At 70.4% G+C, this 222,903-nt stretch carries 218 protein-coding genes, 3 tRNA genes and 7 pseudogenes (2 of these 228 cut by a window edge); 117 read left to right on the top strand and 111 right to left on the bottom strand.

Going from position 1 to position 222,903, the window contains the following annotated elements; genetic code table 11:
- A protein-coding gene (locus tag AC3WSN_RS24680) for a type III PLP-dependent enzyme (RefSeq protein ID WP_238199763.1) crosses the window boundary here: on the bottom strand, positions 1-712 show its 5' portion. 455 nt of this gene lie to the left of the window's left edge; the window shows 712 of its 1,167 coding nt (coding positions 1-712); it begins with the start codon at positions 710-712; its stop codon lies beyond the left edge, outside the window.
- Between the two features lie 714 nt (positions 713-1,426).
- Here AC3WSN_RS24680 and AC3WSN_RS24675 point away from each other — a divergent pair.
- The 8 genes from AC3WSN_RS24675 to dxs all read left to right on the top strand — a co-directional run bounded on the left by AC3WSN_RS24675 (position 1,427) and on the right by dxs (position 10,361).
- On the top strand, positions 1,427-1,933 hold the full coding sequence (locus tag AC3WSN_RS24675; protein ID WP_492541563.1) for a GNAT family N-acetyltransferase: 507 nt from the start codon (positions 1,427-1,429) through the stop codon (positions 1,931-1,933).
- Positions 1,934-2,364: 431 nt separating this feature from the next.
- Positions 2,365-4,464 (top strand): methyl-accepting chemotaxis protein, encoded by a 2,100-nt coding sequence (locus AC3WSN_RS24670; protein WP_492541561.1) that lies wholly within the window; start codon positions 2,365-2,367, stop codon positions 4,462-4,464.
- Positions 4,465-4,591: 127 nt separating this feature from the next.
- A complete protein-coding gene (locus AC3WSN_RS24665; RefSeq protein WP_192711360.1) occupies positions 4,592-6,034 on the top strand; it encodes a polysaccharide biosynthesis C-terminal domain-containing protein in 1,443 nt (480 codons plus the stop codon).
- 48 nt (positions 6,035-6,082) lie between these two features.
- Positions 6,083-6,697, top strand: coding sequence for a DNA-3-methyladenine glycosylase I (locus AC3WSN_RS24660; protein ID WP_492541559.1), 615 nt, complete (start codon positions 6,083-6,085; stop codon positions 6,695-6,697).
- A 41-nt stretch (positions 6,698-6,738) separates the two neighbouring features.
- Positions 6,739-7,299 carry an HD domain-containing protein gene (locus AC3WSN_RS24655; RefSeq protein WP_492543240.1) on the top strand — a complete coding sequence of 187 codons (561 nt, stop codon included), beginning with the start codon at positions 6,739-6,741 and terminating at the stop codon, positions 7,297-7,299.
- A gap of 51 nt (positions 7,300-7,350) precedes the next feature.
- Positions 7,351-7,863: a tyrosine phosphatase family protein gene (locus AC3WSN_RS24650; RefSeq protein WP_492541557.1), complete on the top strand. Its 513-nt coding sequence runs from the start codon at positions 7,351-7,353 to the stop codon at positions 7,861-7,863.
- A gap of 199 nt (positions 7,864-8,062) precedes the next feature.
- Positions 8,063-8,323, top strand: coding sequence for an exodeoxyribonuclease VII small subunit (locus AC3WSN_RS24645; protein ID WP_192711363.1), 261 nt, complete (start codon positions 8,063-8,065; stop codon positions 8,321-8,323).
- 43 nt (positions 8,324-8,366) lie between these two features.
- The gene (dxs, locus tag AC3WSN_RS24640) at positions 8,367-10,361 is read left to right on the top strand and encodes a 1-deoxy-D-xylulose-5-phosphate synthase (protein ID WP_492541555.1); all 1,995 of its coding nucleotides are present in this window, start codon (positions 8,367-8,369) and stop codon (positions 10,359-10,361) included.
- 102 nt (positions 10,362-10,463) lie between these two features.
- Here the strand turns inward: dxs and AC3WSN_RS24635 are convergent, their stop codons facing one another.
- The 4 genes from AC3WSN_RS24635 to AC3WSN_RS24620 all read right to left on the bottom strand — a co-directional run bounded on the left by AC3WSN_RS24635 (position 10,464) and on the right by AC3WSN_RS24620 (position 11,654).
- On the bottom strand, positions 10,464-10,661 hold the full coding sequence (locus tag AC3WSN_RS24635; RefSeq protein ID WP_091782746.1) for a hypothetical protein: 198 nt from the start codon (positions 10,659-10,661) through the stop codon (positions 10,464-10,466).
- 143 nt (positions 10,662-10,804) lie between these two features.
- Positions 10,805-11,017: an NUDIX hydrolase gene (locus AC3WSN_RS24630; protein WP_492541553.1), complete on the bottom strand. Its 213-nt coding sequence runs from the start codon at positions 11,015-11,017 to the stop codon at positions 10,805-10,807.
- On the bottom strand, positions 10,975-11,199 hold the full coding sequence (locus AC3WSN_RS24625; RefSeq protein ID WP_492541551.1) for an NUDIX hydrolase: 225 nt from the start codon (positions 11,197-11,199) through the stop codon (positions 10,975-10,977). Before AC3WSN_RS24625 ends, AC3WSN_RS24630 begins: the two co-directional genes overlap by 43 nt.
- On the bottom strand, positions 11,196-11,654 hold the full coding sequence (locus AC3WSN_RS24620; RefSeq protein ID WP_492543238.1) for an NUDIX hydrolase: 459 nt from the start codon (positions 11,652-11,654) through the stop codon (positions 11,196-11,198). The genes AC3WSN_RS24625 and AC3WSN_RS24620 overlap by 4 nt, the downstream gene beginning before the upstream one ends.
- 246 nt (positions 11,655-11,900) lie before the next feature.
- On the opposite strand from AC3WSN_RS24620, the gene AC3WSN_RS24615 reads away from it, so the two are divergent.
- Complete coding sequence (locus tag AC3WSN_RS24615; RefSeq protein ID WP_492541549.1) at positions 11,901-12,374, top strand: CYTH domain-containing protein; 474 nt, start codon at positions 11,901-11,903, stop codon at positions 12,372-12,374.
- Between the two features lie 45 nt (positions 12,375-12,419).
- The gene (locus tag AC3WSN_RS24610) at positions 12,420-12,692 is read left to right on the top strand and encodes a hypothetical protein (protein WP_492541547.1); all 273 of its coding nucleotides are present in this window, start codon (positions 12,420-12,422) and stop codon (positions 12,690-12,692) included.
- Between the two features lie 28 nt (positions 12,693-12,720).
- Here the strand turns inward: AC3WSN_RS24610 and AC3WSN_RS24605 are convergent, their stop codons facing one another.
- Positions 12,721-13,266, bottom strand: a complete 546-nt coding sequence (locus tag AC3WSN_RS24605) for a hypothetical protein (RefSeq protein WP_492541545.1) — start codon at positions 13,264-13,266, stop codon at positions 12,721-12,723.
- 183 nt (positions 13,267-13,449) lie between these two features.
- A complete protein-coding gene (locus tag AC3WSN_RS24600; RefSeq protein ID WP_492541543.1) occupies positions 13,450-13,683 on the bottom strand; it encodes a hypothetical protein in 234 nt (77 codons plus the stop codon).
- 357 nt (positions 13,684-14,040) lie between these two features.
- Here AC3WSN_RS24600 and AC3WSN_RS24595 point away from each other — a divergent pair, with 357 nt between their 5' ends.
- From AC3WSN_RS24595 to AC3WSN_RS24565, 7 genes are all read left to right on the top strand, one after another.
- On the top strand, positions 14,041-14,901 hold the full coding sequence (locus AC3WSN_RS24595) for a sensor histidine kinase (protein WP_492541541.1): 861 nt from the start codon (positions 14,041-14,043) through the stop codon (positions 14,899-14,901).
- Between the two features lie 107 nt (positions 14,902-15,008).
- Positions 15,009-16,580 carry an ABC transporter substrate-binding protein gene (locus tag AC3WSN_RS24590; protein WP_192711373.1) on the top strand — a complete coding sequence of 524 codons (1,572 nt, stop codon included), beginning with the start codon at positions 15,009-15,011 and terminating at the stop codon, positions 16,578-16,580.
- A 442-nt stretch (positions 16,581-17,022) separates the two neighbouring features.
- Positions 17,023-18,357, top strand: a complete 1,335-nt coding sequence (locus AC3WSN_RS24585; protein ID WP_238200128.1) for an MFS transporter — start codon at positions 17,023-17,025, stop codon at positions 18,355-18,357.
- A gap of 89 nt (positions 18,358-18,446) precedes the next feature.
- Positions 18,447-19,208, top strand: a complete 762-nt coding sequence (gene budC / locus AC3WSN_RS24580; protein WP_492541539.1) for a meso-2,3-butanediol dehydrogenase — start codon at positions 18,447-18,449, stop codon at positions 19,206-19,208.
- Between the two features lie 48 nt (positions 19,209-19,256).
- Positions 19,257-19,436: a hypothetical protein gene (locus AC3WSN_RS24575; protein WP_192711376.1), complete on the top strand. Its 180-nt coding sequence runs from the start codon at positions 19,257-19,259 to the stop codon at positions 19,434-19,436.
- A gap of 25 nt (positions 19,437-19,461) precedes the next feature.
- Positions 19,462-19,875 (top strand): VOC family protein, encoded by a 414-nt coding sequence (locus AC3WSN_RS24570; protein WP_492541537.1) that lies wholly within the window; start codon positions 19,462-19,464, stop codon positions 19,873-19,875.
- 82 nt (positions 19,876-19,957) lie between these two features.
- Complete coding sequence (locus tag AC3WSN_RS24565; RefSeq protein WP_192711378.1) at positions 19,958-20,293, top strand: HPF/RaiA family ribosome-associated protein; 336 nt, start codon at positions 19,958-19,960, stop codon at positions 20,291-20,293.
- A gap of 142 nt (positions 20,294-20,435) precedes the next feature.
- Here AC3WSN_RS24565 and AC3WSN_RS24560 read toward each other — a convergent pair whose 3' ends face one another.
- Positions 20,436-21,272 carry an outer membrane protein gene (locus AC3WSN_RS24560; protein ID WP_373622194.1) on the bottom strand — a complete coding sequence of 279 codons (837 nt, stop codon included), beginning with the start codon at positions 21,270-21,272 and terminating at the stop codon, positions 20,436-20,438.
- 432 nt (positions 21,273-21,704) lie between these two features.
- Between AC3WSN_RS24560 and AC3WSN_RS24555 the strand changes: the two genes are divergently transcribed.
- The 8 genes from AC3WSN_RS24555 (at position 21,705) to AC3WSN_RS24520 (ending at position 27,043) form a co-directional block, all read left to right on the top strand.
- Positions 21,705-22,199: a GAF domain-containing protein gene (locus tag AC3WSN_RS24555; RefSeq protein ID WP_492541535.1), complete on the top strand. Its 495-nt coding sequence runs from the start codon at positions 21,705-21,707 to the stop codon at positions 22,197-22,199.
- A 110-nt stretch (positions 22,200-22,309) separates the two neighbouring features.
- Positions 22,310-22,459, top strand: a complete 150-nt coding sequence (locus AC3WSN_RS24550; protein WP_192709563.1) for a hypothetical protein — start codon at positions 22,310-22,312, stop codon at positions 22,457-22,459.
- 558 nt (positions 22,460-23,017) lie between these two features.
- The gene (locus AC3WSN_RS24545) at positions 23,018-23,470 is read left to right on the top strand and encodes a DUF1440 domain-containing protein (protein ID WP_373622193.1); all 453 of its coding nucleotides are present in this window, start codon (positions 23,018-23,020) and stop codon (positions 23,468-23,470) included.
- Between the two features lie 154 nt (positions 23,471-23,624).
- Positions 23,625-24,233 carry a PAS domain-containing protein gene (locus AC3WSN_RS24540; protein WP_492541532.1) on the top strand — a complete coding sequence of 203 codons (609 nt, stop codon included), beginning with the start codon at positions 23,625-23,627 and terminating at the stop codon, positions 24,231-24,233.
- Positions 24,234-24,360: 127 nt separating this feature from the next.
- Positions 24,361-24,585, top strand: a complete 225-nt coding sequence (locus AC3WSN_RS24535) for a hypothetical protein (RefSeq protein WP_492541530.1) — start codon at positions 24,361-24,363, stop codon at positions 24,583-24,585.
- Between the two features lie 212 nt (positions 24,586-24,797).
- Positions 24,798-25,172: a hypothetical protein gene (locus tag AC3WSN_RS24530; protein ID WP_238197353.1), complete on the top strand. Its 375-nt coding sequence runs from the start codon at positions 24,798-24,800 to the stop codon at positions 25,170-25,172.
- A 29-nt stretch (positions 25,173-25,201) separates the two neighbouring features.
- Complete coding sequence (locus AC3WSN_RS24525) at positions 25,202-25,846, top strand: hypothetical protein (RefSeq protein ID WP_192709567.1); 645 nt, start codon at positions 25,202-25,204, stop codon at positions 25,844-25,846.
- Between the two features lie 729 nt (positions 25,847-26,575).
- The gene (locus AC3WSN_RS24520) at positions 26,576-27,043 is read left to right on the top strand and encodes a Ros/MucR family transcriptional regulator (RefSeq protein ID WP_492541528.1); all 468 of its coding nucleotides are present in this window, start codon (positions 26,576-26,578) and stop codon (positions 27,041-27,043) included.
- Between the two features lie 107 nt (positions 27,044-27,150).
- On the opposite strand, the gene AC3WSN_RS24515 is transcribed toward AC3WSN_RS24520, so the two are convergent.
- Positions 27,151-27,378 carry a hypothetical protein gene (locus tag AC3WSN_RS24515; RefSeq protein ID WP_492541526.1) on the bottom strand — a complete coding sequence of 76 codons (228 nt, stop codon included), beginning with the start codon at positions 27,376-27,378 and terminating at the stop codon, positions 27,151-27,153.
- A gap of 149 nt (positions 27,379-27,527) precedes the next feature.
- Between AC3WSN_RS24515 and AC3WSN_RS24510 the strand changes: the two genes are divergently transcribed.
- Positions 27,528-27,776, top strand: a complete 249-nt coding sequence (locus AC3WSN_RS24510) for a DUF6894 family protein (RefSeq protein WP_192709570.1) — start codon at positions 27,528-27,530, stop codon at positions 27,774-27,776.
- Positions 27,777-27,832: 56 nt separating this feature from the next.
- Positions 27,833-28,111: an adenylosuccinate synthase gene (locus AC3WSN_RS24505; protein ID WP_192709571.1), complete on the top strand. Its 279-nt coding sequence runs from the start codon at positions 27,833-27,835 to the stop codon at positions 28,109-28,111.
- A 9-nt stretch (positions 28,112-28,120) separates the two neighbouring features.
- On the opposite strand, the gene AC3WSN_RS24500 is transcribed toward AC3WSN_RS24505, so the two are convergent.
- Positions 28,121-28,249 carry a hypothetical protein gene (locus tag AC3WSN_RS24500; protein WP_283214895.1) on the bottom strand — a complete coding sequence of 43 codons (129 nt, stop codon included), beginning with the start codon at positions 28,247-28,249 and terminating at the stop codon, positions 28,121-28,123.
- Positions 28,250-28,476: 227 nt separating this feature from the next.
- On the opposite strand from AC3WSN_RS24500, the gene AC3WSN_RS24495 reads away from it, so the two are divergent.
- From AC3WSN_RS24495 to AC3WSN_RS24455, 9 genes are all read left to right on the top strand, one after another.
- Positions 28,477-28,989: a DUF3016 domain-containing protein gene (locus tag AC3WSN_RS24495; protein WP_492541524.1), complete on the top strand. Its 513-nt coding sequence runs from the start codon at positions 28,477-28,479 to the stop codon at positions 28,987-28,989.
- Positions 28,990-29,060: 71 nt separating this feature from the next.
- Entirely contained in the window at positions 29,061-29,282 is a 222-nt protein-coding gene (locus AC3WSN_RS24490) for a hypothetical protein (protein ID WP_492541523.1), read from the top strand.
- Positions 29,283-29,580: 298 nt separating this feature from the next.
- Positions 29,581-30,075, top strand: a complete 495-nt coding sequence (locus AC3WSN_RS24485; RefSeq protein WP_492541521.1) for a ferritin-like domain-containing protein — start codon at positions 29,581-29,583, stop codon at positions 30,073-30,075.
- 171 nt (positions 30,076-30,246) lie between these two features.
- The gene (locus AC3WSN_RS24480; RefSeq protein WP_492541519.1) at positions 30,247-31,734 is read left to right on the top strand and encodes a sensor histidine kinase; all 1,488 of its coding nucleotides are present in this window, start codon (positions 30,247-30,249) and stop codon (positions 31,732-31,734) included.
- Positions 31,731-32,096 (top strand): response regulator, encoded by a 366-nt coding sequence (locus AC3WSN_RS24475; protein ID WP_192709576.1) that lies wholly within the window; start codon positions 31,731-31,733, stop codon positions 32,094-32,096. The genes AC3WSN_RS24480 and AC3WSN_RS24475 overlap by 4 nt, the downstream gene beginning before the upstream one ends.
- 123 nt (positions 32,097-32,219) lie before the next feature.
- A complete protein-coding gene (locus AC3WSN_RS24470; protein ID WP_492541517.1) occupies positions 32,220-33,011 on the top strand; it encodes a PIG-L deacetylase family protein in 792 nt (263 codons plus the stop codon).
- On the top strand, positions 33,008-34,039 hold the full coding sequence (locus AC3WSN_RS24465) for a glycosyltransferase (protein ID WP_492541515.1): 1,032 nt from the start codon (positions 33,008-33,010) through the stop codon (positions 34,037-34,039). Before AC3WSN_RS24470 ends, AC3WSN_RS24465 begins: the two co-directional genes overlap by 4 nt.
- Positions 34,036-34,881, top strand: coding sequence for a class I SAM-dependent methyltransferase (locus tag AC3WSN_RS24460; protein WP_492541513.1), 846 nt, complete (start codon positions 34,036-34,038; stop codon positions 34,879-34,881). The genes AC3WSN_RS24465 and AC3WSN_RS24460 overlap by 4 nt, the downstream gene beginning before the upstream one ends.
- On the top strand, positions 34,878-35,822 hold the full coding sequence (locus AC3WSN_RS24455; RefSeq protein ID WP_492541511.1) for a GNAT family N-acetyltransferase: 945 nt from the start codon (positions 34,878-34,880) through the stop codon (positions 35,820-35,822). Before AC3WSN_RS24460 ends, AC3WSN_RS24455 begins: the two co-directional genes overlap by 4 nt.
- Positions 35,823-36,433: 611 nt before the next feature.
- Here the strand turns inward: AC3WSN_RS24455 and AC3WSN_RS24450 are convergent.
- On the bottom strand, positions 36,434-37,897 hold the full coding sequence (locus AC3WSN_RS24450; protein ID WP_492541509.1) for an FAD/NAD(P)-binding protein: 1,464 nt from the start codon (positions 37,895-37,897) through the stop codon (positions 36,434-36,436).
- 291 nt (positions 37,898-38,188) lie between these two features.
- Here AC3WSN_RS24450 and AC3WSN_RS24445 point away from each other — a divergent pair, with 291 nt between their 5' ends.
- From AC3WSN_RS24445 to AC3WSN_RS24430, 4 genes are all read left to right on the top strand, one after another.
- Entirely contained in the window at positions 38,189-38,392 is a 204-nt protein-coding gene (locus AC3WSN_RS24445; RefSeq protein ID WP_192709582.1) for a flagellar basal body-associated FliL family protein, read from the top strand.
- A 342-nt stretch (positions 38,393-38,734) separates the two neighbouring features.
- Positions 38,735-38,986 carry a hypothetical protein gene (locus AC3WSN_RS24440; protein ID WP_492541507.1) on the top strand — a complete coding sequence of 84 codons (252 nt, stop codon included), beginning with the start codon at positions 38,735-38,737 and terminating at the stop codon, positions 38,984-38,986.
- Positions 38,987-39,198: 212 nt separating this feature from the next.
- Positions 39,199-39,507, top strand: a complete 309-nt coding sequence (locus AC3WSN_RS24435) for a hypothetical protein (RefSeq protein ID WP_492541505.1) — start codon at positions 39,199-39,201, stop codon at positions 39,505-39,507.
- Between the two features lie 526 nt (positions 39,508-40,033).
- On the top strand, positions 40,034-40,291 hold the full coding sequence (locus AC3WSN_RS24430) for a hypothetical protein (protein WP_192709585.1): 258 nt from the start codon (positions 40,034-40,036) through the stop codon (positions 40,289-40,291).
- 149 nt (positions 40,292-40,440) lie between these two features.
- On the opposite strand, the gene AC3WSN_RS24425 is transcribed toward AC3WSN_RS24430, so the two are convergent.
- Together AC3WSN_RS24425 and AC3WSN_RS24420 are read right to left on the bottom strand one after the other, a co-directional pair.
- A complete protein-coding gene (locus AC3WSN_RS24425) occupies positions 40,441-40,668 on the bottom strand; it encodes a hypothetical protein (RefSeq protein WP_373622845.1) in 228 nt (75 codons plus the stop codon).
- A 261-nt stretch (positions 40,669-40,929) separates the two neighbouring features.
- Positions 40,930-41,184, bottom strand: coding sequence for a DUF6894 family protein (locus tag AC3WSN_RS24420; protein WP_492541503.1), 255 nt, complete (start codon positions 41,182-41,184; stop codon positions 40,930-40,932).
- Positions 41,185-41,775: 591 nt separating this feature from the next.
- Here AC3WSN_RS24420 and AC3WSN_RS24415 point away from each other — a divergent pair.
- Positions 41,776-42,009, top strand: a pseudogene (locus AC3WSN_RS24415) (DUF6894 family protein); the annotation flags it as partial.
- 27 nt (positions 42,010-42,036) lie between these two features.
- On the opposite strand, the gene AC3WSN_RS24410 reads toward AC3WSN_RS24415, so the two are convergent.
- Together AC3WSN_RS24410 and AC3WSN_RS24405 are read right to left on the bottom strand one after the other, a co-directional pair.
- Positions 42,037-42,228: a hypothetical protein gene (locus AC3WSN_RS24410; RefSeq protein ID WP_492541501.1), complete on the bottom strand. Its 192-nt coding sequence runs from the start codon at positions 42,226-42,228 to the stop codon at positions 42,037-42,039.
- A gap of 162 nt (positions 42,229-42,390) precedes the next feature.
- On the bottom strand, positions 42,391-42,969 hold the full coding sequence (locus tag AC3WSN_RS24405) for a hemerythrin domain-containing protein (RefSeq protein ID WP_492543236.1): 579 nt from the start codon (positions 42,967-42,969) through the stop codon (positions 42,391-42,393).
- Here AC3WSN_RS24405 and AC3WSN_RS24400 point away from each other — a divergent pair.
- The 6 genes from AC3WSN_RS24400 to AC3WSN_RS24375 all read left to right on the top strand — a co-directional run bounded on the left by AC3WSN_RS24400 (position 42,886) and on the right by AC3WSN_RS24375 (position 46,787).
- Positions 42,886-43,230, top strand: a complete 345-nt coding sequence (locus AC3WSN_RS24400) for a hypothetical protein (protein ID WP_492543350.1) — start codon at positions 42,886-42,888, stop codon at positions 43,228-43,230. The two genes, AC3WSN_RS24405 and AC3WSN_RS24400, sit on opposite strands and share 84 nt — an antisense overlap.
- Positions 43,231-43,300: 70 nt before the next feature.
- Positions 43,301-43,582 (top strand): hypothetical protein, encoded by a 282-nt coding sequence (locus AC3WSN_RS24395; RefSeq protein WP_492541499.1) that lies wholly within the window; start codon positions 43,301-43,303, stop codon positions 43,580-43,582.
- Positions 43,583-43,865: 283 nt separating this feature from the next.
- Positions 43,866-43,940 (top strand) — tRNA-Thr (locus AC3WSN_RS24390).
- A gap of 787 nt (positions 43,941-44,727) precedes the next feature.
- Complete coding sequence (locus AC3WSN_RS24385) at positions 44,728-44,958, top strand: hypothetical protein (RefSeq protein WP_192709591.1); 231 nt, start codon at positions 44,728-44,730, stop codon at positions 44,956-44,958.
- A 993-nt stretch (positions 44,959-45,951) separates the two neighbouring features.
- The gene (locus tag AC3WSN_RS24380) at positions 45,952-46,194 is read left to right on the top strand and encodes a NepR family anti-sigma factor (protein WP_492541497.1); all 243 of its coding nucleotides are present in this window, start codon (positions 45,952-45,954) and stop codon (positions 46,192-46,194) included.
- Positions 46,191-46,787: a sigma-70 family RNA polymerase sigma factor gene (locus AC3WSN_RS24375; protein ID WP_192709593.1), complete on the top strand. Its 597-nt coding sequence runs from the start codon at positions 46,191-46,193 to the stop codon at positions 46,785-46,787. The genes AC3WSN_RS24380 and AC3WSN_RS24375 overlap by 4 nt, the downstream gene beginning before the upstream one ends.
- A gap of 25 nt (positions 46,788-46,812) precedes the next feature.
- On the opposite strand, the gene AC3WSN_RS24370 is transcribed toward AC3WSN_RS24375, so the two are convergent.
- Positions 46,813-47,346, bottom strand: a complete 534-nt coding sequence (locus AC3WSN_RS24370) for an isochorismatase family protein (protein WP_492541495.1) — start codon at positions 47,344-47,346, stop codon at positions 46,813-46,815.
- A gap of 401 nt (positions 47,347-47,747) precedes the next feature.
- Between AC3WSN_RS24370 and AC3WSN_RS24365 the strand changes: the two genes are divergently transcribed.
- Positions 47,748-48,029, top strand: a complete 282-nt coding sequence (locus AC3WSN_RS24365; protein WP_192709595.1) for a hypothetical protein — start codon at positions 47,748-47,750, stop codon at positions 48,027-48,029.
- Between the two features lie 168 nt (positions 48,030-48,197).
- Here AC3WSN_RS24365 and AC3WSN_RS24360 read toward each other — a convergent pair whose 3' ends face one another.
- The 8 genes from AC3WSN_RS24360 to chpT form a co-directional block, all read right to left on the bottom strand.
- Complete coding sequence (locus AC3WSN_RS24360; RefSeq protein ID WP_492541493.1) at positions 48,198-49,226, bottom strand: asparaginase; 1,029 nt, start codon at positions 49,224-49,226, stop codon at positions 48,198-48,200.
- A gap of 185 nt (positions 49,227-49,411) precedes the next feature.
- Positions 49,412-50,041, bottom strand: coding sequence for a hypothetical protein (locus tag AC3WSN_RS24355; RefSeq protein WP_492541491.1), 630 nt, complete (start codon positions 50,039-50,041; stop codon positions 49,412-49,414).
- Positions 50,042-50,405: 364 nt separating this feature from the next.
- Positions 50,406-51,272 (bottom strand): CheR family methyltransferase, encoded by an 867-nt coding sequence (locus tag AC3WSN_RS24350; RefSeq protein WP_238198727.1) that lies wholly within the window; start codon positions 51,270-51,272, stop codon positions 50,406-50,408.
- Positions 51,269-52,471, bottom strand: a complete 1,203-nt coding sequence (cheB, locus tag AC3WSN_RS24345) for a chemotaxis-specific protein-glutamate methyltransferase CheB (RefSeq protein ID WP_192709599.1) — start codon at positions 52,469-52,471, stop codon at positions 51,269-51,271. The genes AC3WSN_RS24350 and cheB overlap by 4 nt, the downstream gene beginning before the upstream one ends.
- 55 nt (positions 52,472-52,526) lie before the next feature.
- A complete protein-coding gene (locus AC3WSN_RS24340) occupies positions 52,527-52,919 on the bottom strand; it encodes a response regulator (protein ID WP_192709600.1) in 393 nt (130 codons plus the stop codon).
- Between the two features lie 10 nt (positions 52,920-52,929).
- Complete coding sequence (locus AC3WSN_RS24335; RefSeq protein WP_192709601.1) at positions 52,930-53,427, bottom strand: chemotaxis protein CheW; 498 nt, start codon at positions 53,425-53,427, stop codon at positions 52,930-52,932.
- Positions 53,428-53,490: 63 nt separating this feature from the next.
- A complete protein-coding gene (locus AC3WSN_RS24330; RefSeq protein ID WP_492541488.1) occupies positions 53,491-56,232 on the bottom strand; it encodes a hybrid sensor histidine kinase/response regulator in 2,742 nt (913 codons plus the stop codon).
- Positions 56,233-56,335: 103 nt separating this feature from the next.
- Complete coding sequence (chpT, locus tag AC3WSN_RS24325; RefSeq protein ID WP_192709603.1) at positions 56,336-57,046, bottom strand: histidine phosphotransferase ChpT; 711 nt, start codon at positions 57,044-57,046, stop codon at positions 56,336-56,338.
- Between the two features lie 407 nt (positions 57,047-57,453).
- Here chpT and AC3WSN_RS24320 point away from each other — a divergent pair, with 407 nt between their 5' ends.
- Both AC3WSN_RS24320 and AC3WSN_RS24315 read left to right on the top strand, forming a co-directional pair.
- Positions 57,454-60,396: a bifunctional [glutamine synthetase] adenylyltransferase/[glutamine synthetase]-adenylyl-L-tyrosine phosphorylase gene (locus AC3WSN_RS24320; RefSeq protein ID WP_492541486.1), complete on the top strand. Its 2,943-nt coding sequence runs from the start codon at positions 57,454-57,456 to the stop codon at positions 60,394-60,396.
- A gap of 74 nt (positions 60,397-60,470) precedes the next feature.
- Positions 60,471-61,352: a 3'(2'),5'-bisphosphate nucleotidase CysQ family protein gene (locus AC3WSN_RS24315; RefSeq protein WP_492541484.1), complete on the top strand. Its 882-nt coding sequence runs from the start codon at positions 60,471-60,473 to the stop codon at positions 61,350-61,352.
- Here AC3WSN_RS24315 and AC3WSN_RS24310 read toward each other — a convergent pair.
- Complete coding sequence (locus tag AC3WSN_RS24310) at positions 61,333-61,860, bottom strand: YHS domain-containing (seleno)protein (protein ID WP_192709606.1); 528 nt, start codon at positions 61,858-61,860, stop codon at positions 61,333-61,335. The genes AC3WSN_RS24315 and AC3WSN_RS24310 overlap by 20 nt on opposite strands.
- 160 nt (positions 61,861-62,020) lie before the next feature.
- Between AC3WSN_RS24310 and AC3WSN_RS24305 the strand changes: the two genes are divergently transcribed.
- From AC3WSN_RS24305 to AC3WSN_RS24275, 7 genes are all read left to right on the top strand, one after another.
- Positions 62,021-62,641: a DUF1134 domain-containing protein gene (locus AC3WSN_RS24305; protein WP_192709607.1), complete on the top strand. Its 621-nt coding sequence runs from the start codon at positions 62,021-62,023 to the stop codon at positions 62,639-62,641.
- A 122-nt stretch (positions 62,642-62,763) separates the two neighbouring features.
- Positions 62,764-63,465, top strand: coding sequence for a hypothetical protein (locus tag AC3WSN_RS24300; protein WP_192709775.1), 702 nt, complete (start codon positions 62,764-62,766; stop codon positions 63,463-63,465).
- 145 nt (positions 63,466-63,610) lie between these two features.
- Positions 63,611-63,913, top strand: a complete 303-nt coding sequence (locus tag AC3WSN_RS24295; RefSeq protein WP_192709608.1) for a 3',5'-cyclic-nucleotide phosphodiesterase — start codon at positions 63,611-63,613, stop codon at positions 63,911-63,913.
- A gap of 114 nt (positions 63,914-64,027) precedes the next feature.
- Positions 64,028-64,381, top strand: coding sequence for an LPS translocon maturation chaperone LptM (gene lptM, locus AC3WSN_RS24290; protein WP_492541481.1), 354 nt, complete (start codon positions 64,028-64,030; stop codon positions 64,379-64,381).
- A 148-nt stretch (positions 64,382-64,529) separates the two neighbouring features.
- Positions 64,530-65,798, top strand: a complete 1,269-nt coding sequence (gene lysA, locus AC3WSN_RS24285; RefSeq protein ID WP_492541479.1) for a diaminopimelate decarboxylase — start codon at positions 64,530-64,532, stop codon at positions 65,796-65,798.
- Positions 65,795-66,655: a glycosyltransferase family 2 protein gene (locus AC3WSN_RS24280; RefSeq protein ID WP_373622189.1), complete on the top strand. Its 861-nt coding sequence runs from the start codon at positions 65,795-65,797 to the stop codon at positions 66,653-66,655. The genes lysA and AC3WSN_RS24280 overlap by 4 nt, the downstream gene beginning before the upstream one ends.
- A gap of 12 nt (positions 66,656-66,667) precedes the next feature.
- A tRNA-Ser gene (locus tag AC3WSN_RS24275) sits at positions 66,668-66,759 on the top strand.
- 311 nt (positions 66,760-67,070) lie between these two features.
- On the opposite strand, the gene AC3WSN_RS24270 is transcribed toward AC3WSN_RS24275, so the two are convergent.
- Positions 67,071-68,282: an SfnB family sulfur acquisition oxidoreductase gene (locus AC3WSN_RS24270; protein ID WP_492541477.1), complete on the bottom strand. Its 1,212-nt coding sequence runs from the start codon at positions 68,280-68,282 to the stop codon at positions 67,071-67,073.
- Positions 68,283-68,568: 286 nt separating this feature from the next.
- Between AC3WSN_RS24270 and AC3WSN_RS24265 the strand changes: the two genes are divergently transcribed.
- From AC3WSN_RS24265 to AC3WSN_RS24235, 7 genes and pseudogenes are all read left to right on the top strand, one after another.
- On the top strand, positions 68,569-69,588 hold the full coding sequence (locus AC3WSN_RS24265) for a sugar ABC transporter substrate-binding protein (protein ID WP_492541475.1): 1,020 nt from the start codon (positions 68,569-68,571) through the stop codon (positions 69,586-69,588).
- 24 nt (positions 69,589-69,612) lie between these two features.
- Positions 69,613-71,142 (top strand): sugar ABC transporter ATP-binding protein, encoded by a 1,530-nt coding sequence (locus AC3WSN_RS24260; protein ID WP_492541473.1) that lies wholly within the window; start codon positions 69,613-69,615, stop codon positions 71,140-71,142.
- Positions 71,132-72,157, top strand: a complete 1,026-nt coding sequence (locus AC3WSN_RS24255) for an ABC transporter permease (RefSeq protein WP_492541471.1) — start codon at positions 71,132-71,134, stop codon at positions 72,155-72,157. Before AC3WSN_RS24260 ends, AC3WSN_RS24255 begins: the two co-directional genes overlap by 11 nt.
- Entirely contained in the window at positions 72,154-73,137 is a 984-nt protein-coding gene (locus AC3WSN_RS24250) for an ABC transporter permease (protein WP_492541469.1), read from the top strand. Before AC3WSN_RS24255 ends, AC3WSN_RS24250 begins: the two co-directional genes overlap by 4 nt.
- Positions 73,138-73,273: 136 nt before the next feature.
- Positions 73,274-74,122: pseudogene (locus tag AC3WSN_RS24245) on the top strand (ATP-binding cassette domain-containing protein); the annotation flags it as partial.
- Entirely contained in the window at positions 74,050-74,709 is a 660-nt protein-coding gene (locus AC3WSN_RS24240) for an ATP-binding cassette domain-containing protein (RefSeq protein ID WP_492543234.1), read from the top strand. The pseudogene AC3WSN_RS24245 and the gene AC3WSN_RS24240, both read left to right, overlap by 73 nt.
- Positions 74,679-75,692, top strand: coding sequence for an ABC transporter permease (locus AC3WSN_RS24235; RefSeq protein WP_192709616.1), 1,014 nt, complete (start codon positions 74,679-74,681; stop codon positions 75,690-75,692). Before AC3WSN_RS24240 ends, AC3WSN_RS24235 begins: the two co-directional genes overlap by 31 nt.
- A 10-nt stretch (positions 75,693-75,702) precedes the next feature.
- On the opposite strand, the gene AC3WSN_RS24230 is transcribed toward AC3WSN_RS24235, so the two are convergent.
- The 10 genes and pseudogenes from AC3WSN_RS24230 to AC3WSN_RS24185 all read right to left on the bottom strand — a co-directional run bounded on the left by AC3WSN_RS24230 (position 75,703) and on the right by AC3WSN_RS24185 (position 85,506).
- Complete coding sequence (locus AC3WSN_RS24230; RefSeq protein WP_492541467.1) at positions 75,703-76,737, bottom strand: substrate-binding domain-containing protein; 1,035 nt, start codon at positions 76,735-76,737, stop codon at positions 75,703-75,705.
- A gap of 19 nt (positions 76,738-76,756) precedes the next feature.
- Positions 76,757-78,070: pseudogene (locus AC3WSN_RS24225) on the bottom strand (acyl-CoA dehydrogenase family protein); the annotation flags it as partial.
- Between the two features lie 85 nt (positions 78,071-78,155).
- On the bottom strand, positions 78,156-79,565 hold the full coding sequence (locus AC3WSN_RS24220) for an LLM class flavin-dependent oxidoreductase (protein ID WP_492541465.1): 1,410 nt from the start codon (positions 79,563-79,565) through the stop codon (positions 78,156-78,158).
- Positions 79,566-80,021: 456 nt separating this feature from the next.
- Positions 80,022-80,123, bottom strand: a pseudogene (locus tag AC3WSN_RS24215) (IS5/IS1182 family transposase); the annotation flags it as partial.
- A gap of 398 nt (positions 80,124-80,521) precedes the next feature.
- The gene (locus tag AC3WSN_RS24210; RefSeq protein WP_492541463.1) at positions 80,522-80,896 is read right to left on the bottom strand and encodes a hypothetical protein; all 375 of its coding nucleotides are present in this window, start codon (positions 80,894-80,896) and stop codon (positions 80,522-80,524) included.
- A 141-nt stretch (positions 80,897-81,037) separates the two neighbouring features.
- Positions 81,038-81,370, bottom strand: coding sequence for a hypothetical protein (locus AC3WSN_RS24205; RefSeq protein WP_492541461.1), 333 nt, complete (start codon positions 81,368-81,370; stop codon positions 81,038-81,040).
- Positions 81,371-81,606: 236 nt separating this feature from the next.
- Positions 81,607-83,673 (bottom strand): GSCFA domain-containing protein, encoded by a 2,067-nt coding sequence (locus AC3WSN_RS24200; protein ID WP_492541460.1) that lies wholly within the window; start codon positions 83,671-83,673, stop codon positions 81,607-81,609.
- Between the two features lie 260 nt (positions 83,674-83,933).
- Entirely contained in the window at positions 83,934-84,299 is a 366-nt protein-coding gene (locus tag AC3WSN_RS24195; protein WP_058194980.1) for a response regulator, read from the bottom strand.
- A 169-nt stretch (positions 84,300-84,468) separates the two neighbouring features.
- Positions 84,469-85,035: a hypoxanthine phosphoribosyltransferase gene (gene hpt / locus AC3WSN_RS24190; protein WP_492541458.1), complete on the bottom strand. Its 567-nt coding sequence runs from the start codon at positions 85,033-85,035 to the stop codon at positions 84,469-84,471.
- 147 nt (positions 85,036-85,182) lie between these two features.
- Positions 85,183-85,506, bottom strand: coding sequence for a hypothetical protein (locus tag AC3WSN_RS24185; protein WP_373622186.1), 324 nt, complete (start codon positions 85,504-85,506; stop codon positions 85,183-85,185).
- 549 nt (positions 85,507-86,055) lie between these two features.
- Here AC3WSN_RS24185 and AC3WSN_RS24180 point away from each other — a divergent pair.
- The 3 genes from AC3WSN_RS24180 to AC3WSN_RS24170 all read left to right on the top strand — a co-directional run bounded on the left by AC3WSN_RS24180 (position 86,056) and on the right by AC3WSN_RS24170 (position 89,384).
- A complete protein-coding gene (locus tag AC3WSN_RS24180) occupies positions 86,056-87,219 on the top strand; it encodes a tyrosine-type recombinase/integrase (protein ID WP_492541455.1) in 1,164 nt (387 codons plus the stop codon).
- A 380-nt stretch (positions 87,220-87,599) separates the two neighbouring features.
- Positions 87,600-87,893, top strand: coding sequence for a helix-turn-helix transcriptional regulator (locus tag AC3WSN_RS24175; RefSeq protein ID WP_492541454.1), 294 nt, complete (start codon positions 87,600-87,602; stop codon positions 87,891-87,893).
- Between the two features lie 525 nt (positions 87,894-88,418).
- Positions 88,419-89,384 (top strand): hypothetical protein, encoded by a 966-nt coding sequence (locus tag AC3WSN_RS24170; protein WP_492541452.1) that lies wholly within the window; start codon positions 88,419-88,421, stop codon positions 89,382-89,384.
- A 69-nt stretch (positions 89,385-89,453) separates the two neighbouring features.
- On the opposite strand, the gene AC3WSN_RS24165 is transcribed toward AC3WSN_RS24170, so the two are convergent.
- The 6 genes and pseudogenes from AC3WSN_RS24165 to AC3WSN_RS24140 all read right to left on the bottom strand — a co-directional run bounded on the left by AC3WSN_RS24165 (position 89,454) and on the right by AC3WSN_RS24140 (position 96,572).
- Positions 89,454-89,798: a restriction endonuclease gene (locus tag AC3WSN_RS24165; protein ID WP_492541450.1), complete on the bottom strand. Its 345-nt coding sequence runs from the start codon at positions 89,796-89,798 to the stop codon at positions 89,454-89,456.
- A 264-nt stretch (positions 89,799-90,062) separates the two neighbouring features.
- Positions 90,063-90,910: pseudogene (locus AC3WSN_RS24160) on the bottom strand (IS1 family transposase); the annotation flags it as partial.
- Between the two features lie 30 nt (positions 90,911-90,940).
- Positions 90,941-91,993, bottom strand: a complete 1,053-nt coding sequence (locus AC3WSN_RS24155; protein WP_492541448.1) for a P63C domain-containing protein — start codon at positions 91,991-91,993, stop codon at positions 90,941-90,943.
- 325 nt (positions 91,994-92,318) lie between these two features.
- Positions 92,319-92,504, bottom strand: a complete 186-nt coding sequence (locus AC3WSN_RS24150; protein WP_492541446.1) for a hypothetical protein — start codon at positions 92,502-92,504, stop codon at positions 92,319-92,321.
- A gap of 1,192 nt (positions 92,505-93,696) precedes the next feature.
- Entirely contained in the window at positions 93,697-94,740 is a 1,044-nt protein-coding gene (locus tag AC3WSN_RS24145; RefSeq protein ID WP_492541445.1) for an adenylosuccinate synthetase, read from the bottom strand.
- Positions 94,719-96,572 carry a ribonuclease H-like domain-containing protein gene (locus AC3WSN_RS24140; RefSeq protein WP_492541443.1) on the bottom strand — a complete coding sequence of 618 codons (1,854 nt, stop codon included), beginning with the start codon at positions 96,570-96,572 and terminating at the stop codon, positions 94,719-94,721. Before AC3WSN_RS24140 ends, AC3WSN_RS24145 begins: the two co-directional genes overlap by 22 nt.
- A gap of 370 nt (positions 96,573-96,942) precedes the next feature.
- On the opposite strand from AC3WSN_RS24140, the gene AC3WSN_RS24135 reads away from it, so the two are divergent.
- Positions 96,943-97,113 (top strand): hypothetical protein, encoded by a 171-nt coding sequence (locus AC3WSN_RS24135; RefSeq protein WP_492541441.1) that lies wholly within the window; start codon positions 96,943-96,945, stop codon positions 97,111-97,113.
- Between the two features lie 2 nt (positions 97,114-97,115).
- On the opposite strand, the gene AC3WSN_RS24130 is transcribed toward AC3WSN_RS24135, so the two are convergent.
- Positions 97,116-97,937: a 23S rRNA (adenine(2030)-N(6))-methyltransferase RlmJ gene (locus tag AC3WSN_RS24130; RefSeq protein WP_492541439.1), complete on the bottom strand. Its 822-nt coding sequence runs from the start codon at positions 97,935-97,937 to the stop codon at positions 97,116-97,118.
- 711 nt (positions 97,938-98,648) lie between these two features.
- Between AC3WSN_RS24130 and AC3WSN_RS24125 the strand changes: the two genes are divergently transcribed.
- Positions 98,649-99,845, top strand: a complete 1,197-nt coding sequence (locus tag AC3WSN_RS24125; protein ID WP_492541437.1) for a hypothetical protein — start codon at positions 98,649-98,651, stop codon at positions 99,843-99,845.
- A 421-nt stretch (positions 99,846-100,266) separates the two neighbouring features.
- Positions 100,267-100,529 (top strand): annotated as a pseudogene (locus AC3WSN_RS24120) (IS630 family transposase); the annotation flags it as partial.
- A gap of 248 nt (positions 100,530-100,777) precedes the next feature.
- Here AC3WSN_RS24120 and AC3WSN_RS24115 read toward each other — a convergent pair.
- Positions 100,778-100,854 (bottom strand) — tRNA-His (locus AC3WSN_RS24115).
- Between the two features lie 316 nt (positions 100,855-101,170).
- On the opposite strand from AC3WSN_RS24115, the gene AC3WSN_RS24110 reads away from it, so the two are divergent.
- The 5 genes from AC3WSN_RS24110 to paoC all read left to right on the top strand — a co-directional run bounded on the left by AC3WSN_RS24110 (position 101,171) and on the right by paoC (position 108,404).
- Positions 101,171-103,090 (top strand): chloride channel protein, encoded by a 1,920-nt coding sequence (locus tag AC3WSN_RS24110; RefSeq protein ID WP_492541435.1) that lies wholly within the window; start codon positions 101,171-101,173, stop codon positions 103,088-103,090.
- Positions 103,091-103,193: 103 nt separating this feature from the next.
- Entirely contained in the window at positions 103,194-104,297 is a 1,104-nt protein-coding gene (locus tag AC3WSN_RS24105) for a tartrate dehydrogenase (RefSeq protein ID WP_192709625.1), read from the top strand.
- A 349-nt stretch (positions 104,298-104,646) separates the two neighbouring features.
- Positions 104,647-105,234 carry an aldehyde dehydrogenase iron-sulfur subunit PaoA gene (gene paoA, locus AC3WSN_RS24100; RefSeq protein ID WP_492541433.1) on the top strand — a complete coding sequence of 196 codons (588 nt, stop codon included), beginning with the start codon at positions 104,647-104,649 and terminating at the stop codon, positions 105,232-105,234.
- Positions 105,231-106,181 (top strand): FAD binding domain-containing protein, encoded by a 951-nt coding sequence (locus AC3WSN_RS24095; RefSeq protein ID WP_492541431.1) that lies wholly within the window; start codon positions 105,231-105,233, stop codon positions 106,179-106,181. The genes paoA and AC3WSN_RS24095 overlap by 4 nt, the downstream gene beginning before the upstream one ends.
- Positions 106,182-106,184: 3 nt before the next feature.
- Positions 106,185-108,404 (top strand): aldehyde oxidoreductase molybdenum-binding subunit PaoC, encoded by a 2,220-nt coding sequence (paoC, locus tag AC3WSN_RS24090; protein WP_492541429.1) that lies wholly within the window; start codon positions 106,185-106,187, stop codon positions 108,402-108,404.
- 47 nt (positions 108,405-108,451) lie between these two features.
- Here the strand turns inward: paoC and AC3WSN_RS24085 are convergent, their stop codons facing one another.
- The 3 genes from AC3WSN_RS24085 to AC3WSN_RS24075 all read right to left on the bottom strand — a co-directional run bounded on the left by AC3WSN_RS24085 (position 108,452) and on the right by AC3WSN_RS24075 (position 111,720).
- Entirely contained in the window at positions 108,452-109,411 is a 960-nt protein-coding gene (locus tag AC3WSN_RS24085) for an aliphatic sulfonate ABC transporter substrate-binding protein (protein ID WP_492541427.1), read from the bottom strand.
- Between the two features lie 359 nt (positions 109,412-109,770).
- Entirely contained in the window at positions 109,771-110,742 is a 972-nt protein-coding gene (locus tag AC3WSN_RS24080; RefSeq protein WP_492541425.1) for a bifunctional helix-turn-helix transcriptional regulator/GNAT family N-acetyltransferase, read from the bottom strand.
- An 84-nt stretch (positions 110,743-110,826) separates the two neighbouring features.
- Positions 110,827-111,720, bottom strand: a complete 894-nt coding sequence (locus AC3WSN_RS24075) for a LysR family transcriptional regulator (protein ID WP_492541423.1) — start codon at positions 111,718-111,720, stop codon at positions 110,827-110,829.
- Positions 111,721-111,822: 102 nt separating this feature from the next.
- Between AC3WSN_RS24075 and AC3WSN_RS24070 the strand changes: the two genes are divergently transcribed.
- Positions 111,823-112,704, top strand: coding sequence for an SDR family oxidoreductase (locus AC3WSN_RS24070; protein WP_492541422.1), 882 nt, complete (start codon positions 111,823-111,825; stop codon positions 112,702-112,704).
- A 79-nt stretch (positions 112,705-112,783) separates the two neighbouring features.
- Here the strand turns inward: AC3WSN_RS24070 and AC3WSN_RS24065 are convergent, their stop codons facing one another.
- Together AC3WSN_RS24065 and AC3WSN_RS24060 are read right to left on the bottom strand one after the other, a co-directional pair.
- Positions 112,784-113,305 carry a DUF1993 domain-containing protein gene (locus AC3WSN_RS24065; RefSeq protein ID WP_192709633.1) on the bottom strand — a complete coding sequence of 174 codons (522 nt, stop codon included), beginning with the start codon at positions 113,303-113,305 and terminating at the stop codon, positions 112,784-112,786.
- A 129-nt stretch (positions 113,306-113,434) separates the two neighbouring features.
- Positions 113,435-114,049 carry an FMN-dependent NADH-azoreductase gene (locus AC3WSN_RS24060; protein WP_192709634.1) on the bottom strand — a complete coding sequence of 205 codons (615 nt, stop codon included), beginning with the start codon at positions 114,047-114,049 and terminating at the stop codon, positions 113,435-113,437.
- Between the two features lie 88 nt (positions 114,050-114,137).
- Here AC3WSN_RS24060 and AC3WSN_RS24055 point away from each other — a divergent pair, with 88 nt between their 5' ends.
- The 3 genes from AC3WSN_RS24055 (at position 114,138) to AC3WSN_RS24045 (ending at position 115,783) form a co-directional block, all read left to right on the top strand.
- Positions 114,138-114,518, top strand: coding sequence for a winged helix-turn-helix transcriptional regulator (locus tag AC3WSN_RS24055; RefSeq protein ID WP_192709635.1), 381 nt, complete (start codon positions 114,138-114,140; stop codon positions 114,516-114,518).
- A 102-nt stretch (positions 114,519-114,620) separates the two neighbouring features.
- Positions 114,621-115,031 carry a response regulator gene (locus AC3WSN_RS24050; RefSeq protein WP_492541419.1) on the top strand — a complete coding sequence of 137 codons (411 nt, stop codon included), beginning with the start codon at positions 114,621-114,623 and terminating at the stop codon, positions 115,029-115,031.
- A gap of 131 nt (positions 115,032-115,162) precedes the next feature.
- Positions 115,163-115,783 carry a glutathione S-transferase family protein gene (locus tag AC3WSN_RS24045; RefSeq protein WP_492541417.1) on the top strand — a complete coding sequence of 207 codons (621 nt, stop codon included), beginning with the start codon at positions 115,163-115,165 and terminating at the stop codon, positions 115,781-115,783.
- 29 nt (positions 115,784-115,812) lie between these two features.
- Here the strand turns inward: AC3WSN_RS24045 and AC3WSN_RS24040 are convergent, their stop codons facing one another.
- The 9 genes from AC3WSN_RS24040 to AC3WSN_RS24000 form a co-directional block, all read right to left on the bottom strand.
- Positions 115,813-116,571 (bottom strand): SDR family oxidoreductase, encoded by a 759-nt coding sequence (locus AC3WSN_RS24040; protein WP_492541415.1) that lies wholly within the window; start codon positions 116,569-116,571, stop codon positions 115,813-115,815.
- A gap of 15 nt (positions 116,572-116,586) precedes the next feature.
- Entirely contained in the window at positions 116,587-117,801 is a 1,215-nt protein-coding gene (locus AC3WSN_RS24035; protein WP_192709639.1) for an ABC transporter substrate-binding protein, read from the bottom strand.
- Between the two features lie 133 nt (positions 117,802-117,934).
- Positions 117,935-118,756, bottom strand: a complete 822-nt coding sequence (gene phnE, locus AC3WSN_RS24030; protein ID WP_492541413.1) for a phosphonate ABC transporter, permease protein PhnE — start codon at positions 118,754-118,756, stop codon at positions 117,935-117,937.
- Positions 118,753-119,559 carry a phosphonate ABC transporter, permease protein PhnE gene (phnE, locus tag AC3WSN_RS24025; RefSeq protein ID WP_492541411.1) on the bottom strand — a complete coding sequence of 269 codons (807 nt, stop codon included), beginning with the start codon at positions 119,557-119,559 and terminating at the stop codon, positions 118,753-118,755. Before phnE (AC3WSN_RS24025) ends, phnE (AC3WSN_RS24030) begins: the two co-directional genes overlap by 4 nt.
- Positions 119,556-120,368, bottom strand: a complete 813-nt coding sequence (gene phnC, locus AC3WSN_RS24020; RefSeq protein ID WP_192709642.1) for a phosphonate ABC transporter ATP-binding protein — start codon at positions 120,366-120,368, stop codon at positions 119,556-119,558. The genes phnE (AC3WSN_RS24025) and phnC overlap by 4 nt, the downstream gene beginning before the upstream one ends.
- Positions 120,368-121,390: a phosphate/phosphite/phosphonate ABC transporter substrate-binding protein gene (phnD, locus tag AC3WSN_RS24015; protein WP_492541409.1), complete on the bottom strand. Its 1,023-nt coding sequence runs from the start codon at positions 121,388-121,390 to the stop codon at positions 120,368-120,370. Before phnD ends, phnC begins: the two co-directional genes overlap by 1 nt.
- Before the next feature lie 442 nt (positions 121,391-121,832).
- The gene (gene efeB, locus AC3WSN_RS24010) at positions 121,833-123,074 is read right to left on the bottom strand and encodes an iron uptake transporter deferrochelatase/peroxidase subunit (RefSeq protein WP_492543232.1); all 1,242 of its coding nucleotides are present in this window, start codon (positions 123,072-123,074) and stop codon (positions 121,833-121,835) included.
- Positions 123,075-123,152: 78 nt separating this feature from the next.
- Positions 123,153-124,040 carry an iron uptake system protein EfeO gene (gene efeO, locus AC3WSN_RS24005; RefSeq protein ID WP_492541407.1) on the bottom strand — a complete coding sequence of 296 codons (888 nt, stop codon included), beginning with the start codon at positions 124,038-124,040 and terminating at the stop codon, positions 123,153-123,155.
- 189 nt (positions 124,041-124,229) lie between these two features.
- The gene (locus AC3WSN_RS24000) at positions 124,230-124,415 is read right to left on the bottom strand and encodes a hypothetical protein (RefSeq protein ID WP_192709645.1); all 186 of its coding nucleotides are present in this window, start codon (positions 124,413-124,415) and stop codon (positions 124,230-124,232) included.
- Positions 124,416-124,549: 134 nt separating this feature from the next.
- Between AC3WSN_RS24000 and AC3WSN_RS23995 the strand changes: the two genes are divergently transcribed.
- Together AC3WSN_RS23995 and ugpB are read left to right on the top strand one after the other, a co-directional pair.
- The gene (locus AC3WSN_RS23995; protein ID WP_492541405.1) at positions 124,550-126,970 is read left to right on the top strand and encodes an ATP-binding protein; all 2,421 of its coding nucleotides are present in this window, start codon (positions 124,550-124,552) and stop codon (positions 126,968-126,970) included.
- Positions 126,967-128,319 (top strand): sn-glycerol-3-phosphate ABC transporter substrate-binding protein UgpB, encoded by a 1,353-nt coding sequence (gene ugpB, locus AC3WSN_RS23990; RefSeq protein ID WP_492541403.1) that lies wholly within the window; start codon positions 126,967-126,969, stop codon positions 128,317-128,319. Before AC3WSN_RS23995 ends, ugpB begins: the two co-directional genes overlap by 4 nt.
- 21 nt (positions 128,320-128,340) lie before the next feature.
- On the opposite strand, the gene AC3WSN_RS23985 is transcribed toward ugpB, so the two are convergent.
- From AC3WSN_RS23985 to AC3WSN_RS23965, 5 genes are all read right to left on the bottom strand, one after another.
- Entirely contained in the window at positions 128,341-129,978 is a 1,638-nt protein-coding gene (locus AC3WSN_RS23985) for an ABC transporter substrate-binding protein (protein ID WP_492541401.1), read from the bottom strand.
- The gene (locus AC3WSN_RS23980) at positions 129,975-132,323 is read right to left on the bottom strand and encodes an ATP-binding protein (RefSeq protein ID WP_492543230.1); all 2,349 of its coding nucleotides are present in this window, start codon (positions 132,321-132,323) and stop codon (positions 129,975-129,977) included. Before AC3WSN_RS23980 ends, AC3WSN_RS23985 begins: the two co-directional genes overlap by 4 nt.
- Positions 132,324-132,585: 262 nt before the next feature.
- On the bottom strand, positions 132,586-132,837 hold the full coding sequence (locus tag AC3WSN_RS23975) for a hypothetical protein (RefSeq protein WP_492541399.1): 252 nt from the start codon (positions 132,835-132,837) through the stop codon (positions 132,586-132,588).
- Positions 132,838-132,852: 15 nt separating this feature from the next.
- Positions 132,853-133,119 (bottom strand): hypothetical protein, encoded by a 267-nt coding sequence (locus AC3WSN_RS23970; RefSeq protein ID WP_492541397.1) that lies wholly within the window; start codon positions 133,117-133,119, stop codon positions 132,853-132,855.
- 141 nt (positions 133,120-133,260) lie between these two features.
- Positions 133,261-134,022, bottom strand: coding sequence for a response regulator (locus AC3WSN_RS23965; RefSeq protein ID WP_192709649.1), 762 nt, complete (start codon positions 134,020-134,022; stop codon positions 133,261-133,263).
- Positions 134,023-134,156: 134 nt separating this feature from the next.
- Between AC3WSN_RS23965 and AC3WSN_RS23960 the strand changes: the two genes are divergently transcribed.
- Together AC3WSN_RS23960 and AC3WSN_RS23955 are read left to right on the top strand one after the other, a co-directional pair.
- On the top strand, positions 134,157-135,911 hold the full coding sequence (locus AC3WSN_RS23960) for a DUF3369 domain-containing protein (protein WP_492541395.1): 1,755 nt from the start codon (positions 134,157-134,159) through the stop codon (positions 135,909-135,911).
- A 145-nt stretch (positions 135,912-136,056) separates the two neighbouring features.
- Positions 136,057-136,188, top strand: coding sequence for a hypothetical protein (locus AC3WSN_RS23955; protein ID WP_373622182.1), 132 nt, complete (start codon positions 136,057-136,059; stop codon positions 136,186-136,188).
- 88 nt (positions 136,189-136,276) lie between these two features.
- On the opposite strand, the gene AC3WSN_RS23950 is transcribed toward AC3WSN_RS23955, so the two are convergent.
- From AC3WSN_RS23950 to AC3WSN_RS23880, 15 genes are all read right to left on the bottom strand, one after another.
- Positions 136,277-137,527 carry a sensor histidine kinase gene (locus AC3WSN_RS23950; protein ID WP_492541393.1) on the bottom strand — a complete coding sequence of 417 codons (1,251 nt, stop codon included), beginning with the start codon at positions 137,525-137,527 and terminating at the stop codon, positions 136,277-136,279.
- A gap of 309 nt (positions 137,528-137,836) precedes the next feature.
- On the bottom strand, positions 137,837-138,322 hold the full coding sequence (locus AC3WSN_RS23945; protein WP_492541391.1) for a DUF302 domain-containing protein: 486 nt from the start codon (positions 138,320-138,322) through the stop codon (positions 137,837-137,839).
- Positions 138,323-138,371: 49 nt separating this feature from the next.
- Entirely contained in the window at positions 138,372-139,979 is a 1,608-nt protein-coding gene (locus tag AC3WSN_RS23940) for a DHA2 family efflux MFS transporter permease subunit (protein WP_492541389.1), read from the bottom strand.
- Positions 139,976-141,136, bottom strand: a complete 1,161-nt coding sequence (locus AC3WSN_RS23935) for an HlyD family secretion protein (RefSeq protein ID WP_492541387.1) — start codon at positions 141,134-141,136, stop codon at positions 139,976-139,978. The genes AC3WSN_RS23940 and AC3WSN_RS23935 overlap by 4 nt, the downstream gene beginning before the upstream one ends.
- A 60-nt stretch (positions 141,137-141,196) precedes the next feature.
- Positions 141,197-141,682, bottom strand: a complete 486-nt coding sequence (locus AC3WSN_RS23930; RefSeq protein ID WP_192709654.1) for a winged helix-turn-helix transcriptional regulator — start codon at positions 141,680-141,682, stop codon at positions 141,197-141,199.
- A gap of 123 nt (positions 141,683-141,805) precedes the next feature.
- Entirely contained in the window at positions 141,806-142,813 is a 1,008-nt protein-coding gene (locus AC3WSN_RS23925; RefSeq protein WP_192709655.1) for an SLAC1 anion channel family protein, read from the bottom strand.
- Positions 142,814-142,859: 46 nt separating this feature from the next.
- Entirely contained in the window at positions 142,860-145,106 is a 2,247-nt protein-coding gene (locus tag AC3WSN_RS23920; protein ID WP_492541385.1) for a xanthine dehydrogenase family protein molybdopterin-binding subunit, read from the bottom strand.
- Between the two features lie 10 nt (positions 145,107-145,116).
- The gene (locus tag AC3WSN_RS23915) at positions 145,117-145,563 is read right to left on the bottom strand and encodes a (2Fe-2S)-binding protein (protein WP_492541383.1); all 447 of its coding nucleotides are present in this window, start codon (positions 145,561-145,563) and stop codon (positions 145,117-145,119) included.
- 251 nt (positions 145,564-145,814) lie between these two features.
- Entirely contained in the window at positions 145,815-146,435 is a 621-nt protein-coding gene (rclC, locus tag AC3WSN_RS23910) for a reactive chlorine resistance membrane protein RclC (protein ID WP_192709658.1), read from the bottom strand.
- 38 nt (positions 146,436-146,473) lie between these two features.
- Positions 146,474-146,821 (bottom strand): carboxymuconolactone decarboxylase family protein, encoded by a 348-nt coding sequence (locus AC3WSN_RS23905; RefSeq protein ID WP_192709659.1) that lies wholly within the window; start codon positions 146,819-146,821, stop codon positions 146,474-146,476.
- Between the two features lie 87 nt (positions 146,822-146,908).
- Positions 146,909-147,859, bottom strand: coding sequence for an AraC family transcriptional regulator (locus AC3WSN_RS23900; protein WP_492541380.1), 951 nt, complete (start codon positions 147,857-147,859; stop codon positions 146,909-146,911).
- A gap of 80 nt (positions 147,860-147,939) precedes the next feature.
- Positions 147,940-148,290, bottom strand: coding sequence for a response regulator transcription factor (locus AC3WSN_RS23895; RefSeq protein ID WP_373622181.1), 351 nt, complete (start codon positions 148,288-148,290; stop codon positions 147,940-147,942).
- A 183-nt stretch (positions 148,291-148,473) separates the two neighbouring features.
- Entirely contained in the window at positions 148,474-149,154 is a 681-nt protein-coding gene (locus AC3WSN_RS23890) for a response regulator transcription factor (RefSeq protein WP_192709662.1), read from the bottom strand.
- 204 nt (positions 149,155-149,358) lie between these two features.
- Positions 149,359-151,149, bottom strand: a complete 1,791-nt coding sequence (locus tag AC3WSN_RS23885; protein ID WP_492541377.1) for a thiamine pyrophosphate-requiring protein — start codon at positions 151,147-151,149, stop codon at positions 149,359-149,361.
- A gap of 351 nt (positions 151,150-151,500) precedes the next feature.
- Positions 151,501-152,724, bottom strand: a complete 1,224-nt coding sequence (locus AC3WSN_RS23880) for an acyl-CoA dehydrogenase family protein (RefSeq protein WP_492541375.1) — start codon at positions 152,722-152,724, stop codon at positions 151,501-151,503.
- A 483-nt stretch (positions 152,725-153,207) separates the two neighbouring features.
- Between AC3WSN_RS23880 and AC3WSN_RS23875 the strand changes: the two genes are divergently transcribed.
- From AC3WSN_RS23875 to AC3WSN_RS23855, 5 genes are all read left to right on the top strand, one after another.
- Positions 153,208-154,197: an aliphatic sulfonate ABC transporter substrate-binding protein gene (locus tag AC3WSN_RS23875; protein WP_492543228.1), complete on the top strand. Its 990-nt coding sequence runs from the start codon at positions 153,208-153,210 to the stop codon at positions 154,195-154,197.
- Between the two features lie 4 nt (positions 154,198-154,201).
- Positions 154,202-155,254, top strand: coding sequence for an LLM class flavin-dependent oxidoreductase (locus tag AC3WSN_RS23870; protein WP_492541373.1), 1,053 nt, complete (start codon positions 154,202-154,204; stop codon positions 155,252-155,254).
- A gap of 13 nt (positions 155,255-155,267) precedes the next feature.
- On the top strand, positions 155,268-156,605 hold the full coding sequence (locus AC3WSN_RS23865) for an LLM class flavin-dependent oxidoreductase (protein ID WP_492541371.1): 1,338 nt from the start codon (positions 155,268-155,270) through the stop codon (positions 156,603-156,605).
- Between the two features lie 253 nt (positions 156,606-156,858).
- Complete coding sequence (locus AC3WSN_RS23860) at positions 156,859-157,914, top strand: helix-turn-helix domain-containing protein (protein WP_492541369.1); 1,056 nt, start codon at positions 156,859-156,861, stop codon at positions 157,912-157,914.
- Position 157,915: 1 nt separating this feature from the next.
- Positions 157,916-159,100, top strand: coding sequence for a transporter substrate-binding domain-containing protein (locus AC3WSN_RS23855; protein WP_492541367.1), 1,185 nt, complete (start codon positions 157,916-157,918; stop codon positions 159,098-159,100).
- Here the strand turns inward: AC3WSN_RS23855 and AC3WSN_RS23850 are convergent.
- The 8 genes from AC3WSN_RS23850 to AC3WSN_RS23815 form a co-directional block, all read right to left on the bottom strand.
- A complete protein-coding gene (locus tag AC3WSN_RS23850; RefSeq protein ID WP_492541365.1) occupies positions 159,088-160,464 on the bottom strand; it encodes an LLM class flavin-dependent oxidoreductase in 1,377 nt (458 codons plus the stop codon). The two genes, AC3WSN_RS23855 and AC3WSN_RS23850, sit on opposite strands and share 13 nt — an antisense overlap.
- Entirely contained in the window at positions 160,464-161,702 is a 1,239-nt protein-coding gene (locus AC3WSN_RS23845) for an SfnB family sulfur acquisition oxidoreductase (protein ID WP_492541363.1), read from the bottom strand. Before AC3WSN_RS23845 ends, AC3WSN_RS23850 begins: the two co-directional genes overlap by 1 nt.
- A gap of 10 nt (positions 161,703-161,712) precedes the next feature.
- Positions 161,713-162,954: an SfnB family sulfur acquisition oxidoreductase gene (locus tag AC3WSN_RS23840; RefSeq protein ID WP_492541361.1), complete on the bottom strand. Its 1,242-nt coding sequence runs from the start codon at positions 162,952-162,954 to the stop codon at positions 161,713-161,715.
- A gap of 26 nt (positions 162,955-162,980) precedes the next feature.
- On the bottom strand, positions 162,981-163,634 hold the full coding sequence (locus tag AC3WSN_RS23835; RefSeq protein ID WP_492541359.1) for a methionine ABC transporter permease: 654 nt from the start codon (positions 163,632-163,634) through the stop codon (positions 162,981-162,983).
- Positions 163,635-163,682: 48 nt separating this feature from the next.
- Positions 163,683-164,840 carry a methionine ABC transporter ATP-binding protein gene (locus AC3WSN_RS23830; protein ID WP_492543226.1) on the bottom strand — a complete coding sequence of 386 codons (1,158 nt, stop codon included), beginning with the start codon at positions 164,838-164,840 and terminating at the stop codon, positions 163,683-163,685.
- Positions 164,840-165,640: a MetQ/NlpA family ABC transporter substrate-binding protein gene (locus AC3WSN_RS23825; RefSeq protein ID WP_192709673.1), complete on the bottom strand. Its 801-nt coding sequence runs from the start codon at positions 165,638-165,640 to the stop codon at positions 164,840-164,842. The genes AC3WSN_RS23830 and AC3WSN_RS23825 overlap by 1 nt, the downstream gene beginning before the upstream one ends.
- Positions 165,641-165,885: 245 nt before the next feature.
- A complete protein-coding gene (locus AC3WSN_RS23820) occupies positions 165,886-166,347 on the bottom strand; it encodes a DUF6691 family protein (protein ID WP_492541356.1) in 462 nt (153 codons plus the stop codon).
- Entirely contained in the window at positions 166,344-166,886 is a 543-nt protein-coding gene (locus tag AC3WSN_RS23815; RefSeq protein ID WP_492541354.1) for a YeeE/YedE family protein, read from the bottom strand. The genes AC3WSN_RS23820 and AC3WSN_RS23815 overlap by 4 nt, the downstream gene beginning before the upstream one ends.
- 154 nt (positions 166,887-167,040) lie before the next feature.
- Between AC3WSN_RS23815 and AC3WSN_RS23810 the strand changes: the two genes are divergently transcribed.
- The 7 genes and pseudogenes from AC3WSN_RS23810 to AC3WSN_RS23780 all read left to right on the top strand — a co-directional run bounded on the left by AC3WSN_RS23810 (position 167,041) and on the right by AC3WSN_RS23780 (position 173,771).
- A complete protein-coding gene (locus AC3WSN_RS23810) occupies positions 167,041-167,232 on the top strand; it encodes a hypothetical protein (RefSeq protein WP_192709786.1) in 192 nt (63 codons plus the stop codon).
- 329 nt (positions 167,233-167,561) lie between these two features.
- A complete protein-coding gene (locus AC3WSN_RS23805) occupies positions 167,562-168,785 on the top strand; it encodes a metallophosphoesterase family protein (protein WP_492541352.1) in 1,224 nt (407 codons plus the stop codon).
- Between the two features lie 50 nt (positions 168,786-168,835).
- A complete protein-coding gene (locus AC3WSN_RS23800; RefSeq protein ID WP_492541350.1) occupies positions 168,836-170,104 on the top strand; it encodes an arsenic transporter in 1,269 nt (422 codons plus the stop codon).
- 29 nt (positions 170,105-170,133) lie between these two features.
- A complete protein-coding gene (locus AC3WSN_RS23795; RefSeq protein ID WP_192709678.1) occupies positions 170,134-171,069 on the top strand; it encodes a DMT family transporter in 936 nt (311 codons plus the stop codon).
- A gap of 12 nt (positions 171,070-171,081) precedes the next feature.
- Positions 171,082-172,474: pseudogene (locus AC3WSN_RS23790) on the top strand (TAXI family TRAP transporter solute-binding subunit).
- Between the two features lie 219 nt (positions 172,475-172,693).
- The gene (locus AC3WSN_RS23785) at positions 172,694-173,419 is read left to right on the top strand and encodes an adenylate/guanylate cyclase domain-containing protein (RefSeq protein WP_492541348.1); all 726 of its coding nucleotides are present in this window, start codon (positions 172,694-172,696) and stop codon (positions 173,417-173,419) included.
- Positions 173,420-173,531: 112 nt separating this feature from the next.
- The gene (locus AC3WSN_RS23780; RefSeq protein ID WP_492541346.1) at positions 173,532-173,771 is read left to right on the top strand and encodes a hypothetical protein; all 240 of its coding nucleotides are present in this window, start codon (positions 173,532-173,534) and stop codon (positions 173,769-173,771) included.
- A gap of 28 nt (positions 173,772-173,799) precedes the next feature.
- Here the strand turns inward: AC3WSN_RS23780 and sorB are convergent, their stop codons facing one another.
- From sorB to AC3WSN_RS23750, 6 genes are all read right to left on the bottom strand, one after another.
- The gene (gene sorB, locus AC3WSN_RS23775) at positions 173,800-174,117 is read right to left on the bottom strand and encodes a SorB family sulfite dehydrogenase c-type cytochrome subunit (protein WP_492541344.1); all 318 of its coding nucleotides are present in this window, start codon (positions 174,115-174,117) and stop codon (positions 173,800-173,802) included.
- Between the two features lie 23 nt (positions 174,118-174,140).
- Positions 174,141-175,349, bottom strand: coding sequence for a SorA family sulfite dehydrogenase catalytic subunit (gene sorA, locus AC3WSN_RS23770; RefSeq protein ID WP_492541342.1), 1,209 nt, complete (start codon positions 175,347-175,349; stop codon positions 174,141-174,143).
- A gap of 97 nt (positions 175,350-175,446) precedes the next feature.
- Complete coding sequence (locus tag AC3WSN_RS23765) at positions 175,447-176,388, bottom strand: NAD(P)-dependent oxidoreductase (RefSeq protein WP_492541340.1); 942 nt, start codon at positions 176,386-176,388, stop codon at positions 175,447-175,449.
- Between the two features lie 94 nt (positions 176,389-176,482).
- A complete protein-coding gene (locus AC3WSN_RS23760) occupies positions 176,483-178,954 on the bottom strand; it encodes a putative bifunctional diguanylate cyclase/phosphodiesterase (RefSeq protein ID WP_492541338.1) in 2,472 nt (823 codons plus the stop codon).
- Positions 178,944-180,341: a cytochrome P450 gene (locus AC3WSN_RS23755; protein WP_492541336.1), complete on the bottom strand. Its 1,398-nt coding sequence runs from the start codon at positions 180,339-180,341 to the stop codon at positions 178,944-178,946. The genes AC3WSN_RS23760 and AC3WSN_RS23755 overlap by 11 nt, the downstream gene beginning before the upstream one ends.
- Before the next feature lie 363 nt (positions 180,342-180,704).
- A complete protein-coding gene (locus AC3WSN_RS23750; protein ID WP_192709686.1) occupies positions 180,705-180,965 on the bottom strand; it encodes a hypothetical protein in 261 nt (86 codons plus the stop codon).
- A gap of 274 nt (positions 180,966-181,239) precedes the next feature.
- Between AC3WSN_RS23750 and AC3WSN_RS23745 the strand changes: the two genes are divergently transcribed.
- Positions 181,240-181,611 carry a hypothetical protein gene (locus AC3WSN_RS23745; RefSeq protein ID WP_492541333.1) on the top strand — a complete coding sequence of 124 codons (372 nt, stop codon included), beginning with the start codon at positions 181,240-181,242 and terminating at the stop codon, positions 181,609-181,611.
- Between the two features lie 406 nt (positions 181,612-182,017).
- Here AC3WSN_RS23745 and AC3WSN_RS23740 read toward each other — a convergent pair whose 3' ends face one another.
- On the bottom strand, positions 182,018-182,227 hold the full coding sequence (locus AC3WSN_RS23740; RefSeq protein WP_192709688.1) for a hypothetical protein: 210 nt from the start codon (positions 182,225-182,227) through the stop codon (positions 182,018-182,020).
- Positions 182,228-182,410: 183 nt separating this feature from the next.
- A complete protein-coding gene (locus AC3WSN_RS23735; RefSeq protein ID WP_492541331.1) occupies positions 182,411-182,860 on the bottom strand; it encodes a hypothetical protein in 450 nt (149 codons plus the stop codon).
- Between the two features lie 280 nt (positions 182,861-183,140).
- Between AC3WSN_RS23735 and AC3WSN_RS23730 the strand changes: the two genes are divergently transcribed.
- Complete coding sequence (locus tag AC3WSN_RS23730) at positions 183,141-183,677, top strand: DUF2059 domain-containing protein (protein WP_492541329.1); 537 nt, start codon at positions 183,141-183,143, stop codon at positions 183,675-183,677.
- A 234-nt stretch (positions 183,678-183,911) separates the two neighbouring features.
- The gene (locus tag AC3WSN_RS23725; protein ID WP_492541327.1) at positions 183,912-184,280 is read left to right on the top strand and encodes a response regulator; all 369 of its coding nucleotides are present in this window, start codon (positions 183,912-183,914) and stop codon (positions 184,278-184,280) included.
- A 264-nt stretch (positions 184,281-184,544) separates the two neighbouring features.
- Here the strand turns inward: AC3WSN_RS23725 and AC3WSN_RS23720 are convergent, their stop codons facing one another.
- From AC3WSN_RS23720 to AC3WSN_RS23695, 6 genes are all read right to left on the bottom strand, one after another.
- Positions 184,545-184,829, bottom strand: a complete 285-nt coding sequence (locus AC3WSN_RS23720; protein ID WP_238198482.1) for a hypothetical protein — start codon at positions 184,827-184,829, stop codon at positions 184,545-184,547.
- A gap of 137 nt (positions 184,830-184,966) precedes the next feature.
- Positions 184,967-185,278, bottom strand: a complete 312-nt coding sequence (locus AC3WSN_RS23715; protein ID WP_492541324.1) for a hypothetical protein — start codon at positions 185,276-185,278, stop codon at positions 184,967-184,969.
- A 410-nt stretch (positions 185,279-185,688) separates the two neighbouring features.
- Complete coding sequence (locus tag AC3WSN_RS23710; RefSeq protein WP_492541322.1) at positions 185,689-185,838, bottom strand: hypothetical protein; 150 nt, start codon at positions 185,836-185,838, stop codon at positions 185,689-185,691.
- Positions 185,822-186,091, bottom strand: a complete 270-nt coding sequence (locus tag AC3WSN_RS23705; protein ID WP_492541321.1) for a hypothetical protein — start codon at positions 186,089-186,091, stop codon at positions 185,822-185,824. Before AC3WSN_RS23705 ends, AC3WSN_RS23710 begins: the two co-directional genes overlap by 17 nt.
- A gap of 1,239 nt (positions 186,092-187,330) precedes the next feature.
- Positions 187,331-190,525 (bottom strand): efflux RND transporter permease subunit, encoded by a 3,195-nt coding sequence (locus AC3WSN_RS23700; RefSeq protein ID WP_492541319.1) that lies wholly within the window; start codon positions 190,523-190,525, stop codon positions 187,331-187,333.
- A 102-nt stretch (positions 190,526-190,627) separates the two neighbouring features.
- Positions 190,628-191,884, bottom strand: a complete 1,257-nt coding sequence (locus tag AC3WSN_RS23695) for an efflux RND transporter periplasmic adaptor subunit (protein ID WP_492541317.1) — start codon at positions 191,882-191,884, stop codon at positions 190,628-190,630.
- Between the two features lie 88 nt (positions 191,885-191,972).
- On the opposite strand from AC3WSN_RS23695, the gene AC3WSN_RS23690 reads away from it, so the two are divergent.
- Positions 191,973-192,572 (top strand): TetR/AcrR family transcriptional regulator, encoded by a 600-nt coding sequence (locus tag AC3WSN_RS23690; RefSeq protein ID WP_492541315.1) that lies wholly within the window; start codon positions 191,973-191,975, stop codon positions 192,570-192,572.
- Positions 192,573-192,840: 268 nt separating this feature from the next.
- A complete protein-coding gene (locus AC3WSN_RS23685; RefSeq protein ID WP_492541313.1) occupies positions 192,841-193,065 on the top strand; it encodes a hypothetical protein in 225 nt (74 codons plus the stop codon).
- A gap of 242 nt (positions 193,066-193,307) precedes the next feature.
- Here the strand turns inward: AC3WSN_RS23685 and AC3WSN_RS23680 are convergent, their stop codons facing one another.
- The 3 genes from AC3WSN_RS23680 to AC3WSN_RS23670 all read right to left on the bottom strand — a co-directional run bounded on the left by AC3WSN_RS23680 (position 193,308) and on the right by AC3WSN_RS23670 (position 196,503).
- On the bottom strand, positions 193,308-194,021 hold the full coding sequence (locus tag AC3WSN_RS23680) for an SDR family NAD(P)-dependent oxidoreductase (RefSeq protein ID WP_492541311.1): 714 nt from the start codon (positions 194,019-194,021) through the stop codon (positions 193,308-193,310).
- A 375-nt stretch (positions 194,022-194,396) separates the two neighbouring features.
- The gene (locus tag AC3WSN_RS23675; protein ID WP_492541309.1) at positions 194,397-195,701 is read right to left on the bottom strand and encodes a TAXI family TRAP transporter solute-binding subunit; all 1,305 of its coding nucleotides are present in this window, start codon (positions 195,699-195,701) and stop codon (positions 194,397-194,399) included.
- A 94-nt stretch (positions 195,702-195,795) separates the two neighbouring features.
- Positions 195,796-196,503, bottom strand: coding sequence for a hypothetical protein (locus AC3WSN_RS23670; protein WP_492541307.1), 708 nt, complete (start codon positions 196,501-196,503; stop codon positions 195,796-195,798).
- Positions 196,504-196,825: 322 nt separating this feature from the next.
- Between AC3WSN_RS23670 and AC3WSN_RS23665 the strand changes: the two genes are divergently transcribed.
- Positions 196,826-197,524 carry a GntR family transcriptional regulator gene (locus AC3WSN_RS23665; RefSeq protein ID WP_492541305.1) on the top strand — a complete coding sequence of 233 codons (699 nt, stop codon included), beginning with the start codon at positions 196,826-196,828 and terminating at the stop codon, positions 197,522-197,524.
- 10 nt (positions 197,525-197,534) lie between these two features.
- Here AC3WSN_RS23665 and AC3WSN_RS23660 read toward each other — a convergent pair whose 3' ends face one another.
- On the bottom strand, positions 197,535-197,951 hold the full coding sequence (locus AC3WSN_RS23660; protein WP_492541303.1) for a nuclear transport factor 2 family protein: 417 nt from the start codon (positions 197,949-197,951) through the stop codon (positions 197,535-197,537).
- A gap of 197 nt (positions 197,952-198,148) precedes the next feature.
- On the opposite strand from AC3WSN_RS23660, the gene AC3WSN_RS23655 reads away from it, so the two are divergent.
- From AC3WSN_RS23655 to AC3WSN_RS23640, 4 genes are read left to right on the top strand one after another with little or no spacing between them, the layout of a single operon-like run.
- Entirely contained in the window at positions 198,149-199,330 is a 1,182-nt protein-coding gene (locus tag AC3WSN_RS23655) for an ABC transporter substrate-binding protein (protein ID WP_492541301.1), read from the top strand.
- Positions 199,331-199,338: 8 nt separating this feature from the next.
- On the top strand, positions 199,339-200,208 hold the full coding sequence (locus AC3WSN_RS23650; RefSeq protein WP_492541299.1) for a branched-chain amino acid ABC transporter permease: 870 nt from the start codon (positions 199,339-199,341) through the stop codon (positions 200,206-200,208).
- A 4-nt stretch (positions 200,209-200,212) separates the two neighbouring features.
- On the top strand, positions 200,213-202,681 hold the full coding sequence (locus tag AC3WSN_RS23645; RefSeq protein WP_492541297.1) for a branched-chain amino acid ABC transporter ATP-binding protein/permease: 2,469 nt from the start codon (positions 200,213-200,215) through the stop codon (positions 202,679-202,681).
- Between the two features lie 9 nt (positions 202,682-202,690).
- On the top strand, positions 202,691-203,578 hold the full coding sequence (locus tag AC3WSN_RS23640; protein WP_492541295.1) for a polysaccharide deacetylase family protein: 888 nt from the start codon (positions 202,691-202,693) through the stop codon (positions 203,576-203,578).
- Positions 203,579-203,735: 157 nt separating this feature from the next.
- On the opposite strand, the gene AC3WSN_RS23635 is transcribed toward AC3WSN_RS23640, so the two are convergent.
- Positions 203,736-205,022: a Zn-dependent hydrolase gene (locus AC3WSN_RS23635; protein WP_492541293.1), complete on the bottom strand. Its 1,287-nt coding sequence runs from the start codon at positions 205,020-205,022 to the stop codon at positions 203,736-203,738.
- Positions 205,023-205,380: 358 nt separating this feature from the next.
- On the opposite strand from AC3WSN_RS23635, the gene AC3WSN_RS23630 reads away from it, so the two are divergent.
- Genes AC3WSN_RS23630 through AC3WSN_RS23605 form a run of 6 tightly spaced genes read left to right on the top strand, consistent with a single transcriptional unit; the run spans position 205,381 to position 211,724 of the window.
- The gene (locus AC3WSN_RS23630; RefSeq protein WP_492541291.1) at positions 205,381-206,622 is read left to right on the top strand and encodes a transporter substrate-binding protein; all 1,242 of its coding nucleotides are present in this window, start codon (positions 205,381-205,383) and stop codon (positions 206,620-206,622) included.
- Positions 206,615-208,234 (top strand): urea ABC transporter permease subunit UrtB, encoded by a 1,620-nt coding sequence (gene urtB / locus AC3WSN_RS23625; RefSeq protein WP_492541289.1) that lies wholly within the window; start codon positions 206,615-206,617, stop codon positions 208,232-208,234. The genes AC3WSN_RS23630 and urtB overlap by 8 nt, the downstream gene beginning before the upstream one ends.
- The gene (gene urtC / locus AC3WSN_RS23620; RefSeq protein WP_492541287.1) at positions 208,231-209,331 is read left to right on the top strand and encodes an urea ABC transporter permease subunit UrtC; all 1,101 of its coding nucleotides are present in this window, start codon (positions 208,231-208,233) and stop codon (positions 209,329-209,331) included. Before urtB ends, urtC begins: the two co-directional genes overlap by 4 nt.
- Entirely contained in the window at positions 209,328-210,038 is a 711-nt protein-coding gene (locus AC3WSN_RS23615) for an ATP-binding cassette domain-containing protein (RefSeq protein WP_492541285.1), read from the top strand. The genes urtC and AC3WSN_RS23615 overlap by 4 nt, the downstream gene beginning before the upstream one ends.
- Positions 210,035-210,748, top strand: coding sequence for an urea ABC transporter ATP-binding subunit UrtE (gene urtE, locus AC3WSN_RS23610; protein WP_492541283.1), 714 nt, complete (start codon positions 210,035-210,037; stop codon positions 210,746-210,748). Before AC3WSN_RS23615 ends, urtE begins: the two co-directional genes overlap by 4 nt.
- Positions 210,749-210,767: 19 nt before the next feature.
- Entirely contained in the window at positions 210,768-211,724 is a 957-nt protein-coding gene (locus tag AC3WSN_RS23605; RefSeq protein ID WP_492541281.1) for an acetamidase/formamidase family protein, read from the top strand.
- An 88-nt stretch (positions 211,725-211,812) separates the two neighbouring features.
- Here the strand turns inward: AC3WSN_RS23605 and AC3WSN_RS23600 are convergent, their stop codons facing one another.
- Positions 211,813-212,166: a transposase gene (locus AC3WSN_RS23600; protein ID WP_492541279.1), complete on the bottom strand. Its 354-nt coding sequence runs from the start codon at positions 212,164-212,166 to the stop codon at positions 211,813-211,815.
- Between the two features lie 216 nt (positions 212,167-212,382).
- On the opposite strand from AC3WSN_RS23600, the gene AC3WSN_RS23595 reads away from it, so the two are divergent.
- The 5 genes from AC3WSN_RS23595 to glnT all read left to right on the top strand — a co-directional run bounded on the left by AC3WSN_RS23595 (position 212,383) and on the right by glnT (position 217,537).
- Positions 212,383-213,069 (top strand): helix-turn-helix domain-containing protein, encoded by a 687-nt coding sequence (locus AC3WSN_RS23595; protein ID WP_492541277.1) that lies wholly within the window; start codon positions 212,383-212,385, stop codon positions 213,067-213,069.
- A gap of 99 nt (positions 213,070-213,168) precedes the next feature.
- Positions 213,169-214,077, top strand: coding sequence for a class II glutamine amidotransferase (locus AC3WSN_RS23590; protein ID WP_492541275.1), 909 nt, complete (start codon positions 213,169-213,171; stop codon positions 214,075-214,077).
- 48 nt (positions 214,078-214,125) lie between these two features.
- Complete coding sequence (locus AC3WSN_RS23585) at positions 214,126-214,812, top strand: protein GlxC (protein WP_492541273.1); 687 nt, start codon at positions 214,126-214,128, stop codon at positions 214,810-214,812.
- A 14-nt stretch (positions 214,813-214,826) separates the two neighbouring features.
- Positions 214,827-216,155 (top strand): FMN-binding glutamate synthase family protein, encoded by a 1,329-nt coding sequence (locus tag AC3WSN_RS23580; protein ID WP_492541271.1) that lies wholly within the window; start codon positions 214,827-214,829, stop codon positions 216,153-216,155.
- Positions 216,156-216,229: 74 nt separating this feature from the next.
- On the top strand, positions 216,230-217,537 hold the full coding sequence (gene glnT / locus AC3WSN_RS23575) for a type III glutamate--ammonia ligase (protein WP_492541269.1): 1,308 nt from the start codon (positions 216,230-216,232) through the stop codon (positions 217,535-217,537).
- A 27-nt stretch (positions 217,538-217,564) separates the two neighbouring features.
- Here glnT and AC3WSN_RS23570 read toward each other — a convergent pair whose 3' ends face one another.
- From AC3WSN_RS23570 to solA, 5 genes are all read right to left on the bottom strand, one after another.
- Positions 217,565-218,341, bottom strand: a complete 777-nt coding sequence (locus AC3WSN_RS23570; RefSeq protein WP_010684487.1) for an amino acid ABC transporter ATP-binding protein — start codon at positions 218,339-218,341, stop codon at positions 217,565-217,567.
- Positions 218,342-218,346: 5 nt separating this feature from the next.
- Entirely contained in the window at positions 218,347-219,192 is an 846-nt protein-coding gene (locus AC3WSN_RS23565) for an amino acid ABC transporter permease (protein WP_492541266.1), read from the bottom strand.
- Complete coding sequence (locus AC3WSN_RS23560; RefSeq protein ID WP_492541264.1) at positions 219,189-219,938, bottom strand: amino acid ABC transporter permease; 750 nt, start codon at positions 219,936-219,938, stop codon at positions 219,189-219,191. Before AC3WSN_RS23560 ends, AC3WSN_RS23565 begins: the two co-directional genes overlap by 4 nt.
- A gap of 139 nt (positions 219,939-220,077) precedes the next feature.
- The gene (locus AC3WSN_RS23555) at positions 220,078-220,917 is read right to left on the bottom strand and encodes a transporter substrate-binding domain-containing protein (RefSeq protein WP_492541262.1); all 840 of its coding nucleotides are present in this window, start codon (positions 220,915-220,917) and stop codon (positions 220,078-220,080) included.
- A gap of 95 nt (positions 220,918-221,012) precedes the next feature.
- Positions 221,013-222,182 carry an N-methyl-L-tryptophan oxidase gene (solA, locus tag AC3WSN_RS23550; protein ID WP_492541260.1) on the bottom strand — a complete coding sequence of 390 codons (1,170 nt, stop codon included), beginning with the start codon at positions 222,180-222,182 and terminating at the stop codon, positions 221,013-221,015.
- A 145-nt stretch (positions 222,183-222,327) separates the two neighbouring features.
- Here solA and AC3WSN_RS23545 point away from each other — a divergent pair, with 145 nt between their 5' ends.
- Positions 222,328-222,903, top strand: partial view of a GlxA family transcriptional regulator gene (locus tag AC3WSN_RS23545; protein WP_492541258.1) — the 5' portion only. The gene runs 444 nt beyond the window's last position; 576 of the gene's 1,020 nt are visible here — the first part of the coding sequence; the start codon lies at positions 222,328-222,330; its stop codon lies beyond the right edge, outside the window.

Raw genomic sequence — 222,903 nt, 5'->3', positions numbered from 1 at the left:
CGCCCGGCACCGCCTTGAGGTACTTGGTCGGGAAGCCGCCGCCGAGATTGACCATCGACAGGCCGATGCCGCGCTCCGCGCACTCGCGGAAGATCCCGGCCGCGGAGCCGAGCGCCCCGTCCCAGGCCTCGGTGTTGCCCTGCTGCGAGCCGACATGGAACGAGATGCCGTAGGCCTCGAGCCCCTGGCGATGGGCGTGCTCCAGCACGTCCGCGGCCATCTCGGGCACGCAGCCGAACTTGCGGGACAGCGGCCAGTCGGCGCCCGCGCCGTCGCACAGGATGCGGCAGAACACCCGGATCTCGCCGGCCGGCACGGCCATGGCCTCGGCGGCCCGGGCGATCTTCTCGACCTCGGCCTGGCAATCAACCGCGAACAGGCGGATGCCGAGCTTCAGGGCGCGGCCGATGCAGCGCTCCTTCTTGATCGTGTTGCCGAAGGAGATCCGGTCGGCGGTGGCGCCGGCGGCCAGCACCATCTCCATCTCGGCCACCGAGGCGGTGTCGAAGCAGGAGCCCATCTCGGCGAGCAGGCGCAGCACCTCGGGGGCTGGGTTCGCCTTCACGGCGTAGAACACCCGGGTGTCCGGCAGGGAGCGCGCAAAGGCGGTGTAGTTGTCGCGCACGACGTCGAGATCGAGGACCATCACGGGGCCCTCGTCCTGACCGAGGTCGCGGCGCACGCGCAGGAAGTCACGGATGCGGTCGGTCATGGTCGTCTCCCGGCACGGGTTCGCGTGCGCCCTTCGCGGGGCGCGCTGTCGAAGATGACGGCCCGAACGGGCCGCCGGCGTCAGGGGGCGATGCGTCGCGCCGGCCCACGCGCTTTGGAGACGCGTGTGTCCGTGCGGGCGCAGAGCACCCGGAAGCTGCCGTGGATTGGAAGGGATGACCCCCACCGCACGCCGGGCAAAGAGAAACAAGCCTCTTCGGTGCCGGCCTTTGGAGGGCCGACGAGACCAAAAAAGCCCGTTCGTCGTTGCTTTAAGCTGCGTCCCCCGTGGAGAGCGGGGTTCGCCGGTTTCGCCTCCGGCTGCCGGTTGTTGTCGGGGTCCGGTGTTGCCACCTGGATGCCGGCCGTAGGGATCCACCCTTGCGACCATCGATCCTTTAAGACCCCTGGCGGCTGTCCGGCAGTTGACCGGATGCCCACCAACCGACACGCGGCCACAGGCACGTGCGAAATTGGGCATGGCGCATATACGGAGGCGGGCCCGGCGCGACAAGAGCAAGCCGCCCCGGAACGCCCGCTTTTTCGCCCGGAATCCACACCCGGCACGGTCCGTTGCAAAAACGCCGCATCGCGACGGGGCGCGGCGGGCCGTGCGGGCTTCCCAAGCGGGGCGGAAGCAGGCATCTGACCGGCGGGATAGAGGATTCAAGCGAGCGATGGCCGGGCCGATCAGATCCACCGCGACGGCGAAGGCGTGAGCGCCCCCCTGCGCAACCCGATCGGCGCCGGGCTCCCCGAGCCGACGATCCGCACCGCCACGCTTGCCGATCTCGACGCCCTGGTCGCCCTGGAGCACGCCGCCTTCGCCACCGACCGGGCCGAGCGCCGGGCGATCCGCCACGCGATCCAGTCACTCACGATGGACGTGCTGGCAGCGCTGATCGACGCGCCGGACGCGGATCCGACCCCGGTCCTCGTCGGCGCCGCGGTGCTGGAGCGGCGGCGCAGCAGCCGGATCGCTCGGCTGGCCTCGATCGCGGTGGCGCCGAACCGTGGCGGCCTCGGTCTCGGCGGCAGGCTGCTCGACGCCGCGGAGGCTCACGCCCGCGCCCGAGGCTGCAACAGGCTCCGGCTGGAGGTGCGCGCCGATAACGGCGCCGGCATCCGCCTCTACGAGCGCCGGGGCTATGTCCGTTTCGCGGTGCGACCCGACTATTACGAGGACGGCATGGAGGCCTGGCGCTACGAGCGCGGGCTCTAGGGGCCTCGCGGGCGCGGTCCCGGGCCCGACCGGCACTTTCAGCCCATGCAGCCCGCTCCGCCATCACGCGGTTCGCGACGCGCCCAGGCGCCGAGGAGCGCCGGCTCGGTCCGCGCCGCCCTGGATGGGAAGGCTCCGCTACGCCTGCACGAACGGAAGCGCCCGGACGCCAGAGATCGGCTCCGTATCGTACCGTCGCGTGGAAATAAGCCGGATGCCCCGCTCTGCCGGATGGATGTCCAGTTCTGCGGCGCAATTTATAATACAACCCGATTATATTGCAGTAAAATTTCAATATTTTACTATTTACTCGCACATCTTAACGCACATATATACACGAATCTGCCAGCTAAAGAAAACAACTTCCCTTTATTGCTTGCACAAATCTTACACCGTAAGACAGAACGTCAAGCAATCTGGGATTCTGACCCATGACCCGCTGGCTGGGACGCTTCTCGATTCGGACGTTGTTGTGCTTGGTCATCGTGATCATGGCCTGCATGGCACTGGGCGACGCCGTTCAGACTCTCGTCGACGCGCGGTCGCAGGCGAAGGCTGCGGACAGGGCCGTGACGTTGACCCAGGCGAGCCAGGGGCTCCTCAAGGCAATCCTGCCGCTGCGGCTCGAGCGCGGATCGACACTCGCCCTCGGGGGTGAAGCGCCCGCGGATGCGAAGACCCTGTCGACCATCGCGGCCAGCCGGCAGGCGATGATCGAGAACTACCGTCGGGCTCAGCGCAGCCTGAACGATCTGGCCGAGCCGGCGGTCGGCGCGACGCTCGATCGCCCGAACGCCGCCCAGGACGTGATGGCGGCCCTCCGGCCCCGCATCGACGCGGCCCTGGGTTTGCCGAAAGCCCGGCGTGACCCCGCTTTGCGGGACGCCGCGCTGACCGCGTTCCGGGACCTGCTGGAGGCCCTGACGGTGACGCTCAGGGCGGTCGACGCGGCCATTCCCCGGTCCGATCCCGTCCTGCAGCGCTATCTCGCCCTCAAGCAGGCGGCCTGGGACACCCGCGTCGCCAGCGGCAACGTCGCGGTGCGGGTGCAGGCGTCCCTGGTCGCCGGGACGTCGTGGTCCCTGCCCGAGACGGTCGCGGCCGCGGAAGAGCGGGCCGAACTGCTGAACGCGTGGCGGCGCGCGACCGAGGCCGCGACTGACGTCACGGAGGCGGTCCGGACCGCGTTCGAGAAGGCGAAGGCCAGTAATTTCGAGGGGGACGCCAAGGTCATCGCGCAGGCGGTCTTCGACGCGCTGAGCACGCACACCGCCGCAGGCTACACGTTCGACGAGCTGCGCCAGCGCAACACCGAGAATCAGCGCTTCATCGTCGACCTCTGCGACGCGGCCCTCGACGCGATGGTGGCGCGCGCCGAGACCCTCGCCGACGCGGCCCGGAGCGTCGTCGCGCGCAGCGTGGTGACGTTGCTGGCGGTGGTCCTCCTGGTCGCCCTGGGCCTGTGGACCCTGTTTGCCGGCGTGCTGCACCCGCTCCGGGCGCTGACGGCGGCGATGCAGGCGCTGGCGGACGGGGACGCGTCCGCCACGGTCCCGGCGCGCGCCTACCGGAACGAGATCGGCGCGATGGCGCGGGCCGTCCAGGTGTTCAAGGACAACCTGATCCACGGCCGCCGGATCGAGGCCGAGGCGGCCGAGGCGCGGGTTGCGGCGGAGGCCCAGCGCAGATCCGACCTGCAGGCGGTGGCCCAGCGCTTCGAGCGCACGGTCGGCGGCATCATCGGCATGGTGTCGTCTTCGGCGACCGAACTGCAGGCCACCGCCCAGACCATGACGGCCACCGCGACCGAGACCGCCAGCCAGTCCAGCACCGTGGCGGTCGCCGCCGAGCAGGCTGCCGCCAACGTCAACACCGTCGCGGCGGCCGCCGAGGAACTCGGCGCCTCCGTGCAGGAGATTGGCCGGCAGGTCGCGGGCTCGACCAAGCTCGCCGCGGGCGCGGTCTCTGAAGCCGACCAGACGGGCGCGTTGGTCCGGGCGCTGAGCGGCGCGGTGGGGCGGATCGGCGACGTCGTCGGGCTGATCGCCGCGATTGCCGGGCAGACGAACCTGCTGGCGCTCAACGCCACGATCGAGGCCGCGCGCGCCGGCGACGCGGGGCGCGGCTTCGCGGTGGTGGCCTCGGAGGTGAAGGCCCTGGCCGCGCAGACCGCCAAAGCCACCAAGGAGATCGCCGGCCAGATCGCGGGCATTCAGGGGGCGACCGGCGAGGCCGTCGCGGCGATCGACGCGATCACCGGGCGGATCCAGGAGATCAGCGGTGTGGCGAACTCGATCGCGGCGGCGGTGGAGGAGCAGGGTGCGGCCACGCAGGAGATCGTGCGGAATGTCGGGCAGGCGGCGATCGGCACCGGCGCGGTGACCAGTACCATCCTCGGCGTTGCCGGGGCCGCCGAGACAACCGGCCGGGCGGCAGGCGAGGTGCTCGAAGCGGCCTCCGCGCTGTCGCGGCACTCCGAGCATCTCGCGGCCGAAGTCGCGCGCTTCCTGGACACCGTCCGCGCAGCCTGAGGGCCCACGGCAGCCGCATGGCGGCTTGGTCCGCCCCGATCCCGCCCGGTTAGGGGAGTTTTACGGGTTCCGCGCTACATCCTGCGGATTGCCCGAGAGAAACACCGCCGCTCATGAGACGTCGTCCATGGCCGTGATCGCCGCCTTCATCATCAATGCGGGGCTGAACTTCGTCCTCGGGCTGCTGATCGCCAAGCTTCTGGGGCCGGCCGATTTCGGCCGGTTCGCGCTGGCGACCACCGGCGCCATCGTGCTGAACACGGTCCTGTTCGAGTGGCTGCGCCTCTCTGCGACGCGATTCTACTCGGGGCGCGTGCGGCTGGACGAACCCTGGATCCGCCACGGGCTCGACCGGGCCTATCTGCGCCTCGGCCTGCTGCTGCTCGCCGCCGCCGCCCTGTGCGGCGCCTTCGGCTTCGCCGGCGGCGCGGACGGGCGCGAGGCGGTCCTGTGCGGCACCGGGATGGCGGCCCTCGGCATCGGCGTGTTCGACTATCACGCGGCGCTCGCCCGAGCGCGGTTCGACGGGCGGCTCTATCTCGGCCTCGTCGCGGTGAAAAACGTCCTGTCGTTTGCCATGATGGCGGCGGCCGCGTGGTGGCTCGTCCAGCCGGCCTGGGTTCTGGCGGCGGCGGGCCTGAGCCAGCTCGCGGCGGTGTTCGTCCTGCGCCATCCTCTGCGGGACCCGCGCACCCCGTTCGAGCGGCCGCGCCTGTCCGACACCTGGCGGGTCTTCGCCCGCTACGGCCTGCCGCTCATCGCGGCCAACACCGCCTATCAGTGCCTCGCCTTCGTGAACCGCGGCGCCATCGCGGGCCATGCCGGCTTCGCGGAGGCCGGCTATTTCGCCCTTGCGGCCGACGTGACGTCCCGCTCGCTGACGACGCTCGGCACCGCCCTCGACCTGCTGCTGTTCCAGCTCGCCGTCCAGGCCGAGGAGGAGCGCGGACGCGCGGCCGCCGAGGCGCAGGTGGCGGAGAATGCCGGCACCGTCTTCGCGCTGCTGGCGCCCTGCGCGGTCGGGTTCTGGGCGGTGCTGCCGGCGCTCCAGGGGCTGGTGGTACCGGACGCCTATCGCGGGCCGTTCGAGACCTACAGCGTCGCGCTGTTGCCCGGCCTGTTCTGCCTGTCGATGATGTTCTACGCCCTCAACCCAGTCTTCCAGATCCGCCGCCGGACGCTCCCGGTGATCGCCGCCGCGCTGGTCGGGCTCGCGGTCAACGGCGCCGGCCTGCTGATCCTGCCAGATCGGATGGGCGGGATCGGGGTTGCGCTGGCGCAAACCGCGGGCCTCGCCGCCGCCGGGCTGTGGCTCGGCTGGCGCGCGCTCACGGGTCCGGAGCGCATCGTCCTGCCGTGGGGGGAGATCGGGGTCGCGACGCTCGCCTGCGCGGCGATGGGGCTCGCCCTCGCCCCGTTCCGCCATCTCCCGCCCGCCACCGCACTGGCGGTCCTGGTCCCGGCCGGGGTCGCCGCCTACGGCGCCCTAGTCTGGATCTTCGACATCGCGGGCCTGCGGCGGCAGGTCCTTGCCCGCTTCAGCCCGGCGCGGACGGTCGCCGCGGAGTAGGTGCGGACCGCCATGGCGTTCCGCTCCTGTTCTCGCTAAACCGGGCGCATGTCCGAGACCGGCCTGATCGATCACCCCGACGGCTGCCCCCGCTGCTGGTGGGCTGGCCTCGATCCGCTCTACGTCGCCTATCACGACACCGAGTGGGGCGTGCCCGAGCGCGACGGCCGGGCCCTCTACGAGAAGCTGATCCTCGACGGCTTCCAGGCCGGCCTGTCCTGGATCACCATCCTGCGCCGCCGCGAGGGGTTTCGCGACGCCTTCGCGGGCTTCGATCCGGAGCGGATCGCCCGCTTCACGGACGACGACGTGGCGCGGCTGATGGGCGACACCCACATCATCCGCAACCGCGCCAAGATCCAGGGCACCATCGCGGGCGCCAAGGCCTGGCTGCGGATTGAGGAGCGCGGCCCCGGCTTCGCGCACTTCCTGTGGGATTTCGTGGACGGGCAGCCGCTCCAGGGCACGGCCCGGAGCCGCGCCGAGATCGCCACCGAGACCCCGGTCTCCCGCGCGATCGGCAAGGCCCTTAAGGCCGAGGGCTTCTCGTTCTGCGGGCCGACCATCGTGCACGCCTTCATGCAGGCGGTCGGCATGGTCAACGACCACCTCGTCGGCTGCCACCGGCACGGGCCCTGCGCCCGCCTGGGGCAGGCGCGATGAGCGGATCTGCGCCCGACCCGGCCCCGCGCGCGTGGCAGCGGATGCTCTCCGGCCGGCGCCTCGATCTCCTCGATCCCGCGTCCCGCGACATCGAGATCGCCGACATCGCCCACGGCCTCGCCCGGGTCGCCCGCTGGAACGGCCAGACCCGAGGGCCGCATGTCTTTTCGGTGGCCCAGCACAGCCTGCTGGTCGAGGCGGTGGGCCGACATGTCGCCCCGGCCTGCACCGACCCGGACGGCCTGGAGCTGCTGCTGCACGACGCGCCGGAATACGTGGTCGGGGACATCATCTCGCCGTTGAAGGCCGCAATCGGGGATGCCTATCGCGGCGTCGAGCTGCGGCTGCTGGACGCCATCCGCGGCCGCTTCGGCCTCCCGGCCCCGGCGCCGGCGCTCGCCCGCCTGGTGAAGCAGGCCGACCGGATCGCCGCCCATCTCGAGGCGATCCGCCTCGCCGGCTTCACGCCGGAGGAGGCCGAGCGCTATTTCGGACCTGCCGCGGACCTGCCGGACCGGGTGCTGGCGCTCGCAGAGCCCTGGCCGACCGCCGAAGCCGAGACACGATTCCGCGCGCGCTTCGACGCTCTCCGCTCAAGCTGACACGCGGCCGCCCTCGATCCGTCACGATCGCACGCCACTGGCGCGGCCACCATGCCGAGCCTCCACGTCTGCCCTCTCTCACGCCTGCCCGAGACCGTCGCGGCGACCGGCGCCAGTCACGTGCTCACGCTGATCAATGTCGGCACGCCGCTGGAGCGTCCCGCCGTGATCGACACCGAGAACCACGCCGTCATCGGCGTCAGCGACATCGCGGCGGCGCGCGACGGACACGTTCTGCCGGCAGAAGAGCACGTGGCGCGGGTTCTCGACTTCGTCCGGGCCTGGCCACGGGAGAAGCCGCTGGTGATCCACTGCTATGCCGGGATCAGCCGCTCCACCGCCGCGGCCTTCATTGCGGCCTGCGCCCTGGCGCCCGAGCGCGACGAGGCGGCGATCGCCGACGCCCTGCGGGCCGCCTCCCCGTCGGCGACGCCCAATCCGCTGTTCGTCGCCATCGCCGACCGGATGCTCGGCCGCGACGGGCGCATGGTCGCGGCCATCGCGCGGATCGGCCGCGGCGCCGACGCGTTCGAGGGCACGCCGTTCTGTCTGACGCTCGCGTGACCGCCCTTCCGAACGGGTCCCGTCACGGCCGCCGCGGCCTGTCCGCGATCGTACGGCGGCGGTCTCACGCCCGTCCCGAGTGTGGCGCAAACGCCGCCGCACGCTTCCAAAACGGTGCGGAGCCGGCCGCCAAACCTGTGCCCTGGGTTGTGGCGACGGGGGCTGGCGCCGTAGAAACCCTCCAAAGGAAGTATCTGGGATGAGTGCGAGCAGACCCGAGGTGGCCCCCGCTGCCGGCGACCTGCCCTTCGAGAAGGCGCTGGAACAGCTCGAGGAAATCGTGCGCCGGCTCGAGCGCGGCGACGTCCCGCTCGACGAGTCGGTGGCGATCTACGAGCGCGGCGAGGTGCTGAAGAAGCATTGCGAGGCGCTGCTGAAGCGGGCCGAGGCGCGGATCCAGCGGATCACCCTCGGCGCCGACGGGCGGCCCGAGGGCGTCGCCCCGCTCGATATGTCCTGAGGCTCGGCGATCAAACCGATCCCATCCGTTAGAGGTTGATGCCGTGGCAATTTCCCCCGAGCAGAGCGCGCTTCTCGACCGAATCCCGCATCCTGCAGCGTTGCGCGGGCTTCCGGAATCGGAGCTGCAGGCGGTGGCGGACGCGGTGCGCGCCGAGATGATCGACGCGGTGTCGATCACCGGCGGCCATCTCGGCTCGGGGCTCGGCGTCGTCGAACTCACCGTCGCCCTGCACCACGTGTTCGACACCCCCGACGACCGCATCGTCTGGGACGTCGGCCACCAGTGCTACCCGCACAAGATCCTCACCGAGCGCCGCGACCGCATCCGCACGCTGCGCCAGGGCGGCGGCCTGTCGGGCTTCACCAAGCGCTCTGAGAGCGTCTACGACCCCTTCGGCGCCGCCCACTCCTCGACCTCGATCTCGGCCGCTCTGGGCATGGCGGTCGCCCGCGACCTCGACAACGCCACCGCCAAGCAGACGGGCGGCGCGCAGAAGCGCCGCAACGCCATCGCGGTGATCGGCGACGGCTCGATGTCGGCCGGCATGGCCTACGAGGCGCTCAACAACGCCGGCGCCCTGCACTCGCGCCTGATCGTCATCCTCAACGACAACGACATGTCGATCGCGCCGCCTGTGGGCGCCATGTCGGCCTACCTCGCCAGGCTCGCCTCGGGCGGCGCCTACCAGTCCCTGCGCGAGACCGCCAAGCAGCTCGGCAAGCTCCTGCCGAAGGCCCTCTACCAGCGCGCAGCCGCGGCCGAGGAATACGCCCGCTCGCTGGTGGTGGGCGGCGGCACCATGTTCGAGGAGATGGGCTTCCACTACGTCGGCCCCGTCGACGGGCACAACCTCGACCACCTGCTGCCGGTGCTCAAGAACGTCCGCGACGCCGAGCACGGCCCGATCCTGCTGCACGTGGTCACCCGCAAGGGCAAGGGCTACGCGCCCGCCGAGGCCAGCGCCGACCGCTACCACGGCGTGGTCAAGTTCGACGTGGTCTCAGGGGTGCAGGCCAAGGCCAAGCCGAACGCGCCGGCCTACACGCGGGTGTTCGGCGAGAGCCTGATCAAGGCGGCCGACGCCGACGACAAGGTGGTGGCGATCACCGCCGCGATGCCGGGGGGCACCGGCATCGACCTGTTCGGCAAGGCGCATCCGGACAAGACCTTCGACGTCGGCATCGCCGAGCAGCACGCGGTGACGTTCGCGGGCGGGCTGGCCACCGAGGGCTACCGGCCGTTCGTGGCGATCTACTCGACCTTCCTGCAGCGGGCCTACGATCAGGTCGTGCACGACGTGGCGCTGCAGAACTTAGCCGTGCGGTTCTGCATGGACCGGGCGGGCCTGGTCGGCGCGGACGGGGCGACGCATGCAGGCGCGTTCGACCTGGCGTATCTGTGCTGCCTGCCGAACATGACCGTGATGGCGGCGTCCGACGAGGCCGAGCTGGTGCACATGGTGGCGACCGCCCACGCCCATGACGCGGGCCCGATCGCGCTGCGCTACCCGCGCGGCGAGGGTGTCGGTGTCGAGCTTCCGGAGCGGGGCGAGGCTCTGGCGATCGGCAAGGGCCGGGTGGTGCGCCGGGACGCGGAGGCGCGTGTGGCGATCCTGAGCCTGGGCACGCGTCTGTCGGAGGCGCTGAAGGCGGCCGACACGCTGTCCGAGCAGGGCGTGGCGGTGACGGTGGCGGATGCGCGCTTTGCCAAGCCGCTGGACGAGGCGCTGATCCTGGAGCTTGCGCGGGACCACGAGGTTCTGATCACGATCGAGGAGGGCTCGCGGGGCGGGTTCGGCGCGATGGTGCTGCATCTCCTGGCGGAGCGGGGGGCTCTGGATGCCGGGCGGGTCCGGGTGCGGACGATGACGCTGCCGGACAGCTACCAGGACCACGACAGCCCGGAGAAGATGTACGCCGAGGCCGGCCTGGACGCCGCCACCATCGTCAAAACCGCCCTCGACACCCTGCCGGAGGCCGCCGGCAAGGCGGAGCCGGCCAGCAACGTGGTGAGCGTGCGCCGTCGGCCGCGCTGAGCCCGGACTTCCTGTTCCGCGGTGGCCGGCCCATCCAGCGCTGCGGCCAAACGAGAAGGGCCAGCCTGACGGCTGGCCCTTTTGCTTGGTCGGGGAGCGGCCCTACTCGGCCGCCGTCATCTCGGGGGTGTAGTGGCCGCACCAATCCTGTGCGGCGACCACCGGCCAGAGCCCCTTGGATTCGGGTGCGGGCTGGCTGACGGGCGGATTGAAGCGGCACAGGCCGGCATCGTTCTGCGCGACGGCGCCGTTGCCCTTGTGCTCGTCGAAGAACCGGCAGGTCTCGCACTTCGCGTTCATGGTCAGGCTCCTGTGGGATCGGCGGCGCAGGGCCGCTGCGACCTGGAACAAACGGGGTTGGAACTTAGAAATGATCCAATCTATCCCATCAACGGCGGGGCGCCCGGCCGGTTCCCCGGGCTAGGCGGTCCGATCGGCGCGGATCAGCGCGCGAAGAACGCTGCCACCATGGCATCGTGGGTCGGGAAGGCCGTCTGGACGGGTGCGTCGACAACCAGAACCCCGAGAACCTCGCCGTCGGGCTCGCCCCGATCCGCGAACCGGGAAGGCTGGCTCTCGCAGAACAGCAGGTTCTGCCGCCGATCCGGCGTGGTCACCACCGAGAGGAGGCGTAGCGGCTCGGCCGCGATCTGCAATCCGGTCTCCTCAGCACTTCCCGTGCGCCCGCCTCCTGCCAGCTCTCGCCGCGCATCTGGTAGCCGCCGGGCAGGGCGAGTTGGCCGTAACCGTCGGCCAAGCCGCGGCGGATCATGAGCAGACCGCCCTCCACCGGGACGAGAACCACCACGACGGTGGGCATGTCGTCGTAGGCGCTCACGCGCGGCGGTCGTGCGGCCCCGCCGCGAAGCCCGCCAGCAGCCGCTGGAGCTCGTCCTCGTCGACAAGGCGCGCCGCTTCCTCCGGCGCGAACCATTGCAACGTCCGCTGATCCCGCTCCGGCCAGCGCTCGTGCTGCATCTCGACCCGCAGGGGATACACGCGCACCTTGCAGGGGAGCGCGAGGCCGTCCTCGAGGCGCTTCTCGTAGCGATACCATCCGACCGGACTGGCCGCGATCCGGCCCTTCAGGCCGGCCTCCTCGAACGCCTCCCGCTCGGCCGCCCGATGCGCCTTGCGGCCCAGCATCGGCCAGCCCTTCGGGATGATCCACCGCCCCGTGTCGCGCGAGGTGATCAGGAGAACCTCGATCCGGCCGTCCGCACCCACGCGGAACGGCAAGGCCGCGACCTGCTTGAGCGGCTTGGCATGCGCCTTCCGCAGCAGCTTCTTCAGGCTGGGACGCTTGGATACCGTCTTCAGTGCTGACCTCGGCAACGAGAGGGAACGGTTCTTCTGCGCGCGATCCTGCAATCGAAAGTCTCCTCCCGCTTTTACATAGTTGAAGATGTGGGCATTGCATCCTGGCTAAAGTGTCGGTGCGCCATGCCTGTAACGCTGGGCCCAGGGTCGACCGGCGCGCTTGCCTCGCACCGCCGCGTCGGCGAAAGCTTTCGGCGTCGAACACCAGCGAGTCGCGGCATGCCGGTCGAGATCGAGCGCAAGTTCATTGCGAGCCCGTCGGTTCTGACCTTGTGTCAATCGGGGACGCCCCTCGTTCAGGGCTATCTCGTCGCCGACGGCACCGACACGATCCGCATCCGCCAAGCCGGCGCGCACATGCTGGTCACCTGGAAAAGCCCCCGGCGTGGAATCAGCCGCGACGAGATCGAGTTTCCGATCGCGCCGGAGGCCGGCGCGGAGCTTCTGGCCCGCCTGCCGGCCGGTCGGCGGCTGGAAAAGACGCGCTACCGGGTCAAGCATGCCGGCGCCGTCTGGGATGTCGACGTGTTCGGCGGCGACCTCGCCGGTCTGATCCTGGCCGAGATCGAGCTCGATCGGGAGGACCAGCCCGTGGCGCTGCCCCCGTGGGTCGAGCGCGAGGTCACGGCGGACCCGCGCTACCGCAATTCCCGGCTGGCCGCGGGCGCCCTCCCCGAGCAGCTGGCGGCGTGAGAGCGCGGCGCGTGAACGCACGGGTCGCGGCGCCGTTCTAACGGTATGCACGACAGCCCGACCAACGGACCCACCAAGAGCCTGATCACCTGGACGCAGGATGTGACGACCGGCGTGCCGCTTCCGCGCTTCGTCGGGCGGGTCGGCGCAGTGCAGGTCGGAATCTGCGAGTACGACGGATCGAGCCGGTTCTGGACGTGGTGGAGCCCGCTCGCCGACGACATCTGGGGCCATGGCCAGGATGCCGAGGGCGCCCAGCGGGGCTGCGAGGCCTGGCTGCGCGGCTGGATCGAGAACTTCAGACCGTTCTTCGCCTGACCGCGCCGGAGGTCGGTCAGGCGACGGATCAGCGACAATATTGCGGCAGGCGGCGCTTCCAGCGCTCGCCGAGCCGCAGCTCGGTCCCCCGGCGCCAGGAGGGAACGGGTCGCGGCGACGGAGCCTGACCGGGCTGGGCCGGGATCGCGCGGGCGGAGGCTTCGACCACCTCGGGAGCGGCAGAGGGCTCGGGCCGAGGGGCGGCCCGGCGAGGCTTGGCCGCGGGCTTTGCCGCGGGGGTCTGCTCGACGCGGGCCCGCGGACGGCGCACCCGCGGCGTCGCGACCGGTTCTGACTCGACTGCGGGGGCGACCTCCGGCTCGGCCGAGATCTCGAACATCGGGACCAGGCTCGGAAGAACGCGCCGGGCCGGTGCCTGTGCAGGGCGCTCCTCCTGCCGGGCGGCCATTGCAACCTGAAGGTCCGGCTGAGTCGGCTTCGTCTCGGCCTCGGCCAGTTCCGGCCACAGGCTCTTGGCCGAGCGCGTGGCTGGATGAGACGAGGTCAGCGATGTGCGTGCGGTACGGGTGTGCTTGACTTCGACCATAAATGGTCGCGCGCTGCGGCGCTTCATGTAGAACGATCCTTGGAAGCATCCGGCCGAAACATCAGCGGCACGAACGCCCACAGGCTAAGCCTGATCTCCGGAGATGTCCAGAAAGACGAACCCGGACGCGATAGATTTCTTCGGTATTGAGACCGGGTCTCGCGGCATCCGAGCGCCGGAACGTTGGAACTTCGCCGGATTTCGGCCTGATCAGGCGGCCTGCGCCTGGGTCGTCGCGACCGTTACCGGCGCAGCGCGGTGGGGCTCGAACAGCGACCGGTACACAGCCGCTGGCGTCCGGGCCCGGCCACTGCCGTCCGTGATCGTCACGTCGGCCATGCCGGCCGCGATCAGGCTCATGCCCTGATCCAGGGCGGTCAGGACCGAGGCGTGATGGTAGGCGAACCGGCGCGCGGACAGGCGTGCGGAGACGGTGAAGTTCATGACGACGATCCTGGAAAGCCCCGCCCGCCCTCGGACCTTGAGGGCGGCAACACCGCGCGAGGGCCGGAATCCGGCAGCTCGGCGCGGCGACCGCGGTCTGATGACCTACAATAAAGTCCTTATATTGACGAAAGCTTGTTATCTTCGATCTTTTTAAACGGTTAAGAGGCTCAAGCCAGTCGTGCGCCACTGGCGGCCGGTTCGATGCCGGCCGGCGGGTCGGCGCGCGGCATCGAACCGGCCGCAACCCACGCTCGAAAAACGCGCGCGTTAACGGACGTTAGCGGCCCGCCGCACGACATCGCCTATGGTCGCGCTTGCCGATCGAGGGCCGGGGCGTGTCGATAGGTGTCCACGATGTCGGGGCGGCGTCCGGAATCCACCGCCGAAACTGCGTATCTGCGGCGCTGCCTTGAAGAGGCCGGCGAGCGGGCCGAGCGGGCCTTCGCGCTGATGGCGGACATCGACGCCGCGCGGGTCCAGGAGGTGGCGGAGAGCCGGGCGCAGGCGGATGCCAGCCGGGAGCGAAGCCTGGAGTGGGAGGTTCAGGTCCTGCGGGCGCGTCTCCAGGCCTCCGAGCAGGCAGCGGCCCGTCTGCGGATGCGCTGCGAGCATCAGACCTCCATGATGCGCGAGCTCTCGCATCGCCTGAAGAACTCCCTGACCCTGGTGCAGGCCATGATCAGCCAGACGCTGCGGGATCCGCCGAGTCTCGCCGCCGGCCGGGCCGCCCTGCTGGCGCGGGTCGTGGCGCTGGGGCAGGCTCATCGGGTTCTCGTCGAGGAGCGCTGGCTCGGCACGTCGGTCCGGCGCACCGTCGATATGGCCTTGGCCACCCATGCCGGGACCGATGCCGCAGCGCGGTTCGCCGTGACGGGACCGGCCGTGCGCCTGGGCCCGCGCCAGACGGTGGCCCTGTCGATGGCCCTGCACGAGCTGGCGACCAACGCCACGAAGTATGGCGCCCTCTCCTGCGAGACGGGGCGCGTGCGGATCGTGTGGCACACGGCCCGGGGCGAGGCGGGGCGAACGCTTCACCTGTGCTGGAGCGAGCATGGCGGCCCGCCGGTGACGCCCCCCGAACGACGCGGCTTCGGATCCCGGCTGATCGAGCGAACCCTGACCGACACGCTCGGGGGCGACGTGCTGCTCCGCTTCGCGCCGGACGGCGTCACCTGCACGATGAAAGCCGTGATCCAGCGCCTGCGGGAGACGTGAGGCGGGCTTAACTGGGCTCGGACACAGCCCTGGCGTTCCCTACCCTGGCGCTCCTTGGCCCGGTGCGTGCTACCATCCGGCGGGACAAACCGGACGGACGGGCTGGCATGCTGAACAGACGATCTTTCGTGGCCCTCACGGGCGCCGCGCTCGCGGCCCCGGCGCTGGCGCAGGGCACGGCCTCCCGGACGCTCAAGTTTATCCCGCAGGCCGACCTGACGGTGCTCGATCCGATCTGGACGACCGCCTATGTGACCCGCAATCACGGGCTCGCGGTGTTCGACACCCTCTACGGCACCGATGCCGGCTATGCCGCACAGCCGCAGATGGTCGCCGGCCACACGGTGGAGAATGACGGCACGCTGTGGCGCCTCACCCTGCGGCCCGGGCTGACCTTCCACGACGGCAGCCCGGTGCTCGCCCGCGACTGCGTGGCGAGCATTGCCCGCTGGGGCAAGCGCGACGCGATGGGCCAGACGCTCATGGCCTACACGGACGAACTCTCGGCCCCCGACGACCGGACGATCCAATTCCGCCTGAAGAAGCCCTTCGCGCTCCTGCCGGACGCGCTCGGCAAGGTCGGCTCGTCGATCTGCGCGATCATGCCGGAACGCCTCGCCAAGACCGACCCGTTCACCCAGGTGACCGAGATGGTCGGCAGCGGCCCGTTCCGCTTCAAGGCGGACGAGCGCGTGGTCGGCGCCCGCGTCGTCTATGAGCGCTTTGCCGGCTACGTCCCCCGCGAGGGCGGCGAGCCGCAATGGACGTCCGGTCCCAAGCGGGCCTTCGTCGACCGGGTCGAATGGACCATCATCCCCGATCAGGCGACCGCCGCCTCGGCCATGCAGACGGGCGAGATGGATTGGTGGGAGCAGCCCCCGGCCGACCTCGTGCCGACGCTCGGCAACCTGACGACGCGGATCACCGACCCGACCGGCCTGATCGGCTGCCTGCGGATGAACCAGCTTCAGCCGCCCTTCGACAATCCGGCGATCCGGCAGGTGCTGCTGAAGGTCGTCGACCAGACCGACTTCATGCAGGCCGTGACCGGCACCGACCCCAAGCTGATCCACGTGCCGACCGGCTTCTTCTGCCCCGGCCTGCCGATGGCGAGCGATGTCGGCCTCGGGGCGCTCACGGGCAAGCGCGACTACGAGGCGGCCAAGAAGGCGCTCGCGGCGGCGGGCTACAAGGGCGAGAAGGTGGTGCTGATGGGCGCCTCCGACTTCCCGAGCCTGAAGGCGCTCGCCGACGTGGCGGCCGACATGCTGACCCGCGCGGGCTTCAACGTCGACTACCAAGTCATGGATTGGGGCTCGGTGGTGCAGCGGCGCGCCAAGAAGGATCCGGTCGCCCAGGGCGGGTGGAGCGCGTTCTGCACCTTCTGGGCGGGGCTCGATCAGGCCAACCCGGCGGTTAGCGCCTTCCTGCGGGGAACGGGACAGAGCGCGGCGATCGGCTGGCCGACCAGCGCGGCGATCGAGGCGCTGCGGGATCGATGGCTCGACGCCCCCGACACCGCCGCGCGCAAGACGCTCGCGGGCGAGCTCCAGCAGCAGGCCTTCACCGACCTGCCCTACCTGCCGCTCGGGCAGTACTTCAACCAGACCTCGTACAAGCCGTCCCTGACGGGGGTGCTCGACGGCGTGCCGGTGTTCTGGAACGTCAGGAAGGGCTGAGGCGGAGGGGCCGACCCCCTTCCAAGGCGTCGGGCCGGGGGCGCGGGATCAGCGGCTCCGGGCGCGGGCGCGGCCTTGTCCCGCAGACCCGAACGCGGCGAGGGTCGCGTTCCCGCGATCGGGATCGCGCAGGACCGGCGACCGGCGCCCCTGCAGAACCTCCGCAGCCCTCCTGCAAGAGCCTGCTGTATCGCCGGTTCGGCGGTCTTCACCGGTATCCTGCCATACGAAGACGCCGTCACGATCAACAGATCCGCTCCGTTGAAGCCCCGGGAGCGCTTCCCAGCCGTGTCGCGAACGGGTTAAGCAGGGTCGGCACAGGTCACCGCCAGAGATGACCGGCCCGCGAGGAAGCCCGAGACGTCCGTCTCACCGCCGTCGCGGCGGTGCATCGACGCCCTCGACGCCGCGCGGATTCCATGACGCGACGAGGACACGCCCGATGACAGGCTTGGTGACAGGCTCCCCGGACGACACCGCGCTGGAACGCTCGGCGATGCGCAGGATCGGCTGGCGCCTCGTGCCGTTCCTGATCCTCGCCTACTTCGTGTCCTTCCTCGACCGGGTGAACGTCGGCTTCGCGGCGATCCAGATGAACCACGATGTCGGCCTGTCGGCCACCGTGTTCGGCTGGGGCGCCGGGATCTTCTTCCTCGGCTACTTCCTGATGGAGATCCCCAGCAACCTGATGCTGGAGCGCTTCGGTGCGCGGCTCTGGATCGCCCGGATCATGGCGACCTGGGGATTGATCTCCGCCGCCATGGCCCTCGTGCAGGGGCCCTGGTCGTTCATCGGCCTGCGCTTCCTGCTGGGGCTCGCCGAGGCCGGCTTCTTCCCCGGCGTGATCCTCTACCTGACCTACTGGTTCCCCTCCGCCTACCGGGCGCGGATCATCGGGGTCTTCATGATCTCGATCCCGATCTCGTCGTTCCTCGGCTCGCCGATCTCCGGTGCGCTGCTCAACGTGACGGGGCTCGGGCTCGCGGGCTGGCAGTGGCTGTTCATCCTCGAGGGCCTGCCGGCGGTGCTCCTGGCCGTCGCGGTCCTGTGGCTGCTGCCGGACGGACCGCGGGACGCGGCGTGGCTGCCGGCGGATGAGCGCGACTGGCTGCAGCGGCAGCTCCAGGCCGAGGCGGCGCGCAACACCCGGCGCGGCCAGTCGGCGAAGCCGCCGCTGCGGGAGATCCTGAGCGACCGGCGGCTCTTGCTGTTCGCCGCGATCTATTTCGGCTCGACGGCGAGCAGCTACGGCCTCTCGTTCTGGACGCCGCAGATCGTGAAGAGCTTCGGCCTCGGCAATTTCGAGACCGGCCTGCTGAACAGCATCCCGTACGGCTTCGCCTCGGTCGCCATGATCCTCTGGGGCCGGCACAGCGACCGGACGGCCGAGCGGCGCTGGCACCTCGCGCTGTCCTTCCTGGTCCTGGCCCTGGGCCTGGCGGGCGGCACGGTGCTGACGGGGCTCGGCCCGGTCGTCGCGGCGCTGACGGTGGCGGCGGTGGGTGTCTACATGCTCAAAGGTCCGTTCTGGGCACTGGCGACCGAGCAGATGCCGCCCGCGACGGCGGCCGCGAGCATCGCCGCGATCAACGCGGTCGGAAACCTCGGCGGCTTTCTCGGCCCCTACCTGATCGGCGCGATCAAGGACGGGACCGGCAGCTTCACCCTGAGCCTCATCCCCCTGGTGGTGTTCGCCCTGCTCTCGGCCGCCCTGTCGCTCGTGCCCGGTCGCGCGCCGCAGGCGGACCCGAACGCGCGCCGGCCGTCGACCGCCTGAGCGGGCCCGCGAGCCCGGGGTGAACCGGTTCCGGAACCGGGCGGTTAGCCCTGTGGAACGGCCGGACACGCGGGGCTCCAGGCATCGGCATGCAGTTCGACGGCAAAGTGGTGATCGTGACGGGCGCCGGATCCGGGATCGGGGCCGCCACGGCGAAGCGGTTCGGGGGCGCGGGCGCGCAGGTCGTCCTGAACGACCGCACGCGGGGCCCGCTCGAGGCCGTCGCGGCCGGCTTCGACCCCGGCCGGGTCGTGCTTCAGACGGGCGACGTCTCGGAGCAGGCGGACGCCGAGGCGCTCATCGCCGCGGCGATCGACCGGTTCGGCCGTCTCGACGTGCTCGTCAACAATGCCGGCGTCGTGCCCACCGGCCCGATCCTCGAAGCCTCCGTGCAGGATTGGCGCACGGTCATGGCGGTCGATGTCGACGGCGTGTTCTTCTGTACCCGGGCCGCGCTTCCGCACCTGGTTCAGGCCGGCGGCAACATCGTCAACGTCTCGTCGGTCTCGGGCCTCGGCGGCGACTGGAACATGAGCTTCTACAACGCCGCCAAGGGCGCGGTGTCGAACTTCACGCGCTCCCTGGCGCTGGAACTCGGCGCGCAGGGAGTCCGGGTCAACGCGGTCAATCCCGGGCTGACCTTCACGGGACTGACGCAGGAGATCAAGCGCGATCAGGAGCTGATGCGCCGCTTCGCCGAGCGCATCCCGCTCGGGCGCGGCGCGGAGCCGGAGGAGGTGGCCGACGTGATCGCCTTCCTGGCCAGCGACGCCGCCCGCTACGTCACGGGCGTGAACCTGCCGGTCGACGGCGGCCTGACCGCCTCGAACGGGCAGCCGAAGCAGGCCTGAGCGCCGGGATCGCGGACGGACGCGCGGCACCGAGAGCGGGAGAGCATCATGGACCTGAACGACACCGTGCGCGACGCCATCGTGGCGGAGCTGCAGCGCCAAGCGGAGGCGGAGGATCCCGCGCCGAAGGTGGACCTGTCCGAGCCGGGCTACGCGCGGATCGACGGGCGGATCGATATCGACGCGCTGATCATGGTCGTCGCGGGCGCGCTTGCCGGCGGCCCGTGAGCCGTCCGACCGGGATGGGGGTTCCATGCCGAAGCTCAACGCGGTCCTCGAGACGGCCCTCTACGTCGCGGATCTCGCGCGCGCGGACGCGTTCTACCGCGACATCCTCGGCCTGACCTGCATCCACACCGATGCACGGATGCGCGCCTTCGACGTCGGCGGCCGCGGCGTCCTGCTGCTCTTCCCGGAAGGCGGGTCCCTCCAGCCGATCCCGACCCCGGGCGGGGCTATTCCGCCCCATGACGGGCGGGGGCCGGCGCACATCGCCTTCTCGATCGACGCCGATGCCCTCTCCGCCTGGGAGGGCCGTCTGGCGGCCGCCGGCATCGCCGTCGAGGGCCGCACCCATTGGCCGCGAGGCGGGACCAGCCTCTACTTCCGCGATCCGGATGCGCACCTGCTGGAGCTTGCCACGCCCGGCCTGTGGAAGGGCTATTGAGACCCGCTCAAAAGGCGGGCTGCCTCCCCCCGGGACAGAACCCCGGCTCCCCTCCCCGGTTGTCCCTGCACGGGAGACATCCATGATCAACGGGACGATTACGGTCGGCAGCGCGCATCTCGAACTCGGCGCGAGCTTTCGCGATCAAGCGCAGCGGCGCATCCAGGATGCCGCCAACAAGTATCTCGGCAATCTCGTCACGGCCTCCGTCCACGTGGCGCGGGAGGGCGGCGATTTCCGCTGCTCGGTGAACATGCAGATGAGCGGCCAGGGCATGATGAGCGCCGAGGCCTTGGGGGAGAGCGTGCCGCGGGCATTCCGTGCAGCCCTGAACAAGGTCGAGAAGCAGCTGCGACGCACGAAGCGTCTGCAGCGCGAGGATCGCGCCCACCAGCCGGACAGGATCATTACCGCCTAGGGCAAGCTCCGCGCGAGCTGACCCCGCTCCCCAACGCGAACGAGGCCGCCCCCTTTCGGAGACAGCCTCGCGCGATCGTGCGGTGCTGGCGAGCGCTACCCGGCCCGGGATGCGGAACCGCGTCCCGGGCCTTTGCAGGCTCTTAGTACGAGCCGAACTTGTAGTTCAGGCCGGCGCGGACGACGGCGAACTCGTCGTCGCGGCGACCGATCGGGCTGTAATAGGCCGGGACCAGGTTGGCGGCGTTGACGACCAGGGCGCCCTGGTTGCGGTTGCCGCGCTCCAGGTTCACGTACAGACCTTCGATCTTGAACGTCACGGCGGACGAGCGGAAGAAGTTCAGGAACGACTCGGTGGGCAGGGCGAACTCGACGCCGCCGCCGACCGCGTAGCCGGTGCGGAAGCTGTCGTTGCCGGCGTAGCCGCCGAACGAGCGGTCGGCGCTGCCCGAGCCGTAGGCGAAGCCGCCGGTGCCGTACACGAGGGTGCGGTCGAAGGCGTAGCCGAGGCGGCCGCGCACGGTGCCGAAGTAGTCGAGGCTCGACAGGCCGCGCGGGTCGGTCACGTAGTAGCCCGGGGCGACGGCGCCGGAGATGAAGGCGTTGTTCCGGTTGCGGCCGAAGTCGAGGTACTGAGCGTCGGCCTCGATGCCGACGACCACGCCCGAGCCCGGGGTGAACTGGTAGTTGTAGCCGACCTGCGCGCCGCCCGAGAAGCCGTCCTGGCTGCGGTCACGGAAGGTGGCGGTGGTGCCGAGGGCGGCGTAGGGGGCGGGGACGCCGAACACCGAGCTGTTGGAGCGGCTGCTGGCGTCGAAGGCGTAGCCGGCGTTGATACCGAAGTAGGCGCCGGTCCAGGTGAACACCGGGACGGGGGTGAACACCGGCGGCGGAGCAGCGCGGCGCGGCAGGTCGGCGGCCGAGGCGGCGCCGGTCAGGAGAGCCGTGGCGGCGCTCGCGAGAAGAAGCTTCTTGATCATCTGGTCCTCTGTCTCCCGTTGGGCGGGATGTGTGCGGCGCGACAGGACGTCAGGATGAGCCTTGGCGATAGTGCATCGCTGCAACACCGCTCCGGTACCGTTCGAAACGGATCAGCAGGAAAGTGCGATAAAACACATCATCACCGACCGGTGATCGATCGGTCGGGAACTATTCTGATACGTCTGCTGCGGAGAGCCGAGCGTCAGACAAATTACATAGGGTCGACAGCCGCTCCTCTGGCCGCGGCACACAGATGCTGGCCGGGGCGGGGCGCGCCCGGAGGAAATCCTATCGCAGGTTGTCATCGGCGCCATCACAAGGCTACCCGGTGAGCCCGCGCCCGCGTGCCGAGTGGCCCGTATGTCGGCAGGGGCGCTACATGTCTTTGCCCTTGCGTGGACGGAGCGCCCCAACCCCGCTAGATCTACGGGATGGCTGAGACGCATTTCCGGCCCGCTTCGGGCTTAGCGCTCGCCGCCGCCCAACTCGAAACAGCACAATCCCTGGATGAGGTCGTGGCCGCCCTTCGGGCATCCGCGCGGGCGGTCGTCGGCTCCGACGGGATCGCCGTGGTGCTGCGCGAGGGCGAGAGCGTGGTCTATGCGGCCGAGGATGCCATCGAGCCGCTCTGGCGCGGACGCCGGTTCCCGGTGACGGAATGTGTGTCGGGGTGGGCGATCCTCAACGGCGAGACGGTCATCGTGCCGGACATCGAGCTCGACGCCCGGGTTCCGATTGCCGCCTACCGCACCACGTCGATGCGCAGCCTCGTGATCGTGCCAATCGGGTTTCCCGAGCCGGTTGCGGCGCTCGGGGCCTATTGGTGCGCCTCGGTCATCCCCGACGACGCCACCATCTGCCGCCTTGAAACCCTGGCCGCCCAAGCCGCGGCGGCACTGGCTCGGATGCGCGCCCTGCACCGGTGAGTTCCGGACCGGTCGGATTCGGGCTGCGGCAGGGATCGATCATCGGCCCCGGCGGTTCCCCGGCCGTTCCCCGGCGTGGCCGGGCCCGTACGGAAGCCCCAAGCCCTGTCATGAAGCGCCTCGTCCTCATCGGAATTTTCGTCGCCCTGCTGGCCGCCATCGTGGCGATCGCGGCCACTTGGTCGAAGGTCACGCCCGTGAACCCGGCGGTGTCGCCTGATACGTCCGCGACCCCGAATCCCACGAGCCAACGGAAGTAGAGTCCTGCGGCGCGCGGCCCTGAGCGGGCGCGCGGCGGCTCGCGCCCGGTTCGGATTGGGCCGTTGCGGGACCGGGCGCCCACCCTCCCGTCTCACGCCGCATTCGCCGGTCCCCATCGGCGCCGAGGCGGCGCCGTGCGTCTGCCGCCTTCGGAGTGCCGAGCCGAGGCGCATGAGCCGCTGCAACGATGTTCAACGATTATTGATGCTTTATGAAAGCTTAACATCCATCTAATCCCCGTAATTATTTCCTATATCGGTTTCGCAACTGACATTCATTTAAAATACTACGGGCGAAAATCATTTATCTACGCACCGCATCTCTCACAAGACCACAGCCCTGTCTTGAGATTGAAGATTTTTTGCTGATAGCAGGGCGGGCCGAGGACGAATCGACCGGGCCAGCCGCCTATTCCCAGATCTTGCGAAAACTGGGAGCTGCGGCCCGACAGCGGATCACGTCTTGATCGGGGCAAAAACAATGGGTCTCTGAAGATGGGATCGATCACGGATGTTCAGGCGGCCACGAAGCCGCGGCATGACTTCAAGACAGCTGCCATGGCAGGCTTCGTGGGCGGGAACTTGTCGAGCTTCGTCAAATGGGGCTCCGAGATCCCGTTCCCGCCACGCGAGGCGGGCCGCATCTCGCCACCCTTCGCCATCCTCAAAGCGCTCGGCCTGAACGCCGAGGACATGACCTATGTCTTCACGGGCCACGTCATCAATTACGGCGTCGCCCTGGTGCATCAGGGCTTCTCGGTCATCTTCGGCCTGCTCTACTGCCTGCTGGCCATCCCGATCCCGCTCGTCACCCTGTGGCAGGGACTGGCCTTCGGGCTGATCGTCACCGTCCTGTTCCACGCCTTCCTGCTGCCCCTCGGCGGCTGGGCGCCGCAGATCTGGGACATCTCGACCCACGAGACGTTCTCGGAGGTGCTCGGCCACCTGCTCTGGGCGTGGACCATCGAGATCGTGCGGCGCGCGATGCTCTGCACACGCGAGGCGCGTTGATCGTTGGTCCCGCCCGAGGGTTGCGCTGCCCGTCGTGAGCGCACCCGTCGGCGGCCTATCCCCCCTCACCGGAACGTGAATTTTCCGCGCGGTCCGGATGAAATGGCATCTCCATGCGCCAGATCATCCTGAGATCGTGGGGTAGGACTGGCAAATGGGGGAGGGATCGGGAGCGCCGATCAACGCGATCGACGGCTTCAGCGAGCCGCTCGACAGGCTGCGCGCCGCACTGGACGCGTCCTGTGTGGTCGGAACCTGGGAATGGGACATCGTCGGCGGGACCATGATGTACGATGCCGGCGCGGCGCGGCTGCTGACCGGCGACGCCTCCCTGGCCGACACGAGGATCGGCAGCCTCCAGGCGATTGCGGCGGTGCATCCGGACGATCATCCGTGGCTCCTCGACCATGTCCAGCAGGCCGTGCAGGCCGGAGGCCTGGTCCTGGCCGAGTACCGCGTCGTCGCGCGGGACGGAGCGGTGCGCTGGCTGCTGAGCCGCGGGCGCGCGTTCCAGGACCCGTTCGGGCATCCGGTCCGCGCAGGCGGCATCATCATCGACATCACCGAGCTGCGCGAGGGCGGCGAGCGCCCCGTCGTCGGCGGCGAGGCGGCACCGCTCGACTCCTTGAGCCGGGCCGCCGACTTGGCCATCGCCCTCAAGCGCACGCTCGACGACGACGCGGCGGCCGAGATCCACGCCGCGGTCGACCGCCTGCTGATGTGCCTCGGGCGCGCCATCGCCCGGGAGAGCGGCCTGCACTGACCGCCCTCGCGCGGCGGCCGCAGCCTCCGATCGCCCGGAGCCCGCCGGAATGCCGTCTCTCCGGGAACATGCGCCCGCCAGCCGCCTTGGCCTGTCACACGGACGGGCGGATCAGGAGAGTCATCGCATGGGACAGGATGTCGATGCCGCACGCGAAGCGCTCGGATCGGTCCCGCCGGGGCGGCCGGCCGGTCAGGCGAAGCAGGTCGATCCTGCGGCCGGAGGCAGCGGGCCGCACGCGCCGGGCCCCGTGGAGCCGGCATCCGACGACGCGCCGGAGAGCGGCGGTTACGACACCCGACCACCGGCCGTTCAGCCCGACAATCGGAAGGGCGGCTACGGCGCTGGTTGAGGCGACCTGGCGTCGCCCTCGGGTCCTTCTGCACCGGCCAGCGGGTCGACGTGAGATCGATCCAAGACCAGGGGAAGATCTATCTCTGCGCCACAAGAATGGAGAGTTTCGGCGAGCGCGGCGATAATCGCCTGCGGACCGGATCTGCTCTTTCTGGAACGTATCGCCCATCCGTCGAATTGGTCACCGTGAAACCGTCGACGGAGTCCATCATGCGTATACCCCTCGCCCTCGTCCTCGCGACCCTGCTCGGATCGAGCGCCGTCGCCCAGACTACGGTCACGGGGACGCCCGCCGCGCCCGACGCCAAGACGAGCCAGCAATCCGGCGGCCAGGAGAGCGTGACGCGGCCGAACACCGACAAGATGACGCCCGGCGGGACCGGCACCGCCGGCACCGTCAAGCTGGAGAAGGGCGCCAACAGCTTCACCGAGGGCGAAGCGCGCTCGCGGCTCGCGAAGGCCGGCTACACCGACGCGAAGGACCTCAAGAAGGATGCCGACGGCATCTGGCGCGGCACCGCCACGCATGGCGGCCAGTCGGTGCAGGTCGGCCTCGATTTCAAGGGCAACGTGTCGGCGCAGTGAGCCCCTCGGAACCCGACAGGAGATTGATCATGGCCCAACAAACCATCACGGCTCTCTACGATCGCTATGAGGACGCCAGCGCCGCCGTCGGCGAACTCGAAGGCGTCGGCATCCCGCACGGCGATGTCAGTCTTGTCAGCAACAACGAGGGGGATCGCCATGCCGGCCGCCTCACGGGCGGCGGGCACGGAACCGCCGAGACGGCCGACAGGGCCAAGGACGGCACCGGCGCCGGCGCGACCCTCGGCACCGTCGTGGGCGGCGCCGCCGGCCTTCTTGCGGGTCTCGGCCTGATCGCAATCCCCGGGGTCGGACCGGTGGTGGCCGCCGGCTGGCTCGTCGCCACCCTGACGGGCGCCGGGATCGGTGCGGCGGCGGGCGGCCTTGCCGGCGCGCTCACCGGCGCCGGCGTGAGCGAGACGGATGCGCATGCCTATGGCGAAGGCGTGCGGCGGGGCGGGACGCTCGTCACGGTCCGGATCGCCGAGGCCCGGGCGGTCCCGGCATCGGCCGTGACGGAGATCCTAGAGCGGCACGGCCCGGTCGATCTCGACGAGAAGGCGAGCGCGTGGCGCGCGGAGGGCTGGACGGCCCCGAACCCCGGCACCGGCGCCACCGGCTCGGCGGCGACCCAGGGCCGGGTCCGGGCCTATCCCGCAACCACGGACCTCTGACCGCCGTGCGCTGCGGCGCGCCGGGTCCGATCCCGGCGCGCGGCAGCCCGGCCCGGAGCCGCCCTCGATCGCGTTGCGGCACAGGACACGACGGCCACCTAGTACCAGGGGATCCTATCCCCCTCATCTTGAGGTGCAGCGTGAGCCGCCTCGAAGCAGCCCTCCGGCGGGCCGCGCGATCCCTGAAGCCTCCTTCGACGCCCGCTGACGCGGTCACCCCGGGATGAGGCGAAGGGGTTGGACAGCCGTCCCAGAGGGGTCTGCTGCCGGGTGCAACGCGATCGGTCCAGAAGATGGGCGTCGCCGGCCGAGACAGCGACGACGTACTCCCTCTCCCATGCGAGAGAGGGTTGGGGTGAGGAACGTGACACTTCAGGATCCAACGCTTCCCTCGAAGCGTGACCCGGATTGCACCTCGTCCGGACAGATCTGATCCCTCACCCGGCTCTCTGCGAGATCCCTCCCGCATGGGAGCGCGGACCGGCGCCCCGTCCGGCCCGGGCAGGTTCATTGACCCCGGTGTCGAGCCCGATACCGGCCGTCGCCGCAGCGACGCAACGATGATGGGACGACGTCAGATACTCTGCCCCGGATGCAGGCCCGCCTGGCGCGCAGCATAACGCGCAAAATTGCACGATATTCGCAAGGTCTTACTTCAAAATTTACCTCATCTAAACCTTTGCCCGCCTCAAACAACAAGAAGACCCAACGTGGATCGAAAGAGATCTTATGAACGAGACGCCCGACGAGACGACCGACACCTTAGCCGTTATCACTGCTGAGCTTGTTGCCGCCTATGTGTCGAACAATCCCGTGCCGGTTGCCGAGCTGCCGGCCCTGATCACGCGCGTGCACGGCGCGATCGCCGGCCTCGTCTCCGGCACGCTGACCGCCGACACCGGCGCGGCCGTGCAGGCCGATGTCGAGAAGCCGAGCGCCGCCCAGATCCGCAAGTCGGTCCGCCCCGACGGGATCGTCAGCTTCATCGACGGCAAGACCTACAAGACGCTCAAGCGTCACCTGACCAGCCACGGCCTCGACCCGCGCAGCTACCGCGATCGCTACGGCCTGCCGGCCGACTACCCGATGGTCGCCCCGAGCTACGCCGAGCAGCGCTCCGCCCTGGCCAAGGCGATCGGCCTCGGACAGCCCGGCGCCATGGCCGAGCGCGAGCGCAAGGGCCGCCGGACCGCCTGAACGGTCTCGCTGACATGTCACCCGGCGCGGGTCTTGAAAGCACCCGCGCCGGCGCCGCCGCAGAACGGCGCTCCGGATTCGCCACGCGGAACGGCCCGGCTCCTACGCTACGGCCGTTCCGGTCGCGACGGCCCCGCGGCCTCGGACGCACCCGTCCGGCCCCGTGCATAGCCGTGCGAGATCAGCTGCCCTTGCCGGGCGATGCACCGCTCCGCCTCGGCGAGATCCACGAGCGCGTCCGCGACGGCCGTCACCAGGGCGTGCCATGCATCGCCCCGGGCGGCCCGATGATAGGCCAGGGCGATCCTTTCGGCCTCCCTGAGACTAATCTCCACAGGCGCTTCATCAGGATCTGCGTGCATCGCGGCTCGAATCCGAATAGAACATTTCATGAACAAAGCGCAACGGCCGGGTCGGTTCAACCGCTGCGGCGCTGGGTTCTCGGATCGCTGTGGAGCGCTGTGGATTGGTCGAGGAAACGTCAATGCCGATGCGGCTTTACCGCTTCCACTGCACGGACGGCCACGAGCTGGTGACCGACCTGAGGGGCAGCCGGTTGCCGAACGCGGCGGGGATGCGGGTCCATGCCGAGCGCGTGGCGCTCGCCCTTATGGAGCGAGTGGTCGAGCGGTTCGACTGGTCGGCCTGGCAGGTCGAGGTCTACGACGCGCGGGGTCGCCGCGTCTGGATCAGGGCTTTCCCCGACGTGAACGTCGACGCGAGGGCCGCGTGACGGAGAGACTGCCGGCTCCAGGTCGGGCCGGCGCGCCGAGGAGGTAAGGAGACAGCATGGCGTTCAAGCCGAAATCCGCCGCGGAAACGAAGGCGAAGGATCTGGGCCTCGCGCTCGCCCGGATCGCCGAGGGCGAAGGCCTGCCGGCGAGCATCGGGGTCGATCAGCTGCGGCGCGCGAGCCCCCGGCTGACGCCGCTCGCGGTCGGCCAGATGGTGCGCAAGGAGCGGGACACCGTCGCGGCGACGCTGGCCGAGCGCGGCTTGGCGCTCGTGGATTATTCCGACCAGGGGCCGGGCCGCGGGATGGCGTTCACCATCGACGCGGCGGAATGACCGGCACGCTCAGGCGGCCGCCGGGCGATGGCGCAGCAGGCGGCCGGCGAGGCGGAACGGCAGGAGCGGCAGCTTGAACAGCGCCGTGACCACCAGCACCGCGATGACCGTGAGGAGCGCGAGGACAGAGTTCAGCATGCGGTCGTTCTCCCAGAACTGGGCAGCCCCGCGGGGCTGGTGACGCCACGAGGCGCCCGGAACACGGCGAGACTATGAACGGGGTCGGGTTTATTCGGTCGCAGGTCCCCGACGGAGCGGGACGCGGAAACGATGGCCGGCGCGACCTGTTACCCAGAGAGCGGGTCCCTGCGATCCCGGACGCCCGAGCGGCGGCCACAGAGGACACGCGCGAGAGGACACGCGACATGCGCACGCGCATCGCCGGCGGCTGGGCCGGCTTGGCCCTCATGGCGGCACTGCTGGCGGCCGGGCCGGCCCGCGCGGAGGTGCAGGTGCGCTACGCGGCACCCAAGCGCTTCACCGACGCCGAGAACCGCTTCGCCTCCGGGCAGCCGCTCCGGGTCACCCTGGCCGAGCTGACCCGGATCTTCCAGGATCTCGGCGCCGCCCGGCTCCGGCCGGGGGAACGCCTCGACATCACCGTCCTCGATATCGACCTCGCCGGTTTTGACCGTCCGGGCTTCTCGACGCCGACGGGCGTCCGGGTCGTGACCGACGCCACGCCGCCGCGGATCCGTCTCGCCTACGCCCTGCGCCGCGGCGGCCGCATCGTGGCGCAGGGCGAGGACACGGTCACCGACATCAACTTCCTGCTGACGTCGAACCCGCGTTTCTCGACCGGCGGCCTGTATTACGAGCGCCAGATCCTGCGTGACTGGTTCGCCCGACGCTTCCCGGAGACGGCCAACCGCGGGTAGGCCACCCGCGGGGAACCGGGCCGGCCACCGCTCCTTCTCCTGAGCGACGCGGCGTGATCAGGAGCCCTTCGATGAGCGAGTCCGACCCGAGACCGGCCCGCGACGTGCTGACCGAGGACCCGGCGGGTGCCCGCCCCTATCCGCCGGAGCCCATAGCAAAGCGACCGCAGGGGCCCCGCTCCCCGGGCCAGTCCGAGCCCGGCGACATGGGTGCCTTCGACAACAAGGCTTACGCGGAGCCCCAGCACGAGAGCCCGGCGGGCAACGGCGGGACGGGCTATCGCGGTGCCTGAGCGAAATCCGGGCTGGCCGCGCGCCGGCCCGGTGTGGCTCACCGGCCGCTCGGGGCCGCGGTGCTCCCGGTGACGGCGTTGCCGCCGCTGTCGATAGCGCTCCAGGTGACGTTGTTGAACCGGCTGCCGCTCGGCATCCGGGCGCCGCGCTGCACGCAAGGGGACTGCAGGCATGGGAAGCGTCACCCCTTCGGCCGGGAGGTTCGCCGCCAACCGAAGTCCCGCGTCCCGCCGCGTCCCGGAACACCGCCTGCCAGCCTGGGTTCACCGGGCATCGGCAACCAACACGGAGGCGGCGATGTCGGCACCCGGCACCCTGAAAGAGGTCTATCTCGATGAGATGCAGGATCTCTGGTCGGCCAATGACCAGATGGTCAAGGCCGTGCAGCAGCTCAGCGGGCAGGTCAGCGACGCGAAGCTGAAGCAGATGCTGGAGCATTCCGTCGGCGGCATCCAGAAGCACACGGACGTGCTGAAGAGCCTGATCCAGGCCAACGGTGGCGAGACCAAGCCCGAGCATTGCAAGGGCATGGAGGGTCTCGTGTCCGAGGCGCTGAAGCACGGGATCAAGGAAGCGCCGAGCGACGGCAAGCTGCGCGACGTCGCGATCATCGCGCAGTATCAGCGCATGTCGCATTACGGTCTGGCCGGCTTCGGCTCGGCCGCCGCCTACGCCAAGGCCCTCGGCCGGACCGAGGACGCGTCCAAGCTGAAGCAGGCGGTGGACGAGATCTACAAGGGCGACGCGCTCGCGAGCCAGCTCGCCGAGGCTGTGGAGCGCGCCGCGGCGTAAGCCCGCGCGCGCGCAGGGGCGGCCCTACCAAGGCTTGCGGCCATGTAGTAGCGTCGCGGCCGGGCGGTTTCGGCAACCGGCCCGGCCAATGCTCCATGCCGTCGTGGGATCGCCGCCATCTCTCTCAGTCCCGCGCTCGACCGTGCTGTTGTCCCGGGGTTCGCTCAAGGCATGAACGAGGCGTGGCCCCTTCCGGCTGGCTGCGGCGAACTCGGTGATCTCGTCCGGAACTACAACTGGGCGCAGACGCCCCTGGGCCCGATCACGGGCTGGCCGCAATGCCTGATCTTCGCGGTCAGCACCGTGCTGCTCTCACCGGTGCCGATCGTCCTGCTGTGGGGCGAGGACGGCATCATGATCTACAACGATGCCTATTCGGGCTTCGCCGGCGGCCGGCACCCGCAGCTCCTCGGCTCGAAGGTGCGCGAGGGCTGGCCGGAGGTCGCCGATTTCAACGACAACGTCATGCGCGTGGGGCTCGCCGGCGGCACGCTGTCCTACCGGGATCAGGAACTCACCCTGCACCGCTACGGGCGGCCAGAGCAGGTCTGGATGAACCTCGACTACTCGCCGGTCTTCGACGCGAGCGGGCAGCCCGCCGGCGTCATCGCCATCGTGGTCGAGAGCACCGAACGCGTGCTCGCCGAGCGGCGTCTGCGCGCGAGCGAGGCGCTGTTCCGCACCCTGACCGAGGGGATCCCGCAGCTCATCTGGCGCGCCGCCATCGACGGGACGTGCATCTGGTCGAGCCCGCAATGGCAGGCCTATACCGGCCAGACCGACGTCACGAGCCTGGGCTGGGGCTGGCTGGACGCGGTCCATCCCGACGATTGGGCAACCGCCCAGGCGGCTTGGCGCGACGCGGCAGAGACGGGCCATCTCTCGTACGAGCACCGGCTCTGCAACGCCCCCGAGAACCGCCATTGCTGGTTCCAGACCCGCGCGACGGCGGTCCGCGACGCCGAGGGCCGGATCGTCGAGTGGCTCGGCACCTCGACCGATATCGACGACCTGCGCCAGCTCCAGGAGCGGCAGCAGGTCATGGTCGCCGAGCTGCAGCACCGGACCCGCAACCTGCTCGGGGTCGTGCGGTCCATCGCCAAGCAGACCATGGCGCAGACCGGGCCGGGCGAGACGTTCCGGGAGCGGTTCAACGATCGCCTCTCGGCGCTCTCCCGCGTGCAGGGCCTCCTGTCGCGCTCGGACCAGGAGCCGATCACGCTCCGGGCGCTGATCGAGACGGAACTGGCGGCCCTCGACGCGCCGACCATGCAGGGCCGGATCCGGCTTACGGGGCCGATGGTGCGCCTGCGCAAGGCGACGGTGCAGACCTTCGCGCTGGCTCTGCACGAGCTCGCCACCAACGCGCTGAAATATGGTGCGTTCACCACCCCCCATGGGCGCCTCAACGTGACTTGGCGGACCTTTCCGTCGGAGGACGGGCGCCGGCTGCTGGTCGAGTGGGTCGAAGAAGGCCTCGTCCGCGAGCGGGACATCCAGAGCCCGGTGACGCGGGGCGGCTACGGGCGCGAACTCATCGAGCGGGCGCTGCCCTATGCGCTTAAGGCCAAGACCCGCTACGAACTGGGCGAGACGGCGCTTCACTGCGCGATTGACCTTCCCCTCCCCGCGGGAGAAGCCATCGGGAGCCAAGCATGACCCTGTCCACCCAGGCGCTCACCGGCCGGCGGGTCCTGCTGGTCGAGGATGACTACTTCATCGCCGTCGACCTCAAGAGCTGGTTCGAGGAGGGGGGCGCCCAGGTCCTCGGCCCGGTGCCCAGCGTGAACGAGGCGCTGGCCCTGATCGCCAGCACCGCCGAGATCGACGCCGCGGTGCTCGACATCAACCTGCAGGACGAGCTCGTCTACCCCGTGGCCGACGCCCTGCACGCGCGGGGCGTGCCGTTCCTGTTCGCGACGGGCTACGATCCGGCCGCCGTGCCGCCGCCCCACGGGGCCGTGGCCCTCTGCCAGAAACCGATCGACCCGCAGATCGTCGCCCGGACCCTGTTCGGCTGACCCGCCGGGCAAGCCGGGCGGACAAGCGGCCGGGGAACTTCCGGCCGCGGCGGCGGATAGACCTGCAGCGGCCATCGATGGTCCCAGCCTGCGGGTGTCTTGCTTGCCCAGATCGGCAGATCCTTGAGCGCGTCCCTCGCCTTCGCGCGGCGCCTCGCGTCCGGAACGCCGATCCCCGACCCCGTCGCCCTCGTCGTGGCCCATGCCGACGACGAGACGCTCTGGGCGGGGACCGCCCTGCCCCGCCTGTCCGGGCTGATCCTGATCCACCTCACGGACAGCGCGCCCGCCGACATGGCGGATGCCGCGCGGCTGGGCTTCGCGACCCGCGCGGATTACGCCCGCGCCCGGTCGGACGAACTCGAGGCGGCCCTGGCGGTGCTGGACGCCCGCCCCCGCCGCATCGCCTACGGCCTCCCCGATCAGGAGGCCGTCGCCCACCTGCCGGACCTCGTCGCGCGGCTGGCGCACGACCTGACGGACGTCGCGGCGGTCCTGACGCATCCGTATGAGGGCGGGCACCCCGATCACGACACCGCCGCACTCGCCGTGCGGAAGGCGGCCGCGCGGATCGGCGACCGGACCGGCCGGGCACCGGCCCTGGCGGAGTTCGCCTGCTATCACCGGCACGCGGGCACGCGCCGCTTCGGCCATTTCTGGCCCGACGCGGGCTGCCCCGAACAGGTCAGGCCCCTCGACGCGGCCGAGCGCGCGCGCGTGGCGCAGGCGATCGCGGCCCATCGCAGCCAGGCCGCGGTGATCGACGGCTGGTGCCCGCAGGCCGAGCGCTGGCGGCCCGCACCGGCCTACGATTTCACCGCGCCGCCGCCGCCCGGCGCGAGCCTCTACGACGGGTTCGGCTGGTCGATCACCGCCGCGCGCTGGCGCCGGCTGGCGGAGGCCGTCGCGGCGTGAGCCTGACCGTCGTGAGCGTGGCCTACCCGTTCGCACCGGTCACCGCCGATCCGGCGGGGGGCGCCGAGCAGGTGCTGGCGCAGCTCGACCGGGCGCTGGTGCGGGCCGGCCACCGCGCGCAGGTGATCGCCGCCGCGGGCTCCTGCACGGCGGGAACGCTGACGCCACTGCCGGCGCCGGCGGGCGAGATCACCGAGGTGCATCGCACCGCCCTCTACGAGCGCCTGCAGGCGCTGCTGGCCGAGATCGTCCGCGCGCGTTCCGCCGACCTCATTCACCTGCACGGCCTGGACTTCGACCGGTACCTGCCGCCCCCGGGGGTGCCGGTGCTCGCGACCCTGCACCTGCCGATCGACTGGTACGATCCGGGCGCCCTCCGGCCGGGCCGCCCGGGCACCTGGCTCAATCCGGTCTCCCCCGACCAGGCGCGGCGCGCCCCGCCCGACATCGCGCTGCTGCCGCCGATCCCCAACGGGGTCGACACCGAGGCCTACCGGCCCGGCCCGGCCAAGAAAGCCTACGCGCTGGTGCTCGGCCGCGTCGCCCCCGAGAAGGGCTTCCACCATGCCCTCGACGCCGCCCGGATGGCGGGGGCGCCCCTGATCGCAGCGGGCCGCGTCTTTCCCTACGCGGCCCACCGCAGCTACTTCGAGACCGCGATCGCGCCGCGGCTCGACACCCTGCGCCGCTGGGTCGGCCCGGTGGAGGGCGCGCAGAAGCGCCGGCTGCTCTCGCAGGCGCGCTGCGTCCTGATCCCCTCGACGGCGCCGGAGACGTCCTCGCTGGTGGCCATGGAGGCGCTGGCGAGCGGTACGCCGGTGATCGCCTTCCGGGCTGGCGCCCTGCCGGAGATCGTCACGCACGGCACCACCGGGCTGATCGTCGACACCGTGGTGCAGATGGCCGAGGCGATCCGGACGGTCGGCGCCATCGACCCGGCGGCCTGCCGGCAGGCGGCCTGCGCGCGCTTCGCGCTCCGCCACACCACCGACGCCTATCTCGACCTGTACGCGAGGCTCGCCGCATGACCGATCCGGAGATCCTCGAAGCCTGCGCGCGCGGCGAGATCTCGCCCCAGATCGCCCTGTCCCGCCTGCTGCTATCCGGCCGGGCGATCGACGTCGCGCGGCTCGAACGCGCCGCTGCGGAGCGGCCGGACGCGCCGCCGCTGGCCGCCCTGGCCCGCCTGGCGGAGCGCCACCGCGGCCGCCTCGACGCCCTCGGCCGGCTGGCGCGCTCGGGCCTGTGGCCGGAGGGGGCGGATGTCCGGGCGGCGACGGCGGCTCTGTTCGACCGCCTGGCCGACGAGGCGCCCGAGGCCGGCGTCGCCTTCTACGCGTTCGGCGACCCGGACGACCTCGCCGCCGCCACCGACGAGCTGGTGGCGGTGATCCGCGCCTGGGCCCCGCCGGCGGAACGCCGGGTGGTGGATTTCGGCTGCGGCATCGGCCGGGTGGCGGCCGCGCTCGCCGGCGAGGCCGGACGCGTGCTGGGCCTCGACCTCTCCGCCGGCATGGTCGCCGAGGCCCGCCGACGGGCCGGCGAACGCGGCAACCTGGCTTTCGCGCAGAATGCCGACGGCCTCTGCCCGGTGCCGGACGGCGCCGTGGATCTCCTGATCGCGGTCGACAGCCTGCCCTACGTGGTCCAGGCGGACGGCCTCGACGCCTTCCTGGCGGAAGCCGCGCGGGTGCTGGTCCCGGGCGGCGACCTGCTGGTGTTCAACTGGTCCTACCGGTCCGACCCGGAGCGGGATCACGCCGAGGTCCGGGCGCTGGCCGCCGCCCACGGCTTCGCGGTGCTGCGGGCGGGCGAGCGCCCGTTCAGGATCTGGGACGGCACGGGATTTCACCTGAGGCGGCGCGCGTGACCCGGCAGGAGCATTGGTCCCTGTGGCGGCGCGACCCGCGCGCCACGCCCTTCCAGTCCCCGGCCTGGCTGGAGGCGTGGTGGACGCATCTCGGCGGCGGCGAGCGCCTAGACGCGGCGGTGCGCGACCCGGCCGGCGATCTCGTGGCGGCCCTGCCGCTGTTCGTCTGGCACGATGCCGGCGTGCGCCGGCTCGTGCCGGTCGGGGCCGGACACAGCGATTATTGCGATGCCCTGGTCGTGCCCGGCGCCCCGGTGGACCGGTTGTGGTCCGCGATCCTGGCGACGGCGGACCGGTGGGACGAGCTCCTGCTGCCGGACCTGCGCGCCGATTCCCCGCTCCTCGGACCCGTGCCCGGGGGCTGGCAGGCCCACGACACCGAGGCGGAGATCTGCCCCGTCCTGACGCTGCCCGGCGCGGGTTCGCCGCTCGCGGCCCTCACCAGCACGCAGCGCCGCAAGGTCGTGCATGACCGGCATCGGGCCGGGCGCCTCGGCGGCGTCACCGAGGCGCTCGCCACGCCCGCCGAGATCGGCCCGGCGCTGGACGCGCTGTTCGCGCTGCACGCGGCGCGCTGGGCCCGGGAGGGCCAGCCCGGGGTCCTGGCGGATCCCCGGATCCAGGCCTTCCACCGGAGCGCGGCCCCGGCGCTGGCCGAGGCCGGCCTGCTCCGGATGTCCCTGGTCCGCCGCGAGGCAGCGATCATGGCCGTGCTGTACGGCCTCGCCGACCCGCGCGCCGGCTATTCCTACATCAACGCCGTCGACATGAGCGTCCCGGGGCAGAGCTTCGGCACACTCGCCTTCGCCTGCCTGATCGAGGCGGCCGCGGCGGCGGGGGTCGCGGAGTTCCACTTCCTGCGCGGCGAGGAGCCGTACAAGTACCGCTGGGGCGCCGAGCCGCGCCGGACCGTCCGCCGCACCGTGCGGCGGGCCGGCTAGAACCCTGTGGGCGATTCAAGGATCGCCGACAGGTCGCCACCGGGCGAAACCCGACGCTTGGCACCCGTGGCGGGGGCCGCTTGCGGCGCGGACCGAACCGTTACGTCGCTGGACGCTCTGCGGGCTTGTCCGCGCGGACAGGCCCTGCTGCCCGCAGCAGGGCCGCCTTGTCCCGCGCCTGACGAGCTTCCCGGAGGGCAACGTACAGCTTCTCGATGAGGACATGACCGTCCCAATCGTCAGCGATGCGAATGACGGTGTCGCCGTGCTCAACCTCGAAGAGGCACGGTGCCTGAGGTTCGACCGGCTGGTCGCCGGCCGAGGGGATGGACGCTGATCGCTGGGAGGGCATTGTGGTCTCTCGTCGGTGGTGGACGCGCCGCCCCCGGGGACCTGCCTGGATATGAAAGCGCCGCCGGAATGCGGCGGCTCGGTATGATCGTTGGTCGTGATCGAACGCAGCCGCCCTATGGTGAGGGCGGGCGATAGCTCACGGCGTTGCTGGCGCGACGGATCATGGAGCTGCTTAGGCCAGCTTCCCGGCAACCGTCAACGAGACACAGACCGGGTCCGCCTTTCACGCCCTGCGGATGCGCAGGAGGTTTCGAGCGTCAAGCTCGGTCGACGGGCTCGTCGATGAGGCCGCCGTCTCCGGCGCCGAGCCGGCGGCCGCCCCGGCGGAGAGCGCCCTCGAGATCCCGTTCCAGCAGGCCGGCCACGACGGCCTCGATGTGGTGGGCGATGTCGGTGGCACCGCTCATCTCGCCGAAGCTGCCCCGGGTCATCGGGCCGAAGGCGTAGAGGCCCGGCTGGGGCGCGCCCGCCGCGCCGAGCACGCGGCTGCGGCGGTCGACGGCGAGCCCGAGCCCGACCGCGTCGAGGCGCGCGGTGCCGTCGGCGAGCAGGGCCGCCACCAGCGGGTTGCGCGAGACGTCGCGCTCCGGCCCGGTGCAGAGCACCACCGCATCGAACCGGCGGCGCTCCGTCGCGCCACCCGCCCGCAATTCCGCCTCCAGGCGGCCATCCGCGGCCAGCGCCAGGCCGATCACCGACGCCCGCCGGACGGAGAGCTGCCCCTCCGCCCGGGCCTGCGCGAGGCCGGCCGCGATCTGCGGCGCGATGCGGAACCGGTGCACCTCCCAGAACGGCAGCAGGCGGCGCACGATCCGCCGCTGCTCTGCGGCCGGCAGGGCATTCCAGACGTCGGGCAGGACCTTGCGGAACGAGTCGAGCACCGGTTGCCAGCCCAGGGCGGGATCGACGGCCGCGACCTGCCGCCGAAGCAGGCGCAGCAGATCAAGAGCGGTCCGCGGCCGATCCGGCCCCAGCACGTCGAGACTCGTCAGGAAGACTCCGTGCGCCCTGGGCAGGAGGCCGCGGCGCGACACAGCGGTGATCGCTCCGCGATGGCCGCCCGCCCGGAGGCTCGTCACCACGTCGGCCATGGTGAGCCCGGTGCCGACGACCAGGACCGAGGCCCCGGGCTCGATGGCGGCCAGGGCGTCGACCGCCCAGGGATCCGGGACGAAGCGGCGGGACGCGGCGACGCCCGGACCGAGACGACAGGGCAGAGCCGGCACCGCGTGGCCGAAGCACAGGGCGACGCGGTCCGCCGCGATCCGCTCACCCGTATCCGTGCCCACCATCCAGGCGCCGTTCTGCGGCCGCACTGCGGTGGCCGCCATCCGCAGATGGCGCAGGCGCACCCGGTCGCCGGCCGTCGCGCCTGTCCGGGCAAGCAGGTCCCCGACATAGGCACCGTAGGCAGCGCGCGGCAGGTAGCGCGCCGCCTCGCCCTCCGGCAGGAGGCCCTGCGCGCGAAACCACGCGGTCGCGGCCCCGGACTCGGCGGCGACGTCCATGCGGTCGCTCGGCACATTGATGCGATGGTTCCGGTCCGCCGTGCCGTAGGCCACGCCGCGCCCAAGTTCCGCCCGGGGCTCCAGCACGACGATGTCGAGGGGACCGGCAGCGGCCCGCATCGCATGAATGGCGAGCGCCGCGCCGGTGAAGCCGCCGCCGACGATCACGAGCCGGAGGGCATCCGGAGCGGGCGGTGCGGCGTGCGCGCTCACGAAGCGTCTCCGGGAACGTCCACAGGTCGGTCGGGAAGGCGCCGCGTCGCGATCATCGTGTCGCGCGTGAGCCGGAGCCGCGCCGATGACAAGACCGCCGCGCGAACGGCCGTGACGTTTCACACGTGATCGTGGAGCTCGGGCGCGGGCCGACGGCGCGGCCTCCGCACCTGACCGGCTCGACATTCGGGAACGCCGCTGTGGGCCGGAGCGGCGGACCCGGTCGGGCGGTTGCGCGGTTAGCGGCTCGGGGCGTGCAAGCCACCGTCCGTCACGTCGAGAGGGAATACCGTGGAGCCAGCGAAGCGTCGGGAGTGGCGCGATCTCAAGCCGATCGTGATCGGCCTCGTGGTGATGGGCCTCGTCTTCGCGGGCGGGATCGCGGGGTACTGGACCTGGCAGACGGGGAGCCAACAGCACACCGCCTCGCAGCAGAGTTCCGGGTCGGCCCTGTCGCCGCAGAATCCCGCTCCGGCTGCAGCCCCCGCACGCTGAGCGTCCCGGACGACAGCGGCCTGCGGAAGCCCGCAGCTTCCGAAGGCGCCCCAGGCCCGCTCCCGATGCCGATCGAGGCGCGGTCTCCCGGCCGCGCCTGCCCCCCGCAGAACGGTGAATGTCGGGCGTTTCGGCAGCATTGCCTCGCGACGATGGAGCCTCGTTGCGTCGTCTGACGGTCGGTGTCCCGAACTTCCGGCGACGGTCAGCCGAACAGTTCGCGGGTCGCGCGGGCGTAAGTACTCATCCCACGCCACGATCGCGCGCATCATTTGATGTGGAAGCTGACCTATGGGCCGATAGTATAATAAATATTCGATTTTATAACGTATGAGAGTTTTTGTGTCTGAAAACAGGAAGAGCGAGGCGATCCGAGCCGGCCTGAAAACGGGACAGATCTATTTTGGCGATCCGAAGGAACGCTGCGGCTGCCTGATCTGGAACCTCAACAAGGGCGGAGCCCTGATCGAGGTGGCGTTAGATGGCCCCATCCCACAGAAATTGCGACTGATCTCGGCGGCTCTGGAAGTGGACAAGCTGTGCCACGTCGTCTCGCACGACGGCCGTAAGATCAGCCTGAAGTTCGCGCCCTGACGTTTGCGCTGCGTGATCGTACCCTCCGGCAGGGTGCTGTGGCCCGCACCGAGCCGCGCACGCGGAAAACGGGGCACCGGATAGGCGATGAGCGACTCGCGTTGCATGATCGGAGGAACTGCAGCACTGGGCGAAAGCGCAGATTTATCAATCAGCGCTGTTCCAAAACTCGATACACAACCCGCCGAGACACACTTGGCGGGACCCGGCCTATGGAAAACAGCGTCGCGGAAAGCGAGTGGCTTCCTGATGAGGTGCAGGAGGCCAACGGCGTCGCCTTCCTCCTTGCGAGCGCGGCTTACCTCACGCTCTCCGACGCTTACTTAAGGCTTGAGGGCTCCAAGGGCCTCAAGCTGATGGATGAGATCGAGCGGAATCTCACGGAAGCGCTTCGGCGCTTCGTGACCGAGACGCCTCACGGGGTCGCGCGTCCCGACATCATCCTGATCGCAGCGCGGAAGCTGCGCGCCCTCTTGGAAGCCGGGCGCAAGGTGCCCGCGGGCGCATGCACGCTCCAGTAGAGCAGGAAAGCCTGGGCCCCTCGGCGACCCTGAAGGGGCGCACGCGCCTTTCGCCCGGGGAGGCGCGGAGCGCGCGAACGACGCCGCGGACGCAACAATCGGCGCAATCAGCCGGATACCGGGCTTAACCATAAGCCTGTCCCGACGCGGCCGGTCGCCGGCCACAGGATCGGAAGGGTACGCCATGACCAAGCCAGCCACGATGACCAGCCGGTTCGTCGACGCCGTCGTGACGGCCGCCATGGCCTTCAGCCTGATCGTGCACGCGCAGTTCCTGATCCTGCCGCCGCACGTCGTCTGAACTCCGTCCATCCTGCGACCGCCGCGCGTCGGGCGGTTCCAGCATCGCGGCCTCTGCACGGCCGAATCATCAGCGCCGCCCGGATCGATCGCGCCGCGCGCAACCAGCCATGTGCCTGAAGCACGGCAGGCCGATCAAACCCGACGACGCACGCTTCCGTGATTTGTACGCGGTTGCATACAAACCTAGCGGTTGAGCCTTGCGAACTGACCTGGGGTTCCGGGCATGGATGACACGGCACAAGCCCTCTCGCAGATTGCCGATGCACTCGGCATCTCGATCGAGACCCTCCGGGTCGCGAGACAGCTCAACGACGCGAAGGGCTTGAGCCTGTCAGAGAATGCCGAGTTGATCCGGGCGTTTGAGCAGATCGAGGACGTGGCGGTCCGACGTCGCGTTATCAGCTACGTGCAGGGTGAGGCCAACCGCGCCAGAGTACGCGCCGTGGGTCGGACGCTCAGAGGACCGGCCGCACCTGAGTGACCAAGGCCGCACTCCGTTGTGGTGAGGTCCGCGACGGTGTTTCGTGCAATCCGGACTTCTCGTCCGACCCGCGACAATCTCAGCCCGCCCAGCAAACCGCTGTGGCGGGCTTTCGTCTGCCGCTGAGCCTCGCGTGCAGGCGGAGTCGCCTAGCCCTTCTTCTTGTAGGCCTGGATCGCGTTCTGGCAGCCCGGCGAGAGCTTGGACATGTTCTTGTCGAAGCAGGCCTGCGTCTCTGGACTATCCGCAGGAGGCATGTCGCCACAGAAGGTCGTGAAATCGCCGCTGCATTGCTGCTGCAGCGCGGCTTTGTCCTCTGTCGTCATCGGCGCAGCCAGTGCGATGCCCCCCATGGCCATCGTCAGCGCCAACCCCACTCCAAAACGTAGCATTGTTTCCTCCCGTAGCTGACCCGGTTCGGATCAGCCGCAGGAACGAAGCTGTGCGCTTTTGGGTTGCGGGGCTCGGCGCTCTTCTGTGTCGGGAACACCGCCGGCCTCATCAACGGCGCGGAGCAGATCGCCAGAGGCGCCAGCGATCCCGACCGAGTTCCAGCTCAACCGTCGGGGCACGCGCAATGGTTCTGGCGGCCGCGCGATCCTCGTCCGGCGACAGTCCAACGCGATGAGAGCGGCCGCTCAGCCGCGACGCGGCATCCGGTGCGCGCTGGAGAACAGTCCGATTGGCACGTGCGCAACCGTCAATCCCATCTCATCACGCACGACGAGCGTCCACGAGTTGTTGAGATCGGTGGTACCGAGATCGTCCGCCATTTCGCCGATGACGCCGCGCGCGTCGGTCAGCGCTTGCTCCAGATCTACGGCCTCGACGCCTTCATCGTCCCGGATTGTCTCCCGACCGTTGTCGACGTCGAAATAAAACCGTCTGAGCATTCTTGCCCCCGAACAGCGCTCTTCCCTGGTGCTAACGTAGGTCAACCTGTGCGAAATCGCATAGGGATAGGAACGGAAATCGAGCTACGAGCGTCCCTAAGTCGCGATCGCATGGATTGCGGTACATCTTAAGGCTCTGGAGGCGCCATTATGGCGGTCATTGCTAAAGGAGAGGGGCAAGTCGATTACGGCCTTTCGGATAGGCTCAAAAGACGAGCGCATATCCGCGCCATGCTGTTGCGAGCAAAAAATGAGTTTTCGAAGGATAAGGACGGGCGCGTGAGCGCGCGACCGATGTCCGATTAGCCGCTCGACAGGGCGCTGCGGAGGTCCTTCCGGCGCGTTGATCACGCTATCCGGAGACGGGCGAAGGCACCGCGCGCAGCTTGAATTTCCTGCCGCCGGCCATCCTGACGCTGAGCCGCCTCACGGTTCGGATTGGCTCAAGAGCAGGTTGGCGCCTTGCAGCGCCCCCCACACCCGCCTGTGATCAAGCCCCTTGGATGACCTCGTGCATGCCGAAGCTCGGCCGTTGACGGCCATGGGGCAGATCAAGGTCGGAAGGCGGCCTAAGCGCCTCGCTTCTACTTCGACATCCACGATGGCGAGATCCAGCGTGATGCGGAAGGCCTGCAATGCCAGATTATCGAAGCCGCCCGTGAGAGGGTTATGGCAAGCTTGCCGGATGTCGCAGAGCTGATCACCTCAAACGACGGCGACAACCAAGCCGTTACGGTGATGGTCCGTGATGAGGAAGGCAGCCAGATCTACGCGGGGACGCTGACCTTCACGGGGCGCCGGCTGAACGGCGCGGCGTCTCGCTAGTCTCTGATCAGCCGACGGCGGTTCTCATCAGAGATCGGTTATGTTGCCCGCATGGAACCGGGCGAAACCGAGATCGAGATGCTGCGGCGGCATGTTCGCGAAGGTGCAGAGCACGTCGCGAAGCAGCGCGCGCTCGTCGCTCGCCTCAGAGCAGACGGATTGCCTGTCGAGGAGGCCACGGGCCTTCTGCTCACCTTCGAAGACCTGCAGCGCCAACACGAGGCGCATCGTGCCGAGGCTGAACGGGCATAGCGCATCCCTACGGCCGCGGGGGCGATCGGTCGCTCCCCCGCCCCGCGAGCAGCTCGGGGCGGGTCCAAGTGGGCGGCGCGTCCCGATGCGCGGGCGCCACCTTGCGCCCCAACGCGGTCTCGGCGGTGGTCACCGTGGCATCGGGCGCACCGCCTGCCGGGGGACACGCTCCCCCGCCTCGGCTGCGCGGCGCGACCGCGAGCCGCCAAACCGGCCGCCGTTCCAGACCAGATAACCGAGTCCGACCGCCACGCCGGCGAGCGTCGCAACGAGGGCGACCTCGCTCGACAGGCCCCCCGGCACGGTGCGCCGCCGGCGCGTCCGAAGGGCGTTGGTCTTGGCGCGCACGAAAGCCCGTGTCGCCGCGGCGACCTCCTCGGGCCCGAGAAGGGTCTGGGCTGCCGGGACCAGCTCGTGAACATGGCGGTGCAGGTGCTGATCCACGAGGAACGTGACATCCTCGAAGGTGTCGAGCCAGCCGGCCGAGTTTCTCCGCGAATAGCGGGCGAGCTGCTGCAACTGGCGCCTGAACTCCGCGTGGCCGCGGTGCAGGTCTTCAATCAGCGCGCGTGTCTGGCTCTCGCGGCTCAGGGGACCGTAGAGGCTGGCGTCGAGGGCGACCGCATGCAGGTCCAGCTCAGCCATGAGATCGGACAGCATCTGCTCTCGGCCGCCGACCGCGCCGGGATCGTTGAGAGCGTAAGGGATCTCGCGGATCAGGCCACCGATGTTCTCGTGATCGCGCTCGATGAGCTGCCAAATGTCCATGCACGTCTCCCTTGTCGATGGCGTCGCAACAGCTTCGAACAACCCACCCGCACGGACCGTTCCTACCGGCCGCTGAAGAAATGGGCCGACGCGCAAGCCTTCTCGGCCGGGTCCGGCCTCGGTGTCGGGCCTCCCCGCCTGCGGATCATCGACCGCCCAGGCCCGACGCGGGCGCAGCGCGGCACCGGCGTGCAGGCTTGAAGCCGATGGGCGTGGGGGGAACGCGCTTGCGTCTGCGCAAGTTCTTGTCGGCATCAACGGGAGCACCAGCATGCACATCGTCGGACGCGCATCCATCGTCGCCGTCACGGCCCTCATGAGTGTCGGAGCGGCCGAGGCCAAGGGCTGCATCAAGGGCGCGATCATCGGCGGCCTCGCCGGCCATTATCTGGCCGAGCGCGGCGTGGTCGGCGCGGTCGCCGGATGCCTGACCGGACGGGCTCTGGCCAACCGTCAGGCGCGGCGCGAGATCGATTACGGCGCACGCGTTCAGCCGCGTGGAACCGGCTACGGCCCACCTCAGGCTTACCCGCGCCGGGACTACTCTTACTGACTTGGCGGGCAAGGCCGCGCTCTCAGCCGGCACAACGCCCGGGTCGCACCCACGCGGGCGCCGCGGCCCAGCCTTGCCATGCGCGGGCCTCATCCCGTCGTTGGATGTGCCTGCAGGGTAATGGCCCGCGGGCGAGCCTGTTTGCGCTCGCCTGACGGGAACGCGAATGACCCGGGACCGGAAGGGGCCGGGTTTTGTGCCTTGACGAGACGCCCTCAAACGTTGTCAAAGTCGCGCCAGACGCACGGAAACCGCCAAATTCCTCAATGGTTTCCGTGTGCCTGCCGGTGTAGCACAGCGGTAGTGCAGCGGTTTTGTAAACCGAAGGTCGGGAGTTCGATCCTCTCCACCGGCACCAGTCCTTACAACAGCTTGGCGCCATTTCTCACCTGCCGGATGCCAAGCGATTTATGCCGGGGTGACAGCAGCCTCATGTCATGTCGGCTACAGCGGCCCGCGCCGGATGCGCGAGCGGCGCTCATGAGAGGCAACAAGTCCGTCACGGCGATGATCCTGACGATGATTGCATAAGCCGTCCTGTCGGCGGCTGGACGGGTCGCTGACCTTCCACGCTCGCCCGCGAACTTGTCCCCCAGGGCAGACTGGCGGGCGTGGATGCAATTCCGAACACGCTGCGGAAGTCCGAGAAGCGGATCGAGCGCTCGGACAGCGCTTTCCTGACTGAAGAGAAGGCCTTTGAGGAAGCCACACGGGCAATCGAGGTCGATATGAAGCCGAGCAGCGGCGGCCAGCCCTACCGTCTAGATTTGAACAGTTTTCGAGACCGCGCTATCCTAGGAATCAGGTGAGTCGAGCCTCCTCTCAGCAGGAGATTCCCATGAGAGCGCCTGTCTATCCAGTTTATCCGGATCTCAACACAAGCTTGGCGAGCAATGCAGCGGCCAACCATCCGGACCACCGTCGCGGTCAGTGCGTCGATGCCGTAGACCAGCTCGCCAGTCCGGTTCTGCTCGGCATCGCTGTCGCCGGCTCATCGGTGGCTTGCCTGCTCATCCGATTGGTGATCGGTTAAGAGCAACGGCGCGTCTGCCGCTGCGGGCCCTTTGCCGATCGGTGGCGCATGCGTCGCCTGATCAGCCGACCTCAGGACCTCATCTGCCGTCGCGCCGATAGAGGCTCGCTCCATGCGGCTCACCCTCGGTCATCTGGGCGATTGGGTCGTCGATCCCCGCGAACTCGCCGCACGACTCGGTGTGGGTACCGAGGACCTGAAGCGCTTGGAGCGCTACGGCTATGTCGACGCCCGGATCAAAGAGGAGGCGGGCTGCACGCGGGTAACCGTTCGCCTGCTCAACAGCGGCTGGCGTGGCACCTTCGACCAGGGCGGCACGCTCATCAGCGAGGAGAAATGGTGACATCATCACGCCCCGCTCGCACGCCCCGCTTGCCGCTCAAGGCCGTGGCGGACCTGAGCCTTTCTTCGTGGCCGGTGTGATGCACATCACAGACGTCCTTCCCCAATTCGCAGGAGGAGGACGGCCGTCCTTGGCGGATAAAGAGGCCACATGGATGGTGCCCTTGAGACCGTTGCGCTCGTCGTCGGCGCTCCGCTTTCGGTGACGGTGGTTGTCTCGATCTGGCTGCACAGCCTGAGGAGATCGAACCGGGACGATGACGATTGACGCGCCGTACTCAATCTCCCTGCCGTCCCAGCCGCCCCACCCCCAGCCCTAGCGACAGGAGGACACCTCGAAACAGGGTCAAAGCCGGCCTTCCGCACGCAGTTTGGCCTGCACACCGAAGGCACGCGTGGGTCTGTTAGGCTCAGTGACAAGCACGAGCCAACACTCTCGAAAAACAAGCCACGGCAAAGCCTTACAACGATCCGTTCGCTGTGAGCCTGTGTTAGGCCGCGTGCTGCCCTTTCGTCAGTTTCGTAAACCGAAGGACAGGAGTTCGATCCCCTGCACGGCCCCAGCTTCCCGCGCGGGCGCAGGACCCGCGGTGCGCCTGCCCATCGATCAGGACCAATGCGCACCTCCGCTCCAGGACGCCATGCAACAGCGCGCGACAGGCCGAGCGCGCGCCAACAGGGCGTCTTGGACTCCCGCCCGGGCGGGTCGCCGCTCAGCCCCCGTTCAGACGGGTCCACCGATATCCGTAACGGCCAAGCTGTAAATAAGTATTTCTGATTTGTAACTAAGGTGATCCGCGTTTATAACCGGTCAAGCTTGGCCGTTATAAGATTAAGATTAGATGAATGTGCAATTCAGAGGCGATTAAATCCACTGCGCCTACCAGCGCCGCCGGAAGGCGATGAGGCGTGTTCGCGCCGTGCTCGGTCGATGACCGGCACGGCGGACCGCCATGCCCCTCGGGGCCGCATCGCGCACGTTAGGGGCGCGGCCATGATGGGGAACGACGACGAGCAGCCGATCAGAGGCGCCGCCGAGACGATCGAAGCGGCCGATCTCGGCCTCGCGACGCGCCGAGCGAGGCAGAGCCGCCCGATCGATGCGGCGGCGCGCGACCGGATCGGGCGCGGCCTGCGGCTGCACTACGCGGCGGTCCTGGCGCAGCCGATCCCGGACCGGCTCCGGACGCTCCTCGACGACCTCGCCGCCTGCGCCGAGACGGAGGCCCAGCCATGACCCTGATGCTGCAAGCTGCTCCCGCGGGGAGCGGGTCCGGCCCCGCGCCGGCCGGCGCCGATGCCGAGATGCGCGACCTGCTGCTCGGGGCGATCCCGGCCCTGCGCGCCTTCGCGTTCTCGTTGACCTACGACTTCGACCGCTCGGACGACCTCGTCCAGGACACGCTGGTGCGCGCCTGGATCAACGCCGCCAGCTTCCGCCGGGGGACCAACCTGACCGCGTGGCTGTTCACGATCCTGCGCAACCTGTTCTACTCGGAGCAGCGCAAGCGCAAGCGCGAGGTGGAGGACGCCGACGGCGTGCATGCTGGCCGGCTGACCGCCCTGCCCGAGCAGGAGGTCCGGATGGAGATGGCGCAGTTCCAGAGCGCCCTGAACCGTCTGCCTGCCGCCCAGCGTGAGGCGCTGGTCCTCGTGGGCGCCCAGAGCTTCACCTACGAGGAGGCCGCGGCGATCTGCGGCGTCGCGGTCGGAACCATCAAGAGCCGGGTCAGCCGCGCGCGCCTGCGCTTGATCGAGGTGCTGGGGATGGACGGCACCGACGATATCGGCCCCGACGCCCGGACCCGCGCAGCCCTCGACGGGAGCTGAGGCGCCGCGTTAAGCGGCGCGCCGCTCACTTGATGAGCCGGACGACCTCGCGGAACCGCCTGTGCCGAGCGGTTCCGAGCCACTCGAACACCACCATCTCGGTGGTGACGATCTCGGCGCCGTGGGCCGCCATGCGGACGAGCGCCGCGTCCCGGTTCTCGATCCGGCGGGAGCCCACCGCGTCGCGGACCACCCAGACCCGCCGCCCGGCCTCCAGCAAGCCGAGCGCCGTCTGAAGCACGCAGATATGCGCCTCGCAGCCGGCCACCACGAGGTCGCGATCCGCGGGCAGACGCTCGAGGAAGCCCGGGGCCTGCACGGCGCCGAAGCTCATCTTCGGGAAGGCCATTCCCGGCTCCGGCGCAAGTTCCGGCACGGTCGGCCCCAGACCTCCGGCATTCTGCTCGGTGAACAGGACCGGCACATCGAGGAGCTTCGCGGCCGCGGCGAGGCGGCCCGTGTTGGCGAGCACGCCAGCGCCCTCGGCGATCGCCGGCATCAGCCGGACCTGAATGTCGATGACGAGGAGGAGCGTACGGGCGGGATCGATCAGCGGCATTGGGTTCGGGTCTCGGGTCTCGCGTGCCGAAGCGGCCTTCGGTCGGATCTCCTAAGTCTCTTCTGTGGCGGTTCGGCAGACCTCCAGCCGGAGGGGCGCGCCGCGGGCCATGCGCACCGCCGTCGCTCGGCTGTCACGAAGGCCGGCCGTCGCGTGCCGCGCCTCCCTCGCGGACAGCGCTCCTGTCGTGGACACGCATCATGGTCACGGCCTGACCGGTTTCGAGTTCTGAGCGGGCGAGGCTGACCGGGCCGACGAACACGGCGCGGCCAGCCTCCGCGCCGGCCCAACGCGAGGCGCGGCGGCACGCGACTGGGCGACCAGCCACCGATCCGCGCAGGCCAGCTTCAGGAAGGCCAAGGGCGCTAAGCCGCTCCTCCCGGAGGAAGAGCCAGACTGCCATGTCCCAGATCATCGTCCCGCAGCAGCCCCAGGACCCTGTCGCCGGTCTGGTGGGTGCACAGATCGACGCATTGCTGGCGGAGCTGCATCGGAAACGGGCCGAGCTCACGGAACAGAGGACAGGCCTGGATCGCCGCGGGCCGACCGGCGATGCCCGGATCGACAGGCTCAACGTCGAACTCGGCGTGCAGATCAGCGACGGCTTGGCGACCATCAACCAGCTCATCGAGCAGGTCGAGACGTTCGCCATCGACATGACGCGGGACCTGCCGGCGGCGTGAACCCGCCTGACGGGTCCCCATGGGAGGTCCAGGAAACCGCGTTGTGCGTGTCCGCATCGGGCTCCGGCCTCTGCCGGCACCGACGCCGCCGAGGGATGAGCCGATGCGCGCCCGGTCAGGCTCGGTGCCGCGCCCATGCATGGCTGGCCGCGATTCGCGGGCCGCGCCTCAAAAGGTCGCGAACAGGCGCGCCACCGCGTCCGGCTCGTGGGTGACGGTCAGCGCCAGCGCGAGCAGGATCCGGGCCTTCTGCGGCGTGAGGTTGTCGGCGCTGAGGATGCCGCGGCTGCGCAAGCGGGTGGTGAGGGGCACCACGCCGCTCCCGGCCCGGGTCGACATCACCACCACGATCCCGTCGGCGGCGGCCGCCTCCAGGGCCTCGGCCTCGGCAGGCGGGGTCATGCCCGGGGCGAGCCCGGCCGAGACGAGGCCGCGGGCGCCCGCCGCCAGGAACGCCCGCACCGCGGTGCCGTCGGCATCGGCGTAGCCGTAGGCGATTTCGACCCGCGGCAGCGCCGGACGGTCACGAATGTCGAACGGCGTGCCCGGAGCGGTCGCGCGCTCGGAGCGGCGATAGTAGCGGACGGTGTCACCGTCCACGTGGCCGAGCACGCCGAAATCCGGGGTCCGGAAGGTCTGAAGGCGCGCCACCGAGGTCTTGGTGACCTCGCGGGCCGCCTGGATCTCGTCGTTGAGCACCACGAGGACGCCGCGCCCGCGGGATTCCGGTGCCGCCGCCGTGCGCACGGCGGCCACGAGGTTGAGCTTGGCATCGGTGGAGAGCGCGCTCATGGGCCGCTGCGAGCCCACCAGCACCACCGGCAGATCGATCGTCAGGGTCAGGTTGAGGGCGTAGGCGGTCTCTTCCAGGGTGGCGGTGCCGTGCCCGATCACGATCCCGGCGAGGTCCGGGTGCTCGTCTGCGAGGCGCGCGCACAGCCGGACGAGGTCGCGCCACTCGGCAAAGCCGATCGCCGGGCTCGGGACCGCGCGGAACGGGACCGGGACCACGGACGCCACCGTCGCCAGCTCGGGGACGGCGTCCAGGATCGCACCGGCTTCGAGGCGCCGATCGGTGGCGGTGTAGTCGAGGAGGTCGAGGGCATCGCGCCCCAGCGACGAGATCGTCCCGCCGGTTCCGATGAACGCGACCTTGGGCAATCCGGCCCCGTGCCCTGCTGCCAGTCCTGCCGCCATTGCCGTGCCTCCCGGCCATCCTCGGCCGCGCGAATGCGATGGCGCCGTGATGCCCCGTCGCGCCGCGAGGGTCGACCCCGCCCGGCGCATTCGGGCGATGCGTCGGGTGACGGATCGAGACGCTCGGGGCCTCGGCCACGCGCGCACCGCGTCCCGCTGGCTCCTTCGGCGGGACGCGTGCCGGCCTAGCTCTGAAAGTCGAACAGCAGGGCCGAGATATTGGTGCTGGCGTTGGTGCCGCTCGCCCCGTAGCCCACGCTGCCCGACTGGCCGCTCTGAAGCTGCTGGATGAAGGTGGAGAGCAGGTCGTTCGTCGACGTTGTGCCGGACCCGCTCCCGGAATCCGATGACGTTCCGTTCATGGAGCCGGATGCGGAGCCGCCCGGCGGCGGCCCGGGCGGCGGCCCCGGAGGCGGGCCGCCGACGCCCGAAAGGCCGCCGTCATCCGACGTGACGTCGGAGGTCTGCGTGCTCTGGCCGTGGCTGGAGAACAGGTTCTTCAGCTCGGTGGCCTGGTCGCTGGTCAGCGTGCCGCTGCTGACCTGATCGGAGATCAGGCTGTCGATCCGGTCCTTCATGGAGGACGGATCGAGCTTCGCCTGGGACGTGTTGTTGCTCGAGGCGGTCCGATCCGCCGACAGACTCGAATCGATCGACGACAGGGCGTTCGTCAATGCGGTGGCGTCAGTGCCGCTCAGTGTCCCGGCCGACAGCTCGCTGCTGATCGTGTCGGACATCTGCGTCTTGGGGTTGTTCTGGGAGGACCATCGCGGTGCGGAGAGCTGCGATGTCGTGGTCGATGAGACGGTACTCATGAAGGCGCTCGTGGCACGGATCTGCCGGAATCGCCCGGCGGCGGGTCCGTGTGCAAATTACCCACGCGCTTCTTAAGGCCGCGTTTCACTCGGGCTCAGGATCCGATGCGTCGATGCTGATCTCGTCCTGCACGCCGTCCGGTCGACCGGATCTCAGAACCGGCCCGATGACCCGGAGACCTCCTCCGCGGGACTTGCGGACGCGTCACGACGCCGAGACTTGGCAGTCTCGACGCGCCCGTCGTTGCGAGCGCAGCAATCCAGGCAGCGCCACGCCTCGCGGCGTCGCGCAACCCTGGGCCACCGCGCTTCGCGCGATGCCGGCGCGGCCCGCGTCAGACGAAAGCGTCAACCGCGCGCCGGGTCAGACACCCGCGGCCACGCGCAGCGGCGGCATCATCTCGGCCGGGCGCGCCGCGGGGGCGGCGTGACTGTAGAGACCGCGATGCTTCGGATGCGGGGCCAGCCGGTCGGTCAGGCCGATCACCGTCTCCGCCGCGCCGAGCAGGAGCGCGCCGTCGGGCGCCAGCTGCGCGGCGAGCCGCGCCAGCACGTCCGATTTCGTCGGGGCGTCGAAGTAGATCAGCACGTTGCGGCAGTAGATCACGTCGAACTGGCCGAGGGACGCGAAGCTGTGCAGCAGATTGAGCTGGCGGTAATCGACCATGCTGCGCAGGCTCTGGGCGATCTGCCACTGCTCCCCGACCTGGGTGAAGTACTTGATCAGCCACTGCACCGGCAGGCCGCGCTGGACCTCGAAATGGCTGTACAGCCCGAGCTTCGCCTTCTCGATCACCTCGGTGGACAGGTCGGTCGCCACGATCTCGACCTGCCAGCCGGCGAGCCGGGGCGCCGCCTCCTGCAGGAGCATGGCGAGCGAGTAGGGCTCCTGCCCGGTGGAGGATGCCGCGCACCAGATCCGCAGCTTGCGCCGGCTGGCATTGCGCGCCAGGGCCTCCGGCAAGAGCGTGTCGCGGAACAGGTCGAACGGCATCCGGTCGCGGAAGAAGAAGGTCTCGTTCGTGGTCATTGCCTCGACCACGGCCCGCTCGATCGCGCCGTTCTGACCGAGCTTGAGGGCCCCGATCAGGTCGCCGAGGCTGGCGAGGCCGAAGCGGCGGCAGACGGGGGTCAGCCGGCTCTCCACGAGGTAGCGCTTCTCGGGCGTCAGCGCGAGGCCGGAGCGCTGCTTGAGGAAGCTGCGCAGGTATTCGAATTCGAGCTCGGTCATGCCGGCTGCCCCGTGATCAGGGCGCGCAGCGCCGTGGCGAGTTCGGGCAGCGGCAGCACGGCCTCGGCGAGGCCCGCCCGCGCGACGCTGCCCGGCATCCCCCAGACGGTGCTGGTGGCCTCGTCCTGGGCGAGCACCGGGCCGCCGGCCTCGGTGAGCGCCCGGGCGCCGTTGGTGCCGTCGGATCCCATACCGGTCAGGATGACGGTCGCGGTGGCCGCGCCGAACACGACCGCGGCGTCCTTGAACAGCACGTCGACCGCGGGGCGGCAGAAATTCACCGGCGGCCCGTCCGTGAGCTTGATGATCGGCCCGCTCGGCCCCGCCGCGAGGCCCATGTGGCGGCCACCCGGGGCCACGTAGATCCGGCCCGGCTCGACCCGCTCGTCGGCCTTGCCCTCGGCGGCCGGGAGGCCGGTGCGGGTCGACAGGTGCTCGGCGAACACCGCCGTGAAGATCGGCGGCATGTGCTGAACGATCAGCACCGGCAGGCGGCGGAGCGCGGCCGCCCCGATCCCCTCCAGCATCTCGCCCACCGCCCGCGGACCGCCCGTGGAGGAGCCGATCAGCAGGGCGCGGGGCTGGGTCCGGTTGCGCACCTTCGGCCGCAGGGTGAAGGGCGTCGCGGGCCGCGCCGCGGCCGGCGCCGGGTGGTGGGCCGCCGGCGCAGAGGCGGGCGCCGCGGCGGGCGCCGCCGGGATTCCCGCAGGGGACGGGCGCCGGGTCCGGGCCCGGGCGGAGCCGAAGACGCGGACGCGCTCGATCAGCTCGGCCCGGAACGTGTCCGAGGTGGTGACGCCGCGGCTGCTCTCGGGCTTGGCGATGTAGTCGACCGCGCCGAGGGCGAGGCATTTCAGCGAGATGTCGGCGTTGCGCGTCGTCAGGGTCGACATCATGACGACCTGCACGCTCGGGCTCATGGCGAGCATGCGCGGCAGCGCCGTGGTGCCGTCGAGCTCCGGCATCTCGATGTCGAGCAGGACCACGTCCGGATCGTGCTTGGCCATGAGCTCCAGAGCGATCCGGCCGTTCGAGGCCGTGGCGACGAGCTCGAATCCGGCCTCGCCGATCCAGCGGGCGACGAGGCCGCGCACCACGGCGGAATCGTCGGCCACCAGCACGCGGATCGCCGAGGCCGACGCTGTCGTGCTGGGCGTGGATGGGGTGCGAAGCGGAGCGACCGCGGGACTCAGGGCCATGATGCTTGCCTCGGGTACTCAGTCGCGGATGCGGAAACGCAGATTGGGCGTACGGTCAGGCCGCGTCGGCGACGAGGCCGACCTGCTCGAGCTTGGCCGTCAGGATGTCGCGGTCGAAGGGCTTCATGATGTACTCGTCGGCCCCCGCCCGGAGGGCGCGGGCGATCGCCCCGACGTCGTTCTCGGTGGTGCAGAACAGGACCTTCGGCGCTGCGCCGCCCTCGCTCTGACGCAGGGCCTGGAGGAACGCGTAGCCGTCCATGTTCGGCATGTTCCAATCGAGCAGGATCACGTCCGGCATGCTCGCCGCGCAGGCTTCGAGGGCGGCACTCCCGTCCTCGGCCTCGCTGACGTTGATTCCGAGATCCTCGATGATCCGCCGGGCAACCTTCCGGATCACCGCGGAATCGTCCACCACCAGGCAGGTGATCTCGTGCGGCGCCTTCATGATCGTCTCCTCAAGCCGCCTTGGCGCCGGCGGCCGTGAAGCCCAGGAGCGCGTCCACGTCGAGGATCACCAGGAGGCGCCCGTCGAGGCGGTGCACGCAGGTGGCGAGGTCGCGGAAGCGCGGATCGAGGTTGATCGGCACGGCCTCGCGGCTGTCGGCGCCGAGCTTGAGCACCTCGCCGACGCCGTCGACCACGAGCGCGAAGGTCTCGCCGGCCTGCTCCAGGCCGATCGCCATCTTCGGGCTGGCCTTGGCGCCGTCGGCCTCCGCCTCGGGCAGCCCGAGGCGCCGGCGCAGGCTCATGGCCGTGACCACGCGGCCGCGCAAGTTGAGGAGGCCGACGATCTCGGCCGGAGCCAGGGGCACCGGCGTCACCCCTGAGGGAACGAACACGTCGTGGACGCGCTCGATCGCCAGCCCGAACAGGGTCTCGCCGACATAGACCGTGACGAAGTCATCGGTGGCACCGGTCTCGGTGCTGGTGGCGTTGGCGTTGGCAGCCTGCATCGGAACTCTCCGGATTCGGTCGTCTCGATCGTGTCGATCGTCTAGGGGCTGGCGGCGCGGGGATCAGGCGGCCTTCGCCACCGTCCCGGCGCCGATCTCGGCGAGCGCCGCGATCAGTCCGCTGCGGTCGAACTTCGCCACGAGGTCGTTGATCGCCAGGGTCCGGGCCCGCTCCACCGCGTCGGCACCGATGGCGCCGGTGAGGCCGATCACCGGGAGGGCGGCCAGCCGGGGCTCGGCCCGGCGCATCGCCGCGACGAGGTCGAAGCCGCTGCGGCCCGGCATCTCCAGGTCGGTGACCACCACCTCGATCTTCGGATCGGCTTCGAGGGCCGCCAGCGCCGCATCCGCGCTCGCCGCCGTGACCACCTGGTAGCCTGCGGCCTTGAGCACCGGGCTCAGCATGTCGCGGAAGAAGGCCGAGTCGTCGACCAGCAGGATCGTGGAGATCTGCTCGGGCCGCTTCAGGCCGCGCGCCCAGTCGTCGTAGGCCAGCGGCAGGAAGTGGGCGATGTTGATGATGTCGGTCGCCCGGCCCCGCAGCACCGCCGAGCCGATCAGGTCCGAGCGGTCGGCCGCGATCTCGATGTCGAGGCGCTCCTCGACGATGTCGACGATCTCGTCGACCACGAGGCCCATGGCGCGCTCGCCGTCGGAGAACACCACCAGGGCCTGCGTCCCCTCCGACTTGATGGTGATCGCCGCGTCGGCCGGCACCAGGGGCATCAGGCGTCCGCGGTACTGGATCAGCGCGCGGCCGCCGAGCCACTCGACCTTGGCGCACTCGATCTCCTCGAGGCGGGTGACCAGCGACAGCGGCACCGCCTTGAAGCTGCCCTGGCCGCCCTTGAACACCAGGAGCGTGGTCTTGGTGTCGGCCATCTCGACCGCCTCGTCGGCGTCGGCATCGATGTGGCCGCCGCTGCCCTGGACGCCCTGCGCCACCTGACGGGCCACGCCGTTCGGATCGACGATCAGCACCACGGCGCCGTCGCCCAGGATCGTGTTGCCGGCGAACATCGGGATATGCCGCAGCTTCACCGACATCGGCTTCACGACGATCTCCTCCGTGTGGAAGACCTCGTCCACCAGGATGCCGAAGCGCTCGCGCCCGACCTGGGCGACCACCACGAAGCCGGCCTGCTCGGCCTCGGTGCCCGGGGTCGATTGCCCGAGCAGGCCGGTGAGCGAGACGATCGGCAGGAGCCGCTCGCGCAGGCGCAGCACCGGCGCGCCGTTGATGTGCTCGACCCGCTGCGCCCCGGCATCGACCCGCACCAGCTCCAGCACGGCCACCTGCGGCAGGGCGAAGCGGTGCTCGCCGGCCCGCACGATCAGGGCGGCGACGATGGCGAGCGTCAGCGGGATCTTGATGGTGAAGGTGGTGCCGCGGCCCGCCGTGGTGGCGATGTCGATCAGGCCGCCGATGGTCTCGATGTTGGTCTTGACCACGTCCATGCCGACGCCGCGGCCCGAGACCGAGGTCACCGCCGCCGCCGTCGAGAAGCCGGCGTGGAAGATGAACTTGGCGACCTGGGCGTCGGTCATCCGCTCGACATCGGCCTGGGAGGCGAGCCCGCGCTGCACCGCCTTCTGGCGGATCGCCGCGAGGTTCAGGCCCTTGCCGTCGTCGGCGATCTCGATCGTGATCGTGCCGCCCTCGTGGTAGGCGGCGAGCCGGATCGTGCCGCGGGCGGGCTTGCCCGCCGCGATGCGCTCGGCGGTCGATTCGAGCCCGTGATCGGCCGAGTTGCGGACCATGTGGGTCAGCGGGTCCTTGATGACCTCAAGGACCTGCCGGTCGAGCTCGGTCTCGTTGCCGACCATCACCAGGTCGATCTGCTTGCCGAGTTCCGCCGAGAGATCGCGGACCACGCGCGGCAGCTTCTGCCACGCGTTGCCGATCGGCTGCATGCGCGTCTTCATGACGCCTTCCTGCAGCTCGGCCGTGACGTGCGACAGGCGCTGCAGCGGGACCTTGTAGCTCGAATCCTCGTGCCGGCGGGCGATCTCGAGGAGCTGGTTGCGGGTCAGCACCAGCTCCGAGACCATGGTCATCAGGTGCTCGAGCGTATCGACGTTCACCCGAATCGTCTGGTTCTTGGCGGCGGCGGCCGTCTCGCCCTCGGCGCCTTCGGCCTTCTCGGCCCGGACCGGCTCGGCCTTGTCCTCGGCCTTGTCGGCCTCGACCGCGTCCGGCTTGGCAGCGTTGGCCTGGGCGGGCCCGCTCTGCGCCACCGCCTTCGGCGCCGCGCTCGCGACCGGCGCGGGGGCAGGCGGCGGGAGAGCGAAATCCGATTCGTCCGGCCCCGGCGCCGCCAGGAAGGCGGCCTCCAGGTCATCTAGGGAGACTTCGCCGGGCTTCAGCTCGCGGACCACCGGATCGGGCAGCACCGGCTCGGGTGGGGCCGCCTGCACCGGCGCCTCGGCCACCCCCTCGGCCATGCGCTCCAGGGCGGAGATGAGGTCGTCGTCCGAGCCAGACGGCTCCGTGCCGGTGGCCTCGAGGTCGGCGAGAATCGCCTTCAGCCGGTCGAGCGTCAGCAGAATCAGCGTGACCGAGTCCGAGGTGGCGGGCAGCCCGTCGCGGAACCGGCCCATCAAGGTTTCCGCGGCGTGCGCCAAGGCTTCGAGCCGCGGAAGACCGAGGAAACCGCAAGTTCCCTTGATGGTATGCACCAACCGGAAGATATTCCGAAGAATAGTCTCGTTATTCGGATCCTGCTCGAACCGAACCAGTTCTGCATCGACCGTGTCGAGATGCTCCCCGCTCTCGGTCAGAAACTCGCGAAGCAGGTCGTCCATAGTCGCTACTCGTTACGCGGAGAAGGTCTCGCGCAACCTACTTACTCGCGCGGGGTTAGGGAAGCGTTTCCATCCCGGCCCCGCGCCGACGTTTTTCAGGTCTTCACGCGAGCGCCGTGTCGGAAGCCTCGCCCTCAGCAGCATCGGGCGCGTCGATCACTGTGGGTTCGGCGGTGATCGTCACTTCGTCATCCTGGATGGCGAAGCGAACAGCCATGCTGGCGGCCCGCGCCACGAGGCCGGCATAGAACGGCAGGATGCCGTGGGCGTCGACCGTCCCGCTCTCGGGGCTGCCCGCCATGAGTTCCTCGACGTGCGGGGGAATGCGGGCATGCGAGCCCTTGGCCTTGAACACGAAGGTCGGTGCCTCGCCGTCGCCGGAGACGACCACGTCGATCACGCCGCCGCGCGGGATCGCCGAGGTCGCGATCATCACGAGGTTCAGGAGCAGCTTGACCTTGTTCTTCGGGAACAGGGCCTGCGGCGCGCTCCAGGTCAGCTTGGTCTTATCGTCGGAGAACATGCCCTTGGCGACGCTCTCGGCATCGGCGAGATCGATCGAGGCGCCGGCGGATCCGGCCGCCCCGAAGGCGATCCGGGCGAATTTCAGCCGCGCCGAGGCCTGCCGGGCGCTCTTGCCGATCAGCTCCAGCGCGAAGGTGCGCATCGATTCGTCCTGGTCGTCCTCCAGGACCTCCAGCCCGTTCACGATCGCGCCGACGGGGCTGATCACGTCGTGGCAGACGCGGGAGCAGAGCAGAGCCGCGAGGTCGAGGCCGTCAAGGGTCAGGGTGGGCGAGTTCGGGGAGGACATGGCGCGCTCCGGGCGGGCGGATCTGGAATTCGGACGTCTGCGGGCCGGAACCCCGAACGGGATATCCGGTACTCGGCCGCCCGATGCGGCGATCGCGTCGCCCGAAGGGAGCCCGCACGGCCTGCAGGTCGAACCGGGGGCGACGACCGGTCCGCACGGATAGACGCCACGGCCGCCTTTGAAAAGCGTTATCGGGTGGGACGATGGGACGGGCCGGCCCCGGATTCGGGGGCCGCGCCGCGGCCGTGACGGCCGCACCGGACAGGATCGGGGCGGATCGGGTACGATGCCCGATCCGTCGGGCCAGGGAGGATGCGCCATGAGACGCGAGACCGGCATCCGGAACAGAGCGGCCGCGGCCCGGCCGCGCCTGCCCCGCCGCGGCTTCGATCACCGCTGAGCCCCCCATGCCGCCCGCCAGCACGCCGCCCGCCCCCACCCTGCGCGAGAGCCTGAGCCCCCGCCTCCGCGTCGCCGATTCGGAGGCCGCGCACGACCGGCTCGCCGAGATCGCGCCGGCCTTTCCGGCCAGCTTCCTGACACCACCCTGCCGCGACCTGCTGCTCGGGATCGCCCATCATTCGCCGTTTCTCTGGCGGGCGATCACGCGCGCCCCGGACCGCCTCGTCGCCCTGCTGGAGCAGCCGCCGGACGCGGCCAGCCGGGGGATCATCGCGCAGCAGCGCGCGGTCGGGGGCGATTGCGGCACCAATCCGGACCTCGCCGCGGTGAGCCGCCGGCTCCGCGAGAACCGAGAGGCGCACGCCCTTCTGGTCGCCCTGGCCGATCTCGGCGGCGCCTGGGACCTCGCGGCGGTGACCCAGGCCCTGTCCGACTTCGCCGACGCGTCGGTGAGCGCCGCGACCGAGGCGCTGCTCCGGCAAGGCATGGCGGCCGGGCGCTTCCGGCCGCCGGACCCGGCGGCGCCGCAGGACGGGTCGGGGCTGATCGTCCTGGGCCTCGGCAAGCTGGGCGGCGGCGAGCTGAACTACTCAAGCGACATCGACCTCGTGGTCTTCTACGAGGCCGAGCCCGCCGCGGCCGCGACCGGCGGAGACCCCAAGGCGTTCTTCGTCAAGCTCGCGCAGGGCCTGGTGAAGCTCCTCGCCGACCGGACCGCCGACGGCTACGCCCACCGGATCGACTACCGGCTGCGGCCGGATCCGGGCTCCACCGCGGTGGCGCTCTCCACCGTCTTCGCCTTCGACTACTACCAGACGCTCGGCCAGAATTGGGAGCGCGCCGCCTTCATCAAGGCTCGGCCGATCGCCGGCGACATCCCGGCCGGGGAGGCGTTCCTCGCGGAACTCGCGCCGTTCATCTGGCGGCGGCATTTCGACTTCCCGGCCATCGCCGAGATCCACGCCCTGAAGCGGCAGATCCACATGGTCCGCGGTCACGAGACCATCGCGGTCGCCGGCCACGACATCAAGATCGGCCGCGGCGGCATCCGGGAGATCGAGTTCTTCGTCCAAACGCAGCAGCTCGTCTTCGGCGGCCGCAAGCCGGCCCTGCGCGGTCGCCGCACCGTCGCGATGCTCAGCCGTCTCGTCGCGGAAGGCTGGATCGACGGCAAGGCCCGGGATGAACTGAGTGCCGCCTACGACTTCCTGCGCACCCTGGAGCACCGGATCCAGATGGTCCGGGACGAGCAGACCCAGCGCCTGCCCACCGGGGCCGAGGCGCTGACCGCCCTCGCCCTGTTCTCGGGCTTCCCCGATCTGCCGACCTTCGAGGCCGCGCTGCTCCACCATGCCGGCCGGGTGCAGGCCCATTACGCCCTGCTGTTCGAGGCGGAGGCGGACGCGGACGACACGCTGGTCTTCGGCGAGACCGAGCCGGAGCCCGCCACCCTGGCCCGGCTCGGCGCCTTCGGCTTCCGCGACCCGCAGCGCGCCTGGGAGACCGTGCAGGGCTGGCATCTCGGGCGCCGCCCGGCGCTGCGGACCGGCCGCGCGCGGGAGATCCTCGCCGAGATGCTTCCGGCCCTGCTGCGGGCGCTCGGCGGCACCGCCGACCCGGACGCGGCGCTGCTCGCCCTCGACCGGGCCTTCGCGCGGATGCCGGCGGTCGCCGAGCTGCTCGCGATCCTCCGCTCGCACGAGCGGCTGCGGCTGCTGTTCGCCGACATCCTCGGCACGGCGCCGCGCCTCGCCGACACGGTGGGCTTGAGCCCGCACGTCCTCGATACCGTGCTCGACGCGGATTTCGTGGTGCCGACCACCGATCCCGACGCGGTCCGGACCCAGTATCGGGCCCTGGTTGGACAGCCGGCGAGCCACGAGGAATTCCTCGACCGCTGCCGGGACGCCACGCGCCAGATGATCTTCGTCACCGGCGCGCGCCTCCTCTCCGGCATCCTCACCCCGCGCCAGGCCGGGGAGGCCTACACGGCGATCGCCGAGGCCACGGTGGCGCTGAGCCTGGAGGCGGAGGAACGCCGCTTCGGTCTCGATCACGGCGCGGTGCCGCGAGGGCGGTGCTGCGTCCTCGCCCTCGGCCGGCTCGGATCGCGGCAGCTCAGCGCCGAATCCGACCTCGACCTCGTGTTCCTCTACGATTTCGATCCGGAGAACCGCACCAGCGACGGCCGGCGGCCCCTCGACGCCGTGGTGGCCTACAACCGTCTGGCGCAGCGCCTGTTCGCGGCGCTCACCACCGCCACCCGGCGCGGCCGCCTCTACGCGGTCGACCTGCGGCTGCGGCCCTATGGCAGCCATAGCCCGCCGGCCGTCCAGCTCTCCGGCTTCGCCGCCTACCATCGGGACGAGGCCGAGCCCTGGGAGCACATGGCGCTCGCCCGCGCCCGGGTCGTAGCGGGCGACGCGGATCTGGGCGCGGCGGTCACGGCGGAGATCGCCCGGACCCTGGGGAAGCCGCGCGATCCCGCCAAGGTCTGTGCCGAGGCAGGCGCGATGCGGGCCCTGGTCGCCCGCGAGCGCGGCCATGCCGGCCCCTTCGACCTGAAGCTCGCGCCGGGCGCCCTGTTCGACCTCGATTTCCTGGCCCAATCCATCGTGCTGAGCCACGCGGGCGGCTGGCCGGGCTGCCTCGGCCTCGGCGCGGAGGATTTGTTCCGCGGCGCCGCGGGGCGCGGCCTTCTGCCGGCGGCGACCGCCGAGCCCCTCGCCGAGACCTACGGCTTCCTCGACGCGGTCTATCAATGGCAGCGGCTCGTGATGGCGGATCCCGCCGCGGAACCGTCCGAGACCGCGTCCCGGCAGATCGCCAAGGCCGTGGGCCTGCCGGACGCACGCAGCCTCGCGGCCGAGCTGCGCCGCCATCGGCGCCGGAGCCAGGCCCTGCTCGCGCGGATCCGGCGCTCGGTGCGGGGGCCGCGCGGTGTCTAGGGCGTGTGATCCACCCCGGAAACCGTCGACATCGGCGGCCCGCTCGGGCATTCATGGAGGTCTTGGGAGGAACCATGACGGGCGCGGCGACGATTTCGGGGCCTGAGCGCGAGCGGATTGCCGCCACGCTCGCCGAGATCGCCTGCGCGGCGGGCGAGATCCTGCGCCGCTATCATCGGGGCCCCTGCCCCCATGGCTTGAAGCCCGACGGCTCCCCGTCGAGCGCCGCCGATGTCGAGGCCGAGGATCTGATCGTCGCCGCCCTCGCCGGGCGGTTCCCGGGCATCGCGGTGGTCGCGGAGGAGCGCGCGCAGAGCGGCGCGCCCGCGGGGCGGCCGGCCGAAACCTTCTTCCTGGTCGATCCCCTGGACGGCACCCGTGACTTCCTCGCCGGGACGCCGGATTACTCGGTCAACATCGCCCTGGTGGCGGGCGAGCGCCCCGTCGCGGCGGCCCTCGCGGCACCGGGCCTCGGCCGGGTTTGGTGGGCGGGCCCGCGGACCCTCGAGGCGCCGGTGGTCGATGGGCGGCCGGGCGCGGCGCGACCCGTCCACGCGCGCCCGGTCCCGGAGGCCGGCCTGCTCGCCCTGGGCAGCCGCCGCCACGGCGATGCCGCCACCGACCTCTGCCTCGCCGCCCTGCCGGTGCTGGAGACGCGCCAAGTCGGCTCCGCCGTCAAGTTCGGCCTGATTGCCGCCGGCGAGGCGGACATCTACGTGCGCTGCGGCCCGACCATGGAGTGGGACACCGCCGCGGGCGATCACATCGTCGCGGCCGCCGGCGGCTGCGTGGTGGTGCCGGGCGGCGGCCCGATCCGCTACGGGCGGCAGGGTCCCGACCACCGCAACGGCCCGTTCGCGGCGCTCGGCGACCCGAGCCTGGCGCCCCGGCTCGCCCTTCCCGCCTGCGCGACCCGCCCGTCCGCGGTCGCGCCGCTCAGCGCGGCGCATCCCTAGGCGGCGCATCTCTAGGCGGGACGTCCTGCAGGCCGCGCAAGGCCGGCCAGGCCGCCTCCGCCTGCCGGGCGAGGTCGGGATTCGCCAGGAAGCGGCCCCGGCGCTCGGCATCGCGGAACAGGTAGAGGCGCTCGCCGATCACCGCGAAGACCAGGGGATCGGCCTCCACCAACCGGCCCTCCAGGATCCCGGCGGCGTCGAAGCCCCCGAGCCGCGGGGCATAGGCCGCCGGCTCGTCCCGGAAGGCCTCGCGGTTGGCGCCGCTGGCGAAGCGCCAGACCTGCCCGCCCCAGGCCAGCTCGAACCGCGCCGTCCCGGCGAGCGGGCCGCCCTCCAGGAAGTAGCTGACCGGGTCGAAGCCGTTGAGGGTCAGCAGCTCGATCCGCGTCCCGGTGGGCTCGGCCCGCCCCGGTGCGGGGACGGCTAAGGCGGCGATCAGCGCGATCGTGCGGGCCAACCCCCGCCTGCGCGGCGCGCCGGGTGCGGGGTCAGGACGCGTTAACCACATCTTGCGAATTCCCTCAGAAGCTGGTCCGAGTCATCCACCCGGGCCCCGGCGGGACCGAGCCCGGCCGGATGACAGCCCCGGGCCGCTGTCGGCGCGCCGGGGCAGGAGCGGCACAGGTCCATCGCACGAACCGTTAATCGAACCGGGCGAGGAGACAACGATGACGGCACGAGACGATCGCGGCACCGACCGCCGCCACCTGCTGCGCACGGGCCTCGCCCTGGCGCTCGGCACCCCGCTCGCCGGCCTCGGCAGCGCGGGCGCGGCCCTGGCGGCCGCTGGGGATCTGGACACGCCCGAGACCTTCCGGCCCGGCGAGGTCGTGGAATCCGGCCACCGCTTCTTCGGCAGCGTGTCGCGCGGGCTCGCGCTCACGGTCGAGGAGGCGGGCCGGCGCTGGGGCGAGCCGAACGGCTACATCCTCGGCCAGGAGGGCGGCGGCGCGGTCGTGGCCGGCGTCCGCTACGGCGAGGGCACGCTCTACACCCGCAATGCCGGCCAGCGGCGGATCTACTGGCAGGGCCCTTCGCTGGGCTTCGACGTCGGCGGCGACGGCGCGCGCACCATGATGCTGGTCTACAACCTGCCGAACGTCCGCGAGTTGTACCGCCGCTTCGCCGGCGTCGACGGCTCGGCCTATCTGGTCGGCGGCTTCGGCATGACCGCGGTGGTGAGCGACCGGATCATCGTGGTGCCGATCCGCAGCGGCGTCGGTGCCCGCCTCGGCATCAATGTCGGCTATCTGAAGTTCACCCGCGAACCGACCTGGAACCCGTTCTGAGGGTTCGGCAGGAGGGATCGGCAGGCCCGGATTTCACCCTTGCGGCCGACCTGGGCTAGACTGAGGACGGGCCGGGTCTTCCGGCCGGATACGCGGGCTGTTCCCTCGTGATCGAAACGGTAATGATCTTCGCGCTGGGTTTCCTGGCGGCGAGCCTGTGCGGCCTCCTGCTGCTGCCGGCCCTCAACGCGCGCGCCGCCCGGCTGGAGCGGCGGCGTGCGGAGGCACGCCTGCCCCTCTCGCCGGCCGAGATCGCCGCCGAGCGCGATTTCCTGCGCGCGCAGTTCGCCGTGCAGCAGCGCCGCTTGGAGCGCCGGGTCGAGACCGTGGAGGCGAAGCGCCAGGCCGATATGGCGGCGATCGGCGCGGGGACCATGCGGGTCGCGGCCCTCGCCCGGGACGTCGCGGCGCGCGACGCCGAGATCGCCCAGGCTCAGGCCAAGACCCGGGAACTCGAGACCGAACTGGCCGTGGCGCGCGAGGACGGGACCGCGAGCCTGGCCACGCTTCAGGCCCTGGAAGACGCCCATGCGGATCTGCTCGACAGCCTTCTGGCGCTGCGGCACCGCGCGACCCCGGCGGCCGATCAGGATGCCGGGGCACTGGCCGCCGAGCGCGACGCCCTGCGCGCGAGCCTGAAGGCGGCCGAGGAGGCCCTGGCCCTGACGGTGGCCGACCGGCAGGGCGAACCGCACGCCGGGATCGAGCGCGAGAACGCCGATCTGCGCCGGCGGATCATCGAGGTTGCCGACGCCCTCGCCGGCCCCGGCCCGATGCCGCGGGCCGCCTATCCGGTCCCGCAGCCGCAACCCGAACGCGTCTGACCGGGTTCGCATCCGGGCGCCGGGCTTCGCCACGCGGTCCGGCCCGAAAACCTGTGCGGTTGGCCTTGTTTCGACCACGCAAAGGCCCCATCGCAACCCGGACTTGTCGCACGACCTTTCTTCTCAACAGATGGTACGGATACCCATGCGCCTGAAGCCGATCATCCTCGCCGTCACGGCGGCCTGTGCCCTGACGCTGCCGGCAGCGGCGCAGCAGTCGAAGCGGGGCAACGAGACCCTGAAGAAGTACTGCACTGGCGACTATCTCACCTATTGCGGCAATCTGGCGCCTGATGATCCGGCGACCGATGCCTGCTTCCAGAAGAACTGGAAGAAGCTCAGCGAGAACTGCCGTCGCGCGATCGACGCCTACGAGGCCGAGCATGAGCAGAGCGCACCGGCCAAGGGGCGGCAGGGCTCGCAGGGCGGCCGGGAGCGTCGGGGCTGAGCATCGGACCCGGCCTGTAGCGGCGCCGCGCTCGCGCCGGAGCGCGGCAACGGCTAAGGTAACGCTCCCGCCGGCCTCCCCGTGCCGGCGCCGAGCCCGCCGGACCCTCGCGCGATGTTGTCGAATTCTGCCCTGAAGCTCCTCGCCGCGTCCGGTCTCGTGGCCCTGGCGGTCTCCGCCTGCGGCCGGCGCGGGGCCCTCGAGCCGCCCCGGACCTCCGCGCCCGCCGTGCCGGCCTCCGCGCAGGCGGGCTCGGACGCGGTGAGCGGGCGCCGGACCCTGCCAGTCTCGGTCGGCCTCGGCGGCGGCGCGCCCGAACCGGACCCGGCCTCGGTGCGCGCGGGCGACGAGCTGTCCCTGGCGGCGGTGCCGCCGGGCGGGACCGAAGCGCCGGTGGAGACCAGCCGCGGCGCGCGGCGGGGCTACCGCGTCCCGAAGGAGCCTTTCATTCTGGATCCGCTGCTGTAGACGGCGGGGGCCGGAGCGCCGCTCCGCGTCGTTGTCGTGCCGCGCCGATCCGGTGACCTGATCGTCGGAGCGCGTCCGCCTCGTCCCGCGGCCGGGTGTTTCACGGGAAACAGCCTCCGCTCCGGCGCGCAGACGAGACACGGCCGAGATGCACCACTTCCACTACCGCGACGGGCGCCTGCACGCCGAGGATGTCGACCTGACAACCCTCGCCGCCGAGGTCGGCACGCCGTTCTACTGCTACAGCACCGCCACCCTGGAGCGACACTACCGCGTGTTCGCGGAGGCGTTCGCGGGCGACGATGCGCTCGTCTGCTTCGCCATGAAGGCGAACTCGAACCAGGCCGTGCTGCGCACGCTCGCGGCGCGGGGCGCCGGGATGGACATCGTCTCGGGCGGCGAGCTGCACCGGGCGCTGGCCGCCGGGGTGGATCCGGGCAAGATCGTGTTCTCCGGCGTCGGCAAGACCCGCGCCGAGATGGAGGCGGCGCTCAAGGCCGGGATCTACTGCTTCAACGTCGAGAGCGAGCCGGAACTCGCGCTTCTCTCGGAGACCGCGGTGGCGCTCGGCCTGAAGGCGCCGATCTCGATCCGGGTGAATCCCGACGTTGATGCCGGCACCCATGCCAAGATCTCCACCGGCAAGTACGAGAACAAGTTCGGCATCCCGATCACCCGGGCCCCGGCCGTCTACGCGGCCGCGGCGGCGCTGCCGGGCATCGCCGTGCACGGGGTTGACATGCATATCGGCAGCCAGATCACCGATCTGGCCCCGTTCGCCGACGCGGCGCGTCTGCTCGCCGGCCTCGCCCGGGAGCTGATGGCGGCGGGCCATCCCCTGAGCCACATCGATTTCGGCGGCGGCCTCGGGATCCCCTACCGCGACGACAACGCCCCGCCGCCGGACCCGGCCGCGCTGGCCGCGACCCTGCGGCCCCATTTCGCCCCGCTCGGCCTGCGGCCGGTCTTCGAGATCGGCCGGATGATCGTCGGCAATGCCGGGATCTTGGTCACCCGGGTGCTCTACGTGAAGCACAGCGAGGGCCGCACCTTCGTGATCGTCGACGCGGCGATGAACGACCTGATCCGCCCCACCCTCTACGAGGCCTATCACGGCCTGCGGCCCGTCCTCGAGCCGCGGCCCGACACCCCGCGCCTCGTCGCCGACGTGGTCGGCCCGGTCTGCGAGAGCGGCGACTATCTCGCCCTCAACCGCGAGATGCCGGAGGTGAAGGCCGGCGACCTGATTGCCGTGATGAGCGCCGGCGCCTACGGAGCGGTCCAGTCCTGCACCTACAACACCCGGCCGCTGGTGCCGGAGGTGCTGGTCCGGGCCGATCGTGCGGCGGTCGTGCGTCCGCGCGTCGGGGTCGAGGCGCTCGTCGCCCTCGACCGCGTGCCGGACTGGCTGGCGTGAGCGGGGATCCTGTGGGCGCCTCTCCAGCCGCGCCAGTGGCGGATCCGGCCGGCCGCCTGCCGCTGTCGGTCTTCATCATCGCCCGGAACGAGGCGGACCGGCTGGGTGCGACGATCCGGGCGGTGCGCGATCTGGCCGACGACATCGTGGTGGTCGATTCGGGCTCCACCGACGGCACGCAGGCGCTCGCGGCCGCGCTCGGCGCGCGGGTGATCCACAATCCCTGGCCGGGCTACGGTCCCCAGAAGCGCTTTGCCGAGGCGCAGTGCCGGCATGACTGGCTCCTGAACCTCGACGCCGACGAGGTGGTGCCGGGGGACCTCGCCCGGGAGATCCGCGCCCTGTTCGCGGCGGGCGAACCGCGCCGGCCGGCGTGGCGGATCGCGATCGCCGAGATCTTCCCCGGCGAGGGCCGTCCCCACCCGCTCGCCTACACGCTGACCCCGGTGCGGCTCTACCGCCGGGACCGGGGTCGCTACTCGGCCTCGCCGGTTCACGACCGCGTGGTGCTGGAGCCCGGGGTGACGCCCGGCCGGCTCAAGGGCGTGATTCACCACTTCTCGGTGCGCTCGCTGGGCGACCAGCTGGACAAGCTCAACCGCTACTCGGATCAGCAGGCCGACGACTTGGAAGCCCGGGGCGTGGTGATCCCGACCTGGCGCGTCTTCGTCGAGTTGCCGGGCAACTTCCTCAAGGCCTATCTCGGCCGCCGCCACATCGTGCGCGGCACCTACGGCTTCCTCACCGCCATGAACTACGCCATCTCCCGGCATCTACGCGTCGCCAAGCACGTCGAGCGTCGCCGTTTGGCCGCGGCCCGCCGGGATCGGGTTGACCCGCTCGATCCGACCTTCTAGAGCCAGGGCGCCGGAGACGTGGCCGAGCGGCTGAAGGCACTCGTTTGCTAAATGAGCATACCCAGAAATGGGTATCGAGGGTTCGAATCCCTCCGTCTCCGCCAGCAGATTTTATGCCCTTGAAACAACCGGTTAGGCTGGCAGCCGCTTGGCGTTTCGCAGGCTCGCTCTGAGCCTCGTCTCAAGCGGCACAGTCGACGGCCTGGCAGGGCCGGCGGAGGGATCGGACAACCGAATCATCCTCTCTCATCGAAAACATCCCAGCCGAGACACGGCACGGTGATCAGGAGGCGGTCTCCCGCGGCGCGCCGGCCTCGAGCGTAGGCGAAGGGAGATCTACGCCCTTCCGGATCGCCTGGGCCGGTTCGCGCCCCGAGTGGGGCGCACCCATCTCCAGCGCCCGCGATCGAGACGTTCAACTCCAGGCATGCCGCGGCGGCGCGATCCCGTTCAGCACGTGGTTGCCCACGTGGAAGGTCTTCCAGCGCACCGGGTCGTGCAGGGTGTGGGTGCGGGCATTGCGCCAGTGCCGGTCGAGGTTGTCCGCCGCCAGCACCGAGCGGGTGCCCGCGAGCTCGTGCAGCTTGTTGGCAGCCGACAAGGCGATCTCCGTGGTCAGCACCTTGGCTTCCGCCACGGCGATTGCGGCCTCGGCGGCCTCACCTTCCGTCGGGTCGTCCAGGATCCCGTCGATCGCCCGCCCCGCCCGGGCCAGCAGGGCCTCGGCGGCCCGCAGCGCCACGACCAGCTGGCCGACCTCGCGGATCGTCAGGGCGTCCTCGGAGGCGCGCTCCCGCCCGCTGTCGATCCACGGCCGCGACCGCGTCCGGACGAAGCGGACCATCTCATCGAAGGCGCCGCGCGCGATCCCGAGATCGACCGCCGCCTGGATGAACTGGGAGACCGGGCCGTTCGACGACGGCCGCTCCCCGCCTTGCCAGGCGGGGATCACCGCCTCGGGCGCGACCGCGACGCCGCGCAGCGCGACATCGCCGCTCGCCGTGGTGCGCTGGCCGAACCCGGACCAGCTGTCGATGACCGTCAGGCCGGGGGCGTCGCGGTCCACGATGGCGAGGTGGACGCGGCCCTCCGCGTCGACCGCGCCAATGTGGATGAAGTGGGCGAACAGCGCACCGGTCGCGTAGAACTTGTCGCCATCGACGACGAAACCGTCGCCCTGCGGCCGGAGCGTGGTCTCGAACGCACCGACATGGCGGCTGTTCTTCTCCGAGAAGGCGTTGCCCAGGCGATAGCCCTGCAGCACGCGGTCGAACCACAGCCGCTTCTGCGCCTCGGAGCCGGTCACCCGGATGACGTCGAGCGCCGCGAAGTGGTTCTGCGGGATCTGGCCGATCGACGGATCGGCCGCTGCGATCAGCGCGATGACCTCGCCCAGCGTGGCGTAGCCGACGCCCGCGCCGTCATAGGCCTTGGGCACTGTGATCCCCCAGAGACCCGAATTCGAGAAGCGATCGAGCTCCGCCACCGGCAGGCGCCGGTGGCGATCCCGCTCGGCCGCGCCGGCCGCGAACTCCGCCGCGAGGTCGCGGGCGATCTGCAAGGCCTCCGCTTCCGTTGTGATCCGATGGGCGCGGGGCTGCGGCGTGGGCGACGCGGCTGTGGTCATGGCGGATCCGGAAGAGGACGGCATTGGAAACGAGGGCGATGCCCGACAGGCGAAAGCAAACGCGCCGGCGAGTCAACGACGACGCGCGATCGATTCTTCCGATCTGAAGATGATGCGCCAAGCTTCGTGCAACTGCAGCGGTACATCGGAGCAGATCGACATCCGATGGGCGCACAAAAGAGAAATGTGATTCTCCAGATCTGCGCAAAAAACATATTGATCGTTTTGAGATCGGCGGGCGATCTTTCAGCACCGCGCTGGCGCGGCCGATTTTCGGAAAACATCCATGTCCGACGCGTTTTCGTCCCTGTCGCGGCGCGCCCTCCTGCGGGCGGGCGCGGGCCTCGGCACGGCGGCCCTGCTGCCCGGCGCGGCACGGGCCGCGGAGGCCGCGCCGGCTGCCGCGGGCGACGGCACCCTGTCGCTCAAGGGCAAGACCATCGCGATCAGCGTCGCCGGCACCGACCATTTCTTCGACCTCAAGGCCTATCAGGCGCAGGTCGAGACCGTGAAGGAGCTGGGCGGCACCCCGGTCGGGCTCGATGCCGGGCGCAGCGACAAGGCGCTGGTCAGCCAGCTGCAGACCCTGGTCACCCAGAAGCCCGACGCCGTGATCCAGACGCTCGGCACCCTCACAGTGGTCGATCCGTGGCTGAAGAAGCTGCGGCAGGCCGGGATCCCGGTCTTCTCGGTGGACCTGCCCTCGACCAACGTCATCAACACCGCGACCTCGGATAATTTCTCGCTGGGCGCGCAGCTGGCGCTGCAGCTCGTGTCCGACATCAACGGCCGGGGCAACATCGTGGTGTTCAACGGGTTCGCCGGCGTTCCGGTCTGCGAGATCCGGTACACGCAGCTGCGGGCCGTGCTGAAATACTACCCGGATGCGAAGATCATCCAGCCCGAGCTGCGGGATGTGATCCCCAACACGGTGCAGGATGCCTACGGGCAGATCACCGCGCTGCTCGCCAAGTATCCCGAGCCGGGCTCGATCGCGGCGATCTGGTCGGCCTGGGACATCCCGCAGCTCGGCGCCACGCAGGCGCTGATCGCGGCCGGGCGCACGGAGGTCCGCACCTACGGAGTCGACGGCACCCCGGAGGTGCTGGCCCTGGTCAAGGACCCGAAGGCGCCGGCGGGTGCCGTGGCGGCGCAGCAACCCTCAGTGATCGGCCGCACGGCGGTGCTCAACGTCGCCCGCTACTTCGCGGGCCAGACGAACCTGCCGTCCCAGACCTTCGTCCCGGCCATCGTCGCCAACAAGGCGAACGCCGCCGAGGTCCAGCGGCAGCTCGGCCAGGCCTGAAGCGGCCCGGACGAGACCTTCCGCATGACGACCTCCGCCGTGCCGCCGGCCCTCGCGATGCAGGGACTGGTCGCGACCTTCGGGCCGACCCGGGCGCTCGACGGCGCCTCCCTTACGGTCGGGCCGGGGACGATTCACGGGCTGATCGGCCATAACGGCGCGGGCAAGTCGACCCTCATCAAGGTCCTGGCCGGGCTCGTGACGCCGCAGGCCGGGACGATCGCGCTGGACGGCGCTCCGGTCGCCGGCATGACGCCCGACGGCGCGGAGACGCTCGGTATCGCCTTCATCCACCAGGAGCGGCTGCTGGTGCCGACCGCCACCGTCGGGGAGGCGCTGTTCCTCGGCCGGGAAGCGGCGGCCTCCCGCTTCGGAATCCGGCGCGGCAGCCTGCAGCGCCGGGCGGAGGTGGCGCTGGATCACTTTTTCGGCGTCAGCCTGCCGAAGGGCGCCCTGATCCGCGATCTCTCCACCGCGCAGCAGCAGATCGTGCAGATCACCCGGGCGCTGCTCGCCGAGCCGCGGATCTTGGTCTTCGACGAGCCGACGGCAGCGCTCGCCCAGCGAGAGGTGGAGCACCTGTTCGCCGCCATCCGCCGGCTGAAGGCGCAGGGGCTGACCACGCTGTACATCTCCCACTACCTCGCGGAGATCGAGCAGCTCTGTGACACCGTCACGGTGATGCGCAACGGGCGGGACGTCGCCCAGGTCGATCCGCGGCACGTCCCGGCCGGCGGCCTCGCGCAGCTGATGATCGGCCGCCCGGTGACCGACCTCTACCCGCGCCACCGCACCGCGCCGGGCGCGCCCGTTCTGAAGATGGCAGGGGTCGGCGTGGGCACGGGAGTCCGCGACGTCTCCTTCACCCTCCGCCGCGGCGAGGTGCTGGGTCTGACGGGCCTGCTCGGCTCCGGCGCCAAGGATCTCGTCCAGGCGCTGTTCGGCCTCGCGCCGATCACGGCCGGCGCCGTGACTTTCGACGGGCAGGCCGCGCGCCTGACCTCTCCTACCGAGGCGGTGCGCCGGGGCATCGCACTGGTGCCGGAGGATCGGCGCGCCCACGGGGTCGCGCTCGATCTCGGCATCCGCGAGAACCTGACGCTGGCGAGCCTCGGACGGCTGAGCCGCTGGGGCTGGCTCGACCGGTCCGCGGAGCGGCGCCGGGCGCTGGACCTCATCGGCGCGCTGCAGATCAAGGCCGGCGGGCCGGACGCGCCGGTGCGGACGCTGAGCGGCGGCAACCAGCAGAAGGTGGCGCTCGGCAAGTGGCTCGCACGGGAGGCGCGCCTCTACATCCTCGACGAGCCCACGATCGGGGTCGACATCGCCGCCAAGGCCGAGATCTACCGGCTGATCGCCGAGGCCGCGGAGCGCGGAGCCGGGATCCTGCTGCTGTCGGCCGATCCCGACGAGCTGCTCGGCCTGTGCGACCGGATCCTCGTCATGTTCCGGGGGACGATCGTCGCGGAGCACGCTGCCGCCGGGACCGATGCCGGGACCCTGCTCCAGGCGTCCTCGACCGGCGGCGAAATGGAGGTGGCCCGTGCCGCTTAGCGCTGTTCCAACCCTCGCCGCGCCTGCCCCTGAGACCGGCCCCGCATCCCGGATCGCGCAGGCTGTCCAGGCCGCCGCCGGCCTGCGCGGCGCCGGCAGCCTCCTGCTGAACCTGGCGGTGCTGACGGTCTTCGCCGTGCGGGCGCCGGCCTTTCTGGATCCGACCAATCTCGGGCTGATCCTGTCGCAGTCGGCGGTGCTCGGCATCCTGAGCCTCGGCCTCACGCTGGTCCTGATCACCGGGGGGACGGACGTGATCGCGGGCGGCATCGACCTCTCCCTCGCCGGGACGCTCGGCCTCTCGTCCGCCGTGTTCGCGAGCCTCAACCAGGCCGGTTACGGCGATCCCGCCTGCGCGGCCGCCGCCCTCGGCACGGGCCTCGCGGTCGGCCTCGTGAACGCGGGGTCGATCCTGCGGCTGCGGATCCCGCCGCTCCTGGCCACGCTCGCGGTGATGAACATCTGCGCCGGGCTCGAACTGGTGCTCACCGAGAACACCACGATCCCCGCGTCCTCGCCCCTGATCGACGCGCTGGGTGGCACCGGCCCACTGGACGTTCCGGTCCTGGGCTGGCTCCTGCTCGCCCTGGCGCTGGGCCTTGCCGCGCTGCTGCGCGTGACGCCGCTGGGCCTTCGGTCCGAGGCGGTCGGCGGCCACCCGGCGGCGGCCCGGGCGGCCGGCATCGCGACGGGGCGCTACGTGGCCGGATCGTACATCGCGAGCGGGCTGCTCGGCGGGGTCGCGGGGATCGCGTCGGTGGCCTTCCTCAACAGCGCCACCGGCGGGTCGTCCGAGATGCTGCTGCCCGTGGTGGCAACCGCCTTCCTCGGCTTCATGGTCTCGCGCCGCTTCGTGCCGACGATCACCGGCACGCTGCTGGCGACCCTGTTCCTCGGCAGCCTGACCAACGGCTTCCAGCTGCTGCACGTCTCGACCTACTGGGTGAACGGGATCGAGGGCGCGCTGATCCTCGCCGTGGTCGGGGTCGGGCGGGTCCGGGGGCGCGTCGCATGAGCCTCACGCGAGCACGACCGTCCTGGCCGATCCCGGCGGCGGAGCTTCTGCGGTTCGGGCTGCCGGCCATGCTGGCCCTGGTGCTCGCCGTGTTCTCGGCCCTGGCGCCGGGCTTCCTCACGATGGCCAACGTCACCGGCGTGCTGGTCAACAGCGTGGCCCTGACCGCGATCGTGGCGCTCGCCATGACGCTGGCCGTGGCCTCGGGCGGGACGGATCTGTCGGTCGGCACTGCCGTCGATCTCGGCGGCCTCGCCTTCATCGCGGCGGCGAGCGCCGGGCAGCCGGTCGCCCTCGCGGTGTTCTTCGGACTTCTGGCCGGGATCGGCACGGGGCTGTTCAACGCGCTGCTGATCGCCCGGCTCGGGATCACGCCGTTCCTCGCGACCCTCGGCACCCTGTTCATCGGCCACAGCCTGCAGCAACTCGCGACCGATGGCGGCAATCCGGTCTACGTCCCGGCCGGCCGGATCACCCCGGCGCTGGCCTTCATCGGGCACGGCACCTGGCTGGGCGTCCCGCTCGCCCTGTGGCTGGTGCTCGTGCTGGGCGTCGGCATCGGGCTGCTCCTGGGGCGCACACGGTTCGGCCGCGAGGTTTTGGCCGTGGGCGTCCAGGCGCCGGTCGCGCTCTATTCCGGCCTGCCGGTGCGGCGCATCCTGGCGCTGATCTACGTCGCGAGCGCGACGATCACAGCGGTCGCCGGCATCCTGCTCTCGGCGCACGTGAACGCCTACGTGCCCTACGCGGGCAACGCCTACCTGCTCGATAGCATCGGCGCGGCCTTCATCGGGACCGCGCTCAGCCGCACCGGGCGGGCCAACGTCCCCGGCACGCTGCTCGGCGTCGCGCTGTTCGGCTTCATGACCAACGGCCTGCTGCTGATCGGCTGGAACTTCTACTGGCAGCAGGTCGGGACCGGGGTGCTGATCCTCCTGACCCTGATCCTGGCCTTCGCGGGCCGGGGCCGGGCGGGCTGAGGTGTCGGGGTGGGCCGATCCGGCGCCGGACAGGCCCGCGGTGCTGGCGGTGCGCGGTCTGACGAAGTGCTTCGGATCGACCCGGGCGCTCGCGGACGTGACCTTCGACCTCGCCGCCGGGGAGGCCCTCGCCCTGATGGGCGCCAACGGTGCCGGTAAGTCGACCCTGGTGAAGATCCTCTGCGGCGTCCACGGGGCCGATGCGGGCTCCATCAGCATCCGCGGGACGGCAGCGGCGTTCGCGTCGCCGGGGCAGGCGCGGGCGCACGGGATCGTCGCCGTGCATCAGTCGATCGCCGATGTCGGCGTCCCGACCCTCTCGGTCGCCGACAATCTCCTGCTCGACCGCGTCTGCGCGGTGCGCGCGCCGGTCTGGATGGGCGGCCGGCGGAGCCGGCGCGCCGCCGCGGCGATCGCAGCCGGGATCGGCCTCGAGATCGACCTGTCCCGCACGCTCGAAACGCTCTCCCTCGCCGAGCGCCAGCTCGTCGCCATCGCCCGCGCGGTCGCGCACGACCCGGCCGTGCTGATCCTCGACGAGCCGACCGCCAGCCTCTCGGCCCCGGAATCCGAGCGCCTGTTCGCGGTCCTCGACCGGCTGAAGTGCCGCGGCGTCGCGCTCCTCTACATCTCGCACAGGACCGGCGATCTGTGCCGCATCGCCGACCGGGTCGTCGTGCTGCGGGACGGCCGGGTCGCGGGCCGGTTCGAGCGCCCCCTGGATCTCGGCGCCGCGCTCCGCGCGATGGTCGGCCGCGCGGTCGGGCAGGCAACGCCGCGCAGTCCGGTGCCGGCGACCGGGACAATCCTGCGCCTGTCCCGGGCATGGCTCGCGCCAGGCGCGGCGCCGTTCGATCTCGTCGCGCAGGCGGGCGAGGTCGTGGCGGTGACCGGGCCGGTCGGCGCGGGGAAATCGACGCTGGCCGGCGCGATCTTCGGGCTCCGGCCTCTCGCGGCCGGCCGGATGGAGTTCGACGGCCGCCCCTGGCGGCCGCGCTCGGCCCGGGACGCGATCCGGCACGGCGTGTTCATGGCTGGCGAGGATCGCTGGCGGACCACCTTCTTCCCGGCCACCGTGCCGTTCGCGCACATCGCCGGCACGATCGGCTTTCCCTTCCTGGACCGCTGGAGCAGAACCGGCCTCGTGGCGCGGGCGGCCGAGCGGCGCATGCGGGCATCGCCGCCTTCGGCATCCGGGCGCGCGGTCCCGGGGACCTGCCCTCGGCGCTATCGGGCGGCAATCAGCAGAAGGTCGTCCTGGCGCGCTGGCACGCCGAGCCGGCGCGGCTGCTGCTGCTCGACGAGCCGTTCCAGGGCATCGATCTCGGCGCGCGCGACGACATCGTCCGGGCGATCCGGTCCGCCGCGCGGGACCGCGCCACGATCGTGTTCGTCAACGACCTCGAAGAGGCCCTCGCGATCGGCGACCGGGTCCTCGTCATGGCGGAGCGTGCCGTGGTCGGAGAGGCCGCCGATCTCGCCGAGACCGGCACGACGGCCTTGGGCGACACCCCGTCATTCTGCTCTGCCGAGACCCCGCCATGCCATCGCCCGCCCACTTTGCGACCGTGACCCTGTCCCTGCGCCGGCTCGCCATCGATTACGGGCTCCTGATCCTGCTCGCCGGCGTGGTGGCGGTCTTCGCCGTCGCCGAGCCCGCCTTCCTGCGCGTCAGCAACCTGTTCAGCATCCTGCAGGCCGTCGCCATTGTGGCTTTGCTCGGCCTGGGCGTGACGGTCACGATGATTGCCGGCGGCTTCGACCTCTCGGTCGGAGGGCTCGCCGCCTTTGTGCAGATGGCGGCCGCCTATAGCCTCGTGGTGCTCGATGGCTCGACCGGGAGCACCCTCCTGCTTTGCCTTGGGCTCGGCATCTTGGTCGGCCTCGGCAACGCCGTGCTGATCGTCCGGCTCGGCATCCCCGACCTCCTGGCGACCCTCGGCATGCTGTTCCTGCTGGCCGGCCTCCAGCTGGTCCCGACCGGTGGTCGCTCGATCGCGCCGGGCATGATCCTGATCGACGGATCGGTCGCGCAGGGCACCTTCAACGACGCCTTCCTGGCGCTGGGCCGGCACCGGTTCTGGGATATCCTGCCGGTCCCGGTTCTGGTCCTCGCGGTCGTGGCGGCCGCACTCTGGCTCGTGATGGAGTGGACCCGCTTCGGCCGGGTGTTCTACGCGGTGGGCGGCAACGAACTCGCAGCCCGGCTCGCCGGAGCGCCGACTCAGCTCTACCGGGTCTCCGCATACGTCATCTCCGCCCTCGTGGCGTCCATCGGCGGCATCCTGCTGGCCGCCCGCATCGGCCGCGGCGACGTCTCGGCCGGCAACGGGCTGATGCTCGATGCCGTCGCGGCGGCTTTGATCGGCCATGCCGTGCTCGGCGCCAATCGGCCGAACATTCTCGGGACGGTCGTGGGCGCCGTCTTCGTGGGCGTTCTGCTCAACGGCCTGACGATGCTGAACGCTCCCTACTACCTCCAGGATCTCATCAAGGGCGCCGTGCTGATCGGCGCCCTGACGGTCACCTACGGTCTCGCCCCGCGGCGGGCCTGACAGGCTGCGATCAGCGCGGCTGCGGGATCCAGGCGGCGCTGGCGGCCTCAGAGCGACCGAAGGCCGGGATCCGGGCGTTGAGGTCCGCGATGGTCCGCACGCCGCCCTCCCGCAGCGCCCCCTGCGTCAGCAGTACAGGCTCGACGGTGATCCGGGGCCCGGGACCCTGCCCGGCAAGGGCGAGCGCCGCGGCCCGGATGGAGACGGCGCCGACCACGGCCGGGTTGGTCGCCGCGGTGGCGACCCAGGGGCTATGCGGCTCGGTGATCTCGCCGATATCGGCGGTCGAGACGTCGGCCGAATAGATCTTGACCTGGTTCGCGAGGTTCAGCTCGTTCACCGCGAGCTTCGCCCCGCGGGCGAACTCGTCATAGGGCGCGAAGATTACCGTGATGCTCGGATTGGCCCGGAGCGCCGCCTTGGCCTGGTCGGCGACCGCGCTCGCCGTCGTGTCGCTGACCGTGCCGAAGCGGGCCTTCTCGATCACGCCCGGATGCGCGGTCTTGAAGGCGGTCCAGACCGCGTCGCGGCGATCGAGCGGCGCGAAGCCGGCGACATAGACATAGGCCGCCTGGAAGCTGGTCCCGTTCTCCTGCACGATCTGGTCCAGCGCCTTCTGGGCGAGCGCCTGATCGCTCTGCTCGACCTGGGGGATCCGGGGATCGTCGAGGTTCACGTCAAAGGCCACAACCTTGATGCCGGCGGCGACGGCTTTCCGGGCGACATCCTTGAGCGATTCCGGCAGGCCGTGGTCGATCACGATCGCCCGGACGCCGAGCGCGATGGCCTGCTCGACCTGCACGCGCTCCAGGGCGGCGTCCTGCTTGCCAGGGAAGATCCGCAGATCGATGCCCAGCGCCTTGGCCTGCGCCCGGGCGCCGGCCTCGTAGGCCTGGTAGAAATCGCCGGCCGACAGGTAGCGGACCAGCGCGACCTTGACGCCCCCGCGATCGAAGGGCGGCGGGGCGCCCGAGTCGGCGGCCCGGGTGGCTGTCGCGAGGCCGAGCGCCGCGAGGGCGGCCCAGAGACTGGAACGCGCGAACATGGCTCCCCCTGCTCCTACGGCGCGGGGGCAGCACCTGCCCGATCTTCCACTGGAACGGCGGCTCGGTGCCGTTGACCGCGAAGTCACCGACGATGCGGTCCTTGAAGATCCGCGGGTTATGCGAGGCGATCGTCCGCGCGTTACGCCAGTGCCGATCGAGGGCGTGGCGGCGGCTCGTGGCGGAGGTGCCGAGCGCGTCGAACAGAATCGTGGTCGCGTCCAGCACGAGGCTCGTCAGCACGGTCTGCGCCTGGGCCAGCTCGATCTCCGAGGCCACGTTGACCGCCTGGACCTCGGCTTGGGGCAGGCCCCCGATCCGGGCCTCGTAGGCCCGCTGCACCGCCTCCGCGGCCTGGCGGTTGAGGGCGCCCGCAGCGTAGGCCAGCGCGTGCGCGCGACCAACCACCTGAAGCACCTGCGGGTCGGCGCTGGGCCGCGGCCCGGCCGCGTGGGAATAGGTCCGCGCCCGCTCGCGCACGGCCCGTGTCGCCTCGTCGGCGGCCGCCCGGGCGATGCCGGTTAGCGTCGCGAGGTGGACCGCCTGGAAGAAGGCCGTCCCGTAGGCGAAGCGCACCTCTGTGGGCAACGGCTCGCCGATGGCGAGGGCCTCCGTGAACGTGGCGGTGCCGCTGGCGGTCAGGCGCTGGCCGAACCCGTCCCAATCGTCCGCGATCGTGACGCCCGGCCCCTTCGCGGCCACCACCACCGAGGTTTCCTCTCCGCCCTCGCCGGTGCCGACCACGTCGATCCAGTCGGCGTAGAGGGAGCCGGTGGTGTAGTATTTCCGCCCCGTCAGCCTCCAGCCGTCGCCCTGGCGATAAATGCGGGTCTCGAAGGTTCCGACCACGGCCGACCCGGTCTCCGACCAAGCCCCGCCGAACAGGTCGCCGGCCGCGATACGCGGGATCCAGTGCCGGCGGCGCGGATCGTCGGGGCTGCCGACCGTGTCCTCCGCGAAGCCGAAATGGTTGCGCAGGGCCTGGGGCAGGTTGGAATCGGCCTGGGCCAATTCGGCGAGCAGTTCGAACAGGTCCGGCAGGCTGGCGCCGAGGCCGCCCTCCGCCTCCGGCACGCGCAGGGCGCCGAAGCGGGCCGCCTTCAGCTGCCCGATCGCGTCGTAGGGCAGCACCCGCTCCACCTCGCGGGCGGCGGCGCCCGCGCGGATCCGGGCGAAGATCGGCCGGAACCGGGCTGCGAGGGCCCCGTAGCGGGGGCTCGGCGGTGCGCCGCGGGCGGCGCGTTCGGGGGGCCAGGGCGCGGCCGCCGTGGCGGCATCCACGGGCTCGACATTCGCGGCCTGGCCGGGTGATGGCGCGGGATTCGACAGGATCATCGGTTTCGCAACCTTCGCGGGGTGGAGGATTGGGGTGCCGCCGGATGGCCCGGTCTGCGCGTCCTTGGGCGGACACGGGGCCCCCTCACTCGGCCGCGGCGGCGGGGCGGAGCGCCGCCTCGCGCGCCTTCACGGCTTCGATATCGCGAAAACCGTGGGCCGCATGGGCCTCCGGCAGGGTCGGGCCCCGGCCGAACAGCTTCTCGCGCAAGGTTCCGGGGTGGTAGGCCTTCGGGTAGACGCCGCGCCGCTGCAGTTCCGGAACCAGCAGGTTCACGGCATCTTCGAAGCTCTCCGGCGTGACCGCGTAGGCGAGGTTGAATCCGTCGACGTCGGTGTCGGCGACCCATTCCTGGAGGATGTCGGCCACCGTCGCGGGCGAGCCGACGAAGACCGGCCCGATCCCGCCGATGCCGCCCCAGCGGGCGAGTTCCGCGATCGACCACGGCTTCTCGGACGACGAGAAGTGCTCGACCATCGACACGATGGCGTTGGTCTCGACCTTCCGGATCAGGTCGGTCGGCGCGTACTGACCGAAGTCGATACCGCTCCAACCCGACATGAATACCAGCGCGCCGTCATAGGAGGCGTAGGACTGGTACTCTTCGAACTTCTTCTGCGCGGCCGCGTCGGTCTCGGCGACGATGATCGTGGTGAGGTTGTAGATCAGCACGTCGCGGGGCGAGCGGCCGGCGGCCTGTGCCTGGGCGCGCACGTCGGCCACGTAGGCCTTGAGCATCGGTTTGAGCGGCGCGGCGACGAACACGCACTCGGCATGGGCGGCCGCGAAGGCCTTGCCGGGCCCCGAAGCGCCCGCCTGATAGAGCACCGGCGTGCGCTGCGGCGAGGGCTCGCACAGATGGTAGCCCGGCACCGTGAAGTGCCGACCGCGATGACCGATCTCGTGGACTTTGGCCGGGTCGGTGAAGATCCGCCGGTCCCGGTCGCGCAGGACCGCGCCGTCCTCCCAGCTGCCCTCAAACAACTTGTACAAGACTTCGATATACTCGGCCGCGACTTCGTATCGGTTGTCGTGGCGCTTCAGCCCCTCCTGCCCGAGGTTGCGCGCACCGCTCTCGAGATACGAGGTGACGATGTTCCAGCCGACGCGGCCCTTTGTGTGATGGTCGGCCGTCGAGAGGCGCCGCGCGAAAGTGTAGGGGTGCTCGAAGGAGGTCGAAGCCGTGATGCCGATGCCGAGATGCTCGGTGGCCAGCGCGATCGGCGCGGCGAGCTGGAGCGGATCGTTGACCGGGATCTGCGCCGCCTGATGCAGGGCGTGCCAGTTCGAGCCCTTGTAGACGTCGTAATAGCCGACGACATCGGCGATGAAGATTCCGTCGAAGATGCCGCATTCCAGCGTCCGCGCAAGATCCTGCCAGTATTCCAGATCCTTGTACTGCCACGACCGGTCGCGCGGATGGGCCCACAGGCCCGGCGACTGGTGACCGACGCAGTTCATGTCGAAGGCGTTGAAGCGGATGGTTCGCGACATGCGGGCGTCGTACCTCTCGGAGCCTGACGACGAGCAGCGGGACGAGACGGCTTCGGACCGTGAACACAGGTATTGATCCGTAGTGCGCGACCCTGCCTCAGCAATACGGACGCCGGCGTGCCAGCAGACGAACCGATTTCGACGATTCACCCGCTCTATTCTGTGCATCTCCGCAGGCTCGTGAATTGTTTTTCCTGCAGATGATTTCTTGTGCGCCCGAACTTGCCCGTCTCATTTTGTCTTATGCTTCATCTATTCCACAGACGTGAGAAAATGTGCTGTCATAATTCGCCGGTCGCGAGGAATGATATTTTGCCCTGGCGACGAGGGAGGAGATCGCCACCCTCGGGATCGGGGCCAAACCCGTTCGCCCAGGACCGGCCAAGGCAGGCGCAGGCGCGGATGAAGCGCACCAGTGATCGGCGGGTCGCTGGCAGCGATTGGCGCGATGGCGGAAGCGAGCCAGACCGGGAGGCGCTCCACGATGCAGCGGCAGCGTCCGAGACGCTCGCCGCTCTCGACGCCGCGGCGCGCGATGCGAGGTGTGAGGCTGCGAGCCCAACGCGCGCCGGCGCCGGCGGGCGTGGGCGCCACACCCGGGTGTCAGCCGCAGATGGAGCGCCGACCCGCGCGCTCATGTTTCGTTCGGCAGGGTCGAAAGCCGCAGGCGAGCGGCCGGCTTCACGCGCGCACGGCCTGCGCGCTCGAGCAGCCAACGCCCCGGACGGCCCCGGTCCGACACGCATCGGGACCGCTCGCGCGCGGGGTGTCTTTCGGATGCCCGAGATCTCCCGCATCCGACCGGGTTGCGTCGCGGAACGGTCCAACGGGCGCGCCGGCCTCGATCCGCGACGGCACCGCCCGCGGCCGTCGGGACCGAGCCTGCGGAAGAACCGATCGGGCGCGGTCAGCCCTCGTCGCCGGCCGCCCTGGCTCGGGTGATCAGGACGGCGCGTTCAGTGGCCGGAGCCGCGCATCAGGCTCTTGATGCGCTGGTCGGCCAAGTCGATCCGGGCGGCGATGCCCCGCCGGATGCACTTGTCGAGGGAATCCCCTGCGTAGAACCCGGTTGTCCGATCCTGATGCCGGCAGGCCTGGACCGGCGGCCAGGAGACCACGCCGGCCACGACCAAGAGCACGACCAGACCATCGACGACGAGCCAGCCCTTCCAGCCGAGCCGGACGCCGCGGCCCCGTCCGGAGGCGCCGCTCCGGTGCGCACGCCGCCCACCCCGATCAGGCCCGACCCGCGCCATACGGGCGCGGAACTGCGCCTCCTCGACGGCATCGGGCGTGTTGCCGGAGGCGGGGGTGAGGGAGCGGCTGGACATGGCGGGCTCGCGGAACGGGGGTGCTGAGGCGGATCGGGTCGGGGGGCAGCGGCGCGGCGCGACGGGCTTTCACGCGCCATCCGTCGGACCGTCGCGTTCAGGAGAAGGCCTTCGGATGCCCCGGCCTCCTGCGAGGCACTGTCAGTCGATCAGGCGCTTCAGGAACGCGAAATTGTCCTGCATCGAGAGAACGCTGCCGAGCAATTCGCTGCGCGCGCAAGCGCCGGCCCCGACGAGCCCGAGCCAGCCTGCGGCGGGACGCCCGCTGCAATCGGCCAGACTGCCGTAGAGGAAGAACGCCGCCGGCAGCGCCAGGGTCGCGAACTTCAGGAGCGCGCCGAGCCGGCCGAAGACCCCCGCCCGCGCGGGCCGCGGCCCGTCCCGGTCCGCGGCCCAGTCCGGCTCCGAGGCGTCCCACTCGTACCGGTCTGGGTGGAGCGGCGGCGCATCGATCTCCCGGTCCCGGCGGTACATGGCGTGACTGTGCTCGGCCTGATCTGATCAGACAAAGACTGCCACGCTTTCATGAAGTCCCGCCTAAGGGGAATGTTTAAGTTCGCCTGAACACAGCCGGCTCAAACGCGCGGGCCGGAGCCGAACGCGCCGGCAGGGACGCCCGATCCCGCCCGCTGCGTTGCGCGTGCCGCATCGGCTCATCAAGCCCAGTCCCGGGAGCGCCGACCGCGTCACCGGCCCGCGATCGGAACCTCTCAGCGCCCCGTGTCCAGAGCTTCCTCGTCGCAGAGGATCTTCGACGCGCGCGCGAACTCGGCCCGCAGCGCCGCATCCTGACGTGCCGCCGGCCGGTCGACGGTCCGCAGGTAATGCCGCTCGAAGACCCGCATCACGTGGGCGACGCCGCTCTCCGCGACCGAGCGCAGATCGGCCTCGAAATAGGCGCCGCCGTTGTGCCAGCTGGTGATGATCTCGTAGGAGGGGAAGTAATCGACCGCCGCGTGGTCCCGACAGATCTCGTCCACGGCCGCCCGCAAGGCGGACTTGCTGTAGGTCGTGGCTTGCAGCACGTGCCGGTCCTCATACGTGGCGACGAGCGGCACCGGCGAGACCGTCAGCAGGATCTTGAGGTCCGGATTGTGCTGGCGGACGAGGCCGATGAACTCGGCCAGATCCGCCCGCACCTCCGCCACGCTCATGTTCACGAACCGATACCGGGACGGGTCCGGCGGCAGCGCGACCACCCCGGGGGCGACCGGGAAGACCGCGCCGTCGACGGTCGATTCCCAGATCTCCGTGAGTCCCACGGTGAAGATGAACAGGTGGCTTTCCTCGAACATCCGCCGCACGGCGGCGAGGTGAGGCGGCAGGGCCTGCGCCACCGCCTGCTCCGACGCGTACCCGTCGGGCTCGATCTGCGGCCGGAACGGGTCGACGAAGCGGCCGTCGGGCCGGGTCCAGGCGACGTCCTGGGGCTGGAACAGCCCGTAGCAGCGGCGGGCGAGCTGCAGCAATTGCCGGGCGCTGTAGATGTTGCCGAACCGGGCGGTGAACAGGTCGGAGCCGCCCGGACCGGATTCCGTGACGTGATAGTTGAACCCGCGATCGATCAGCGTGCGCGCGATATGCTGCGCGAAACAGCTGCCGGCGGTGGCGATCCGGTCGGCGGGGGTGAGCTGGAATCCGGGCCTCGTCACCGGATCGAGATCCGCCGACGCAACGCCCGCCACCGACCGCCGCCAGAAATGATGATCCGGCAGCTTCGCGTAGGGATTGGCGCTGCGCCGGGGTATGGGACGCGCCAGGTCTTCCAGGTCGCGGTAGCGATCCGCCTGCTCGGTCAGCCGGGCGACCTGGATCGCGGCGCGATCATGCGCCGCGTACAGGGCGAAGGCGCCGCTCACGAACCCTTCGAGGTCGAGGATGCGGCCGGGTGTGCCCGGCGCCTTGAAGTCGTAGCTGCCCGGGAGGCCGAGGCGGTCCGCCACATGCGGGTAGACCGGCCAGACCGGACCGGACAGGAGCGGATCGGCCAGGAACCGCTCGACATGGCGCACCGAGACGGACAGGTCGGTCGGTGCGAGCACCGCCTCCGCGATGCGCCCGAGCGCGGCGAGCGTCGGGTGGTTGACGGCATGGCAGAACGGGGCGAGCCGCTTCAGATCGCCCAGCAGCGCCTCGCCGTCGAGCCCGGCCCGCGCGAAATCCTCGGCGAGATAGGCATCCGCGCTCGCGGCGTGGTCGAAATAGCCGAGCCGGTCGAACACCTCCTCGCGGAACAGGTTGATCGTCTGCCCGATCGTCAGGCCGCGCAGCCACCCGTAGAGGACCAGCGCCGAATTATACTCGTGAAGGGGGCTCGCGAGCGGACCGTCACCCGCCCGCGCATAGACCAGATCGGGGTGAAACCCCGAGTGGTAGAAGGTCGGCCAGAGCCGCAGGCGCTCGGCCTGTCGCGCGGGGATGATCTCCCGGTTGTCGGCGAGCGCGGCGAATTCGGTCTGGAGCAGGACGAGGTCGCTCGCGGCGACGGTCTCGGTGCTCATGACCCCGAGATGGACACCGTGGATCTCGGCGTCCGGCAGCATCGTGCGCAGGCACAGGGCCAGGACCGGCGCCTGGCAGTTGCCCATGACGGTGATGCGCGTGACGCGCGGGTCGGGCGGCCCGGCATATTGCACGCGTCCCTCGCGACGCCCGTGAAGCTCGAAATGGAGGCGCGCCGACATCCCCGCCGCCCGCACGTCGGGATTGGCCGCGAGATAGCCTTCCGTGTTGAAGGTCTCTTCGGTGGGGACTTCGAGTCGCGTGTCTGAGGTCATGGTCAGGCCATCAAGAGTCCCACGGACCGCGCCTGTCCCGGCCGGAGCCGATGGGCGGGCGGGCGCCGCATCGGTGCGCCGTCGCTGGGCGGACCATATCCCAAAGCCGCCGCGCCGCGAGGTGCCGAGGACGACGAGCGGACGCGCCCTCCGTGCAGACGTCCTCCCCTCCTGCGGCGCCCGAGGGGATCAGCCCTGCGGCGCACCGACGGCCGTCCCGCGCGGAGCGGCCCGCCGCGCCGGTCCGGAGGCCCGGCCGTTCAGGCGGCGAGCGCCCGCCTCACCGTGGCGCGCAGGTCCGCGAGGGAGAACGGCTTCGTCAGCACGTCGGTGACGATGGCGTCGAGCCCCCGCGCCCGCTCGCGCTGGTCGGCGAAGCCGGTCATCAGCAGGATGGTCAGCTCCGGGAAGTCGCGCTTGGCGGCGAGCGCCAGGGCAATGCCGTCCATGAGCGGCATGCGGATGTCGGTGAGCATCAGGTCGAAGCCGCCATCGGCCTCGTTGAGCCGGTCGAGCCCGTCGCTGCCGTCATTGGCGGTCACGACGGCGTGCCCGTCGATCTCAAGCCCCCGCTTCAGGAAGCCCCGGACGGTCTCTTCGTCATCCACCAGAAGGATGCGCGCCATGTGGTCCCGCAAACGTCCCCAATCCCGCGAGCGTCCCGCCGCGATGACGCCTAGCTCTTGAGGAGACGACAGACGCCGACGGATCCGCCGCCTGTCAAGACGTTGCGTTCCGAAACGGTCGCCGCCGCGCGCGGAGAGGCCAAAATGTCGCGCCCTGATGCGAGCCGGCTCACGGGTCGAACAGGTCGGGATCCGTGCTGCCGTAATCGACCACGCCCACGAAGGGCAGCTGCCGGAAGGCGTGGGCCGCGTCCATGCCGTAGCCGACGACGAACACGTCGGGGCAGGTGAAGCCGACGAAATCCGCATCGATCGTCACCGCGCGCTTGCCCGGCTTCTCGAGGAGCACCGCGGTGAGCACCCGCCGCGCGCCGCGCGCCATGAGCAGATCCTTGGCGAAGACGACGGTCCGGCCGGATTCCAGGATGTCGTCGACGAGCAGGACGTCCCGCCCGCGGACCTCGCTCTGCACGTCGCGCAGGATCTCGACCTGCCCGGTGGAGACCGTTCCGGTGCGATAGCTCGACAGGTGCACGAACTCGACCTGCGGCGCGAGCCCGACCCGGTGCAGGGCCCGGAGCAGGTCGGCGGCGAACATGAAGCTGCCCTTGAGCACCGCCACGACGAGGAGGTTCTCCGGCCGCGCGGCCAGGATCTCCTCAGCCAGCTCGTCGTTGCGCTTGGCGATCGCCGCCTCGTCGAACAGGATTCGAACGCGCCGTTCAGGGATGGTCATCTCACGTGTCCCGGAAAGCCCGGCCGCGGGGCGGGACCCGCCGCCGCGATCGGCACCGGTCTTAGCGCCCCCGGCGCGCCGGGGAAACTACGGATCCACGAGATGGGCGGCCGTGTCACCGGCCGGGAGACGCCGGCCCCGGAGGCGTCAGGTCTCGGCCGCCGGCCGGAACGGGCGCAGCAGCCGGATCAGCCGGCCGGTGCGCGGCGCCGGCCGGTCGTCCGCGTCCGTCACGTCCGGACCGGCTTCCGGATCCGCGCCGTCGGCCGGCTCGACGTGACGGACCTGTTCCAGGACATCCGTCACGATGCCGGGAATCGGGCGCTCGTGCTCTTCGAGAAGGAGCGACGCGGTCCACAGCCGGCCGGCATCCGCCAGCGGAAGCGTCCCGCGCGTCAGGCGCTCCATCAGCATCCGGTCGGCCAGAGAGGCCGCCAGCGCGCTGACGATCTCAAGTTGATCCTGCTGCATCCTGCTATCCATATCGGTCTTCACCCATATGAAAATAGTCAATCCCCGCGGTGCCATCACCTTAAGCGGTCAAATTAGGCGATTCTATAACATACGCGCAAATTCAACTGCGGACTGCCGACCACGGGAGCGCGCGGGCCATTGCCTTCTTCCGGAGCCCGCACGGGCGAAGATGGCGCGTCGCGCCGTGCGCATGCTCGGGCGCGATCATCACAGGATCGGAGAGGCGTCTCGCGCACGCTCCGGGGCCGTGGATCGAACCCGATGCCGCGATCGGCCGGTTCCGCGGGAGCGCCGGATCCGGCCCCGTTCAAGCAAAAGGGGTCGGCGATCCGCCAACCCCTTACGCTGTCGAGCTGAATGGATGGTACCACCGCCCCGGCTCGAACGGGGGACCCCCAGATCCACAATCTGGTGCCATTCGTGGCCAAACGTGGCCAGCATCGATGTAACTAGCTGATTTATAGAGGTAACCTCCAGTTTCAGGTTGCCGGGAATGGCCATTCGTGCCCATGATGTTGCTTGCTAAGCGCTTACCAGGGTGGTCAGATGCGGTTCACCAGGCAGGTTGTTGAAGCCCTCTCGCCCCCGCCGGGCAAGCCCTATGGCCTTTTCTGGGACGAGGCCCTGAAGGGCTTCGGAGTGAAGGTCAGCGCTGGGGGGAGCAGACAGTATGTCGCGCAATACCGGACTCCGGACGGGCGGACACCGCGTGTCACCATTGGCCGGGTGGGCACACTCAGCTTGGATGACGCTCGGAAACAGGCTCGGGTCATCCTCGCCAAGGCACAGACTGGAAGCGACCCACAGGCCGAGAAGGCCGAGGCCCGGCGGCAGGCCGGCATCACGCTTGGATCAGTGACGGCGAAATACCTCGCGCAGGCGAAGGACCGGCTCAAGCCGCGGTCCTACCAAGAAGTTGAACGCCATCTTATGAAGGCCTGGGCGCCATTAGCTGGAATGCCCCTCAACGGGATCAAGCGGGTGGACGTGGCCACGCGCCTCAACATCATTGCGGAAACCGGCAAGGTGAACGCGAACCGTGCCCGCTCGGCACTGTCCGGCCTCTACACCTGGGCGATCGGCGAGGGGATCGCGGAGGGCAACCCCGTCGCAGGCACCAACAAGCCAGCTGACGAGAAGCCGCGTGAGCGGTTCTTGTCCTTGGAGGAAGTCCGGGCGGTGTGGAACGCATGCCGCAACGACGACCACGGCGTGATGGTCCGGCTGTTACTGCTCACCGCACAACGCCGAAACGAGGTCGGCGAGATGGCGGAAACCGAGTTGGATCTGGACGCTGCGATATGGACCTTGCCCGGTGCCCGCGCGAAGAATGGCCGGACCCATGAGATCCCGCTATCTCCGCTGGCGGTTCAGTTGCTCAGGGAGAAGCCGCGTCTTGCCGGGCGCACGCTCGTCTTCGGCCGGGGCGCAGGCGGCTTCTCCGGGTGGAGCAATAGCAAGGAACGGCTGGACGCTCGCTTGAAAGCAGCAGGCGCCGTTCTCGCGCCCTGGACGCTGCACGACCTGCGCAGGACCGCGACCACACTGATGGCCGAGCACGTCGGCGTGCAGCCCCACATCATCAGCGCGATCAAAAATCACACTCCGGAAGGTATGGCGCGAGTCTACAATCTCGCCACGTACCGCGACGAAAAGCGAGGCGCGCTATACCGCTGGGCAGAATTCATTGAGAAACTAACAGCCTCCTGATGAGGCTTACATTTGTGAACAAAGAGCGAGCAAGATCTTTTGTGTGTCTCGTCTGTGGCAGTGTCTCTCCCTAGGTGCTTGTCTCCGAGTGTAGATGAGCGCCGAGGCGGCCACCCTTCCTGAAGCATGGCTATCGGCTCAAGCAGGATCAGCCGGTCGGCGAGCTTCACTGCATGCGCCGAATTTGGCAGCGCGACTGGATGCTCTCCAAAAAGCGCAAAATGCCTCCTCCAGCGGCTCGCCGCCACGACTTCGCCGGCCAGCACTCGTACAACGACAACTGCGAACGCGAGAGCGCTTCGGCGGTGAACGTAGCTATAAGCAACTAAATCGACGACGCGCCCGCGTGGGCAAAACGTATTGAAAACACGGAAAGTAAGATGACCAGCCTCAACTCCCTCCCGATCGACATCACATTCCACCGCGTCCTAGGTCCGAACGACGCTGCAGCGTTCCTCGGCGTCACAGTTGACCAACTGCGGCAAATGAAGCGCGAGGGCGCCATGCCCGAGCCGCTCTACTTCTCCGAGCGACGCTACGGATGGCGCATCGGCGACCTCATCCAGTACCTGGACGACCTCGACGAGCACCTCACCGGGTGGATGTACCGCTACAGAGCCGAGCCCCACTACCTCCTCCCGGGTGACCGGGAGGTGCCGGAATTTATGCAGTGAGGGTGCTCTGTGACCTACCCCCAGAGGTAGCCAGGCGGCGCGTCCTCCCCACCAACGCGTCTGCAGCCTTCGTCGGGCTCAGTGTGACGACCTTCCGGCGCTTGCACAGCCGCGGCGCCATCCCAACCCCAATCCGGCTATCCGACCGCCGGCTGGGCTGGAGGATCGGCGACCTGATCGACTGGCAAGACTGCCGCATGGCTGGCCGCGAGTGGAACGAGCAGCGCGTCTCGCTCGCTGGTAACGACAACCGTCTGCAAACAACCTGACCTTCATGCAGATGCGCTATATCGCTACTGCAGGTCTGTAGCGCGAAGGTGGCGAGCTCGGATGGGGCTCGCCACCACTTGGAAAGCAAGAACCACAACTTGTTACCAAGCCTGTGGCCGAGATTTGAAGTGCTCCCTTCCGAATTTGTCCAGTGGTGAGCTGGCGAGCGTGCGGGCCAATTTTTTTTTGGAAGGTAGGGCCCACCCCTCGGAAAGCCCTTCTGGAAATCGAAAAGACAAAAGGAATTTAATCCCGATGACCTCGGTCTATGGTTCTCTCGCCGTGCCGAATTGCAATCCAGATTCTGCCACGCTGGCAGCTCACTCATCGGCACCTGAAAACGATCAAATAGCCGTTCAGCCGCAGGCACTTGCATTACATGAGCTGCCTTCGTCGCCGTGTCGAGAGGTGACTGTTCCTCTATTAGGTACAGCGGAACTCAACACCAATCACTCGCCAGAGGGAAGGACCAATCCCTTAGGAGCTGCCGCGAACGATGACGAGAAGTTCAGTCTGCGCAAGCCGAAGCGCAAATACAAGCGCAAGGCCACCCGCGACGATCGACGCCGCTGCCGAACGGCGCTTACCATTTCCAAGGCGGAGTACGACAGCGGCCGCAACGCTTGGTACACTGCCCAGATTATCGGCCTTCCGCTCGACACGTTTGTGACCCTACGTCCGCGGATCTTCGACGAGATGACGCCGATTGAGCGCCATGCCTGGACGCGGCGGCGCATCCGATCTCTCGGGCAGTGGTACGCCGACAACGACGATCTGCCGAACTTCACCGCCTTGTGGTCACGCGAGTCGAAGCGGGTTGCACAAGGGGCGGGGTGGACGAGCATCGGCGAGCATGTCCACCTTCTCGTCCACGCCGAAGGCCACCGCGAGCGCCTCGCGCGAATGTTAATGAAGACTTTGGAGAGGAAGGGCGAGGTCGATGTACGACCAGCTAAGCAAACGATCACTCGTCTGCGCAACGGCTGGATTACCGATGCATCGACCTACGTGCTCAAGGCTGTCAACCAGCGGGTCTGGCGCTCCCGACCTTCAACGCCGCACCGCGATAGCGGTCCAATTTACGGGGCTCGAGTTGGCTGGACTCGAAACCTTAATTACCGCAAGCCGGTGTTCGAAAAAGACAAGTCAGCTGCGTCGATGCGCAAGCGGCCTCTGATTTTATCAGGGAGTGATGATGCCGCTATAAAAAGGATCGTGTGAAATAGGGAATACCGCCCCCGGAAGTCAGCCGGATTTGTCTTCGGTCCGACCTCCTGGGCGAAGGAGCCCTCATTTAAGCACTTCAGTGCAAGGGGATGCACCTTGTGCAAACCGAGGCCGTGCTCGATCATCAGATTGTCCGGCGTGGCCCTGTCGACCAGGATCACCCGTTAGGCCAGATGGCGCACGAACGCACGCCCTGACACTGAAGGTCCCGGTGGTGATGTTTACGTCGTTACCCGCGCCGATGCCCACGAAGCCGCCAACGAAGTCCTGTACTCCCGGCCGACAAACGGTAGAGCCCGCAGCGTAGCACTTAGCCTGGGCATATACCCTGTCGAAGCCCAGCCGATCGTCGTCTATCACGCCGTCGGAGCCGCCGTCAGCGGAACTGCCGAGCCGGTGGTGTCTCAATTCGAATTATAGGTGAGGCGCTCGCCTATTTCGCGGCAAACGCGGCACGCGATCCATAGTGCGCCGAACACGCTGGTTGTCCCAGAGAGAGGAAGGGTCGCAAGGGTGAACAAGAAGCCGAACCCGTAGTCAGGCCGCCACGGCTGGAACCGCAGCGCCCAGAGGGCAGTCTGTGCGCCGAGCAGCAGGATTGCGGTAACAGCAGCATCCAGTGCGGTCCTCATTGTCCTCATCGTCGTTATGCCATCCGCTTCTTGTACGCTCACGCTTACCCTCCGCAGGCGCCACAGCATCCATCAGCAAGGCATTGTCGTCTATACCCCGCGGCCGATCGCTGATCCCGCCGCCATAGCGGGCGTCACCTTGAGCGATTTATGAATGCGCACGAAGTTAGAGAATATGAAGTATAGCGCGAGCGCGTGGTGGTGGTTCTCGAACTTCTTGGAAAGCCGTTCGTCAGCCGCGTGAACCGGCGCATCTGCACCCGCGTGGTGAGGTTCTGACGCTCGACGTGACATGCTGACGTGCGCCTTGTCCGCGGCGCCTCTCATCGTCGTCTTGCGGATGCCGGCGCATTCAGCGGGGCTATAGCGACTCTGTGCGCCGGTCAGTGAGGCGCCGTACAGCTTCACCAGCATGGCGTAGTCTACATCCGCCCCGAACGCCTCTTCCACGGCGTCTAAGTACCCCTTGTGGCCGTCTGTGGTGATCTGCACTCGGTTGGTGAGCCGGTCTTTAAGACCTGAGATGAAGACGTCCGCGTACTCAGCATCTCGGCCCCCAACGAGATAGGAGACGATCAGCTTCGTGTCGGCGTCGGGCGCCGTCTGCATCCATACGTCGCCCGCGCCGTCCGACGCTGCCTTAGCAGCCGCGACGTTCTTTTGCTTCGCGCAGCAGAACGACCAGATCTCGTCGCACCGGATCCGCTCGGCCGAGACGCCTCGCACGTGGGCGTCATGGTCGGCCGCACACGCCTTCCCAGCGTCTTCCAGCAGCTTCGACACGGTGTCGGTCGATATGTCCACCACGCGGCTGATTGACCGCATGGAGGAGCCCTCGCAGAGCATGCTCAGGATCTGGACGCGCTTCGCGAGGGGCAGCTCATCCACGCCCCTATCACCTAAACTTTTTGCTTGACCTCAAGCATTCCGTCCAGCGTTCTTCAGGCGTTCTACCTCGTCCGAGAAAAACAGGCTGCCCTGAGTCGGAGGGAACGCCTGATTGAATAGCATTTCGAAGAATTTCCACTGGCCAGTGGGCGTGGCTCGCAGAAGTGTGGTCACGGCGGTTATCTGACGCTCTAGATGAGTGTCGCCAATGTCTGCAGTCAGATACTGGAAATTCTTTCTGGGACGTCTCTTTGTAACCGGATCGGTTGGGTTCTTTCTCTTGATTTCATCATGGACGCCAGGTGGGAGCTTTTCGTAAATCAATTTGTTGGTGAGCTTACCCACATAAGAAGTTCTGGCGGTCGACGAGGCATCAAACGGCCAGTCCATAACGCGATATATTTGCTCATAAAACGAAATCGGAAACTTGGTCGCGTACTTGCGGTATTCTGGCAAAACATATGCCGCAAGAAGTTTCTGTAGACCATCATGTGCGCGCCGGTTTTGATACCCGGTTGCTTCATCGATGAGCGCATCGATTGCTGTGTCTGCCAAGCCATCCAGGAGTATCTTGGCTTTAGCCGCAATTTTTTCTTGAGAAGGGCCAAGGACGCCGGCACCATGTGCACGTACCCAGACATTAAGTATGCGCCGTAGAACATGCCCCGGTATGCCCTCCGCTACTGCACGGCCTTCCTCTCGATAGCGGATCGGGTTTCGGATGGCGTCTACGAGGCGTGGATCCTCTAGGATAAACGGACGAAGGTTCTTGTGGGCGAGATAGAGGGGGACGTGAAAGTCATCATCCGCAGAGCGGCGCGTGGAGAGCGCCCCGCTTCGATAGATGCCGAGTACGCGCATAAACTCGGTGCCTGAAATGACGCGAATTTCGCCGTCGAGGACTGCGCATCGGAACTTCATGCCGACAAAATCGACCGTGCCCTCATCTAGGGCATGGTGCACGGGGCCAGCGCCATTTTGCCAGCGCTTTTGAGCGGCTGACTTGGCTATCTCTGAACGCTGCTCTGGGGTGAGCTTCTGAGCGCGAGCCGCGCCGCCTTTGCTTTGCTTCGTCTCGGACATGGATAGGCGCTCTCCTGAGCAAGCACAGGAGAAACCATAGCGCCGGATAGGCGCTCAAGCAAGCATGTGGGCAAGATATGCTTGCTACGGCTTGGCCCACCGCTTGGCCGCTGCCTTCCGTGCGATCTCGGCCCGGCGTTCCGGCGTCATGGCCGCGGCTCGCGCGGCGGCACCCTTCCGGCCCATCTCGGCCGCAACTTAGTTCTTCTCAAGCCCTTCAGGGCCGAGGTCCTCTTCTGCCTCCCTGGTGGCGATCTGAGCCACACGGATGGCGTTGCCGATGGCAGCGGAGGGGCAGCGCTGGCCCTTGGGTCCAGTGGGCACGTCAGTGCTTATCGTTGAAGTCGTCAGCCTCCCCAGTGTCTAGTGGGTCTTGGCCGGACGGGTCGCGGATTTGGACGTCTATGTGTCCCGTGCCCTCAAGCTCCATTGCCTTCGCGTGTGCGGCCTCAAGAGTGGGACACTCGTGCGTCACGTCGACGAGCTGCTTCGCCGTCACCTTGTAAGACATCTCGTCCTCCTGCTTGGTGCTAAGCATACGCCAGCGGGACGGGACGCGCGAGGGTACGGGGCGGGAACGCGGAGCGAGCTTCGACGCGTCCAGATTTCAACCTGAGACGCTACCGCCGAGCCGGGCTGCTGCGCTCCTGTGGTCGCTACCGTAGCGCTACTACGGCAGATAGACGCTGAGCACTGGTATCCGCTCCATGACGTGTTTGGGGTGACCCAACGTCGTAGAATTTGTGGAACTCCGAGCTTATTGGGTGGAGCCCTGCCCGATGGCGTTGCGTTGGAGTACGCCTCTAAGCTCTTGCCTTGACGCTCTCTCTTGCGCCCAGCGGGCATTCACCTTAGCGGACAGCGCTCTAGCTCCTTGAAGGAACTGCGACCAGCAAACCTCTGGGCCTGCGCCGGACGGACTCAGGGCTTCAACAATGCTCTAGAGAAAGTACAAAAATTAACATGCAAGATAGGTATGTAGGCGACGTCGGGGACTATGGGAAATACGCCCTTCTTCGCGCCTTGGTCGGAGCCAACGACAGAACCGCCTTACGCCTAGGGATCGTTTGGTGCACGTTCCCTGACGAGCACCACAACGGCGATGGCCGGCATGTGGCTTATCTTGGGAACGCGGCCTACGCCTGCCTTGATCCCGAGCTTCACCGGACGCTCCGTGACTTAGTTGCGTCAGGCCGCCGCTCAATGGCTGCAATCGAGGGATGCGGATTGTTCCCGGACGAAACGCTGTACTTTGGGGATTTCGCGACGGGAACGGCGGTCGAAGGTAGGTCGATTGGTGTGAGGCGAGCAACCTACCGGGAGGCTTGGCTTCGCTCCGCCCTGGCAGCAACGGAAGCGGCAGACCTGGTGTTCTTTGATCCCGACAATGGGATCGGGACGGCGGCAACGGCGCGCACGGGCTCCAAAGGTGGGAAATTCATATTCAAGGACGAGCTGCGACTCTTCTGGGAGCGGGGGCAGTCCCTTGTGATCTACCACCACCTAAATCGTACGGCACCAGCGAGCGCGCAGACAGCCGCTCTTCTGAGGGGGCTTGAAGAGGCGTTAGGCCCTTTGCCAGTTGTGTACCCGTTGCTTTTCCGGCGTGGCTCTTGCCGCCACTTTTGGATCGTTGGACAGACGAGGCATGCGGCAGGGCTTACCCACGCAGTGAGGGCCTTTCTGTACGCCGGTTGGGGAGCTCACTTCGAACTTGCGGCTCCGAGCAGTTCTGATCGTTCACTTAGCTCGGCAGGTCCGGTCCCGATCCAGTCCACCATCGTCCCAATCCCTCGCTCCACGACCTCTTCTAAGAAGTTGAGCGCTTCGCGGGTGAAGCTGCCCTCCCGAACCCCCGGATCGACGTAATCGAAGTGGTTGAGAACTACACGCGTCGGTCGGTTGACGGCGATGGCTTGGCGAACGACCCGCTCGTCGAACTCCCCAATACGGCGTACCTTTCTCGTGGCAGTCGTCAGCTCTACGTAGTCGTTTGGCAGGCCGGCGCGCCGGGCGACTTCGCGCCACGTGATCTCGCGTGGGAGAGGACCCGAGTCGCCAGCCACACGGATCGGATACGTGCGGATGACCAGAGTCACGTCGTCCACATCCAGCGGGCTTAATCCGGCCTCGCCTATGAATGTGCCTGCGGTGGTGTCGCGGCTTGTTACCTTGGGGTACTCGCCGCGCAGGAGGGACAATCCGTAGCCCTGGGTACCCTCGATCACGATCCTCGCCTGCTTCAAGAGCAGGCCGCGCATGAACGCCGTTGTGTCTCGGCAATACGGCGCTAGGGCGCCGTGGTCCTCTGCCAACATCGGGAGGGCGCCGCCACGCGCCATGCGCCTCATCAGGGCCGCGCCCGTTCCCGATCCTGTAGATCCTATCCGCTGAATCAGCCCCGCCCGGCTTTCAGACTCTACGTCTGCGGCTGTGACGAGGGTCGCACTCGGGCTGAGGTAAACGCGATCTGGCCCAAGTTCCAGCTGGGCGATTTCGGCCAGTAAGATCTCTGGGTCGATGATTGAGCCGGATGGAAGTACGGCCACGACATTAGGGGTGAGAATCGAGGCGGGAAGTTGCCGGAGAGCCCAGGCACGCCCCTTGGCGTCCACAGCGGTATGACCCGAGTTCGGGCCGCCGACCCGGACGACCGCGGCGGCGTGCTGGCGGCGGGCGATTTCAAGCGCAACCTTACCCTTGCCTTCCGATCCGAACTGACCGCCTACAACGACCGATACAGGCATGCCTCACCGACGCTCCCGTCGACCCCACTGATGACCGCCATCATTCTAGATTCTAATTCTCCCAATGAGGCCTCGTTCACAATCGTCGTCGAGGCTCGGCGCCCCAATTCATCAATTGCTTGCTCGACAGGTTGGGCGTCCGCTTCCTCGAAGGCGCGTCCCTGTATTCCATCCTGACGATAGCGCGCCTCCCTGATATCGGGGGCCGCGTCGAGATGAATGTGGACGAATCTACCTCCGTACCGCTCGGCCAACGTCGTCCTATCCTCCGGCCAACGCAGTCCGTCGACGACGGCAAATGCACTCGCGCCTATCTTTTCAAGGACGCGCTCACATAGCCACCGCTGCCCCTTGGTCTCGTGTATCTCCATGCCAACGGATTGACGGCTGGCTCGATCAGGCTCGCAACCTCTGGCACGTATCTCGTCGTCGATCACCATACTAAAGCGAACATACGCGAACCCGCGGCTTTCGAGCATTCGGGCTGCTGTCGTTTTACCCGCGGCGATCCGGCCGCTCAGGCCGACGATCAAGCCCTCGCGTGAGGCCCTGACATCGGGAACAATCAATGCATTCTCCTCGGGGCCATCCAAGGCCTCGTACTTGCCCTCGAGGAAGAAGGTCCCGACCAGCGCGGAGGTGATTGCGTCCAGTTCGTCATGGGTCACAGCCTCCTGCGTGAACGCCCCGTCGAGGCCGAATTCCTCCAAGCCGAGCCGCAACCATTGCTCGCCCGCACCCTTACGCGGGATCCCCATAATGTCCTGCGCGGCACCTGGATAGCTCTCGATCACCGGGATGCCAAGCGCACGGAAACGATCCGCCAGCCGGATGCCGCGTGCCGTCAGTTTCTGCATGCTGGGCAGAAGGCAGGGATAAACATTGATCCCCCGACGCTTCAGCGTCCGCTCGGATGCCCTCATGATACCGAAGCGTACCCGGCCGGGGTCGTTGTCATCGACCGACGTCCGGCCTCTCGGCAAGGAAAGCGGTGAATCGATAGAAACAACCGCAGGCGCCGCTGCCACGGTGGCTGCAACGAGCGCGTCGTCTCCCGCGATCATGTCCGTTCTTGCCGTATGTCCATCAAGGACAGCAAAGCCAGACGGCTTGGACTCGGAGCCGGTCAAGTCGATGCCGACCACCTTAGCGCTTGACGCAATGCGAAATAGCTCCCGGAATTTTGGAGCCGTGCGGGCAAGGCGCGAGGGGCATGGCAGAACAGTGCTGGTTGCGAGGCCTGGGGTCCCGCGGCGCCGGGAGCAGAAAGACGCGCCGGTCCCGAGTAGGTCAGAACCGATCCCAAATACCTCGACGAGGTGATCCGCGATTTCCACCATACCGTGGATATCGGCCTCGTTATAGTCGATTAACTCGCGCAAGGCGCACAAGTCTCCGCGCAGATATCGATGCCAGAGGATCACTGCCGCGGCGCCGTCGAACCCCTCAATACCTTCGCGCAGCTTGAGATTAAGTTGTCTCTCAATCGCCTTTTGCCCTCCCGTCAGGCCTACGCGACGGCAAGCGAAACGGAGGTCTAGGTGGTGCGGTGGCAGGCGAAGGTCATCAAACGTCTTGCGCAAAAAGGGGACGTCAAACAGTTTGCCGTTGAACGTGATCAGGACCGTCGCATCGGCGAGTGCCTCCCTGAGCTCGTCGGGATCATCGCCCGCGATATAAACGCGATACTGCCCATCCTTCTCGAAGCCGACGAGCGTGACGTCGTCATAGTAGTGGCTGAGGCCCGTCGTTTCGACGTCGAGGAACAGCGCGCCTTCGGGATGGCGCAAGGCGAGCGCGAGCTCCGGTGGAACAAGCGCTACGCGAGCCATTGGACGAACCGGCCGGCTCATTCGAGCGGACCGTTTGGAGCTGGGCAAGTCGACCCACAGAGCCTCCTGTGCCTCGGCGTCCCCCATGGTTCCCACCGTCATCTTCGTACGCCCGACGTGGGCAGATCCAGGCTATGGACTTCGATCCCCGATCGAGCGAGGGTCAACTGCCAAAGCTTCCTACTCAACAGCTAAGTGCTCCACCCTTCGACGGAGTTAAGATCCACACGGCATGTGAGACGGGCGCGTAATGTCTAGAATTTTGTTTGAAGAAAGAATTCGTAACGTGACGGTGCGTGTCGCCTCAATAGGTGGTCATGGTGGCCCATGTACTCCTGAAATTCCTCCTTCAGCTTGGCACCGAGGCGCCATGCTGAGCCGCAAACTCGGCGTGGAAAACGCGCTCGCAGAGATCGACGCACGGGCCGACAGGGCCCTCTTGCGTGGTCACGTCGAGATTGCGTGCAGATGGCGAGATCTGATCGTCGCGATCCATGCGTCAACGGAGGATGAGCGCCGCACAGGCGAACGCGACCATTAGTATCAAATCGCGGGTGTTAGCCACTCGACGGCGGACTCTCGCCCGGCGTAGCCGAAGGCATGCTTGAGACCGACGTTTAGTTCCCGTAGCGCTTCGTCTGTACGCCAGGGCGGGTTCACCAAAACAAGCCCGCTGCCGGCCAAGCGCGTACCATCCATTGGATGCCGCAGGAACTCTGCGCGGAGGCAGTTCGGGAGACCTGTCGCAATTAAGGTATTGGAGATTGTGTCACCTATGAGGTTGTCCTTGATCGGGTACCATCCAACAAAGCAACCGGTCGGCCACTTGCGGGCGCCGCGCACCAAAGTGTGGCCAAGCCTGACGGCCTCGTCGCGAGACTCGAAAGGAGGATCCATGAAGACGAACCCGCGACGCTCGACCGGCGGTACGAACGCGCCGACAGCCTCGTAGCCGTTGCGATGATGCACTGCGACGCAAGGGGTGCTCGCCATGTTCCTCCTGAGAGAACATGCATCCGCTGGATGAAGCTCGCAAGCGATTAAGCGATCGGCCGGACGCAGCAGTTTGGCAACGATAGCCGGGGAGCCGGGATATTCTCCGCGCTGCACGAAGTCGGAAACGCACGCTAGATAGGACCTCAGCTCCGGGCGCTTGCTGCTGATGACCCGGCTAATGCCCTCCTCGGCCTCCTTAGTCTTTTCAGCTTCGGCCGATTGGAGGTTGTAAACGCCAATGCCGGCATGAGTATCGAGAACCATGAATGGCTTAGGCTTTAGCCGGAAATGTTCCAGCAGGAGCACGAGCGCCGCGTGTTTGAAAACTTCTGTGTGATTCCCGGCATGATAGGCGTGCCGATAGTTCATCGCTTCCGTGCCTTCTTCTGACGGGCCTGACTTGCCCCTTTGCTTTGCCGAAGACGAGCCCTGCTCGCACCAGCCGGTAGCAAGGGCGCCCACTGGGGCTCATTGCTACGACCACCATATTCCACCAGCGAGTCGGACAGGCCCGCCGTGCAGGTCGTCGCGATGCCACAAGTGGGTTACCCGGATGATGAACTGTGACGGCTTGCGTCAACCGCTCTGCGGCGCGAGGGCGCCGACTGCTAGCCGTGGCTGGGATCTATGATGGGGCACAAGTGCCGTGGGGACGGGAGCGACTAACTTGTCAGGAACGCTCGCTTCGAGTCGTCAACGCGGGTGATTGAGCGGGCCGAGTGAGTGCAAGGCACCTGATAAGTGTTCCTAACGAGATCCGGAAGCGACTAGCGGAGTGCGGGGAGCGACAGGCTGAGCAGCACGAACGACCAGATCAGCAGACCGAATCCTACGCTCAGTAGGAATAATCCCGGAGCTGCTAAGCGTCGTGAAATTTCCAGAGCTTCCTTGCGAGCAGCGCCCCTGTCGCGCTCGCGCGAGGTGGCATCATCGCTCATGGGCCTTGTCGGCAGTTGGGACAGCAGTTTAGCGGCATCCCCAGCGGAGCCGCGAATCGTCAACGTCCCTAGGAGCAGGGTAAGCAGCGCGGCTATTATGCCGAGGGCGAGAGACAAGAGCCAAGCGTAGTACGATAGATTCATGACAGGTGTAGTGGCAACCGGAAGAGTGAGTGGCGCGAATGAGGATGGCCGGAAGGTGATGGGATCGAACGAGAAAACGACCTCGGAACTTTACGACGAGGCAGTCGCGAAATGGAATCGCTATCACGACGTCGACCCGCTCGTCGATGTGCCACGTACGCTTCTATCCGATGAGCATATAAGAGCCTATGTCGACAAAGTCGGTCTCATATTTCCGTTTTATGACGAGAAGGACCGAGTAAAGGCTGCATCTTACGAGGTTGGATTCGGTAAAATATTCATACGATGGAATGACGCCGGCGACAAGATCGTCGAAACTATCTCGAAATCTCAGACATTCACCCTCCCGCCCAATTCGATTAGCTATGTTGAGATGGAGTCTGAGTTTCTGCTGCCGCGTTACATCGGCGTGCGATTTAATTTGAGAATTCAGCACGTTCACCGCGGCCTACTGCTTGGAACAGGTCCGCTTGTCGACCCAGGTTTCCGAGGCAATCTTCTTGTCCCACTCCATAATTTGACGTCGGATCCATACACAATTCGCGGCGATGAAGGTTTTATCTGGGTAGAGTTTACAAAGACCTCATACGCGCCTGACATCGGCGCGGCACCGGAGGGCAACAGCGACCATTCACGCCTAGCAGATTGGGAGCGGCGAAAAAGCCGTATGACGCCTGAAGTCTATTTCGACAAGGCAAACAAGAACCAGCCCATTCGTAGCTCAATTCCTGTAGCTGTCGCTGAGGCGAAGGCGCAGGCAGCTCGAGCTGAGAGGGCCGCAACGAGGGCGCAGCGGCAGAATCAAATCTTCGTAGGCCTGGGCGCCCTAGCGGTGGCCGGCACCGTCGTCGGACTATTCTCTTTCTTCGAATCGGTTAAGGCGAACGTGATGTCCGCTGTCTCGCTCGCGACAACCGTGGCCACCACCTACAAGGACGTAGCTGTAGACGCAAAGAGTTCTGTCGATGAGGTGAAGTCTATAAAGACAGCCATTGAGACTCTCAGAGAGCAGGTTGCTGAATTAGCATCGAGACCGAAAGATACGGAGCGATTGCGTCAGGAACTAGAAGGAGCAAAGACTCGAATCGAAGAACTGAACTTAAACCTGCGCAAGCTGGATGCTGAGCTGCATGCAGTGCCTAATGGAGGCAATGGAAGGCGTGCTGTGGCACCATCCCGTGACACCTCCCGGTAGGAATGGTGCAGAAAGTGCTGGAGGCGCCGCGCCACGCCGAGGCATTTGGAAGCCGGATTTGACGGGCAGATCGGCACTGAACTAGCAGAGTCGGAGCGATCGGCAGACCTAACGGGCTAAACTCGACGTAGACGCAATCAAAACTTACACGCCAGATGAAAAATTGCGTCGAGATGTCAGGGGTTTAGTAAAGGCGCCCGGCAGCATCCGACCGCATCTGCGCACTAGCTCGCCTCCACCTGGAGCGTCAGCTAAGACTGGAGCAGACCTGTTTGCCGGCGCCGGCCCGCAGCGTTTCCACGGCCACACTGGAAAGGTCCCCAAGCGTGATTTCGGCGCCGCCGAATATGAGTTGGAGCCTGTCCCGCGCCGCTGGGGACGAGCCAGCGGGTGGCGTGTTGACGGACGAAGAAATTTGTCCATGCCTTCGCCGTTGTCTGTGGACCTGCGCGAGCTGTCGTAGCTGCCGGTGCCTCCTGTCATCGCGCCGCCGCTCGCTTTGGGGTCACCGTGTCCAGCGCCAGCTGCTGGTGCGGGCAGTCTGCCCCAGACGGTCACGTCGCGCCCAATCCAATGGGCGGTGATCACACCTCGCACGCCATCGAGGCGCATGCGGGGCTGATCCTGAGGATCTCCGAGCAGAAGCCGCATCTCTTCCCGCGCAAGTTGTGCGATAGTTGCGCTCTATCACTCACATCCGAACGATGGGCTACCGCTTAACCGTTTCCTCGGCACGATACCGCTCTGCGAGATTAGACTTCAAGATGCGCCATCGGTCACGACAGCGAACGCCTCAACTAGGCCGCCCTAAACATGAAGGCCAAAGCAGTCTGCTTGCTGTGCGCTTACTGCAACTTATCTCTGGTAAGCAGGATGAGGAATTGAAAGGGGCTGGCGATGCGCCAACCCCTTTCAACGCCGAACGAAATTGATGGTACCACCGCCCCGGCTCGAACGGGGGACCCCCAGATCCACAATCTGGTGCTCTAACCAACTGAGCTACGGCGGCACTGGCGGGCGGTGTATCGTGGCCCGCGGCAGTTTTCAAGGCATCCGCGCACGGGGATGTGGGGCCGGTGGACACAGGGCCAATTCGGCGCCCGGGCCCTGCGCGGAATGCGGCGGCCGCGACGTCACGCCGTGTCGACGCGGGCGACCGGATGGCCGGCATGGCCCGGCGGCTCTGCCCCGCACCAGGGTCCGGAGCCGCGCTCCGCCGGGGCGGGTGCGTTTGCAACGTGGACGGCCGGGGCTCTAACTGCGATCGGAAGGCCGATGCGTCGCTGGGACCGCGTCGCGCCGAGCCGGGGGCGACGAGACGGACCGTGAGCGCGCGACAGCCAGCGGCGGCCGCGGGCGGGGAGCAGGCCTCCGCCGAAAAGCCAGGGCGGGCGCAGGCCCGGCCGGGCCGCCGCGCCCGTCGGCGCTGGACCGGTGCGGGTCTCGTCCAGGCCCCGGGACGGCTGCGCAGCCTCGTCCGCCGCAGCGAGGGCGGCCTCGTGGCGCTCGCGACGCTCGTCGGCTGCGTCTCGGGGATTGCCGTCTCCGCCATGACCTGGCTCACCCAGACCCTGCGCGAGCTGCTCTACGGGTTGCCCGCGGGAACGCGGCTCAGCGCGGCCGACGCCGTGACGCCGACGCTCCTGCTCGTGGGGCCCTGCCTCGGCGGCGCGCTGCTGGGGCTGGTGATCCTCGCCGCCGCTTATCTGCGCGGGCCCCGCAAGCGCCCGGCGATCGACCCGATCGAGGCCAATGCCCTGCATGGCGGCCGCATGTCCCTGCGCGACAGCGTCTACCTCGCCCTGCAGAACGTCATCTCGAACGGATGCGGCGCCTCGGTGGGCCTGGAAGCCGGCTACACGCAGATCGCCTCCGGCCTCGCCTCGCGGCTGGGAATCGCCTTCGAGGTGCGTCGGAGCGACCTGCGCACGCTGGTCGGCTGCGGCGCGGCCGGCGCGATCGCGGCGGGGTTCGGCGCACCGCTGGCCGGCGCGTTCTACGCCTTCGAGCTGATCATCGGCACCTATTCCATCGCCACGCTCACGCCGGTGGTGGTCGCGGCGCTGTGCGGCAACCTCGTCTCCCGGTCGCTGATCGAGACGCAGCCGCTGGTCGACCTCGGCGACATGCAGGCGGTCACGACCTCGCACGTCACCAGCATGGAGATCCTGCCGAGCCTCGCCCTCGGGCTGGTCTGCGCGGCCCTCGGCATCCTGATCATGCGCGGAGTGACCCTGGTGGAGCGGCTGGTCCAGGCCTCCGGCCTGCCGCGGGCGGCCGCCCCGGCCTTCGGAGGCCTGTGCGTCGGCGCCCTGGCCCTGCTGGCGACGCCGCAGGTGCTCTCGGGCGGCCACGGCGCCCTGCACATGCATTTCGCCGCCGAAGGCCAGGGCCACGGGATCGCGGCGCTCGCCGCTCTGTTCGCCGCCAAGGCCACGGCCTCGGCGATCTCGATCGGCTCCGGATTCCGGGGCGGCCTGTTCTTCGCCTCGCTGTTCCTCGGCGCCATCGCCGGCAAGCTGTTCGCGGCCCTGGCCCCCGAGCTGGTGCCGCCGCTCGCGCAGTTCGGCCTCACGCCGCTGGCCTACGCGGTGATCGGCATGAGCGCGCTCGCCGTGGCGATCATCGGCGGCCCGCTGACCATGACGTTCCTGGCGCTGGAGGTCACCGGCAGCCTGCCGATCACCGGGGTCGTGCTGGCGGCGGTGATCGCGTCCTCGCTGACCGTGCGCAAGACCTTCGGCTACTCCTTCGCCACCTGGCGCTTCCACCTGCGCGGCGAGAGCATCCGCAGCCCCCACGATGTCGGCTGGATCCGCTCGCTGACCGTGGGCCGGCTGATGCGCCGGGACCCCGGCACCGTGGCGGTCGAGACGCCGCTGCCCACCTTCCTGCGGGCGCATCCGCTCGGCTCGCCCTCCCGCGTGATCGCGGTCGACGGGCGCGGGCGCTATGCCGGCATCGTCAACGTCCCCGAGGCGCACGCGGCCGCGCGGGACGCCGCCGCCGACGCCCAGCCGGTGCTCGCCGACCTGCTGCTCCACACCGGCGACTTCCTGACGCCCAGCATGAACGCCAAGGATGCCGCCGCCGCCTTCGACCGCACCGAGAGCGAGGCGCTCGCGGTGGTCGACGGGCCCGAGACCCGCCGGGTGCTGGGCCTGCTCACCGAGAGCCACACGCTCAAGCGCTACAGCGACGAACTCGACCGCCAGCGCCGGGCCATGGCGGGGGAAACCGACTGATTGTCAGGCCGGGGAGTTGACCGCACACAGGCGAGCAACAATCACCCTGGCGCCTGCAAACAGGGGTCCGCAAGGCCCGAACGCCGCAACCCGTGGAGGATCCATGCCCGGCCAAGAGACAAGCCCGCAGACCGGCCAGCAGCGCCGCTACCGCATCGCGGTCATCCCCGGCGACGGCATCGGCAAGGAGGTGGTGCCCGAGGGCGTGCGCGTGCTGGAGCAGGCCGCCAAGCGGCACGGTTTCAGCCTCCAGCTCGACTGGTTCGATTTCGCGAGCTGCGACTACTACGAGACGCACGGCCGGATGATGCCGGAGGACTGGAAGCCGCAGATCGAGAGCCACGACGCGATCTATTTCGGCGCGGTCGGCATGCCCGAGCGGGTGCCCGACCACATCTCCCTGTGGGGCTCGCTGATCCTGTTCCGGCGCGAGTTCGACCAGTACGCCAACCTGCGCCCGGTGCGGCTGATGCCGGGAGTGAAGTGCCCGCTGGCCGACCGCAAGCCGGGCGACATCGACTTCTGGGTGGTCCGGGAGAACACCGAGGGCGAGTACTCGAATGCCGGCGGCCGGATGTTCGCCGGCACCGACCGGGAATTCGCCCTGCAGGAGACGATCATGACCCGCCACGGGGTCGACCGGGTCCTGAAATTCGCCTTCGAGCTGGCCCAGAAGCGCCCGAACAAGCACCTGACCTCGGCCACCAAGTCGAACGGCATCTCGATCACCATGCCGTACTGGGACGAGCGGGTGAAGGAGATGGCCAAGGCTTATCCCGATGTGCGGTGGGACCAGTACCACATCGACATCCTGACCGCGCATTTCGTCCTGAACCCGGACCGGTTCGACGTGGTGGTGGCCTCGAACCTGTTCGGCGACATCCTGTCGGACCTCGGGCCCGCCTGCACGGGCACGATCGGCATCGCGCCGTCGGGCAACATCAACCCGGAGCGGGTGCACCCGTCGGTGTTCGAGCCGGTCCACGGCTCGGCGCCCGACATCGCCGGCCAGGGCATCGCCAACCCGATCGGCCAGATCTGGTCGGGCGCGATGATGCTGGAGCATCTCGGGGAGCACGCCGCGGCCGCCGAGATCGTCAGCGGGATCGAGCGGGTGCTCTCGGAGCGGACGCTGCGGACCCGCGACCTCGGCGGCAACGCCGATACGGAGGCCTGCGGCAAGGCGGTGGCGGAGGCGTTGGGCTAGGCCCCGGCCTCTCCTAGCCGATCTCCGGTTCCCGCCGTCGCCCCGGAGGGCACAGCGCGTCGTCCCGGGGCGGCGCGGGCACGAGCCAGCAGACAGGATCGTCGTCCCGGCGCGGGGTTCTCCGCCGGGACCGGCCGCGCGCGCCCTCCTGCCGGAACGCCGCAGACGCGCCTGCCCCCCTGATCATCGCGCCCGCGCGCCATACCTTGGAGCAAATCCAGGGTGTCGGTGTTTCCCTGGGGGCATCCCGCCCGCGACGGGCCGGCCCGTGCCGGTCCTCTCTCCTGCCCCAGGCCGGGAGATCGGGGTGCAGCGTTCGCGACGTGATGATCTGAACCGGAGAGACTTGATGGTGGGAGCTACCGCCGCCGCGGCCGGCGCGCCCGAGGGCGCAGGTGCCGGAGCCGTACGGACCGACGAACCGGTCCTCGCGAAGGTCACCCTGACGGTGAACGGCCAGCGCCGGGACCTCGAACTCGACACCCGGACCAGCCTGCTCGACGCGGCGCGCGAGCACCTGCACCTGACCGGTTCCAAGAAGGGCTGCGACCACGGCCAGTGCGGCGCCTGCACGATGATCGTCGACGGCCGGCGCATCAACGCCTGCCTGACGCTGGCGGTCATGCACCAAGGCGCCGAGATCACCACGATCGAGGGGCTCGGCCAGCCGGACCACCTGCACCCGATGCAGGCGGCCTTCGTGAAGCACGATGGCTACCAGTGCGGCTACTGCACGCCGGGCCAGATCTGCTCGGGCGTGGCCGTCCTCGAGGAGATCAAGGCCGGTATCCCGAGCCACGTGACCGCGGATCTCGAGGCCGCGCCCCAGCTGACGGAGGCCGAGATCCGCGAGCGCATGAGCGGCAACATCTGCCGCTGCGGCGCCTATTCCAACATCGTCGAGGCGATGACCGAGGTCGCGGGAGCGCGGGCATGAAGTCCTTCACCTACGAGCGCCCCGGCACGCCGGCGGAAGCCGCCGCGGCCGTCGCCGCCACGCCCGACGCCAAGTTCATCGCCGGCGGCACCAACCTGCTCGACCTGATGAAGCTGCAGATCGAGACGCCGCGCCACCTCGTGGACGTGAACGGGCTCGGCCTCGACACGGTCGAACCGACCGAAGCGGGCGGCCTGCGCATCGGCGCGCTGGTGCGCAACACCGACCTCGCCGCCCATCCGCGGGTGCGCAAGGATTACGGGGTCTTGAGCCGGGCGCTGCTCGCGGGGGCCTCGGGCCAGCTGCGCAACAGGGCGACCACCGCCGGCAATCTGCTCCAGCGGACGCGCTGCCCGTATTTCTACGACACGGCGCAGGCCTGCAACAAGCGCCAGCCGGGCTCCGGCTGCGCGGCGCTCGACGGCGTGAACCGGTCGCTCGCGGTGATCGGCGGCAGCGAGGCCTGCATCGCCACGCATCCCGGCGACATGGCGGTGGCCATGCGCGTGCTCGACGCCACCGTCGAGACGGTTGACGCCTCCGGCAGCGGGCGCAGCATCCCGATCGCCGAGTTCCACCGCCTGCCCGGCGACGAGCCGCAGCGCGACACCAACCTCAAGCCCGGCGAGCTCATCACCGCGGTGACGCTGCCGAAGCCGGTCGCCGGCACGCATATCTACCGCAAGGTCCGCGACCGCGCCTCCTACGCCTACGCGCTGGTCTCGGTGGCGGCGATCCTGGGCAAGGACGGCAGCGGCCACGTCGCCTTCGGCGGCGTCGCCCACAAGCCCTGGCGGGTGGAGGCGGCCGAGGCCGATCTCCCGAAGGGCGCCAAGGCCGTGACGTCCCGGGTCTTCGCCGACGCCAAGCCGACCCACGAGAACGCCTTCAAGCTGACGCTCGCCGAGCGGACGCTGACCGCCGCGCTCAACCAAGCGAGGGCCTGAGCCATGAAGTTCGACACCCCCGCGGGCCCGAACCCGATCGACCGCCTCAAGGTCGTGGGCCGGCCCACCGACCGCATTGACGGCAAGTACAAGACCACCGGCACCGCGCCCTACGCCTACGAGCGCCACGACGTGGCGCCCAACGCCGCCTACGGCTACGTGCTCGGCGCCGGCATCGCCAAGGGCCGCGTGCGCCGGATCGACACCGCGGCCGCCAAGGCGGCCCCCGGCGTCATCGCGATCGTCACCACCCTCGACACGCCGCGGATCGAGCGCGGCGTGATGAACGTCGCCTACCTGTTCGGCGGCGACGTGATCCAGCACTACCATCAGGCCATCGCCGTGGTGGTGGCCGAGACCTTCGAGCAGGCCCGGGCGGCGTCCTTCCTGGTCGCGGTGGAGTACGCCCCGGAGGACGGCGCGTTCGATCTCGCCGAGGCGGCGAAATCGGCCAAGCCGGTCCCGGCCGACAGCGGTGAGGGCAGCGGCGGCGACGGCGAGGAGCGGGTCGGCGATTTCGAGGTCGCGTTCGCGCAGGCCCCCGTGACGCTCGACGCGACCTACTCGACCGCCGACGAGAGCCACGCCATGATGGAGCCGCACGCCACGACCGCGGCCTGGGACGGCGACAAGGTCACGCTCTGGACCTCCAACCAGATGATCGGCTGGGGCCATGGCAGCCTCGCCAAGATGCTCGGCCTGCCCAAGGAGAAGGTCCGGCTCGACGCGCCGTTCGTCGGCGGCGGCTTCGGCGGCAAGCTGTTCGTGCGCGCCGACGCGGTGCTGGCGGCGCTCGCCGCCAAGGCGGCGGGGCGGCCCGTGAAGGTGGCGCTGACGCGCCCGCTCATCGCCAACAACACCACCCACCGGCCGGCCACGATCCAGCGGGTCCGGATCGGCGCGACCCAGGACGGCACCATCACGGCGATCGCCCACGAGAGCACGTCCGGCAACCTGCCGGACGGCGATCCCGAGACGGCGGTGAACCAGACCAAGTTCCTCTACGCGGGGGCGAACCGCCTGACCGCCATGAAGCTCGCGCGCCTCGACCTGCCCGAGGGCAACGCCATGCGGGCGCCGGGGGAGGCGCCGGGCCTGGCGGTGCTCGAGGTCGCCATGGACGAGATGGCGGAGAAGCTCGGCCTCGACCCGGTGGAATTCCGCATCCGGAACGACACCCAGGTCGATCCGAACCAGCCGGACCGCCCGTTCTCGCACCGCGACCTCGTCGGTTGCCTGAAGCTCGGCGCCGAGAAGTTCGGCTGGGCCAAGCGCAACCCGAAGCCCGGGCAGGTCCGGGAGGGCCAGCGGCTCATCGGCCTCGGCATGGCGGCGGCGTTCCGCAACAACATGGTGCTGAAGTCGGGTGCCCGGGTGCGGCTCGATCGCGACGGCAGAGTCACGGTCGAGACCGACATGACCGATATCGGTACCGGCAGCTACACGATCATCGCGCAGACCGCGGCCGAGATGATGGGCGTGCCTCTCGACCGCGTCGTGGCGCGGCTGGGCGACTCGGACTTCCCGGTCTCGTCGGGCTCAGGCGGCCAGTTCGGCGCCAACTCGTCGACCGCAGGCGTCTACGCGGCCTGCGTGAAGCTGCGGGAGGCCGTCGCGCAGAAGCTCGGCTTCAACGCCACCGACGCGGTGTTCGAGGACGGCGAGGTCCGCGCCGGCAACCGCGCCATCCCGCTGGCCCAGGCCGCGGCCGACGGCGAGCTGGTCGCCGAGGACGCGATCGAGTTCGGCAAGATCTCGAAGGTGCAGCAGGTCTCGACCTTCGGGGCGCATTTCGTCGAGGTCGCGGTGGACGCCTATACCGCGGAAGTGCGGGTCCGGCGGATGCTGGCGGTCTGCGCGGCCGGGCGGATCCTCAACCCGAAATCCGCCCGCAGCCAGGTGATCGGCGGCATGGTCATGGGCACCGGCGCGGCCCTGATGGAGGAGCTGGCCGTCGACACCAAGCGCGGCTTCTTCGCCAACCACGACCTGGCCGGCTACGAGGTGCCGGTCCATGCCGACATCCCGCACCAGGAAGTGTTCTTCCTCGACGAGGTCGACCCGATGTCCTCGCCCATGAAGGCGAAGGGTGTGGGCGAACTCGGCATCAGCGGGGTCGGCGCCGCGGTGGCGAACGCGATCTACAACGCCACCGGCATCCGCGTGCGCGACTACCCGATCACCCTCGACAAGCTCCTCGAGCGCATGCCGGACGCGGCCTGAGCGTCACGCGGGGACGTCCACGGCGGATGTCCCCGTCTCCCGATGAGTCAGGTCCGGGGCGGCGTCCAGACCGCGTCCCGCACTTGGATGGCGCGCGGGATCAGCCCGAGCCTGTGGAAGCGGTCGGCCGTCGCCTGCTGCTTGGCGAGGAGCGCCTCCGTGACCGGGCCGACGCCGAATTCGGTGCGGTCGGCGACGCCCTTCTCGATCGCGTACGGCACGCCCGTGACGGTCGCGAGCGCCTGCGCCACCTGATCCCGGTGGGCCTCCGCCCAGGAAGCCGCCTCCGCCATGCCCTCTACGGCCGCCGTCACAATCCCGGGATACCGGTCGGCGAAGGTCCGGCTGGCCAGGAAGAAGTCCGACACGGCGTGCGTCTGCCGGGAGGTCGTGAGGATCCGCGTGTCGTTCTGCGCCTGCGCCAGGGCGAGATACGGATCCCAGATCACCCAGGCCTCGACGCTGCCATTCGCGAAAGCGGGGCCGGCATCGGAGGGCAGCAGGTAGGCCGGCTTGACGTCGGAGACGCTGAGGCCCGCCTTCTCGAGCGCCGTCACCAGCAGGTTGTGGGAACTGGTGCCGCGCCCGACCGCGACCGTTCGGCCCTTGAGGTCGGCCACCGTCCGGATCGGCGAGCCCGCCTTCACCACGATGGCCTCGCCGTCGCCGGACAGCACCGAGGCGCCGACATAGACGAGGGTGCTGCCGGCCGCCTGGGCGAAGACCGGCGGCGTGTCGCCGGCGAAGCCGAAATCGAGGCTGCCGGCGTTGAGCGCTTCGAGCAGCGGCGGTCCGGCCTGGAACTCGACCCAGCGCACCGCGATGCCCTGCGGCGCCAAGCGCTTCTCGATGGTCCCCTGCTGGCGCGCCACCACGACCACGCCGACCTTCTGGTAGCCGATCCGAAACTCCCTGGGTGCCGCCTGCGCGGCCGCGCCCGTCGCGGTCGCGAGGCCGGCGCCGAGGGCAACAAGCAGGGCCGCGACCCGGCGTCGTGTGGTCGTCACGCGGAGATCTCCTTCGGCAGAAAGGCGGGCGCTCGGCCCTGCACGAACCGGCCGCCCATGAATCACGGCAGGCCCATCCGGAGCATCGCCAAGATATCCCCCGGCCCGCAGAAAGAGGTTCCGTATTTTCAGGGCAGACCGGAACGTCTTTCCGAGGGCGCCTCCATAACGGGGGCGTCGACCTGTGCTTCTCCGTTACTGATCTGCCGTCGATCCTGCAGAGCCGCCGAGGCTGCGCAGCAAGACTTGCCCGGCACGACCGGGCCGGTTCGGGACATGATACCCATCCGGCAGATCAAAGACCCACGCGACCGGAGCCGGTACGCTGGATGATGGCGGCCCGCCTGCGGCCATCCCGGTCACGGTTCGTAGCGCATTGCCACGTTGCAGCGGGCGTAGCGTCGTCCGAAGCGGTCCATGATCTCGGCATCGTGCCGGAACCCGACCTTCTCGTAAAGATGGATCGCCGCCGCGCACGCGGTGTTGGTCAGCAGATAGAGCGTCTCGATGTCCATCGTCCCGGCGCGGGCCAGGACGGCGCGCAGCAGGTGCTCGCCGGCCTTCAATCCGCGTGCCCGCTCCGACACCGCCATCTTGGTGAGCTCGAAGCAGCCCGGACTGGTGGTCATCAGCGCGCAGGTGCCCACGACTCCCAGACCCTCGGCCTCGACGAACAGGATGAGACCGCCCCGATCCAGGATCTCGCCCCGGGGATCGGACAGGATCCGGCGGTCGTTCTCCTCCAGGGCGAACATCGCCGCGATCCACTCGGCGTTGATGGCGTAGAAGGCCTCGGCCAGATCGTCCGCATAGTCGCGGATCGTGAGCGCCGGCCGCTCGCCGCCCGCGCGGGGGCCGGCTTGGACGCGCGCCGCGAACGCGCGGTCATCGAGCCGGCGCTCCAGCCCGGCGAGCTGGTCCAGCAGCGGACCGGTCAGGCCGTCGCACAGGTCGGTCACGGCCGCGTGGACCCGGGGCCACAGCGTCGCCTTGGCGCGCGCCATCAGCGCCTGCCCGGCGGCGCTGAGCGACAGGGCCTTCTGGCGCAGGTCGCGGTCGGAGCGTGTCTCGGTCAGGAGCCCGGCTTCCACGAGGCTTGCCGCCGTGCGGGTGACGGCCGGCTGGCTGACGCCCAGCGCGAGGGCGGCCTCGTTGACGGTCATGGGGCCGTAGCGGTCGACCGCGGCGAGGAGCGGGAATTGCGCCGGCTGAATCCCGAGCCCCTCCTCTCGCAGGATCTTGGTCGCGTCCCCCTGGAACCGGTCGGACAGGCGCTTGAGGCGGCTGCCGAGGAACAGGGGCCCCAGGTCGTGCAGTATGTCGGCGCTCATGGCATCGCTCCTAAGCGCGATATACATAACACGTTATGGATGTGACAAGCCGGCCCCGGGCGTATCTCCGGAGCGCCGCCGCCTTCAGCCTGTGATGAAGGTCGCCAGCTCCTCCGGCGTGCCGAGCGGGAACGCCGCCTTCAGGTGGTCGAGGAAGGCCGACACCCGCGCGCTCAGCAGCCGGCGCGATGGGTAGAGCGCCCAGAGCGCGATCTCCGGGCCGTCCGCATCGCCCCAATGCACCAGCGTGCCGGCCGCGAGATCGCGGCCGACCAGCGAGACCGGCAGGCAGGCGGCGCCGGCGCCCGCCCGAACCGCGTCGCGCACCATGATCAGCGAGGACAGGTGCAGGACCGGATCGACCGCGATGCGCACCCGGCCTGTCGGCCCCGTCACGGTCCAGGCGGTCACGGGATCGCTCCCGCCGCGCAGGACGGCCGGGACGGAAGCGTCGTCCACGCCGCGATCGAGACCCGGGCTCGCGACCACGACGAGCCGGTCGCGCAGGAAGATCCGCCCGACCAGACTGTCATCCGGGTCCGGATTGACCCGGATCACGAGGTCGTAGCCCTCCTCGACCATGTCGACGGCGCGATCCTCCGTCGTCACCTCAAGCCGGACCTCCGGAAATCGCCCGGCGAATCCGGCGGCGAGCCGGCCCATGGCGGTCTGCGAGAACAGCAGCGGGGCGCTGACCCTCAGGCGCCCCCGCGGATTGCGCCCGCCCGCCGCGATCCCCGCCGCAACCTCCTCGAGCTCGGTCAGCAGGGCACCGGAGCGTGCGTGGAGCGCCCGCCCCTCCTCGGTGAGCGTCAGGATGCGCGTCCCGCGTTCCAGCAGGCGCAAGCCCAGGCTGCCCTCCAGCTCCGCGACCCGGCGGGACAGCGTGGCCTTCGGGCGTCCGGTGGCCCGGGCGGCGCGTCCGAACCCGCCGTGGCGGGCGACCAGGTTGAAATCGGCGAGGGCGAGGAGATCCATCCGTTCCATCAGCGAGACAGTGTATCCCAATATACCGTCTATTGGCGCACGGGTGGATCACGCATCTTCGGGCTGTCCACGACATCAACCCGGAGTGATCCCATGACCATCCTCGTAACCGGCGCCACCGGCACGGTCGGTCGCCACGTCGTCACGCAGCTCGTCCAGCAGGGGGCGGAGGTCCGAGCCCTCGTCCGCGATCCCGCCAAGGCCGATCTGCCGGCCGGCATCGCCGTCGTGCAGGGCGACCTGCTGGATGTCGACGCGCTGCGGAATGCCCTGTCGGGCGTCTCCACCCTGTTCCTGCTGAACGCGGTGGTGCCCGACGAGGTCTCGCAGGCGCTGATCGCGCTCAATCTCGCCCGGGAGGCCGGCATCGAGCGGATCGTCTACCTGTCGGTGATCCACAGCGACGTCTACGTGAACGTGCCGCACTTCGCCGGCAAGTTCGCCGTCGAGCGCATGATCGAGCGGATGGGCTTCGGCGCCACCATCCTGCGCCCCGCCTACTTCTTCAGCAACGATCTGACGATCAAGGACGTGGTGCTGGGCCACGGCGTCTACCCGATGCCGGTCGGCAGCAAGGGTCTCGCGATGATCGACGTGCGGGACATCGGCGCGATCGCGGCCCGCGAACTCCTGCGCCGCGAGCAAGCCCCCGGGCCGCTCCCGCTCGACCGGATCAACCTCGTCGGTCCGGACACGCTGACCGGGGCGGATGTCGCGGCGATCTGGTCGGAGGTGCTGGGTCGCCCAGTCGCCTATGGCGGCGACGACACCGCCCGGTTCGAGCAGACTCTGCGGGCCTTCATGCCCGGCTGGATGGCCTTCGACATGCGCCTCATGGCCGAGCGCTTCCTCACCGACGGCATGCTGCCCGAGGCCGGCGACGTCGCGCGCCTGACCGAGCTACTCGGCCGGCCGCTGCGCAGCTACCGCGCCTTCGCGACCGAGACCGTGGTCGCAACCGGGGTCTCGGCCTGAGCGCCGGATGCCGATTCCAGACCGGGGCGTGCGGCCTCGGTCTTTTCGACCGTCACCGGGCCGGTCAATCCGGCCGGCGCTACGCGGAGGCGCCGTCGAAGGGGCCGAGATAGTCGCGCTTGCCGACCGGAACGCCCCTGTGCCGCAGGATGTCGTAGGCCGTGGTGACGTGGAAGAAGAAGTTCGGCAGCGCGAACTGGAGGACGTAGCGGTCGGCGGACAGCGTCTGCTGGAACGCACCGCCGCCGAAAGTGACCGCCTGCGTCTCGCGGCCCGCGAAGGCGTCGGGCGGCAGCGTGCCGAGATAGGCGATCGTGTCCGCACAGCGCGCCCGCAACTGGTCGAACGTGGTCTCCGCGTCCGCGAAGGACGGGGCCTGCGTGCCGGTGAGCCGCGCGCCGCCGAACTTCGCGGTGTCGGAGGCGCGCTGCACCTGGCCGGCCAGCGTCAGCATGTCGGGCGCGAGCCGCGCCTCGACATAGGATTCGGGCGCCGCGCCGGTTTCGGACGCGTGCGCCTCCGCCTTGTCGAGCAGGGTCGACAGGATCGTCAGCCCGCGCGTGAACACCGGGATCGAGGCGTCGTACAGGGTCAGGGGCATCGCGGACCTTTTCGAATGCGGGGCGTCTGGGCGGCGTCCCGAAGCGGCGCGCCGGTCATGCGGGAACGAGGCCGGTCCCGGCGTGCGGTTTGTCACACCGGCCGCGCGCCCACAGCACCAGCGTGCCCGTCAGGCGGCGAGCTGTCCGATGGCGTCGCGCGCCACCTCCATCGCGTGGGTCTTGGTCTGCTCGCCGGCCGCCAGACCCTCGACCAGCACGAATTCGGGCGCGATGCCCAGGAACCCGAAGACCGCGCGCAGGTAGCTCTGGGCGTGCTCCGCCGAGATCATCGCGGTGTCCGGACCATAGAAGCCGCCGCGGGCCAGCGCGACGATCACGCGCTTGCCCCGCATCAGGCCCTCCGGACCGCCCGCGCCGTACCTGAAGGTCCGGCCGGGCACGGCCAGGCGGTCGATCCAGGCCTTGAGCTGCGAGGGGATGCCGAAATTGTACATCGGGGCCCCGACCACCACGATGTCGGCGGCCAGGAACTCGTCGAGGAGCCGGTCGCTGGCGTCGCGCCGGGACTGCCCGGCCGCGTCGAGCGCGCCCGCCAAGGCCGCCCGGGGATGGGCGCTCGGCAGCGTCGCCAGCGTCAGGTGCGGCAGATCCGCCTCGGCGAGGTCGCGGTACGTGACCTCCGCCGCGACGCCCGCCGTCACCCTCCGGACGATCAGGGCCGACAGCTCGCGCGAGACCGAGCCAGCCCCGAGAATGCTGCTATCCACGTGCAGAAGTTTCATATCGGAACCCGGTTCCTGTTTGTGACCGGGCGATGATATGAGCTTGGCTGGGCGCCGCAAGACGGCACAGATTTGATACCGAGGTTACATGGATGTGACCGAGTCGACCGTCTCGCCGTCGTCAGATTGCCGCCGGGTCTCGCAGGTCCTGTCCCGTATCGGCGACAAGTGGAGCGTGCTCGTCATCATGCTGCTGCATCGCGGACCGCACCGTTTCAGCGCGCTGAAGCGCAGCATCGGCGGGATCTCGCAGCGGATGCTGACGCTGACCTTGCGGAACCTGGAGCGGGATGGCTTGGTGAGCCGCACCGTCACGCCGTCGATCCCGCCCCGGGTCGATTACGAGCTGACCGAGATGGGGCGCTCCCTGGCCGAGCCGGTGAAGGCGCTGGGGGCCTGGGCCTTCCAGCATCTCGACGCCATCGGCGCCGCGCAGACCCGGTACGACGACGGGCAGACCGGCGCCTGAGACGGCGACCGGACCGGTGCGCTTGCGCCGCCCGGCGTGCCGCCCGCTACCTCGCCCGATGCGCGGCCCGGATCTTTGATCTGGGTTGGGCTTTGTCTGGTGATGACCGACTCGCCTGCCCCCTCGACCCCTTACGCCCTCGTCGTCGACGATGATGGCCTCATCCGCATGGATGCGATGGATATGCTGGAGGATGCGGGGTTCCGGACCTTCGAGGCCAGCGACGGCGACACGGCGATCGCGCTGCTCGCTCAGAACCATACCCTGATCGTCCTGCTGTTCACCGACGTGCAGATGCCGGGCTCCCGCGACGGCTTCGCGGTCGCGCGGGAGACCGCCCGTGAGTGGCCGCACATCGCCATCGTGGTGGCGTCCGGTCAGGTCCAGCCGGGCCCGGATGACATGCCCGACGGGGCGCACTTCATCGGCAAGCCGTTCACGGCCGACATGGTGCACGATCATCTCAAGGAGATCCTGCCGGACGGCCAGAAGCCGGATCCGCTGCGCAACTAGGCTCGGATGGGGAATGCGGCGCGGCCGGTAGCCGGGCGGCTGGCGGTATCCCGTGCGATCCCTGCTTCTGCGGACCGGCCAGGGCCGGTACACGGGACCGACGATCCGGCGCCTGAGGGGATGGACCCGCGATGATCGAGCTGTACGCCTGGAACACGCCCAACGGCCGCAAGATCAGCGTGGCCCTCGAGGAGATGGCGCTGCCCTACCGGGTCACGCCGGTGGACATCACCCAGGGCGCGCAACACGAGCCGGCCTTCCTGGCGATCAGCCCGAACAACCGGATCCCCGCCATCGTCGATCCCAACGGGCCGGACGGCGCGCCGATCTCGGTGTTCGAATCCGGTGCGATCCTGCTGTACCTCGCCGAGAAGACCGGCCGGTTCGTGCCGGAGGACCGGCGGCAACGCGTCGCCGCGCTGGAATGGCTGATGTGGCAGATGGGCGGCTTCGGGCCGATGCCCGGCCAGGTCCACCACTTCCTGACCGTCGATCCGGCGAACCGGGCCTACGGGCTGGAGCGCTACCAGAAGGAGACGCGGCGGCTCTACGGCGTCCTCGACCGCCGCCTGGCGCAGGTCGAGTTCGTGGCGGGCCCGCTCTCGGTGGCGGATTTCGCGATCCTCGGATGGGCCTGGCGGCACGAGCGCCATCAGGTCAGCCTCGACGCGTATCCGCACGTGCAGCGCTGGTACCAGACCCTGATGAGCCGCCCCGCCGTGCAGCGCGGTTTCGAGGTTTCCCTGAGCTGAGGCCGGCGCGGCCCCCTCATCGCGACCGCTCAGAGCTTCACACCTTCGAGATAGCCGCGGTTCCAGGTGGGGCTCATCAGGATCTCGTTGATGCACACGGAGGCCGGCAGGCGCGCGACGAACAGGATCGTCTCGGCGAGATCCTCCGCCTGCAGCATCCGCCCCTTGTCCTCCGCCGTCACCGGAACCGGCCGCTTGTCGAGGAGCGGCGTCGCGACCTCGCCGGGGCAGATGCAGCAGGACCGGATGCCGTGGCCGCATTCCTCCTGGTTCAGGCTCTCCGAGAGCGCCACCAGCCCGTGCTTGGCCGCCGAATAGGCCGGTCCGGTCAGCTTGGAGACGTAGCGGCCGGCCCAGGAGGAGACGTGGATGATCAGGCCGCTCCCCTGGGCGCGCATCGCCGGCAGCACCGCCCGCGACGCGTAGAACGGGCCGTTGAGGTTGGCGCCGACCACGGCGTCGATGCCGGCCGGCGTGATCGCGTCCCAGCCCCGCTGCGGCACGTTGAGGCCCGCCGCATTCACCAGCAGGTCGCAGCGCCAGTAGGCGGCCTCCACCGCCTCCCAGGCGCGCTGGACGTCGTCGGCCACGCGCATGTCGGCGGGGGCGACCAGTGCCTCCCCGCCCGCCTGGCGCACGAGCTCGGCGGTGTGCTCCAGGGCCTCCCGCCCCCGTCCGGTGAGCGCGAGCCGCAGCCCGGCCTTCGCCAGAGCCAGGGCGGCCGCCTGTCCGATGCCGGACCCGGCCCCCGTCACCCAGGCGACCTGTCCTCCGATGTCACGCAGCATGCCGGGCTCCCGTTTCTACAGCTTGCCGACGAGCGGGCAGCCCCCCTCGGCCAGGGGGCGGAAGGCCTGCTCGGCCGGGATCGTGTCGAGGAGCCGGTAGAGGTCCCACGGGCCCTTCGATTCCGAGGGCGCCTTCACCTCGAACAGGTACATCGGGTGCACCTTGCGCCCGTCCGCCCGGACCGTGCCCTTGCCGAACAGCGGGTCGTCCGTCGGGTTGGCCTTCATCCAGGCCATGGTCGCCTGCGGGTCCGTCGACTTCGTCGCCGCCACCGCCTTCAGGTAGTGCAGCAGCCCGGCATAGACGCCCGCATGGTTCATCGTCGGCATGCTGTTGCCGTTGCGCGGGTAGAACCGCTCGGAGAAGGCCCGCGTCCCGGGGTTGAGATCCCAGTAGAACGATTCCGTGAGCACCAGCCCCTGCGCGGTCTGCAGCCCGATCGCGTGGACGTCGACGGCGTAGATCAGCAGCGCGGCGAGCTTCTGGCCGCTCTCGGTCAGCCCGAACTCGTGCGCCTGCTTGACCGCGTTGACCGTGTCGCCGCCGGCATTGGCCAGCCCCACCACCTTCGCGCCCGAGGCCTGGGCCTGCAGCAGGAACGAGGAGAAGTCGGTGGCGGGGAACGGGACCCGGGCGGCGCCCAGGACCCGCCCGCCGCCCTTGTCGATCACCGCGGTGGCCTCGTTCTGCAGCGAGAGGCCGAACGCGTAGTCGGCAGTGAGGAAGTACCACGCGTCGCCGCCGCGCTTGAGCATGGCGCCGGCCGTGCCGTGCGCCAGCGCGTAGGTGTCGTAGGTCCACTGGATCGTGTTCGGCGAGCATTGCCGGCCGGTCAGCTCCGTGGTCCCGGCGCCCGAATCGATGAAGACCTTGTTCTTCTCGCGCGTGACCTGGCTCACCGCCAGCGCGACCGAGGAGGTCGGCACGTCGAGGATCGCGTCGACGCCCTCGCGGTCGTACCACTGGCGGGCGACGGCGGCCCCGACATCGGGCTTGTTCTGGTGGTCGGCCGAGACGACCTCGACCTGCACGTCCGGGTTGGTCTTGGCGAAATCCTCGACCGCCATCTGCGCGGCGACGACGGAGCCCTTGCCGCCGGTATCCGCGTAGACGCCGGACATGTCGTTGAGGATTCCGACCTTGACGCGGATCGGCTCGGCGGAAGCCGGCCCGATCAGGGCGGCCAGATTGATCGCGGCCGAGAGAACGCAGCACCGGATCAGCGTCATGGCAGACATTCCTCCGAGGCGGATTTTTTATTTGCCGACAGGAGGGCATGGCTGGCATCCCAGCGTCAAGCACCGGTCCCGGCGGGATCCGGCGCTCGGCGTCGACGCGCCACGCGAACCTGTCGCCTTAGTCTCAGAGCATGCGGGCTCTCACGGTCGTGACCACGATCTCGGCCGCGATGACGGTGGCGAAGATGGCGGCGAGCACCACGGCCACCTGATCCCAGTAGAGCAGGTTGAGCGCCGTATCGAGCGCGACGCCGATGCCGCCGGCGCCGACCAGGCCGAGCACGGCCGATTCCCGGATGTTGATGTCCCAGCGGAACAGCGCGATCGACCAGAAGGCCGGCTTCACCTGCGGCCAGTAGCCGAGCAGCAGGGTCGAGAGCCGCCCGGCCCCGGCGGCCTGCAGCGCCTCGATCGAGCCGCGGTTCGCCTCCTCCAGCGCCTCGGCGAACAGCTTGCCGGTGAACCCGACGGAGCGCAGCGCGATCGCCAGCGTGCCGGCGAGCGGACCCGGGCCGAACACCGCCACGAACAGCAGCGCCCAGACCAAGGAATTCACCGAGCGGGAGGTCACGAAGACGAACTTCGCCAGCAGGTTCAGGGGCAGGCTGGGCGTCACGTTCCGCGCCGCCAGCAGCCCGATCGGCACCGCGATCCCGATCGCGATCAGCGTGCCGAGCGTCGCGATGTGCAGCGTCTCGACCAGCGCCCGCAGCGTCGGGCCGACATAGCCGGCATCCATCGGCCACATCCGCCCGAACAGGTCGGCGAGCTGGTCGGGGGCGTCGTAGAGGAATTCCGGGATCACCTCGATCGTGCGCAGGCTCGTCACGAAGGCGGCCACCGCGAACAGCGTGAAGGCGAGCCGCGCGAGGCGCTTACCCAGGGAGAAGCGCTGCCAGCGGCGCGAGACCGGAGCGGCGGAGACGGTCGCGGCGGCGGCGCTCACTGGAACACCTTCCGCGCCCAGCCCGACACGATCTCGGCCACCATGATCAGCGCGACGATGACGATCAGGATCGCCAGCACGACGTCGTAGTCGAAACGCTGATAGGCGGTGAACAGCGTCGCGCCGATGCCGCCGCCGCCCACGATCCCCACCATGGTCGAGTTCCGGAGGTTGGAATCAAGCTGGTAGGTGGCGAAGCCGATGAAGCGCGGCAGGACCTGCGGCTGCACGCCCATGATCAGCGTGGACAGGAAGCCCGCGCCGGTCGCCCGCACCGCCTCGACCTGCTTCAGGGAGATCTCCTCGATCGCCTCGGCGAACAGCTTCGCGATGAAGCCGACCGAGGCGACGATCAGCGCCATCACGCCGGCCAGCGCCCCGAAGCCGATCGCCTTCACGAACAGGATCGCCACGATGATCGGGTGGAACGAGCGGCACAGGGCGATCAGCGCCCGCATCGGCCACGTCACCCAGGGCGGCATCAGGTTGCGCGCCGCGAGGAAGCCGATCGGCAGGGCGACCGCGATGCCGACCACCGTGGCGATCACGGCGATCTGCAGGCTCTCGACGATGCCGGACTGGATCAGCTCCCAGCGCGAGAAGTTCGGCGGGAACATGCGGGCCAGGAACTGCCGGCCGTGACCGAGCCCGCTGGCGAGGCGCTCGGGCACGAAGCCGAGCTGGCTGGCGGCGTAGAGCGCGTAGACGGCGAGGAGCGCCCAGCCGATCCGCGCCGTCCAGTTCGGACGGAACGCGGCGCCGCGGGATGGGGCCGCGGGGGTTGGTCCGGCGGTGGCGCTCATTCGAGCCAGTTCTCGCCGCCGTAGATGCCGCGCAGGTCCCGCTCGCTCAGGCGGTCGGGCGGCCCGTCATAGACCACGTGGCCGCCCGACATGCCGACGATGCGCGCGGCGAAGCGCTGGGCGAGCGCCACGTTGTGGATGTTGACGACCACCGGCACGCCGCGCTCGGCCGCAAGCCGCGACAGGATCTCCATGATCTCGACGGAGCTCTTCGGGTCGAGGGACGAGGTCGGCTCGTCGGCGAGCACGATCTCGGGCTCCTGCATGATCGCCCGGGCGATGCCGACGCGCTGGCGCTGGCCGCCCGAGAGGGCGTCGGCCCGGCGCGTGGCGAAGCCCGAGAGGCCGACCGCGTCGAGGAGGTCGAAGGCCCGGGCGATGTCGGCCTCGGGGAACCGCCGCAGCCACGCGCGCCAGACCGGCACGTAGCCGAGGCGCCCGCAGAGCAGGTTCTCCATCACGGTCAGGCGTTCGACGAGGTTGTACTCCTGGAACACCATCCCGATCCGGCGACGCGCCTGGCGCAAGCGGCGGCCGGAGAGCTGGGCGAGATCCTCGCCGCGGAACAGGATCTCCCCCGACGTCGGCTGCACGAGGCGGTTGATGCAGCGGATCAGGGTGCTCTTGCCGGTCCCCGACGGCCCGATGATCGCGGTGAGGCCGGTGCCCGGCACCACGAGGTCGATGCCCTTCAGGACCGGCTGGCCGGGCCGGTATTCCTTGGTGAGCCCACGGATCACCAGGGCGCGCGGGTCGTCCGCCGGAACGACGGCGGATTGAGCGGCCTCGCGCAGCGCGGAGCCCGCCATCACTTCTGGCCTGCGCTTTCCGCCTTCTTGCGCGCCGCCTCGGCCTCGCGGGCGGCCTCCCGCTCGTAGGCGGCCTTGTTGTAGGGCGTGCCGGATTCCTCCGCGACCTTGCGGACGATCGCCCAGTCCTTGAGGTAGGTGATCGGCGCGAAGCGGTCGTCGCCCTCGAAATCCTTCACCATGTCGGGCGGGAAGCGGAAATCGTAGAAGCACTGCTTCAGCTTCTCGGCGAGCTCCGGCTTGAGATCGTGGGCGTAGGCGAAGCCCGAGGTCGGGAATTTCTCGCTCGTGTAGATCACCCGGTAATCGTCGCCCTTGATCGTCCCGCGGGCGACCATCCGGTAGAACACGTCGGAGGCGAGCGGGGCCGCGTCGTAATCGCCGGTGCCGACGCCGAGCGCCGACTTGTCGTGGCCGCCGGAATAGATGAGCTTGTAATCCTCGCCCGGTTTCAGGCCCTGCTCGGGGAACAGCGCCTTCGGGGCGAGATTGCCGGAATTCGACGACGGGGCAGTATGGGCGACCCGCTTGCCCTTGAGGTCGGTGAGCGTCTTGTACGGGCTGTTTGCCTTCACCACGACGATGAGGTTGTAGCCCTCGGCGCCCTTCTCGGTGCCCTTGGCGGCGAACGGGATCGCGCCAGCCATGTTGACGGCGAAGCCCAGAGGGCCGGTCGAGAAGCCCGCGACCGTGAGCCGGCCGGAGCGCATCGCCTCGATCTCGGCCGAGTTCGACTGGACGGGGTAGTAGACGACCCGCTTGCCCGTGCACTGGCTCAGATAGGTGGTGAACGGCTTGAAGGAATTCTCGTAGACCGCGGGATCCTCGACCGGCGTGTAGGCGAACACGATGACGCTGGGATCGCGGGTCTTCGCCGGCACATCGGCGACGAGATCCTTGTTGGCGTCACAATACGCGTCGTCGAGCTGGCCGCGATTGGGGCAGTCGTCGGCCTTGGCGGGCGACACCGAACCCAGTCCCCAGAGCAGCGCCAGGGCTGCACCGCATCGGGCGATTGTCACGCGGTTTCCTCCATGGGGAGCAAGGCCTTAAGGCCGCCCCACCGTGTTGCTGCTCGATCCGGGCCGAGCTTGAGCCGGCAACTTGTAGGCGTCGGCTTCCGGATTGCGCAAGGCCGCCGGCGCGGCGGTTCTTGAGGGATGGGTCGTGGTGACAGGTCCCGTCGATCCGCGGCGCGCCCGCCTCGCGGCATCGAACCGCGTTACCCGGCGGCGGCGCGCCAGGATCGAGATCGCGACCCTCGATCAGGAATTCGCTTGGGCTGCCGGCCATGCCGTCATTCCGGGGCGCCGCAGGCGAGCCCGGAATCCAGAACCACCGACGGAGCAAAGCATTGGCGCGTCGGCGGCTCTGGATCCGGGGCTCCGCTGCGCGGCCCCGGGATGACGGTGCGCAGGACCAACCCCGGGCGGCCAGGTCCACGCGAATCGGGACGCGATCAGCCTACACCGCGGCGAGCAGCCCTTCCCCCAAGAAGCTCTCGGGCCCCGCGACGCCCGGCAGGGCGAAGAAGTAGCCGCCGCCGACCGGGCGGATGTACTCCTCGAGGCCCTCGCCGGAGAGGCGGTTCTGGACGGTGATGAAGCCGGCCGCGAGGTCGGCCTGATAGCAGACGAACAGCAGGCCCATATCGAGCTGTCCGGCCGTGGTCAGCCCGCGGGAGTAATTGTAGCTGCGGCGGAGGATCAGGCTGCCCTCGGTGCCGGGGAGGCGCGGGTTGGCGAGGCGGATATGGGCGGCGAGCGAGATGGCCTCGCCGTCCGGATCGGCCGCGTAGTCAGGGGTGTCGCGCTCGTGGCCCTGCCGGAGCGGCGCGCCGCTGCCCTTGTGCCGGCCGATGATCGCCTCCTGCTCGCCGAGCGGCGTGCGGTCCCAGCGCTCGACGAGGGTGCGGATGATCCGCACCACCTGGTAGCTGCCCCCGACGGCCCAGGCCGGCTCGTCCTGCCCCGCCCCCACCCAGACGTAGCGGTCCATCAGCCGGGAATTCCGCACGTCGAGATTGGCGGTGCCGTCCTTGAAGCCCAGCATGTTGCGCACGGTGTCGGCCCCCATGGTCTTCACCACGTGGGGCGGCAGGAAACCCTCGATCTTCCAGCGCGGCGCGAGCAGACCGGGCGTCGCCTTGATGACGTCCCGCAGGGCGTGGATGTTGGTCTCGGCCGTGTTCGAGCAGAACTGGATCAGCAGGTCGCCGTGACACTGGGCCGGGTCGAGGGCGTCGTTGGAGAAGCGCTCCATGGGCCCGAGATGGCGCGGGCGGGCGCGCGCCAGGCCGAACCGGTAGTCGAACAGGCTCGCGCCGACCGAGACGGTGGCGGTGAGGTTGTCCGGCAGGACGGTCGGACCCAGGATGCCGGAATTGCGCGGCGGCAGCTGCGGGTGGACATCGGGCACGGCGCCGCCCCGGGTCAGGAAGGCCAGGCGCTCGGTCAGCGTCCGGAACAGGTGGGGCAGCTCGCCCCGACGCTCGGCCAGCACGTCGAAGGCGACGTAGAGGGCGGCGGCCGGCTGCGGGGTGACGATCCCGGCCTGATGGGGCCCGTAGAAGGGTTGGGCGACGAGCGTGCCCTCGGTCGCCGGCGTGGGCGTCGCATCCTCGGCCCGGGCCGGACCGAGGAGCGCGGCCGCGCCGAGACCGCCGAGGAAACGGCGGCGGGTGGGGACCGGAGACGGAAAGCGCATCATCGCTCGACGAGATCTGTTCGTTCTGCCGCTTGTCGCCGCGAACAAAGACGACAGGACGGCACCTTGGCAATGGTTTCAGTCTAAGCCCAGTCGGCCGCGCAACGTCGACAGGTCTTCGGCGAGCAGCGTGATCGGCCCCTTGAGGGCGTTGCGGTCCCGGGCCGTGAGGTTGTCGTAGCTCTGGAAGGCGCCGTCCGGGCTGCGGTAGCGGGCGAGCAGGTCCTCGACCCGCTTGTAGCTGCGCTCGACCCGGGCCACAAAGTCCCGGTCCGCCAGGAGCGGACGCAGAAGCGTGAACACCACCTTCGAGCCCTCGATATTGGCCTGGAAGTCCCACAGGTCGGTGCGACTGTAGCGCTCCTCCTCGCCGCTGATCTTGGTGGCGGCGATCCCCTCGATCAGGGCCGAAGCGGCCCCGACCGCCTTGGCGGGCGGAATGGCCAGCGCCGCGATTCTGTCGCGCAGGGTCACGGTCTCGGCGGAGAGCCGCTCTGCGACCTCGCCGAGGCCCTCCGTGGTGCCGTGGGTGAAGAGCGCCATCTCCAGGCGGTGGAAGCCCACGAAGGCGGGATCGCGCTCGCGCAGCTCGAACTCGTCGCTGCGCACGTCGAGGCGCTTGATCAGCTCGGGAAACAGGGCCGCCACCGGCTCGATGCGCTCGTAGGGCGCGCGCGCCGGGGCGTAGAGTCGGCGCGCCTCCGCGAGCTGCCCGGCCTGGATCGCCGCGACGAAGCGCGCGGTCTCGCGCACGAAGGCGTCGGCCTGGGCGACGACGTAGGTCCTGTACGCGGCGAGGGCCGCGGCCAGCTCGGGCGCGATCGGCCGGGCCGGACGCGCGGGACGCGGGCTGTCCGGCTGCTCGAGGGACAAGGCCGGCCGCGCCGCGCCGAGACCGATCAGCATCGCCACGGCGACCGCCGCGACGCGGCGTCGGTCCCTGTCGAGGCGTGCAATCTCGGGCATGCGGGGCCGGAGGCGGATCTGGACGCGGAGCGCGGCGCGAACCGACCGCAGAGTCCGGCTAACCGAGGCCGCGCACCAGGGCAACCGTCGCGGGTCATGACAGCCGGCTCAGACGAGGAGCGGGATCAGGACGGCGACCACGACATTCGTCCCGACGAGGAGGACCAGAGGCAGGGCACCCATGGCCGGTCAGCCGATGCAGGCCAGCGCGCGGGCGCCGGGCGCGGCGGCCTTCGCCGGGCAGGCGCGGGAGACCATCGCGGAGGCCGGGGCATCGGCCGGCTGGGCGGTGACGGCCTGCGAGAGCATCGGCAGGTAGGTGGTGCCGGTCAGGATGCCGGCCGAGAGCAGCAGGCGGGCGATGACGTCGAGCATGGTGTTTCCCCTTTTTCGGTCTTCGAGGACCGTTGTGCGGGGCGGTGTCTACGGGTTCCGTGATGCGGGAATATTGCGTCCCGTGTTGCTTCAGTGCTCTCGGGAAGTCATCGCGCGGATGTCACAATAACCGAATGTGTCGTCGCGAGGTCGGCGGCGGAACGGGAGACCGCAACGGTGGCGGGGCGCGGGACACGGTGTGGGGCGCGATGATGCGCGGGTTCGGCACGTCCGGCATCGCGCGCCGCGTCCTCGTGGTCGGGGCGATCCCGATCCTGGTCGCTGCCGCGATCGCGCTCGGCGCCTGGATCCTGCTCCACGAGGCCGAGCGCGCCCGGGCCGGCGCCGTGGTGGCGACGGAGACGGCGCAGACGCTCGCGGCGATGAACCGGGCGCGGGCGGATGCCCTGAGCGGCAGCGTCGCGGGGCGGGACGGGGCCGAGCGCCGCTTCGACGAGCGCGCCGCGACGGCGACGGCGCAGCTCGAAAGGCTGGAGCGGCTCGCGCGGACGCGCGGCCAGGCCGCCCTCGTGGCGACCGTGACGGGCGACCTGACCTCGCAGGTGACGCGGATGCGCGCGCTCCTGCTCTCGGAGCGGGCAGCGACCGCGACCATCGCCGACATGGCCCAGCGGGCGGACGGCCTGGTTGCGCTGACCGACGTCGCGCGCCGGCGCCAGCAGCAGGACAACGCCCAGCTGATCGCCGTGCTCGCCGTCAAGGATGCCGAGCTGGAGCGGAACCAGGGCGTCGTCACCGCGCTGCGGGAGCTGCGCGAGGCGATCAGCACGGCGGAGCTGAACCGGGCGCGCATCGGCCGCCCGGTCTTCCCGATCGAGTTCGACGAACTCGCCGCGGATCTGCGGCAGCTCGATGCGGTGGGCGACCGGCTGCGCCGGGTCCTGCGCGTCGACGGCGAGGCCGGGGCGGCCGACCGGGCGACGGAGCTGCTGAAGGCCTATCGCGACCGGAGCCGGACCGAGGATGACCTCAACCGGGTGCTCTCGGAGGGGTTCGAGCTGACCCGCGCCACCCAGGCGGGCCGCGTCCTGGTCGAGTGGTGCGACCAGCTCGTCCAGGTGAACGTCGCCCGCCAGAGCCGGCTCTACGAGGAGGTCGCGCTCCTCATCCGCCACTCGGTCCTGTCGAACGAGGCCGAACTCTCCGCCCAGGACATCGCCCTCACGGCCCTGCGCCTCGCCCGGCGGACGGACGCGGCGCTGGCGGGGCGGGATACCGCCGAGGCGTCCCGGGTGCTGGCGGCGGGTGCGGACCTGTCCGGCACCTCCCGGACGCTGCTCATCCCGGTGAGCATCCGCGACGAGATGGCGGGCGCGATCGACGGCTGGCGCACGCAGCTCGCCGCGACGATCGAGAAGATCGGCGAGCAGAACGAGACCATCGCCGACATGGACCGGCGGGCCGCCACCATGAGCGCCAACGCCCAGACCCTGAGCCGGGCCTTCATCGACGACGCCGACCAGTTCGGCAGCGTGATCCGGCAGCTCCTGATCGTCGGGGCGGTCGGGGCCCTGTGCCTCGGGATCGGGGCCGCCGCCGCGGTGGCGCGCTCGATCACCCGGCCGCTGCACGCCCTCCAGCACAGCATCGTCACCGCCGCCGGCGCGCCCACGCCGGAGGATATCGGCCGGGACGGCCACCTGCTCGCCCGGCGCGACGAGCTCGGCGACATCGCCCGGGCGACCAACGCGTTCCTGGAGCAGATCCGCCGCCGGGAGGCGGACCGGCGCAACGCGTCCCAGCGGGCCGACGACGCGCTCACGACCCTGCGGCAGGCCCAGGAGGACCTGATCCGGGCCGAGCGGCTCGCCTCGCTCGGCCAGCTCGTGGCGGGCGTCTCGCACGAGATCAGCACGCCGCTCGGCATCGCGTTGACCACGGCCACGCAGGTCCAGTCCGATTCGGCGGCCTTCGCGCGCCTGGTCGGGGAGAACCAGCTCTCCCGCTCGCGGCTGACCCAGTATGCCGGGCGGATGCAGGAGGGCGCGCAGCTCCTGACCAGCAACCTCATGCGGGCCGCCGACCTCCTCTACAGCTTCAAGCAGGTGGCGGCCGATCAGGCGATCGAGGACCGCCGGGCGCTGAACCTCGCGGACTGGATCGACGAGCTGCTGAAGAGCCTGCGGGCCCTGGCGCGGCCGGGCCGGCACGCCTTCGTGGTCGACTGCCCGCCCGACCTCGTCGTCGACACGCTCCCGGGCATCCTGGCGCAGATCGTGTCGAACGCCGTCAAGAACGCGATCGAGCACGGCTTCCGGGACCGGGAGGGCGGCCGCATCACCATCACGGCGCTGCGGACCGGGGGCGGGATCGACCTGTCCATCGCGGATGACGGGCGCGGCATCGACAGCGCCGATCTCGGCCGCGTGTTCGACCCGTTCTTCACCACGGCCCGCGCCCGCGGCGGGACGGGCCTCGGCCTGCACATCGTCCACAACCTCGTGGTGAACCGCCTCCAGGGGCGAGTCGAACTGCAGAGCAGCGCCGGCGCCGGCACGGTGCTGCGGCTGTGGCTTCCGGAGCGGCTGGCATGAGCAGAGCTATGCGGAACGCCCCGCGCGGCGGCCTCGTCCGCCTGGGGCTGCTGATCGCCGGCCTGCTTCTCGCGCTGCGCCCGCTCCCGGCCGCCGCCGTCACCGAGCTGCAGTTCTGGCACGCCCTCGACGGGCCGAACGGCGAGCTGGTGACTCGCCTCGCCGAGACCTTCAACGCGTCGCAAGCCGATTACCGGGTCGTCCCGGTCTACAAGGGCAGCTACGCCGAGACGATCAGCAGCGGCATCACGGCCTACCGCACCGGCGCGGCGCCGCACCTGCTCCAGGTCTTCGAGGTCGGCAACGGGACCATGGCGGCCGCCATCGGCGCCGTCAGGCCGGTCGCCACCGTGATGCGGGAGGCGGGGCTTTCGGCGACGCCGGAGGATTTCCTGCCGGTCGTCGCCACCAATTACCTGGATTCCGAGGGTGGGATGCTGTCCCTGCCCTTCAACGTCTCCTCGACGGTGATGTGGATCAACCGGGACCGGTTCCGGCAGGCGGGCCTCGACGCCAACCATCTGCCGGCGACCTGGCCGGAGGTCTTCGAGGCCGCGCGGCGGCTCAAGGCGGCGGACGGCACGCGGTGCGCGCTGTCCTCGGCCTGGCCGACCTGGGTGCATCTCGAGCAGCTCTCCGTCTGGCACGACCGGCCGCTCGCGACCCGCTCCAACGGCCTGGACGGCTACGACGCCGAACTCGTCTTCAACGGCCCGCTCCAGGTCCGCCACCTGCAGAACCTCGTCGACCTGCACCGCGCGGGCGTGTTCGCGTACAACGACCGCGTCAACCGCGGGGAGGCCCGGTTCGTCTCGGGCGACTGCGCGATCTTCCTCACCTCGTCGAGCCTCTACGGGAAGGTCTCGACCGCGGCCCGGTTCGACTGGACGGTCGCGCCGATGCCCTTCTATCCCGACATCGTGCCGGAGCCGCAGAACGCGATCCTGGGCGGCGGCTCCCTCTACGTGATGCAGGGCAAGACGCCGGACGAGTACCGCGGCGTCGCCCGGTTCCTGGCCTTCCTGATGGAGGGACGCCAGCAGGCCGCGCTGTACCGGAACACCGGCTACATCCCCACGACGCGCGCCGCCTATGCCGACGCGGTGGCGGAGGGCTTCTTCGAGCGGCACCCGCAGCTCCACGTCGCCGTGCAGGAGCTCACCCGGCGCCCGCCGACGCGCAACACCGCCGGCCTGCGCCTGGGCAACATGCTGCAGATCCGCGACCTGTGGGCCGAGGAGCTGGAGGCGGCGCTCAACGGCGCGAAGTCGCCGCAGCAGGCCCTCGACGACGCCGTGGCGCGGGGCAACCAGGTCCTGCGGGTCTTCCAGCAGCGGACCAAGAAGTGAGCGTGGTGGGCGGTCGCGCCGTCACCGGGGCGCGCGGAACCGCACCGTCTCGAACAGGTGGCGGCCGAGGGGATCCATCGTCAGGCCGAGCACGTCGTTGCGGATCGCCAGATGGACCTTGGTGTGCGCCAGGGGCACCCAGGGCATCGCCTTCCGGACGATGGCCTGGGCCTGGCGGTAAAGGGCCTGGCGCGTCTCGCGGTCGCCGGTGCGGCGGGCGGCCTCGACCAGCCGGTCGTAGGCCGGGTCGCACCAGCGGGCGAGGTTGGCCCCACCGGCCTGGGCGGCCTTGCAGCCGAGCAGGACGTTCAGGAAGTTGTCCGGATCGCCGTTGTCGCTCGTCCAGCCGTAGAGCATCAGGCTGGGCTCCCCGCCGTAGAGCGCGGCGCGGTACGCGTTCCAGGGGCGCGTGACCGGGCGCGCGCGGATACCGACCTGCGCGAGGTCGGCCTGGATCATGTCGGCGACACGCCGTCCGTTCGGGTTGTAGGGCCGGCTGACCGGCGGGTACCACAGGTCGGTCTCGAAGCCCTCGGCGAGCCCCGCTTCCGCCAGCAGGCGCAGGGCCCCGGCGCGGTCGAAGGGCGCGTCCGGCAGCTCGGCGTCGTGGGCCCAGATCCCCGGCGGCAGCGGCCCCTGCGCCAGGAGGCCGGCATCGCCGTAGACGCCCGCCACGATCGCCTGCCGGTCGATCGCCAGATTGACGGCGCGCCGCACCCGGACATCGTCGAAAGGCGCCTTCGTCGTGTTGAGCGCGAGATAGGCGACGTTGAGCTCGGCGAGTGCGAGCAGCGTCAGGCCCGGCTCGGCGCGGATCGCGTCGAGGTCACCGGTCGCCGGGAACGCCATGGCGTGGCACTCCCCGGCCCGCAGCTTGGTCAGCCGCACCGCCGCATTCGGGGTGATCGCGAAGACGAGGCCGTCGGGGCGCTCCCCCGGTTCGCCGTCGTCCGCCGCGCGGCGCCAGTAATCCGGGAAGGCGCGATAGCGCAGGACCTGATCCGGCCGGTAGCCCTCGAACACGAACGGGCCGGTCCCGATCGGCGCCCGGGCGAGGTCGTCCGACGCGTTGCCGGCTGCGAGGGCCGCGGCGTACTCGGCCGACAGGATCGCCGCGAAGGCCTGGGCAATGTTGGCGAGGAACGTGGTGTCGGCCTCGCGCAGCCGGAAGCGGACGTGGCGCGGATCCGGCGCGTCGATCGCCTCGATCAGGTCGGCGAGACCGAGATCGTGGAAGTAGGTGAAGCCCGGCGCGGCGCCGTCGGGTCCGGCCCGGCGCTGCCGAGCGAAGGAGAACACCACGTCCTCGGCGTTCAGGGTGCGGGTCGGGGTGAAGCGCGCGTTGGCGTGGAAGCGCACGCCGTCCCGCAGGGCGAAGACGTAGGTCCGGCCGTCCTCCGAGACCGTCCAGGATTCGGCGAGGCCCGGGCGGATCGTCGTGGTGCCGGGCGCGAACTCCACCAGCGTGTTGTAGACCTGCCAGGCCGCGTTCATCGTGGTGGTGGTTGTCGCGCGGGCGGGATCGAAGTTCTCCGGGCTGCCCTCCGAGCAGAACACGAAGGTGCGGGCCGCCGCCGGGCCGGGGGCCAGCAGAAGCCCGGGGAGCAGGCCGGCCGCCAGGGCGAGGAGCCCGGCCCGGCCTCCCGCAGCCGGCCTCACGGTGTCCCGATCGCGGTGGGGAGCGCATGGGCGGCCGTTTCCGCGCGGCGAGCGGGAAACTCGACCTGCACCACCGTGCCCTGGCCGAGTTCGCTGGTGAGCGCGATGCGACCGCCGAGCTTGGCGGTGACGAGGTTGTGGACGATGTGCATGCCGAGCCCCGTGCTGCCGGCGCTGCGCGCCGTCGTGAAGAACGGATCGAAGATCCGGTCGAGGTGCTCCGGCGGGATGCCCTGGCCGGTGTCGCGGACCTCCATCCGCACGAGGCCGCCGTCCCGTTCCGACACGTCCACGGCGATCCGGCCCGGCTCGCCCGCGCGGAAGCCGTGCACGACCGCGTTGGCGATCAGGTTGGTCACGATCTGCGCCAGCACGCCGGGATTGGTGTCGATGACGAGGTCCTCCGGGCAGGCGCGCTCCACGATGTGGCCGCCCTTGCGCAGCATCGGCCGCAGGCTCGCCAGCAGGTCGTCGAGCCAGGTCGCCAGCACGACGCTGCGGCTCTCGTCGCTGACCCGGTCGACCGCAACCTGCTTGAAGCCCTGAACGAGGTCGGCGGCCCGGGTGAGGTTTGTGCAGAGCAGCGTGGCGCCCTCCTCGACCCGGTCGACGAAGTGGTTGAGCCGGGAGCGCGACAGCGTGCCGGCGGCGAGGCCCGTCCGGAAGGTCCGCGCCTCGTCGCTCATGAGCGTCCCGGTGGTCAGCGCGATGCCGAGCGGCGTGTTGATCTCGTGGGCGACCCCGGCCACGAGCTGCCCGAGGGAGGCGAGCTTCTCGGCCCGGACGAGATTGTCCTGGGTCCGGCGCAGCTCGACCAGGGCGACGTCGGCCTGATCCTTGGCCCGGCGCAGCGCCCCCTCCCGGCGCGTGATCTCGGAGACGAAGACGGCCGTGGCGCGGGCGATGTCGCCGAGCTCGTCCCGGCGGCCCGTGCCGCGCACGGCCGCGCCCGCCGGGTTGCCGGTCAGCATCACCATGTCGCCCTGCAGGGCGCGCAGGGGCACCAGGATCGAGCGGGCGACGCAGATCACCACCAGGGCGCCGAACAGCAGCAGCCCGGCCGCGCCGGCGAGCAGGATCCGCTGGATGAAGATGCCGAACCGGTCGGCGTCGCCCACGAAGGCGTCGTTCAGGGCCTTGGCGCTGTCGATCATCGTCGCGGCGAGCCCGTCCATCGCGACGATCATGGCGTTCTGGCTGCGCAGGCCCCCGATGGTCGTGGTCAGGCGCGCCCGCCAGCCGTCGAGGGCCTGGATCATCTCCGCCTGGATCAGCGGCGAGATCGGCAAGGCGCCGGCGCTCCGGGCGAGGCGCTCGCCCTCGGCCAGCATCCGCTCGGCGAGGGCGGCGTCGCGGTGCAGCAGGGCGCCCGCCGTGCGCGGCCCGAGCTTGAGGGTGCCGATGGCGACGTTCTGCGTGGCCTGCTCGATCTCGTTGGCCTCCACCGAATAGGCCAGCAGCTGCGCCACCTCGTCGTGCAGGCTCTCCTGGCCGGAGGTCTCGATCTTCAGATTGCGCTCGATCCAGCCGTCGAGCTTGCCGCGGTCCGGGTTCTGCCCCGCGGCCTCGACGGTCAGCGCGTCGAGCGCCTCGGCCTCGGCCTCGCGGCCGTCGGCCCGCAGCGCCGCCGCCAGGTCGCTGCTGGCGGCGCGGAAGCGGGCCTGCCCGCGCTGGGCCTCGGACTCGGCGGCCGCGGGGCTGGCCGGGTCGGCGCCCTGGCCGGTGATCTGGCCGGTAATCTGGCCGGCGCTCTGGGCGACGCCTTGCGCGGCGATCACCGCGCTCTCGGCGGTGCGGACCCGCAGGGCGTTGAGGCGGGCGACGAGGCCGCGGGCGACCCGCAAGGCCTCGACCTTCTCGGCCAGCGAGCGGGCGAGGTCGGCGTTCGAGGCCTGCTGCCGCAGGCGGGCCCGGTCGGTGAGGTCGATCAGGGTGTCGGCCCGCTGCGTCATCTCGCGGATCAGGCCGTCATTCTCCTGGGTGCGCCGGACGAAGGCCTCCATCTGGCTGCGGTAGCGGGCGAGCGCCGCCTCCACCGAGGCGATGCGGGCGCGCTGCGCGTCGATGCGGGCGAAGCCCGTGAGCCGGCCGAGGCCCGCTTCGGCCCGCGCCGTCAGCCCGGCGAAGCGCTCGGCGTAGGGCTGTCGGTCCTGCGCGTCCGCGGCGGCGTACTGGTCACGGACCAAACGCGCGGTGGCGATGTCGTGGTACACGTCGGCGACGAGGACCGCCCCGCCCCGTGCGCGCTCCTCCTGGGCCAGGAGGAGCCAGCCGGCCATGGCGATCGCGCCGGCGGCGAGGATCGGCACGCCTCCGACCAGGGCGATCTTGGGTCCAACCCGCATCCGCGTCCCGACATAGGGGTCCGGCATCAACTTAAAGCCGTGCCGGAGCGCGGTGCAATCGGGCGGCGTTCCGGCGAGTCCCGGCGGCCCGGCGACGCGGCCATCCCGTTTCCGTTCGAAGCCTTCGGTCGATGCCGTCCGCTCCGTCATCACGCGCGCAGCGACGTGACCCAGGGCTGCGCGCGTCCGGTCGGTGCGGCGCTGCTGGATCGCGTCGCTGCGCTCGCACAGACGGCGTCGCAGCCACCCGCCCCGCGCGGTCTCAGCGGGGTCGGGATCCGGCCGGTCGCGGGTCGGGACCGGCCAGCGCCGCATCCTGCGGATCACGCGCGCCATCGCGCGGCGTTGGCACGCCGTGCGGCGTTGACGCGCCGAGCGGCGCCGGCACGCCGAAGCGTTCCGCCGGGGTCGGCGGGCGCCGCGGCGCGGGATCCCGGCCGTGCAGCATGAGGTGCAGCCGGCGCAGCAGGTCGGGATCGTCGCCGGCGCCGGGATCGTCGCTGAAATGCGGCATGGCGGCCCCCGCCTCTCACCGCGGGCCGGGCGCGGGCTCGACCGCGATGAGCCGCACGCGGCGGGGCGGCGCATCCGCTTCGCTGGGGCCCGCACAGGCGCCCGGCGGGTACGGCCAGGCCGCGCCGGCACAGGGTGCGCCGTCACGGAGAGACGCGGCGGAGGCCCGCGCATCACGATCCGCCACCGGCGCCGCGCCGCCCGGGGCGACCAGGCCGACGAGCGCCAGAACGCAGAGCGTGCCGGCCGCCGCGGCCGACGAGGGTCCGATCACATGTCGCATGGCCTGTCCTCCGGGCCGCCTCGGCCCTCGGTCCTGCCACGCTGATAGGGGCTTTCCGTGCCGCGGTTATTGCGTCCCGGCTGGTCCGAGCGCCGAAATGTTGCGTCCGCCGACCGGGACGCAATGTTTCGGTACCCTTCATTAGTCTCCCTCAGGCCGGAAGATGTATCCGAGGCCCCTGACCGTGCGGATGTAGCGCGGATTGCCGGGATCCGGCTCGACCTTCTTGCGGATGCGGTTGATCCGCACGTCGATGGCGCGGTCGAACGCGTCCGGGTCGCGGGCATCGGCGAGATCGAGCAGCCGCTCGCGGGATAGGGCGCGCCGCGGGTTGTCGGCGAACGCCTTCAGCAGATCGAATTCCGAGCGGGTGAGCGCCTGTTCGAGGCCGGCATCGTCGCTCAGGCGCAGGGCGTCGAGTTCCAGCCACTTGGTCCCGAACCGAATCCGGCGTCCCACGTCCGGGTTCGGCACCGGCGCTGCGCCCGGCGCCTGCACGCGACGCAGCACGGAGCGCACCCGGGCGACCAGTTCCCGCAACTCGCACGGTTTGGGCAGGTAATCGTCGGCCCCGAGTTCCAGCCCGACCACCCGGTCGATCGCGCTCGCCGTGGCGGTGAGCATGATGATCGGGATCGCCGTCCGGGCCTTGAGGTCGCGCACGATGGAGAGCCCATCCTCCTCGGGCATGTTCAGGTCGAGCACGATCAGGTCCGGGCTCTGCCGGACGAGGTGCTCCCGCAGGGCGCGTCCGCCGTCGCACAGGACCACCGAGAACCCGTGGAGCTTCAGGTAATCCCCCACCATCTCGCGGGTCGCTGCCTCGTCATCGACCACGGCAATAGAAGGCATCACCGCGCCGCCACGGGCGGTGCCGAGGGCGGGGCTGTCTGGAATGGTCATCGCAGCTGTGCGCACTTTCCGGCTTCGCTCTGGAACGAATGTAGGAATCGTATCGGATCACGATAGCGTGACAAGTTTTCAACACGATTGCTAGCGTACTCGTCAGGTTTCGAGCAGCATTTCAGGCCACAGCCATGGATGACGACACCCTCACGCTGATTCCGGACGATCTCGATGAGGCGAAACCGAATGCGGGGGCGTGGGTCATCGCCGTGATCGACGACGATCCGGCGGTCCATGACGGCACCCGCTACGCCCTGGCGAGCTACACCCTCGACGGGCGCGGCCTGGAGATCCTCACAGCCCGCTCGGCCGCGGAGGCGCGGGTGCTGCTCGCCGAGCGCCGCGACGTGGCGGTGGTGCTGCTCGACGTGGTGATGGAGACCGACAACGCCGGGCTGGACCTCGTCGACTACATCCGGCGCGAGCTCCGGCAGGAGACGGTCCGGATCATCCTGCGGACCGGCCAGCCCGGCCAGGCGCCGGAGCGGCGGATCATCGTCGATTACGACATCAACGACTACAAGGCGAAGACCGAACTCACCGCCGACAAGCTGTTCACCAGCCTCACCGCGGCGCTCCGCGCCTTCCAGCAGCTCAAGCGCCTCGACGAGACCCGGCGCGGGCTGGAGATCATCATCGACGCCGCCCCGATGCTCCTCGACCACAAGTCGATGCAGCGGCTGGCCGAGGGCGTCCTCACCCAGGTCGCCTCGCTCCTGAACGTCGCCTGCGCGGGCATCCTGGTCCTGCGCGAGACCGCGGCCCCGCAGGAGCGCTTCTGCGTGTTGGCCGGGTCCGGCTGCTACGGACATTACGCGGGCCGCGAGCCGGCTTGGCCGCTGGAGGAACGGGTGCAACCCCTCGTCGAGCGGGCCTTCGCCGAGCGCCGCCACAGCTTCGGCGAGCATTGGTCGACCCTGTACCTGCACACCGCGAGCGGCAGCGAGATCGTCGCGCTGATCGAGGCCGACCGGCAGCTCTCCGAGACCGACCGCTCGCTCATCGCGCTGTTCACGAGCCGGCTGTCGATCGCCTTCGACAACGTCATCCTCTACGAGCGGCTGCAGCAGACCAACGCCAGCCTGGAGCGGCGGGTGGTCGAGCGCACCGCCGAGCTGATCCGGGCGAACCGCCGGCTGGACCTGCAGCGCTCGGACCTGCGGCGGGCCAACAGCCTCAAGACCGAGATCCTCGGCACCATCGCGCACGACCTGAAGAACCCGCTGGCGGTGATCCTCGGCCGCGCCGAGATGCTGTCCGACCTGATCGACATGCAGGGCGACCGCGAACAGATGCGCGCGCAGGTGCAGCACGTGCGCGCCAGCGCCAAGGGGCTGACGACCATGATCGACAGCCTCATGGCGGACGCGATGAACGACGCCCTCGACATCAGCCTGCGCCGCGAGCCCGTCGACCTCGCGGGCCTCGCCCGGGAGGTCTGCGAGGCCGACCGGCCGCTGGCCGACGCCAAGGGCCAGACCCTGGTCTGCGAAGGCCCGGACGAGCTGTTCCTCTGCGGCGACGCCGAGCGCCTGCGCGAGGCCCTCGACAACCTCGTCTCCAACGCGATCAAGTACAGCCCGGCCGGCGGCGCGATCACCGTGCGGGTCAGCCGCGAGCCGGGTCCGCGGGGTGCGGAGCTGGTCTGCGCGGTCGCCGATCACGGGCCCGGCCTGTCGCCGGAGGATTCGACCCGGGTGTTCGGGCGCTTCCAGCGCCTCTCGGCGAAACCCACCGGCGGCGAGAATTCCACGGGTCTCGGCCTCTCGATCGTCCGCCGCATCGCCGAGCTGCACGGGGGCCGCGCCACGGCCGAGAGCGCGGGACCCGGGCTCGGGGCGGTGTTCGCGATCCGCTTTCCGGAAGAGGCCGTGGGGTTGATCTGAGCCGGCGCGTCAGGAGCCTGTCACCGGGGCTCCCGTGATCCGCTCGAAGCACGCAACAATCGACGCAATCCGCACGCAAACCAGCTTGGCCATACAGTCATCCCAGAACAGCCGACCCGCTTTTGTGGTGAGGGGGAGACGACGGATGGCCACCCGGATGATGACCAACAGCGTGACCGGCGCGGACCGCATCGTGACCTGGACCATGATCAGCGGTCTGGCGCTGGCCTTGATCCAGTCCGCGCAAGCGTTGGCGCTGCCGGCCCATTTCGTCTAGGGCCATCCGGACGGTCCGAGATCGACGGCACTTCGCAGCCCGACGCCCCGCCCCGCCGCATCGCGGGCGCACGCATTGGGCGGCCCGTTCACGTCCGATGGAGCGGCAGACGGACGGAGAAGCGGGCGCCCGGCGCTTGGCTTCTAGCGCCCGCCTCGATCGAGCCGCCATGCGCCGCGACGATCGTGCGGCAGATCCCGAGACCCAGGCCGAGCCCTTCGGCGCGCGTGGTGAAGAACCCGTCGAACAGCCTCTCGGCGTTCCCCGGGTCGATGCCCGGCCCGTTGTCGAGGATGTCGATCACGACGGACGCGCCGTGATCGGACGTCTCGATCATGATCTCCGGCATCGTCGTGCGGGCGTGCCGGTGAACCTGGATGGCGTTCATCAGCAAATTGACGAAGACCTGCTGCAGCTGGATCCGGTCGGCCTGGACCAGCGCGTCGCCGCCGGTGCAGGCGAGGCTGAACCGGACGTCGATGCGGTCGAGATCGTGCCGCACGAACTGCACGGATTCCGTCAGGACCTCCGCCACGGAAACGAGCGTCCGGACGCTGTCCCGCTTGGTGGCCATGCGGCGCGTGCGATCGATGATGTCGCCGGCGCGGGCGACCTGATCGACGATGCGCTGGCATTGCCGCCGGAGCAGGTCCCGGTCGAGATCGTCCCGGTCGAGGAGGCGCAGCATGGCCCCGGCGGTCATGCCGATCGACGACAGCGGTTGGCCGATCTCGTGGGCGATGGAGGCGGAGAGTTCGCCCAGGGTCGAGATCCGGGCGACATGCGCGAGCTCGTCGCGCAACGTGTTGAGGGATGTCTGCCTCTGAACGTGTTCGGTGATGTCGACGAAGGAGGCCAGCCACAGGCCGGAGGTCGCCCCGTCCGCCCGCGGCACCACGCAGAAGAGCGTTTCGAAGCGGCTCCCGTCCAGCCGGACGCTGTGCGCCTGCTGCTGGAACGCGGTGGCGCCGGCCGCGAAGGCCCGCGCCGAATTGACCTGCGCGGTGCAGAGCGGATCAAAGAAGCGCTGCGTGCGCTGCCCGATCATGTCCGCGCGGCCGGCGGCGCCGAACATCCGTACGGCCGCCTCGTTGACGTCGAGGATGACCATCCCGTGCCGCAGCCGGTCCGCCACGGCGGGATGGACGTCGAGATAGCCGGAGATGTCGGCGATCCCGGCGGCCCGCAGCGCGTCGATGGCGGCGACGCGTTCGCGCGCGTCGACGACGACGAAGCCGATCGTCGAGACCTTCATGCAGACCAGGTACCAGGCGTCGTTCCAATCGGCCTCGGTGCTGACGATCAGCCGATCGGCCGCGGGCGCGAGTCCGACGCTCATGCCGGCCGTCCCTGGGCAGGGCTGCGGGCGCCGTGTCCCGCGCGCGCTGGCGCGGGCTCAGCCCGCGACCGCGTCAGTCCGCGCGCCCAGGTTGGCATAGGCCGCCACCCGGCCACGTCCACGGTGCGCGTCATCGGGAAGCTCCACTTCGGTCGCGGGACGGGTAAGGCCATGCAGCTTTGCCGCCAAGTCTCCGCCCCGTTCATCCGGCGGCTTCTGCGTGCGGCCGCGTGCTGATCCGCGATCGCGCGCTCCCGAGACGCCGAAGGCGATGCGCAACCGGGCGGGGCTGGGCTCCCGGAGGGCCGGTCACGCGGCCGCCGCGATCAGCGTCGCCCGCAGCTGCGCGTCCAGATCGCGCGCCACCGCATCGACAGCCGCATCGTGGAACTGGCCGAAGGCGGTCGCCGGCCGGTCGTACTCGAACGCGACGCCGTCGGCGCCCTCCCGCAGCAGCACCCGGATCGGCGCGTACAGGGCCGCCGAGAGCACGTGGCGCGTCATGCGGGAGGCGGTCAGCGGGTTGCCGATGTCGTACTGAATGGCCTTGCGCTCCAGGCCAGCGATCCGCAGCAGAGCGCCGTGATCGCGCTGACCGAAGATCGAGAGCGGGGCCGCGCGCGCGAGCTGGCTGCGCGCCTCCTCGGCCCGGCCTGCCTGGACGAGGGCCGCGTAGCCGTGATCGAGGGGCGGGACCGCATCCTCCAGGGCCTGGCGCACGGCGTCGAAGGGTTTCGTCGAAGGGATCGTCACGTGCTCGATCGTGATGGGCGTGGTCGATGCGGTCATGGCCATGACGCTGTCTCCGTGTCTGGCGGGTTCGGCCCTGCCTCGGTCCCCCGGGTCAGTGCGCGTCGGCGGAGGGCCCCTTCGGCGGGGCAACCTTGCGCATCAGCGGCACCAGCGCGGTGGCCAGGGCGAAGCAGAGCGCGATGGCCGTGAAGGCGTCGGCGTAGGTCATGGTCTGCGCCTCGCGCAGCGTGAGCGACCGGAGCTGCCGCAGGGCGGCGACGTGGCCGTGCTCGGGATCACCCGCGAAGCTGCCCGATATGCGCGCCTCCATCCCGCGCAGGAGGTCGAGCATCGCCGGGTTCGTCGGGTTCAGGTGCTCGGCCAGCCGCAGGAAGTGCAGGTTGGTGCGGTCGTTGAGGATCGTCGCGCAGGCCGCGATGCCGATGGCGCCGCCCAGGTTGCGCATCAGGTTGAACAGCCCGGAGGCGAGCTTCAGCTTGGCCGGCGCGAGGCCGCCGAGCGTCAGCGTCACGGTCGGCGCCACGGCGAATTGCTGCGCGAAGCCGCGCATCGCCTGCGGCCACAGCAGCTCGCGCCAGCCCCACTCGTGCGTGATCGGCGTGAACGACCACATGCTCAACCCGAACAGGCCGAGCCCGAACATCATCAGCCAGCGCAGGTCGATCCGCCTGGCCAGGACGGCGTAGACCGGGATCGCCATCACCTGAAACACGCCGGTGGAGAAGATGGCGAGCCCCATCTGCAGGGCCGAGAAACCGCGCACCTGACCCAGGAACTGCGGCGTCAGGTAGATCGTGGCGAAGATCCCGATGCCGGTGACGAACGAGAACAGGCAGCCCAGCGCGAAGTTGCGGCTCCTGAGCGCCCTCAGGTCGACGATCGGGTGGGCGTAGGTGAGGCTGCGCCAGAGGAAGCCGACGCCGGCGAGCCCGGACAGCCAGGCCGTGGTCCGGATGGTGGCGTCCTCGGTCCAGTTCCAGCGTGGCCCCTCCTCGAGCGTGTATTCGAGGCAGCCGAGGAACACGGCCATCAGGGCGATGCCCAGCCAGTCGGTGGACTTCAGGAGTGCCGGCTCGGGCTCGTCGACCCGCACCAGCAACGGCACCACGACGGCGACGAAGATCCCGGGCACCAGATTGACGAAGAACAGCCAGTGCCAGGAGTAATTGTCGGTGATCCAGCCGCCCACCGTCGGCCCCAGGGTCGGCGCCAGCGACGACAGCGCCCCGATGGTCGCGGCGGCCACCAGGATCTTCTTGCCGGGGAAGAACGCGAAGGCGGTGGTGAAGACGGTCGGGACCATCGAGCCGCCCAGGAAGCCCTGGAGCGCCCGGAAGACGATCATGCTCTCGATGTCCCAGGCCCAGCCGCAGAGCAGCGAGGTCGCGGTGAATCCCGCCGCCGAGACGCAGAACAGCCAGCGCGTCGACATCACCCGGGCCAGGAAGCCCGAGAGCGGGATCACGATGATCTCGGCGATGAGGTAGCTGGTCTGGACCCAGGCGACCTCATCCGGGCTCGCCGCCAGGCCGCCGCCGATATCCTTCAGCGAGGCCGAGACGATCTGGATGTCCAGGAGCGCGATGAAGAAGCCGATGCACATCACCGCGAAGGCGAAGACCTTCTGGCCCTCGCTCAGCGGGGCGGGGGTCTCCCGGGGCGGGGCCTTGGCGCCGCCGGTGACGGCCGCGGCCCTCATCGGGTGAGCTGACCGACGACGACGCCCGCGCCTTGGGCCGGCGCGTCGGGCTCGGGCGCGCCGCCGCGGCGGTCGACCGAGGCGGTCACCGACAGGCCGGGCCGCAGGCGGCCGAGCCGTCCGGCCTCGCCGTCGAGGCGGATCCGCACCGGCACGCGCTGGACGATCTTGGTAAAGTTGCCGGTGGCGTTCTCGGGCGGCAGCACGCTGAACTGCGCGCCGGTCGCCGGCGCCAGGCTCTCGACATGGCCCGTGAAGGTCTCGCCCGGACGCACGTCGGCCACGACGGTCGCGAACTGGCCGGGCCGCATCTCGGCGAGCTGGCTCTCCTTGAAGTTCGCGTCGACCCAGAGACCCTGCGCGGGCACCAGGGCGATCAGGCCGGCCCCCGGCGTCGCGTAGGAGCCGGTGCGGGCGCTGCGGTTGCCGACCACCCCGGCGATCGGCGCCCGGATCTCCGTGTAGCCGAGGTTGAGCCGCGCCGTGTCGCGCTCGGCCACGGCCTGGGCGCGGGCGGCTTCGGCCTGCCGCTTCTGCGTCTCGATGACGGCGATCCGCCGCTGCGCCGCATCGAGGGTGGCGCGCGCCTTCTCAACCGCCGCACGGGCCTTCTTGTCGTCCGCGTCGGCCTGCTGGAAGCGCTGCTCGGACGCGTACTGGCTGGCCGAGAGCTGCCGGTAGCGGGTGTAGTCGAACCGGGTGCGGGCGGCTTCGGCCTCCGCGGCCGCGAGATCGGCGCCCCCCTGCGCGATCACGGCCTCCTGCAGGTGCCGGGTGGCGTCGAGGTTGAGGAGCGTGGCCTCCTGGCCGGCCACCGCCGCCTCGGTCCTGGCCAGGGCCGCCCGGTAGTCGCGGTCGTCGATCCGCAGCAGGAGGTCGCCGGCCTGGACCCGCTGGTTGTCGGTGACCAGCATCTCCGTCACGAAGCCCGACACGCGCGGCGCGAGAACGGTGACGTCCCCGCCGACATAGGCGTCGTCGGTGCTCTCCAGGAAGCGGCCAGTCTCCCACCAAGAGCGGCCATAGGCCGACCCCGCCGCCAGAGCGAGAACCACGAGGCACGCGGCGGCCGCACGCTTGCGGGATCGCCGCCGACCGGCCGCCGCATCGGCCGGAACCGCCTCCACGAACCCGTCCATCGCCGCCGCGCCGCTCATGGTCCCGTGCTCCTGACCCCGTGCCCCTGGCCCGTGCTCTTGGTTCTGTGCGCCTGCCGGTCAAAGCGCGGTCTGGCGCTCGAAGCGCCGCCGCAGCCGCGGGCTCGCCGCCGGCCCGGCGACGACGCGGACGCCGTCGGAGAGCGGCCGGCCGGTGCGCCGGTCGACCACGACGGGATCGACCGGCAACCCGGTCTCGGGGTCCATGAGGCTCACGCTCTCGCCCTCCGGGGCGAGGTGGCGGTTGCCCCAGGCGAACAGGGTCCACAGCACGGGCCGGAAGTCCCGGCCCTTGTCGGTGAGCACGTACTCGTAGCGCGCGGGCCGCTCCTGGTAGAGCCGCCGCTCCATCAGCCCGGCCTCGCACAGCGCCTTCAGGCGGCGCGTCAGCATGTTGGGCGCGATGCCGAGGCTCTGCGCGAACTGGTCGAAGCGCGTCAGCCCGTAGAAGGCGTCGCGCAGGATGAGGATGCTCCACCACTCGCCGACCCGATCCAGGGAGCGGGCGACCGGGCACTGCATCTGATCGAAGGAGGTCCGTTGCATGATGCAAGTTATCGAATATGACTTTCATCAAGCAAGTGACATTTCGCACATTCGATGGTGGTGGGTGCCGGTCGCGCGGGCCGCGATGGCGTGCGGCTCCGCGCGGTCCGGTGCGACGGCGTCTCAGCCGCTGAGGGCGCGTAGCTCGCCGCGCGCGATGCCGGTCAGGGTCCGCAGGGCGAGCGCCCCGATCAGCCCCGTCGCGAAGGCGAGGAGCAGCAGCGCCAAAGCGTCGGCGAGGCCGCTCTGCGCGTGCTCGGCGTAGCGCAGGGCGGCCACGGCGGTCGCGGCCGCCGGGAAGCTCACGGCCCACCACGACACCCGGAACGGGCAGCATCGCGGCAGGTCCCGGAGCAGGCCGACGAGGATCACGAAGACGAACAGGCCGATCAGGAACAGCCCCTCGGCGAACGCGTCGATCCGCCCGAGCGTCGCGGCGTAGCTCGAGAAGCCCACCACGAAGGGCGCGACCAGGATCATCAGCGTCGGCCGCATTGCCGGCGCGAGCGGCTCCTCGAACACGAGGCGCGCGAAGACGAGGGTGAAGAGCGGCACGGCGAAGAACAGGCCGACGCTCAGCGCCAGCAGGGTCACGGTCTGCGTGTGCGGCAGGCCGAGGACCGGGGCGGCGAGCGGCACGTCGAGGAGCCCGACCACCGGCACGATCCAGGCGGGCGTCGCGTGCGCGAGCTGCTGGCGGCTGCTCATCCAGCGGCTGACGATCATCACCGCGAAGACCAGCATGCCGGCGGCGGCCAGGATCCAGACACCCTGGGCCAGGAGCGGGCTGACGCGGACCAGGACCAGCGGCAGCAGCAGCAGGCTGATCAGCACGGTCCCGAACAGGTTGCCGGCGATCGGGTGCCGGAACTCCGCGACGACGGTCGGCCACGCCGTGACCGCCTTCATCCCGTAGGCCGCGGCCAGGGCGAGGAAGGCGGCGAGCGCCGCCCACCCGATCAGGTCCGCCACGAGGCCCGGCAGAGGGTAGCGCAGGGCCGCAAGCCGCCACGCGACGCTCAGGCCGGTCAGCCCCATCACCGATCCGAACAGGGCGACCGGCAGGTACTCGAAGCGGGGGCCGGTCCTGAACAGCGCCCATCGGGGCGTCTGCGCGGCTGCCGTCGTCATCGCGTATCCTCCAAGTCCCGTCGCCGCGCCCCGCGCAGCTTTTGCATCACGCCCCAGAGAGGCGCGCCTTGGCCAGCGGCAGGCTGCGCAGGCGCTGGCCGGTGAGCAGAGCCACCGCGTTGACCACCGCCGGCGGCACGCCCGGCAGACCTGGCTCGCCGATGCCGCCCATCGGCGCGCCGCTCTCCACGATCGCCACATGCACCCGCGGCATCCGATCCCGATCGAGGATCGGGTAGGCGTCGAAGTTCCGTGCCTGGCGCTGCCCGCCCTCGTAGACGACCTGCTCCAGCAGCGTCGACGACAGGCCCAGAGCCGCCGCGCTCTCCACCTGACGCTTCACGATCGCCGGGTTGACCACGCGGCCCGGATCGATCGCGATCCACAGGTCGTGCACCCGCGCCTCGCCATCCTTGAGCGAGACCTCGGCGATCGTCGCCGTCTCGGAACCGAACGGCGAGGCCATCGACACGCCCCGCGCCCGGCGCGTCCCGTCCGGCGCCTGGAACGGCCCCGGCTTCCAGCCGCCGGCCAGATCCGCCACCGCCTGCAGCAGCGTCCGATGGCGGGGGCTGTCCTTCAGGAGCGCCATCCGCAGGGCGAACGGGTCCTGGCCGCCGGCCTGGGCGATCTCGTCGAGGAAGCTCTCGTAGAAGTAGTCGTTCATCGAGTGCCCGACCGAGCGCCAGAACGCGATCGTCACCGGGTGGGGCACCTTCACGTAGCTGAGCTTCCGGTTCGGGATCGCGTAGGGCTTCTGGTCGAGGCCCTCCACCACCGAGGAATCGACCGGCGACTTGAACAGCGCGCCGAACCAGCGCCCGATCGGGCCCTCGCCGACGGCCGTCGTCTCGAGCGCCACCGGCATCCCGTCGGGCCCGAGCGCGGCGCGGAAGCGCGCGAAGCTCAGGGGCCGCAGCGCGTCCATGCCGAACTCCTCCTCGCGCGACCACAGCACCCGCACCGGCTTGCCCAGGGCCTTGGCGAGCAGGATCGCCTGCGGGAACGGGTTCGCCGGCCCGTAGTAGAAATGGCGCCCGAAGAAGCCGCCGAGCATCGGCGAGTGGATCCGGACCTGATCGGGCTGCAGCCCGGCGGTCTTGGCGGCGATCTGCTGGAACAGCTCGGGCATCTGGTTGGGCAGCCACAGGTCGAGGCTGCCGTCGGCGGCGAAGCTCGCCACCGCCGAGGGCGGCTCCAGCTGCGCGTGGGCGAGGTAGGGGGCGTCGTATTCCGCCGCGACGACCTTGGCGGCGCCCTTGAAGGCGGCGTCCGGGTCGCCCGCCTGCTCGGCCGGGATGCCAGGCTCGGTCGCGCCCTTCAGGGCCGCCAGCATCGCGGCCGAGGAGAAGCCGGCCGACACGGTGGCGATGCCGTCGGGGGCCGGCTTGGACCACGTGACCTGCAGCGCCTCCGCGCCCTTGCGCGCCCGCCACCACGTGTCGGCCACCACCGCCACTGCGCCCGGCAGGCGCTGGACGGCTTGGACGCCCGGCATCGCCCGGACCTCCGCCTCGTTGGCGATCGCCTCCGGCTCGGTGCCGAGATGCGGCGCGTGCTGGACGGCGGCGTGCAGCATGCCGGGCTGGCGGATGTCGATGCTGTAGACGGCCCGGCCGGTGGACTTGTCGCGCATGTCGAGGCGCGCCACCGGCTTGCCGATCCAGCGGAAGGCCTTCGGGTCCTTCAGCGGGACGTCGTCGCGCGGCTGCAGGGCGAGGGCGGCGGCGGCGAGCTCGCCGTAGCCGAGGCTCCGGCCGGAGGCGGCGTGGACCACGCGGCCATCCCCGGTGGTCAGGCTGTCCTGCGGCACGGCGAGCTTGGCGGCGGCGGCGCGCAGCAGCATCTCGCGGGCGGTGGCGCCGAGCCGGCGCATGGCCTCGAAGCTGGAGCGGGTCGAGAACGAGCCGCCGGTCATGCGTAGGCCGTTGACGACGGCGTAGTCCGGCCCGGGCGGGGCGCATTCGACCGTGAAGCGGGCCGGGTCGAGGTCGAGTTCCTCGCCGATGGTCTGAGCGAGCCCGGTGTTGATGCCCTGTCCGCCCTCCACGAACGGGCTGAGCAGGCGCACCGAGTTGTCGGGACGGATCTCCAGGAAGGCGGCGACCCGGGTGCCGGGCTTCGGCGCAACGGCCGCCGGGCCTTCTGCGCGGGTCTGCGCGGCGGCCGGCTCGAGCCGCAGGCCGATTCCGAGGAAGAGCGCGCCGGAGGCTGCGCCGAGGAAGCCGCGGCGGGAGAGGTTGCGGACTGGCTCGCGACGGTCGGCGCGGCGGAGGGGCGTGAGGTCGGTCATGGGGCCCTCCTCAGGCGGCGGCCTGCCGCACGGCGGCGGCGATGGCGTTGTAGGTGCCGCAGCGGCAGAGATTGGTCATGGCGCCGGCGATGTCAGCGTCCGAGGGTTTTGGGGTCTGCTTGAGCAGGCTTGTGGCGGCCATGACCTGGCCGGACTGGCAGTAGCCGCATTGCGGCACCTCGATGCCGACCCAGGCAGCCACGACCTTGGCGCCGACCGGATCCTGCTCAATCGCCTCGATGGTGGTGATCGCCTGGGTGCCGACGCTCTCGAGCGGGATCTGGCAGGAGCGGGTCGCCGCGCCGTCGAGGAGCACCGTGCAGGCGCCGCACTGGCCGATGCCGCAGCCGTACTTGGTGCCGGTCAGCCCGAGGCTGTCGCGCAGGACGAACAGCAGCGGCGTGTCGGGCTCCGCATCCACCGTGTATTGGCGCGCGTTGATCGTGAGCTGGATCATCGTTCGACCTCTTCCACAACGTGGCAAGGGTTATCGCGCCGGATCCATTTGTCCTGGCGCCACGAAACTCTCGAAGGCGCGCCACGAATGCGGTGCTTCGCGATCGCGTCCTGTTCGAACGGGCGTACAGGCGTCGGAAGCGGTTCGGAATCATACGAAGGTTAGGGGTCATCACCCCGAGCGATGGCCGACCGGGGGTGCTCCGAACCTCGGTGGCGGGGGCGGCCGTGCAGCCCCCGCCCAGCAATCAATTACGCCTTCGCGGCCGGCACGAGCCCCGCGGGGGCGGTGCGGGTCGACGTCTGCTCAAGGACGGCGCGGGCGCTGTCGGCGAGGACCAGCCACGCGCCGGCCATGAGGGTCACGTCCTTCAGGACGAGGCGACCGGCTCCCGACAGGTAGGGAAAGCCGTGCTCGGCATCGCCCAGGGCGGCCACCCAGGCCTCCGGCGTGGTGACCAGGAACGACAGGGTCACAACCGGGGTGAGGAAGGCCAGCACCGCCCCGGCGAGGCCGAGCCGCCGCGACACCAGCCCGACGAGGACGAGCAGGCCGATCAGCAGCTCCACCGTGCCCAGGCCGCGGGAGAACGCGTAGGTGTGGTTGGCGGCCTGCCAGGCACGCGCGGCGAGATTCAGCTCGCCCTCATGGGTGAGGTGCTGCGCGTACTGGTCCGGGTGGGCGTAGAAGAACGCCATCACCGGGCTGTTGGCGACGAACGGCGTGATGCTGTCGGCCTCGTAGGGCACGAACTTGAGCGCGCCGATCCAGAGGAAGATGATGGCGATGGCGACCCGCATGGCCTGAAGGCCGAGGCGGTTCGATTCCGGCCCGGAGACGAGGCCGAGGACGCGACGGATCTGCGTGTTCATGACACGATTCCTTTGCTCAAGCGGACGGGCGTGCAGGGTCAGGCCTCGGCGGAGGCCGCGAAGGCGTCGAGGGCACGCGTCGCGTAGACGACCGCGGCGCCGGCATTGATGCTGGTGGCGACGCCGAGGGCTTCGGCCAGCTCGGCCTCGGTGGCGCCGAGCTTGCGGGCGGCGTCGGTGTGGACCGTGATACAGCCGTCGCAGCGCAGGGAGATCGCCACCGCGACCGCGATCAGCTCGCGGGTCTTGGCGTCGAGCTGGCCGGTCTTCTGGCCGGCGGTGCTCAGGGTGCCGTAGCCGCGCACCGTGTCGGGGCTGAGCTTGGCGAAGTGTCCGACGCCGGCCGTGACTTGCTGGCGGTACGTGTTCCAATCGATCATGGCCATGACGGCCTCCTTCGTGATGACGAGGAAGGTAATCGTGGCCGGCCGCGCCCTCGATGGCCGGGCGGCGCAAGCGTATGACCGCGCGGATCAGCCTGGATCGGCGGGGTGTTCGGCCTGTCGGACGTGGCCGGGGCGGATCCCGTACTTGCGCAGGAACGCCCGGCTGAGGGCGGCTGCGGACTGGTAGCCGACCTCCACCGCCAGGACCTCGAGCGGGACGGTGCCGGCTCGCAGACGATGACGGGCGAGGCCCAGCCGCAGATCGGTGAGGAATTCCAGGGGCGCAATGCCGGCGGCCTTCCGGAAGGCGCGCACGAGGCTCGCCCGCGAGGCGGCGGAGAGAGCGGCGAGTTCGTCCAGCGTCCAGTCGCGCACGGGATCGCGCACCATCGCGAGCACCGCCCGGGCGGTCACCGGCCGCCCGAGCAGGCGCAGCAGGCCCTCGGCGGGCGCCGCGGCTTCGAGATGCGCGCGCAGCATCATCATGAACAGCGCGCTCGCGAGATTCTCGGCGACCGCGACGGCTCCGGCGCGCCCGTCGCTCAGCTCCTCGCGGATGCCGACGAGGAGGGGCTCGAACCGTGTCGCCAGCGGCTGCGCGCCGACGCTCAGGACGACGAGGTCCGGCAGAGCGGTCACGATCAGGTTCTGCGGCGCGGCCTCGAAGTGCAGGCGGCCGCAGATCAGCTCGACATCCGGCTCGGCCCCGACGGTGGTCTTGAACCGGAGGTCGTGCCGGTGCTGGACGGCGACGGGCAGCCTGGCCTGCGGCAACGGTCCCGCGCTGTGGAGGGTGTGCGCGTCGCCGCGCGGCAGCAGCAGGATGTCCCCGGCGGCGATCTGGAGCGGGTCGCCCTCCGGTCGCCGGAGAACGGCCTGGCCGCGCGTGACGATGTGGAAATAGGCCTGCCGGGTCGGCTCCGGCGAATGCGGGGCGGCCCAGCTCCCGCCGAAGCGGCAGACATCGTCCAGATGCGGCCGCACGCGCAGCAGGGGCGCGAGCCCGCTCAACGGATCGTCGCCCCCCGTCGCCGTCATGCGTCCCGTCCCATGCTGCGCGCGCTCCACCGGGTGATGATCCTGCACCGCGCCGCCACGCGCCTGAGACACGACCGGTTTCAGGCCCCGATCGTGTCTTCCAGGCAGCGGATCAGGTCGTCGGCCGCCAGCGGCTTGCGCAGGAGATCGCGGGCCCCCCCCGCGAAGGCACGAAGCCGCGTGGTGTCGTCCGTCAGCGCCGTCATCAGGATGACGGGCAGGGCCGGCCGGACCCGCCGCACGCGCTCCTGCAGATCCAGGCCGTTGAGGCCGGGCATGTTGATGTCCGTCAGCAGGCAGGACACATCACCCGTGAGGCCCGAGGCCAGGAACGCCTCGCCCGAGTTGAAGGCCCGCGGGTCGTAGCCCAGCGCTTCGAGGAAGCTGGATGTCGCATCCAGAACGGCCTCGTCGTCGTCGACGACCGCCACGGCTTTCTTTCCAGCCGACACAGATGTTCCTTTCGAGGCGTCCCGCCGGCGGATGGTCTGAACTCAATGCGCCGATCGCAGTGATCCCGATATTATACGTTCGGTTGGTCCGGCCGGCCGCCGTTTCCCTCGGGCCGGACAGCCGGTGCATCCGTCTCACTGACGATCATCGCGCGCATCCGGTCACCCGGTCGGCCGGCAGCTCTCTGCCCTCGTCTTCAACATCTCGGTCTTGCGCACGAGGTCGGCGACGGACCCGGCCGCCATCTTCCGCATGACGTTGCCGCGGTGGATCTTGACCGTGATCTCGCTGATGCCGAGCGCGTGGGCGATCTGCTTGTTCAAGAGACCCTTGACCACGTGATGCATCACCTCGGCCTCCCGCGCCGTCAGGGTGGCGGCGAGCGCCTCGATCTCGGCCACGCCCGCGCTCGCGGCGCGCCGCGCCCGATCCCGCTCGATCGCGACCGCGATCGCATCCAGCATGTCCTGATCGCGGAACGGCTTCGTCAGGAAGTCGAGGGCGCCGGCCTTCATGGCCTGGACGCTCATGGGAATGTCGCCGTGGCCGGTCATGAAGATGATCGGCATGCGGTTGCCCATCGCAACCAGCTTCGATTGGAGCTCGAGGCCGCTCGAGCCGGGCAGCCGGACGTCCAGGACCAGGCAGCCGGGACGGTTCGGCAGGGCCGCGGCGAGCAGACCGCGCGTCGAGTCGAAGGCGATCGTGTCGAGGCCCACCGACCGGAGCAGATCCTGCAGCCCGTCGCGGACACCCTCGTCATCCTCGACGATGACCACCAGCGGCGGAGCCTTCGCGTCGGCGGCCGTCCTGACCGCGACGCCCCGGGTGTTGCCTGCCATCGTCATCAACGAGCCCTTGCAGTCCTATGCGAGCGCACCCCTGACAGGTGTGCTTACAGAGATCGACGCCGCGCGATCAAGCGCGCGTGATCGGGCTGGAAGGGCTTTCACGATCGTCGCGACCGGCGTGTCCCGCGGCTTGTGCAAGAGCGCCGGTCCGCGGCCCGGATCGGAGGGTTGATCAGGTCGGAGCGGGCGGCCGCCCTACGTCCTGTCGCCGGGCAGGACGGAACTCAGCACCTGCCGGGCGGTGTCGGCGAGCAGATGGCGCTCCTTCGAGTCGCCCTTGCCCAGCATCGACATGAAGTTCTTGACCTGCTCCAGGGTGAAGAATGGCGGCAACGGCGGCACCTCGGGATCGGTCTTGACCTCCAGCACCACCGGCACCGGGCTCGCCAGCGCCTCGTCCCAGGCCGGGCCGACCTGCGCCGGGTCATCCACGTAGAGGCCTTTCAGTCCGATCAGCTCGGCGAACTTGTGGTAGGGCACGTTCGGGATGGTCTGGCTCGCCTCGAATTTCGGGTTGCCCTCCATCACCCGCTGCTCCCAGGTCACCTGGTTCAGGTCCTCGTTGTTGAACACGCAGCAGATCCAGGTCTTGTTCGACCAGCGATGCATGTACTTCGCCACCGTGATCAGCTCGGCCATGTTGTTCATCTGCATGGCGCCGTCGCCGACCAGCGCGATCACCGGCCGGTCGGGATGCGCCACCTTGGCGGCGATGGCGTAGGGCACCGCCGCGCCCATCGAGGCGAGGCCGCCCGAGAGCGAGCACATCTGGCCCCGGCGCATCTTCAGGTCGCGGGCGTACCAGTTGGCGCAGGAGCCGGAATCCGAGGTGACGATCACCCGCTCGGGCAGGCGCGGCGAGAGCTCCCAGGTTACCCGCTGGGGGTTGACCGGGTTGGCCTTGGCCATCGCCCGGTCCTCGGCCTCCTTCCACCAGGAGGCGACGTTCTTCTCGATCCCGGTCCGCCAGGCGCCGCCCTCCTTCTTCTGGTCGAGGAGCGGCAGAAGGGCGGTGAGCGTCTCGGCGGCCTCGCCGCAGAGCGGCACCTCCATCGGGTAGCGCAGCGACAGCATCTCCGGCGCGATGTCGATCTGCACGCCGCGGGCCTGCCCCTCCTCGGGCAGGAACTCGGCCCAGGGGAAGCCCGAGCCGACCATCAGCAGGGTGTCGCATTCGGCCATCATGTCGGAGGACGGCTTGGAGCCGAGCAGGCCGATCGTGCCGGTGACGAAGGACAGGTCGTCCGGCAGCGCGGCCTTGCCGAGCAGCGCCTTGGCGACGCCGGCCTGGAGCTTGTTGGCCACCGCGATGACTTCGTCGGTGGCGTGGAGCGCGCCGGCGCCGACCAGGATCGCGACCTTCTGGCCGGCATTGAGCACGTCGGCCGCCCGACGCAGGTCGCCGTCGAAGGGCACGACCTTCGGCGCGGTGTAGCCGACGCCCGAGAAGGTGTTGCCGTGCTTGCGCACCGGCCCCTCGTAGGGAACGTCCTGCAGGTCGTTGGGCAGGATGATCGCCGCGACCTTCCGCTCGGCCTTGGCGATGCGCATGGCGCGGTCGACGATGTGGCGGACCTGGGCGGGCGCGGAGGCCTGCTGCACATAGGCGGCGACGTCCTTGTAGACGCTCGTGAGGTCGAGCTCCTGCTGGTAATGCGCGCCGTTGACGTTGCGGGCCTGCTGGCCGGCAATGGCGAGCAGCGGCACGTGGTCCGAATAGGCGTCGTACATGCCGGTGAGCAGGTGGGTCGCGCCGGGACCGGAGGTGGCGAGGCAGACGCCGACCTCACCGGTGAACTTGGCGTAGGCGGTCGCCATGAAGGCCGCCATCTCCTCGTGGCGGACCTGGATGAACTCGAAGGGCAGGTCGTTGCGCTGAAGGGCGCCGAGCAGGCCGTTGATGCCGTCCCCGGGGTAGCCGAAGATCGTCTTCACCCCCCATTCGGCCAGACGCTTCCAGAAGAAGTCGGCGACGGCGTCGGCCATGTGAATCCTTGGACTATGAGCGGCCGTGGCGCCGTGCACGCAGGATCGGGCCTGCGGGCTGCGGATCGGAAACGGCTCGTGCCGCCGTGGAGCGCTGCTGCGTGCTTGGCCAACCCGACACCGGAAACCGTGTTCCTGACCACCCCGCGGCGCGCTCTGACGCGCGCGTGATGCGGCATCGGGCGGCCGAACCATCAGGATCGGCGGTGCCGAGGAGTTACGCGGCGGCGACATACAGACGACGGGCACCTGCGCCCTCTCGGGCTACGGGGCCGCCTCCCGCGCGGCGCTGGTCATGCCCGGGACGGCCTCAACCGCCCGGTCACCGGATACCGTCCCCGGCGACGCGCCTCACGCCGTGCCGACGCGGTACTGCCGCGGCGGCGGCGCGCCCGTGATCGCGAAGGTCCCGACGATGCGGTCCCGGTAGATCCGGGGATTGTGGGACGCGATGGTGCGGGCGTTGCGCCAGTACCGGTCGAGGCCGAGCCCCGATTTCAAGGCCGAGGCGCCCAGCGCGTCGAACAGCGACGTCGTCGCCTGCAGCACGAGGTCCGTGACCACGCTCACGGCCTGGTTGACCTCGACATCGGCGAGCGTCGTCGCCCGCTCGGTGGCCGGCCCGTCGCCGGCCTGATGCGCCGCGTAGGCCCGCTGGAGGGATTCGGCGCTCTTGAGCACAACGGCGCCGGCCGCGTAGGCATTGGCCCGGACGCGGCCAACCACCGCCTGGATCTGCGGATCCTCCGCACTGCGCCCGGCATTGCCGTGGCTGTAGACCCGGGTGCGCTCGGCCACGAGCCGCGCCACGTCCTCGGCGGCCGCTCGGCCGATGCCGGCGAGCGTCGCGAGGTGCACCAGCTGGAAGAACGCCATCGCGTAGGGGAAGCGGGCCGGATCGGGCTTGATCAGGTCCGGATCGAGCGCCACGCCCTCGAAGGTCACGGTGCCGCTGGCGGTCAGCGCCTGCCCGAACCCGTCCCAGTCATCGACGATTGTGACGCCGGGCGCCCGGACCGGAACGGCAGCGGTCACGGCCCCGCCCGTCTCATCCTCGGCCGAGAGGTGGATGTAATCCGCGAACAGCGAGCCGGTGGTGTAGAACTTCCGGCCGTCCACCACGAACCCGCCGTCCCGCCGCCGCACCACCGTGTCGAAGGCGCCGACCTTGGCCGGCCCGGTTTCCGAGACCCCGCTGCCGATCGTTGCGCCGGCCCCGATCCGGGCGATCCAGGCGGTGCGCCACGCGTCGGAGGAGGCGCACAGGGCGTCCTCCGTGAAGCCGAAATGCGCGCGCAACGCGTTGGTGACGTTGGAATCGGCGCTCGACAGCTCGATCAGGAGCGCGAACAGCTCGGGCAGGCTGGCGCCGTGGCCGCCCTGCTCCGGGGCGAGGCGCAGGGTGGTGAAGGTCGCCTCCCGCAGCCAGCCGATCTCGGCGTGGGGCAGGATGCGGGCGCGGTCCCGCTCGGCCGCGTTGGCGCGGATCTCGGCGAAGACCGGACGGAACCGGTCCGCCAGCGTCTCGTAGCGCGCACTCGGACCCGCGCCCCAGCCCGCTTCCGTCTGCGACATGGCTTCCCGTTCCCGATCCTGACCAGCGCCGCGGCGCCTCACCCTGGAATCGAGGAGTTGTCCGGTGACCTCAAGCTGAATCGAGAGTTCGCCAGACTTTTGAAAGCATCATCTCGCCAGGGCCGGTTCGCAAACATCTTCGATTTATAAGTCGACCCTTGAAGAAAAACCTTTTCTTTCCGCGAACCTTCCTCTGCTGCGAAGAACGCGCGCGGCGATCCCCGGTCCGGGCTGGCCCATCGATCCGACCGGTGCTTTTCGCGGCCGACATCGGAAAGACGACACTGCTGCTGATGCCCATCTATGAAGGATGGCGTTTTACATCCGCCTTAGAAATAGAAACATCGTTCCATTGATCCTGTCGTTCGTAACGGTCTTCAATAGAAGCAGGACGGGATGCGACGCGGATCTTCGCAGGATCGTGCCTTCCACAGCAGCTCCGGCACGCCGTCCGGGCACAGCTTCGAGATCCACGAGACCGTGATGACCGACGACACGTTGAGCCGGATCGCCCCGTCCCGCCGGTCCCTGCTGCACGCCGGCCTCGGCGTGGCCGCCACCCTGGCGCTCGGCGCGCCGGCGGTGCGGGCCGGCCTCCGCGAGGTGAAGATCAGCATGCAGCGCTCCTCGGTGCTGTTCACCGTGCTGAAGGTGAAGGGGACGCTCGCCGAGCGCCTGGCGCCGCTGGGCTTCACGCCGAGCTGGCACCTGTTCACCAGCGTGATCGAGCCGATGACGGCTGGCGCCGTCGACATTCACGCCGACGTCGCCGACGCGGTGCCGATCTTCACGCAATCGGCCAAGGCGCCGCTGACCTTCTACGCCCGCGAGCGCGGCGCGCCGGCCGCCGAGGCGATCATCGTGCCGGCGGAGTCGCCGATCCGCACGATCGCGGACCTCAAGGGCCGCACGGTCGGCGTCTCCCGGGGCTCGGGCAGCCACTACGTGCTCGCCGCCGCGCTGAAGCGCGCCGGCCTGAGCTTTTCCGACATCAAGCCGGCCTACCTCCAGGCGCCCGAGGGCGCGGCCGCCTTCGAGCAGGGCAGCCTCGACGCCTGGTCGATCTGGGACCCGTTCCTCGCCTTCGCGCAGGCCAAGCGCCCGGTGCGGGTCGTCGCCGACGCCACCGGCCTGACGAGCTACCATCGCTACTACCTCGTCAACGACAGCTTCGTCGCCGCGCAGCCGGAGGTCGTCGCGGTCGTCTACCGGGCGCTGGTCGAGGCCGGCGCCTGGATGCGGGCGAATCCGGAGGAGGCGGTGGCGCTGCTGGCCCCGATCTGGGGCGACCTGCCGCCCGCGGTCGTGGCCGCCGCCAACAGCCGCCGCACCTACGCGGTCGAGCCGGTGGACCGCGCCCAGCTCGGCGAGCAGCAGGCCATCGCCGACGTGTTCTACGAGGCCAAGCTCATCCCGCGCCGGATCGACGCCACCGACGTGCCGATCTGGCAGGCGCCGGCGGGGCGGGGCTGAGGCCATGGCCGGACCGTCCCACGCGCCCCGCTTCGGCATCTGGGCGGCCGTCCACGGCTCCCGGGCCTCCCATCACGACCCCGACGAGCCGGACGACGCCAGCTGGGACCGCAACCGCGCCCTGGTCCTGGAGGCGGAGGCCCTGGGATTCGATTCCGTGCTGGTCGCCCAGCACACGATGAACCCCTACGACCCGACGCGCGACCAGCTCGAGGCCTGGACGGGGGCGGCGGCGCTCGCGGCGCTGACCCGGCGCATCGAGATCATCGCGGCGATCAAGCCCGGGCTCTACCATCCGGTGGTGCTCGCCAAGATGGCGCTCCAGATCGAGCATATCAGCGGCGGCCGCTTCGCCCTGAACCTCGTGAATGCCTGGAACAAGGCCGAGTTCGAGCGCGCCGGCCTGCCGTTCCCGGCCCACGACGACCGCTACGCCTACGGGCGCGAATGGATCGGCCTCGTGGATCGGCTGATGCGCGGCGAGCGCGTCACCTTCGCGGGGGCGCATTTCCGGGTCGAGGACTACCAGCTCCGCCCCGCCGGCACGTTCCGGAAGCGGCCGACCATCTATCTCGGCGGCGAGTCGGAGCCCGCCCGGGCGCTGGCCGCCGACCATGCGGATGTCTGGTTCATCAACGGCCAGCCGCTGGAGGGCGTCGCGGCCCTCATCGCCGACGTCGCCCGCCGTCCCGCGGCCAACGGCCCGCTGCGCTACGGCCTCTCGGCCTTCGTGATCGCGAGGGCGACCGACGCGGAGGCGGAGGCGGAGCACGCGCGGCTCCTCGCCTTGGCGCAGCGCGACGCGGACCTGCGCGCCGACACCCGCGCCCGGACCGACCGGGCCAGCGTGATGTTCGCCAAGACCGACGCGGCCGCCAGCCGGCATGTCGGCACCAACGGCGGCACGGCCGCCGGGCTGGTGGGCAGCTACGCGACCGTGGCGGAGCGGATCCGCGCCTTCCACGCGGCCGGCATCGAGCTGTTCATGCTGCAGTTCCAGCCGTTCGAGGCGGAGATGCGCCGCTTCGCCGAGCAGGTCCTGCCACGCGTCCGCTGACCCGGAGAGTTCGATGAGCGGACGCACGCTGCATCTCAACGTCAACCTGCTGCATTCGGGCGTCTACCCGTCCGCGTGGCGACTGCCGGACAGCCGGCCAGACGCCTTCATCGACATCGACCATTTCGTGCGCGTCGCCCGCATCGCGGAGCGGGGCAAGCTCGACGCGATCTTCCTGGCCGACACGCCGGCGATCAACGACCGGATCGACTACCGGCCGTTCAACGCCCTCGAACCCACGGTGGTGCTGGCCAGCGTGGCGGCGGCGACCAGCCATGTCGGCCTCGTGGCCACCGCCTCGACGACCTACAACGAGCCGTACAATCTCGCCCGCCGCTTCGCGAGCCTGGACATGGTCAGCCGCGGCCGGGCCGGCTGGAACGTGGTGACCACCGCCGACGCCGCCGCGGGCCGCAATTTCGGCTTCGCAGGGGCGTCCGAGCACGGGGCGCGCTACGCCCGGGCCCGGGAATTCACCGAGCTGGTCCACGCCCTGTGGGACAGCTGGGAGGACGACGCGTTCGTCGGCGACAAGGCGGTCGGCCGGTTCGTCGACACCGGGAAGGTCCACGCCGTCCGCCACCGCGGCGCGCATTACGCCGTCGAGGGGCCGCTGACCGTGCCGCGCAGCCTGCAAGGGCGCCCGGTGACCTTCCAGGCGGGCGGCTCGGAGGACGGGCGCGAGCTCGCCGCCGCCACCGCCGACGCGGTGTTCTCGCTGGCCCAGACCATCGAGGACGGGGCGGCCTATGCCCGGGACCTGCGCGCGCGAGCGGCGCGCTACGGACGCGGGCCGGATGCCCTCGTCATCCTGCCCGGCCTCGCCACGGTGATCGGCGCCACGGAGGCCGAGGCGCGTCGCCGGCAGGAGGAGCTCTGGGATCTGGTGCCGGAGGCGTACAGCCTCGCGCGGCTCGCTGGGACGCTGCGGATCGATCCGGCACGGCTCGATCTCGACAAGCCGCTGCCCGACCCGCTGCCGCTCCCGCCCGACGCCAACCACACGATGTTCCTCGGCACGGTCGCGCTCGCCCGGCGGGACGGGCTGACGGTGCGCCAACTCCTGCGGGCACTGGGCGGGGGCGTCGGCCACCGCATCGTCGCGGGCACGCCGGAGGCGATCGCCGACGACATCGAGGCGTGGTTCCGGGCCGGCGCGGCCGACGGCTTCAACCTGATGCCGGACGTGCTGCCGGACGGGCTGGAGACCTTCGTGGACGCGGTGGTGCCGATCCTCCAGCGCCGCGGCCTGTTCCGGCGCGACTACGCGGGCGCGACCCTGCGCGACCATCTCGGCCTGGACCGGCCGGCACGCCGCTACGCGGTCGGCGCGGCCTCGCTCTCCGCCTGACACGCCTGAGGCCGCCCCGGGAGGGAAGAAGCCTCCACGCCGGCTGTCCGTCCGGACGATGGCGGCGCCCGGTCGCGCGCACCGACACGGCAAAGGACCGTGTACAGCCGCCTCGCGCGCCGTGGGAGCGGATGACCCTCCGCCCGGCCGGGGCTAACATCCGGACCGAACGAATCGCGCCGCGCCGCGGCGCGATCTCGCTTCCCACGCCTCGTCAGCGGTCGCGATCAGAACACGCATTCAGGCTGACCGTATGCCGTCCGACGCGACAAGCCGCCCTGCCGACGCCGCCTCGTCCGGCGACGAAGCCGCCGGCGGCGCGGTCGCCTGCCTGCGGTTCGAGCCGCCCGAGGATCCGGAGGCGCTCGGCCGGGCCTGGCAGGACCATCTCGCGCCGGTCTTCGCGGGCAGCTTCCGGCCCGAGACCGATCTCACCGTCCCGATCGCGATGCGCAGCTACAACCTCGGCGACCTCCTCGTCGGCGACGTGATCGCGCCGGCCCACACCCTGGTCCGAACCGAGGCGATGATCCACCAGCAGGGCATCGACCACATCCTTCTCCAGTTCTACCGCCGGGGGCGGAGCGTCGTGGAGACGGACAGCCGCGCCGGACCGGTCACCGAGGTGCAGTGCATCGTCTTCGACCTCGCCCAGCCCGTGCGCATCGTCGCGGAGGCCGTCGATGCCACCAACGTCGTGATCCCGCGCGCCCTCCTGGAGCAGCAGGGCTGCCACCCGGACGCCCTGCACGGCCACCCCCTCGATCACGACGGCGACCCGTTCGGCCGGCTGGTCCACAACTTCGTCGCCAACGTCGTCGCGTGCGGCGACCTGCTGGACCGGCGCGAGGCGCTGTCGGCCGCGGCGGCGATCACCCAGCTCTGCGCGAGCTGGCTGCGCGGCCAGGAGCAGGGCCGCCCGACCGAGCATCAGGACGTCCGCATCCGTCTGCGCCGCCTCATCGAGGCCGAACTGGGCAACCCGAAGCTGACACCCGCGCTGATCGCCGGCCGCCTGGGCCTGTCGCGCTCGACGCTGTACCGCCTGTTCGCGCCGAACGGCATCGTCGCCTATATCCGCGACCGCCGCCTGATGGCCGCGATGCGGATGCTCGTCCGGGACGACGCGCCCCGCCCGCTGCGCATCGCGCAGGTCGCCTACGCCGTCGGATTCTCGGACGAGCGGACCTTCCGGCGCGCGTTCAAGCGCCGGTTCGGCTTCATCCCGAGCGACGCCCCGCACCGCGCGGACGCAGAGCCGGACCGGGCGTCGGCGGCCGTCCTGCGCAACTGGATCGAGAGCCTCTGACGTGCGGGCCCCTCACCGGTCGATTCCCGCATGCCTGCTGGCCCTGCGGCTGTCCCTGTGCCTGGCCGCCGCGGCCCTGCTGCTCGATGCCCGCGCCTGCCGGGCCGAGCCCGGGGAGACGCCGCGCGAAGCACCCCTCGCCCTCCGCACCGGGAGCCCCGAGACGTGGCGGGTCGCGACCCATCCGGTCCCGCCGCTGGTCATGGACGAGGGCGGCCGGCTGCGCGGGTTCAGCATCGATCTCTGGAACGCGATCGCCAAGGATCTGGGGGTCCGGACGGAGTACCGGCGCGTCGACAACCTGCCCGCGCTGTTCGACGCCCTGTCGGCAGGCCGGGCGGACGTGGCGATCGCGGCCGTCTCGATCACCGCGGAGCGCGAGCAGCGGTTCGACTTCTCGGTGACCATGCTGGAGACCGGCCTGCGGATCGCCGTCCGGGCGGCCCCGGATTCCACGGGATCGGCCACGGGACGGGCCCTCTGGGCGCTCCTGGGCGACGCCGCCTTCCTCCAGGTCGTCCTGGGGATCGGTGCGCTCATCCTGGCGGTGGCCGCCCTCGTCTGGTGGCTGGAGCGGCGCCATCCGGCGGGCATGGTGGCGCAGGCACAGCCCGGGCGCGGCTTCGCCTACACGCTGTGGTGGGCCCTGAGCAGCCTCGGCGCACAGGCGGAGGAGATGCCCCGCAGTCCCGCGGCGCGGGCGATCACCGTCCTCTGGCTGTTCGCCTGCATCGCCCTGGTGGCGTGGTTCACGGCCGGCCTGACCAGCACCGCGACGGTGGAGCGCCTGCGCGGCGCCATCAACGGGCCGCAGGACCTGCCGGGCAAGCGGGTGGGCACCGTCGCCGACACCACGTCGGTCGCCTATCTGGCGGACCACTTCGCCACGCCGGTGGCCTTCGCGAGCCTGGAGGAGGCCTGCGCGGCGCTGGAGGCCGGGACCGTCGCCGCAGTGGTCTACGATGCCCCGGCGCTGGCCTATTACGCGACGCAGGCCGACCACGCGCCGGTGCGTCTGATCGGACCGGCCTTCAACCGGCAGGCCTACGGCATCCTGTTCGCGGCCAACGACCCGCGCCGCAAGCGCGTGAACCGGGCCCTCCTCGCCCTGCGGGAGGATGGCCGCTACGACGAAATTTACGGCCGGTGGTTCGGCTCCGAGAGCGGCGAGGCTCAGTCCCGCTGAACCACCCCGGGGCGGAAGGCGTCCGCGGGGTGGCGCGCGGGCAGCCGGTCGCCCGCGCCGAACAGCTTCGCCCGCAGCGCGCCTTCGGCATAGGCGGTCTTGTAGAGGCCGCGGTCCTGCAGCTCCGGAATCACGATGTCGATGAAATCCGAGAAGCTTTCCGGCACGACGATCCGGCTGAGATTGAAGCCGTCGACCTCGCCCTCTTCGATCCAGGCCTGGAGTTCGTCGGCGATCGTCACGGCGTCGCCGGTGAGCACCGCGTAGCGGCTGCCGAGCTGCAGCTCGGCCAGGAGGTCGCGCTTGGTCAGGCCGCGCTTGGCCGCCGCCGCGGTAGCCGACTGGATGGCGTTGCCCGGCGCGTAGGGGATCGGCTCGTCGAGGCCGTAGCGGGCGAAATCGATCCCCGTGGAGGCCGAGAAATGCGCCAGCCCCGCCTCCGGGCTCGCGTAGGACAGGTATTCGTCCCGCTTCGCCTCGGCCTCCGCCCGCGTCCGTCCGGGGATGACCGCGAGGCCGACGAACACCTTCACGTCGTCGGGATTCCGGCCGGCGGCGACCGCCTCGGCCCGGATGGCGCGAACGGATTCGCGGGCGGTGGCCGGGTCGCGGGCCGAGATGAACACGCATTCGGCGTGACGCCCCGCGAAGGCCCGGCCGCGGCCCGAGGCGCCGGCCTGGTAGAGGACCGGCGTGCGCTGGGGCGACGGCTCCGACAGGTGGTAGCCCTCGACCGAGAAGAACTCGCCCCGGTGGGAGACCTTGCGGATATGGGCGGGATCGCTGAACACCCGGGCCGCCCGGTCCCGGCGTACGGCCGCGTCGTCCCAGCTGCCCTCCCAGAGCCGGTACAGCACCTCCAGATACTCGTCGGCGTAGTCGTAGCGCCGGTCGTGCGCCGGCAACGTGCCGCCGCTCTGGCCGCGATGGGCGCTGTCGAGATAGCCGGTGACGATGTTCCAGCCGATCCGGCCGCCGGTCAGGTGGTCGAGGGTCGAGAGGCGCCGGGCGAAGGTGTAGGGCGCCTCCTGGTGGACGTTGATCGTCACCCCGAAGCCGAGATGCTCGGTCACCGCCGCCATGGCGGAGATCATCACGGTCGGGTCGTTGACCGGGAGCTGCACGGCCTCCCGGGCGGTGACGTCTATGCCGCCGCCGTAGATGTCGTAGACGCCGATGATGTCGGCGATGAACAGGCCGTCGAACAGGCCGCGCTCCAGGAGCTTCGCCTGCTCGGTCCAGTAGGACAGCGTGTTGTACGCGGCCGAGCGGTCGCGCGGGTGGGTCCAGAGCCCGTGGTTGATGTGGCCCACGCAGGTCATGTTGAAGGCGTTCAACAGGATCTGCTTCTTTGCGAGGGCCATCAGAGCGCTCCGTGCCGGGGCGGATGCCGGCCGTCGAGGTGGTAGGCGCCGATCCAGTGGTACTTCCAGCGCACCGGATCGTGCAGGGTGTGGGTGCGGACGTTGCGCCAGTAGCGGTCGAGCGCCTCGGCCCGGTCGGTGGCGGAGGTGCCGCCGAGTTCGAGGAGCTTGTTGGCGGCGAGAAGCCCGGCCCGGTGGCTCGCGGCCCGGGCCTCCGCCACCGCCACGGAGGCCGCCGCGACGCGCTCGGCGTCGGGGGCTGCCTGCGCGGCGTCGACGAAGCGGCCGGCCCGCGCCAGCAGGGCGTCGGCCGCCGCGAGGCGCACCTGGACGTCGCCGAGCGCGTGCAGGGTCAGGGGATCCTCGCTCGCCCGCGTGACCCCGGAATCGATCCACGGCCGGGCGCGATCGCGCACGAAGGGCAGCGTCGCCGAGAAGGCGCCCGTGCCGATGCCGAGATCGATCCCGGCATGCAGGATCTGCGCGAAGGGACCGATGGCGGTCGGCCGCTCCAGCGAGGCCTGGAACGGCACCACCCAGTCGGGCTCCACGGCGACCCGCTCGAACAGGATCGAGCCCGAGCCGGTGACGCGCTGGCCGAACCCGTCCCAGTCGTCGACCAGGGTCACGCCGGGCGCATCCCGGGGGATGAAGACCAGGTAGGCGACCTCTCGCCCCGCCTCCTCGGCGTTGACCAGGGTCGGGATGCGGTGGGCGTAGAGCGAGCCGGTGCAATAGAATTTGCGGCCCTCGACAATCCAGCCCTTGGGATCGCGCACGAGCCGCGTGCGGCGGGTGTGGTCGCGCGAACCGATCTCGGCGAGCGCGTTGCCGAAGCGCTCGCCCGCCAAGACGCGGCCGTAGAGGTCGCGCTTCTGGGCCTCGGTGCCGCCGTTGCGGAGCACCTCCAGGGCGTAGAAGTGGTTCTGCGGGATCTGGCCGAGCGACCCGTCCGCCGCGGAGATCCGGGCGATCACCTGGGCGACCGTGGCGCTGTCGAGGCCGGGGCCGCCGTATTCCGTCGGCACCGAGATCGCCCAGAGGCCGGATTCGGTGAAGCGCTCGATCTCGGCGAAGGGCAGGCGGCGCTCGCGGTCGCGTTCGACGGCGGCCTCGGCGAAGTCGGAGGCCAGCGTGTCGGCGATCGCCAGCGCCGACGCGGCGTCGGCGATCACCGGTACCGGGCGCGGCGGCGCGGGCGTCCGCGTGAACGCGGTCTCGTGCGGCTGGAGCGGCATGGCCCGGTCCTCAGTTCCACTGGTGCCGGGCCGGCAGCACGCCGTTCAGGGCGTAGTTGCCGAGGAGGTGATATTTCCAGCGGACGGGATCGTGGAGGGTATGGACCCGGGCGTCGCGCCAGAACCGGCCGAGATTGTCGGCCTCGCGGGTCGCCGAGGCGCCGGCGAGCTCGAGGAGCCGCTCGGAGGCCTCCAGGGCCACCTCGGTGGTGAGGATCTTGGCCTGCGCCACCGCCACGGAGGCCTCGGCCGAGCTCTGCGCGGTGACGGGCGCGGCGGCGATCCGGTCCAGACTCCGTCCGGCGCGGGCCAGAACCTCCTCGGCGGCGTGCAGGTCGACCGTGAGCCGCCCGATCTCGCCGAGGATGTGGGGATCCTCCGCGACGGTCTCGGCGGTGAACGGATAGGGCCGCGTCCGGGTGCGCAGGAAGTCGAGGGCAGCGGCGACCGCGCCCCGGGCGAGGCCGGCATCGATCGCCGCCTGGATCAGCTGCGAGACCGGACCGAACAGGCCCGGCCGGTCGGCCAGCGGCGCGAGGTCCAGGGTGAGATCCGCCTCGACGGGCGCATCCTCGAACACCACCGTGCCGCTCGCCGTGGTGCGCTGGCCGAAGCCCTGCCAATCGTCCACGACCCGCACCCCGGGGGCGTCCCGGCGGACGAAGACCACGAGCGGCCGGCCGGCGGGATCGACCGCGCGGGTCGGGATCCAATGAGCGAAGAGCGCGCCGGTCGAGTAGAAGCGCGTGCCGGTCAGGCGCGGCCCCTCCGGCCCGGCGGTCAGGCGCGTCTCCACATGGGTGATCGCCTTGCCGTTGCGGGCGGGTCCGGCATTGCCGATCCGGTAGCCGGCGAGCACGTCGCGAAAGATCCGCGCCTTCTGGTCGGGACTTGCGGCGAACGCGACCAGGGCCAGCACGCCGAACTGGTTCTGGGGGATCTGCGCCGCCGAGCCGTCGGCCTCGGCGAGGATCGCGAACACCTCGGCGAGCGTCGCGTACGAGACCTCCGCCCCGCCATGGGCCCGCGGCACCGTGATTCCGCCGAGCCCGCTCTCCGTGAACGCCGCGATCTCCGCCCAGGGCAGGCGCCGGTCGCGGTCGCGCTCCGCCGCGCCCGCGGCGAAGACCCGGGCCACCGCGCGGGCGGCCGCGAGCGCCTCGGCGTCGGAGCGGATCCGGTGCGGGGGCGAAGGCGGCGGAAGCCGGTCCCCCGCGGCTTCGGGGGCGGGATCGTCCAGATGCAGAATCATGGCCGGAGCGCCTCGAACCGAGTCCGTCAGCGGGCCCGGAGGCGCCGCACCGCGGTGTCGCCCACGAGCTGCACGAGGCAGACGAGGGCGATCAGGATCGCGATCACGACGCTCATCACGGTGGTGTCGAAGCGCTGGTAGCCGTACCGGATGGCGACGTCGCCGAGCCCGCCCGCGCCCACCGCCCCGGCCATCGCGGAGGCGCCGATCATCGACACCACCGTGATGGTGAAGCCGCCGACGATGCCGGGCAGCGCCTCGGGCAGGAGCACGTGGGCGAGGATGTGCCGGCGCCGGCAGCCGATGGACTGGGCCGCCTCGATCAGGCCGGCATCGACCTCGCGCAGCGACACCTCGGCGATCCGGGCGAAGAACGGGGTGGCGCTCACCGAGAGCGGCACGATCGCCGCCCAGACGCCGATCGTGGTGCCGGCCACCAGCCGGGTGAACGGGATCAGCGCCACCAGCAGCACGATGAACGGCACCGCCCGGAAGCCGTTGACCAGGGTCCCGACCACCCGGTTGGCCCGCGGCGCCGGGAAGATGCCCTCAGGGCCGGAGGTGACGAGGAACAGCGCCAGCGGGATGCCGGCCAGCACCGCGATCCCGGCCGAGACCCCGACCATGAACAGCGTGTCCAGGAAGGCCTGCCAGAGGCGGTCGATCATCTGCGGGGTCATGGCGAGGCTCCGGGTCGAGACGGTTATCGGGCGGCCGCTGTCGCGGACTCACTCCGCTTCGAAGTCCGAGCCGGCGTAGCCCAGCCGCTCGACGCTCCCGCCGAGCGCCCGCAGCCGCCCCTCCACGCCCGGATCCTCGCTTGCGACGGCGACCAGGATCCGGCCGACCGCGTGGCCCTGGATCCGCTCGATGCCGGCCTGGAGGAGCCGCACCGGCGCACCGGCGGCGGCCGCCAGGCCCGAGAGATCGGGCGCGCCCTGCCCGGAATAGGTGACCTGCAGGATCGCCGACCCGCCGGGCGCCGGGTGCGGCTGCAGCCGGGCCGCAAGGTCCGCCGGCAGGCCGCGGGTCAGCGGTTCGAGGAGCGCCCGGGTGGTGGGGTGCTCGGGCGCCCCGAAGACGCGCCAGACCGGCCCGGTCTCGACCACCCGGCCCGCCTCCAGAACAACCACGTCGCTGCAGATCTCGCGGATCACGCTCATCTCGTGGGTGATCAGCACGATGGTGATCCCCAGCCTCCGGTTGATGTCGCGCAGCAGATCCAGGATCGCCAGCGTCGTCTCCGGATCGAGGGCGGAGGTCGCCTCGTCGCAGAGCAGGATCTCGGGGTTGCTCACCAGCGCCCGGGCGATGCCGACCCGCTGCTTCTGCCCGCCGGAGAGCCGCGACGGGTAGGCGTCGGCCTTGTCCTCCAGCCCGACGAGGCGCAGCGCCTCCGCGACCCGCCGGCCGATCTCGGCCTTGGGGAAGCCGGCCACGGCCAGCGGCAGCGCCACGTTCTGTCGGACGGTCTTGGCCGCCAGCAGGTTGAAGTGCTGGAAGATCATGCCGATGCGGCGGCGCAGGGTCACGAGCCCGTCCGTATCGAGGGCGTCGATCGGCGCGCCGTCGACCAGCACCCGGCCAGAACTCGGTATCTCCAGCCGGTTGACGGTCCGCAGCAGGCTCGACTTGCCCGCCCCCGAGCGGCCGATGATGCCGAAGATTGCCCCGGCGGGGATGTCGAGGTCGACGCCGTCGAGGGCCCGGACCGGGCCGGCGGCGGACGGATAGGTCTTGGAGACCGCCTCGAACCGCACCGTGCCGGCGGCCCGGCCGGGCGGCGGCGTCACGCTTGCGGGAGCCAGGGCGGCGCTCGGGTTCCGCGGTCCGAGGGCGACCCGTCCGGCCGGATCGCGCAGACTGTCGAAGACGAGGCCGACCATCAGTTCTGCCACGCCAGCACGTACAGCTTGTCGCTGTTGGCGAAGGACTTGCGGATTTGCTGCTTCACGGCTTCCGAGCTCTGGAACAGCTTGACGAACTTGGCGATGGCCGGGTCGTCCTTGCGAGACGCCTTGGTGACGAAGCTGACGGCGAAGAGCTTGTCCTCGATGCCGGAATAGATCAGGCCGCTGGTCGGGTCGAAGCTGCCGGACGCCACGATGAAGTGCGGGTAGCCCTGCGCGAGGTCGACGTCGCGGGTGATCCGCACGAGCTGCGGCCCCTCGACCTCGGTGAATTTCAGCTTCTTCGGGTTCTCGGTGATGTCGTCGAGGGTGCCGAGGAAGCCGACCCCGTCCTTAAGCTTGATCAGCCCGGCCTTCTGGAGGAGCAGCAGGGCGCGGCCCTGGTTCACCGGATCGTTGGCGATCGCCACCGAGCCGCCCACCGGGATCGCGTCGAAGCTCTTATGCCTCAGGGAGTACAGGCCGATGTTCTGCAGGATCCCGAGGCCGACGATCGCGAACTGGTAGCCCTTCTGCTTCGCGGCGTTCTCCATGAAGGGCCGGTGCTGGAAGAAGTTCACGTCGACATCGCCGGCGTCCAGCGCAACGTTCGGCGTCGTCCAGTCGCTGAACTCGATGACCTGGACATCGAGCCCCTCGGCCTTGGCCTCCCGGGCCGCCACGTTGGCGGCGTCGCTGTAGGCGCCGGGGACGGTGCCGATCTTCAGGGTCTCGGCCCGGGCGGAGACTGTGCCGAGGGCGAGCCCCAGGGCGGCGAGGACGGGCAGGAACTTCATCGGGCAGGACTCTGGTCTCGTGACGGGGCTCGGGTCCCGCACCGATCGGACGGCACCGATCCCGCAGGCGGACGCCATCCGGGGATCGCTCCTCAAGTCGATGGCGGCCGGTGCACTCAGCTGATCTTCAGCGCTGAGGTTTAGATCACGGGCGCCGGCGCCGACATTCCAAAGATACCGATCGAATGGGATGTTTGATCTCTGGCCGGCCTGTATCGGAAATCGGAATGCTTCCGGCGTCCGGCTCAGGCCGGGGCGCGTCCGTGCGGCGCATCCTTGCGCCCCGCGACCCCGCGTCCGAGATCGTGGAGGGCCATCCCGGCGAGCATGGCGGCGACGAAGACGAGGACCTGGCTCGCCCCCGTGGAGAGCGCCGCGACGGCCGGGCCGGGGCAGAAGCCCGAGAGCCCCCAGCCGATCCCGAACAGGGCCGCACCGGCAACGAGCGGCGCGTCGATCCGGCGCTTGGCCGGCCAGTCGAACCGGGTCGCGAGCACCGGCCGGGCGCGGCGCCGGCTCAGGCGGTAGCCCAGACCCGAGACCGTGACGGCGCCCCCGAGGACGAAGACGAGGCTCGGATCCCAGGCGCCCGCCACGTCGAGGAAGCCGCGTACGCGCGCCGGGTCGAGCATCCCCGAGAGCGCGAGGCCAAGGCCGAAGAGCAGCCCGGACGCCAGGGCCACGAGGATGCGGAGGGCCGCGCTCACGCCAGCCCCCGGACGGCCGCGACCGTCAGCATTCCGGTGGCGAGGAAGACCAGCACCGCCACGATCGAGCGCGGCGACAGGCGCGCGAGGCCGCAGACGCCGTGGCCGGAGGTGCAGCCGGACCCCAGCCGCGTGCCGAAGCCGACCAGCAGGCCGGCCAGCGTCAGGACCGGCAGACCGGCCGCGATGCGCATCTGCGGCCAGTGGCCGGCGAGCAGAGCGAAGAGCGGCGGCCCGAGGGCGAGGCCGAGCAGGAACGCGGCGTCGGTCCAGCGGCGCGCGCCCGGGCGGCCGATTCCGGCGACGAGCCCGCTGATCCCCGCGATCCGGCCGTTCAGCAGGAGCAGCAGCGTGGCCGACAGGCCGATCAGCAGGCCGCCCGCCAGGGCGGGGAGATAGGTGGCCATCGCACGTCCCCGGATCGCGACTCGCAGGATCGAGACGCGCTCGGCCGCCGCGGCGGCCGGATGCGACGTGGTAGCGCTCCGGAAACGCCGGAACAAGTCTTGCCGGATCGTTTTGGACCTGCAATTACTCATTCCTCGCAATGGCTTAGTGAAGATCATGCTCTTCCGCGAGCACTCCGCGAACGAAACCTTCTCCTCGACCTTGGAGCCCGGGGAAGAGCTTTCCCGGGACGATCGGGCGCCCCCGCGGCGGACCCGCGACGCTTGGGAGCGACCGGCTCTGGGCGTGGCGCAGGGCGACGAGGTCGTGTTCGAGCGGCTCGACCTCGCCGAGATCCTGGGGATCTGGCGCCATGCCCGCGGCCGGGTCGTGGGCATCCACCGCCAGGGCGGCGACGCCGCCACCGTGGATGTGAAGTTCGAGGGACACGAGACCCTGGAGCGCTACCTGCCGGACCTGTTCCGCCGCGTGCACTGACGCGCCGCCGGAAGTCTCCGGCCGCGCGCGGCAAGATCCGGCCGGGCGCGGCCCAAGATCCCGCGATCTGTCGCGCCAGACGACAGAGGGTGTCTGCTTTCCCGACACTTCCGGCTGCTGACCCTCTGGTGCGGCCCCGATCACGAAAAGTTAGGCCCGTCCGCCCGCGTGCCTCCCAGGCAGGCCGGAACTTGGCCCCGTCCGAAACGTCGGGCCGGTCGCGACCAATGCGGCCGATCCCCGGCCGGGGCGGACGCGTCTGTCCCGGGGGGCACGATGGCTGAAGGGAACCGCAGAGCGAGCGGGCGGCGTGCGCGCGCGGGCGCACCATGACGGCCCGCCACGGCGTCTTCGCGTTCGCGCATGTCGGCGACCTCCACCTGGCGGGTGCCGATGACCGCCACGTCGCCGACCTGCGGGCGATCCTCGCGGAGGTGTCGGGCCTGCACGGCCGGGGCCTGCTCGACTTCACCTATCTCCCCGGCGACCTCGCCGAGGATGGCCGGGCGGAGCAGTACGCGCTCCTGCGCGCGGCCGTCGACGCGCATCCGGACCTGCCGGTGCGCCTGATCGCCGGCGACCACGACCGCCAGCACGGCACGATGACGGATTTCGACGCCCTGTTCGCGGCGATCGCCGGCAGCCGCCGCGGCGGCGGCCACGCGGCGCGCCGCCACGACCTGCCGCGCCCGCGCGATCCGGCCCCCGTCACCCAATCCTACTACGCCGAGACCATCGCGGGCGTGCGCTGCCTGTTCCTCGACATGATCAGCGCCGGCTACGGCGAGAAGGGGTTCGGCCTTGATTTCCGGCTCGGCCCCCGCCAGCTCGCTTGGCTCGGCGAGGAGCTGGCCCGGGCCGAGCGCGAGGGCCTGCCCTGCGCGGTCTTCGTCCACACCTATCCGGACGACCTCTGCGTGCCCGACGAGCGGGAAGCGCTCGCCGGCCTGATCCGCCACCACGGCGTGCGCCTCGTGGAAATGGGCCACACCCACTACAACGAGCTCGCCCCGGATGGCCGCACCCTCTACGCGGCGGCCCGCTCGGTCGGCCAGAACGAGGACGGCTCGGTGGGCTACGCGGTCGCCGCGATCGACGGGCCGGTCACGAGCTGGCGCTTCAAGCCCCTCGACCGGGCGCTGCCCTTCGTGATGATCACGAGCCCGGCCGACCGGCGCCTCGCCACCGCCCCCCTCGATGACCCCGACGGCACGATCACCGTGCGCGCCCTCGTGCTGTCGGAGAGGCCGCAGGACACGTGGCGCTGCCATCTGCGCGTCGATGGCGGCCCGGCCCACCCGATGGTGCCGGACGGGCCCCGCACGGTCCACGCCCGCATCCCCTGGCGGGAGGGCGCGCACCGCCTCGCCGTCACGGCGACGGACGGCACCGGCCCCGCCGATACCGAGGTGATCGAGCCCGTGGGCCGGAGCTTCGTGCCACCGCCCCCGCACGCGCGCCCCGGCAGCGATGCGTTCCGCCTGCCCGCTTGGCCCGAGAAGGGCCTGCGCGGCGACCAGCTCGGCCCGAACCGCAATGGCCGGGACTGGTAGACGCGCTACACCCCCGCACCAACCAACCCGACAGAGGATCACCGGACCCGATGGGCGCGCTGACGCTGACCCCCAACATCGCCACCTGGGCCATCGCCGCGCTCGCGACGCTCGGCGTCATCGTGCGGCCGTTCTCCTGGCCGGAGGCGATCTGGGCCGTGCTCGGCGCAGGGGCGCTCGTCGCCCTCGGCCTGCTCGCCCCCGCCACCGCCTGGGACGGCGTGCTGAAGGGGACCGACGTCTACCTGTTCCTCGTCGGCATGATGCTGATGTCGGAGGTCGCCCGGAAGGAGGGCCTGTTCGACTGGCTGGCCTCGATCGCGGTCCGGGCCGCCAAGGGCTCGGCGACGCGGCTGTTCACCCTGGTCTACCTCGTCGGCACGGTCGTCACGGTGTTCCTGTCGAACGACGCCTGCGCGGTGGTGCTCACGCCCGCCGTCTACGCGGCCACCAAGGCCGCCAGGGTGGAGAACCCCCTCCCCTACCTGTTCATCTGCGCCTTCATCGCCAACGCGGCGAGCTTCGTGCTGCCGATCTCGAACCCGGCCAACCTCGTGGTCTTCGCCGAGCACATGCCGCCGCTGGTGCGCTGGCTCGGCCTGTTCGCCCTGCCCTCGGTTCTCGCTATCGGGACGACCTACGCGGTGCTGCGGCTGACCCAGGCGAAGACCCTGCGCGGCCAGCAGGTCGCCACCGACGTCGAGGCCGTGTCGCTGTCCCGCACCGGCCTCGTGGCGGGCTTGGGCATCGTGGCGACCGGCGGCGTGCTGATCGGCGCCTCGGCGCTCGGCCTCGACCTCGGCCTGCCGACTTTCGTGGCGGGCCTCGCCACCACGATCGTCGTGCTGCTGCTCAAGCGCGGCGGCCTCGTGGAGGTCGCCAAGGACGTGTCGTGGAGCGTGCTGCCGCTAGTGGCCGGGCTGTTCGTCCTGGTGGAGGCCCTGGAGAAGACCGGCGTGCTGGCGATGCTGGCGGACCTCCTCAAGGGTTACGCCCACGCCGCCCCGGAGGCCACCGCCTGGGGAGCGGGCGGCCTGGTCGCGGTGCTGTGCAACCTCGTCAACAACCTGCCGGCCGGGCTGATCGCGGGCGCCGCCGTGCAGACCGCCCACGTGCCCGAGAAGGTGGCGGGCGCGATCCTGATCGGCGTCGACCTCGGTCCGAACCTGTCGGTGACGGGCTCGCTCGCGACGATCCTCTGGCTCACCGCCATCCGCCGCGAGGGCCAGGATGTCGGCGCCTGGACCTTCCTCAAGCTCGGCCTGCTGGTGATGCCGCCGGCCCTCGCGCTGGCGCTCGCCGGCCTGCTCCTCGTCTGACCCTTTTCCCGCAAACCCAAGGTCCGCGCGTGACGGCTGCCCTCCTCTATCCCTTCATCCTGGTGGCGGGCGCGCTGCAGGCGATCGGCAACGCCATGAACGCGCAGCTGCGCGGCCGCATGGTCAATCCGTGGCTCGCCGCGACGGTGTCGTTCCTGCCGATCGTCTTCGTGTTCACGACCCTGTTCCTCACGATGCCGACGCCGCTGCCGAGTCTCGACAGCTTGAGCAAGATGCCCTGGTACGCGCCGCTGGGGGGCTTGGCCGGCGCGGTGGCGGTGTTCGGCGGCCTCGCCTTCATCGACAAGGTCGGCGCCGGGCCGTTCAACGGCCTGACGCTCACCGCCAACATCCTCACCTCCCTGGCCATGGACGCGCTCGGCCTGTTCGGCCTCCAGGCCGCGGGCTTCAAGCCGATGCCCTGGCTCGGCGGCCTGCTGATGGCGGTGGGCGTGACCTTCATCGCGCGCTCAGGGGGCAAGAGCGCGGGCGGCGAGGGGCACGGCGAGGGGCACGGCATGTCGGGCAAGCTGCTCTACCCGTTCATCCTCGTGGCCGGCGCCCTGATGGCGATCGGCGTGGTCTGGAACGCGCAGCTCCGCGGCGCCCTGGAGAATCCCTGGCTCGCCGCGACCGTGTCGTTCGTGCCGGTCGTGTTCGTGTTCGCGCTGATGTTCCTGCTGCGGCCTTCGCCGCTGCCGACCCGGGACGACATCGCGGGCGTCCGCTGGTGGATGCCCCTCGCCGGGATCACCGGGGCGGTGGCGGTCTTCGCCGGGCTGCTCTTCGTCGACAAGGTCGGGGCCGGCGCGTTCAACGGCCTGCTCATCACCGCCAACCTCCTGACCTCGGTGGCGCTCGACCATTTCGGCTGGTTCGGCATGAAGCAGGTCAAGGCCGGCCCGCCGCGCCTGATCGGCGCCGCCCTGATGGTCGGCGGCATCGTGCTGATCTCGCTGTTCTGAGCGCCCTGGCCGATGGCGACCCTCCCCGCCTGGCTCCTGCGCCGGGAAATCCTGCTCCTGGCGGGCGCGGCCCTCCTGGGCGCGGGCGGGGTCGCGGCCTGGGTCCTGCTCCAGGCGACGGTCCTGACCATCGCGGTCGCCCCCCCGCGACGGCACCGAGCCCGGCCTGATCAAGGCCTACGCGGACGCGCTCGATACCGCCCACGAGAATGTCCGCCTGAGGATCCTGTCCTTCGACGACGTGCGCGAGAGCGCCGCCGCCCTGCAGGACGGGCGCGCCGACCTCGCGGTGGTCCGCCCCGACGTGCTGCTGCCGACCAACGGCCTGACCCTGGCGATCCTGCGCGACCAGGCGATGATCATCGCCTCGCCCGAGCAGGCCGGGATCACGAGCTTCCCGAAGCTCGCCGGCAAGCGGCTCGGCATCGCGGCGCACCGGGACGCCGATCTCTGGCTGCTCCGGAATCTCCTCGGCTATTACGGCCTCACCCTGGAGGAGGCCGCCGGCCCGGCCCGGGATTCGACGGTCCTGCTGGTCCCGGTCGACCAGGAGGCGGTGGCCGGCGCCTTCCGCGAGCGGCGGATCGACGCCTTCGTCAGCATCATCGCGCCCTCGGCGCCGAAGGCGCTGGCCCTGGTCTCGGCCGTGCAGGGCGTCGCCCGCGGCGGCAAGGTGGCGTTCGTCGCCGTGGAGGATGACGGCGCCGTCATCGAGCGCTTCCCGCGGCTCCAGGCGGTCATCGTTCCGGGCGGCCTGTTCGGCGGCCGCCCGAAGCTGCCGGCCGACGACGTGAAGACCGTGGGCGCCTCGTACCGGCTGATGGCCCGGGCTTCCTTGAGCCGCGTCGTGGCGGCCGACGTGACCCAGCAGCTCTTCGAGAAGCGCAGCGCCGCCGCCCTGGCGACGGACGCCGCCGAGTACGTCCAGGCCCCGGCCTACGATACGACCGTGGCGGCCACGAGCGCCCGGATCCCGATCCATCCCGGCGCGATCGACTATTACGAGCGCGACCAGCACGGCTTCATCGAGCGCTACGGCGACACGCTCTACCTGCTCGGCGCCCTGGCGGGCGGCCTCGTCTCGGTGCTGGCCTGGATCCGGCAGCGCCTCGCCGGCCTTCGCCGCGAGCGCATCGACGAGCTCCTGGACCGGCTCCTGGAGATCGCCGGGCAGGCTCGGGCGCTGCGCGACCCGGCGGCGATCGCGGCGCTCAATGCCGAGGTCGACGCCCTGGCCATGGACGTGGTGCGCTACGCCCGGGAGCGGGAGCCGGACACCCGGACCATGTCGGCTGCCGCGGTCGCCATCGACACCGCTCGGGCGACCATCGCGGATTGCCGGGCGCACGCGGACGGTTCCCGGATCGGACGATCCGTCCGGCTGCACGGCGCGGGCGGGGCCTGAGACGGCCGTCTCGGAACGTCACACGCCTGGGCGTTCTCCTGTCGGCCCTCTGCGGCCGGCGCAACGCGAACCTTTGGAGCCAGCCCCGACCGATGCTGTCCCGCCGTCATCCCGGGGCCGCACAGCGGAGCCCGGGATCCAGACCCGCCGACGTGCCAAGATCCTGCACGGCCAGCGGATCTGGGTTGCCCGCCTGCGGCGTGCCTCGCGGTCCTGTTCGTGCTGTTCGCCGCCTCGGCCCTGCGGGAGGCGACCCGGCGCAACCGGCTGTCGCGGTTCCTGCCGCAGGAACCGGTCCTGCGGCTCGCCGACGGCGACGGCAGCCTGAAGGCCGGCCGCCGACAGCGGGCCGCCATCGTGTTCGTCGACATGCGCGGCTCGACCACCCTCGCCGAGAGCCTCGATCCACACCGGCTCTCCGAGTTCCTGTCCGCGTTCCGGCGGCGGGTGACGCGCCTCGCCCGCCTGCACGGCGGCGTGGTCGACAAGTTCATCGGCGACGGGGCCCTGGTGGTGTTCGGCCTGCCCGAGCCCGGCCCCGACGATGCTGCCCGCACCCTCGCCTTCGCCCAGGACCTCGTCGCGGTGATCGCCCGCTGGACCGACCGGGCCGAGCCGACGGAAGCCGTGCGCATCGGCGTCGGCGTCCATTACGGCGAGGTGTTCTGCGGGATCATCGGCGAGGCGGCGCGCTACGAGTTCACCGTGCTGGGCGACGCCGTCAACGTCGCCGCCCGCCTGGAACAGGCGACCAAGCTCCACGGCGTCCCGATCCTGGTCTCGGAGGCGGCGCGGCGAGCGGCCGGAGCCCCGGCCGCGGCGTGGCGCGAGGTCAGCTGCGAGCCCCTGCGGGGACGCCGCGCGCGCATGGCCTACCACACGCCCGCCGGACCGGGCGCCGGTCGGGCGGATCTTCCGCTGCCGACGATCGAAACGCCGCCCTGAGAAGAACCTGTTTGCCGTCTGGTCTGGGCGGAGAACAAGCATCTCTACGCGCAGCGAAATACGAAAGACGCGTCCATTGCGAACGGGGGTGCCGAGCGCGACATTCCGGATCATGCGCAGCGTCTCTGAAATCCAGTCGCCGGCCTTCGATCCGTTCGGCGAGCCCGTCGCCGACGGCGTCGCGCGCGCCTGCCCGGCCACCACGGCCGGCGACCGCACGGCGCGGCGCGTCGGCGGTGCGGTGTTCTGGACGCTGGCGCTGGCGATCCTGGCCGGCCGCGTCTACGCCTACGATCTTCCGGCCGTGCAATTCGTCGCCGCCCACGCGGCGCAGGTGCTCGCGCTGCGCTGACGCGCGTCCCGTCCGTCGCTCGACCCGCTCAGTACGTCCCTGCCAGGTAGGCGGCGATCGCGCCGGCATCGGCCTGCTCGATCGGGGCGTGGTAGGCCTTGATCATCTTGGCCACCTCCGCGTCCCAGAACGCCGTCCCGCGGCCGGGCGGCTGCGTGGCGATGTAATCCACCGAGTGGCAGGTCTGGCAATTGGCCTGCGCGGCCTCGTAGCCCGCGGCCAGGCTGCCGTCCTTCGGCGCCCGCAACTGCGCGGTCGGGTCCGGAACCGTGTAGGTCCGTGGCGCGGCCCAGGCCGCGCCGGCGGTCAGGCCCGCGATCAACGCGCCGAGCAGAAGCGCACGCATCCCGTCTGTCCTCCGGTTCGCCGTCATGCCGCCTGCACCCGGGTGGTCTCGACGCCGTTGCGCATGTAGCCGGACGGGTTCCAGCGGGACGCCATCGGCTGGGTGCTGCCGTCCTGGGCGGTGGCCCGCACCCGGATCACGTGGGCGCCGGGCGCGAGCGCGGCGGTGAGCGACCAGGGCCGGAACGCGTAAGGTCCGAGATCCTGGCCGAGCGCGGCCTGGGTCCAGGTGGCGCCGTCGTCGGCCGAGACCTCGACCGTCCGGATGCCGGAGCCGCCGTCGAAGGCGATGCCGCGCAGGGCGACCGGCCCGGCGGCCACGCGCGCGCCGTCGGTCAGGTTGGTCAGGAACGACCGCACGTTGAGGCGCCCGATCGGCACGGTCTTGTCGGCGGCCTTGCCGGGCTCCGTGCAGGCGCAGGGATTGTCGGGGATGCGGTAGGCGGTCTTCATGAAGAAGCCCTCGAACGGCTTGTCCAAGACCGTGATAGTGTCGAGGTGCTTGACCCAGTAGGTCCCGTAATAGCCCGGCACTACGAGGCGGAGTGGGTAGCCATTGAGCCAGGGCAGATCGGCGCCGTTCATGCCCCAGGCGAGCAGCACCTGACCGTCGCCGGCCTGGTCGAGAGACAGCGCCTTGGCGAAGTCCGGTGTCTCCGGCAGGACCGGGCGGTCGAGCCCGTTGAACGCGACCTGCACGGCCCCGGCCTTCACGCCGGCCCTGTCGAGCACGCTCTTCAGGGGGATTCCGGTCCAGCGGGCGCAGCCCATGGCGCCGTTGGCGAGCTGGCCGCCGGCCATGCGCGGCTCGAAGAAGCCACGTGAATTGCCCGAGCACTGGTTGACCGCGACGATCTCGGTCCGGCCCGGCAGCGCCTTCAGCTCCGCGAGCGACAGCGCGACGGGGCGCTCCACATGGCCGCCGACATTCAGCCGGAACGCCTCGGGATCGATCTCCAGGGGGATGTCGGCGAGGTGGTAGCGGACGAAGAACGCGTCGTTGGGCGTGATCGCGCCCTCGTCGAAGACCGCGAACGGCGTCTCCAGCTGGGGTGGCCGGGCGGTGGTCTGCAGCAGCGGCCGCTTGCCCGGATAGGCGACGAGCGGGCGCTCGCCGTTGCCGAAGGGCAGGTGCGCGTCCTCCCCGGCCCGGGCGAGCCGCAGGCCGCTCCCCGCCGCCAGGACACCGAGGGCGGCGCTCCTCAGGAAGGCCCGTCGTGCCGGATCGGTCATCCCCTGCTCCCTCCCGGCCGGCCCCGCAATTCGCGGTCGCACAGCGCCGGTCCCGATGGATACCCCGCGCCGGCCGAAAGGCCCAGATCCCGGGCGTTCAGCCCTGCGTGAGATGTCGGCGCACCGCCGCCGCGATCACGGCCGAGACCCGGACGTTCGATTCCTGCGTCACCCCGGCGATGTGCGGCGTGAGGATCAGGTTCGGCACCCCCGCGAACGCGGCGCCGGCCGCGGCGTCGAGGGGCTCGCGGTCGAACACGTCGAGGGCCGCGCCGCCGAGATGCCCTGACCGCAGGGCCGCCGCCACCGCGGCCGCGTCGACGACGCCGCCCCGGGCCGCGTTGATCAGCACGGCACCCGCGGGCATCCGCGCGAGGGCGGCCGCGTCGATCAGGCCGCGGGTCTCCGCAGTGAGCGGGACGTGCAGGGAGAGCACGTCGCTCTCCGCGATCAGCGTGGCGAGGTCCCGCCGCTGCACCGGACCGTAGGCGGGCGTCCAGGCCGGATCCGCGTCCGCGACGAACGGGTCATGGGCCGCGAGCGCCATGCCGAGGGCGGCGGCGCGGCGGGCGGTCTCCCGGGCGATCGATCCGAAGCCCACGAGCCCGAGACGCTTGCCGGCGATCTCGCGGCCCATCAGGGCATTGCGCGGCCACGCGCCCGAAGCGACCGCCGCGCTCGCCCCGTAGGCCCCGCGCAGGAGCAGCATCGCGGTCGCCACCACGTACTCGGCGACCGCCCCGTCATTGGCGCCCGTCGCCGGATAGACCGCGATGCCGCGCGCCTCGCAGGCCGGGACATCGATGTTGTCGAGACCGACCCCGAGCCGCCCGACCACCCGGAGGCGCGCTGCGGCGGCGAGGAGCGGACCGCGCACCTGCGTCCGGTTGCGCACGATCAGCGCGTCGGCGTCACCCAGGACCGCCGCGAGGACGTCGGGCCGGTCGACGAGGCCGGGATCGTACAGGGTGTCGAAGCCCGCGAGATCCGCGGCGATCGCCGCCTCGTCCATGAACTCGCTGATGACGACCTTGGGCATGCGGCGCTCGGTTCCTCGGGTTCGCGTGGCCGCAACCCGCTACAGGGGTTTGCGGCCCCGTGGAACAGCAACATGGAACAGAGGCGGCCGCGGCTCAGGCCACCGCGCGCACGGCCTGCTCCGCCTGCAGGGCCACCCGGGGAATGCGCTCGACCAGGCCCGGCACCTCGCCGGGCGGACGGGCCGGGCTGTACAGGAAGCCCTGCGCGGAGTTGCAGCGCCGCGACCGGAGAAGCGCCGCCTGCTGCTCCGTCTCGACGCCCTCCACCGTGACGTCGATGCGCAGGTCGCGGGCGATGACCATGATCGCCTCGATCACCGTCAGGCATTCCGGACGGCTGCTCAGGTCGCGGACGAAGGCCCGGTCGATCTTGATCTTGTCGACCGGAAACTGCGTCAGGTAGCTCAGCGACGAGTAGCCCGTCCCGAAATCGTCGAGGGCGATGCGCACGCCAAGCGCCCGCAGCGCGCGGAGGTTGTCGAGCACGTGCGGCGTGTTGGCGAGGAAGATCGATTCCGTGATCTCGATCTCGAGGCGCTCCGGCGCGAGGCCGGTCTCGGCCAGCACGGCCTCGACGTCGGCGAAGAAGTCGGGCAGCCGGAAATGGATCGACGAGATGTTGACGGCCACGCGCATCTGCGCCGGCCAGGTCAGCGCCTCGGCGCAGGCCTGCCGCAGCGCCCAGCGCCCGATCGTGATGACGAAGCCCGTGCTCTCGGCGATCGGGATCATCTCGGCAGGCGAGACGGCGCCGTGGCCGGCGCGCGTCCAGCGCAGCAGCGCTTCGCAGCCGACCACCTGCCCGTCCTGCAGGCTCACCAGCGGCTGGTAGTGCAGCTCCATCTCGCCGTTCTCGAGGCCCGCCCGCATCGCCTCGTCGAGCTCGCGCCAGCGCTGGACGCGGCGCTCCAGGTTGCGGTCGAAGCGCTGCCAGCGGCCCTTGCCGGCCTCCTTGGCGCTGTAGAGCGCGAGGTCGGCCTTGCGGAGCAGGTCCGCCGGGGCGGCCGCATCCCCGGGCGCGCACGCGATCCCGATGCTCACGCCGATCTCCGCCCGGACGCCGTCGATCAGGTAGGGCGCGCACAGGGCGCCGATGGCGGCCTCGGCCAGGGCCTCCGCCGCCGCGGGATCCCGGCCGCGGTGCAGGATCGCGAACTCGTCGCCGCCGAGACGGAACGCCTGGGCGTCGGCCGGGAGCAGGACGCGCAGGCGCTCGCCGACTTGGCACAGCAGGGCGTCGCCCGTAGCGTGGCCCGCGCTGTCGTTGACGGTCTTGAAGCCGTCGAGGTCGAGGTAGAGCAGGCTGACCGGCGCGCCCTGCGCCTCCGAGACGGCCGCCGCGCAGGCCTCGGAAGCGACCTCGTGGAACATGACCCGGTTGGACAGGCCGGTCAGCGCGTCCCGGGTCGCCAGATAGGCGATGTGCGCCTCCGCCTCGCGGCTCTGCGTGACGTCCGAGCCGACGCCCCGGAAGCCCGCGAGGCTCCCGCGCTGATCGAGGAACGGCTTGCCGCTCAGCCGCAGCCAGCGCTGGCCGGCCGGCGTGGGGAAGGCGACGAGGTGCTCGTGGAAGGCGCGGCCCTGCCGGAGGTGATCGAGGAGCTCGGCGCTGCGATCGGCCTCGGGGGGCGCCTCGCCTCTGCCGGCGAGCAGGGCCTCGAATGCGCTGTGCTGAAGCACCGCGACCGGGCAGCCGAGCACCTCCGCCATCCGGGTGGAGACGTGCTGGAACTGTCCGGTCGCGTCAGTCTCCCAGAGCCAGTCGCTCGCGCCCGCCTCGAACTCGTTGAGCAGCAGGCCGATCGTCTCGCTCTGCTCCTCGACCCGCACCCGGTCCAGGATGCGCTGGCGCGACAGGCGGCTCATGCGGCCCACGCTCACCACCACGAAGAGCGCGTAGACGACGAGCAGGAAGCCGATGCTGAGCGCGACCGGCTCCCCGCACCGCGCCAGCCCGACGAAGCTCCCGAGGATGACCGGGATCGCGAACAGGTATGAGACCGACAGGAGCGGGCCGACCACGTAGGCGTCCGAGATCAGGCCCGCCGCGGTGGCGACGATGATCAGGCGCTCGTCGGCGTCGGCGGGGGCGAACAGCACCACCGGCATGGTCGCCCAGGCCAGGCCCAGGGCGAGGGCCAGGCCGCCGGAGATCCGGCAGCCCCACAGGACCCCGGCCGGCGAGACGGCGCTGGAATAGGTGCGCAGGTAGCGCCAGGTCAGATAGGTCGCCGCGACGATCACCACGGCGACCCAGGCGAGCAGGCCGAGGAGGTAGGCCTGCGGCGCCGAGGTCCAGAAGAAATACGCGACGGCGGCCGCGATGATCAGGTGCGTGACGGCCGAGTAGGTGGCGAGCTTCAGCGTCTCCTCGAGGAGGCCGGCGCGGACCTGCAGCCGGTAGCGGCTCGGCAGGGCCGCGACAGCGTCGAGGCGGCGGATGCGGTCGATCAGGGACCGGGCCGTACCGACCGGCGCGGCGGCCGTCTCGGCCGCCTGAGCCGTTCCGGCCGCCTGAGCGGTTTCGGCCGCGCGGTCTGGCCCGGGCGCGCGTTCAGTCAACATGGCGCGGCACGACCCTCATCCGCAGGCCGCCCTCGGGCCTCAGCGTCACGCGGAACTGCGCCCGCGGCATCTCGGCCGCCTCGGGCACGAAGCGGAAGGCGGGCAGCAGCGTCGCCAGGATGACGAGGCATTCCGTCAGGGCGAGGCTCATGCCGATGCAGACCCGCGGGCCGGCCCCGAACGGCAGGTAGGCGTAGCGGTCGCGCGCCGCGGCCCGGCCGGGGGCGAAGCGGTCCGGATCGAACAGCTCCGGCCTGTCCCACAGCAGCGCGTGCCGGTGCAGGGCGTAGACGGGGACGTGGATCGACTGCCCGGCCGGGACCGTCATGTCTCCGAGGCGGACCGGGGCCTTCGCCCGCCGTACGATCAACGGGGCCGGCGGATACAGGCGCATCACCTCGAGGAGGACCTGGCGGGTGTAGGGCAGCCGGTCTGCGGCCTCGGGATCAGCGGCGAGGTCCGCGTCGAGGGCCGCCATCTCGGCGAGGACGCGCCGCTCGACCTCCGGGTGCTCCGCCAGCACCCGGAACGTCCAGGCCAGCGCGAGGGCCGTGGTCTCGTGGCCGGCGGCGACGAAGGTCAGGAGGTTGTCGATGATGCTCGCGTCGGCGAGGGGCTGTCCGGTCTCCGGATCCCGTGCCTCGAGCAGGAGGCCGAGAAGGTCGGCGCCGGGCTCGGCCCGGGCGCGGCGGCGCGCGATCGTCCGGCCGACTTCGGCGCGCAGGTAGCGGGCCGCCGCCGCGCCCGCCCGCGCACCCGGATGCGGGACCCAGGCCGGCGCGTGCAGCATCTCGAGGGCGATCTTCCAGCTGGTCTGGCCGAGATACGCGTCCATCGCGCGGCCGAACGGCTCGACCTCCAGCCGATCGTCGCCCGACACCATCGTGGCGACGATCACGTCGAAGGTGGTGCGCATCATCTCGCGCAGGATGTCCCGGGTCCCGTCGGGCGGCGTGTCGCCGCGCCAGCGCGCCCGGGTCGCCTCGGCGGCCCGGGCCATCGCCGGCACGAAGCTGCGCACGCGATCCGGCCGGAACATCGGGACCGCGGTCCTGCGCTGCTCCCGCCAGTGTGGACCATCCGCGGTGAGGACGCCGGCCCCGAGCGCGGGCGCGAGGGCGCGCAGCATGAACGGCTCGCGCTCCAGGGCGTCGGCCTGGTCGACCATCAGGCTGCGGATCTGGCCGGGGCTGCACACGTAGGTGGTCCGCCGCCCGAGGAAGCGGGTGGTCACCAGCGGCTGCGTGTAGATCTGCTGCGGCCACGCCTCGATCAGGCTGCGCAGCATCGTGGCGAGCACCGACGGCAGAAGCATCACCTCGGCCAGGGCCTCCCCGAGCGGGGTCTGGCCCGGCTCGCAGACCCTGAACCTTCCGACAGCTGGCATTCCCAAATCCTCTCGGGACCAGAATCGGGTGCCAGTGTTAAATTTTGGCCCAGGTCGGACCAGCATCCGGGCCCGAGTTCCCTGACCGGTCGGAGAATTCATCGCCGTGCTTACCGATCGCTTGCGCAATCGCGCGCGGCTCGGAAGGTTCGGAAATCGCACCGCCGCGCCACATCTGCGCGCGGTGCGCGACCGACTGGGGCGCGGCCGCGATCAACTGCTAACCCGGCGGATCGTCTGAAACGATACAGATCCTCACCTGGGATGTCGGTCGGATCATCGCCAAGCGGGTTCTCTGGTGAAACCGAGCCGATGGGCTGGCTTGCGGTCGTCGCCTCGGGCGTGGGCTGGCGAACCCGGAGCTCAATCCACCCCGCAGGCCAGAAGATCGCGTCTGTGCCGCTCGGCCTCCTCCCGCGCCTCCTCCTGCCAGCTGTCCTCGGGAGGGGTGACCTTGACCCGGTCCGAGCGCTCGCCCGGCAGATGCAGGCTGCGCGGGTCGACGGTCAGCGAACCCGTCGTCTCGGGATCCTGGCCGCAATCCTGGCCCGGCCGATAGGCCTGCGCGAAGGCGGGACCGGCACACACGGTCGCGGCCACCGTGAGGGCGATGAGCTTGTTCATGATCGGTGTCTCGGCATCCTGACGCGACGGATCGGTCACCGTCGTGGGCGGCGGCGGGTGCGGGCCGACCGCCTTACCGGGAAGTTCGGGCGAAGGCTCGGCCGCAGCTATGGGCGCGAAGCATGCGCGCCCCGACACGGTCGCGCTTGACCTTGCTTCCCGTCGGGCGGGGCCGCCCGCCGCGAGCGAGGCGCGCATGGCCGAGCCGGAATGGTCAAGCCGGAATGGCCAAGCCGGAATGGACAGGCTCGAACGGCCTCGCTAGCCTTCCGGAATGGCTGACAGCATTCTGGAGATCACCGGTCGCGTCGGGAGCACCGTGCGCGCCGTATCGACATCCGCCGGCATCGGCCTGCGGTCGCGAACCCATGGCGCAGGCGTGGCCATCGACCTCGCACCGGAAGCGGCCCTCGAACTCGGCGAGTGGCTGGTTGAGCAGGCGCGGGCACAGGGTGTCGGCCGTCCTGCGGCCGACGATCAGGGGGCGGCCGCCGGCCATGGGGCAACCGCCGGCCAAGGGGCGGCCGACAACAAAGGGGCGGCCGCACGGAGCCCCGCATCGCCCGAAGGGGCGACCCGCGGCCTGACGCCGACCGGGCGCCCTCGCCGTCCGCGGACCGGCCGGACGATGCCGGCCGCGCGATAGGTCCCGCTGGGCACGATCTCCGGGCCGCCGAGGCCCAGGGTCGGGCGTCGCGGCTGAACGCCGGAGGGTGCCGGAAGCCTGTGCGGCGTGCCATGGTGGCAGCCATGCGACAGGGTTCGGCGACCGCCTGTGGATGACGGCGCTTGCCCCCGAATGATCAAGGTTTGGGCGCGAGGCTGATCAGATCACCCGCGATCCGATGACCATGCTCGCTCTCCATCACGCTTTCGTCCACCGGCACCGCGAAGAGGTTGCCGTGCTCGTCTCCTCGGTCGTGTTCCTGGCCAGCGCGCTGCCGTTGTTCTGGGCGCTCGGCTGACCGTCGTCCGGACCGGGAAACGTCTCGACGGATCCGCCCGCGCGCTCCGACGACGTCTTGGCCCGTCTCGGCTGTCGTGGCGCCCTCTCAGGGCACCCGAGCCTCCCTGGCTGCGTGGCGTTCCGCTTCCGCCCGCCACGCCCTGCATTCGGCCTGGACCGCCTCGAGACGCGCATGCAGGTGCCCGGCATCGATCGCCGTCTCCATCAGCATGTCCTGCGCGGCGGCGAGCTGCTGACGCAGCTCGGTATTCTCGGTGGCGAGGACGAGGAGGAGAGAGGCCACATCGTCACCCATCCGGGCTCCTGGTTCCGCGATCCGAGCCGGCGCGTCTACGCGCGCCGGGCGGCAGGTTCAACCGCGTTGATCACGACGCGCCCGGACAAGCCGCCGCGCCTCTGCCCGCCGGATTCACCGCCCGTGCGCGATCGCGCGGCGCGACCGCGTGACCGAGGGCCGCCCGCCGCGACACCCGAAGCCTCAAAGGGCCGAGCCGGATGAGCGGCGGCGCGACAGGTCGGGCAGAAAAGCCGGATCGGTGAGGGCCGCCGCGAGCACCGCAAACAGGCCGAGATGGAGGCCCAGGGCCGCGAGCCCGAGATCGTGCAGCGACCACAAGCCGATGGCGCCGGCCGCCATGACGGGCGGTCCGGCGACGTAGACCGGCATTCGCCACAGGGCCGCGGGCCGCGCCAAGCGCCAGAAGCAGCCGGCGAAGGCCGCGAGCGCGAGACCGCCCTTGATCAGCGCCATGAAGCGGATCACCCGCACGAGGTCCGGATCGACGGTTGCGGTCGGCCCCCGCACGGCCGCGGCGCAGCCGACCAGAACCGCGCAGGCGGTCATCACGGCGAGGGCCGGACGCGCGGATCGCGGCCCGCTCGGGGCGGCAGCGGGCGCGTCTGCGATTCGCATCGTCTGGGTTCGCATCACGATCTCCCGCCGTCTCGCACCGACCGCGTCGCGGTGGCCGGATACCGGGTCAGCCCGAACCGGACGAGCGAGGCAGCCTTCGCCCTCACCGGACGCCGCCAGGGTGACAGTCTTGCCCGCGTCCCGTGCGGTGATCCGCATCCTATCATCGCTTCGATCCGATCGTCAATCGGCGCTGCTCAATCCTGAGGTGTCATCGATTCTATTCAGAGCTGTGATAGCAGTCCTAGTCGGCTTCGAAGCGCCGGACGGCGCCGGGCCTTGAACTGGAGCGATCATGCGCCTTTCACCCTGGCTTGTCGGCCTGTGTCTCGGGGTTGCGCTGCCATGCGCCGCGACCGCGCAACCCGCTCCGAAGCCCGCGCCCGTCGCGGCGCCGGATCCGGCCTTGCTGAAGGTCGCCCGGGAGACGGTCGCCCAGATGCAGGGCGACCGCGCCGCGACGCTCAGCTCGATGGCCGCGCCCATGGTCGGCATGATGCAGCAGATCGGCATCAAGGAGCCCGACAAGGCCCAGGTGCTGGTGCAGGAGGTCGTGATGCCGACCCTGTCGGCGCATTACGACGAGTTGCTCGACATCCAGGCCCGCGGCTTCGCCACGGTGCTCGGCAAGGACGACCTGCAGGCCATCGCCGCGTTCTACGCCACGCCGGCCGGCAAACGCCTCGCGGCCGCCCAGCCGCAGCTCGCCCAGATCCAGCTTGCCGGCATGCAGCAATGGATGCAGGCCGTGGCGCCCGAGATGCAGGGCAAGCTCATCAAGGCGGTCCAGGCGCACGGCTGGACAGCGGGGGGCCAAGCGAAACCCCATTGAGGCACACCCTGCCCTGAGCCGGAACCGCTCAATCCGATCCGCGCGTGCCGGGAGGCGGCGGCGGACGGCCGGGACGGCTGGAGAATCCGGCCTCGCCCGCGGCGAGCCGGACCGCCGCCTGGCGTGACGGCCGACAGGTCCAGAGCCGTCCCAGGCAGCGGCTGCCGGCGGCGCGGACGGCAAAAATTCTACGGCCACGCTGAAACGCGCGACCGAGGGACGCATTTCTGATCCATGTCAGGATCTCGCCCCCTCGCCGTTATCGCCGATGATGAAGCCGTCATCCGCATGGCTGCAGCCGACATGCTGTCGGCGCTCGGCTTCGAGGTGCTGGAAGCCGAGCATGCCTACGGGGCCCTGCAGCACCTGGAGTCCTGCGGCGGCGCCACGCTGCTCTACACCGACATCAACATGCCAGGCGTGATGGATGGCTGTGATCTGGCGCACGCCGTTCGCGCGCGTTGGCCCGAAACCCGGATCATCGTCTGCTCGGGGTGCGACCCGCTGGAGGCCGCGACACTGCCCGAAGCCGCCCACTTCATCAGCAAGCCCTGCGCCGAGCGCCTCGTCCGCAAGGCGCTTCAGGCGCTGCGGCTGCACTGAGCCGAGGAGCCACTCGAAAGCAGCACGAAAAAACCCGCACCGGCGGACCGGGCGGGCTGAAGGCGTTCTTGGGAGGAAGCGCGACCATACGGCGCGTGCACTTGGTATACCAGAGCGTCCAGCGCATGTCTGACCAGCGAGCGCGGGACCGGCACGGTCGGGACATCCGTCCGGGCGGGCGATCCCGGCCTCAAAAACGCGGCGCGGATCGGCCGGGCCGGACAGGCTGGCGCTGACCGGAAGCGCCAGCCGCAGTGCCGCCCTTCAGTAGGGGTAGCCGTAGTACGGCCGCGGCGCTGGACGGTAGCGCTCCCTCACAGGCCGGCCTTGAGGGCCGTACGGTCCATAGGCCCGCAAATAGGTGTTGTATTCGGGCGGCGAATAGTTGCCGCTGTTCACCCCGCCAGTGCGGCCATTACCGCTGAGTTCGGAATAGGGATTCAACCCGCTTCCGCTGTCTCCGCCGCCGCTGCCGCGTGCCAGCACGGCGCCCGACGCGCCCAGGATCATCACGGCCGCAAGCGCAGCGCGCGTTGCATGCTGTCTCATAGTGCTCTCCCGATCGGCTCTGCCCCCACTGGAGCAGAGATGGGAGGCGCCGGCCCGGTTTGGCACCGGGGCGCGGCATGAGGGCTCAGGGAGGGCTCAGCCTGATCTGGCGGCCTCACGCCCGCCCTGTGACGGACTCACCTGCGCTCATCGGCCCGCCAGCGGCGCGGCGGGTCGACCCAGACCCCGCTCTCCGCGTCCGGGGATTGGCTCTTCGCCTCGCGCTTCGAACCGGCTCCCGCGCGCGCCGCGTCGGCCGCCGATACCTTGGGCGTGATCGCTCCGGTGGTCTCGGGATCCATCCAGTCCGGCGCGAGCGCAGCGCCCTGGGCGACCTGGGCGGCCGGATCCGGCAGATTGCGCTCGTAGCCTATGACCACGGCGGTCAGGCCCACCGCGACCAGCACGAAGGCTAGTCCGTCGACGATCATGTAGCCCAGTCTCGGCATCGCACCCGCGCTCGTCCCGAAGCTCCAGGGCTACGGCGGCAGGGTTAACGATTCCTGGCACGCGCGCGCGATCACGCCGCGGCTACCGGGTGGCACAGGTTCCGGATCGGCTGCCAGCGAGAGAGGCCGGCCACGATCGGTGTTCTGTCGACGATCGCGACGTCGCGCTGTCCTGCCGCCAACGGTCGGAGGGCCGGGTCGCCCACCGGGGAAGGCACCCTCCGACGCGCATTCCGAGCGCGCCGTCGTGCGTGTCGACGGCCCATGCGTGCGGCGCCGTCAGATGGCCGAGAGGCTTTCGACGGCGTCGCCGAGACGGGAGGCCGAGACGGGAAGCCGAGACGGGAGACCACGACGATCTGCGCAGCGCACGGGCTCAGCTGTCCAGCGCTCGGATCCGTCGGCGAACCTCACCGCCCCAGCAACTGGTGAATCATCAGACCCGAGAAAATGAAGATGAGCAGCATTACGTTCAGATAGAGATGCATCCGACTACGCCGGAAGTCGATCTGATGATCGTCGCTGTTCAGCGCCCGCTCGTACTCATAATTGCCGAACATCAGAGAAAACCGCTCCCTGCTCCATGCGCCCGCGCGAGGTGGGGTGGACCGCGCCCAGGCCGAGGCCGCACGCCTCGATCAGCTCGTTCTGGATGTCTTTGTGTTGCGCCTCTGTCAGTTCGGACAAGATGTCTTGGCCGTCGCGATCGATCGCCGCTGTCAGACGGTATGATGAACCCGTCATCTCGAAATCGACCAAGACTTCGCGCTCCGCGTAAGAATCAAGAGGATCGATGCACAGGTGTTTGGGCACGTCGAATGATCCCGCGGACCCTGTCGTGGATTCTGCACGCTAATTACAAGCCGGTTCTTAGCGCGGTCAATGAGTTTTATTTTCGTTTTGCGAACGACAGCGAGAAAGAACATGCGCCCATGCGCGGTGCGGGCAGCGCCTTGTTCCAAGACACGCTGCAGGGTTGCGACGCGGATCGATTCGCAGGGGCGATAGGTCGATCCTCTGAAAGCCCCGAAGACCGGCCGGCTCCTGAGCGGACGAGACGGTGCGGCCTCTGTGGTCGCGCCCGCCTTCCGCAGCGTCCGACCATGATGCCGGCGCCCGCGCTGTTCGCGGACGCCGTCAGATCCCGTCGAGGGAACGAGGGCCGTCCCGGTTCCGGCACGGACGCTCGCGGCCCGGAAGGATCGATCCATAGCGCTGCGCCCGGCGACGAAGCTCAGTTCTCAGGCGCCGGCCGCTATCACGCCTTGATCTGCGGCCGTGTCGGCAACGTGCAGACGGTGCCTACAAGCCGTGCCGACGTCGAACATGCGTCCGCGCCTTCGCTCGGCTTTTCGGCCGCGCCGCCGCCTGTGGCGGTCGGGTGGGATCGACCGCGGGCGTGCCGCCCGATGCGCCCAGCCCGCGCTCCTGTCCACCGAGGGGCCCGCCCGCCTGTGAGCCGGAGCGGTTGTACGGCGAATTGCCCTGCGCAAACGCCGGGCCTGTCAGCAACGCACACATCAGGATTGTGACGGGCGTAATCTTCATCGTGGTTCGCTCCTGGATGGCTGCGCGTGTTGATCTGAGCGTCGAGGCGGGGAATGTCTTGGATGATCCCACGCGCCCGGTGAGCCGAGGCGACTTCTGCAACATGTCCGTCCCGCGTCGGGTGAACGGTGCGGGGTGGGTCATGTGTCGTCAGACCGACTTACCGGCGGTCGTGATTCGGCACCGGGACCCTCCTGACGGGTGGCGAGCGGAAGATTCCGTCCGTCGACACAATGTTGCTTCAGTATTGACGGCGATCAATAGAAAGCTAAATCATTTTTCAATACCAACACCGAACTTAAATTCGTGTTGGCCGTGAAATCGAGGATGACAATCTTTCCCGTCCGCGGCCAGCGGGCTGGGCGACGACACGCTGCCGAATCGTCGTGTCCCAGAGCGGAGTCGGCCCGCGCGCCGTCAGCCGCGGATCCGCCGCGACGGCCGGCACGGCCGCATATATCGGCTCGTCGCCCTGTCCGATCCGCCCGGTTGCCCCGGCCTCGACTAGACCGGCTCCGCGATGCCGCTGTCGTGTGACACCGCCGTCTCGTGGCCATGCTGCTTGAGCGGCCTGTTGCCGCTCAAGCGACGGAGCAGGACGTAGAAGACCGGCGTCAGGAACAAGCCGAACGCGGTCACGCCGATCATGCCCGAGAACACGGCGACGCCCATGGCGCGCCGCATCTCCGATCCGGCCCCGGTCGCGGTCACCAGCGGCAGGACGCCCATGATGAAGGCCATGGACGTCATCAGGATCGGGCGCAGCCGGAGACGGCTCGCCTCGATGGCCGCCTGGAGCGGCGTGCGGCCGGCAAACTCCAGCTCGCGCGCGAATTCCACGATCAGGATGGCGTTCTTGGCCGAGAGGCCGACCAGCACGATCAGGCCGATCTGCGTGAACACATTGTTGTCGCCCGCCGACAGCCACACGCCGAACATGGCGGCGAGCAGGCCCATCGGCACGATCAGCAGGATCGCCAGCGGAAGGGTGAGGCTCTCGTACTGCGCGGCCAGCACGAGGAAGACCAGGAGCAGCGCCAGCGGGAAGACCCAGATCCCGGAATTGCCCGCGATGAACTCCTGGTAGGTCAGGTCCGTCCACTCGAAGGCGAAGCCCCGCGGCAGAGTCTCGGCCGCGATGCGCGTCGCCGCGGCCTGGGCCTGCCCCGACGAGTAGCCGGGGGCCGCGCCCGCGTTGATGTCGGCCGACAGGAAGCCGTTGTAGCGCATGGCCCGCTCGGGGCCGGCGGTCTGACGGACGTGCAGCAGGGCCGAGAGCGGCACCATCTCGCCGGAGCCGGTCCGGACCTTCAGCGACCCGACATCGTCCGAGCGCGCCCGGAAGGGCGCGTCGGCCTGGACGCGCACCGAATAGGTCCGGCCGAACTTGTTGAAGTCGTTCACGTAGAGCGAGCCGAGATAGATCTGCAGCGTGTCGAAGATGTCGGTTACCGGGATGCCGAGCTGGCGGGCCTTCGTCCGGTCGACGTCGGCGAAGAGCTGCGGCACGTTCATCTGGAAGCTGGAGAACAGACCGACGAGTTCCGGCGCCTGGGCGGCCTTGGCCATGAACGCCTTGGTGGCGTCGTTCAGCGCCTCGTAGCCGAGGCCGGCCCGGTCCTCGATCTGCAGCTTGAAGCCGCCGATGGTCCCGAGGCCATTGACGGGCGGCGGCGGGAACATCGCGATGAAGGCTTCGGGAATGGCCGCGTATTTCCTGTTCAGCGACTGGGCGATGGCCGCCCCGTTCAGCGACGGATCCTTGCGCTCGTCGAACGGCTTCAGGGTCGAGAACACGATCCCCGAGTTGGAGCTGTTGGTGAAGCCGTTGATCGAGAGGCCCGGGAAGGCGACCGCGCTCTCGACGCCCGGCTCCTTGAGCGCGATCTCGCTCATGCGGCGGATCACCTCCTCGGTCCGGTCGAGGGTGGCGCCGTCGGGCAGCTGCGCGAAGCCGACGAGGTACTGCTTGTCCTGCCCCGGCACGAAGCCGCCCGGGATCTGGCGGAACAGAAGCGCGGTCACGCCGACGAGCAGGAGGTAGACGACCATCATCGTCGCCTTGCGCGACACGGCGAAGCCGACGCCGCGTCCGTACCCGTGCGCGGCCTGCCCGAAAGCCCGGTTGAACCGGCGGAAGAACCATCCCAGCAAGCTGTCCAGGATGCGGGTCAGGCGATCCTTCGGGGCGTGGTGATCCTTCAGCAGAAGGGCCGAGAGGGCCGGCGAGAGCGTCAGAGAATTGACCGCCGAAATCACCGTCGAGATCGCGATGGTCAGGGCGAACTGCTTGTAGAACTGGCCCGTCAGGCCGCTGATGAAGGCCAGGGGGACGAAGACGGCGACGAGCACCAGCGCGATGGCGATGATCGGGCCCGAGACCTCGCGCATGGCCTGGTAGCTGGCCTCCCGCGGGGACAACCCGCTCTCGATGTTCCGCTCGACATTCTCGACGACCACGATCGCGTCGTCGACCACGATGCCGATGGCCAGCACCAGGCCGAACAGGCTCAGCGCGTTGATCGAGAAGCCGAAGACATGCATCACCGCGAAGGTGCCGACGATGGAGACCGGCACGGCGAGCAGCGGGATGATCGAGGCCCGCCACGTCTGCAGGAACAGGATCACCACCAGCACGACGAGGGCGATGGCCTCCAGCAGCGTGTGGATCACCGCCTCGATGGAGGCGCGCACGAACTGCGTCGGATCGTAGACGATCTGGTAATCGACCCCCTCCGGCATGGTCTGCTTGATCTCCGCCATGGTCCGGCGGACCTCGTCCGAGATCTGGATCGCGTTCGAGCCGGGCGACTGGGAGATCGGGATCGCCACCGCCGACTTGTTGTCGAGAAGCGAGCGCAGGGCGTAGTCGGAGGCGCCGAGCTCGATCCGCGCGACGTCGCGCAGCCGGGTGATCGCGCCGTCGGTGCCGGTCTTGACCACGATGTCGCCGAACTGCTCCTCGCTGCTCAGGCGGCCCTCCGCGTTGAGCGAGAGCTGCAGGTCGAGCCCCGGCACGGCCGGCGACGCGCCGATGACGCCGGCCGCGGCCTCGACGTTCTGGGCCTGGATCTCGCGCACGACGTCGCCGGCGGACAGGCCGTGTTCGGCGACCTTCTGCGGGTCGAGCCAGATCCGCATCGCGTAGTCGCCGGAGCCGAAGAGCTGGACCTGACCGACGCCGTCGAGGCGGGCCAGGCGGTCCTTGATGTTCAGCACCGCGTAGTTGCGCAGGTAGGTCATGTCGTAGCGGCCGTTCGGCGATACGAGATGCACGACCATGGTCAGGTCGGGAGAGCTCTTCACGGTGACGATGCCGAGCTGGCGCACCACCGCCGGCAGCCGCGGCTCGGCCTGCGAGACGCGGTTCTGGACGAGCTGCTGGGCCTTGTCGGGGTCGGTGCCCAGCCGGAAGGTGACGGTCAGCGTCATGATGCCGTCCGTCGTGGCCTGGCTCGACATGTAGAGCATGCCCTCGACGCCGTTGATCTGCTCCTCGATGGGCGTCGCCACGGTCTCGACGATCACCTTGGGGTTGGCGCCCGGGAAGGTCGCGCGGACCACGACGGAGGGCGGCACCACGTCCGGGTACTCGGAGATCGGCATCGCGAAGAGCGAGAGCAGGCCGCCGATGAAGATGAGCATCGAGAGCACGCCCGCGAAGATCGGGCGGTCGATGAAGAACTTGGAGAGGTTCATGCCGCCCTCCGGGGGCGAGAGGCCAGAGCGGGACCGGGCGGCCGCGCGGGCCGCCGGATCAGTGCGTCCGGTGAGAAGGCGAGGTGGGGCCGTGGCGCCCCGTCAGCGCTGGGCGAGCTGACGCGTGCCGGAGGCGGCGTCCTGCGGCCGGCCGCCCATCGCGACGGGTTCGGGCTGCACGAGGGTGCCGGGACGGATGCGCTGCAGCCCGTTGACCACGATGCGCTCACCACCCGCCAGACCGGAGGTCACGACGCGCAGGCCCTCGACGGCCCGGCCGAGGGTGACGACCCGGAACGCGGCCCGATTGTCCGCCCCCACCACGAGCACAAACTTCTTGTCCTGATCGGTGCCGACGGCCCGCTCGTCGACGAGCAGAAGCCGTCCGGGGGCAGCCTGACCGAGCCGCATGCGCGCGAACTGGCCGGGGATCAGGCGGCCGTCGCCGTTGGCGAAGGTCGCACGCACGCGGATCGTGCCGCTGCGGGCATCGACCTTGTTGTCGATGAACTGCAGATGCCCCTTGGCCTGTGTGCCGTCGGCGGTCGCCATCTCCACGGGGATGCGGTCGAGCTTGCCGCGCCCGCCCGCCGGCTCGGCGATCGAGGCGAGCGCCTTCAGGACGACCCCCTCGTCCGCGTCGAAGCTGGCATAGACGGGATCGACCGAGACCAGCGTGGTGAGCACGGGGGCGCCCGCGCCGGTCGCCACGAGGTTGCCCGGCGTGATCTCACGCCGTCCGACGCGGCCGCTCACGGCCGCGCGAACCTGGGTGTAGCCGAGGTTCAGACGCGCCGCTTCCAGCGCGGCCTTCGCGGCGTCCAGGCTGGCTTTCGCCTCCTTGAAGGCGTTGGCCCGGACGTCGAGGTCGCGCGCCGTGACGATGTGCTGGTCCGACAGTCTCTGTCCGCGCTCGAGGTCGCTCGACGTCATCGCGACGCGCGCCTCGGCACCCGCCACCTGTGCTTCCAGGCGCTGGACCTCCGCTGCGTAGGGTGCCGGATCGATAGTCACCAGCAGGTCGCCGGCCTTCACCAGTTCGCCTTCGGCGAAATGCGTGGCCTGAACCGCACCGCCGACACGGGCGCGCACGTCGATGCGGTCGACGGCCTCCAGACGCCCCGAGAACTCGTCCCAGAGGATCGCCTCCCGCGGTTCGAGGGTCGCGACCGAGGCCGGCATCGCCTGCTCGGCCGGCGGCGTGCCGGCGACCGCCTGCGTTCCGGACATCGGCCAGAGCGGGATCAGGTGGTAGGACGCCCCCGCCGCCGCGAGGGCGAGGCCGCCGCCGACGAGGCGCCGGAGGCGGGAACGGTCCGACGGAGAATGGCGCTGCGATTCCAAGGCTGCCCCCGACATATGTACAGGGCGCTACACATGTCGGCATGGACGCGAGGCGTCAAGTGACTTATCTACCACTCGATACAAAAGTTGGAGTTCGCGGACAATGGTGATGGGTCGGCCCCGGTCGTTCGACACGGACAAGGCCCTCGACGACGCGATGGAGGTGTTCTGGCGCCACGGGTACGACGGCGCGAGCCTCGCCATGCTGACGAAAGCGATGGGCATCAAGCCGCCGAGCCTCTACGCGGCCTTCGGCAGCAAGGAAGGTCTGCTCAAGGCCGCCCTCGACCGCTACGCGGAGCGGCGGTCCGCCCATATGGGCTACGTGCTTGCCGGCGCCACCGCCCGCGACGTGGCCGAGCGCTTCCTGAGCAGCATCGCGGAGAGCCATACCGATCCCGCCAACCCGCCCGGTTGCCTCCTGGTCCAGGGCGGGCTCGCCTGCGGAGCCGGCTCGGAGAACATCCCCTTCGAGCTCGCGTCCCGGCGCGCGCAGACGGAGACGGAACTCCGCGAGCGGTTCGTTCAGGCGAAGCAGGAGGGTGATCTCGCGGAGGATGCCGACCCGGCGGCGCTGGCGCGCTTCCTGTCGACAATCGCGTCGGGCATGGGCGTCCTGGCCTCCTCCGGGGCCGACCGTGACGCCTTGCGGGAGGTCGCGGGCGTCTCGCTCAAGGCTTTCGGCCAGAGCCAGGGGGGTTGAAGGCCCGCGGCCGTGCCGAGCGGGCTTGCGCCTCCCAGAGCCTGGCGCGGTCCCGGGGGCCGCTGTCGTGAGGCGAGACGCGTGAACCCGTAGAATGATGATGCGCGCATCGCGCTTCTGAGGACAGCTCATCCTACAAGAATTATGATATAGAGTATTGATGTTGCGATTTAATCGCGCGAACGAATAAGGTATTTCGGAATTTTATCAAGGTGCTAGCTCTGTATCGCGCGCCGGTGCCGGCGCGGCGATCAACGGGAGAGTGATCTTGCGGACCATCATCACCTTGGGCGTCGGCCTGTTCCTCGGCGGCGCGAGCCTCGCCTGTGTTCCCGCCTCGGCCGCACCCGTCGCTGGAAACGGTCTGGGAACGGTCGATACTCCGGTCACCCTCGCCCGCTTCGAGCATCGCGGTCGGCGGTCCTGGCATGGGCGCCATCATCACCGACGCTTCGTCCCGGGCCTGCACGGGCGCGGTCATCATCGGTTCTGACGCGGCCCACGCCACGCGGGACCGGAGACCGGCCCGCCATCGCGTGATGCGCTGAGAGGCGCATGCAGGGCCGCTCCCGACGGTCTCCTCGTCGAGGAGCGACTCCCGTCGATCCGGCCGCAGGAAGCGCCCCGTTGCGCAGGACTCGCCGATCCTCGATGAAGCCGGCATCCTCGGCATCATCTCCGCCCGACCGGGATTTGAAGATCTACCATCCGGAGAATGACGATACCGGGCTCGCATCACGGCGGGATCGGCTGTCCGTCCCACGCGAAGGTCTGACCGGAATCCCGGCTCTGCAGCCCGGACACGACCCGCAGCAGATGGGCCGCACTCGCGTCGGGCGTGAACACGCCGGGCGTTCCAGGCTGCGGGCGAAACGGGTGGGACAACGCCGTCCGCACGGTTCCGGGATGGAGACCGACGACGATCAACCCCGGGTGGCTGCGCGCCGATTCGACGGCGAGGGTGCGGAGGATCTGGTTCAGCGCCGCCTTCGACGCCCGGTAAGCGTACCATCCACCCAGGCGGTTGTCGCCGATCGAGCCGACGCGTGCCGAGAGAGCCGCAAACACACTGCGTTCGGTACGCGGCATCAGCGGCAGGAAATGCTTGGCCACGAGCGCGGGGCCGATGGCGTTCACGGCGAACACCCGGGTCATCGCGGCCGGATCCAGGGCGCGGATCGCCTTCTCCGGCGCGATATCCGGCCCGTGCAGCAAGCCGCTGGCGACGAGGACCAGCCCGACCGGTCCCGCCGCTCCGACCGCCTGGGCCGCAGCCGCGATGGAAGCCTCGTCCGTGAGGTCGACGGACAGGGATCGCACAGGTTCGGGTTGGGACAGCTGCGCGCGCGACAGAGCGAAGACGGGCTCGTTCATACCGCCTGCCGCGAGCGCCGCGACGAGGGCGCGGCCGATCCCGCCCGAGGCGCCGACGACGACCGCGCTACTCATGCTGCCCACCATCCCCCAAAGGACCCCGCACCGAAAGGTGTCCCCACGCCGCCAGCGTCTCCAGAGAGAGCCTCACGGGATCGGTCACGCGTACCGGCCGGCCGACGCCCGCGAACCCCGGACCACCGTCATTCGGATCGATCGTATACAGGGTGAAGCGTCGAGCTGTTCCGCATTCGGGACGGATCGTCATCAAGCCTGCAAGTCGGCATCAATATCGCGCTCGCCACGTGCGATGTGGACCAGCAGGCCCGGCCCGTGGTTCGCCTGTTCGCCGCGATCACCGGCCGGGACGGGTTCGACGCCCTGTCCCGCCGAGCACCGGACACGGCGCCGGTCGCGCCCCTCAGCCAAGCCAGCGATTCCTGGCCTCTGTCACGGGACGGGATGAGGGCCGCCCGCGACGGCACGCCCGGCCCGACGGCGCAGCGCCTCGTGCACATGGGTGGCGAGGAGCGCGACGAGCCGCATCTCGATGGTCTCCGTGCGCCCGTGCGCCTCCTCCCGGACGACGGCCTCCACGATCGCGTCCGTCTCCGCCTCCAGACCGGCCAATTCCGCCGCGTCGGCCTTGCGCACGGCCAACCAGATCTCCAGGAGGCGCATGACCCGCGTCGGCGGTCGCGGCGGCCGATAGCGGTGATGCAATGCCATACCGGTCGCGCTCAACGAGGCGATCGCGCTCGCCACCAGTCCGAGCCAATAGGCCACGCTCTGGGCTTGGTCGGACAAGCTCGGCAGGTTGCCCGACAGGTAGGCGGCCGCGCCCGGATGGATCGGCAGCGCCTGGGCCTTGTCGTCCGTGTCCGGCGCCTCGATCCCGCTGAGGTCATCGTCCATGGCGACGAGCTTCGGCTTGCCGGTCAGGACCTCCCGCGTGATCTCGCCGGCGAGCCAATCCGGCATTCTGCTGCGCGCGACGAGCCGGTGACTGACCGACAGGGTCGTGATGTCGTCACTGGGCGCCGGGATCGAGCCCACGAATGCGCCTTTGGGCAGGTCGATCGTGCTCAGGACCGGGTGCTCACGGGCAAGCGCGGCCGCCTCGTCGACCTCGAAGGTCCGCGGCGCACCGGAGCCCTTGCGCAGGGCCGTGTAGAGCGGCAGCCACACCTTGCCGGCGACGGGCGCGACGACGAAAACCGCGCCGATGCGATGGTGCCGTGCTGCGTCGGTCAGCTGATCCATACGCAGCACCGCGCGGCGCACGCTCTCGGGCGGGACGCCGTAATGCGTCAGGATGCGGTCGAGCAGGTGCGGGTCGAGCTTACGCCCATCCAGGAGCGCCACCGTTTCTCCGCGCAGCTTGGCGATGCTGTCGACGTGGCTGCCACCGGGCGCGACGAACACCACAGCGTCGCGACGGGTGATGACGAGCGTCTGTCCGTCCTGCGGAGCGGCATCGGCGCGCACGAGGGCGAGCTGGGCCTCACCCCTGTCCAGGGCCGCCGCAGTGCCCGACCGATCCGGTGCCAGGACGGTCCTGATCCGCACGCGCGGATGCTCGGCGGAGAACAATCCGATCAGGGCCGTGGCGGCCTGACGATCCTCGGTGCTCGTCTCGGCGATGGCGAGCTTGAGCTCGAACAGCCCGAGCAGGACATGCACGAGGATCGCGCCGGCTGCAGCGGCGATGATGACGGCCAGCGCAGCAGCGGGCGCGGCGTACCGCCGTCGCATCGCTCATCCTCCCCGACTACACCGTAGCATGCTCTGGGTCGGCCCGCCTCCGCGGACTTTGATCCGGTCCTGCGGGGATGGCGCGGGTGCGCTTTCAGGCCGTGCGGGACGTGCCATCCTGACGCCGATCTTCGGCCGGGGCGGCCTCCTCCCACTCGCGATCCTGCTGCGCGCGCAGAGCGGCACGGCGCGCCGCGACGACCTCGGCTTCGGTCGCGGGCGCGTCCATCGTCGCGTCCGCGGCGCGCGGAGCAGGTGCACCGTCCACGGCCAGGAAGCGGGCGAGCGTCGTGACGAGGCGATCCACATCGCCGGACATCACGACGCCTGTGCCGAGGAGGTCGCGGCGTGACCGGTCGGCGATATCCGCACAGGTCCCGCCCGACAAGCCGAGCGCCGCGATGGCGGCGGCGCTCAGCGGCAGACGGTCGACCGGCATCTCCCGCAGCCGTCCGAGTCTCCGCGCTCCGGTGGCCCCCTCCGTGTGCACATCGCGTGCGCCCGGCAGCCATCGGGCGATCTCGTTGAGGATGAACGTCCGAACCGCCGCGACGCGGACCGGACCGAACTTCCTGATCCCGCTGATCGCCTCCGGCGACGACTGGGCCAGATGAGCGAGATCCCGGTACCCGGCCTTGCGCAGACGGGCCCGCAGGGAGGCCGTCAGGAAGCCGCGGCCGAAACCCGCCGTCGCGAGATGCTGGAGCGTGTCGGGCGGCAGAGCCTCGAACAGCGGGAGCCGCGCGCTGACCTCGCCGAAAAGGCTATCGGACCTGACGGTGCGCAGGGATCGGCCGGGCATCATCGCCGCCGATAGGGCGCTTTCCGGATCTCCGCAACATTCGGCGAAGGCGGCCATTCCGGGTGCCCGCTCGTCCGCCCTCTGTCCGGCCGTGAACAGGCGCCATCGGCCGGACGCGCCCGTCCGCTCCCGACAGGGTCGGCCGGAAAGGCGGACGGGCTCCGAGCCTGTCCGAAACGGCTGGCGTGACCGTTGCACCCGGAGGTCCGCTTCGGCAGACAGCGCACGGGACATCCGTCCGGGCCGCCGGAGCGGATCGCGACCCCGAGAGGATCATGACCGACCAATCCGCAGGGGCGGTGGCGCCAAGCCCGGGACGTCGATGAAGGCGCGCGACGACGGGGATCGCGTGGGCGCGATCTGCCAGGCGCTGCGGCACGCCATCGTGGAACGGGCCCTGGCCCCCGGAGACCGGCTGCCCGAGGATGCCCTCGGCGAGCGGTTCGGGGTCAGCCGCACCATCGCGCGGCAGGCCCTGCTGCGGCTGGCCGGGGAAGGCCTGGTCGACCTGCGCCGTAACCGCATCGCCGTCGTGGCGACGCCGAGCTGGGATGAGGCGCGCGACACCTTCGACGTGCGCCTCGGCCTGGAGCGGCTCGTGGTCCGCCGCCTCGCCGGGCAGCTCAGCCCGGAGCAGCGCCAGGGCCTGCTGGACCAGATCGCCCGCGAGGAGGCCGCCCGGGGCGGGCCCGAGGCGCTCTCGATCCGGCTCGCCACGGAATTCCACCTGATGCTCGCCGAGATGACCGGCAGCGCCGTGCTGACCCGCTACGTCGCGGAACTCGGCTATCGCTGCGCCCTGATCCTGTCCCTCTACAGCCGCCCGCATTCCTCGGACTGCGCCGTCAACGAGCACCGCGACATCGTCGCCGCCCTGGTCGCGGGCGATACCGAGCGCGCCGCCGCGCTCATGGATCACCACCTCGACGCGGTCGCCGAACGGGCGCGCATCGTGCCCCCGGCCCCGCGCGAGCGCGATCTCGCGCGCCTGCTGGCGCCCTACGTCGCCGGCGGGGCCTGAGCGCGCGGCGTCAGGCCGTGAGGCCGTGCTTGGTCAGGAGGCGCTCGGCGCTGTCGTTCCAGACCTCCATGCCGACGATCAGCCCGTCGCGCACGGTGAAGCGGTCGACGTAGCGGTTGCCCTCGAACGGGGTGCCGTCCGGCCACGCGCCGTACAGGGTGCCGAGGCTGTAGACCGTGGTGACGCCGTCGCCCGGCACCACGTCCAGCCGCTCCATCCGCTTCTTCACCCAGGCGTAGCGCCCGGCATTGAAGGCCGTGACCTCGGACGGATGGTGGAACACCCGGGCGCCGGTGAACACGATCCGGGTGCCCGGCGCCATGTAGCGGGCGGCCGTCTCGGGATCCGGGACCATCGAGGCCTCGAGATAGGCGGTGACGTTGGCGGCGTCGCGCGCGGTCGCCGCATCGTGGTTCACGTCGGTCATGGCAGGCCTCCTGTCGGGCCAAGGTGCCGCAAAACCCACGAGAGTGCATGCAGGAAGTGTATGCACTTTGGCGCTGGATTGAGCACAGAATGCCTGCGGGGATACAATCATCGGTCCGTGCAGCTGCCGAATCGGCCAATTCCCGGTGGCATGGAGGTTGCGCTCGGCAGGCTGCGCCCCGCCCTCGGAGACACGCCATGGCCTCCTTCCTGCCCCCGACCCTGCGCCGCATCGCGGTGACGACGAGCGCCCTGCTCGGCCTCGCCGTCTCGACCGCGCAGGCGGCCGACACCGTCAAGATCGGCCTCGTGACCGCCCTGAGCGGCCAGTCCGCCAAGTCCGGCGAGGCGATCTCCCGTGGGATGAGTCTCGCCATCGACGAGATCAACGCCAAGGGTGGCGTCCTCGGGCGCCCCCTCGAGCTCGTGGCCCGCGACGACGAGGCCAACCCGTCCAAGGGCGTGCTGGCGACCCGCGAGCTGATTCAGCGGGTCGGCGTCGTCGCGGTGGTCGGCGGCCTCGACACGCCGGTCTCGATGGCGATCGTGCCGATCGCCAACCAGATGAAGGTGCCGTTCATCGGCCCCTGGGCGGCCGGCACCGGCATCACCCGCAACGGCGCCGCCGACAACTACGCCTTCCGCGTCTCCGCGGTCGACGCCCTCGTCGACGAGGCGCTGGTCGCCTACGCGGTGAAGACCTACGGGGCGAAGAAGCCCGGGATGATCCTCGTCAACAACGCCTGGGGCGAGTCGAACCAGAAGGGCCTCAAGGACGCCCTGCAGGCGGCCAACCTCCCGGCGGCGGGCATCGAGAAGTACGAGGCCAACGACGTCGACATGGTGCCCCAGCTGTCCCGGCTGAAGGAGGCCGGGGCCGACGCGCTGTTCCTGGTCGGCAATGTCGGCCCCTCGGCCCAGGTGGTGAAGTCCCTCGACCGGATGGGCTGGTCGGTGCCGGTCGTCTCGCACTGGGGCCCGGCGGGAGGGCGCTTCGACGAACTCGCCGGCCCGAGCGCCGGCAAGGTCCACTTCATCCAGACTTTCACCTTCGCGGGCAACGCGTCGCCGAAGGCGGGCGCGGTGCTCGACGCGCTCAAGGCCAAGTACCCGGCGATCAAGTCGATGGCCGACGTCACCCCCGCCGTCGGCATCGCCAACGCCTACGATGCGACACACCTGCTGGCGCTCGCCATCCAGGCCGCCGGCTCCACCGAGGGCCCGAAGGTGCGCGACGGCTTCTACAAGATCGGCACCTATCCGGGCCTGATCAAAACCTACGACAAGCCCTTCGCCCCCGGCCAGCACGATGCCCTGGGACCGAACGATTACGTGTTCACCCGCTTCAAGGACGGTGAGATCGTCGCGGTGACCAACTGAGCCCGGCGATGCTGACCTCCATCCTCGTCAGCGGCCTCGGCCTCGGCAGCATGTACGGGCTCGTCGCCCTGGGCTTCCACGTGACCTACGCGGTGTCGGGGACCGTGAACTTCGCGCAAGGAAGCGTCGTCACCCTGGGGGCGGTCCTGGCCTACGCGCTCGGCGTCACCCTCGGCTGGCCGACGCCCGCGGCGATCGTCCTGGCGCTCGCCGGCTGCGCCCTGTTCGGCCTCGTGGTCGAGCGGGCGCTGGTCCGCCCGTTCGTGGCGCGCGGCTCGGATGCGTGGCTGCTCGCGACGGTGGCGGGCGGCATCGTCCTCGACAACACCGTGCTGTTCACCTTCGGCAAGGAGCCGCGCAGCCTCCCCTCCCCGCTCGCGACCAAGCCGGTGGAGATCCTCGGGACCGGCATCTACCCGCTGCAGCTCGTGATCCCGGTGGTCGGGATCGCCCTGGCCTTCGCGATCCGCACGGTGTTCCGCCGGACCGATCTCGGCCGCGTCCTGCTGGCCGTGGCGCAGAACGCCGACGCCGCCCGCCTGATGGGGATCGACGTGCGCCGGACCGTGGCCTGCGCCTTCGCGCTCTCGGCGGTGCTGGCCGGCATCGCGGGCCTCCTGATCGCGCCGCTGTTCTCGGTCTCGGCCGAACTCGGCACGCTGTTCGGCATCAAGGCCTTCGCGGTGGCGATCCTGGGCGGCATCGGCTCCGCCACCGGGGTGATCCTGGCGGGGCTGCTCTACGGCCTCGTCGAGGCCGGCGTCACCGCGACCCTCGGCTCGACCTACACGCAGCTCGTGGTGTTCTCGGTGATCATCCTGGCCCTCACCCTGCGCCCCGACGGCCTGCTCGGCCGCGCCGCGGTCAACAAGGTCTGACGCGATGCCGTACCTGCGCTCGGCCCCGGCGATGCGGCTCGGCATCGCCGGCCTCACCGCCGCGGCGCTCGGCCTCGTCGCGCTGACCGCCGGCTACAGCCACTTCGTGATCGCCCTCGTGGCGCTGACCACGGTGGCGGGCGTCGGGCTCAACGTGCTCCTCGGCCTGACCGGGCTGATCTCCTTCGGCCAGGCCGGCTTCTACGCGATCGGCGCCTACGCGAGCGCGATCCTGACGCTCCACGGCGTCAGCTTCTGGCTGGCGCTCCCGGCGGCAGCCCTGATCGCGGCGCTCGTCGGCGGCCTCGTGGCGGTGCCGGCGATGCGGGTGAAGGGCCCCTACCTCGCCATGCTGACGATCGCCTTCGGCTTCATCGTCGAGCACGGGCTGATCGAGGGCGGCGCGCTAACCGGCGGCCAGAACGGCCTCGTCGTCACCGACGCGCCGACGCTTTTCGGCGAACCGCTCTCGCCGGCCGGCCTCGCGGTGCTGGCGGTGCTCGCCGCCGGGGCGAGCCTCGCCGGGTTCGACCTCCTCGCCCGCAGCCGCCTCGGCCGGGCGATGCGCGCCGTGCGCGACGCCGACGTCGCGGCCGCGGCGCTGGGCTTCGATCCGGTCCGGGTGAAGACCCTGGCCTTCGCGATCTCCGCCGCCCTGACCGGCCTCGCGGGGGCTGTCCTGCCGCCGCTGATGCTGTTCATCGCGCCGAGCTCGTTCCCGTTCTCGCAGTCGATCCTGTTCGTCCTCTCGGTGATCGTCGGCGGCGCCGGCACGGTGCTCGGCCCGCTCCTCGGGGCCCTCGTCACCGTGCTGCTGCCGGAGGCGCTGTCGGGCCTCGCCGAGTACCGCCTGCTGTTCTTCGGCGTCGCGACGCTGGCGGTGCTCTGGCTGGTGCCCTCGGGGCTGGTCGGCAGCCTCGCCCGGCTGCTGCCCCGCGGTCGCGGCGCGCCGGCCGCCGCGGAGGGCGGGGAGACGCCACTGCCCGGCACGGCGGCGCGCGAGGCCCTCGTCCTGGCGGGCATCGGCATCCGCTTCGGCGGCATTACGGCGGCGGACGGCGTCGACCTCACCGCCCAGCCCGGGGCGGTGACCAGCGTGATCGGGCCGAACGGCGCCGGCAAGACCACAGTGCTCAACATGGTCTCGGGCTTCTACCGCCCAAGCGCCGGGGCGATCCGGCTCGGAAACCGCGAGCTCGCCGGCCGGCCCGCGCACGTCGTCGCCCGGGCCGGCATCGCACGCACCTATCAGACCACGCGGCTGTTCGGCTCGCTGCCGGTGGTCGACAACGTCGCCCTCGGCTTCGCGCCGGGCCGGCTCTGGCGCCGCGCGCGGACGCAGGACCGTGAGACGGCCGCCGCGCTCCTGTCCTTCGTCGGCTACCGCGGCGCCCTCGACCGCCCGGCCGCCGAGCTGCCCCATGTCGACCGGCGCCTCGTGGAGATCGCCCGGGCGCTCGCCGGCAGCCCGACGGTGCTGCTCCTCGACGAGCCGGCCGCCGGCCTGTCGCGGGTCGACACCGACCGGCTGGCCCGGCTGATCCGCCGGATCGCCGACAGCGGCGTCGCGGTGGTGCTGGTCGAGCACGACATGCCGCTGGTGATGGGGATCTCCGATCACATCCTCGTCATGGATGCCGGGCGCCCGATCGCGCGGGGCACGCCCGCCGAGATCCGGCGCGACCCGGCGGTGCTGCGCGCCTATCTCGGCGGCGCCGACACGCCGGCCCGGCCGCGGAGCGCGCCGTGGCAGGGGCCGGCGGACGCCGTCCTCTCGGTCCTCGACCTGACCGCCGGCTACGGCGCCGCGCCCGTCCTCGACAGCGTCCACCTCGACGTGCGGCCGGGCGAGACCGTCGCCCTGCTGGGCGCGAACGGCGCCGGCAAGTCCACGGCGATGCGGGCCCTGGCGGGGCTGCTGCGCCCGGTCGCGGGATCGGTCGTGTTCGACGACCGGCGCATCGACGCGCTGCCGGCGCACCGGATCGCCCGCGGCGGCCTCGTCCTGGTGCCGGAGGGCCGGCAGGTCTTCCCGGAGCTCAGCGTCGTCGAGAACATCCGCCTCGGCGCCTTCGGGCGCGGGACGCCGATCGACCCGGCCGAGGTTGAGCGCCTGCTCGACCGGTTCCCGCGGCTGCGCGACCGCTCGGCAAGCCGGGCGGGCCTGCTCTCCGGCGGCGAGCAGCAGATGCTGGCCATCGCCCGCGGGTTGATGGCGCACCCGCGCATCCTGCTCCTCGACGAGCCGTCGCTCGGCCTCGCGCCGGCGATGATCAACGCCCTCTACGCCACCGTGGCCGAGCTGCGCGACGAGGGCGTCACCATCCTGATCGTCGACCAGATGGCGGCGCTGGCGCTCACGGTCGCCGACCGCGGCTACGTGCTGGAGCAGGGCCGGGTCGTCGCGCGCGGAACCGCCGCGGAACTGTCGGCGGACAAGGGGCTGGAAGCGGCCTATCTCGGTGCGGCGTAAGGGGGCTTGATGGACACGAATGCCGGACACGGCCGCTACGGCTACAGCGCCCTCCCCGACCGGCCGGTCTACGACTGGCCGGAGGGCAAGCGCCTCGCCGTCTATATCGGGCTGAACCTCGAGACCTTCGCGTTCGGCGAGGGCCTGGGCGCCGAGCTGGCGCCGGGCGGCCCGCAGCCGGACGTGCTCAACTACGCGTGGCGCGACTGGGGCAACCGGGTCGGCGCCTGGCGGATCGCCGCGATGCTGGACGAACTGGCGATGCCCGCGAGCGTGCTGGTCAACAGCAACCTCTACCGGGACTGCCCCGGGCTGATCGAGGCGTTCCGGGCGCGGGGCGACGAGATCGTCGGCCACGGGCGGACCAACGCCGAGCGGCAGGGAACCCTCGACGAGGCCGCCGAGCGGGCGCTGATCGCCGAGACGACGCAGATGATCGCCGCACAGGAGGGCCGCCCGCCGGCCGGCTGGCTCGGGCCCTGGATCTCGCAGTCGCGGGTGACGCCCGACCTGCTCGCCGAGGCCGGCTACCGCTACCTGCTCGACTGGGACCACGACGACCAGCCGACCTGGTTCGCGACGCGCGGCGGCCGGATCCTGACGGTGCCCTACCCGCAGGAACTCAATGACATCCCCGCGATCGTCGCCCGCAAGGAGACGGGCCGCCAGTTCGCCGACATGATCGTCGACGCCTTCGACGAGATGCTGGAGCAGGCGCGCTCCGCACCCCTGGTCATGGGTATCGCGCTCCACCCCTACATCGTCGGGCGCCCGCACCGGCTGCGGCCCCTGCGGCAGGCGCTCCGGCACATCGCCGACCGGCGCGCCGACATCTGGCTCACCACAGCCGGCGCCATCGCGGACCACGTCACGGCGCAGCCGGCCGAGGCCCGCTGACGCGGCGCGACCCCTCGCGCGGGCCGCCAAGGCGCGGCCCTGGCCGGACTGCCCGGCCGGCCTCACCGGGTTCCACACCCTGGTGCCGATCAGGCTCGACCCTGTCGCGGCCGGGCGCCTGGCGCCGCGCACATTCCCGCCTGGCGGGCGCCCGCCGTCAGCCGCCGCAGGTCTCCGCCACCAGCCACGTGGTGAGGATCGCGACGGCGTCGAGGAGGTCGTCGGTCGCCATGGCCTCATCGGGGTTGTGGCTGCCGTTGGCGTTGCGCACGAACAGCATGGCCATCGGCACGCCGGCCTTGGCGAAGGCGGCGGCGTCGTGCGAGGCCGGGCTGCCGAGGGGCCGGGTGGCGATGCCGAGCGCCTCCGCCGCCGCCGCGAGCCCGTCGCGGATCCGGGGCGAGACCGCGCCGACGCCCGCCTCGGCGCGGGGCCCGAGCGCCACCGCGACGCCGCGGCGCTCCGACACGTCGGTCACGGCCGCCAGGAACGCGGCCTCCAGCGTCGCGAGCACCTCGGCCGCGTAGGCGCGCATGTCGAGGCTGAACCGGAACTCGCCCGGGACGGTCGTCAGGCCGTGGGCCGCGGCATCGGTGTGGAACCGGCCGAAGGTGACGGCCATCGGGCAGCCGGCCGCCTCGTGCTCCGCCCAGACCCGGTCGAGGGCCAGGGCGATCTCCGCACCGGCCAGGGCGGCGTCGCGGCGGAAGCGGCGGGGCGTGCCGACATGGTCGTAGCGACCGGCGATGCGGACATCGGGGTAGCGGACGTTGCCGGGGATCCCGGTGCAGAGGCCGACCGGGATCCCCGCCTCCTCCAGGCTCGGCGCCTGCTCGATATGCACCTCCAGGAAGGCGTGGATCGCGGCGGCATCGCGGGCGGGCGGGCCGCTGCGCAGCGCCTCCGGGTCGCCGCCCTCCCGGGCGATGTGGGCGGCCAGGCTGAGGCCGCTGTCGATCCGGGCAGCGTTCAGCGCCCCGTCCGGCAGGGTTCCGAGGGCCGCCCGGCTGCCGATATAGGAGACCTGGAACCAGACGCTTTCCTCGGCGCGGATGCCCATGAGGGTGATGTCGCGCGCCGGGGTCAGCCCCATCGCGCGGAGCGCCGCGACGGCGGCAAGCCCGGCCACCACGCCGGCGGCGCCGTCGAAATTGCCGCCGTGGGCGACCGTGTCGAGGTGGGAGCCGATCAGGATCGGCGGCAGGCTCCGGTCCCGCCCCGGCAGCGTCATGGTGGTGTTGGCGGCCGCGTCCCGCCCGATTGCGAGGCCGAGATCGGCGGCGCAGCGCGTCACCACCGCGTGCGCCTCGGTCTCCTCCGGGCTGTAGGAGGCCCGCGTGAACCCGGGATCGGTCCGGCCGCACCGGGCGAGGTCGTCGAACAGCGCCTCCACCCGGCCGCGCTGCGCGCGGACCGCCGTGCCGACCGACGCTACCGTGTCCATCCCGCCGCTCCCGGTGCGCGGGTCCGGGGCGGACCGCGACGGCGCCACCCTGCCACTTCCGTGCCGGCGCGGCATCGGCTGGAGGCGCCCCGGCCAGCGCGGTCGTCCGTGCGCGGGCCGACACGGCCTCCAATTGACGCCGTCGCAGGATGCAGGCCTCCCGTCATCGCGCTCCGGGCGGCACAGGTTTGAGCCTCAATACGAGAATTTTGACGTTCTCGGCCCAGGACCGCCCGCGGCGCGCACAAATGCCGCCAATATGCGCAAGGCCCGCGCCGGCCTGCAGCCTCTTTGACCTTCCCGTCTCCCGGACCTCGGCCGACAATCGGGCGATCCATCCATGGGAGCTTCGGGGTCGATGACGCATCTCACGCGACGCGGCGTCTTGGGCACAGGCATCTCGGGCACGGCGACGCTGCTCGCGGCACCGGCCCTCATCCGCCCGGCCTCCGCGGCCGACACCGTCAAGCTCGGCTGCCTGTTCTCGTCGTCGGGCACGATGGCCAATCTCGAGGGCCGGCTGAACCACGTGGTCCGCATGGCCGCCGACGCGATCAACGGGCGCGGCGGCGTCAACGGCCGCCAGATCGAGGTGCTGACCTCCGATCCCGCCTCGGACTGGCCGCTCTACGCCCAGGTCGGCCGGCAGATGCTCCAGCAGGAGAAGGTCGCGGCCCTGTTCGGCTGCTGGACCTCCGTGTCGCGCAAGTCGGTGCTGCCGGTGGTCGAGCAGAATGACGGGCTGCTGTTCTACCCGCTGCATTTCGAGGGTGACGAGAATTCCAAGAACGTCGTCTACGTGAACTCGCCGCCCGCGAGTTCGGTGCTGCCGGCGGTCGATTACCTGATGGGCCCGGACGGGGTCGGGGCAAAGCGCTTCTTCATGATCGGCTCGGACTACGTCTGGCCGCGCACGATCAACAAGCAGCTCAAGGGCTACTGGAAGAGCAAGGGCATCCCCGAGAGCGCGTGGCGCGAGGAATACGTGCCGTTCGGCTTCTCGAACTTCCAGACCCTGGTGAACCAGGTCCGCAGCTTCGCCAGCCAGCCCGGCGGCCAGGCGATCGTGGTGCTCACCGTCGTCGGCTCCTCGATCCCCGACTTCCTGCGCGAATTCGCCAACCAGGGCATCAGCGCCACCGACGTGCCGATCCTCGGCCTCGACATGGTGGAGGCGGATCTCGAAGGACTCGATACGGCGAAGCTCGTCGGCCACCTGAATTGCTGGGCCTATCTCCAGGCCGCCAAGGGCGAGCGCAACCAGAAGTTCCTCGCCGACTGGGCCGCCTACGTGAAGGCCAAGAACGTCCCGTTCAGCGCCGACACGGTGATCGACCCGATGGTCTCGGCCTATGACAGCGTCCATCTCTGGGCGCTCGCCGCCGCCAAGGCCGGCTCCTTCGCGGTGCCGGAGGTGCGCAAGGCCTTCGCGGGCCTCAGCTTCGACGACCCGTCGGGCTACACGCTGACCATGACGGGCGAGAACAACTACGTCTCCCGCGGCGTGTTCATCGGCTCGGTCAACGAGAAGCGCGGCTTCGACGTCCTCTGGCAATCCCCGGACGCCCCGAAGCCGGTCCCGTTAAGCCCCTATGGCTGATCCGCTCCGCGCGCTCCTGGCCCTCTGCTGTCTCGCGCTGCTAACGGTTCCGGCCTCCGCCGCGCCCCTCGACCGGGCGGCCTTCGCGGCGGATTTGTGCGGTGACGGCGCCGCGCAGGTCCGCGGGGCCGAAGGCCTCGTCCAGGCCGGTAGCGACCTGACAGCGGACGATCTCGTCTTTGCCGGCGGACTCCTCGGCGCGCTGGCCGAGCGCCGTCTGGCCTGCCCGGCGGACGGCGCCGTCCTGCTCGACCGCCCGGGGGCGCCGGAGGGCCGCGACGCCGTCACCGGCGCGACGCGGCCGGCCGCGGAGACGCGCGCGCCGGTCCTCGGCCTGCGCCAGCGCGCCGCAATCGAGACCGCGCGCGGCACCGTCGCGCTGCTGACCGGCCCGGATCCGGCTGCCCGCGGAGCCGGTCTCGCGGTGCTGGAGCGCCGCATCGCCACCGTCCCGGCGGCCGTGCTCGACCGGGCCCGCGACGCGGAGACGGATGCCGCGCTGAAAGCGACCATCGCCGGGCTCGCCCAGGCGGCCGCCCTGTCGTCGCCCGATCCGGCCCGGCGCCGGGCGGCGATCGCCGCGGTGGCCGCGAGCCCGTCCGGGGCCGCGCAGGCACGGCTCGCGGCGCTGAAGGGCGATCCCGCCTACGCCGCCGATCCGGCCTTCCGGGCGGCGCTCGATGCGGGGCTCGCGCAGGTCGCCCGCGCGGTGGCGGTCGGCGACGGCCTCGCGGTCGTCTACAACGGCCTGAGCTTCGCCAGCATCCTGTTCATGGCGGCGGCCGGGCTCGCGATCATCTTCGGGCTGATGGGCGTCATCAACCTCGCCCAGGGCGAGTTCATCATGCTCGGCGCCTACGCCACCTACGGCGTGCAGGAAGCCTTCCGGCGCCTCGCCCCCGGCCTGCTCGACCTGTACCTGCTCGCCGCCATCCCGGTCGCCTTCGGGGCGGTCGCCCTGGTGGGGATCGTGGTCGAGGCGCTGATCCTGCGCCACCTCTACCGGCGGCCGCTGATGAGCCTGCTCGCCACCTGGGCGGTGAGCCTGTTCCTGGTGAACCTCGTCCGCGTGACGGTCGGCACCCAGAACCTGCAATTCGTGATGCCGGCCTATGTCAGCGGCGGCGTGCCCCTCTACGCCGATTTCGTCATGACCTGGAACCGGCTGTTCGCCATCGGCTTCGCGGCGGCGACCCTCGTCCTGACGCTCCTGATCCTGCGCCGCACCCCGCTCGGGCTCGACATCCGCGCCGTGACCCAGAACCGCGACATGGCCGCCTGCCTCGGGCTGCCGACCCGCCGGGTCGACCGCCTCGCCTTCGGGCTCGGCTCGGGCCTGGCCGGGCTCGCCGGGGTGGCTCTGTGCCCGATCTACAGCGTCAATCCCAGCATGGGCGCGGGCTTCATCGTCGACAGCTTCATGGTGGTGGTGCTGGGCGGCGTCGGCAGCCTCATCGGGACCCTGGTGGCGGCCCTCGGGGTCGGCGGCGCCAACGTGCTGATCGAGCCGATCTCCGGCGCGGTCGCCGCGAAGGTGATCGTGCTCGTCGGCATTATCCTGTTCCTGCAGCGCCGGCCCGAGGGCCTGTTCGCCGTGCGGCGGCGGCGATGAGCGGCGCCGTGCAGACCGCCCTCGCCGCCCCCGCCGGACCGGCGCGCCGCGCCGTGCGCGATCCCCTGGTCGCGGGGCTCGTCGGGCTCTGCCTCGCCGCCGCGGCGGGGCTCCTCGTGGCGCCCCCTGCCCCGTACCTCGTCAACGCCCTGGGCCAACTCGCGGCCTTCGCGATCCTGGCCGTGTCACTGGATCTGGTCTGGGGCTATCTCGGCATCCTCAGCCTGGGGCACGGGCTGTTCTTCGCGATCGGCGGCTATGTCTGCGCCATGCACCTGCTGGCCCACGGCGCCGCCGTCACCGGCGTGCTGCCGGACTTCGTGCAGTTCATGGGCTGGAAGAGCCTGCCGGCCTACTGGGCCGGCCTCGACCACGCGGCCTACGCCTTCGTCCTGGCCCTGGCGCTCGCCGGGCTCGTCGCCTTCGTGTTCGGGCTGGCCTCGTTCCGCTCGCGGGTCAACGGCGTCTATTTCTCGATCATCAGCCAGGCGCTCGTCTACGTCGCGATGCTGCTGATGTATCGCAACGATACCGGGCTCGGCGGCAACAACGGGATGACCGGCTTCCCGCTGCTGTTCGGCTGGCCGATGGGCTCACCGGGCGTGGTGACCGGCCTCGCGGTCGCCGCCCTCCTGACGCTGGCGGCTTTGCTCGTCGGCGCGCGGCTCCTCGTCGGGAGCGCCGTCGGGCGGCGGATGCTCGCCTGCCGCGACGACGAGACCCGCCTGCGCACGCTGGGCTACAGCACCACCCGGCTGAAGCTCGGGATCTGGTGCCTCTCGGCCATGATCGCGGCGCTCGCCGGCATCCTCTACGTGCCGCAGGTCGGCATCATCAACCCGCGGGTGCTGGCGCCCGACCTGTCGATCGAGATCGCCGTCTGGGTGGCGATTGGCGGCCTGGGCCGGCTCGGCGGGGCGGTGATCGGCGCGATCCTGGTCAACGGCCTGAAGTTCTGGCTCAGCGCCGCGATGCCGGAGGCGTGGCCGTTCATCCTGTCCGGGCTGGTGCTTCTCGTGGTGCTGGTCCTGCCGAACGGGCTCCTCGACCTCGTGGGCTGGGGCCTGCGCCCGACCTGGCTGCGGAGGCCCCGATGAGCGCCCTCGTGGTCGACGCCCTCACCGTCGCCTTCGGCCGGTTCACGGCCCTCGATGCCGTGTCGCTCGCCGTCGATCCCGGCGAGGTCCGGGCCGTGATCGGCCCGAACGGCGCCGGCAAGACCACGCTGCTCGACGTGATCTCGGGCGTCACCAAGCCGGTCTCCGGACGGGTGATGCTCGGCGACCACATCGACCTGACCCAGCGCTCCGAGGCCGAGATCGCGAAGGCCGGCGTGCGGCGGAAGTTCCAGAAGCCCAGCGTCTTCCCGGCGCTCACCGTGCGCGAGAACCTGGAGATCGGCTGCGGCCCCGCCCTCAGCCCGCGCGACCGCCCGGCGCGCATCGCCGCCGTGCTCGGCGAGATCGGCCTCGGCCCCCGCGCCGAGGTGCCGGCCGGCAGCCTCGCACACGGCGAGAAGCAGTGGCTGGAGATCGGCATGGTGCTCGCCGCCGAGCCGGCGCTGCTCCTCCTCGACGAGCCCGTCGCCGGGCTCTCCGACGCCGAGACCGCCCAGACCGCCGCGCTGATCCGGAGCCTTCGCCGGCCGGACCGGGCGATCCTGGTGATCGAGCACGACATGGGCTTCGTCGAGGCCATCGCCGACCGGGTGACGGTGCTGCACGAGGGCCGCACGCTCTACGAGGGCAGCATGGCGGGCGCGCGGGCCGATGCCCGGGTGATCGAGGTGTTCCTCGGCCGATGACGCACGCATCCCGACCCGCAGGCCTCGCCGTCGAGGGGCTCGACCAGCATTACGGCAGCGCGCAGGTGCTGCGCGGCATCGGCCTCGCCGTCGAGCCGGGGGCCTGCCTCGCCGTGCTCGGCCGCAACGGCGCCGGCAAGACCACGCTGCTGCGCTGCCTCACCGGCCTGATCCCGGCAAGCCGCGGCCGGATCGCCCTCGACGGGACCGAGCTGACGCGCCTGTCGCCCGACCGGCGCGCCCGCTCGGGCCTCGCCTACGTGCCGCAGGGCCGCGAGATCTTCCCCGATCTCACCGTCGCCGAGAACCTGCGGGTGGCGGCCCGGGCCCACGGGCTGGAGCGGACCGAGGCGGTCGACGAGGCCGTCGCCCTGTTCCCGGCGCTTCGCGGCCTCTGGCACCGCCCGGGGGGCAACCTCTCGGGCGGCCAGCAGCAGCAGCTCGCCATCGCCCGGGCGCTCGCCACCCGGCCCCGCGCGCTCCTGCTCGACGAGCCGACCGAGGGCATCCAGCCCTCGATCGTCGCCGCGATCGAGACGGTGATCGCCGGGCTCAAAGGCCGGATCACCGTGCTGCTCGTGGAGCAATACCTCGATTTCGCCCTCCGGGTCGCCGATGCCGTGGTGGTGCTGTCCCGCGGCAGCGTCGTCGAGCGCGGCGATCCCAAGGCGTTGAACCCCGAAGCCCTCACCCGTCACATCGCCGTCTGACATCCGCACAGGAGCCGCCGTGCCGACCCATCACGAGATCCCCGCGACGCCCGAGACCATGGTGCTCGGCTATTTCGACGCCGCGCTGCCGCCCGTCCTCACCGTCGCGTCCGGCGACACCGTCACCCTGCACTCGCATCCGGCGGGCGGGCGCGAGTCCCTTCACCCCGATCCGGCCCGCGTTCCCGCCGACCTGCTCCACGCCCTCGACACCCTGGAGCGCGGTCCCGGCCCGCACTTCGTCACCGGGCCGGTCCACGTCGCGGGCGCCGAGCCTGGCGACATGCTGCAGGTCGACATCCTCGACCTGAAGTTCCGCCTCGATTGGGGCTTCGTGTCGATCCTGCCGCTCCTCGGCACCCTGCCGGACGAGTTCACCGAGTACGAGACCGTCCACGCCGACATCGACACCGCGCGCGGCCTCTGCCGCCTGCCCTGGGGCACGGAGCTGCCCCTCGACCCGTTCTTCGGCATCATGGGCACCGCTCCGCCCGCCGCCTGGGGCCGGGTCGGCAGCCCGGTGCCCCGCGCCTTCGGCGGCAACATGGACAACAAGGAGCTGCGCGTCGGCACCACCCTCTACCTGCCGGTGTTCAACCCCGGCGGCGGCTTCTACGCGGGCGACGGCCACGGCGTGCAGGGCGACGGCGAGGTCTGCATCACCGCCCTGGAGACCGGGCTGACCGGCACGTTCCGGCTGACCGTCCGCAAGGACATCCCGGGCGCGTGGCCCTTCGCCGAGACGCCCACCGACCTGATGTCGATCGGCCTGCACGAGAGCCTCGACGAGGCGATGCGCCAGGCCGTGCGCGAGATGGTGCGCCTCGTCTGCGCCCGGACCAGCCTGACCCGCAACCAGGCCTACATGCTGTGCTCGCTCGCCGGGAACCTGCGGATCACCCAGACGGTGGACGGCAACAAGGGCGTCCACATGCTGATGCCCAAGACAGCCCTGGCGTCGTCCGGGGCCGCCTGAGCGCGGTCTTGGCCGACCCCTCCGTCCTCGCGCGCGGCGCGACGACGGAGCGGGACACCGCACCCGACGCATCCAGCCGGAGACCGCCTCAGTTCGCGCTGCGTCCGAAGGCGAACCGGCCGACACAGGCTTGGGCGCCGCGATGGTGCGGCGGCTGGCGCAGGCTCGCGCGCTCCGTCGTGGCCGGCGCCCCGCGCCCCGGCTGGACGAGCAGGGCTGCCCGAAGCCGCAGCACCTCCGCCCGGAGGCCGGCATTCTCCCGCTCGACCTGATCGAGCCGGGCCACACCGGCGGGCTTCAGGCCGCCGAGGCGTCTTCGCCAGCGATAGAAGGTGCCGAGCGAGACCCGGGCGCTCGCGCAGATCTCGGCGATGGGGATGCCGCGCGCGGCCTCGTCGAGCAGGAAGGCGATCTCCTCATCCGTGTGCAGGGATCGACGCATGCAGGATCTCCCGGTTCGGCAGCCTTGAGTCCACTCCGCGGCCGAGTTGCGAGCAAGAAGCGGACCGGAGACGCGGCGCGGGTGACGGTTCCGTGCTGCGCAGCCCGCGATCCGGGCTGGCGGGCGCCGATCCGTTGACAGGCGTCCGGCGCCGCGGCAGGGCGGCCGAGGATCCGCGCGGCCGCAGCCCGCGACCGCCGAGGAGGAGAATCCGCCATGCCGTCAGGCGCGTCGAACCGGGCGGGGGGGGATGGGCCGGAGCCGGCGCGCGAACCGGTCCTGTCGCAGGATCCGCACGCCGTCCGCGAGCCGCGCGAGAACAACCTCGAACGGGCGATCGGCCACGCGGTGCGCGAGCGCCGGAAGCGCCTGGGCCTCACCTCCGCCGACCTCGCCGCGGCCACCGGCCTGTCGCCCGGCATGCTGTCGAAGATCGAGAACGGCAACATCTCGCCGTCCCTGACGACGCTGCAGCTGCTCGCCCAGGCGCTCGGCATGCCGATCACCGGCTTCTTCCGGCGCTACGAGGAGGTCCGCAACGCGGTCTTCGTCAAGGCCGGCGAAGGCGTCGAGCTGGAGCGGCGCGGCACGCGCGCCGGGCACCAGTACAACCTGCTCGGCCACATTTACGAGAACACCAGCGGGGTCACGGTCGAGCCGTACCTGATCACGCTCACGACCGATTCGGACGTGTTCCCGACCTTCCAGCACGCCGGCCTGGAGTTCCTCTACATGCTGGAGGGCGAGGTGCTGTACCGGCACGGGGACCGGCACTTCCACATACAACCGGGCGACAGCCTGTTCTTCGACGCCGACGCCCCGCACGGGCCGGCGGAGCTCTTGGTGCTGCCGGCCCGCTATCTCTCGGTGATCGCCTACCCGCAATCCGGCAGCACCGACTGACCCGCCGCAATTCTTGGGAAGAAATTTTATTTCCTGACAGTTGATTTTTGCGGGCGAGGCCGCCTATCCTCCGGGCGAACCCGCGACGGAGGTGGTGCCATGTGCGGCATCGTCGGATTGTTCCTGAAGGACCCCGCCCTGGAGCCGCAGCTCGGCGCGCTGCTCGCCGACATGCTCGTCACCATGACGGATCGCGGTCCGGATTCGGCGGGCCTCGCGATCTACGGGCCGCCGACGCCCGGCCTGTCGAAGATCACCGTGCAGTCGGCTCAGGCCCTGGCGGATTTCCCCGCCCTGGAGCAGCGCCTGGCGGAGGTGTCCGGCGGCTCGGCGCGGGTGGCGGTGAAGAGTTCGCACGCGGTGATCACCGTGGCGTCCGACCGTCTGGACGCGACGCGGGATGCCCTGAAGGGCCTTTCGCCCGATCTGCGCGTGATGGGCGCGGGCGAGAGCGTCGAGATCTACAAGGAGGTCGGCCTGCCGAAGGATGTGGTCCAGCGCTTCGGCATCGCCGGGATGTCCGGCACCCACGGCATCGGCCACACCCGGATGGCGACGGAATCGGCCGTGACCACGATGGGCGCGCACCCGTTCTCCACGGGCGCCGACCAGTGCCTCGTCCATAACGGCTCGCTGTCGAACCACAACAACCTGCGCCGGAGCCTGGCGCGCGACGGTATGGTGTTCGAGACCCAGAACGATTCCGAGGTCGCGGCCGCCTACCTCACCACCGCGATGGCGCGGGGCCGGGACCTCGGCGCGGCGCTCGCGGGGGCGCTGGAGGATCTCGACGGGTTCTTCACCTTCGTGGTCGGCACCAAGTCCGGCTTCGGCGTGCTGCGCGACCCGATCGCCTGCAAGCCCGCGATCATGGCCGAGACCGGCCAATACGTCGCCTTCGGCTCGGAATACCGGGCGCTGGTCGGACTGCCGGGGATCGAAACCGCCCGCGTGTGGGAGCCCGAGCCGGCGACCGTCTACTTCTGGGATCAGCGGCAGGCCGCCTGAGCCGCCCCGCGTCCCGCCCATCACGGATCTCGTCCACGGATCTCGCCCATGCCCGTCTTCGATCTGGCGGCGACGCCCCTGCGCGCCCTGAACCAGGCCCTCCACGGCGTCGCCCCGGGCGCCAACGACACCGCCTTCGAGGTGCTGAACCCGCGCGGGCAGCACGCGGTGGCGGTCGGGATCGACGGGCCGGTCACCGTCACGGTGCGCGGCTCGGTCGGCTATTACTGCGCCGGCATGAACGATGGCGGCACCGTCACGGTGCAGGGCTCGGCCGGCCCCGGCGTCGCCGAGAACATGATGTCCGGCACGGTCGTGATCGAGGGCGACGCCTCGCAATATGCCGGCGCCACCGGGCGCGGCGGCCTCCTCGTCATCAAGGGCAACGCGGCCTCGCGCTGCGGCATCTCCATGAAGGGGATCGACATCGTCGTGCACGGCTCGATCGGGCATATGTCGGCCTTCATGGGCCAGTCCGGCTCCCTAGTGGTGCTCGGCGATGCCGGCGAGGCTCTGGGCGATTCGCTCTACGAGGCGAAGCTGTTCGTCCGCGGCAGCGTTAAGAGCCTCGGGGCCGACTGCATCGAGAAGCCGATGCGCCCCGAGCACTTGGACCACCTCGCCGCCCTGCTCGACCGCGCCGGGGTGACGGACGTCCAGCCCGGAGAGTTCCGGCGCTACGGCTCGGCCCGCACGCTCTACAGCTTCAACATCGACAACGCCGACGCCTACTGAGCGGGAGATTGGGCATGACCTACCAGAACCCGCCGATGCCGTCGCGCAAGTCGGCGACCTTCGACGACCACACCCTGGCGGAGATCCGCCGGGCCGCGGCCACCGGCATCTACGACATCCGCGGCGGCGGCACGAAGCGCAAGCTCCCGCATCTCGACGACCTGCTGTTCCTCGGCGCCTCGATGTCCCGCTATCCCCTGGAGGGCTACCGGGAGACCTGCGGGACCGGCGTCACCCTCGGCACGCGGTTTGCGAAGAAGCCGATCGCGTTGAAGATCCCGATCACCATCGCCGGCATGAGCTTCGGATCCCTGTCCGCCAACGCCAAGGAAGCGCTCGGCCGCGGCGCGAGTCTGGCCGGCACCTCCACCACCACCGGCGACGGCGGCATGACCGACGAGGAGCGCGGCCATTCCGACATCCTCGTCTACCAGTACCTGCCCTCCCGCTACGGCATGAACCCGCGCGACCTCCGGCGCGCCGACGCCATCGAGGTGGTGGTCGGCCAGGGCGCCAAGCCCGGCGGTGGCGGCATGCTGCTCGGCCAGAAGATCTCCGACCGGGTCGCCGCGATGCGCGACCTGCCGAAGGGGATCGACCAGCGCTCCGCCTGCCGCCACCCGGACTGGACCGGCCCGGACGACCTCGAGATCAAGATCGGCGAATTGCGCGAGATCACCGACTGGGAGAAGCCGATCTACGTGAAGGTCGGCGGTGCGCGGCCCTATTACGACACGGCGCTCGCCGCGAAGGCCGGGGCCGACGTCGTCGTGCTGGATGGCATGCAGGGCGGCACGGCCGCGACCCAGGACGTGTTCATCGAGCATGTCGGCCAGCCGACGCTCGCCTGCATCCGGCCCGCCGCGCAGGCGCTGCAGGATCTCGGCCTGCACCGGAGCGTGCAGCTCGTGATCTCCGGCGGCATCCGCTCGGGCGCCGACGTCGCCAAGGCCATCGCGCTGGGGGCGGACGCGGTCTCGATCGGCACCGCGGCGCTCGTCGCCATCGGCGACAACGATCCGGCCTACGAGGAGGAGTACCGCAAGCTCGGCTCCACGGCGGGCGCCTACGACGACTGGCACGAGGGCCGCGACCCCGCGGGCATCACCACGCAGGATCCCGAGCTGGCGGCCCGCCTCGACCCGGTGCGCGCCGGCCGGCGGCTCGCCAATTACCTGAAGGTCATGACCCTGGAGGCGCAGACGATCGCGCGCGCCTGCGGCCACAACCATCTGCACAATCTGGAGCCCGAGGATTTGGTGGCGCTGACCCTGGAGGCCGCCGCCATGGCCCGCGTGCCGCTGGCCGGGACCGACTGGTACCCGGGCAAAGCGGGCTTCTAGAGCCCTTCAACCCCGCCGGTCGCGCCGGAACGGGGCGCGGCCGGCCCCCACCGATCCGCGCTCAGGGGGCTGCCGTGACGACCGACCTTTCCGCCTACGCCGCCGAGCACGGCGTGAAGTACTTCATGATCTCCTACACGGACCTGTTCGGCTGCCAGCGCGCCAAGCTGGTGCCCGCGCAGGCGATCGGCGCCATGCAGCGCGACGGCGCGGGCTTTGCGGGCTTCGCCACCTGGCTCGACCTGACTCCGGCCCATCCCGACCTGTTCGCGATGCCGGACGCCGCCTCGGTGATCCGCCTGCCGTGGAAGCCGGACGTCGCCTGGGTGGCGGCCGACTGCACCATGGCGGACGCCCCCGTCGATCAGGCGCCCCGGGTGGTGCTGAAGCAGCTCGTGGCGCGGGCCGCCGCCGAGGGCTTGCGGGTCAAGACCGGCGTCGAGGCCGAGTTCTTCCTGCTGAGCCCGGACGGATCGGCAATCTCGGATCACCACGATCGGGCGGAAAAATCCTGCTACGATCAGCAGGCGCTGATGCGCCGCTACGACGTGATCGCCGAGATCTGCGACCACATGCTGGCGCTGGGCTGGCGGCCCTACCAGAACGACCACGAGGACGCGAACGGCCAGTTCGAGATGAACTGGGAATACGACGACGCGCTGGCCACCGCCGACAAGCACGCCTTCTTCAAGTTCATGGTCCGGTCGGTGGCCGAGCGACACGGCCTGCGGGCGACCTTCATGCCGAAGCCGTTCCCCGGCCTCACCGGCAACGGCTGCCACTGCCACGTCTCGGTGTGGAACACGGCCGGCACCGTGAACGCCTTCGCGGATCCCGAGATGCCCTTCGGCCTGTCGACCCGGGGCCGGCACTTCCTCGGCGGGATCATGCGGCACGCGCCCGCGCTCGCGGCGATCACCAACCCGACGGTCAATTCCTACAAGCGCATCAACGCGCCGCGCACGCTCTCGGGCGCCACCTGGGCGCCGAACGCCGTCACCTGGACCGGCAACAATCGCACCCACATGGTCCGGGTGCCCGGGCCGGGCCGGTTCGAGTTGCGCCTGCCCGACGGCGCGGCCAACCCCTACCTGCTCCAGGCGGCGATCCTGGCCGCGGGCCTCGACGGGCTGGCGCACGCGGCCGATCCCGGGCCGCACAGCGACGTCGACATGTACCGGGACGGCCACACGGTTTCCGGCGCCCCGCGCCTGCCGCTCAACCTGCTGGACGCCCTGCGGGCCTTCGAGGCCGACGAGGCCCTGCGGGCGAATCTGGGCGGCGCCTTCTCGTCCGCCTACCTGAAGCTGAAACAAGGCGAGTGGGACAGCTACTGCGCCCATTTCACCGCCTGGGAGCGCGAGACCACGCTCGACGTCTGATCGGGCGTCCGGCGCGGCGGCCGAACGTCAGAGCACCTGCGAGAGGAAGCGGCGGGTGCGCGGGTCCTGGGCCGAGGCGAAGAAGGTCGCGGGCGGCCCGTGCTCGACGATCACGCCGCGGTCGGTGAAGTAGATGTGGTCGGCGACGTCCCGGGCGAAGTTCATCTCGTGGGTGACGAGCATGCAGGTCATGCCCTCCTCGGCGAGTTCGCGGATCGTGACCAGCACCTCCTTGACCGTCTCCGGGTCCAGGGCGGCGGTGACCTCGTCGAACAGCATCACGTCGGGCCGCATCGCCAACGAGCGGGCGATGGCCACGCGCTGCTGCTGGCCGCCCGACAGCTCGCCCGGATAGGCGTCCTCCTTGCCGGCCAGCCGGACCTTGGCGAGGAGCGCCCGGGCGCGGGCCTCGACCTCGCGCCGGTCCTGCCCGAGGACGTGGATGGGGGCCATCATCACGTTCTGCAGCGCGGTCTTGTGCGGGAACAGATTGTACTGCTGGAACACCATCCCGACCTTGCGGCGCAGCGCCAGCTTGTCGAGCCGCGGATCGGTGACGTCGATCCCCTCGACCTCGATCGAGCCGGCCGTGACCGGCACCAGCGCGTTGACGCAGCGGATCAGCGTCGACTTGCCCGAGCCCGAGGGGCCGATGATGCAGACCACCTCGCCCTTGCGCACGTCGAAGCTGATCCCCTTCAGCACCTCGAAGGTCCCGAAGGATTTGTGCACGTCGGCGAGGCGGACGATCGGCTGATCGGGCGTCCAGCCCGGGGACGGGCTGCTGGCGGCGGGTGCGGGCATCGGGCTCAACGGGTCTCGAAGCGGCGTTCCAGGCGGGCGGTCAGCCGGTCGATCGGGTAGCAGTAGACGAAGAAGCACATCAGGGCGAAGCCGTAGAGCGGGGCGAACAGCTCGGGGCGCCCGCCCTCGGCCGCGTGCACCTGCGCGGTCAGCGTCAGCATCTCGGTGACCCCGACGATCGAGGCCTGCACGGTCGCCATGGCGATCAGCGAATAGACGTTCATCCAGGGCGGCAGCATCCGCTTCGCGCACTGGGGCAGGATGATGCGCCACAGCGTCTGCCGCCGGCTGAAGGCCAGGGACTCGGCCGCCTCCCACTGGGTGTTGGGCACCGAGCGCACCGCGCCGCGGACGATCTCGGCGACGTTGGCCATGACCGGCAGGCTGAAGCCGAAGGTCGCCTTGATCCAGTCGGGCAGCGGCACACGGATCCCCAACACCGTGACCTGGAACGGCACCAGGAACATCACGAAGAACAGCAGCACCAGCCAGGGCACGTTGCGGAAGACCTGCGTGGCGCACCACGCGAGGCGGGGCAGGACGCGGCCCTCGGCCATCATGGCCAGCCCGAGCCCGATCCCCGCGACGGTGCCGATCGCCATCGCCATCAGCGAGATCGCGACGTTGAAGGCGAAGCCCGTGAGCAGCAGGGGCGCCCACTTGATCACGACCTCCAGCGGCGACAGCGCGGCGGCCCCGCCCTGCGCCCAGGCCGGCACCGCGACGAGGGCGAGGCCGGACAGCAGCCAGAGATGGGCCGGACGCAGGCGCGCCGCCGGGCGGTGATTGGCGAGCGCGAACGGTAGCAGGACCGGCAGGTCACCCCGTCGGTTCGAAGCCGGGGCGCTCATCGGCCGTAGCCCGGGATGCGCAGGGCCCGCTCCCAGCGGTGCATGATCCAGACGAGCACGCCGACGAAGACGGCGTAGGTCGCGAGCAGGACGAGCATCATCTCGAGGACGTTCTGCGATTCGGACCAGATCTGCTTGACCGCGTAGAGCGTCTCGGGGACCGCGATGGCGTAGGCGAGCGTCGTGGTCTTCAGGAGGTTGATCAGGTTGTTGTTCAGGGCCGGCAGGCAGACGCGCAGCGCCAGCGGCAGGACGACGTGGCGGTAGGCCTTGAACCGGGTGTAGCCCAGAGCCTCGGCGGCCTCGATCGTGGTCTTCGGCACAGCCTCGATGCCGGAGCGGAAGATCTCGACGTTGAACGCGCCCGCGAACAGCGACAGCGAGACGATCGCCCATTGCACGTTGTTGAGGACCGGCGCGCGCAGGCCGTCCGCCGCGCGCAGATCCGGCAGGAGCGTGCCGAGCCCGAAGTAGAAGAAGAAGATCTGCACGAGCGGCGGCGTGTTGCGGAACAGCACGACGAAGCCGTTGACCAGCCCGCGCAGCAGACGCGACGGCCCGCTCTGCAGGAGCGCGCCGACCGCGCCGATCACGAGGCTGGCCAGAATCGTGCTGATCCCGAGCAGCAGCGTCATCCGCAGGCCGGCGACGTAGCGGTCCCAGTCGTAGGGGTCGTAGAAGACCGTGAAGTTGAAGCCCGTGGTCTCGTAGAGCTGCTGGAACCACGCCTGGATCGTGGCGATCATCGCAGGCGAACGCTCTTGGAGCCGCGCCCGATCGCGTCGCAATCGGGCGCGGCTCCACGTCCCTGTTCCGACGCGCTCTCGTGCGCCGAACCGGCGCCCACTTCGGCGGAGAGCGCGCGAGCCGTCGTGCAGGACCGCATCAGTTGGTCGCGTTCTTGTACTTCTCGTGCATCGCCTTCGAGTAAGCGGTCGGCTCGATGCCCCACTTCTTCTCCTCGTCGACGATGAGGCCGGTCTTCATCCAGTCCTTGGTGGCGTCCTCGACCATGGTCTGGAGCGTGGTGTTGCCCTGCGCCACCGCCATCATCCACGGCGCGTCGAGGATGCCCTTGAGCGGCAGGGCGTAGTTGGCCTTCCAATCGTCGTCGAGCAGCTTACCCTGCAGCATGCTCTGGTCGTAGACGTAGCCGATGCAGTTGCCCTGCTTGAGCGCGAAGAGCGGCTTCTCCGAGCCGTCGAAGGCGATGATCTCCGCCCCGTAGGTGCGCGCGACGTCCTTGTTGTACCACGCACCCGATGTCGCGCAGAGCGGCTTGCCCTTCAGCTGCGCCCAGTCGGTGATGCCGGAACTCTTGGGCAGCAGCACGTTCACGAAGTCGGAATAGTATTGCGGGTCGATCGCCTGCACGACGCGGCGACGCTCCGGCTTGTCGGAAAGCGTGGCGATCAGCAGATCGACCTTGCCCTGCTGCAGGAACTCGATCCGGTTGGCCGAGACCACCGGCACCAACTCGAGCTTCACGCCGAGCCGCTTGGCGAGGTCGGCGGCGAGGTCCGGCTCGAGCCCGATGATCGTGCCGCTCGGATCGCGGAAGCCGAACGGCCTGTAATCCGCCTTCACCCCGACGATCAGCGTCCCGCGCTTCTTGATCGCCTCGACGCCGTCGGCGGCCCCGGCCCGACCCGGCAGCGCGACGGCCGAGAGCGCCGCGAGGGCCAGCGCTCCGGTCGTCAGGAAGGTGCGGATCGTGTGTCGCATCGGAACGGTCCTGCTGGCCTGTGCTGAACGCGGCGCTGGTCTCGGCGCCGATCTTGGCATGGTTTCAAGCAATCCACGAGCCATCGGCCAACGTATCAACCGAAGCGTGCGAGGGCGAAGGGGGCGAGATCGATCTGCCCGGGCCCGCCGGCCAGCTCCGCGGCGACGGCCTCGCCGATGCCGGCCGAGTGCTTGAAGCCGTGCCCCGAGCAGGCGGAGACCACCCAGAGCCGGTCCATCCCGGGATGCCGGTCGATGATGAAGCCGCGGTCGGGGGTCACCGTGTAGACGCAGGCCGCCGCCCGGACGACCTCCGGTGTGGCGCCGGCCAGCCGGTCGGCGACGCGCAGCCGGTACATCTCGTCGGATTCCGACGGATCGACGCGGCGCTCCACCCCGTCGGCGGTGGTGGCGGTGTCGTACTGCTCGGTCGCGACCTTGATGGTGCGCTCCCCCGGCAGCGGCGGGAAGCCGTACAGGTACTCGGTGTCGGTCGTGCCGTACATCCAGATGAAGACCGGCGCTTGCGGTCCATAAGCCGAGTCGTCCGCCAGGGCGTACCAGTGCAGCAGCTGGCGCCGGACCGTGAGCAGCCGGTCGAACGGGCTCCCGAGTAGCGGCGCCGTCCAGGCGCCGGCGGCGACCACGGCGCGGTCGGCCAGGATCGCGCCGTCCTCGGTCTCGATGCGGATCCCGGCCCCGTCCTGGCTGAGCGCCCGCACCGTGCAGCCGGTCCGGATCTCGGCGCCCGACGCGGCCGCGCAGGTAAGCTGCGCCGCGAGGCAGCGCTCCGGGAACACGTAGCCGCCGCCCGGCTCGTAATAGGCCTTCTCGTCGCCCGCGAGGTTGAGGAATTGCGGGAAGCGGCGGGCGACCTCGGCGCCGTCGAGCACCTCGTGGGCGATCCCGGCCTCCTGCGCGGCGCTGATCGAGCGGCCGACGAAATCCGGCTTGCCGTGATGGGACGAGATCCCGTGACCGGGCGCCATGACGAGGGCGCCGCAGGCGTTCAGCAGGGTCTCCCCCGTCGCCGCCTCCAGCTCGCGCCAGATGCGGTGCGAGGCGGTGACGAACGGGACGTAGTCGCGCCCCTCACCGACGGCCTGACGGGTGATCCGTGTCTCGCCGTGGCTCGATCCGAACGCGTGCGGCGGGGCGAAGCGGTCGATCCCGACGACCGCGGCCCCGCTTTTGGCTAGCTGATACAGGACGGCGCTGCCCATCGCGCCGAGCCCGAGGACCGCGACGTCGACCCGGCGGGTCATCGGGCCGGCCCGCGGGCGCTGGCGACGAACGGGGGTAAGCACACGGAGCTGGGCATGCGGATGGGGTCTCGGACCGAAGAAGCGGCGGCAAGAATGGCGCCCCGTCCCGGTTGCGCTTGACCGCAGCAGACGGTTTCTTGCACGGATGAGCCAACCCGGAGCACAGACAACGGATGCGGGCCCTCCGGGAGCGGGGGATCGGCCGCGGGAGATCGGCTTCCTCCTTGTCCCGGGCTTCGCGCTGTTGTCGTTCGCCTCGGCCTGCGAGCCGTTCCGGGCGGCCAACGACCTGGCGGGGCGCGCCCTCTATCGGCTGCGCTACTTCGGCGAGGCCGAGGGCCGGGTCGCGTCCTCCTCCGGCGTGGAGGTGCCGACCGAGGGATTGCCCCGGGAGCGCGGGCATCTCCACACCCTCTTCATCTGCGCGGGCGGCGAGCCGGCCGGGTGGGACAGGCCGGCGATCCACGCGGCCCTGCGGCGCATGGCCCGGTTCGGCGTCCGCATCGGCGGCATATCGGGCGGCCCCTACCTGATGGCCGCGGCGGGGCTGCTGGCGGAGCGCGCCTTCACCCTTCACTGGGAGTATGCCGGCGCCACGGTCGAGGCGTTTCCGGAGGCGCGGCTCACGCGGGCGCGCTACGTCGCCGATGCCGACCGCCTGACCTGCGGCGGCGGGGTCGCCCCCCTCGACATGGCGCACCGGCTGATCGCCGAACGGATG

Source organism: Methylobacterium sp. FW102-HT35C08 (assembly GCF_058790235.1).
The sequence above is the reverse complement of the archived record's forward strand: the minus strand, read 5'-3'. Positions and strand labels throughout refer to the sequence as shown.

Coding starts and splice junctions, on each gene's coding strand:
- AC3WSN_RS24380 (WP_492541497.1), top strand. CDS start 45,952: ATGATGGGGAACGACGACGAGCAGCCGATCAGAGGCGCCGCCGAGACG.
- AC3WSN_RS24395 (WP_492541499.1), top strand. CDS start 43,301: ATGCACATCGTCGGACGCGCATCCATCGTCGCCGTCACGGCCCTCATG.
- paoC (WP_492541429.1), top strand. CDS start 106,185: ATGAAGTTCGACACCCCCGCGGGCCCGAACCCGATCGACCGCCTCAAG.
- AC3WSN_RS24075 (WP_492541423.1), bottom strand. CDS start 111,720: ATGGATCTCCTCGCCCTCGCCGATTTCAACCTGGTCGCCCGCCACGGC.
- AC3WSN_RS24500 (WP_283214895.1), bottom strand. CDS start 28,249: ATGCTGAACTCTGTCCTCGCGCTCCTCACGGTCATCGCGGTGCTGGTG.
- AC3WSN_RS24585 (WP_238200128.1), top strand. CDS start 17,023: ATGACAGGCTTGGTGACAGGCTCCCCGGACGACACCGCGCTGGAACGC.
- AC3WSN_RS24645 (WP_192711363.1), top strand. CDS start 8,063: ATGAGTGCGAGCAGACCCGAGGTGGCCCCCGCTGCCGGCGACCTGCCC.
- AC3WSN_RS23870 (WP_492541373.1), top strand. CDS start 154,202: ATGGCCGGACCGTCCCACGCGCCCCGCTTCGGCATCTGGGCGGCCGTC.
- AC3WSN_RS24155 (WP_492541448.1), bottom strand. CDS start 91,993: ATGTCCGAGACGAAGCAAAGCAAAGGCGGCGCGGCTCGCGCTCAGAAG.
- budC (WP_492541539.1), top strand. CDS start 18,447: ATGCAGTTCGACGGCAAAGTGGTGATCGTGACGGGCGCCGGATCCGGG.
- urtB (WP_492541289.1), top strand. CDS start 206,615: ATGGCTGATCCGCTCCGCGCGCTCCTGGCCCTCTGCTGTCTCGCGCTG.
- efeB (WP_492543232.1), bottom strand. CDS start 123,074: ATGCGCTTTCCGTCTCCGGTCCCCACCCGCCGCCGTTTCCTCGGCGGT.
- AC3WSN_RS23940 (WP_492541389.1), bottom strand. CDS start 139,979: ATGAGGGCCGCGGCCGTCACCGGCGGCGCCAAGGCCCCGCCCCGGGAG.
- AC3WSN_RS23765 (WP_492541340.1), bottom strand. CDS start 176,388: ATGCCCAAGGTCGTCATCAGCGAGTTCATGGACGAGGCGGCGATCGCC.
- AC3WSN_RS23720 (WP_238198482.1), bottom strand. CDS start 184,829: ATGAGACAGCATGCAACGCGCGCTGCGCTTGCGGCCGTGATGATCCTG.
- AC3WSN_RS24035 (WP_192709639.1), bottom strand. CDS start 117,801: ATGACGCTGATCCGGTGCTGCGTTCTCTCGGCCGCGATCAATCTGGCC.
- AC3WSN_RS24365 (WP_192709595.1), top strand. CDS start 47,748: ATGTCCCAGATCATCGTCCCGCAGCAGCCCCAGGACCCTGTCGCCGGT.
- AC3WSN_RS24130 (WP_492541439.1), bottom strand. CDS start 97,937: ATGAACTATCGGCACGCCTATCATGCCGGGAATCACACAGAAGTTTTC.
- AC3WSN_RS23600 (WP_492541279.1), bottom strand. CDS start 212,166: ATGCGTCGATCCCTGCACACGGATGAGGAGATCGCCTTCCTGCTCGAC.
- AC3WSN_RS24555 (WP_492541535.1), top strand. CDS start 21,705: ATGGCTGAGACGCATTTCCGGCCCGCTTCGGGCTTAGCGCTCGCCGCC.
- AC3WSN_RS23660 (WP_492541303.1), bottom strand. CDS start 197,951: ATGACCGACGTGAACCACGATGCGGCGACCGCGCGCGACGCCGCCAAC.
- AC3WSN_RS24320 (WP_492541486.1), top strand. CDS start 57,454: ATGCCGCCCGCCAGCACGCCGCCCGCCCCCACCCTGCGCGAGAGCCTG.
- AC3WSN_RS24185 (WP_373622186.1), bottom strand. CDS start 85,506: ATGCAGCAGGATCAACTTGAGATCGTCAGCGCGCTGGCGGCCTCTCTG.
- chpT (WP_192709603.1), bottom strand. CDS start 57,046: ATGTCCTCCCCGAACTCGCCCACCCTGACCCTTGACGGCCTCGACCTC.
- AC3WSN_RS24360 (WP_492541493.1), bottom strand. CDS start 49,226: ATGGCGGCAGGACTGGCAGCAGGGCACGGGGCCGGATTGCCCAAGGTC.
- AC3WSN_RS23885 (WP_492541377.1), bottom strand. CDS start 151,149: ATGGCCGACGCCGTCGCCGACTTCTTCTGGAAGCGTCTGGCCGAATGG.
- lptM (WP_492541481.1), top strand. CDS start 64,028: ATGTTGTCGAATTCTGCCCTGAAGCTCCTCGCCGCGTCCGGTCTCGTG.
- sorB (WP_492541344.1), bottom strand. CDS start 174,117: ATGCGTGCGCTTCTGCTCGGCGCGTTGATCGCGGGCCTGACCGCCGGC.
- AC3WSN_RS24210 (WP_492541463.1), bottom strand. CDS start 80,896: ATGTCCAGCCGCTCCCTCACCCCCGCCTCCGGCAACACGCCCGATGCC.
- AC3WSN_RS23815 (WP_492541354.1), bottom strand. CDS start 166,886: ATGAGTAATTGCAGGTCCAAAACGATCCGGCAAGACTTGTTCCGGCGT.
- AC3WSN_RS23860 (WP_492541369.1), top strand. CDS start 156,859: ATGCCGTCCGACGCGACAAGCCGCCCTGCCGACGCCGCCTCGTCCGGC.
- AC3WSN_RS23905 (WP_192709659.1), bottom strand. CDS start 146,821: ATGGCCATGATCGATTGGAACACGTACCGCCAGCAAGTCACGGCCGGC.
- AC3WSN_RS23980 (WP_492543230.1), bottom strand. CDS start 132,323: ATGCGGGTTGGACCCAAGATCGCCCTGGTCGGAGGCGTGCCGATCCTC.
- AC3WSN_RS23780 (WP_492541346.1), top strand. CDS start 173,532: ATGCGCAGCGTCTCTGAAATCCAGTCGCCGGCCTTCGATCCGTTCGGC.
- AC3WSN_RS23725 (WP_492541327.1), top strand. CDS start 183,912: ATGTCAGGATCTCGCCCCCTCGCCGTTATCGCCGATGATGAAGCCGTC.
- AC3WSN_RS23590 (WP_492541275.1), top strand. CDS start 213,169: ATGTGCGGCATCGTCGGATTGTTCCTGAAGGACCCCGCCCTGGAGCCG.
- AC3WSN_RS23945 (WP_492541391.1), bottom strand. CDS start 138,322: ATGGCCATGACCGCATCGACCACGCCCATCACGATCGAGCACGTGACG.
- AC3WSN_RS24000 (WP_192709645.1), bottom strand. CDS start 124,415: ATGCTCGACGTCATCGCCCGCCTGCTGCTCTCGGCCGGCATCCTGACC.
- AC3WSN_RS23995 (WP_492541405.1), top strand. CDS start 124,550: ATGTGTCGTCGCGAGGTCGGCGGCGGAACGGGAGACCGCAACGGTGGC.
- AC3WSN_RS23635 (WP_492541293.1), bottom strand. CDS start 205,022: ATGGACACGGTAGCGTCGGTCGGCACGGCGGTCCGCGCGCAGCGCGGC.
- AC3WSN_RS23645 (WP_492541297.1), top strand. CDS start 200,213: ATGCCGTACCTGCGCTCGGCCCCGGCGATGCGGCTCGGCATCGCCGGC.
- AC3WSN_RS23865 (WP_492541371.1), top strand. CDS start 155,268: ATGAGCGGACGCACGCTGCATCTCAACGTCAACCTGCTGCATTCGGGC.
- AC3WSN_RS23700 (WP_492541319.1), bottom strand. CDS start 190,525: ATGAACCTCTCCAAGTTCTTCATCGACCGCCCGATCTTCGCGGGCGTG.
- AC3WSN_RS23920 (WP_492541385.1), bottom strand. CDS start 145,106: ATGACCGACCTCACGCCCCTCCGCCGCGCCGACCGTCGCGAGCCAGTC.
- AC3WSN_RS24355 (WP_492541491.1), bottom strand. CDS start 50,041: ATGAGTACCGTCTCATCGACCACGACATCGCAGCTCTCCGCACCGCGA.
- AC3WSN_RS23950 (WP_492541393.1), bottom strand. CDS start 137,527: ATGAGCGTCGGACTCGCGCCCGCGGCCGATCGGCTGATCGTCAGCACC.
- AC3WSN_RS24560 (WP_373622194.1), bottom strand. CDS start 21,272: ATGATCAAGAAGCTTCTTCTCGCGAGCGCCGCCACGGCTCTCCTGACC.
- AC3WSN_RS23655 (WP_492541301.1), top strand. CDS start 198,149: ATGGCCTCCTTCCTGCCCCCGACCCTGCGCCGCATCGCGGTGACGACG.
- AC3WSN_RS24180 (WP_492541455.1), top strand. CDS start 86,056: ATGCGGTTCACCAGGCAGGTTGTTGAAGCCCTCTCGCCCCCGCCGGGC.
- AC3WSN_RS24065 (WP_192709633.1), bottom strand. CDS start 113,305: ATGCCCCTGACCCTGTACGACGCCTCGATCCCGGTGTTCACGCGCGGG.
- AC3WSN_RS24140 (WP_492541443.1), bottom strand. CDS start 96,572: ATGGCTCGCGTAGCGCTTGTTCCACCGGAGCTCGCGCTCGCCTTGCGC.
- lysA (WP_492541479.1), top strand. CDS start 64,530: ATGCACCACTTCCACTACCGCGACGGGCGCCTGCACGCCGAGGATGTC.
- ugpB (WP_492541403.1), top strand. CDS start 126,967: ATGAGCAGAGCTATGCGGAACGCCCCGCGCGGCGGCCTCGTCCGCCTG.
- AC3WSN_RS23730 (WP_492541329.1), top strand. CDS start 183,141: ATGCGCCTTTCACCCTGGCTTGTCGGCCTGTGTCTCGGGGTTGCGCTG.
- AC3WSN_RS24105 (WP_192709625.1), top strand. CDS start 103,194: ATGCCCGGCCAAGAGACAAGCCCGCAGACCGGCCAGCAGCGCCGCTAC.
- AC3WSN_RS24145 (WP_492541445.1), bottom strand. CDS start 94,740: ATGCCTGTATCGGTCGTTGTAGGCGGTCAGTTCGGATCGGAAGGCAAG.
- AC3WSN_RS24350 (WP_238198727.1), bottom strand. CDS start 51,272: ATGACCGAGCTCGAATTCGAATACCTGCGCAGCTTCCTCAAGCAGCGC.
- AC3WSN_RS23665 (WP_492541305.1), top strand. CDS start 196,826: ATGAAGGCGCGCGACGACGGGGATCGCGTGGGCGCGATCTGCCAGGCG.
- AC3WSN_RS23680 (WP_492541311.1), bottom strand. CDS start 194,021: ATGAGTAGCGCGGTCGTCGTCGGCGCCTCGGGCGGGATCGGCCGCGCC.
- AC3WSN_RS24055 (WP_192709635.1), top strand. CDS start 114,138: ATGGATGTGACCGAGTCGACCGTCTCGCCGTCGTCAGATTGCCGCCGG.
- AC3WSN_RS23965 (WP_192709649.1), bottom strand. CDS start 134,022: ATGACCATTCCAGACAGCCCCGCCCTCGGCACCGCCCGTGGCGGCGCG.
- solA (WP_492541260.1), bottom strand. CDS start 222,182: ATGACCCGCCGGGTCGACGTCGCGGTCCTCGGGCTCGGCGCGATGGGC.
- AC3WSN_RS23890 (WP_192709662.1), bottom strand. CDS start 149,154: ATGGCAGGCAACACCCGGGGCGTCGCGGTCAGGACGGCCGCCGACGCG.
- AC3WSN_RS24595 (WP_492541541.1), top strand. CDS start 14,041: ATGTCGGGGCGGCGTCCGGAATCCACCGCCGAAACTGCGTATCTGCGG.
- AC3WSN_RS24095 (WP_492541431.1), top strand. CDS start 105,231: ATGAAGTCCTTCACCTACGAGCGCCCCGGCACGCCGGCGGAAGCCGCC.
- AC3WSN_RS24665 (WP_192711360.1), top strand. CDS start 4,592: ATGGCCGTGATCGCCGCCTTCATCATCAATGCGGGGCTGAACTTCGTC.
- phnE (WP_492541411.1), bottom strand. CDS start 119,559: ATGAGCGCCACCGCCGGACCAACCCCCGCGGCCCCATCCCGCGGCGCC.
- AC3WSN_RS23750 (WP_192709686.1), bottom strand. CDS start 180,965: ATGAACAAGCTCATCGCCCTCACGGTGGCCGCGACCGTGTGTGCCGGT.
- AC3WSN_RS24480 (WP_492541519.1), top strand. CDS start 30,247: ATGAACGAGGCGTGGCCCCTTCCGGCTGGCTGCGGCGAACTCGGTGAT.
- AC3WSN_RS24330 (WP_492541488.1), bottom strand. CDS start 56,232: ATGGACGACCTGCTTCGCGAGTTTCTGACCGAGAGCGGGGAGCATCTC.
- AC3WSN_RS23960 (WP_492541395.1), top strand. CDS start 134,157: ATGGATGACGACACCCTCACGCTGATTCCGGACGATCTCGATGAGGCG.
- AC3WSN_RS24060 (WP_192709634.1), bottom strand. CDS start 114,049: ATGAAACTTCTGCACGTGGATAGCAGCATTCTCGGGGCTGGCTCGGTC.
- AC3WSN_RS23585 (WP_492541273.1), top strand. CDS start 214,126: ATGCCCGTCTTCGATCTGGCGGCGACGCCCCTGCGCGCCCTGAACCAG.
- AC3WSN_RS24270 (WP_492541477.1), bottom strand. CDS start 68,282: ATGACCACAGCCGCGTCGCCCACGCCGCAGCCCCGCGCCCATCGGATC.
- AC3WSN_RS24050 (WP_492541419.1), top strand. CDS start 114,621: ATGACCGACTCGCCTGCCCCCTCGACCCCTTACGCCCTCGTCGTCGAC.
- AC3WSN_RS23930 (WP_192709654.1), bottom strand. CDS start 141,682: ATGCAACGGACCTCCTTCGATCAGATGCAGTGCCCGGTCGCCCGCTCC.
- AC3WSN_RS23715 (WP_492541324.1), bottom strand. CDS start 185,278: ATGCCGAGACTGGGCTACATGATCGTCGACGGACTAGCCTTCGTGCTG.
- urtC (WP_492541287.1), top strand. CDS start 208,231: ATGAGCGGCGCCGTGCAGACCGCCCTCGCCGCCCCCGCCGGACCGGCG.
- AC3WSN_RS23570 (WP_010684487.1), bottom strand. CDS start 218,341: ATGCCCGCACCCGCCGCCAGCAGCCCGTCCCCGGGCTGGACGCCCGAT.
- AC3WSN_RS24660 (WP_492541559.1), top strand. CDS start 6,083: ATGTCCGAGACCGGCCTGATCGATCACCCCGACGGCTGCCCCCGCTGC.
- AC3WSN_RS23840 (WP_492541361.1), bottom strand. CDS start 162,954: ATGATTCTGCATCTGGACGATCCCGCCCCCGAAGCCGCGGGGGACCGG.
- AC3WSN_RS24125 (WP_492541437.1), top strand. CDS start 98,649: ATGACAGGTGTAGTGGCAACCGGAAGAGTGAGTGGCGCGAATGAGGAT.
- AC3WSN_RS24600 (WP_492541543.1), bottom strand. CDS start 13,683: ATGAACTTCACCGTCTCCGCACGCCTGTCCGCGCGCCGGTTCGCCTAC.
- AC3WSN_RS24550 (WP_192709563.1), top strand. CDS start 22,310: ATGAAGCGCCTCGTCCTCATCGGAATTTTCGTCGCCCTGCTGGCCGCC.
- AC3WSN_RS23675 (WP_492541309.1), bottom strand. CDS start 195,701: ATGCGACGGCGGTACGCCGCGCCCGCTGCTGCGCTGGCCGTCATCATC.
- AC3WSN_RS24175 (WP_492541454.1), top strand. CDS start 87,600: ATGACCAGCCTCAACTCCCTCCCGATCGACATCACATTCCACCGCGTC.
- AC3WSN_RS24300 (WP_192709775.1), top strand. CDS start 62,764: ATGATCTTCGCGCTGGGTTTCCTGGCGGCGAGCCTGTGCGGCCTCCTG.
- AC3WSN_RS24535 (WP_492541530.1), top strand. CDS start 24,361: ATGGGACAGGATGTCGATGCCGCACGCGAAGCGCTCGGATCGGTCCCG.
- AC3WSN_RS24310 (WP_192709606.1), bottom strand. CDS start 61,860: ATGTGGTTAACGCGTCCTGACCCCGCACCCGGCGCGCCGCGCAGGCGG.
- AC3WSN_RS23735 (WP_492541331.1), bottom strand. CDS start 182,860: ATGCGAACCCAGACGATGCGAATCGCAGACGCGCCCGCTGCCGCCCCG.
- AC3WSN_RS23565 (WP_492541266.1), bottom strand. CDS start 219,192: ATGAGCGCCCCGGCTTCGAACCGACGGGGTGACCTGCCGGTCCTGCTA.
- AC3WSN_RS24400 (WP_492543350.1), top strand. CDS start 42,886: ATGCAGGTCCAGCTCAGCCATGAGATCGGACAGCATCTGCTCTCGGCC.
- AC3WSN_RS23595 (WP_492541277.1), top strand. CDS start 212,383: ATGCCGTCAGGCGCGTCGAACCGGGCGGGGGGGGATGGGCCGGAGCCG.
- AC3WSN_RS23830 (WP_492543226.1), bottom strand. CDS start 164,840: ATGGTCGGCCTCGTCTTCGACAGTCTGCGCGATCCGGCCGGACGGGTC.
- AC3WSN_RS23640 (WP_492541295.1), top strand. CDS start 202,691: ATGGACACGAATGCCGGACACGGCCGCTACGGCTACAGCGCCCTCCCC.
- AC3WSN_RS23630 (WP_492541291.1), top strand. CDS start 205,381: ATGACGCATCTCACGCGACGCGGCGTCTTGGGCACAGGCATCTCGGGC.
- AC3WSN_RS24135 (WP_492541441.1), top strand. CDS start 96,943: ATGCTGAGCCGCAAACTCGGCGTGGAAAACGCGCTCGCAGAGATCGAC.
- AC3WSN_RS24590 (WP_192711373.1), top strand. CDS start 15,009: ATGCTGAACAGACGATCTTTCGTGGCCCTCACGGGCGCCGCGCTCGCG.
- AC3WSN_RS24520 (WP_492541528.1), top strand. CDS start 26,576: ATGAACGAGACGCCCGACGAGACGACCGACACCTTAGCCGTTATCACT.
- AC3WSN_RS23880 (WP_492541375.1), bottom strand. CDS start 152,724: ATGTCGCAGACGGAAGCGGGCTGGGGCGCGGGTCCGAGTGCGCGCTAC.
- urtE (WP_492541283.1), top strand. CDS start 210,035: ATGACGCACGCATCCCGACCCGCAGGCCTCGCCGTCGAGGGGCTCGAC.
- AC3WSN_RS24295 (WP_192709608.1), top strand. CDS start 63,611: ATGCGCCTGAAGCCGATCATCCTCGCCGTCACGGCGGCCTGTGCCCTG.
- AC3WSN_RS23825 (WP_192709673.1), bottom strand. CDS start 165,640: ATGAAGTTCCTGCCCGTCCTCGCCGCCCTGGGGCTCGCCCTCGGCACA.
- AC3WSN_RS24260 (WP_492541473.1), top strand. CDS start 69,613: ATGACGACCTCCGCCGTGCCGCCGGCCCTCGCGATGCAGGGACTGGTC.
- AC3WSN_RS23710 (WP_492541322.1), bottom strand. CDS start 185,838: ATGTTCGGCAATTATGAGTACGAGCGGGCGCTGAACAGCGACGATCAT.
- AC3WSN_RS23755 (WP_492541336.1), bottom strand. CDS start 180,341: ATGCCAGCTGTCGGAAGGTTCAGGGTCTGCGAGCCGGGCCAGACCCCG.
- AC3WSN_RS24305 (WP_192709607.1), top strand. CDS start 62,021: ATGACGGCACGAGACGATCGCGGCACCGACCGCCGCCACCTGCTGCGC.
- AC3WSN_RS23835 (WP_492541359.1), bottom strand. CDS start 163,634: ATGACCCCGCAGATGATCGACCGCCTCTGGCAGGCCTTCCTGGACACG.
- AC3WSN_RS23695 (WP_492541317.1), bottom strand. CDS start 191,884: ATGTCGGGGGCAGCCTTGGAATCGCAGCGCCATTCTCCGTCGGACCGT.
- AC3WSN_RS24195 (WP_058194980.1), bottom strand. CDS start 84,299: ATGGCGCGCATCCTTCTGGTGGATGACGAAGAGACCGTCCGGGGCTTC.
- AC3WSN_RS24605 (WP_492541545.1), bottom strand. CDS start 13,266: ATGAAGCGCCGCAGCGCGCGACCATTTATGGTCGAAGTCAAGCACACC.
- AC3WSN_RS24080 (WP_492541425.1), bottom strand. CDS start 110,742: ATGAGCGCCGACATACTGCACGACCTGGGGCCCCTGTTCCTCGGCAGC.
- rclC (WP_192709658.1), bottom strand. CDS start 146,435: ATGAACACGCAGATCCGTCGCGTCCTCGGCCTCGTCTCCGGGCCGGAA.
- phnC (WP_192709642.1), bottom strand. CDS start 120,368: ATGGCGGGCTCCGCGCTGCGCGAGGCCGCTCAATCCGCCGTCGTTCCG.
- AC3WSN_RS24490 (WP_492541523.1), top strand. CDS start 29,061: ATGAGCGAGTCCGACCCGAGACCGGCCCGCGACGTGCTGACCGAGGAC.
- efeO (WP_492541407.1), bottom strand. CDS start 124,040: ATGCCCGAGATTGCACGCCTCGACAGGGACCGACGCCGCGTCGCGGCG.
- AC3WSN_RS24495 (WP_492541524.1), top strand. CDS start 28,477: ATGCGCACGCGCATCGCCGGCGGCTGGGCCGGCTTGGCCCTCATGGCG.
- AC3WSN_RS23760 (WP_492541338.1), bottom strand. CDS start 178,954: ATGTTGACTGAACGCGCGCCCGGGCCAGACCGCGCGGCCGAAACCGCT.
- AC3WSN_RS24510 (WP_192709570.1), top strand. CDS start 27,528: ATGCCGATGCGGCTTTACCGCTTCCACTGCACGGACGGCCACGAGCTG.
- AC3WSN_RS23900 (WP_492541380.1), bottom strand. CDS start 147,859: ATGACGGCGACGGGGGGCGACGATCCGTTGAGCGGGCTCGCGCCCCTG.
- AC3WSN_RS24235 (WP_192709616.1), top strand. CDS start 74,679: ATGCCATCGCCCGCCCACTTTGCGACCGTGACCCTGTCCCTGCGCCGG.
- AC3WSN_RS24575 (WP_192711376.1), top strand. CDS start 19,257: ATGGACCTGAACGACACCGTGCGCGACGCCATCGTGGCGGAGCTGCAG.
- AC3WSN_RS24385 (WP_192709591.1), top strand. CDS start 44,728: ATGCGGCTCACCCTCGGTCATCTGGGCGATTGGGTCGTCGATCCCCGC.
- AC3WSN_RS23975 (WP_492541399.1), bottom strand. CDS start 132,837: ATGCCGCATTTCAGCGACGATCCCGGCGCCGGCGACGATCCCGACCTG.
- AC3WSN_RS24070 (WP_492541422.1), top strand. CDS start 111,823: ATGACCATCCTCGTAACCGGCGCCACCGGCACGGTCGGTCGCCACGTC.
- AC3WSN_RS24655 (WP_492543240.1), top strand. CDS start 6,739: ATGCTCTCCGGCCGGCGCCTCGATCTCCTCGATCCCGCGTCCCGCGAC.
- AC3WSN_RS24485 (WP_492541521.1), top strand. CDS start 29,581: ATGTCGGCACCCGGCACCCTGAAAGAGGTCTATCTCGATGAGATGCAG.
- AC3WSN_RS24570 (WP_492541537.1), top strand. CDS start 19,462: ATGCCGAAGCTCAACGCGGTCCTCGAGACGGCCCTCTACGTCGCGGAT.
- AC3WSN_RS24525 (WP_192709567.1), top strand. CDS start 25,202: ATGGCCCAACAAACCATCACGGCTCTCTACGATCGCTATGAGGACGCC.
- AC3WSN_RS24230 (WP_492541467.1), bottom strand. CDS start 76,737: ATGTTCGCGCGTTCCAGTCTCTGGGCCGCCCTCGCGGCGCTCGGCCTC.
- AC3WSN_RS24340 (WP_192709600.1), bottom strand. CDS start 52,919: ATGAAGGCGCCGCACGAGATCACCTGCCTGGTGGTGGACGATTCCGCG.
- AC3WSN_RS23850 (WP_492541365.1), bottom strand. CDS start 160,464: ATGGCCCTCGCAAAGAAGCAGATCCTGTTGAACGCCTTCAACATGACC.
- AC3WSN_RS23560 (WP_492541264.1), bottom strand. CDS start 219,938: ATGATCGCCACGATCCAGGCGTGGTTCCAGCAGCTCTACGAGACCACG.
- AC3WSN_RS24670 (WP_492541561.1), top strand. CDS start 2,365: ATGACCCGCTGGCTGGGACGCTTCTCGATTCGGACGTTGTTGTGCTTG.
- AC3WSN_RS24530 (WP_238197353.1), top strand. CDS start 24,798: ATGCGTATACCCCTCGCCCTCGTCCTCGCGACCCTGCTCGGATCGAGC.
- AC3WSN_RS24150 (WP_492541446.1), bottom strand. CDS start 92,504: ATGTCTTACAAGGTGACGGCGAAGCAGCTCGTCGACGTGACGCACGAG.
- AC3WSN_RS24370 (WP_492541495.1), bottom strand. CDS start 47,346: ATGCCGCTGATCGATCCCGCCCGTACGCTCCTCCTCGTCATCGACATT.
- AC3WSN_RS24610 (WP_492541547.1), top strand. CDS start 12,420: ATGCACGACAGCCCGACCAACGGACCCACCAAGAGCCTGATCACCTGG.
- AC3WSN_RS23800 (WP_492541350.1), top strand. CDS start 168,836: ATGGGCGCGCTGACGCTGACCCCCAACATCGCCACCTGGGCCATCGCC.
- AC3WSN_RS23925 (WP_192709655.1), bottom strand. CDS start 142,813: ATGACGACGGCAGCCGCGCAGACGCCCCGATGGGCGCTGTTCAGGACC.
- AC3WSN_RS23845 (WP_492541363.1), bottom strand. CDS start 161,702: ATGCCGCTCCAGCCGCACGAGACCGCGTTCACGCGGACGCCCGCGCCG.
- sorA (WP_492541342.1), bottom strand. CDS start 175,349: ATGACCGATCCGGCACGACGGGCCTTCCTGAGGAGCGCCGCCCTCGGT.
- AC3WSN_RS24335 (WP_192709601.1), bottom strand. CDS start 53,427: ATGCAGGCTGCCAACGCCAACGCCACCAGCACCGAGACCGGTGCCACC.
- AC3WSN_RS24615 (WP_492541549.1), top strand. CDS start 11,901: ATGCCGGTCGAGATCGAGCGCAAGTTCATTGCGAGCCCGTCGGTTCTG.
- AC3WSN_RS24540 (WP_492541532.1), top strand. CDS start 23,625: ATGGGGGAGGGATCGGGAGCGCCGATCAACGCGATCGACGGCTTCAGC.
- AC3WSN_RS24460 (WP_492541513.1), top strand. CDS start 34,036: ATGACCGATCCGGAGATCCTCGAAGCCTGCGCGCGCGGCGAGATCTCG.
- AC3WSN_RS24650 (WP_492541557.1), top strand. CDS start 7,351: ATGCCGAGCCTCCACGTCTGCCCTCTCTCACGCCTGCCCGAGACCGTC.
- cheB (WP_192709599.1), bottom strand. CDS start 52,471: ATGGCCCTGAGTCCCGCGGTCGCTCCGCTTCGCACCCCATCCACGCCC.
- AC3WSN_RS23690 (WP_492541315.1), top strand. CDS start 191,973: ATGGTGATGGGTCGGCCCCGGTCGTTCGACACGGACAAGGCCCTCGAC.
- AC3WSN_RS24040 (WP_492541415.1), bottom strand. CDS start 116,571: ATGCTGCGTGACATCGGAGGACAGGTCGCCTGGGTGACGGGGGCCGGG.
- AC3WSN_RS24635 (WP_091782746.1), bottom strand. CDS start 10,661: ATGAACGCGAAGTGCGAGACCTGCCGGTTCTTCGACGAGCACAAGGGC.
- AC3WSN_RS24220 (WP_492541465.1), bottom strand. CDS start 79,565: ATGTCGCGAACCATCCGCTTCAACGCCTTCGACATGAACTGCGTCGGT.
- AC3WSN_RS23745 (WP_492541333.1), top strand. CDS start 181,240: ATGGCTGACAGCATTCTGGAGATCACCGGTCGCGTCGGGAGCACCGTG.
- AC3WSN_RS24200 (WP_492541460.1), bottom strand. CDS start 83,673: ATGACCTCAGACACGCGACTCGAAGTCCCCACCGAAGAGACCTTCAAC.
- AC3WSN_RS23555 (WP_492541262.1), bottom strand. CDS start 220,917: ATGCGACACACGATCCGCACCTTCCTGACGACCGGAGCGCTGGCCCTC.
- AC3WSN_RS23875 (WP_492543228.1), top strand. CDS start 153,208: ATGACCGACGACACGTTGAGCCGGATCGCCCCGTCCCGCCGGTCCCTG.
- AC3WSN_RS24315 (WP_492541484.1), top strand. CDS start 60,471: ATGACGGGCGCGGCGACGATTTCGGGGCCTGAGCGCGAGCGGATTGCC.
- hpt (WP_492541458.1), bottom strand. CDS start 85,035: ATGACCATCCCTGAACGGCGCGTTCGAATCCTGTTCGACGAGGCGGCG.
- AC3WSN_RS23955 (WP_373622182.1), top strand. CDS start 136,057: ATGGCCACCCGGATGATGACCAACAGCGTGACCGGCGCGGACCGCATC.
- AC3WSN_RS23615 (WP_492541285.1), top strand. CDS start 209,328: ATGAGCGCCCTCGTGGTCGACGCCCTCACCGTCGCCTTCGGCCGGTTC.
- AC3WSN_RS24045 (WP_492541417.1), top strand. CDS start 115,163: ATGATCGAGCTGTACGCCTGGAACACGCCCAACGGCCGCAAGATCAGC.
- AC3WSN_RS24475 (WP_192709576.1), top strand. CDS start 31,731: ATGACCCTGTCCACCCAGGCGCTCACCGGCCGGCGGGTCCTGCTGGTC.
- AC3WSN_RS23915 (WP_492541383.1), bottom strand. CDS start 145,563: ATGATCCAGCTCACGATCAACGCGCGCCAATACACGGTGGATGCGGAG.
- AC3WSN_RS23650 (WP_492541299.1), top strand. CDS start 199,339: ATGCTGACCTCCATCCTCGTCAGCGGCCTCGGCCTCGGCAGCATGTAC.
- AC3WSN_RS24205 (WP_492541461.1), bottom strand. CDS start 81,370: ATGTACCGCCGGGACCGGGAGATCGATGCGCCGCCGCTCCACCCAGAC.
- AC3WSN_RS23580 (WP_492541271.1), top strand. CDS start 214,827: ATGACCTACCAGAACCCGCCGATGCCGTCGCGCAAGTCGGCGACCTTC.
- AC3WSN_RS24435 (WP_492541505.1), top strand. CDS start 39,199: ATGGAAAACAGCGTCGCGGAAAGCGAGTGGCTTCCTGATGAGGTGCAG.
- AC3WSN_RS23935 (WP_492541387.1), bottom strand. CDS start 141,136: ATGAGCGGCGCGGCGGCGATGGACGGGTTCGTGGAGGCGGTTCCGGCC.
- AC3WSN_RS24375 (WP_192709593.1), top strand. CDS start 46,191: ATGACCCTGATGCTGCAAGCTGCTCCCGCGGGGAGCGGGTCCGGCCCC.
- AC3WSN_RS24545 (WP_373622193.1), top strand. CDS start 23,018: ATGGCAGGCTTCGTGGGCGGGAACTTGTCGAGCTTCGTCAAATGGGGC.
- AC3WSN_RS23805 (WP_492541352.1), top strand. CDS start 167,562: ATGACGGCCCGCCACGGCGTCTTCGCGTTCGCGCATGTCGGCGACCTC.
- AC3WSN_RS24265 (WP_492541475.1), top strand. CDS start 68,569: ATGTCCGACGCGTTTTCGTCCCTGTCGCGGCGCGCCCTCCTGCGGGCG.
- AC3WSN_RS24430 (WP_192709585.1), top strand. CDS start 40,034: ATGGATGACACGGCACAAGCCCTCTCGCAGATTGCCGATGCACTCGGC.
- AC3WSN_RS24565 (WP_192711378.1), top strand. CDS start 19,958: ATGATCAACGGGACGATTACGGTCGGCAGCGCGCATCTCGAACTCGGC.
- AC3WSN_RS24170 (WP_492541452.1), top strand. CDS start 88,419: ATGACCTCGGTCTATGGTTCTCTCGCCGTGCCGAATTGCAATCCAGAT.
- AC3WSN_RS24250 (WP_492541469.1), top strand. CDS start 72,154: ATGAGCCTCACGCGAGCACGACCGTCCTGGCCGATCCCGGCGGCGGAG.
- AC3WSN_RS23740 (WP_192709688.1), bottom strand. CDS start 182,227: ATGGGTGACGATGTGGCCTCTCTCCTCCTCGTCCTCGCCACCGAGAAT.
- AC3WSN_RS24505 (WP_192709571.1), top strand. CDS start 27,833: ATGGCGTTCAAGCCGAAATCCGCCGCGGAAACGAAGGCGAAGGATCTG.
- AC3WSN_RS23970 (WP_492541397.1), bottom strand. CDS start 133,119: ATGCGACATGTGATCGGACCCTCGTCGGCCGCGGCGGCCGGCACGCTC.
- paoA (WP_492541433.1), top strand. CDS start 104,647: ATGGTGGGAGCTACCGCCGCCGCGGCCGGCGCGCCCGAGGGCGCAGGT.
- AC3WSN_RS24420 (WP_492541503.1), bottom strand. CDS start 41,184: ATGCTCAGACGGTTTTATTTCGACGTCGACAACGGTCGGGAGACAATC.
- AC3WSN_RS23670 (WP_492541307.1), bottom strand. CDS start 196,503: ATGCCCGGCCGATCCCTGCGCACCGTCAGGTCCGATAGCCTTTTCGGC.